This is a genomic window from Microbacterium sp. NPDC055312 (genome assembly GCF_053645675.1).
Map to the genome: position 1 here is coordinate 683893 of NZ_JBSHMU010000002.1, position 178591 is coordinate 862483.

General features: G+C 69.7%; 174 protein-coding genes, 8 tRNA genes, 1 rRNA gene, 1 other RNA gene and 1 pseudogene (1 of these 185 cut by a window edge). 118 read left to right on the forward strand and 67 right to left on the reverse strand.

The features are described from left to right. From rpmD to map, 5 genes are all read left to right on the forward strand, one after another. Positions 1-60, forward strand: partial view of a 50S ribosomal protein L30 gene (rpmD, locus tag ACWIDW_RS07720; RefSeq protein ID WP_071640253.1) — the end only. 126 nt of this gene lie to the left of the window's left edge; the window shows 60 of its 186 coding nt (coding positions 127-186); its start codon lies off the left edge, out of view; it ends in the stop codon at positions 58-60. Continuing rightward, positions 60-641, forward strand: coding sequence for a 50S ribosomal protein L15 (gene rplO / locus ACWIDW_RS07725; RefSeq protein WP_454124239.1), 582 nt, complete (start codon positions 60-62; stop codon positions 639-641). Before rpmD ends, rplO begins: the two co-directional genes overlap by 1 nt. Positions 642-754: 113 nt before the next feature. Continuing rightward, a complete protein-coding gene (gene secY, locus ACWIDW_RS07730; protein ID WP_454124240.1) occupies positions 755-2077 on the forward strand; it encodes a preprotein translocase subunit SecY in 1323 nt (440 codons plus the stop codon). Beyond that, complete coding sequence (locus ACWIDW_RS07735) at positions 2074-2670, forward strand: adenylate kinase (protein ID WP_454124241.1); 597 nt, start codon at positions 2074-2076, stop codon at positions 2668-2670. Before secY ends, ACWIDW_RS07735 begins: the two co-directional genes overlap by 4 nt. Before the next feature lie 8 nt (positions 2671-2678). Beyond that, entirely contained in the window at positions 2679-3518 is an 840-nt protein-coding gene (map, locus tag ACWIDW_RS07740) for a type I methionyl aminopeptidase (protein WP_454124242.1), read from the forward strand. 58 nt (positions 3519-3576) lie between these two features. Here the strand turns inward: map and ACWIDW_RS07745 are convergent, their stop codons facing one another. Beyond that, positions 3577-4605, reverse strand: a complete 1029-nt coding sequence (locus tag ACWIDW_RS07745) for a hypothetical protein (protein ID WP_454124243.1) — start codon at positions 4603-4605, stop codon at positions 3577-3579. Positions 4606-4855: 250 nt separating this feature from the next. Between ACWIDW_RS07745 and ACWIDW_RS07750 the strand changes: the two genes are divergently transcribed. From ACWIDW_RS07750 to rplQ, 7 genes are all read left to right on the forward strand, one after another. After that, on the forward strand, positions 4856-5515 hold the full coding sequence (locus ACWIDW_RS07750; protein WP_454124245.1) for a DsbA family protein: 660 nt from the start codon (positions 4856-4858) through the stop codon (positions 5513-5515). 152 nt (positions 5516-5667) lie between these two features. After that, positions 5668-5889, forward strand: a complete 222-nt coding sequence (gene infA, locus ACWIDW_RS07755) for a translation initiation factor IF-1 (RefSeq protein ID WP_017201569.1) — start codon at positions 5668-5670, stop codon at positions 5887-5889. Positions 5890-5950: 61 nt separating this feature from the next. Then, positions 5951-6067, forward strand: coding sequence for a 50S ribosomal protein L36 (rpmJ, locus tag ACWIDW_RS07760; RefSeq protein ID WP_071644008.1), 117 nt, complete (start codon positions 5951-5953; stop codon positions 6065-6067). Positions 6068-6260: 193 nt separating this feature from the next. Then, positions 6261-6635 carry a 30S ribosomal protein S13 gene (gene rpsM / locus ACWIDW_RS07765; protein WP_454124247.1) on the forward strand — a complete coding sequence of 125 codons (375 nt, stop codon included), beginning with the start codon at positions 6261-6263 and terminating at the stop codon, positions 6633-6635. A 27-nt stretch (positions 6636-6662) separates the two neighbouring features. Further along, complete coding sequence (rpsK, locus tag ACWIDW_RS07770; RefSeq protein ID WP_454124249.1) at positions 6663-7061, forward strand: 30S ribosomal protein S11; 399 nt, start codon at positions 6663-6665, stop codon at positions 7059-7061. Positions 7062-7219: 158 nt separating this feature from the next. Further along, on the forward strand, positions 7220-8209 hold the full coding sequence (locus ACWIDW_RS07775) for a DNA-directed RNA polymerase subunit alpha (protein WP_454124250.1): 990 nt from the start codon (positions 7220-7222) through the stop codon (positions 8207-8209). Positions 8210-8245: 36 nt separating this feature from the next. After that, positions 8246-8761 carry a 50S ribosomal protein L17 gene (rplQ, locus tag ACWIDW_RS07780; RefSeq protein ID WP_454124252.1) on the forward strand — a complete coding sequence of 172 codons (516 nt, stop codon included), beginning with the start codon at positions 8246-8248 and terminating at the stop codon, positions 8759-8761. A gap of 118 nt (positions 8762-8879) precedes the next feature. On the opposite strand, the gene ACWIDW_RS07785 is transcribed toward rplQ, so the two are convergent. Next, positions 8880-10136 carry a PAS domain-containing protein gene (locus ACWIDW_RS07785; RefSeq protein ID WP_454124254.1) on the reverse strand — a complete coding sequence of 419 codons (1257 nt, stop codon included), beginning with the start codon at positions 10134-10136 and terminating at the stop codon, positions 8880-8882. Between the two features lie 169 nt (positions 10137-10305). Between ACWIDW_RS07785 and ACWIDW_RS07790 the strand changes: the two genes are divergently transcribed. From ACWIDW_RS07790 to ACWIDW_RS07825, 8 genes are all read left to right on the forward strand, one after another. Next, a complete protein-coding gene (locus tag ACWIDW_RS07790) occupies positions 10306-11322 on the forward strand; it encodes a Bug family tripartite tricarboxylate transporter substrate binding protein (RefSeq protein WP_454124255.1) in 1017 nt (338 codons plus the stop codon). A gap of 1 nt (position 11323) precedes the next feature. Continuing rightward, positions 11324-11869, forward strand: a complete 546-nt coding sequence (locus ACWIDW_RS07795) for a tripartite tricarboxylate transporter TctB family protein (RefSeq protein ID WP_454124257.1) — start codon at positions 11324-11326, stop codon at positions 11867-11869. Then, positions 11869-13416, forward strand: a complete 1548-nt coding sequence (locus ACWIDW_RS07800; RefSeq protein ID WP_454124259.1) for a tripartite tricarboxylate transporter permease — start codon at positions 11869-11871, stop codon at positions 13414-13416. The genes ACWIDW_RS07795 and ACWIDW_RS07800 overlap by 1 nt, the downstream gene beginning before the upstream one ends. A gap of 64 nt (positions 13417-13480) precedes the next feature. Next, a complete protein-coding gene (locus ACWIDW_RS07805) occupies positions 13481-14278 on the forward strand; it encodes a sulfite exporter TauE/SafE family protein (RefSeq protein ID WP_454124260.1) in 798 nt (265 codons plus the stop codon). A gap of 59 nt (positions 14279-14337) precedes the next feature. After that, a complete protein-coding gene (locus tag ACWIDW_RS07810; RefSeq protein WP_454124261.1) occupies positions 14338-14799 on the forward strand; it encodes an FAS1-like dehydratase domain-containing protein in 462 nt (153 codons plus the stop codon). Next, a complete protein-coding gene (locus ACWIDW_RS07815) occupies positions 14799-15200 on the forward strand; it encodes a MaoC/PaaZ C-terminal domain-containing protein (protein WP_454124263.1) in 402 nt (133 codons plus the stop codon). The genes ACWIDW_RS07810 and ACWIDW_RS07815 overlap by 1 nt, the downstream gene beginning before the upstream one ends. Before the next feature lie 16 nt (positions 15201-15216). Further along, positions 15217-16353, forward strand: a complete 1137-nt coding sequence (locus tag ACWIDW_RS07820; protein ID WP_454124508.1) for a UDP-N-acetylmuramate dehydrogenase — start codon at positions 15217-15219, stop codon at positions 16351-16353. Positions 16354-16385: 32 nt separating this feature from the next. Further along, positions 16386-16781: a VOC family protein gene (locus tag ACWIDW_RS07825; RefSeq protein ID WP_454124265.1), complete on the forward strand. Its 396-nt coding sequence runs from the start codon at positions 16386-16388 to the stop codon at positions 16779-16781. Positions 16782-16867: 86 nt separating this feature from the next. Here the strand turns inward: ACWIDW_RS07825 and ACWIDW_RS07830 are convergent, their stop codons facing one another. From ACWIDW_RS07830 to aceB, 4 genes are all read right to left on the reverse strand, one after another. Continuing rightward, complete coding sequence (locus ACWIDW_RS07830) at positions 16868-18085, reverse strand: pyridoxal phosphate-dependent aminotransferase (protein WP_454124266.1); 1218 nt, start codon at positions 18083-18085, stop codon at positions 16868-16870. Positions 18086-18246: 161 nt separating this feature from the next. Then, positions 18247-18711, reverse strand: coding sequence for a ribonuclease E activity regulator RraA (gene rraA, locus ACWIDW_RS07835; RefSeq protein WP_454124268.1), 465 nt, complete (start codon positions 18709-18711; stop codon positions 18247-18249). Between the two features lie 180 nt (positions 18712-18891). Then, positions 18892-20487 (reverse strand): isocitrate lyase, encoded by a 1596-nt coding sequence (locus tag ACWIDW_RS07840; protein ID WP_454124269.1) that lies wholly within the window; start codon positions 20485-20487, stop codon positions 18892-18894. A 30-nt stretch (positions 20488-20517) separates the two neighbouring features. Next, on the reverse strand, positions 20518-22269 hold the full coding sequence (gene aceB, locus ACWIDW_RS07845) for a malate synthase A (protein ID WP_454124271.1): 1752 nt from the start codon (positions 22267-22269) through the stop codon (positions 20518-20520). Between the two features lie 142 nt (positions 22270-22411). Between aceB and ACWIDW_RS07850 the strand changes: the two genes are divergently transcribed. Next, positions 22412-23872 carry a helix-turn-helix domain-containing protein gene (locus ACWIDW_RS07850; protein WP_454124272.1) on the forward strand — a complete coding sequence of 487 codons (1461 nt, stop codon included), beginning with the start codon at positions 22412-22414 and terminating at the stop codon, positions 23870-23872. A 10-nt stretch (positions 23873-23882) separates the two neighbouring features. On the opposite strand, the gene ACWIDW_RS07855 is transcribed toward ACWIDW_RS07850, so the two are convergent. Next, positions 23883-25388 (reverse strand): helix-turn-helix domain-containing protein, encoded by a 1506-nt coding sequence (locus tag ACWIDW_RS07855; protein WP_454124273.1) that lies wholly within the window; start codon positions 25386-25388, stop codon positions 23883-23885. A gap of 97 nt (positions 25389-25485) precedes the next feature. On the opposite strand from ACWIDW_RS07855, the gene gabT reads away from it, so the two are divergent. From gabT to poxB, 8 genes are all read left to right on the forward strand, one after another. Further along, entirely contained in the window at positions 25486-26844 is a 1359-nt protein-coding gene (gene gabT, locus ACWIDW_RS07860) for a 4-aminobutyrate--2-oxoglutarate transaminase (RefSeq protein WP_454124274.1), read from the forward strand. A 79-nt stretch (positions 26845-26923) separates the two neighbouring features. Then, positions 26924-28330 (forward strand): flavin monoamine oxidase family protein, encoded by a 1407-nt coding sequence (locus ACWIDW_RS07865; RefSeq protein WP_454124510.1) that lies wholly within the window; start codon positions 26924-26926, stop codon positions 28328-28330. Beyond that, positions 28327-29220 (forward strand): universal stress protein, encoded by an 894-nt coding sequence (locus tag ACWIDW_RS07870; RefSeq protein WP_454124276.1) that lies wholly within the window; start codon positions 28327-28329, stop codon positions 29218-29220. The genes ACWIDW_RS07865 and ACWIDW_RS07870 overlap by 4 nt, the downstream gene beginning before the upstream one ends. Beyond that, entirely contained in the window at positions 29220-30785 is a 1566-nt protein-coding gene (locus ACWIDW_RS07875) for an APC family permease (protein ID WP_454124278.1), read from the forward strand. The genes ACWIDW_RS07870 and ACWIDW_RS07875 overlap by 1 nt, the downstream gene beginning before the upstream one ends. Positions 30786-30814: 29 nt before the next feature. Beyond that, positions 30815-32284, forward strand: coding sequence for an NAD-dependent succinate-semialdehyde dehydrogenase (locus tag ACWIDW_RS07880; protein WP_454124279.1), 1470 nt, complete (start codon positions 30815-30817; stop codon positions 32282-32284). A 32-nt stretch (positions 32285-32316) separates the two neighbouring features. Then, positions 32317-33678: an NAD-dependent succinate-semialdehyde dehydrogenase gene (locus ACWIDW_RS07885; protein WP_454124281.1), complete on the forward strand. Its 1362-nt coding sequence runs from the start codon at positions 32317-32319 to the stop codon at positions 33676-33678. A 98-nt stretch (positions 33679-33776) separates the two neighbouring features. Then, positions 33777-34211, forward strand: a complete 435-nt coding sequence (locus ACWIDW_RS07890; RefSeq protein WP_454124282.1) for a pyridoxamine 5'-phosphate oxidase family protein — start codon at positions 33777-33779, stop codon at positions 34209-34211. Between the two features lie 27 nt (positions 34212-34238). Next, entirely contained in the window at positions 34239-35963 is a 1725-nt protein-coding gene (gene poxB / locus ACWIDW_RS07895) for a ubiquinone-dependent pyruvate dehydrogenase (RefSeq protein WP_454124284.1), read from the forward strand. A gap of 384 nt (positions 35964-36347) precedes the next feature. Here poxB and ACWIDW_RS07900 read toward each other — a convergent pair whose 3' ends face one another. Together ACWIDW_RS07900 and ACWIDW_RS07905 are read right to left on the reverse strand one after the other, a co-directional pair. Further along, entirely contained in the window at positions 36348-39143 is a 2796-nt protein-coding gene (locus ACWIDW_RS07900) for a hypothetical protein (RefSeq protein ID WP_454124285.1), read from the reverse strand. Continuing rightward, a complete protein-coding gene (locus tag ACWIDW_RS07905; protein ID WP_454124287.1) occupies positions 39143-40960 on the reverse strand; it encodes an HSP90 family protein in 1818 nt (605 codons plus the stop codon). The genes ACWIDW_RS07900 and ACWIDW_RS07905 overlap by 1 nt, the downstream gene beginning before the upstream one ends. Before the next feature lie 225 nt (positions 40961-41185). On the opposite strand from ACWIDW_RS07905, the gene ACWIDW_RS07910 reads away from it, so the two are divergent. The 5 genes from ACWIDW_RS07910 to rplA all read left to right on the forward strand — a co-directional run bounded on the left by ACWIDW_RS07910 (position 41186) and on the right by rplA (position 43965). Beyond that, positions 41186-41258 (forward strand) — tRNA-Trp (locus ACWIDW_RS07910). A 36-nt stretch (positions 41259-41294) separates the two neighbouring features. Continuing rightward, positions 41295-41564 carry a preprotein translocase subunit SecE gene (gene secE / locus ACWIDW_RS07915; RefSeq protein ID WP_099195394.1) on the forward strand — a complete coding sequence of 90 codons (270 nt, stop codon included), beginning with the start codon at positions 41295-41297 and terminating at the stop codon, positions 41562-41564. A 57-nt stretch (positions 41565-41621) separates the two neighbouring features. Next, positions 41622-42614: a transcription termination/antitermination protein NusG gene (nusG, locus tag ACWIDW_RS07920; protein ID WP_454124289.1), complete on the forward strand. Its 993-nt coding sequence runs from the start codon at positions 41622-41624 to the stop codon at positions 42612-42614. A gap of 218 nt (positions 42615-42832) precedes the next feature. Next, positions 42833-43264, forward strand: a complete 432-nt coding sequence (rplK, locus tag ACWIDW_RS07925; RefSeq protein ID WP_313356043.1) for a 50S ribosomal protein L11 — start codon at positions 42833-42835, stop codon at positions 43262-43264. A gap of 11 nt (positions 43265-43275) precedes the next feature. Further along, entirely contained in the window at positions 43276-43965 is a 690-nt protein-coding gene (rplA, locus tag ACWIDW_RS07930; RefSeq protein ID WP_454124291.1) for a 50S ribosomal protein L1, read from the forward strand. An 82-nt stretch (positions 43966-44047) separates the two neighbouring features. Here the strand turns inward: rplA and ACWIDW_RS07935 are convergent, their stop codons facing one another. Continuing rightward, complete coding sequence (locus tag ACWIDW_RS07935; protein ID WP_454124293.1) at positions 44048-44710, reverse strand: LysE/ArgO family amino acid transporter; 663 nt, start codon at positions 44708-44710, stop codon at positions 44048-44050. 70 nt (positions 44711-44780) lie between these two features. Here ACWIDW_RS07935 and ACWIDW_RS07940 point away from each other — a divergent pair, with 70 nt between their 5' ends. Then, a complete protein-coding gene (locus ACWIDW_RS07940; protein WP_454124295.1) occupies positions 44781-45665 on the forward strand; it encodes a LysR family transcriptional regulator ArgP in 885 nt (294 codons plus the stop codon). Positions 45666-45692: 27 nt separating this feature from the next. On the opposite strand, the gene ACWIDW_RS07945 is transcribed toward ACWIDW_RS07940, so the two are convergent. The 5 genes from ACWIDW_RS07945 to ACWIDW_RS07965 form a co-directional block, all read right to left on the reverse strand. Next, positions 45693-46370 carry a YqaJ viral recombinase family protein gene (locus tag ACWIDW_RS07945; RefSeq protein WP_454124296.1) on the reverse strand — a complete coding sequence of 226 codons (678 nt, stop codon included), beginning with the start codon at positions 46368-46370 and terminating at the stop codon, positions 45693-45695. Positions 46371-46475: 105 nt separating this feature from the next. Beyond that, entirely contained in the window at positions 46476-47138 is a 663-nt protein-coding gene (locus tag ACWIDW_RS07950; protein ID WP_454124297.1) for a hypothetical protein, read from the reverse strand. A gap of 4 nt (positions 47139-47142) precedes the next feature. Next, a complete protein-coding gene (locus ACWIDW_RS07955; protein WP_454124298.1) occupies positions 47143-47757 on the reverse strand; it encodes a hypothetical protein in 615 nt (204 codons plus the stop codon). Further along, positions 47754-48881 (reverse strand): hypothetical protein, encoded by a 1128-nt coding sequence (locus tag ACWIDW_RS07960; protein WP_454124299.1) that lies wholly within the window; start codon positions 48879-48881, stop codon positions 47754-47756. Before ACWIDW_RS07960 ends, ACWIDW_RS07955 begins: the two co-directional genes overlap by 4 nt. Then, the gene (locus ACWIDW_RS07965) at positions 48881-49174 is read right to left on the reverse strand and encodes a hypothetical protein (RefSeq protein WP_454124301.1); all 294 of its coding nucleotides are present in this window, start codon (positions 49172-49174) and stop codon (positions 48881-48883) included. The genes ACWIDW_RS07960 and ACWIDW_RS07965 overlap by 1 nt, the downstream gene beginning before the upstream one ends. A 334-nt stretch (positions 49175-49508) precedes the next feature. Between ACWIDW_RS07965 and rplJ the strand changes: the two genes are divergently transcribed. Together rplJ and rplL are read left to right on the forward strand one after the other, a co-directional pair. Next, on the forward strand, positions 49509-49997 hold the full coding sequence (gene rplJ / locus ACWIDW_RS07970) for a 50S ribosomal protein L10 (RefSeq protein WP_313356034.1): 489 nt from the start codon (positions 49509-49511) through the stop codon (positions 49995-49997). A 51-nt stretch (positions 49998-50048) separates the two neighbouring features. Next, the gene (gene rplL, locus ACWIDW_RS07975; protein WP_454124303.1) at positions 50049-50432 is read left to right on the forward strand and encodes a 50S ribosomal protein L7/L12; all 384 of its coding nucleotides are present in this window, start codon (positions 50049-50051) and stop codon (positions 50430-50432) included. A gap of 102 nt (positions 50433-50534) precedes the next feature. On the opposite strand, the gene ACWIDW_RS07980 is transcribed toward rplL, so the two are convergent. Further along, positions 50535-51542 carry a LacI family DNA-binding transcriptional regulator gene (locus tag ACWIDW_RS07980; RefSeq protein WP_454124305.1) on the reverse strand — a complete coding sequence of 336 codons (1008 nt, stop codon included), beginning with the start codon at positions 51540-51542 and terminating at the stop codon, positions 50535-50537. A gap of 248 nt (positions 51543-51790) precedes the next feature. Here ACWIDW_RS07980 and ACWIDW_RS07985 point away from each other — a divergent pair, with 248 nt between their 5' ends. The 3 genes from ACWIDW_RS07985 (at position 51791) to ACWIDW_RS07995 (ending at position 55525) form a co-directional block, all read left to right on the forward strand. After that, on the forward strand, positions 51791-53125 hold the full coding sequence (locus ACWIDW_RS07985) for an ABC transporter substrate-binding protein (RefSeq protein WP_454124306.1): 1335 nt from the start codon (positions 51791-51793) through the stop codon (positions 53123-53125). 91 nt (positions 53126-53216) lie between these two features. Further along, positions 53217-54557: a carbohydrate ABC transporter permease gene (locus tag ACWIDW_RS07990; protein ID WP_454124308.1), complete on the forward strand. Its 1341-nt coding sequence runs from the start codon at positions 53217-53219 to the stop codon at positions 54555-54557. Beyond that, the gene (locus ACWIDW_RS07995; RefSeq protein ID WP_454124309.1) at positions 54557-55525 is read left to right on the forward strand and encodes a carbohydrate ABC transporter permease; all 969 of its coding nucleotides are present in this window, start codon (positions 54557-54559) and stop codon (positions 55523-55525) included. The genes ACWIDW_RS07990 and ACWIDW_RS07995 overlap by 1 nt, the downstream gene beginning before the upstream one ends. Positions 55526-55538: 13 nt before the next feature. Here the strand turns inward: ACWIDW_RS07995 and ACWIDW_RS08000 are convergent, their stop codons facing one another. Then, entirely contained in the window at positions 55539-55871 is a 333-nt protein-coding gene (locus ACWIDW_RS08000; protein WP_454124310.1) for an AraC family ligand binding domain-containing protein, read from the reverse strand. A 38-nt stretch (positions 55872-55909) separates the two neighbouring features. Here ACWIDW_RS08000 and ACWIDW_RS08005 point away from each other — a divergent pair, with 38 nt between their 5' ends. From ACWIDW_RS08005 to trhO, 4 genes are all read left to right on the forward strand, one after another. Then, positions 55910-56575, forward strand: coding sequence for a phosphatase PAP2 family protein (locus ACWIDW_RS08005; protein WP_454124311.1), 666 nt, complete (start codon positions 55910-55912; stop codon positions 56573-56575). After that, positions 56550-57152: a GNAT family N-acetyltransferase gene (locus ACWIDW_RS08010; protein WP_454124313.1), complete on the forward strand. Its 603-nt coding sequence runs from the start codon at positions 56550-56552 to the stop codon at positions 57150-57152. The genes ACWIDW_RS08005 and ACWIDW_RS08010 overlap by 26 nt, the downstream gene beginning before the upstream one ends. A gap of 60 nt (positions 57153-57212) precedes the next feature. Then, positions 57213-57300 (forward strand) — tRNA-Ser (locus ACWIDW_RS08015). Between the two features lie 67 nt (positions 57301-57367). Then, positions 57368-58270 carry an oxygen-dependent tRNA uridine(34) hydroxylase TrhO gene (gene trhO / locus ACWIDW_RS08020; protein WP_454124314.1) on the forward strand — a complete coding sequence of 301 codons (903 nt, stop codon included), beginning with the start codon at positions 57368-57370 and terminating at the stop codon, positions 58268-58270. Between the two features lie 6 nt (positions 58271-58276). Here trhO and ACWIDW_RS08025 read toward each other — a convergent pair whose 3' ends face one another. From ACWIDW_RS08025 to ACWIDW_RS08040, 4 genes are all read right to left on the reverse strand, one after another. Next, positions 58277-60463, reverse strand: a complete 2187-nt coding sequence (locus tag ACWIDW_RS08025; RefSeq protein ID WP_454124316.1) for a transglutaminase TgpA family protein — start codon at positions 60461-60463, stop codon at positions 58277-58279. Next, on the reverse strand, positions 60456-61640 hold the full coding sequence (locus tag ACWIDW_RS08030; RefSeq protein ID WP_454124318.1) for a DUF58 domain-containing protein: 1185 nt from the start codon (positions 61638-61640) through the stop codon (positions 60456-60458). The genes ACWIDW_RS08025 and ACWIDW_RS08030 overlap by 8 nt, the downstream gene beginning before the upstream one ends. Positions 61641-61647: 7 nt before the next feature. Beyond that, positions 61648-62622 (reverse strand): AAA family ATPase, encoded by a 975-nt coding sequence (locus ACWIDW_RS08035; protein ID WP_454124319.1) that lies wholly within the window; start codon positions 62620-62622, stop codon positions 61648-61650. Positions 62623-62722: 100 nt separating this feature from the next. After that, positions 62723-65626, reverse strand: coding sequence for a DEAD/DEAH box helicase family protein (locus tag ACWIDW_RS08040; protein WP_454124320.1), 2904 nt, complete (start codon positions 65624-65626; stop codon positions 62723-62725). A gap of 63 nt (positions 65627-65689) precedes the next feature. On the opposite strand from ACWIDW_RS08040, the gene ffs reads away from it, so the two are divergent. The 16 genes from ffs to ACWIDW_RS08120 all read left to right on the forward strand — a co-directional run bounded on the left by ffs (position 65690) and on the right by ACWIDW_RS08120 (position 84836). Then, positions 65690-65786: signal recognition particle sRNA small type (gene ffs / locus ACWIDW_RS08045), an RNA gene on the forward strand. A gap of 72 nt (positions 65787-65858) precedes the next feature. Further along, entirely contained in the window at positions 65859-66476 is a 618-nt protein-coding gene (locus tag ACWIDW_RS08050) for a rhomboid family intramembrane serine protease (protein ID WP_454124321.1), read from the forward strand. Further along, a complete protein-coding gene (locus ACWIDW_RS08055) occupies positions 66473-67120 on the forward strand; it encodes a hypothetical protein (RefSeq protein WP_454124323.1) in 648 nt (215 codons plus the stop codon). Before ACWIDW_RS08050 ends, ACWIDW_RS08055 begins: the two co-directional genes overlap by 4 nt. Before the next feature lie 26 nt (positions 67121-67146). Beyond that, entirely contained in the window at positions 67147-69252 is a 2106-nt protein-coding gene (gene pta, locus ACWIDW_RS08060) for a phosphate acetyltransferase (RefSeq protein WP_454124324.1), read from the forward strand. Further along, on the forward strand, positions 69249-70511 hold the full coding sequence (locus tag ACWIDW_RS08065; protein WP_454124326.1) for an acetate/propionate family kinase: 1263 nt from the start codon (positions 69249-69251) through the stop codon (positions 70509-70511). Before pta ends, ACWIDW_RS08065 begins: the two co-directional genes overlap by 4 nt. A gap of 60 nt (positions 70512-70571) precedes the next feature. Next, positions 70572-71312 (forward strand): HAD family hydrolase, encoded by a 741-nt coding sequence (locus tag ACWIDW_RS08070; protein ID WP_454124328.1) that lies wholly within the window; start codon positions 70572-70574, stop codon positions 71310-71312. 27 nt (positions 71313-71339) lie between these two features. Then, positions 71340-73832 carry a glycoside hydrolase family 65 protein gene (locus tag ACWIDW_RS08075; RefSeq protein WP_454124329.1) on the forward strand — a complete coding sequence of 831 codons (2493 nt, stop codon included), beginning with the start codon at positions 71340-71342 and terminating at the stop codon, positions 73830-73832. Between the two features lie 73 nt (positions 73833-73905). Continuing rightward, complete coding sequence (locus ACWIDW_RS08080) at positions 73906-76416, forward strand: DNA polymerase III subunit gamma and tau (RefSeq protein ID WP_454124330.1); 2511 nt, start codon at positions 73906-73908, stop codon at positions 76414-76416. Beyond that, positions 76416-77009, forward strand: coding sequence for a recombination mediator RecR (recR, locus tag ACWIDW_RS08085; protein WP_071643765.1), 594 nt, complete (start codon positions 76416-76418; stop codon positions 77007-77009). Before ACWIDW_RS08080 ends, recR begins: the two co-directional genes overlap by 1 nt. Then, complete coding sequence (locus ACWIDW_RS08090) at positions 77006-78016, forward strand: DMT family transporter (RefSeq protein WP_454124332.1); 1011 nt, start codon at positions 77006-77008, stop codon at positions 78014-78016. The genes recR and ACWIDW_RS08090 overlap by 4 nt, the downstream gene beginning before the upstream one ends. A gap of 101 nt (positions 78017-78117) precedes the next feature. Further along, a complete protein-coding gene (locus tag ACWIDW_RS08095; RefSeq protein ID WP_313356286.1) occupies positions 78118-79404 on the forward strand; it encodes an aspartate kinase in 1287 nt (428 codons plus the stop codon). A 135-nt stretch (positions 79405-79539) separates the two neighbouring features. After that, positions 79540-80613, forward strand: coding sequence for an aspartate-semialdehyde dehydrogenase (locus tag ACWIDW_RS08100; RefSeq protein WP_454124333.1), 1074 nt, complete (start codon positions 79540-79542; stop codon positions 80611-80613). Positions 80614-80685: 72 nt separating this feature from the next. After that, entirely contained in the window at positions 80686-82158 is a 1473-nt protein-coding gene (locus ACWIDW_RS08105) for a malate:quinone oxidoreductase (protein ID WP_454124335.1), read from the forward strand. Between the two features lie 10 nt (positions 82159-82168). After that, positions 82169-82777 (forward strand): thymidine kinase, encoded by a 609-nt coding sequence (locus tag ACWIDW_RS08110; RefSeq protein WP_454124337.1) that lies wholly within the window; start codon positions 82169-82171, stop codon positions 82775-82777. Positions 82778-82834: 57 nt separating this feature from the next. Beyond that, positions 82835-83554, forward strand: coding sequence for a FadR/GntR family transcriptional regulator (locus ACWIDW_RS08115; RefSeq protein WP_454124338.1), 720 nt, complete (start codon positions 82835-82837; stop codon positions 83552-83554). 25 nt (positions 83555-83579) lie between these two features. Further along, complete coding sequence (locus ACWIDW_RS08120) at positions 83580-84836, forward strand: alpha-hydroxy acid oxidase (protein WP_454124339.1); 1257 nt, start codon at positions 83580-83582, stop codon at positions 84834-84836. Between the two features lie 48 nt (positions 84837-84884). On the opposite strand, the gene ACWIDW_RS08125 is transcribed toward ACWIDW_RS08120, so the two are convergent. The 4 genes from ACWIDW_RS08125 to ACWIDW_RS08140 form a co-directional block, all read right to left on the reverse strand. Further along, on the reverse strand, positions 84885-85658 hold the full coding sequence (locus tag ACWIDW_RS08125) for an HAD-IIB family hydrolase (RefSeq protein ID WP_454124341.1): 774 nt from the start codon (positions 85656-85658) through the stop codon (positions 84885-84887). A gap of 302 nt (positions 85659-85960) precedes the next feature. Further along, a tRNA-Pro gene (locus ACWIDW_RS08130) sits at positions 85961-86034 on the reverse strand. 68 nt (positions 86035-86102) lie between these two features. After that, positions 86103-86990: a metallophosphoesterase gene (locus ACWIDW_RS08135; protein WP_454124512.1), complete on the reverse strand. Its 888-nt coding sequence runs from the start codon at positions 86988-86990 to the stop codon at positions 86103-86105. A 44-nt stretch (positions 86991-87034) separates the two neighbouring features. Beyond that, positions 87035-89632 carry a transglycosylase domain-containing protein gene (locus tag ACWIDW_RS08140; RefSeq protein WP_454124343.1) on the reverse strand — a complete coding sequence of 866 codons (2598 nt, stop codon included), beginning with the start codon at positions 89630-89632 and terminating at the stop codon, positions 87035-87037. A gap of 84 nt (positions 89633-89716) precedes the next feature. Here ACWIDW_RS08140 and ACWIDW_RS08145 point away from each other — a divergent pair, with 84 nt between their 5' ends. Together ACWIDW_RS08145 and ACWIDW_RS08150 are read left to right on the forward strand one after the other, a co-directional pair. After that, positions 89717-89941, forward strand: coding sequence for a hypothetical protein (locus ACWIDW_RS08145; protein WP_454124345.1), 225 nt, complete (start codon positions 89717-89719; stop codon positions 89939-89941). After that, entirely contained in the window at positions 89938-90396 is a 459-nt protein-coding gene (locus tag ACWIDW_RS08150; protein WP_454124346.1) for a RidA family protein, read from the forward strand. Before ACWIDW_RS08145 ends, ACWIDW_RS08150 begins: the two co-directional genes overlap by 4 nt. On the opposite strand, the gene ACWIDW_RS08155 is transcribed toward ACWIDW_RS08150, so the two are convergent. Then, positions 90383-92257 (reverse strand): hypothetical protein, encoded by a 1875-nt coding sequence (locus tag ACWIDW_RS08155; protein WP_454124348.1) that lies wholly within the window; start codon positions 92255-92257, stop codon positions 90383-90385. The two genes, ACWIDW_RS08150 and ACWIDW_RS08155, sit on opposite strands and share 14 nt — an antisense overlap. 80 nt (positions 92258-92337) lie before the next feature. Between ACWIDW_RS08155 and ACWIDW_RS08160 the strand changes: the two genes are divergently transcribed. Beyond that, on the forward strand, positions 92338-92952 hold the full coding sequence (locus tag ACWIDW_RS08160; RefSeq protein ID WP_454124350.1) for a TetR/AcrR family transcriptional regulator: 615 nt from the start codon (positions 92338-92340) through the stop codon (positions 92950-92952). 97 nt (positions 92953-93049) lie between these two features. Here the strand turns inward: ACWIDW_RS08160 and acs are convergent, their stop codons facing one another. Continuing rightward, the gene (gene acs, locus ACWIDW_RS08165) at positions 93050-95020 is read right to left on the reverse strand and encodes an acetate--CoA ligase (protein WP_454124351.1); all 1971 of its coding nucleotides are present in this window, start codon (positions 95018-95020) and stop codon (positions 93050-93052) included. Between the two features lie 379 nt (positions 95021-95399). Between acs and ACWIDW_RS08170 the strand changes: the two genes are divergently transcribed. From ACWIDW_RS08170 to ACWIDW_RS08215, 10 genes are all read left to right on the forward strand, one after another. Continuing rightward, positions 95400-96404: a TadA family conjugal transfer-associated ATPase gene (locus tag ACWIDW_RS08170; protein ID WP_454124353.1), complete on the forward strand. Its 1005-nt coding sequence runs from the start codon at positions 95400-95402 to the stop codon at positions 96402-96404. Then, on the forward strand, positions 96401-97297 hold the full coding sequence (locus tag ACWIDW_RS08175; protein WP_454124355.1) for a type II secretion system F family protein: 897 nt from the start codon (positions 96401-96403) through the stop codon (positions 97295-97297). Before ACWIDW_RS08170 ends, ACWIDW_RS08175 begins: the two co-directional genes overlap by 4 nt. A 45-nt stretch (positions 97298-97342) precedes the next feature. Next, positions 97343-97555, forward strand: coding sequence for a DUF4244 domain-containing protein (locus ACWIDW_RS08180; protein WP_454124357.1), 213 nt, complete (start codon positions 97343-97345; stop codon positions 97553-97555). Then, a complete protein-coding gene (locus ACWIDW_RS08185) occupies positions 97555-97908 on the forward strand; it encodes a TadE family type IV pilus minor pilin (protein WP_454124359.1) in 354 nt (117 codons plus the stop codon). Before ACWIDW_RS08180 ends, ACWIDW_RS08185 begins: the two co-directional genes overlap by 1 nt. A gap of 46 nt (positions 97909-97954) precedes the next feature. Then, complete coding sequence (locus tag ACWIDW_RS08190; RefSeq protein WP_454124361.1) at positions 97955-98281, forward strand: Rv3654c family TadE-like protein; 327 nt, start codon at positions 97955-97957, stop codon at positions 98279-98281. Between the two features lie 110 nt (positions 98282-98391). Continuing rightward, a complete protein-coding gene (gene topA, locus ACWIDW_RS08195; RefSeq protein ID WP_454124363.1) occupies positions 98392-101280 on the forward strand; it encodes a type I DNA topoisomerase in 2889 nt (962 codons plus the stop codon). Further along, the gene (tmk, locus tag ACWIDW_RS08200; protein ID WP_454124365.1) at positions 101277-101906 is read left to right on the forward strand and encodes a dTMP kinase; all 630 of its coding nucleotides are present in this window, start codon (positions 101277-101279) and stop codon (positions 101904-101906) included. The genes topA and tmk overlap by 4 nt, the downstream gene beginning before the upstream one ends. Before the next feature lie 48 nt (positions 101907-101954). After that, positions 101955-103112 (forward strand): DNA polymerase III subunit delta', encoded by a 1158-nt coding sequence (locus ACWIDW_RS08205; protein ID WP_454124367.1) that lies wholly within the window; start codon positions 101955-101957, stop codon positions 103110-103112. Continuing rightward, complete coding sequence (locus ACWIDW_RS08210) at positions 103109-104665, forward strand: alpha/beta hydrolase (protein ID WP_454124369.1); 1557 nt, start codon at positions 103109-103111, stop codon at positions 104663-104665. Before ACWIDW_RS08205 ends, ACWIDW_RS08210 begins: the two co-directional genes overlap by 4 nt. An 82-nt stretch (positions 104666-104747) precedes the next feature. Continuing rightward, a tRNA-Thr gene (locus ACWIDW_RS08215) sits at positions 104748-104819 on the forward strand. A 59-nt stretch (positions 104820-104878) separates the two neighbouring features. Here ACWIDW_RS08215 and ACWIDW_RS08220 read toward each other — a convergent pair. Both ACWIDW_RS08220 and ACWIDW_RS08225 read right to left on the reverse strand, forming a co-directional pair. Beyond that, complete coding sequence (locus tag ACWIDW_RS08220; protein ID WP_454124370.1) at positions 104879-105016, reverse strand: putative transporter small subunit; 138 nt, start codon at positions 105014-105016, stop codon at positions 104879-104881. Position 105017: 1 nt separating this feature from the next. Next, complete coding sequence (locus tag ACWIDW_RS08225; protein WP_454124514.1) at positions 105018-106682, reverse strand: sodium:solute symporter family protein; 1665 nt, start codon at positions 106680-106682, stop codon at positions 105018-105020. Positions 106683-107188: 506 nt separating this feature from the next. Here ACWIDW_RS08225 and ACWIDW_RS08230 point away from each other — a divergent pair. Both ACWIDW_RS08230 and ACWIDW_RS08235 read left to right on the forward strand, forming a co-directional pair. Next, complete coding sequence (locus tag ACWIDW_RS08230; protein ID WP_454124371.1) at positions 107189-107767, forward strand: isochorismatase family protein; 579 nt, start codon at positions 107189-107191, stop codon at positions 107765-107767. Then, positions 107764-107964 (forward strand): hypothetical protein, encoded by a 201-nt coding sequence (locus ACWIDW_RS08235; protein ID WP_454124372.1) that lies wholly within the window; start codon positions 107764-107766, stop codon positions 107962-107964. The genes ACWIDW_RS08230 and ACWIDW_RS08235 overlap by 4 nt, the downstream gene beginning before the upstream one ends. A 48-nt stretch (positions 107965-108012) precedes the next feature. On the opposite strand, the gene ACWIDW_RS08240 is transcribed toward ACWIDW_RS08235, so the two are convergent. Genes ACWIDW_RS08240 through ACWIDW_RS08255 form a run of 4 tightly spaced genes read right to left on the reverse strand, consistent with a single transcriptional unit; the run spans position 108013 to position 111397 of the window. Beyond that, positions 108013-108714, reverse strand: a complete 702-nt coding sequence (locus ACWIDW_RS08240) for a hypothetical protein (RefSeq protein ID WP_454124373.1) — start codon at positions 108712-108714, stop codon at positions 108013-108015. Positions 108715-108770: 56 nt separating this feature from the next. Next, entirely contained in the window at positions 108771-110114 is a 1344-nt protein-coding gene (locus ACWIDW_RS08245) for a sensor histidine kinase (protein ID WP_454124374.1), read from the reverse strand. Continuing rightward, positions 110111-110794 (reverse strand): response regulator transcription factor, encoded by a 684-nt coding sequence (locus tag ACWIDW_RS08250; protein WP_454124376.1) that lies wholly within the window; start codon positions 110792-110794, stop codon positions 110111-110113. The genes ACWIDW_RS08245 and ACWIDW_RS08250 overlap by 4 nt, the downstream gene beginning before the upstream one ends. A gap of 54 nt (positions 110795-110848) precedes the next feature. Continuing rightward, positions 110849-111397, reverse strand: coding sequence for a type 1 glutamine amidotransferase domain-containing protein (locus ACWIDW_RS08255; protein ID WP_454124378.1), 549 nt, complete (start codon positions 111395-111397; stop codon positions 110849-110851). 116 nt (positions 111398-111513) lie between these two features. On the opposite strand from ACWIDW_RS08255, the gene ACWIDW_RS08260 reads away from it, so the two are divergent. Next, a complete protein-coding gene (locus tag ACWIDW_RS08260) occupies positions 111514-112173 on the forward strand; it encodes an IMPACT family protein (RefSeq protein WP_454124380.1) in 660 nt (219 codons plus the stop codon). Here ACWIDW_RS08260 and ACWIDW_RS08265 read toward each other — a convergent pair. Continuing rightward, entirely contained in the window at positions 112154-112360 is a 207-nt protein-coding gene (locus ACWIDW_RS08265; protein WP_413634515.1) for a hypothetical protein, read from the reverse strand. The genes ACWIDW_RS08260 and ACWIDW_RS08265 overlap by 20 nt on opposite strands. 25 nt (positions 112361-112385) lie before the next feature. Between ACWIDW_RS08265 and ACWIDW_RS08270 the strand changes: the two genes are divergently transcribed. Then, a complete protein-coding gene (locus ACWIDW_RS08270) occupies positions 112386-112910 on the forward strand; it encodes a CGNR zinc finger domain-containing protein (protein WP_452322079.1) in 525 nt (174 codons plus the stop codon). A 7-nt stretch (positions 112911-112917) separates the two neighbouring features. Here the strand turns inward: ACWIDW_RS08270 and ACWIDW_RS08275 are convergent, their stop codons facing one another. Then, positions 112918-113745: a serine hydrolase domain-containing protein gene (locus ACWIDW_RS08275; protein WP_454124382.1), complete on the reverse strand. Its 828-nt coding sequence runs from the start codon at positions 113743-113745 to the stop codon at positions 112918-112920. A gap of 110 nt (positions 113746-113855) precedes the next feature. On the opposite strand from ACWIDW_RS08275, the gene ACWIDW_RS08280 reads away from it, so the two are divergent. Beyond that, positions 113856-114338: a hypothetical protein gene (locus ACWIDW_RS08280; RefSeq protein WP_454124384.1), complete on the forward strand. Its 483-nt coding sequence runs from the start codon at positions 113856-113858 to the stop codon at positions 114336-114338. Here ACWIDW_RS08280 and ACWIDW_RS08285 read toward each other — a convergent pair. Next, positions 114295-114624 carry a hypothetical protein gene (locus ACWIDW_RS08285; protein ID WP_454124386.1) on the reverse strand — a complete coding sequence of 110 codons (330 nt, stop codon included), beginning with the start codon at positions 114622-114624 and terminating at the stop codon, positions 114295-114297. The two genes, ACWIDW_RS08280 and ACWIDW_RS08285, sit on opposite strands and share 44 nt — an antisense overlap. A 164-nt stretch (positions 114625-114788) precedes the next feature. On the opposite strand from ACWIDW_RS08285, the gene ACWIDW_RS08290 reads away from it, so the two are divergent. Continuing rightward, positions 114789-114860, forward strand: a tRNA-Lys gene (locus tag ACWIDW_RS08290). Positions 114861-115053: 193 nt separating this feature from the next. Here ACWIDW_RS08290 and ACWIDW_RS08295 read toward each other — a convergent pair. Further along, entirely contained in the window at positions 115054-115716 is a 663-nt protein-coding gene (locus ACWIDW_RS08295) for a fasciclin domain-containing protein (RefSeq protein WP_452322082.1), read from the reverse strand. Between the two features lie 159 nt (positions 115717-115875). Here ACWIDW_RS08295 and sigK point away from each other — a divergent pair, with 159 nt between their 5' ends. The 4 genes from sigK (at position 115876) to ACWIDW_RS08315 (ending at position 119077) form a co-directional block, all read left to right on the forward strand. After that, positions 115876-116478 carry an ECF RNA polymerase sigma factor SigK gene (gene sigK, locus ACWIDW_RS08300; RefSeq protein ID WP_454124388.1) on the forward strand — a complete coding sequence of 201 codons (603 nt, stop codon included), beginning with the start codon at positions 115876-115878 and terminating at the stop codon, positions 116476-116478. Beyond that, positions 116475-117248 carry an anti-sigma factor gene (locus ACWIDW_RS08305; RefSeq protein ID WP_454124390.1) on the forward strand — a complete coding sequence of 258 codons (774 nt, stop codon included), beginning with the start codon at positions 116475-116477 and terminating at the stop codon, positions 117246-117248. Before sigK ends, ACWIDW_RS08305 begins: the two co-directional genes overlap by 4 nt. A 29-nt stretch (positions 117249-117277) precedes the next feature. Next, positions 117278-117907 (forward strand): DNA-directed RNA polymerase subunit beta, encoded by a 630-nt coding sequence (locus ACWIDW_RS08310; RefSeq protein WP_454124392.1) that lies wholly within the window; start codon positions 117278-117280, stop codon positions 117905-117907. Positions 117908-118195: 288 nt separating this feature from the next. Beyond that, positions 118196-119077, forward strand: a complete 882-nt coding sequence (locus ACWIDW_RS08315) for an aminodeoxychorismate lyase (RefSeq protein WP_454124394.1) — start codon at positions 118196-118198, stop codon at positions 119075-119077. Positions 119078-119182: 105 nt separating this feature from the next. Here the strand turns inward: ACWIDW_RS08315 and pstB are convergent, their stop codons facing one another. The 7 genes from pstB to ACWIDW_RS08350 all read right to left on the reverse strand — a co-directional run bounded on the left by pstB (position 119183) and on the right by ACWIDW_RS08350 (position 127190). Further along, positions 119183-119962: a phosphate ABC transporter ATP-binding protein PstB gene (pstB, locus tag ACWIDW_RS08320; protein WP_454124395.1), complete on the reverse strand. Its 780-nt coding sequence runs from the start codon at positions 119960-119962 to the stop codon at positions 119183-119185. Between the two features lie 28 nt (positions 119963-119990). Beyond that, the gene (gene pstA / locus ACWIDW_RS08325; protein WP_454124396.1) at positions 119991-121073 is read right to left on the reverse strand and encodes a phosphate ABC transporter permease PstA; all 1083 of its coding nucleotides are present in this window, start codon (positions 121071-121073) and stop codon (positions 119991-119993) included. A 1-nt stretch (position 121074) separates the two neighbouring features. Beyond that, positions 121075-122031: a phosphate ABC transporter permease subunit PstC gene (gene pstC, locus ACWIDW_RS08330; RefSeq protein ID WP_454124398.1), complete on the reverse strand. Its 957-nt coding sequence runs from the start codon at positions 122029-122031 to the stop codon at positions 121075-121077. 98 nt (positions 122032-122129) lie between these two features. Then, complete coding sequence (locus ACWIDW_RS08335) at positions 122130-123221, reverse strand: phosphate ABC transporter substrate-binding protein PstS (RefSeq protein ID WP_454124399.1); 1092 nt, start codon at positions 123219-123221, stop codon at positions 122130-122132. Between the two features lie 147 nt (positions 123222-123368). Next, on the reverse strand, positions 123369-124307 hold the full coding sequence (locus ACWIDW_RS08340; RefSeq protein WP_454124400.1) for an NUDIX hydrolase: 939 nt from the start codon (positions 124305-124307) through the stop codon (positions 123369-123371). Beyond that, entirely contained in the window at positions 124304-126472 is a 2169-nt protein-coding gene (locus ACWIDW_RS08345; protein ID WP_454124402.1) for an RNA degradosome polyphosphate kinase, read from the reverse strand. The genes ACWIDW_RS08340 and ACWIDW_RS08345 overlap by 4 nt, the downstream gene beginning before the upstream one ends. 40 nt (positions 126473-126512) lie before the next feature. After that, the gene (locus ACWIDW_RS08350) at positions 126513-127190 is read right to left on the reverse strand and encodes a winged helix-turn-helix transcriptional regulator (protein WP_454124404.1); all 678 of its coding nucleotides are present in this window, start codon (positions 127188-127190) and stop codon (positions 126513-126515) included. An 85-nt stretch (positions 127191-127275) separates the two neighbouring features. Between ACWIDW_RS08350 and ACWIDW_RS08355 the strand changes: the two genes are divergently transcribed. The 3 genes from ACWIDW_RS08355 (at position 127276) to ygfZ (ending at position 129458) form a co-directional block, all read left to right on the forward strand. Further along, positions 127276-127569 (forward strand): hypothetical protein, encoded by a 294-nt coding sequence (locus tag ACWIDW_RS08355; RefSeq protein ID WP_454124405.1) that lies wholly within the window; start codon positions 127276-127278, stop codon positions 127567-127569. A 190-nt stretch (positions 127570-127759) separates the two neighbouring features. Next, positions 127760-128362 carry an FABP family protein gene (locus ACWIDW_RS08360; protein ID WP_454124407.1) on the forward strand — a complete coding sequence of 201 codons (603 nt, stop codon included), beginning with the start codon at positions 127760-127762 and terminating at the stop codon, positions 128360-128362. A gap of 1 nt (position 128363) precedes the next feature. Further along, entirely contained in the window at positions 128364-129458 is a 1095-nt protein-coding gene (gene ygfZ / locus ACWIDW_RS08365) for a CAF17-like 4Fe-4S cluster assembly/insertion protein YgfZ (protein WP_454124408.1), read from the forward strand. Positions 129459-129511: 53 nt separating this feature from the next. On the opposite strand, the gene ACWIDW_RS08370 is transcribed toward ygfZ, so the two are convergent. Next, positions 129512-130339 carry a class I SAM-dependent methyltransferase gene (locus ACWIDW_RS08370; RefSeq protein WP_454124410.1) on the reverse strand — a complete coding sequence of 276 codons (828 nt, stop codon included), beginning with the start codon at positions 130337-130339 and terminating at the stop codon, positions 129512-129514. A 194-nt stretch (positions 130340-130533) separates the two neighbouring features. Here ACWIDW_RS08370 and ACWIDW_RS08375 point away from each other — a divergent pair, with 194 nt between their 5' ends. Beyond that, positions 130534-131277 (forward strand): phosphoglyceromutase, encoded by a 744-nt coding sequence (locus tag ACWIDW_RS08375; RefSeq protein WP_454124411.1) that lies wholly within the window; start codon positions 130534-130536, stop codon positions 131275-131277. A 96-nt stretch (positions 131278-131373) separates the two neighbouring features. Here ACWIDW_RS08375 and phoU read toward each other — a convergent pair whose 3' ends face one another. Next, entirely contained in the window at positions 131374-132096 is a 723-nt protein-coding gene (gene phoU / locus ACWIDW_RS08380; RefSeq protein WP_454124413.1) for a phosphate signaling complex protein PhoU, read from the reverse strand. Between the two features lie 183 nt (positions 132097-132279). On the opposite strand from phoU, the gene ACWIDW_RS08385 reads away from it, so the two are divergent. Together ACWIDW_RS08385 and ACWIDW_RS08390 are read left to right on the forward strand one after the other, a co-directional pair. Further along, complete coding sequence (locus ACWIDW_RS08385; protein ID WP_454124415.1) at positions 132280-133500, forward strand: sensor histidine kinase; 1221 nt, start codon at positions 132280-132282, stop codon at positions 133498-133500. Beyond that, positions 133497-134180 (forward strand): response regulator, encoded by a 684-nt coding sequence (locus ACWIDW_RS08390; protein ID WP_454124416.1) that lies wholly within the window; start codon positions 133497-133499, stop codon positions 134178-134180. The genes ACWIDW_RS08385 and ACWIDW_RS08390 overlap by 4 nt, the downstream gene beginning before the upstream one ends. A 77-nt stretch (positions 134181-134257) precedes the next feature. On the opposite strand, the gene ACWIDW_RS08395 is transcribed toward ACWIDW_RS08390, so the two are convergent. Then, positions 134258-134770 (reverse strand): DNA modification methylase, encoded by a 513-nt coding sequence (locus ACWIDW_RS08395; RefSeq protein WP_454124417.1) that lies wholly within the window; start codon positions 134768-134770, stop codon positions 134258-134260. Between the two features lie 150 nt (positions 134771-134920). On the opposite strand from ACWIDW_RS08395, the gene ACWIDW_RS08400 reads away from it, so the two are divergent. From ACWIDW_RS08400 to rlmB, 4 genes are all read left to right on the forward strand, one after another. Then, positions 134921-135403 (forward strand): CarD family transcriptional regulator, encoded by a 483-nt coding sequence (locus ACWIDW_RS08400; RefSeq protein WP_313355911.1) that lies wholly within the window; start codon positions 134921-134923, stop codon positions 135401-135403. Between the two features lie 89 nt (positions 135404-135492). After that, the gene (ispD, locus tag ACWIDW_RS08405; protein ID WP_454124419.1) at positions 135493-136674 is read left to right on the forward strand and encodes a 2-C-methyl-D-erythritol 4-phosphate cytidylyltransferase; all 1182 of its coding nucleotides are present in this window, start codon (positions 135493-135495) and stop codon (positions 136672-136674) included. A gap of 52 nt (positions 136675-136726) precedes the next feature. After that, positions 136727-138160, forward strand: a complete 1434-nt coding sequence (gene cysS, locus ACWIDW_RS08410; protein ID WP_454124421.1) for a cysteine--tRNA ligase — start codon at positions 136727-136729, stop codon at positions 138158-138160. Further along, a complete protein-coding gene (gene rlmB / locus ACWIDW_RS08415; protein ID WP_454124423.1) occupies positions 138153-139157 on the forward strand; it encodes a 23S rRNA (guanosine(2251)-2'-O)-methyltransferase RlmB in 1005 nt (334 codons plus the stop codon). The genes cysS and rlmB overlap by 8 nt, the downstream gene beginning before the upstream one ends. 74 nt (positions 139158-139231) lie before the next feature. Here the strand turns inward: rlmB and ACWIDW_RS08420 are convergent, their stop codons facing one another. From ACWIDW_RS08420 to ACWIDW_RS08430, 3 genes are all read right to left on the reverse strand, one after another. Beyond that, a complete protein-coding gene (locus ACWIDW_RS08420; protein WP_454124424.1) occupies positions 139232-140812 on the reverse strand; it encodes a glycosyltransferase in 1581 nt (526 codons plus the stop codon). A 112-nt stretch (positions 140813-140924) separates the two neighbouring features. Further along, positions 140925-142229: a DUF4032 domain-containing protein gene (locus ACWIDW_RS08425; protein ID WP_454124426.1), complete on the reverse strand. Its 1305-nt coding sequence runs from the start codon at positions 142227-142229 to the stop codon at positions 140925-140927. Between the two features lie 66 nt (positions 142230-142295). Continuing rightward, a complete protein-coding gene (locus ACWIDW_RS08430) occupies positions 142296-143399 on the reverse strand; it encodes an ABC transporter ATP-binding protein (RefSeq protein WP_454124427.1) in 1104 nt (367 codons plus the stop codon). A gap of 212 nt (positions 143400-143611) precedes the next feature. Here ACWIDW_RS08430 and ACWIDW_RS08435 point away from each other — a divergent pair, with 212 nt between their 5' ends. Both ACWIDW_RS08435 and ACWIDW_RS08440 read left to right on the forward strand, forming a co-directional pair. Further along, positions 143612-144568, forward strand: coding sequence for a DsbA family protein (locus ACWIDW_RS08435; RefSeq protein ID WP_454124429.1), 957 nt, complete (start codon positions 143612-143614; stop codon positions 144566-144568). A gap of 55 nt (positions 144569-144623) precedes the next feature. After that, positions 144624-144699: transfer RNA gene (locus tag ACWIDW_RS08440), tRNA-Thr, on the forward strand. A gap of 45 nt (positions 144700-144744) precedes the next feature. Here the strand turns inward: ACWIDW_RS08440 and ACWIDW_RS08445 are convergent. Then, positions 144745-145398: an SOS response-associated peptidase family protein gene (locus ACWIDW_RS08445; RefSeq protein WP_454124431.1), complete on the reverse strand. Its 654-nt coding sequence runs from the start codon at positions 145396-145398 to the stop codon at positions 144745-144747. 85 nt (positions 145399-145483) lie between these two features. On the opposite strand from ACWIDW_RS08445, the gene ACWIDW_RS08450 reads away from it, so the two are divergent. Beyond that, the gene (locus tag ACWIDW_RS08450; protein WP_454124432.1) at positions 145484-146419 is read left to right on the forward strand and encodes a DMT family transporter; all 936 of its coding nucleotides are present in this window, start codon (positions 145484-145486) and stop codon (positions 146417-146419) included. Between the two features lie 157 nt (positions 146420-146576). Here the strand turns inward: ACWIDW_RS08450 and ACWIDW_RS08455 are convergent. Beyond that, positions 146577-147107: pseudogene (locus ACWIDW_RS08455) on the reverse strand (nitroreductase family protein); the annotation flags it as partial. Continuing rightward, entirely contained in the window at positions 147104-147508 is a 405-nt protein-coding gene (gene msrB / locus ACWIDW_RS08460) for a peptide-methionine (R)-S-oxide reductase MsrB (protein ID WP_454124434.1), read from the reverse strand. The pseudogene ACWIDW_RS08455 and the gene msrB, both read right to left, overlap by 4 nt. 92 nt (positions 147509-147600) lie before the next feature. Here msrB and ACWIDW_RS08465 point away from each other — a divergent pair, with 92 nt between their 5' ends. The 4 genes from ACWIDW_RS08465 (at position 147601) to groL (ending at position 151256) form a co-directional block, all read left to right on the forward strand. Next, positions 147601-148593 carry a DUF2332 family protein gene (locus ACWIDW_RS08465; RefSeq protein WP_454124436.1) on the forward strand — a complete coding sequence of 331 codons (993 nt, stop codon included), beginning with the start codon at positions 147601-147603 and terminating at the stop codon, positions 148591-148593. 9 nt (positions 148594-148602) lie between these two features. Further along, entirely contained in the window at positions 148603-148860 is a 258-nt protein-coding gene (locus ACWIDW_RS08470; protein ID WP_454124438.1) for a DUF3263 domain-containing protein, read from the forward strand. A gap of 76 nt (positions 148861-148936) precedes the next feature. After that, positions 148937-149515: a LytR C-terminal domain-containing protein gene (locus tag ACWIDW_RS08475; protein ID WP_454124440.1), complete on the forward strand. Its 579-nt coding sequence runs from the start codon at positions 148937-148939 to the stop codon at positions 149513-149515. Positions 149516-149639: 124 nt separating this feature from the next. After that, entirely contained in the window at positions 149640-151256 is a 1617-nt protein-coding gene (groL, locus tag ACWIDW_RS08480; protein ID WP_454124442.1) for a chaperonin GroEL, read from the forward strand. 62 nt (positions 151257-151318) lie between these two features. Here groL and ACWIDW_RS08485 read toward each other — a convergent pair whose 3' ends face one another. The 4 genes from ACWIDW_RS08485 to ACWIDW_RS08500 form a co-directional block, all read right to left on the reverse strand. After that, entirely contained in the window at positions 151319-151606 is a 288-nt protein-coding gene (locus tag ACWIDW_RS08485) for a WXG100 family type VII secretion target (protein ID WP_071640562.1), read from the reverse strand. Positions 151607-151724: 118 nt separating this feature from the next. Beyond that, positions 151725-153443, reverse strand: coding sequence for a sensor histidine kinase (locus tag ACWIDW_RS08490; protein ID WP_454124444.1), 1719 nt, complete (start codon positions 153441-153443; stop codon positions 151725-151727). Positions 153444-153465: 22 nt separating this feature from the next. Beyond that, positions 153466-154158, reverse strand: a complete 693-nt coding sequence (locus tag ACWIDW_RS08495; protein WP_071640566.1) for a response regulator transcription factor — start codon at positions 154156-154158, stop codon at positions 153466-153468. 55 nt (positions 154159-154213) lie between these two features. Then, positions 154214-154750: a TetR/AcrR family transcriptional regulator gene (locus ACWIDW_RS08500; RefSeq protein WP_454124446.1), complete on the reverse strand. Its 537-nt coding sequence runs from the start codon at positions 154748-154750 to the stop codon at positions 154214-154216. 106 nt (positions 154751-154856) lie between these two features. On the opposite strand from ACWIDW_RS08500, the gene ACWIDW_RS08505 reads away from it, so the two are divergent. Together ACWIDW_RS08505 and ACWIDW_RS08510 are read left to right on the forward strand one after the other, a co-directional pair. Next, the gene (locus ACWIDW_RS08505) at positions 154857-155777 is read left to right on the forward strand and encodes an alpha/beta fold hydrolase (protein WP_454124448.1); all 921 of its coding nucleotides are present in this window, start codon (positions 154857-154859) and stop codon (positions 155775-155777) included. 10 nt (positions 155778-155787) lie between these two features. Beyond that, positions 155788-155928 (forward strand): hypothetical protein, encoded by a 141-nt coding sequence (locus tag ACWIDW_RS08510; protein WP_454124449.1) that lies wholly within the window; start codon positions 155788-155790, stop codon positions 155926-155928. Positions 155929-155943: 15 nt separating this feature from the next. Here ACWIDW_RS08510 and ACWIDW_RS08515 read toward each other — a convergent pair whose 3' ends face one another. From ACWIDW_RS08515 to ACWIDW_RS08525, 3 genes are all read right to left on the reverse strand, one after another. Continuing rightward, on the reverse strand, positions 155944-157584 hold the full coding sequence (locus ACWIDW_RS08515; RefSeq protein ID WP_454124451.1) for a DNA repair helicase XPB: 1641 nt from the start codon (positions 157582-157584) through the stop codon (positions 155944-155946). Between the two features lie 87 nt (positions 157585-157671). Then, positions 157672-159345, reverse strand: a complete 1674-nt coding sequence (locus tag ACWIDW_RS08520; protein ID WP_454124453.1) for a helicase-associated domain-containing protein — start codon at positions 159343-159345, stop codon at positions 157672-157674. Between the two features lie 2 nt (positions 159346-159347). Further along, a complete protein-coding gene (locus ACWIDW_RS08525; RefSeq protein WP_454124455.1) occupies positions 159348-159623 on the reverse strand; it encodes a multidrug ABC transporter ATPase in 276 nt (91 codons plus the stop codon). A gap of 100 nt (positions 159624-159723) precedes the next feature. Between ACWIDW_RS08525 and ACWIDW_RS08530 the strand changes: the two genes are divergently transcribed. Together ACWIDW_RS08530 and ACWIDW_RS08535 are read left to right on the forward strand one after the other, a co-directional pair. Then, positions 159724-160104 carry a cold-shock protein gene (locus ACWIDW_RS08530; protein ID WP_454124457.1) on the forward strand — a complete coding sequence of 127 codons (381 nt, stop codon included), beginning with the start codon at positions 159724-159726 and terminating at the stop codon, positions 160102-160104. Next, complete coding sequence (locus tag ACWIDW_RS08535; RefSeq protein WP_454124458.1) at positions 160088-160711, forward strand: DUF3027 domain-containing protein; 624 nt, start codon at positions 160088-160090, stop codon at positions 160709-160711. The genes ACWIDW_RS08530 and ACWIDW_RS08535 overlap by 17 nt, the downstream gene beginning before the upstream one ends. A gap of 119 nt (positions 160712-160830) precedes the next feature. Here the strand turns inward: ACWIDW_RS08535 and serC are convergent, their stop codons facing one another. Then, positions 160831-161940 carry a phosphoserine transaminase gene (serC, locus tag ACWIDW_RS08540; RefSeq protein WP_454124460.1) on the reverse strand — a complete coding sequence of 370 codons (1110 nt, stop codon included), beginning with the start codon at positions 161938-161940 and terminating at the stop codon, positions 160831-160833. A 99-nt stretch (positions 161941-162039) separates the two neighbouring features. On the opposite strand from serC, the gene ACWIDW_RS08545 reads away from it, so the two are divergent. The 4 genes from ACWIDW_RS08545 (at position 162040) to ACWIDW_RS08560 (ending at position 164708) form a co-directional block, all read left to right on the forward strand. Continuing rightward, positions 162040-162741, forward strand: coding sequence for a metal-dependent transcriptional regulator (locus tag ACWIDW_RS08545; protein ID WP_454124461.1), 702 nt, complete (start codon positions 162040-162042; stop codon positions 162739-162741). Positions 162742-163086: 345 nt separating this feature from the next. Further along, positions 163087-163815, forward strand: a complete 729-nt coding sequence (locus ACWIDW_RS08550; protein ID WP_313356295.1) for a M23 family metallopeptidase — start codon at positions 163087-163089, stop codon at positions 163813-163815. Positions 163816-164113: 298 nt separating this feature from the next. Next, positions 164114-164611, forward strand: a complete 498-nt coding sequence (locus ACWIDW_RS08555; protein WP_454124463.1) for an HNH endonuclease — start codon at positions 164114-164116, stop codon at positions 164609-164611. A 23-nt stretch (positions 164612-164634) separates the two neighbouring features. Continuing rightward, positions 164635-164708: transfer RNA gene (locus ACWIDW_RS08560), tRNA-Arg, on the forward strand. 218 nt (positions 164709-164926) lie between these two features. On the opposite strand, the gene ACWIDW_RS08565 is transcribed toward ACWIDW_RS08560, so the two are convergent. Both ACWIDW_RS08565 and ACWIDW_RS08570 read right to left on the reverse strand, forming a co-directional pair. Next, the gene (locus ACWIDW_RS08565; RefSeq protein ID WP_454124465.1) at positions 164927-165271 is read right to left on the reverse strand and encodes a histone-like nucleoid-structuring protein Lsr2; all 345 of its coding nucleotides are present in this window, start codon (positions 165269-165271) and stop codon (positions 164927-164929) included. A gap of 87 nt (positions 165272-165358) precedes the next feature. After that, positions 165359-166210, reverse strand: coding sequence for a LuxR C-terminal-related transcriptional regulator (locus ACWIDW_RS08570; protein WP_454124467.1), 852 nt, complete (start codon positions 166208-166210; stop codon positions 165359-165361). Between the two features lie 109 nt (positions 166211-166319). Here ACWIDW_RS08570 and ACWIDW_RS08575 point away from each other — a divergent pair, with 109 nt between their 5' ends. Both ACWIDW_RS08575 and ACWIDW_RS08580 read left to right on the forward strand, forming a co-directional pair. Next, positions 166320-166667 carry a DUF485 domain-containing protein gene (locus tag ACWIDW_RS08575; RefSeq protein ID WP_454124515.1) on the forward strand — a complete coding sequence of 116 codons (348 nt, stop codon included), beginning with the start codon at positions 166320-166322 and terminating at the stop codon, positions 166665-166667. Beyond that, a complete protein-coding gene (locus tag ACWIDW_RS08580) occupies positions 166664-168283 on the forward strand; it encodes a solute symporter family protein (protein ID WP_454124469.1) in 1620 nt (539 codons plus the stop codon). Before ACWIDW_RS08575 ends, ACWIDW_RS08580 begins: the two co-directional genes overlap by 4 nt. A gap of 138 nt (positions 168284-168421) precedes the next feature. Here the strand turns inward: ACWIDW_RS08580 and ACWIDW_RS08585 are convergent, their stop codons facing one another. Beyond that, complete coding sequence (locus tag ACWIDW_RS08585; protein ID WP_454124471.1) at positions 168422-168952, reverse strand: methylated-DNA--[protein]-cysteine S-methyltransferase; 531 nt, start codon at positions 168950-168952, stop codon at positions 168422-168424. A 169-nt stretch (positions 168953-169121) separates the two neighbouring features. Between ACWIDW_RS08585 and ACWIDW_RS08590 the strand changes: the two genes are divergently transcribed. Together ACWIDW_RS08590 and ACWIDW_RS08595 are read left to right on the forward strand one after the other, a co-directional pair. After that, positions 169122-172829, forward strand: a complete 3708-nt coding sequence (locus tag ACWIDW_RS08590; RefSeq protein WP_454124473.1) for an AAA family ATPase — start codon at positions 169122-169124, stop codon at positions 172827-172829. After that, positions 172822-172998, forward strand: a complete 177-nt coding sequence (locus ACWIDW_RS08595) for a hypothetical protein (RefSeq protein WP_454124475.1) — start codon at positions 172822-172824, stop codon at positions 172996-172998. The genes ACWIDW_RS08590 and ACWIDW_RS08595 overlap by 8 nt, the downstream gene beginning before the upstream one ends. Before the next feature lie 67 nt (positions 172999-173065). Here ACWIDW_RS08595 and mscL read toward each other — a convergent pair whose 3' ends face one another. The 3 genes from mscL to ACWIDW_RS08610 are packed head-to-tail and all read right to left on the reverse strand — an operon-like array spanning position 173066 to position 174384. Further along, complete coding sequence (gene mscL, locus ACWIDW_RS08600) at positions 173066-173476, reverse strand: large conductance mechanosensitive channel protein MscL (RefSeq protein ID WP_454124517.1); 411 nt, start codon at positions 173474-173476, stop codon at positions 173066-173068. 26 nt (positions 173477-173502) lie between these two features. Next, positions 173503-173775, reverse strand: coding sequence for an FmdB family zinc ribbon protein (locus tag ACWIDW_RS08605; protein ID WP_454124477.1), 273 nt, complete (start codon positions 173773-173775; stop codon positions 173503-173505). 12 nt (positions 173776-173787) lie between these two features. Further along, a complete protein-coding gene (locus ACWIDW_RS08610; RefSeq protein WP_454124479.1) occupies positions 173788-174384 on the reverse strand; it encodes a 5-formyltetrahydrofolate cyclo-ligase in 597 nt (198 codons plus the stop codon). 84 nt (positions 174385-174468) lie between these two features. Between ACWIDW_RS08610 and galU the strand changes: the two genes are divergently transcribed. The 6 genes from galU to ACWIDW_RS08640 all read left to right on the forward strand — a co-directional run. Then, entirely contained in the window at positions 174469-175341 is an 873-nt protein-coding gene (gene galU, locus ACWIDW_RS08615; RefSeq protein ID WP_454124518.1) for a UTP--glucose-1-phosphate uridylyltransferase GalU, read from the forward strand. Between the two features lie 38 nt (positions 175342-175379). Next, entirely contained in the window at positions 175380-175988 is a 609-nt protein-coding gene (locus ACWIDW_RS08620; protein ID WP_454124520.1) for a GNAT family N-acetyltransferase, read from the forward strand. A 63-nt stretch (positions 175989-176051) separates the two neighbouring features. Continuing rightward, complete coding sequence (locus ACWIDW_RS08625) at positions 176052-176915, forward strand: hypothetical protein (protein WP_454124481.1); 864 nt, start codon at positions 176052-176054, stop codon at positions 176913-176915. A gap of 27 nt (positions 176916-176942) precedes the next feature. Beyond that, positions 176943-177015 (forward strand) — tRNA-Ala (locus ACWIDW_RS08630). Positions 177016-177127: 112 nt separating this feature from the next. Then, positions 177128-177376 carry a glyoxalase superfamily protein gene (locus ACWIDW_RS08635; protein ID WP_454124483.1) on the forward strand — a complete coding sequence of 83 codons (249 nt, stop codon included), beginning with the start codon at positions 177128-177130 and terminating at the stop codon, positions 177374-177376. A 666-nt stretch (positions 177377-178042) separates the two neighbouring features. Then, positions 178043-178591 (forward strand): 16S ribosomal RNA (locus ACWIDW_RS08640); the annotation flags it as partial.

The following is a 178591-nucleotide window of genomic DNA, read 5'->3' on the forward strand; positions in this document are numbered from 1 at the left end:
CAGACCCGCGGCTACGTCCGCGCCGTCGCGCACCTCGTCAAGGTTGAGGAGATCGACTAATGGCTGAGAACAACGAAACCGTCGAGGCTGAGAAGGCCCCGAAGACCGCTGCCAAGAAGCCGGCTGCTGCGAAGGCCGCTCCGGCCAAGGCCGCCGACAAGAAGGCTCCGGCCAAGAAGGACGCCGACGCTCCGGCTTCGCGTCCGTCGGTGCTGAAGGTGCACCACCTGCGTCCCGTTCCCGGCGCTCACACCGCGAAGACCCGTGTCGGTCGCGGTGAGGGCTCGAAGGGCAAGACCGCCGGTCGTGGAACCAAGGGCACCAAGGCGCGCAACACCGTGCGTCTCGGCTTCGAGGGTGGGCAGATGCCGCTGCACATGCGCACCCCGAAGCTGCGCGGGTTCAAGAACCCGTTCCGCGTCGAGTACCAGGTCGTGAACCTGGCCAAGCTCGCGGAGCTGTACCCCCAGGGTGGCGATGTCACCGTCAGCGACCTGGTCGCCAAGGGTGCCGTGCGCAAGAACGAGAAGGTCAAGGTCCTCGGTGACGGCGACATCTCGGTCAAGCTGACCGTGTCGGTCGACAAGGTCTCCGGCAGCGCCGAGCAGAAGATCGTCGCCGCCGGCGGTTCGGTCAACTGATCAGGCCGCAGTGAACGCTGGGAGGGGTCGGAGATTGTCCGGCCCCTCCTTTGCGTTACCCTGGACTTTCGGCCGTCCTTCGATGTTCGGCAATCCCTTCAGGAGGAACGCCCTTGTTTAGCGCCATCGCGCGAATCTTCCGCACGCCTGACCTGCGGCAGAAGATCCTTTTCACCATCGGCATCATCGCTCTGTACCGTCTGGGCTCGAATGTGCCGGCTCCGTTCGTGAACTTCCCGAACGTCGAGCAGTGCCTCGCTGCCAACGCCGGCACCGATGGCCTGCTCGGACTCGTCAACCTCTTCTCCGGCGGTGCACTGCTGCAGCTGTCGATCTTCGCCCTCGGCGTGATGCCGTACATCACCGCGACGATCATCACCCAGCTGCTGCGCGTCGTCATCCCGCACTTCGAGACCCTTCATCAAGAGGGCCAGGCGGGCCAGAGCAAGCTCACCCAGTACACCCGTTACCTCACGATCGCACTCGCGCTGCTGCAGTCCGCGACCGTGGTGACGGTGGCGCGCAGCGGTCAGCTCTTCGGCCAGACCGACGTCGCAGCGTGCAACAACCTGCTGACCAATGACGTGTGGTGGGCACAGGCGCTCATCATCATCGCGATGACCGCGGGCACGGGACTCATCATGTGGATGGCCGAGCTCGTCACCGAGCGCGGCATCGGCAACGGCATGTCGCTGCTCATCTTCACCTCGATCGCCGCCACCTTCCCGTCGTCGATGTGGGCCATCTGGGAGGCGAAGGGCTTCGAGACCTTCCTCCTGGTGATGATCATCGGCATCGTGGTGATGTCGCTGATCGTGTACGTCGAGCAGTCGCAGCGGCGGGTGCCCGTGCAGTACGCCAAGCGCATGGTCGGCCGTCGCACCTACGGCGGCACGAACACGTACATCCCGATCAAGGTCAACATGGCGGGCGTGATCCCGATCATCTTCGCCTCGTCGCTGCTGTACGTGCCGATGCTGATCGCGCAGTTCAACACGCCCGCCGACGGCAGCGAGCCGCCCGCATGGGTGGCGTGGGTGCTGGCGAACATGGCATCCGGCGACCAGCCGCTGTACATGGCCGCGTACTTCCTGCTCATCATCGGATTCACCTACTTCTACGTCGCGATCACGTTCAACCCGGTCGAGGTCGCCGACAACATGAAGAAGTACGGCGGGTTCATCCCGGGCATCCGCGCCGGTCGCCCGACCGCGGAGTACCTCGACTACGTCATCACCCGCATCACGTTCCCCGGTTCTCTCTACCTGGGCCTCGTCGCGCTGATCCCGCTGATCGCGCTGGCGACGGTGCAGGCCAACCAGAACTTCCCGTTCGGTGGCGCCTCGATCCTCATCATCGTGGGTGTCGGTCTCGAGACGGTGAAGCAGATCGACGCGCAGCTGCAGCAGCGCCACTACGAAGGGCTCCTCCGATGACCGCTTCCGCACGACTGCTGATCGTCGGCCCGCAGGGCTCCGGCAAGGGCACCCAGGGCATCCGCATCGCCGAGGCGCTGAACATCCCCGTCGTCTCGACCGGCGACATGTTCCGCGCCAACATCAAGGAAGGCACCGAGCTCGGTCAGAAGGTCACCGCGATCCTCGACGCCGGCGACCTGGTGCCTGACGAGCTGACCAGCGAGATCGTGCGCGACCGCCTGTCGCAGGACGACGCGCAGGGCGGCTTCCTGCTCGACGGCTACCCCCGCAACACGGCGCAGGTGCACCACCTCGACGCGTTCCTCGGCGAGCACGACGCGTCGCTCGACGCCGTGATCCTGCTCGACGTGCCCCGCGAGGAGAGCATCGCTCGGCTCAGCCTGCGTGCCGTGGAGCAGGGCCGGTCGGACGACACCGACGAGGCCATCGCGCACCGTCTCGACATCTACGAGAACGAGACCGCTCCGATCATCTCGGTGTACGAGCAGCGCGGCATCGTCGATCGCATCGACGGCGTCGGCTCGCTCGATGAGATCTCCGAGCGCATCTCGTCGGCCCTCGCCGCACGCGGCATCGGGCAGCTGGTCTGACCCGTTCGATGTTCCGCAAGTCGATCTACAAGACACCGGCCCAGTTGCGCTCGATGCTCGAGCCCGGGCTGATCACCGCCGCGGCGCTCGACGCGATCCGCCCGCTGGTGCGGGCGGGGGTCACGACGGCGGAACTGGATGCGGTGGCCGAGCGCACCATTCTCGATCGCGGCGCCGAGTCGAACTTCAAGCTCGTGCGCGGATACCGCCACACGACCTGCATCTCGGTCAACGAGCAGGTCGTGCACGGCATCCCGGGTGATCGGGTGCTCGAGCCGGGCGACATTGTCTCGATCGACTGCGGAGCACAGTACCAGGGCTGGAACGGCGACAGCGCCGTGACGTTCGTGGTGCCCGATGATTCGCGTCCCGAGCTGGTGGCGCGCCGCGAGGAGCTCTCGCGGGTCACCGAGGGGTCGATGTGGGCGGGGATCGCCGCCATGGCATCCGCGTCGCATATCGGCGATCTCGGAGCGGCGATCCAGGACTACATCGAGGCGCAGGGCGCATCGGAGGAGCCGTACGGCATCCTGCGCGAGTACGTCGGCCACGGCATCGGACGCAAGATGCACGAGGCGCCCAGCGTGTTCAACTACCGCACCCCGGATGCCGGCGCCGAGATCCGCCCCGGACTCGTGCTCGCCATCGAGCCGATGGTCACCGCCGGGGGAGAGGCGACGTTCATCGAGGACGACGACTGGACGGTCTCGACCGTCGACGGCTCGGACGGCTCGCACTGGGAGCACAGCGTCGTACGTCACGAGGGCGGCATCTGGGTGCTCACCGCGCCCGACGGCGGTGCCGCCGGCCTCGCACCGTTCGGCGTGACCCCCGTCCCGATCTCGTAGCCCCGCCGGTTTCGCTCCCTTCGCCCCGCGAGACTTCTCTTCCAGCACGAGACGGCGTTTATTGAACTCCGTCTCGTGCCCGAACGGAAGTCTCGCGCGGTGAACTCGGCTGAGACGGGAGGTGGTCACGACGGCGGTCTGAGAGCGAGGCGAGCATCTCCGGCTGCACCGGATGCTGTGGACGCAGCCCTGCTGCGGGCAGCGCGCCGACCAGCGGATCGACCTTCCAGGCGTCTGCCAGCTCCCATCGTGCGACCGGATGCCCGTGCCGCCGGAGCCTGTTCTCGCGGCGCTTCTCGGCCCTGAGCCGCTCAGCCGCTTCGTCGGCGTCGTCAAGGTGGTACTTGCCCCAGCCGTCAGCCTCTCCGACCACGCGGGTGGAACGGAAGTGAAAGTCGACCCTGTCATCGTTTCCGTCGTAGTGGAACTTACGCTGCAGCTCCGGCTCCTCGAATCCGCTCCACTCGATGATCGCCCGGCTCACACTCTCTGACGGGGACTCCGCTCGAGGGTCTGCTCGCTCGCATACCCAGCGGAGCATGGCCCGGCCCCGCGAACCGTTCTGGCTCCTGCTGCGAGTCATGATGTCGCTGACCGACACCGATCCACCCTGCGCGGGTGAGATCGCACTGTCTACGACGGCGAGAGCTCGCGCCGGCTGCAGCACCCGGGCGAGGTCGGCGGCAGTGTCGAGCAGCGACGTCACCCGCACGCCGGCGACCACGGCGATCTCACGCGGATCGGTGCTGGTGTGCACGCACACGTCTCCGCTGCGCTGCGAGGTCCTGAGATCGGGGTCGAACACATGAATGTCGCGCGGATGCCCGAACACCGGCATCCCATGCAGCACGGCCGCAGATTCGAGGCAAAGTATGGCATCCGGCCTGCTGCGGGCGAAGGCGTGCACCCGAGCCGCGTAGCGCTGCCACGGCTTCAACCTCAGGAACGCCTGCTTCGGCGCGTAGATGCCCCGCCGCAGCCGCACGTGGATCGAGGCGCGCAGCGTGATCCCCAGCATCCGCGCCTCCGATCGCGTGATCAGCGGAACCGGGGAGGCGACGATGGCACGTTCGATCAACAGCAGCATTCGCCCATCCAACGCAGTGCCGGACGCGAGCATCCGTCTCATTCCCACTTTCGGTGGAAAGCCAGTCGCGAACCTCCGGATGTGGAAAGCCGCGAGACTTCCGCTCCAGCATCAGACGGCGCTCATTGACACCTGTCTCGTGCTGGAAGGTAAGTCTCGCGGGAAAACGCTGCGCCGCGGCTCACATGGCAGGCATAGCGTGCAGACGGCAGAATGGGGGCGACAATTTTGTGCTGAAGATCGGACTGTCATGGCCCACGCCCAGAGCAAGCCCAACTGGTTCGCCATCGGAATCTCCATCGCCGTCGTCGTGGTGCTGGTCGCGCTGGGCGCGGTCGTCGTCTGGCTGAACAACCAGGCCACCGATGCAGGGCCGGCGCCGAAGAGCGACATCGTCAACTCCGAGACGGGGGCGATCACCATCGGTGAGGGCGAGGATGTCGTCACGACCTACCTCGACTTCATGTGCCCCGCGTGCAACTCGTTCGAGCAGGCCTACGGCCAGCAGCTGCAGGAGGCCGCAGCGGCCGACAAGCTGACGCTCGCGATCCACCCGATCGCGATCCTCGACCACCTCTCGCAGGGCACGGACTACTCGTCGCGTTCTGCCGCAGCCATGTACTGCGTCGCCGAGAACAACTCCGACAAGGCGCTCGACTTCATGAACGCGCTGTTCGCGAACCAGCCTGCCGAGAACTCGACCGGACTGACTGACGATCAGCTCAAGCAGATCGCCGACCAGGTCGGCGCCGACAAGGCGGCGGGATGCATCGACGACGGCACGTACCTGAAGTACGGCGCCGCGCAGGCGAAGGCGCACGAGATCAAGGGCACGCCGACGGTCGAGATCAACGGCAAGCGCCTCGACATCAACGAGATCAACACCGAGCTCCCGAAGGTGCTGCCCTGATCCAGCGGGGCTCCATTTGCCGCAGCGCCGCAAAGGGTATATCTTAGTTCCTTGGTGCCTTGTGCCTTATTGCGGCGTGTCCGAACGGGCTGCACCACATTCATCACCCACCCACCGCAGATCGGCCGATCTGCAGAAGCGTCAGCGAGGCTATGGCTAAGAAAGACGGTGTCATCGAGATCGAGGGCGTCATTTCCGAGGCGCTGCCCAACGCGATGTTCCGCGTTGAGCTCAGCAACGGACACAAGGTGCTCGCCACGATCTCCGGAAAGATGCGGCAGAACTACATCCGCATCATCCCCGAGGACCGCGTGGTCGTGGAGCTCTCGCCCTACGACCTGACCCGCGGTCGAATCGTCTACCGCTACCGCTGATCGGCCGAGAAGTAACGGCCTGCCCTGCGGGGCGGCACGAAGACAGCGAACAGGAACCATCATGAAGGTCAACCCCAGCGTCAAGCCCATCTGCGACCACTGCCGCGTGATCCGTCGTCACGGTCGCGTCATGGTCATCTGCAAGTCGAACCCGCGTCACAAGCAGCGCCAGGGCTGAGCAGGGGTCGGGCCGCGTGCTTCGGCATCCGGCCCGGCAGCTGAAGAACTGAATATCGAAAACAGGCAGCATCGGATGCTTCGGCAGACCCTGACCCTTCGACAGGCTCAGGGATCCAAGAGGCGGACACCTCGGGGCGGAGGCCCGGGACCGGATGCTGCTCCACACCTCCACAACACTCCAGGAGAACCGCATGGCACGTCTTGCCGGCGTTGACATCCCGCGCGACAAGCGCGTGGTGATCGGCCTCACCTACATCTACGGCATCGGCCGCACCCGCTCCGTCGAGATCCTCCAGGCGACCGAGATCGACGAGTCGATCCGCGTCAAGGACCTCACCGACGAGCAGCTCGTCGCACTGCGCGACCACATCGAAGGCAACTACAAGGTGGAGGGTGACCTGCGCCGCGAGGTCGCCGCAGACATCCGCCGCAAGGTCGAGATCGGCTCCTACGAGGGCCTGCGTCACCGCCGCGGCCTTCCGGTCCGCGGTCAGCGCACCAAGACCAACGCGCGTACCCGCAAGGGCCCGAAGCGCACCGTCGCCGGCAAGAAGAAGGCCCGCTAAGCGGCCAGGGAATAGGAGAACACTTTCATGGCTGCACCCAAGGCCGCCGCGCGCAAGCCGCGCCGCAAGGAAAAGAAGAACATCGCGATGGGCCAGGCCCACATCAAGTCGACGTTCAACAACACCATCGTCTCGATCACCGACCCGTCCGGCGCTGTCATCAGCTGGGCCTCGTCGGGTGGCGTGGGCTTCAAGGGCTCGCGCAAGTCGACGCCGTACGCCGCCGGCATGGCCGCAGAGTCCGCTGCCCGCCAGGCTGCGGAGCACGGCGTCAAGAAGGTCGACGTCTTCGTGAAGGGTCCGGGCTCGGGCCGCGAGACCGCGATCCGCTCGCTGCAGGCCGCCGGCCTCGAGGTGGGGTCCATCCAGGACGTCACGCCTCAGGCACACAACGGCTGCCGCCCGCCGAAGCGCCGTCGCGTCTGATCTCGCGCATTCGCCTCACTGGGCCCTTCGGCAGGCTCAGGGACCCAGAAGCAAGGCTCAGGGACCCAGTGAGGCGGACTCGCCCCCAGATTTTCCACAACTTCAGACCTCACCCCACACATGTCATATAGCGGGCATGTGATCGAAAGGAACACATAGTGCTCATCGCACAGCGTCCCACTCTCACCGAGGAGAAGATCTCCGAGAACCGCAGCCGGTTCGTCATCGAGCCGCTGGAGCCCGGTTTCGGATACACGATCGGCAATGCGCTGCGTCGCAGCCTGCTCTCGTCGATCCCCGGCGCATCGGTCACCACCATTCGCATCGACGGCGTGCTGCACGAGTTCAGCACGATCCCCGGTGTGAAGGAGGATGTCACCGAGATCATCCTCAACATCAAGCAGCTGGTGGTCTCCAGCGAGCGCGACGAGCCCATCACCGCGTACCTGCGCAAGACGGGTGCCGGCGAGGTCACCGCGGCTGACATCTCCGCCCCGGCGGGTGTCGAGGTGCACAACCCCGACCTGGTCATCGCGACGCTCAACGACACCGCTCGCTTCGAGCTCGAGCTGACCATCGAGCGCGGCCGCGGCTACGTCTCGGCGGCGCAGAACCGCAACGAGTACGCCGAGGCCGGCCAGATCCCGGTCGACTCGATCTACTCGCCGGTGCTCAAGGTCAGCTACCGCGTCGACGCCACCCGTGCGGGTGAGCGCACCGACTTCGACAAGCTCGTGCTGGACGTCGAGACCAAGGCCTCGATCCTCCCGCGCGACGCCGTCGCATCCGCAGCCAAGACCCTCACCGAGCTGTTCGGCCTCGCCCGCGAGCTGAACGTCGAGGCCGAGGGCATCGAGATCGGCCCCGCGCCGGTCGAGGCTGTGCTCTCCAGCGAGCTCTCCATGCCGATCGAGGACCTCGATCTGTCGGTGCGCTCGTACAACTGCCTCAAGCGCGAGGGCATCAACACCGTCTCGGAGCTGGTCGCCCTTTCCGAGACGCAGCTGATGAACATCCGCAATTTCGGACAGAAGTCGGTCGACGAGGTGCGCGACAAGCTCGTCTCGCTCGGTCTGTCGCTGAAGGATTCGGTGCCCGGTTTCGACGGCGCCCACTTCTACAGCGCAGGCGAAGACGAGTCCTTCTGAAACCCGACATCTTTCTGACCAGGAGCTAGACGAATCATGCCCAAGCCCACCAAGGGTCCCCGCCTCGGAGGCGGCCCCGCACACGAGCGCCTTCTTCTCGCGAACCTCGCGGCAGCGCTCTTCATCCACAAGTCGATCAAGACGACCGAGACCAAGGCGAAGCGCCTGCGTCCGCTCGCCGAGCGCCTGATCACGCTCGGCAAGCGCGGCGACCTGCACGCGCGCCGTCGTGCGCTCACCGTGCTGCGTTCGAACAAGGACGCCGCGCACGTGCTGTTCAACGAGATCGCGCCGCTGGTCGCCGACCGTCAGGGTGGCTACACCCGCATCACGAAGGTCGGCAACCGCAAGGGTGACAACGCCCCTATGGCCGTGATCGAGCTCGTCCTCGAGCCCGTCACCCCGAAGAAGAAGGCTGCGAAGCCGGCCGCCAAGGCCGAGGCACCCAAGGCCGAGAAGGTCGAGGAGGCTCCCGTCGAGGAGACCACCGAGGCTCCGGTCGAGTCCACGGACGAGACCACCGAGGCTCCCGCCGAGGAGAAGGCCGAGTAAGACCTTCCTCCGGATCGAAGAAGCCCGCCGCCCCTCACGGGGTGGCGGGCTTCGTCGTCGTCACGACCGGATGCCCGCGGCGGGCGCACCAAGACGTTCAGCGCTCCGCCGGGCGCCCTCAGCCGCGCACGCCCTCCGCCGCCGCGTCGATCATCCGGTACCGGGTGCCGGGGCGGCCCTTCGTCGAGTAGTCCAGCGTGCGCACCGCCCGACCCGTGCTCGCCAGGTGCTCGAGATAGCGACGCGCACTCACCCGCGACATCCCGAGCACATCGCCGAGCTCGGCGGCGGACGCGTCGGGATTCTCATCCAGCGCGGTCACGACGCGATCGAGCGTCTCGGCGCTCAGGCCCTTGGGAAGGCCGGCGCGACGGCGGAACGCGATGATGGCATCCGCAGCCTCGACCCGGCGCACGACATCGTGCAGCTCGGTGTGATCGCGCAGCAGCAGGGTGGCATCCACAGCCTCCCCGTCGACGCGCCCACCGGTGCCGCGAGCCACCAGCACGTGACTGCCGACGATCACCGGTTGCCCGGCGTCCTCGCCGTCGCGCAGCACGGCGAGCAGCTCGTCGTCGAGCACGTCCGACGCCCGCGCCCCGGTGAGATCGCCGACGTCGGCTCCCAGCAGGCGCGCCGCCGCATCATTGGCCAGGGTGATCGTGCCCGAGGCGTCGACCGTGACCACGCCCTCGCTGAGTCCGTGCAGCGTCGTCTCCTGGTTGCGCACGAGAGCGGTGATCTCGTGCGGCTCGAGCAGGTGGATGCGCCGGCGGATCACCGACGTCACCCACGCCGAGCCGAAGATGCCCAGGATCACGGCGACCAGCATCGCGCCGATGATCCACGCGAGGTTTCCGGCGAACTCTCCCGTGCCCTGCGATTCGAGGATGCCCACCGAGACCGTGCCGATCACCTCGGAGCCCTTGAAGACCGGCACCTTCACGCGCCACGACGGCCCGAGCGTGCCGGTCTGCGTGCCCATGTAGATCTCGCCGGAGAGCGGCACAGAGGCGTCGGTCGACACCTTCTGCCCGATCCTCTCGGGATTCGGATGCGAGAAGCGGATGCCGTCGGCGTCGGCCACCACGACATAGGTGAGATCGGATGCCCGGCGGATGGTCTCGGCGAGAGGCTGCACGGTCGCAGACGGATCCGCATCGTCGAACGCGTCGAGCACGACGGGCATCGATGCGATCGACTGGGCGACCGCGAGCATGCGATCCTCATACGCATCGCGCACCGTGTGCGCCTGGATGATCCCGGCTGTCACACCCGCGATCAGCGTCACCACCGAGACGATCAGCGCCTGAAGCAGGATCAGCTGCACGCGCAGCGGCATCCCGCTGAACGTCATCTGCGACGCGTGCGTCATCCTCGAGGCCACAAGACCATTCTCCCCGCGCAGGCGAGCAGCGGAACCGCCTGGCGAAGGCATCCGAGACCAATACTTTCGAAAGCCCGACCATTGATTTCAGAACCAGATCCGGCCGCGGGGTGTGCCTAGGTTTGCCAGCATCCCCACACCGCTCAAGGAGGAGCGCATGAAGAAGTCACGCTCAGCTCTGGTCGCCATCGCCGCCGTCGCGGCACTGGCACTCGCCGGATGCTCATCGCAGAACGCCGCACCGCAATCCGACTCCGACGCGAAGGGCGAGGCCTCGTCGTTCACCGACGTGTCGCTCATCGTCCCCGCCGACCCGGGTGGCGGGTGGGATCAGACCGGTCGGGCGATGTCGAAGGTCCTCACCGACGGCGACATCGTCGGATCCGCCCCGGTCACCAACGTCGGCGGTGCCGGCGGCACCGTCGGCCTCGCCCAGCTCGGGAACCAGAAGGATCCGGCGACGCTCATGGTCATGGGCCTGGTGATGGTCGGTGCGATCGAGACGAACGCGTCGAACGTCCGCCTCGAGGACACCACGCCCATCGCCCGCCTCACCGACGAGCCTCTCGTGGTCGTCGTGCCCGAGGCGTCGAAGTACAAGACCCTCGAAGACCTCGTCGAGGACATCGTCGACAAGGGCCAGGAGGTCACGGTGACCGGTGGCTCCGCGGGCGGCGCCGACCACATCCTCGCCGGTCTGCTGCTCGAAGAGGCCGGGGTGAAGGGCGCCGACATCCCGTCGAAGCTGAACTACACGCCCAACTCCGGCGGCGGAGAGGCCGTCTCGCTCCTCGTCGGCAACAAGGTCGCCGCGGGGATCTCGGGAGTCGGCGAGTTCCTGCAGTACATCGAGGACGGCTCGATGCGCGCACTCGCCGTCTCGTCCGAGGAGGCGGTCGACGCGCTCCCCGAGGTGCCCACGATCACCGACGCCGGGTACGACGTCGTGCTGACCAACTGGCGCGGTGTGGTCGCCCCCGGCGGCATCTCCGACGCCGACCGCGACGAACTGGAGCGCATCGTGACCGAGATGCACGAGAACAAGGCGTGGACCTCGGAGCTCGAGACGAAGGGGTGGGCGGATGCCTTCCTCGTGGGCGACGAGTTCGACGCGTTCCTCGACGAGAGCATCGCCGACGTCACCGGGACGCTCAAGAACATCGGGCTGATCTGACATGAACGCCCCGATCCACGGGGCGGCTGAGCGGGCCGAGGCGACTCGGCCCGCTCAGCGGGTTCCCCTCGGTGAACTCGTCTTCGCCCTGCTCATGCTCGCCCTCGGCGCGTTCGCGCTCATCGGGGCCTTCTCGATCCACGTTCCGGTCGGTGTGAAAGTCGGCCCCACGATCTTCCCGATCTTCGTGTCGATCGTGCTGCTCGGCTCTGCCGCCGCCGTACTCGTCTCGGTGCTTCGCGGCAACCGGGCAGAGCTCGAAGACGGCGAGGACATCGACCCCGACGCGAAGACCGACTGGCTCACCCTCGGAAAGATCGTCGGAGCGGTCGTCGCGCACCTCGTGCTCATCGACGTCATCGGATGGGCGCCCGCCGCCGCTCTGCTGTTCGGCATCGTGGCGTGGTCTCTGGGCGCCAGGCGCTGGTGGCTCGCCTTGCTCATCGGCTTCGCGCTGAGCCTCGTCGTGCAGGTCGTCTTCGCCGGTCTGATGGGTCTGTCGCTGCCCTGGGGGCCGGCGCTCGGCTGGCTGGGAGGACTGTTCTGATGGACAGCTGGACCCTGCTTCTCGAGGGCTTCGCGACCGCGCTGCAGCCGCAGTACCTCGTGTTCGCCTTCTTCGGCGTGCTGATCGGCACGGCCGTGGGCGTGCTGCCGGGCATCGGCCCGGCGATGACGGTGGCCCTGCTGCTGCCGCTGACCTACACCCTCGACCCGACCGCGTCGCTGATCACCTTCGCCGGCATCTACTACGGCGGGATGTACGGCGGTTCGACCACCAGCATCCTGCTCAACACACCCGGCGAATCCGCCTCGATCGTGACCGCGATCGAGGGCAACCGGATGGCCAAGCTCGGGCGGGGCGCCGCCGCGCTCGCGACAGCGGCGATCGGCTCGTTCATCGCCGGCACGATCGCGACCGTGGGACTCACGCTGCTCGCACCCGTGCTCGCGCAGTTCGCCGTGAACCTCGGCCCGGCCGACTACGTGGCGCTCATCGTCATCGCCTTCGTCACCGTCGGCGCGCTGATCGGCAGCTCCGTGCCCCGCGGCATGACCTCGCTCGGGGTCGGCCTGTTCCTGGGGCTGGTCGGCACCGACACGCTCACCGCGCAGCAGCGCTACACGCTGGGACTGCTGCCGCTGTCGGACGGCATCGACATCGTGCTCGTCGCGGTCGGCCTGTTCGCCGTGGGGGAGACGCTGTACATCGCCGCTCGTCTGCGACACGGCAGCATCGACGTCATCCCGGTGACCGGCGGCTGGCGCAGCTGGATGACGAAGGACGACTGGAAGCGCTCGTGGAAGCCGTGGCTGCGCGGCACCGCGATCGGCTTCCCGATCGGCACCATCCCCGCCGGCGGCGCCGATGTCGCGACCTTCCTCTCGTACGCGACCGAACGAAAGCTGTCGAAGCGCAAGAACGAGTTCGGCCGCGGTGCGATCGAGGGCGTCGCCGGACCCGAGGCCGCGAACAACGCCGCTGCGGCCGGCGTGCTCGTGCCGCTGCTGACGCTGGGGCTGCCGACCACGGCGACGGCGGCGATCATCCTCGTCGCGTTCCAGGCGTACGGCCTGCAGCCGGGGCCGCAGCTGTTCCAGAACCAGCCCGCGCTGGTGTGGGCCCTGGTGGCCAGCCTGTACCTCGGCAACGTCATCCTCATCGTGCTCAACCTGCCGCTGGTCGGGATGTGGGTGAAGCTGCTGCAGATCCCGCGACCGTACCTCTACGCGGGCATCCTGCTGTTCGCCGCCTTCGGCGCGTACGCGCTGAACTTCGCCGTCGTCGACGTCCTGATCCTGGTGATCATCGGCGTGCTCGGCTACTTCATGCGGCGCTTCGGGTATCCCGTGGCCCCGCTGGTCGTCGGCATGATCCTCGGTCCGATGGGCGAGGAGTACCTGCGAAAGGCGCTGCAGCTGAGCCAGGGCGACCTCACGACCCTGGTGGCGCAGCCCTTCGCGGCCACCGCCTACGCGGTGCTCGCGGCGCTGGTCGCCGGGGGACTGTGGCTGCGACGACGGCAGCAGCGCTACGAGCAGGCGCTGACCGAGTCGATCGCGGTGCCGATCACGGCGGATCAGGAGGTCTGAGCGCGAACGGCCGTGCCGCGGGAGAGAACGGGGGCGCGGGACCGCCGGCGATAGTCTGGACTGCGTGAACGCAGAGCACCAGGCCATCACCCGGGGGCCCCGCGCCTACCTCTCCTTCATCGGCATCGGTCTGACGGCAGGTCTGCTCTCGGGTCTGTTCGGGGTCGGTGGCGGCACCGTGATCGTGCCGCTGCTGGTGCTGCTGCTCAGCTTCGGGCAGCGCATCTCTGCCGGCACGTCGCTGGCGGCCATCGTCCCGACCGCGAGCGTCGGGGTGATCTCGTACGCGATCTCCGGTTCGGTCGCGTGGATCCCCGCGCTCATCCTGGCCGCCGGCGCCGTGGTGGGCGCGCAGATCGGCTCGCGCCTGCTGCCCCGGGTCTCGCAGACCGCGCTGCGCTGGGGGTTCGTCGCCTTCCTGCTCGTCGTGATCGTGAGTCTGTTCGTCGTCATCCCCTCACGCGCCGCCGAGTTCGAGCTCGGCTGGCTCAACGGCGTCGCGCTGGTCGCGGTCGGGGTGGTCACCGGTGTCATCGCCGGGCTGATCGGTGTCGGCGGCGGAGTGATCATCGTCCCCGTGCTCATGCTCGGCTTCGGCACGAGTGACCTCGTGGCCAAGGGAACGTCGCTGCTGATGATGATCCCCACGGCGGTGTCGGGCACGATCGGCAACCTGCGCCACCACAACGTCGATCTGGTCGCCGCCGCCCTGATCGGCGTCTCCGCCTGCACCACCACCGCGCTCGGTGCCTGGCTGGCGACGATGATCGACCCGTTCACGGGCAACATCCTCTTCGCCGCCTACCTCGTGGTGATCGCCGTGCAGATGACGCTGAAGGCGCTGCGGTCGCGCACCCGCTGAGGCGTTTCCCCCGGCCCGACCGGCAGGGCCCGCCCAGACCTCCCGGGTAGGATCGTGGGGTGCCCGTGAACAGTGAACTGATCGGCCGGGAGTTCCCGCCGACGGCCCCGTACCTCGTCGGACGTGAGAAGGTGCGCGAGTTCGCGCGTGCCGTCTTCGCCGACGCCCCGCAGCACATCGACGTCGAAGCGGCTCGCGCCGCGGGCTACTCCGATCTCGTGGCGCCCCCGACGTTCCCGATGGTCATCCAGGACCTCACGCTGCAGCAGCTGCTCTCCGAGCCCGACTCCGGCATCGTCCTGGCGCGCACCATCCACGCTGAGCAGCGCTTCCGGTACAGCCGCCCGATCGTCGCCGGCGACGAGCTCACCGCGCAGCTGGCCGTCACGGGCATCCGCTCGCTCGGCGGCAACGCGATGATCACCAGCGAGGCGAGCATGACCGACACGGCGGGCGAGCACGTCGTCACAGCGGTCAGCGTGCTGCTGGTCGGCTCCGACAGCGAAGGGGAGACCGCCTGATGGCCGATTTCACCGTCGGCGACGTCATCGCCGAGCGCACCCTGCACCTCACTCGCGAGTCGCTCGTCCGCTACGCGGGCGCATCCGGCGACTTCAACCCGATCCACTACCGCGACGACGTGGCCGCCTCCGTCGGGCTGCCCGGCGTACTCGCGCACGGGATGCTGACCATGGGCCTCGCCTCGTCGGTCGTGCTCTCGGCTCTTCCGGCCGACACGCGCGTGGTCGACTACGGCGTGCGCTTCACCAAGCCGGTCGTCGTCGACGCCGAGACGGGCGCCGACGTGCACGTCGTCGCGAAGGTCGGCGCGGTCGACGAGGCCACGGCGCGCATCGACCTCACCGTGAGGGCGGAGGAGACGACCGTGCTCGTGAAGGCCCAGCTGCGGGTCGCGCTCTGACATGACATCCGCCGACGTGATCGAGATCACCCCCATCGCCCTGCGCGAGCTCACCACCCTGCGCACCGGCGCCGCGCCGCAGCGGATGCTCGAGGCGCGAACCCGCGAGCAGCTGCTCGCCGCGCTGCAGGACGTCTGGTCGGCGGGCGACGACTGGTTCGTGCTGGGGGGCGGGTCGAACCTGTTCGTCGGCGACGCGCCCTACGACGGCACGGTCATCCGGGTGCTCACCGAGGGCGTCGAAGAGGTGCCGTCGCCGCACGAGGGACGCATCCGGCTGCGCGTGCAGGCCGGGCACAACTGGGATGCCCTGGTCGCCTACGCCGTCGAGCGCGGCTATGCCGGCATCGAGGCGATGAGCGGCATCCCGGGTACGGTCGGCGCCGCCCCCGTGCAGAACGTGGGCGCGTACGGGCAGGAGATCCAGGAGACCCTGGTCGAGGTCGAGCTGATCGACGAGCACGAAGACGCTCCGGTGGTGCTGCCTGCCGCCGAGCTCGGGCTGGGCTTTCGCACCTCGGTGCTCAAGCACCACTACGGCGAGGCCGAGGGCCGTCGCGCGGTGATCCTCTCGGTGACCCTCGACCTCGCCGTCACCGGCGACGCGGGCCGGATCGTGCGCGGCGAGCAGCTGCGCAGAGCGCTGAGTCTCGAGGACTACGAGCCCGTGCCGCTCGCCTGGGTGCGCTCCCGGATCCTCGAGACGCGCGCGGCGAAGGGCATGCTGCTCGATGCCGACGACCCCGACACCTGGAGTGCCGGCTCGTTCTTCCAGAACGCGATCGTGCCCGAGCCGGTGGCGCGCAGCCTGCCGCCCGAGTGCCCGCGCTGGCCCGTCGAGCCGGACCTCGACTCGGTGACGGTCATCCCGCTGGACTCGTATTACGGACTCACCCCGAGGGAGGAGAAGCCCGTGGCCTCGGTGAAGGTCAGCGCCGCGTGGCTGATCGAGAACTCCGGGATCCGCAAGGGCTTCCGCCTGCCGCAGTCTCGTGCAGGTCTGTCGACCAAGCACGCGCTGGCGCTCAGCAACAGGGGCGGCGCGACCGCCGCCGAGCTGAGCGAGCTGGCCCGGTTCATCCAGAGTCGGGTGCACTCCGAGTTCGGTCTGCTGCTGCAGCCCGAGCCGGTGCTCGTCGGCGTCGCGCTGTAGGTCATCGCGGTCGCCGCGCGTACACTCGCCGGATGACCGGACTGATCCCGTACCTCCTGTTTCCCGGCCGCGCCGCGGAGGCGCTGACGTTCTACGCATCGGTGTTCGGCGGTGAGACGCGCCTGTTCACCTACGCCGACGCAGGGCGCACCGACGGCCCCGGCGACGCGATCGCGCACGGGATGCTCGACGGTCCCGTCGAGCTGGCGGGGGCGGATGCCGCGGCCGGCGAGAGCACGGTCGAGATGAGCGGCATGTTCTTCTCGCTGCTGGGCGCGGCGGAGCCGGCGACCCTGGCTGCCTGGTTCGACGCGCTCGCCGAGGGCGGCCGCATCATCGACCCGCTGCAGAAGCGCCCGTGGGGCGACCACGACGGCACGCTCGTCGACCGCTTCGGCGTGCCCTGGCTCATCGGCCACCAGGGCTGACAACTGCCGTCACCCGCACCTCACGACGACGCCCCCGGTGCGAACGTGCGCACCGGGGGCGTCGGCAGGGGCCTCGACGATGGACGTCAGGCGGAGAAGAGACGCTGCAGGCGCTGCACGCCCTCGAGCAGCTGGTCATCTCCCAGGGCGTACGACAGACGCAGGTAACCGGACGGGCCGAAGGCCTCGCCGGGCACGACCGCGACCTCGGCCTCGTCGAGGATGAAGTCGGCGAGCTCGAGCGAGGTGGTCGGCGTCACGGTGCTGCCGTCGCGTCGCGTCCAGGTGCGGTTCAGCAGCCCCTGCACGTCCGGGTAGACGTAGAACGCGCCGGTCGGGGTGGGCACCACCATGCCGTCGATCTTCGACAGCTCCGCCACGATCAGCCTGCGACGGCGGTCGAACGCCTCGCGCATCTTCTCGGCTTCGTCCTGCGGACCGTTCAGCGCGGCGATCGCGCCGCGCTGGGCGACGTTGTTGACGTTGCTCGACAGGTGCGACTGCAGATTGGCGGCGACCTTGATGGCATCCGCCGGGCCCACCATCCAGCCGACCCGCCAGCCCGTCATCGCGTACGTCTTCGCCACACCGTTCACGAGGATGGTCTGGTTCGCGATCGCGGGCAGCGCCTGCACGATCGACGTCGCCTCGACACCCTCATAGGTGAGGTTCTGGTAGATCTCGTCGCTGATCACCCAGATGCCGTGCTCGAGCGCCCACTCGGCGATCGCCTTAGTCTCGTCGGCGGTGTAGACCGAGCCCGTTGGGTTCGACGGCGAGACGAACACGAGCACGGTGGTGCGCTCGGTGCGCGCGGCCTCGAGCTGGTCGACGGTGACCTTGTACTCCTGGTCGGCGCCGGCGAAGACCTCGACCGGCACGCCGTCGGCCAGCTGGATGGCCTCGGGGTAGGTGGTCCAGTACGGCGCGGGCAGCAGCACCTCATCGCCGGGATTCACCACCGCCTGGAATGCCTGGTACACCGACTGCTTGCCGCCGTTGGTGACGATGATCTGCGACGGCGAGACTTCGAGGCCCGAGTCGCGCAGCGTCTTCGCGGCGATCGCCTCGCGCAGCTCGGGCAGACCCGCGGCGGGGGTGTAGCGGAAGTTCGCCGGGTCTTCGAGAGCCTTCGCCGCCGCGTCGACGATGAACTGCGGAGTCGCGAAGTCGGGCTCGCCGGCAGCATACGAGATGACGGGCTTGCCCTCGGCCTTGAGGGCCTTGGCCTTGGCATCCACCTTCAGGGTGGCGGACTCGGCGATGGCGGACAGTTTGCGGGAGAGGGGGGCGCGTTCGGTCACGACTCCGATCGTACTCGGCGCGGCGCGGGGAGACCTCTCTGTTCGGTCCCGCCTTCGCGAGCGTAGGCGAACACGTGGACGCAGGCCGAAATGGGCGGATTCCGTCCTGTGCTCGCGTGTTCGCCTGCGCTGGGCGAGCCGAAGCGGCCGGATGCCGGTGATCAGCGCTCGACGAGCACGCCGTCTTCGTCGGCGTACAGCCGGGTTCCCGGGCGGAAGACGACTCCGCCGAACTCGACGACGATATCGAGCTCGCCGGTGCCCTGCTTGCCGCTCTTGCGCGGATTGGTGCCGAGTGCCTTGACCCCGAGGGGCATGGTCGCGATCGCGGCGCTGTCGCGGATGCAGCCGTGGATGACGACGCCGGCCCAGCCGTTGTCGACCGCGAGCTGCGCGATCATGTCACCCATCAGCGCCGTGCCGTACGAGCCGTCGCCGTCGACGACGAGCACCGCGCCGTCGCCGGGGGAGGAGAGCAGCGATTTCAGCAGCAGGTTGTCCTGGTAGCAGCGCACGGTGCGGATCGGACCCTCGAACGAGGCGTGCCCGCCGAACGAGCGCAGCTGCAGGGGCAGGGACTGCAGGTCGTCGCCGTGCACGTCGTACAGATCAGCGGTGGATGTCATGTCTCACTCTTATCAGGGTCTGGGTGGCGCTTCGACAGGCTCAGCGTCCCAAAGATGGGGCCCTGAGCCTGCCGAAGGGCGGATCAGCGGCCCAAGAGGGGGCCCTGAGCCTGCCGAACGACGGCGCATCGACAGGCTCAGCGTCCCAAAGATGGGGCCCTGAGCCTGCCGAAGGGCGGATCAACTGAACTGGTTCATCGTGTTGTGCTGACCGCCGGCCTTCAGGGCCGCCTCGCCGGCGAAGTACTCCTTATGGTTGTCGCCCAGGTCGGATCCCGCCATGTTCTGGTGCTTGACGGTGGCGATGCCGCCGCGGATCTCGCGGCGCTGAACGCCCTTCACGTACGCGAGCATGCCCTCGTCGCCGAAGTACCCCTTCGCGAGGTCGTCGGTCGACAGCGCGGCGGTGTGGTAGGTCGGCAGGGTGATGAGGTGGTGGAAGATCCCGGCCCGCGCCGATCCGTCGCGCTGGAAGGTGCGAATCTTCTCGTCGGCCAGCGCGGCGAGCTCGGTGTCGTCGTACTCGACGCTCATCAGCCTGTCGCGGTCGTAGGCCGAGACGTCGTCACCGCGCTCGGCGAGCAGATCGTACGCCTGCTGCCGGAAGTTCAGCGTCCAGTTGAACGACGGGCTGTTGTTGTAGACCAGCTTCGCGTTCGGAACCACCTCGCGGATGCGATCGACCATGCCGGCGATCTGCTCGACGTGCGGCTTCTCGGTCTCGATCCACAGCAGATCGGCGCCGTGCTGCAGCGAGGTGATGCAGTCCAGCACCACGCGGTCCTCGCCGGTTCCGGGCCGGAACCGGTACAGGTTGCTCGGCAGGCGCTTGGGGCGCACCAGCCGGCCGTCGCGCTTGATCACCACATCGCCGTCGCCGAGGTCGTCGGCGGCGATGTCGTCGACGTCGAGGAACGAGTTGTACAGATCTCCCAGATCGCCCGGCTGGCGTGAGACGGCGATCTTCTGCGTGAGCCCGGCGCCGAGGGAATCGGTGCGGGCGACGATGACACCGTTGTCGATGCCGAGCTCGAGGAAGGCGTAGCGCACCGCGTTGATCTTCGCGAGGAAGTCCTCGTGCGGGACGGTCACCTTGCCGTCCTGGTGACCGCACTGCTTCTCGTCCGACACCTGGTTCTCGATCTGGATGGCGCAGGCGCCTGCCTCGATCATCTTCTTCGCGAGCAGGTACGTCGCCTCCGGGTTCCCGAAGCCGGCGTCGATGTCGGCGATGATCGGCACGACGTGGGTCTCGAAGCCGTCGATCTGCGACTGGATGAACTCCGCGGCGGTCTCATCGCCAGCAGCCCGGGCGGCGTCGAGCTGGGTGAACAGGAGGTCGAGCTCACGGGCATCCGCCTGCCGGAGGAAGGTGTAGAGCTCTTCGATCAGCGCGGGAACCGCGGTCTTCTCGTGCATCGACTGATCGGGGAGGGGTCCGAACTCCGAGCGCAGGGCCGCGACCATCCAGCCTGACAGGTACAGGTAGCGCTTGTTCGTCGACTTCATGTGCTTCTTGATCGAAATCATCTTCTGCTGGCCGATGAAGCCGTGCCAGACGCCGAGCGACTGGGTGAAGACCGAGGAGTCGGCGTCGTACTCCTGCATGTCGCGGCGCATGATGTCGGCGGTGTACTGCGCGATCTCCAGTCCGGTGCGGAAGCGGTTCTGCGCGCGCATGCGCGCGGCCGATTCGGGGTCGATGGCACTCCAGCCGGCGCCCTGCGCGGCCTTCAGCTGCCGGATGGCGTCGATGTCGTCCTGGTAGCGGGTCATGGCATGTCCTTCGTGTGATGAGCGGATGGGTCAGTCGTTGTCGGTCAGGTAGCGGGAGTACGCCGGCAGGGTGAGGAACGCGGGGAACTCGGGCTGCAGCGCGACCTGACGGAAGATCTCGGCGGCGTCGTCGAAGCGGTCCTGCTGGGCCGCCGGGCCCTGCTGGGTCCCTGAGCCTGGCTGGGTCCCTGAGCCTGGCTGGGTCCCTGAGCCTGGCTGGGTCCCTGAGCCTGTCGAAGGGCGGTTCTCGGCGAGCACCTCGCCGATCAGGCCCTCGACATAGTCCACCGTGATCGCGGTGCCTTCGTCGGTGCGGCGGTCCTGGTGGATCCACTGCCACACCTGCGAGCGGCTGATCTCCGCGGTCGCGGCGTCTTCCATGAGGCCGTCGATGGCGACCGCGCCCTGACCGCGCAGCCAGGCCTCGAGGTAGCGGATCGCCACCGACACGTTCTCGCGGACCCCGGCCGCGGTCACCGGGCGGCCGATGCGCAGGTCGAGCAGCTGGGCAGCCGTCACCTCGACGTCGTCGCGTCGGCGGTCGAGCTGGTGCGGGCGCTCGCCGAGCACCGCGTCGAACTCGGCCTTCGCGGTGGCGACGAGATCGGGGTGCGCCACCCAGGTGCCGTCGAATCCGTCGCCGGCTTCGCGGCGCTTGTCGGCGGCGACCTTCTCGAGCGCGCGCTCGGTGGCCTGTGCGTCACGACGGTTCGGGATGAACGCGCTCATCCCGCCGATCGCGTGCGCTCCGCGCCGGTGGCAGGTCTTCACGAGCAGCTCGGTGTACGCCCGCATGAACGGCACCGTCATGGTGACCTCGCTGCGGTCGGGCAGCACGAACCGTGCACCGCGCCCGCGGTAGTTCTTGATGATCGAGAAGATGTAGTCCCAGCGGCCGGCGTTGAGGCCCGCGCAGTGGTCGCGCAGCTCGTACAGGATCTCGTCCATCTCGAACGCCGCGGGCAGGGTCTCGATCAGCACGGTCGCGCGGATCGTGCCGTGCGGGATCCCGATGTACTCCTCGCTGAACGAGAAGACGTCGTTCCACAGCCGTGCCTCCTCGCGGGACTCGAGCTTGGCGATGTAGAAGTACGGCCCGCGTCCGGCGTCGATGAGCGCCTGCGCGTTGTGGAAGAAGTACAGCCCGAAGTCGATCAGCGAGGCGGATGCCGTGAGCCGGCGGCCCGAGCGGTCGGTGAACTCGACGTGCTTCTCGCTCAGGTGCCAGCCGCGGGGGCGCATCACGATCGTGGGCGTCTGCTCGGCGGTGATCCGGTACTCGCGACCGTCGGCGCTCGTGTGGGTCAGCTCGCCGCGGATCGCGTCGCGCAGCGACAGCTGCCCGCCGATGATGTTGCGCCAGGTCGGGCTGGTCGCGTCCTCGAGGTCGGCGAGCCACACCTTGGCGCCGGAGTTGAGGGCGTTGATCGTCATCTTCGGGTCGGTGGGCCCGGTGATCTCGACGCGGCGGTCTTCCAGGCCGGGACCGGCACCGGCGACCCGCCAGGAGTCGTCATCGCGGATGTGCGCGGTGTCGTCGCGGAAGCGCGGGTCGTGGCCGTTGCCGATCTCGAACCGTGCGCGCTGCCGGTCGGCGAGGCGGTCATGGCGCCGTCCGCCGAAGCGGTGGTGCAGTTCGGTCAGGAACGCGATGGCCTCCGTGGTCAGGATCTCGTCCTGGCGGTCGAGCCGCGGTCCGGTGACGTGCAGCGTCGGGCCGAGATCGGCGGAGACGGCTGCCGCGACGGTGCGAGTCGGTGCGGTCGCAGTGGGAATGCTCATGATCTGTCTCCTCCGTGAGTGTCCGGTCGGCCGGATGGCCGAGGTGGCGTTAGATCCACTGTGGGTGAAGAACAGCATCCGGAATGACCAGAACGACAGTGAAGTTCGCGCGAATTTCTGTTTCTGTGACAGACTTTCCGGCATGACCCTACGATCGGCTCAGGATTCGAGCTCAGAGGCCGACGCGCTGACCATCGGCCGGCGCATCCGCCAGCTGCGCACCGCGCGGGGGATGACGCTCGAAGAGCTCGCCACGCGCATCGATCGCGCGCCGAGCCAGGTGTCGATGTTCGAGACCGGCAAGCGCGAACCTAAGCTCACCCTGCTGCAGGCGATCGCGAAGGTGCTCGGCACGACCCTTGACGGCCTACTCGAGGGCGAGCCGCTCGACGAGCGCGCGACCCGCGAGATCGCGCTCGAACGCGCCATGAAGGGCCAGACCTTCCAGGCCCTCGGCATCCCGTCGTTCCGGATCGGCAAGTCGCTCTCCGACGACGCGATCGACGCGATGCTGGCCCTGCACGGCGAGATCGAGCGGCTGCGCGACGAGCGCGCCGCGACGCCGGAGGAGGCGCGCCGCGCCAATCTCGAGCTGCGCCATCTAATGCGCCGGCAGGACAACTACTTCGCCGATCTCGAGGCGCAGGCACGCGAGATCCTCGACGCCGTGGGGCACCCGGGCGGGCCGCTCACGCAGCGCACCGCGTCGGAGATCGCCGCGCATCTCGGCTTCACCCTGCACTACGCGCCCGACCTGCCGCAGTCCACCCGCAGCGTCGCCGATCTCGCGCACGGCCGGCTGTACCTCTCCAGCAGCGTCCCGGCGAAGGGCGATGCGCGCACCGCCGTGCTGCAGGCGCTGTCGAGTCGCATCCTGGGGCATTCCGAGCCGCGCAGCTATGCCGAGTTCCTGCGCCAGCGGGTCGAGACGAACTACCTCACCGGGGCGCTGCTCGTGCCTGAGGCGCACGTCGTGCCCGTGCTGCAGGATGCCAAGCAGCGCCGCGCCATCTCGGTCGAAGACGTGCGCGACGCCTACTCCATCTCGTACGAGACCGCAGCGCACCGGTTCACCAATCTCGCGACGCGGCACCTGGGCATCCCGGTGCACTTCCTCAAGGTGCACGAGTCGGGCACCATCACGAAGGCTTACGAGAACGACAATGTGAACTTCCCGACCGACCGGCTCGGCTCGATCGAGGGGCAGATGTGCTGCCGCCGGTGGACGAGCCGCACGGTCTTCGACGTCGACGACCGCTTCAACCCGTACTACCAGTACACCGACACCGGCAACGGCACCTACTGGTGCACAGCGCGCGTCGAGCCGTCGAGCGAGGGGCTGCACTCGGTGAGCGTGGGCGTGCGCTTCGACGACACGAAGTGGTTCGTCGGGCGCGACACCCCGAATCGGGGCGTGTCGAAGCACTCCGTCGAGACGTGCTGCCGCCGCGCGCCTGTCGAGCTCGAGGAGCGCTGGCGCGATCAGGCGTGGCCGAACGTGCGCACCCCGCGCACCCTGCTGGCCACCCTGCCGACGGGGTCGTTCCCCGGCATCGACACCACCGACGTGTACGAGTTCCTCGAGGCGCACGCGCCGCGCTGAGCGCGGGTACTCACCCGGCCGCCCGCAGCGTCGCCCACAGCTCGGCGCGTGCGGGGAACGAGGCGAGGTCGGTGCCGAGCAGCGCCGCGGCCTGCGCGATGCGGCTGCGCAGCGTGTGCCGATGGATGCCCAGCACCGCGGCGGTCTGCTCGCCGCGGGCGTCATGCTCGAGCCACGCGCGCAGAGTGCGCTCCAGCTCGGCGCCGGTGGTCGCGTCGTGCGCACGCAGCTTCGCGAGCCTCGTCCGCGCCAGGGTGCGCGTCTCGGTGGAGACGAGCGCGTCGAGCACCCCGCCGGATCCGACGTCGTGGTACTCGATCACCCCGTCGCCGCCGGGGCGCTGCAGCGCGGTCGTCGCCTGCGCGTGCGCATGGGCGAAGGCGTCGTAGTCGGCCGGTTCCGATGCGCCGATCCGGATGCCGAAGCGGCTCGCCACCTGATCGAGCAGGCCCCGCGAGGATGCGCCGAGGCAGATCGTCAGCCCGTCGGCATCCTCCGCCACGAACGACACGGTGCCGCCGACCGACCGCTGCCGCTCGAACCAGCCGACGATCGCGTCGACCGGTGCGTCGGCGGCGGTCGCGACGACGATCGGGGCGGGTGGCAGGGCGCCGAGCGTGCGCCGCGCGAGGGTGGGGTCGTCCGCTCGCAGCGACGCGAGCAGCTGAGTGTGCATGCGGCGGCGCCCGCGGGCGAGCTGCTCGCTCTGCTCGAGCGCCAGCCCCGCCATGGCGATCGCCGTTGTGATCACGGCGCGGGCCTCGGCGTCGATGGGATGCAGGTCCACCGCGATCACGCCCTTCAGCTGTGAGCTGCGGCCGAGGGTGAACAGCGTCACGGTGCTCTCGCCCCCGTCGAGCGACCGCGTCGCGGTCGTCCCTCTGCTGAGCAGGTCGGCGACGGCATCCGCCACCGCATCCGCACCGCTCGCGAGGGCAGACGGATGCTCCTGCGCGATCGTGCCGCTCGAATCGAACAGGCCGACCCAGCAGTCCAGTCGCCGGGCGAGCTCGGCGAGCGTCGCCTCCAGGCCACGCGGCCGCAGCGCGGCGAGGGCGAGCGCGCGCTGCACCTCGAGCGCCCAGGTGCGCCGAGCGTACGCGTGCGACGCCATCGCCTCGGCGTGCGCGCGGGCCACGGCGAGGAAGGGGATGTCGTAGGGCACGTCGAACAGAGCGAGACCGGCCGCCTCGCACGCGGCGACGAGTTCGTCCGGCGGCCCCACCCGGTGCACCCCGGACCCGAAGCCCAGCGCGCGCACGCCGCGGCCCACAAGACGGGTGACGTAGTCGGTGACGCCGCGCTCGTCGTGGTCGCCGAACTGGCTCCCCGTGGTCATCAGCACGAGGTCGTCCGCGAGGAAGGGCGTCGGATCGAGCAGGTCCGAGCTGTGGACTCCGCGCAACGGAAGGTCGAGCGAGCCGTCGGCGGGGGACGGCTCGGCCGTCACGAGACTCAGACGCAGGTGCGCATGTCCGAGCAGCGTGCGCAACGTGGGCGGGGTGTCGGTCGGCACCGGAGCCTCCTTCTGTTTGTACGGTGTGGCGAGAGTTCAATCCGAAGTGTACGCTTCGGCGAATGCGGGCCGTACGCCCGAGTCGTAGCCTCGCCTCATGACCCTCATCGACGAGACCTCCACGACTCCCGCAGGCGGACCCACCCTCGAGCAGGTCCGTCGCATCATCACAGAGCTTCCCGGGCCGCGCTCCGCGGCGATCCTCGCTCGCAAGTCCGACGCGGTCGCCGCAGGCGTCGCGCACTCCATGCCCGTCTCGGTCGTGGCCGCCGGCGGCGGCGTCGTCGTCGACGCCGACGGCAACTCGCTCATCGACCTCGGCTCCGGCATCGCCGTGACCAGTGTCGGCAACGCGCACCCCAAGGTCGCCGCCGCCGTTGCCGCCCAGGCCGCGCAGTTCACGCACACCTGCTTCATGGTGTCGCCGTACGAGTCGTACGTCGACGTGGCCGAGGCGCTCAACCGCCTGACCCCCGGCGACTTCGCGAAGAAGACCGCTCTGTTCAACTCGGGCGCCGAGGCCGTCGAGAACGCGATCAAGATCGCCCGCAAGCACACCGGACGTCAGGCGGTCGTCGCCTTCGACCACGGCTACCACGGCCGCACCAACCTCACCATGGCGCTGACCGCCAAGTCGATGCCCTACAAGTCCGGCTTCGGCCCGTTCGCCCCCGAGGTGTACCGCGTGCCCGGCTCGTACCCGTACCGCGACGGACTGACCGGCGCCGAGGCTGCCGAGCGCGCCATCACCCTCATCGAGAAGCAGATCGGCGCCGACAGCCTGGCCGCCGTGATCATCGAGCCCATCCAGGGCGAGGGCGGGTTCATCGTGCCCGCCGACGGCTTCCTCGACGCGGTGGTGGCCTGGTGCCGCGACAACGGCGTGGTCTTCATCGCCGACGAGGTGCAGACCGGCTTCGCCCGCACCGGCGCGATGTTCGCCAGCGAGATCTTCGGCATCGAGCCCGACCTGATCACCACCGCCAAGGGCATCGCCGCCGGCCTGCCGCTCGCCGGGGTCACCGGCCGTGCCGAGATCATGGACGCCGCACACGCCGGCGGTCTCGGCGGAACCTACGGCGGCAACCCGATCGCCTGCGCCGCCGCGCGCGCCGCGATCGACGCGTTCGAGAACGACGGGCTCATCGAGCGTGCGCAGCAGATCGGCGCGGTGCTCACCGAGCGCCTCCAGGCGATCCGCGAGAACGACGGGCGTCTGGGCGAGATCCGCGGCCACGGCGCCATGATCGCCGTCGAGTTCGTCGACGCCGAGACCGGCGCTCCGGATGCCGCGCTGACCGCCGCCGTCGCCAAGGCATGCGTGGCCGAGGGTGTCATCATCCTCACCTGCGGCACCTTCGGCAACGTCATCCGCTTCCTGCCGCCGCTGTCGATCGGCGACGACCTGCTGAACGAGGGCATCGACGTCCTCGCCGCCGCGCTGCAGCGCGCCTGAGACGGTCGGCCGCGACCCTGGTCGGGGGATCAGGGGTCGCGGCCGACACACATCCGACAGACATCACGTATCAAAGGAGATCACCATGACCGAGCACGCCATCACGCGCGACGTCGTCATCGTCGGAGCAGGAGCCGCCGGAACCACCGCGGCGAACGAACTGCGCAAGGCAGGCCTGTCGGTCGCCGTGCTCGAGGCGCGCGACCGCGTGGGTGGGCGGCTGTGGACCGACGTGATCGACGGCGCGATGTTCGAGATCGGCGGCCAGTGGGTCTCGCCCGATCAGGATGCCCTGAAGGAGACCATCGCCGAGCTGGGCCTCGAGACATTCGACCGCTACCGCGAGGGAGACAGCGTGTACGTCGGCCCCGACGGCACGCTGCACCGCTTCACCGGTGAGATGTTCCCGGTGTCGGCCGAGACCGAGGCGACGATCGCCGAGATCACCGAGCGACTCGACGCGATGGTCGCCGAGATCGACCCGGACCGCCCGTGGGAGCACCCGAACGCCGCCGAGTGGGACTCGATCACGTGGGACGCCTGGCTGCGTCAGCAGACCGACGACGACGAGGCGGTCCGCAACCTCGCCTTCGCCACGGGCTCAGCCATGCTCACCAAGCCGACGCACGCGTTCTCGCTGCTGCAGTCGCTGCTGATGGCGGCATCCGCCGGGTCGTACTCGAACCTGGTCGATGCCGACTTCATCCTCGACAAGCGCGTCGTCGGCGGCCTGCAGCAGGTTCCGGTGCTGCTCGCCGAGCGCCTCGGAGATGACGTCTTCCTGAACCAGCCGGTGCGCACCCTGGAGTGGGGCCCTTCGACAGGCTCAGGGGCCCAGGGCGGCGTCGTCGCGTACGCCGACGGCATGACCGTCCGTGCGAAGCACGCGATCCTCGCGCACGCCCCGGTGCTCTATGACCGCATCTCGTTCGTGCCCCCGCTGCCGCGCCGCCAGCACCAGCTGCACCAGCACCTGTCGATGGGCTTCGTGATCAAGGTGCACGCCGTGTACGACCGCCCGTTCTGGCGCGAGCAGGGTCTCAGCGGCACCGCGTTCAGCCCGTACGAGCTCTCGCACGAGGCGTACGACAACACCAACCACGGCGACGAACGCGGCACCCTGGTCGGCTTCGTCAGCGACCAGAACGCCGACGACCTGTTCACGCTGAGCGCCGAGGAGCGCAAGGAGCGCATCCTCGAATCGCTGTCGCACTACTACGGTCCCGAGGCGAAGAATCCGGTCGTGTACTACGAGAGCGACTGGGGCAGCGAGGAGTGGACCCGCGGTGCGTACGCCGCGAGCTTCGACATGGGCGGACTGCACCGCTACGGCGCCGATCTGCGCGCCGCCGTCGGTCCGATCCACTTCGCGTGCAGCGACATGGCGGGCGCCGGCTACCAGCACGTCGACGGCGCGATCCGGATGGGCCGCCTCGCCGCCGCGCAGATCCTCGAGAAGGTCGGCGCCGAGGTCGCCGAGGCATGACCGGGTCGATCGTCGTCGGGTACACGGCGACGGATGCCGGTGCCGACGCCCTCGCTCTCGGAGCGAGGCTGGCGCGCAGCATCGACGCGCCCCCCGAACTCGTCATCGTGCTTCCGCCGGAGGGCACCCGCAGCTCGGCGGTGGTCCCGCCGGAGCGTGCCTTCGAGGCCCACGTGCGCGCCCAGGCCGAGGAGTGGCTGCGAGCGGCCGTCGCCCAGGTGCCCGCCGACATCCGCTGCCTCGGACACGTGCGCTTCAACGAGTCCTTCGCCGAGGGCATCATCGCCGCCGGTGAGGAGTTCGACGCGCGCCTCATCGTCGTCGGCGCCGGCAACGGCTCCACCCTCGGCCGACACCGGCTCGGCTCGGTGGCATCCGAGCTCGTGCACTCCTCGCCCATCCCCGTCGCCCTGGCACCTGCCGGGTCTCACCGCGACACCGACGCCGGGGTGCCGATCCCGCGGGTGACCGCGGCGGTCGGCACGCGCGCCGGCGCCGACGCCCTGCTCGATTCCGCCGTGGAGCTCGCCACCGCAGCCCGCGGCACCCTGCGTCTCGTCTCGCTCGTGCCCTTCGACGTGCCTGCCGGTCTCGACACCGGTGCGATCAGCCTCGCGCAGAACGCTCACGGAGAGGATGTGCTCGCACAGGTGCGGGCATCCCTTCCCGAGGGCCTCGCCGTCGAGGTCGAGCGTGCGACCGGCGACAGCGTCGAAGACGCCGTGGCGCACCTGCGCTGGCATCCGGGCGAGGTCGTCATGGTCGGCTCCAGCCGGCTCGCCCAGCCCCGCCGTCTCTTCCTGGGCTCGACCGCGGCGAAGATGCTGCACGAGCTGCCCGTACCCATGATCGTCGTCCCGCGCACCCGCGCCGAGGCAGGAGAACGCTGATGTCCAGCACCGATCGGGCGATGGAGCCCGGCTCCGCAGTCACCACCGGGATCTCCCGAAAGGGGCTCAGCGTCGGCACCGTCGGCGTTCTCGGCGCCCTCGTGATGGGCATCTCGTGCATCGCCCCGGCCTACACGTACACTGCCGGGATCGGCGGCGCGGTGGGCGCCGTCGGTTTCCAGGTCCCCGCCATCCTGCTGCTCGGCTTCATCCCGATGCTGCTCGTGGCCTTCGGGTACCGCGAGCTGAACAAGGCGATGCCCGACTCGGGCACGAGCTTCACCTGGGCCACCCGAGCGTTCGGCCCGTACGTCGGGTGGATGGCCGGGTGGGGGCTGATCGTCGCGACCATCCTCGTGCTGTCGAATCTCGCCGGCATCGCCGTCGACTTCCTCTTCCTGCTGATCTCGCAGATCTCCGGTGACGAGTCGATCGCCGCCATCACCCGCAATCCGTTCGTGAACGTCGCGGTGTGCCTGATCTTCGTCGCGCTCGCCACCTGGGTGTCGTACCGCGACGTGTCCACGTCGCAGAAGCTGCAGTACGGCCTGGTCGCGTTCCAGGTCGCGATCCTCGTGCTCTTCGCCGTGATGGCGATCGTCGAGACCGTCCAGGGCGGGGCCTTCGAGGCGAACCTGCCGGAGCCGGCGTGGTTCAACCCGTTCGAGATCCAGGGCGGGATCTCGATGATCGTGATGGGCCTGTCGGCATCCGTCTTCATGTTCTGGGGATGGGATGTCACTCTCACGATGAACGAGGAGGCGAAGGACCCCGAGCGCACGCCAGGACGAGCCGCCATGCTCACGGTCGTCTCGATCATTGCGATCTACCTGCTGCTCACCGTCAGCAGCCTGATGTACTCCGGGATCGGCGACACGGGCCTCGGACTCACGAACGAGGACATCGGCGGCAACGTGTTCTTCGCGCTGTCCGGTCCGGTCATGGGCGGCCTCGCCTTCCTGCTGTCGCTCGCCGTGCTCACCTCGTCGGCCTCGTCGCTGCAGTCGACGTTCATCTCGCCCGCGCGGACCCTGCTCGCGATGGGCCACTACGGCGCGATGCCCAGGAAGTTCGCGCGCGTCAACCCGCGGTTCTTCACCCCCGGGTACGCGACCATCGCGTCGGCGTTCGTCGCGGGCGGGTTCTACGCCGTGATGCGCTTCCTCAGCGAAGACGCGCTGTGGGACACCATCCTCGCGCTGGGCATGATGATCTGCTTCTACTACGGCATCACCGCCCTGTCGTGCGTGTGGTACTTCCGCCGTCAGTGGTTCGACTCGGGCAAGGACTTCTTCTTCAAATTCGCCAGCCCGCTCGTCGGCGGCATCATCCTGCTCGTGCTCTTCGTGATCACCGCGATCGACAGCCTCGCGCCCGACTACGGGTCGATCGCGATCGGCGCCGACGCGAACGGCGAGGGCGGCATCGGCATCGTGTTCTTCATCGGCGTCGGCCTGCTGATCTTCGGCGCGGTGCTGATGCTCGTGCAGCGGATCTTCGCCCCCGCCTTCTTCCGCGGTGAGACGCTGGGTGTGGACGCCCCGCCCAGCGCCCGCGGCCGCTGACCATCCCTCCCCACAGAAACGAGATGACAATGACACTCGCATCGAACGAGCAGGAACTCCTCTCCCGCGTCCCCGGCGGCCTCTTCATCGGAGGGCAGTGGACGGATGCCGAAGAGGGGCGCACCTTCGACGTGCGCGACCCCGCGACGAACGAGGTGATCGCGTCGATCGCCGACGCGACGCCGGCCGACGGCATCCGGGCACTCGACGCAGCCGTCGCCGCGCAGGATGCCTGGGCCGCGACCGCCCCGCGCACCCGCAGCGACATCCTGCGTCGCGCGTTCGACCTCGTGCAGCAGCACAAGGAGGACCTTGCGCTGCTGATGACCCTCGAGATGGGCAAGCCGCTGGCCGAGGCACGCGGTGAGGTCGTATACGGCGGCGAGTTCCTGCGCTGGTTCAGCGAGGAGGCCGTGCGCATCAGCGGCCGCTACGGAAGCAACCCCGAAGGCACCGGTCAGATGATCGTGTCGCAGCGCCCGGTGGGTCCGTCGTTCTTCGTCACCCCGTGGAACTTCCCGTTCGCGATGGCGACCCGCAAGATCGCTCCCGCCCTCGCGGCCGGCTGCACCGTGGTCATCAAGCCCCCGGCACTGACGCCGCTGACCACGATCTTCTTCACGAAGCTGCTCGAAGAGGCGGGCCTGCCCGCCGGCGTCGTCAACGTCGTGCAGACCTCGCGCTCCGGCGCGCTGTCGGCGCCGATCATCGCCGACCCGCGCCTGCGCAAGCTGTCGTTCACGGGGTCGACCGAGGTGGGCCGCAAGCTCATCGCGCAGGCCGCGGACGGCATCCTGCGGGTGTCGATGGAGCTGGGCGGCAATGCGCCGTTCGTCGTCTTCGAGGACGCTGATCTCGACAAGGCGGTCGACGGCGCCATGCTGGCGAAGTTCCGCAACATCGGCCAGGCCTGCACCGCAGCCAACCGGTTCATCGTGCATCAGGACATCGCCGAGGAGTTCGGCCGGCGCGTCACCGAGCGCGTGCAGGCGATGAAGATCGGCCGCGGCACCGAAGACGGCGTGGCCATCGGCCCGCTGATCGACGAGGACGCCGTCGCCAAGGCGGAGGAGCTCGTCAGCGACGCCGTCGAGCGCGGCGCGCGCGTGCTGGCCGGCGGCGAGGCCGTCGAGGGCACCGGCACGTTCTACCAGCCCACCGTGCTCACGGACGTGGTCGCCGGCAGCGCGATCCTCCGCGAGGAGATCTTCGGACCGGTGCTCGCCATCGCGACCTTCGCCGACGAAGCCGAGGCCGTGCGTCTCGCGAACGACACCGAGTACGGGCTGGTGTCGTACGTGTTCACCGAGGACCTCGCGCGAGGTCACCGGATGATCGACGCGCTGGAGACGGGCATGATGGGTCTGAACGTCGGTGTCGTCTCGAACGCCGCCGCCCCCTTCGGTGGTGTGAAGCAGTCCGGCATCGGCCGAGAGGGCGGCGCCGAGGGCATCCACGAGTACCTGTCGACCAAGTACACCCTGATCCCCAACGCCTGAGTCCGCTCCGGCGAGAGAGAAGAGGAACCGACATGACCGACTACGTCGTCGTCAACCCGGCCACTGGCGAGACCGTCGCCCGGTACGACACCGCCACCGACGAGCAGATCGAGCAGGCCGTCGCGGCCGCAGCCTCGGCCGCCAGGGTCTGGGGCGCGACCGCTCCGGCAGACCGGGCCGCCGTGATCCGCCGCATCGCAGAGCTGCACCGCGAGCGCAAGGACGAACTGGGCGCGATCATCGTGCGCGAGATGGGCAAGCCGATCGCCTCTGCAGTGGGCGAGGTCGAGTTCGCCGCGGACATCATCGAGTATTACGCCGACAACATCGAGGTGATCACGGCCGACCAGCCGCTCGACATCCTCGGCAAGGGCACCGCCGTGGTGCGCCGGGCGCCGCTCGGCTCGCTGCTGGGCATCATGCCGTGGAACTTCCCGTCGTACCAGGTCGCCCGCTTCGCGGCTCCCAATCTGGCGATCGGCAACACGATCATCCTCAAGCACGCCCCGCAGTGCCCCGAGTCGGCTGCCGCGATCGAGACCATCTACCGCGACGCGGGTCTGCCCGAGGGTGCGTACGTGAACGTGTACGCCACCAACGAGCAGGCGGCGACGATGATCGCCGACCCGCGCGTGCACGGCGTCTCGGTCACCGGCTCCGAGCGGGCCGGCGCCGCCGTCGCCGAGGTCGCCGGCCGCAACCTGAAGAAGGTCGCGCTGGAGCTGGGCGGATCCGACCCGTTCATCGTGCTCTCGGCCGACGACCTCGACTCGGTCGTGCAGCTCGCCGTCGACGCACGCATCGACAACAACGGGCAGTCGTGCAACGGCGCGAAGCGCTTCGTGATCGTCGACGAGCTGTACGACGAGTTCACCTCGAAGTTCGTGGCGTCGCTCGCCGCCATCTCAGCCGAGGACCCGACGCAGGAGGACACCGTGCTCGGCCCGCTGTCGTCGCTCGTGGCCGCCGAGCGCCTGCAGCAGCAGATCGACACGGCCGTTGCGCAGGGGGCGACTCTGCTCACCGGTGGTACCCGCGAGGGCGCGTTCTTCGCGCCGACCGTGCTCGCCGACGTGACGCCTGAGATGGACGTGTACCGCGAGGAGCTGTTCGGCCCGGCCGCCGTCGTGTATCGCGTCGCCGACGAGGATGCCGCTGTCGAGCTCGCCAACGACACGACCTTCGGCCTCGGCTCATACGTGTTCACGACCGATGCCGAGCAGGCCGACCGCGTCGCGAACCGGATCGAGGCGGGCATGGTTTACGTGAACATCGCCCTCGCCGACAGCCCCGAGCTGCCCTTCGGCGGTGTGAAGCGCAGCGGCACCTCGCGCGAGCTGGGTCTGCTGGCTGCCGACGAGTTCGTCAACAAGAAGCTCATCCGCTCGGCCTGAGCATCACCGGCACTCTTTCGACGCGGTACGGGCGGCTTCTGCCCGTACCGCGTCGTCGCCTTCGGGGATACTCTCGAACCAGGCGGAAGGAGCGTGTCATGACCACCGAGGATCCGGTCATCCGGCTGAGCGAAGAGGAATGCTGGCAACGCCTTCGGGGATCGGAGCTGGGGCGCCTGGTCACCCGAGTCGGCGAGGTCATCGACATCTTCCCGATCAACTTCGTCACCGACGGCACGTCGATCATCTTCCGCACCGCGGAGGGCAGCAAGCTCATCGAGCTGACCGTCAACCACGAGGTGCTGTTCGAGGTCGACGAGCACACGGATGCCGACGCCTGGAGCGTCATCGTGCGCGGCAGCGCGCACACGCTCGACACCCTGGCGGAGCGCGAGGCGGCCGACCGGCTCGGGCTCAAGCCGTGGGTGCCGACGCTCAAGTACAACTACGTGCGCATCCGGCCGTCGTCGGTCAGCGGACGCGCGTTCCAGCGCACCGGGGAGCCGGAGCGGTACGGGGTCTCCGACTACTGACCCCGCCGGCGGGCATAGGGTCGAAGCATGACGACCGTCGCTGAGAACATGGTCCGCACGCTTCGCGCCAACGGCATCGACCGGGTCTACGGCATCCCGGGCGATTCGCTGAACGGCTTCACCGACGCACTGCGCCGAGACGGCACCATCCGCTGGGTGCACGTGCGTCACGAGGAATCAGCGGCTTTCGCCGCCGCCGCCGATGCCGCGCTCACCGGCGACCTCGCCGTCGTCGCCGGATCCTGCGGCCCCGGCAACCTGCACCTGATCAACGGGCTGTACGACGCGAACCGATCGCGCGTGCCGGTGCTCGCCATCGCCGCTCAGATCCCCACGGTCGAGATCGGAACCGGGTACTTCCAGGAGACGCACCCGCAGGAGCTGTTCCGCGAATCGAGCGTGTACGTCGAGTACGTCGCCGACCCGTCGCAGATGCCGAGGCTCATGGAGATCGCGATGCGCGCGGCCATCGAGCAGCGCGGAGTCGCGGTGCTGGTCATCCCCGGCGACGTGGCCCTCGCCGAGATCGCCGACGACCGCGCCGTCGTCATCCCGCGCACGAACCCCGTGATCACCCCCAGCCCCGCAGAACTCGAGCAGGCGGCGACCCTGCTCAACGGCACACGCAGGGTGACGATCCTCGCCGGGGCCGGCGTCGAGGGGGCGCACGACGAGGTCGTCGCCCTGGCCGACCGGCTCGCCGCCCCGATCGTGCACGCCCTGCGCGGCAAGGAGCACATCGAGTACGACAACCCCTTCGACGTCGGGATGACCGGGTTGCTCGGCTTCGCGTCCGGATTCCGTGCGATGGAGGCGGCCGACGTGCTTCTCGTGCTCGGGTCGGACTTCCCGTACCCCCAGTTCTACCCCGAGAACGCGACGACGATCCAGGTCGACATCCGCGGCTCGCAGCTCGGCCGGCGGCATCCGCTCGATCTCGGCCTCGTCGGCGACGTGAAGGCGACCGTCGAGGCCCTGCTGCCGCGGCTGGCCGAGAAGAGCGACCGTTCGCATCTCGATGATGCCGTCGTGCACTACCGCAAGACGAGGGCGAAGCTGGATGAGCTGGCGGTGCCCGCTCGCGGCTCGGCGCCGATCCATCCGCAGTACCTCGCCCGGCTGATCGACGAGGCGGCGGCGTCCGACGCGATCTTCACCGCGGATGTCGGGTCCCCGACCGTCTGGGCCGCGCGCTACTTCTCGATGACCGAGCGGAGGCGCCTGATCGGCTCGTTCACGCACGGGTCGATGGCGAACGCGATCATGCACGCGATCGGCGCGCAGACCGCCCGGCCCGACCAGCAGGTGATCGCGCTCGCCGGAGACGGAGGACTGGCGATGATGCTCGGCGAGCTGATCACGATCACCCAGAACCGGCTGCCCGTGAAGGTGGTCGTGGTGAACAACTCGTCGCTGAACTTCGTCGAGCTCGAGATGAAAGCGGCCGGGTTCGTCACCTACGGCACCGAGCTCGACAATCCCGACTTCGCGGCGGTCGCGTCGGCGCTGGGCATCTTCGCGCGGCGGGTCGAGCGGTCGGAGGATCTGCTGGACGCGGTGGCCGAGGTGCTCGCACACGATGGCCCCGCGCTGCTGGACGTGGTCACCGAGAGGCAGGAGCTGTCGATGCCGCCGTCGATCAGCGCCGAGCAGGTGAAGGGCTTCGCGCTCTATGCGATCCGCACCGTCATGTCGGGCCGCGGCGACGAGCTGCTCGACCTCGCGAAGGCCAACTGGCGTCAGCTCTTCTGACGCGCCGCGCCGCCCGGCGTGCCAGGTCGTGCGTCACGGAGCGTCGGCTGAGCACCTGCCCGCCTGTTTGCCTGCCCGCGCCAGCGCAGGTGAACAGGCGGAGGTAGGAGAGAATCCGGGTGTTTCGTCCTGCGCTCGCGTGTTCGCCTACCTCGGATGAGTCGGATGCCCATGCCAATGCGGATGGGGATGCGGATGCGGATGCCGGGCATCCGAGCGGCTGGGTGGGCGTGTCGGGCCCGCCTGCCCGCGCCAGCGTAGGCCAATAGGCGGAGGTAGGAGGGAATCCGGGTGTTTCGTCCTGCGCTCGCGTGTTCGCCTACCTCGGATGAGTCGGGATGCGGGATGCCGGATGCCGGATGCCGGATGCCGAGTCGGCGCGACCTACTCGTCGAGCAGAGCGCGCACCTGGGTGGCCTCGCCCGTGCGGCCGAGCCTCTCGAGCACGTCGCCCAGCTCGAGGGCGGCCACCTGGCGCAGCGGCGGGATCTCGGCACCGCGGTCGAGCACGCTGCGGTACAGCGGCACGGCGTCCTCACGGCGGTCGACGCCCGCGAGCGTGCGGGCGGCGAACAGCTCCGAACCGCCGGCTGAGGCGGCATCCCCCACAGCGGCGAAGCGGTCGGCTGCGGTGAGCAGCGCCGCGATCGCCTCGTCGATGCGGTCGAACTCGAGCAGTGCGCGGCCGCGGGAGTCGGTGACGTCGGCGATCAGCCAGTCCGCCTCATGCTCGACCGCAAGGGCGCGCACCTCCTCGAACAGAGCGAACGCTCGCTCGTCGCGCGCACCGCCGTACAGCTGCCCGAGGTTGTGCAGCACCTCGACGATCGCGCCGACCGCGTCGGTGGGGCGCACCAGCTCGCCAGCCTGCTCGAGCAGGTCGCGAGCGTCGGAGTGCTCGCCGAAGCGCGCGAGGATCTTGGCCTGCTCGGTGAGCACGAGCGCCTGCTCGGCGGGCTCCCCGGCCTCGGCGTGCAGCTCGGCCGCGTAGCCGTACGCACCCATCGCCTGGCCGTACTCGTCAGCGGCGGCCAGCGCACGGCCCAGCACGCCGGCCGTCATCGCGCGCGACGCCGCCGACGCGCCGCCGCCCTCCTCGCGCTGCAGCACGTCGCCGAGCAGTTCGGCGGCCTCGGCCGCGAAACCGGCCGCGAGCATCGCCCGCCCGAGCCGGAACTCCGCGCCGGTGACATCGGCGTCACGTCCGCGCATCAGGCGGATGCCCGCACGGTACCGCGGCACGGCCTGATCGGGGTGCCCGGCGTCGTCCCACAGCGCACCAGCGAGCATCTGCACATCGGCCAGTGCGACGGCCGCGCCGAGCGTGGTCAGGATGCCGGCTGCGGCGTCGGCATCGCGGGCGCCCTCTTCGAGCCGACCCGCGCCGCCGTGCAGGCGCGCGCGCATCTCGAGCAGCCGTGCTCGCTGACCCGGGTTCAGGGCGTCGTCGGCGAGCAGCGACTCGAGCAGAGCGTGCGCCTGCTCGATCTCGCCCTGTGGCACGCATGCCATGGCGCGCAGCATCCGGCTCGCGGTCACCAGTCGTTCGTCGCCGGCCTCGGCGAAGCACGCGGCGGCGTGCTCGGTGAGTTCGGCCGCACCGACCGGATCGTCCCCTCGCAACCGCAGCGCCGCCAGGGTCAGCGCGACGTCGCCCCGCGACCAGGCCGGCAGGCGGGTGGCATCCGCCCACTCCTGCTCGAGGGCCGCGTGATCGCCGACGTCGTCTCGCCCGAACAGCGCGAGCCCGCGGCGCGACTCCAGCTCGGCCTGCTCGGGGCATCCGGCTTCCCGCAGCGCGGCACCGCGCAGGGGCAGCAGCGCCTCCGCCGCGTCCCCCTCCGCGAGCGACGCGAGCGCGCCGATGCGAAGACCGAGCAGCCGCGCCCGCTGTTCGGCATCCGCGATCTCGCCGACGCGGTCGGCGGCCGCCAGCGCATCGCGCTCGGAGCCGTACGCAGCCAGCGCGAGCGCGCGCTCGTACCAGCCCTCGGCATCCTGCGGCTCGGGCGCGCGCGTCTCGACCGCGAACGCGTCGGAGCGGATGGGCACGTCCCAGCGCGCGCCGGCCAGCGCGTGCATGCGTGCCCGGCGCTGCGCGTGCCAGTCCGAGCCGTCGCGCGCATCGAACTCGGCGCCGATGCGGTCGGCGGCGGCGCTCGCGGCGGTGGCCAGGGCGGATGCCGTCCACTCGGCGTCGTGCTCTGCGAAGAACGCATCCAGGCCGGGGGCGTCCGCGCCGCGCACGATCGCGTCGCCGTGCCCGACCGCGGTCACGCGGTCGAGGGCGAACGAGACGGCCGACAGCATCGCGAAGTGGCCGTCGACGTTCAGCCGGTCGTGCGCCAGCCAGGGCAGGTGGCGTTCGACCAGCGTGAGCGCCCGAGCCTCGTTGCCCGTGACCGCGGCGAACACGATGTTGTTCGCGATGATCCCGAGGTTGTCGGGGTTGTCCTTCGCGAGCCGGTAGCTGCGCAGATGCGCCGACCGGGCGTCGTCGAGACGATCGGTGCGCAGATACGGCAGCAGCACGCGCGACAGGGCGTGCTCGGGCTCCTCACCGCACGAGAAGCCGCCCTCGATCATCTCCTCCACCAGGCGGATCGCCTGTTCGTCGCGATCGGTGACGGCGAAGAACCCGGCGTTCTGGCTGCGCCCGCAGGCATCGCAGTGGCTGTAGTCGTCGCGGGGCGTCGTCTCGAGCAGACCGCGCAGCCGTTCGGCGTCGTCGATGCGGCCCGATGCCCAGGCGTCTTCGAAGCGGGCCGTGAGGACCCCGCTCATGCCGATCCCGGCGCGCCGGTAGTGCGCCTCCATGTCATCGAGCACGGCTGCGATCTGCTCGCTCGAGAACGCCGGCGACGCGCGCAGCGTCGCGGCCATCCACTTGAACTGCCACATGAGGTCGGCGGCCCCGTTCTCGATGTCGAGCGGGAAGCGCTGCGGGTCGGCGTCGTGGTGCGCGAGGCACCACGCGAACGAGTTCAGCATCACGTCGGTGAGCCCGCCCATGTTCGCCGACGCCGTCTGGCGCATGCGCGCCTGGTACTCGAGCTGCTCGTCGCCGAGCTCCTGGGCGAGGGCGACGGCCTCGGCGGTGAGGGCCTGCTCGTGCGGCCCCCACGGCGTGCTGTCGATCTCGTCGAGCAGCCGGCGGAATCGCGTCGTCGAGTCGGTCATCAGGGCTCCTCGGTGAGACTGCGCGGCAGATCGAGTCCGTCGAACGGGAAATCGTCGCGCACCCCCGCCGACAGCGCGACGAGGTCGGTCAGGGCCGTGGTCAGCAGCGACCGGTCGGCGTCGGTGAGCGGATGGTGGCCGGCGAGCAGCGCCTGGATGTACAGCAGCTGCACGGTGCGTGAGAACACGGCCTCGTCCTCGACTGCGGAGAGGGTGCGCACCACGCGGTTCGACCAGTTCAGGCACAGTCGCGCGCGCAGGTCGTCGTCGGCCGCGCCGCCGACCGTGTCGTCGATCCGCGACAGCACGCCGCCCCACAGTCCGCCGGCGATGCCCGTGGTGCGGTCGCGGTCGATCGCGCGCAGCACGCGAGGATCGGCGACGTAGAGTCCGCTGAGATCGGCGCGGTCGATGGCCCGCACGATCACCGCGCATCCCGAGCCGGCGAGCACGGCGCCCGCGCGCGCCTCCAGCGCGATCGCCGCTTCCCGGTCGTCGAGGGGAGGCGGGTCGAGTCGGTCGAGCTCGCCGGTCACGTCGATCTGCTCGACGGTCACGTCGGGGAACAGCTCCGGCAGGCCGGCGATGAGGTCGGCGTCGTACAGGTAGCCGCCGTTGACGACGATCTCGGATGCCGGGATGATGCCGGCCACCTGACGGAACTCGTCGACGGTGCGGGCGTAGCGGACGTGGCGGTGCTGCTCGACCAGATCGCCGATGCGCGCACTGCCGTGGTTGGTCTCGACCGTCAGCCAGCGGGTGATGAAGCGGGCGAGCTCGTCGTCGTGGCGCACGAGCGACTTCAGGCCCAGCTCGTGCACCGCGACGAACTGGGTGAGCAGGTGCGGTGCGGTGAGTCCGAGCTCGAGCACCCAGCGGCGGATGCCCGCACCCAGCTGCTCGCGGACGTGCTCGAGAGCGGCGTCCTCGACCAGGGATTCGCGGCTCGCGGTGGGGGAGAGGCCCGTCGAGTCGACGACGGCGCGCACGAAGAACGCCCAGTCGGGCAGCACCTCCGCCGAGCGCTCGGCCAGCAGCATCCGGCCGAGGTAGGTGCGCGTCGCCTGGCGCAGGTTGGGCGGGGGCGCGAACGGGAGCACGTACGCGAGGCCGCGGGTGCCGGTGGCCGGCTCCGATATCTCGATGACGTCCATCGGGGTCGCGCCGATGAGGTCGCGGCCGTACGCGAGTGCGGCATCCGCGTCGCCCTCGCCGAGGAACGGAGCGGGGCGGGTGACATCGACGTCGCCGCCGGGCATCCCGATCGTGAGCCGCACGGGCAGGAACTCGCCGAAGTCCTGCGCGAGCCGCCTGACCGCCGCGGGGCGCAGCAGGTCGGCGTGCTCGAACCGCGGGGTCAGGTGCACGCTGGTGCCGATCGGAACCTCGTCATCGAGCTCGACGACCTGGAACGTCCCGTCGGAGCTGCCGGTCCACTCGACTGCCGCGCCGCCCCGCGCGCTGCGCGAGCGGATGACGATGCGATCCGAGACCATGAAGCAGCTCAGCAGCCCGATGCCGAACTGCCCGAGGTAGTCGCTGCGCGGCATGTCGAAGATGTCGCGCTTCGAGCTGCGGCCCACGGTGGCGAGCAGGTCGGCGACCTCGGCCGCCGTCAGGCCGATGCCGTCGTCGCGCAGCACGAACTCGCCGCCGTCGTCGGTGAGCGGAGTGATCCGGATGCCGGTGCCGCCGCCGTCCACCTCGGACCGGGCGGCGATGGCATCCCGGGCGTTCTGCAGCAGTTCGCGCAGGTACACGCGAGGGCCGGAGTAGATGTGCCGGCTCAGCAGATCGACGACGCCCCGAAGATCCACTTGGAACTGCTGCACATCCGCGCCCACTGCGCCCCTCTCGTCACCGGTTCTCGGCCGGTCGCGACCGGCTCATCCAGTCTGCCCGACACTCGCGACTCACGCGGGCGTCGCCGCCGGTTCTGCCCACGGTTGCGGATGCCGTACACTTGAGGGGCAGTTGTCTGCATCCTTCACCGTGCCTCAGGGCCGCGGCGGGGAGGCGGACCCAGAGGCCGACCGGTCTCTAGGGCGGTAGCTCAATTGGCAGAGCAGCGGTCTCCAAAACCGCAGGTTGCAGGTTCGATTCCTGTCCGCCCTGCGCGTCAGCGCATGCTGACTCACGAAAGGTACGTGCATGGACCAGGACGACGTTCGCGGCGACATCGCCGCCTCGGGCACCTACGCCCTGCGCGACAGCAAGCTCGGCTTCTTCGGACGCATCGCCCTGTTCTTCCGTCAGGTCATCAGCGAACTTCGCAAGGTCGTCACGCCGACCCGCAAGGAACTCGCCAAGTTCACCACCGTGGTGTTCGTCTTCGTGCTGATCGTCATGGGTCTGGTCTACGGACTCGACTGGATCTTCGGAACCGGAGCGCATTACGTCTTCGGAGTTCCGCTGAGCTGATGAACCCACGTCGACGGTCCGCACGCCGGACCGTTGCAGCGATTGGAAAGAAGCAAAGTGTCTGAAAAGTATTCCGACGACGCCGACTGGGCGACCGCCGCCGAGCAGTCCAGCGAAGAGGACGAGGCCCAGGAGGGCAACGTGCTCGCCGAGCAGGAGCAGTCGTCCTCAGCCGCCGAGCACAACGCTCTGCACATCGAGGGCGAGACCGGCGTGGAGTACGACGACACCGACGACATCGAAATCGAAGACCCGGAGGCGGACGCGATCGTGAACGACGCTCTGAACCTGGACGAAGCGGCTGAGTCTGAAGCAGCCGCCGAGGTCCTCAACGACGCAGTGGCGGAGGAATCCGCCGAGGCTGAGGCGGCCGCGGCCGACGAGGTCACCCCGTACGACGGCCCCGAGGCCGACGACGCGGTCGAGGAAGACCCGTACGAGGCGTTCCGCATGGACCTGCGCATGCTGCCCGGCAAGTGGTACGTCATCCACTCGTACGCCGGCTTCGAGCGCAAGGTGAAGGCCAACATCGAGCAGCGCAAGTCGACGCTCGAGGTCGAGGACGACATCTATCAGATCGAGGTCCCGATGGAGGACGTCGTCGAGATCAAGAACGGCCAGCGCAAGATGGTCAACCGCGTGCGCATCCCCGGCTACGTGCTGGTGCGCATGGAGCTCAACGAGGACACCTGGTCGGTCGTGCGCCACACGCCCGGTGTGACCGGCTTCGTGGGCAACGCCCACAACCCGACCCCGCTGCGCTTCGAAGAGGCGTTCAACATGCTGAAGTCGCTGGTCGAGGTCAAGGACGTCCCCACCGCGAAGTCCATCGCTGCCAAGGGCGGCGTCGCCGTCGCCCGTCCGATGGCGGCCGAGGTCGACTTCGAGGTCGGCGAGACCATCACTATCAAGGAGGGCTCGTTCGCGGGTCTGCCCGGAACGATCAGCGAGATCAACGCCGCCAGCGGCAAGCTCACGGTTCTCGTCTCGCTGTTCGAGCGCGAGACCCCGGTGGAGCTGTCGTTCGAGCAGGTCACCAAGATGATCTGACACCCCGATGGGTCACTGAGCCCGTCGAAGTGCCCCGTCGGCTGGTCCGGCGGGGCGCTTCGCATGCGGTAGACTGTCGTGGTTTGTGTACTTCTTCGACACGGCTCCCTGAGCCTGTCGAAGGGCACCGCGCCCCGGAGACGCCGGGGAAGCGGGAGAGAGCGCTGGGTCCCTGAGCCAGTCGAAGGGCCACAGCGCAGCTCGATGAAAGGAAAATCATGGCACCCAAGAAGAAGGTGACCGGCCTGATCAAGCTTCAGATCAACGCCGGTGCAGCCAACCCGGCGCCGCCGATCGGCCCCGCGCTCGGTCAGCACGGCGTGAACATCATGGAGTTCTGCAAGGCGTACAACGCCGCGACCGAGTCGCAGCGCGGCAACGTCATCCCGGTGGAGATCACCGTCTACGAGGACCGCAGCTTCACGTTCGTCCTGAAGACCCCGCCGGCAGCCGAGCTGATCAAGAAGGCCGCCGGTGTCGCGAAGGCCTCGGCCACCCCGCACACCGTCAAGGTCGGCAAGATCAGCAAGGACCAGGTCCGTCAGATCGCCGAGCAGAAGCAGGCCGACCTGAACGCGAACGACATCGACGCCGCATCGAAGATCATCGAGGGCACTGCGCGCTCGATGGGCATCACGGTCGAGGGCTGAGGGAGATAACAATGGCTACCAAGTCCAAGGCATACCAGGCGGCTCTCGCGAAGATCGGCGACGACCGCTTCTACACCCCGTCCGAGGCCGTCGCCCTCGCGAAGGAGACCGGCTCGGCGAAGTTCGACTCAACCGTCGAGGTCGCGCTGAAGCTCTCGGTCGACCCCCGCAAGGCCGACCAGATGGTGCGCGGCACCGTCATGCTCCCGCACGGCACCGGCAAGACCGCCCGCGTCATCGTGTTCGCCAACGGCCCGGCCGCTGAGGCCGCCATCGCCGCAGGCGCAGACGAGGTCGGCGGCGCCGAGCTCATCGAGAAGGTCGCTGCCGGCTGGACCGACTTCGACGCAGCCGTCTCGACCCCTGAGCTCATGGGCCAGGTCGGTCGTCTCGGCAAGGTGCTCGGCCCCCGCGGCCTGATGCCGAACCCGAAGACCGGCACCGTGACCCCCAACCCGGCCAAGGCCGTCGAGGAGATCAAGGGCGGAAAGATCGAGTTCCGCGTCGACAAGCACGCCAACGTGCACTTCATCGTCGGCAAGGCCTCGTTCACCGCCGAGCAGCTGAACGAGAACATCGGCGCAGCGCTCGAGGAGATCGTGCGCCTCAAGCCGTCGAGCGCGAAGGGCCGTTACATCCAGAAGGGCGCCGTGTCGACCACGTTCGGCCCCGGCATCCCGCTGGACGTCAACGCCATCTGACGCTGATCGACCGGGCCGCTGAGCCCGTCGATGCACGACCCCCGCCGGTTCGCCGGCGGGGGTCTTCTGCGTGGCCGGGAGCTCAGCCGGTGAAGACGGGCAGCACCAGCAGGACGCCCATGAGCACGAGCAGCGCGGCGATGCCCGTGTCGAGAATCCGCCAGGCGCGCGGCGTGCGCAGCCACCGGCCGAGGTGCCTGGCCCCGAACCCGAGGGCGAAGAACCAGGTGATGCTGCCGAGGATCGCCCCCGCCGCGAAGATCCACCGCTCGTCGCCGTGCGTCGCGGCGATCGAGCCGATCAGCAGCACCGTGTCGAGGTAGACGTTGGGGTTGAGGAACGTGAACGCGAACGTGGCGGCGAGCACCGGCGCGAGGCGGGCACGGGTCGCGGTCGCGGTGCCGCCGTGCCCCGGTGATTCCGATCCGGATGCCGGTGCCGCGTCCGCGACGAGGGTCTCGCCCTCCGCTCGCCACGCGCGCCGCGCGGCGAGGAGCCCGTACGCGACGAGCGAGAGGCCTCCGAGCCAGCGCGCCGCGACGACGAGCCAGGGCTGCTCGGCGATCAGGAAGCCGAGCCCAGCGGTGCCGACCAGCACGAGCGCCGCGTCGGAGGCCGCGCAGATCAGCACCACGGGAAGGACGTGCTCGCGGCGCAGCCCCTGGCGCAGGACGAAGACGTTCTGCGCTCCGACGGCGATGATCAGCGAGTACATGACGCCGAGGCCGGCGAGGAAGGTGAGCACGGATCAACGTTAGAAGCTCGCGCACATCAGTGCGAGCGAAGAGAACTGCAGCCGCATTAGCATGGCTTATGTGCAGATCGACGCCCAGCTGGCCGCCACCGTCGCGATGGTCGTCGATGAGGGGAGCTTCGACGCCGCCGCACGCCGGCTGCACGTGACGCAGTCCGCCGTCAGCCAGCGGATCAAGGCGATCGAGCAGCAGATCGGCCGGGCGGTCGTGGTGCGCTCGCGCCCGGTCCGGGCGACCGAGGCCGGCGAGGCGCTCGTGCGGCTGGCCAGGCAGGTCGCGCTGCTCGAGCACGACACGATCACGGCCTTCGGCCTCGGTGACGCCGCGGCCGACTCCCCGCGGGTGCGCATCCCGCTGGCGGTGAACGCCGACTCGATGGCCACCTGGTTCCTCGCCCCGCTCGCACGCGTCGCGCGGCAGCATCCGATCGATGTCGACCTGCACCGCGATGATCAGGACTACACCGCCCGCATGCTGGAGTCGGGTGAGGTGATGGCGGCCGTCACCAGCGAGGCCCAACCGGTCGGCGGCAGTGCCGTCACGCCCCTCGGTGTGCTCGAGTACCGCGCGATGGCGACGCCCGACTACGTCTCCCGCTGGTTCGCCGACGGCGTCACGTCCGACGCGCTCGCCCGTGCGCCCTTCGTCGACTTCGACCGCCGTGACGCCCTGCAGCAGGGCTGGCTGCGAGCGAGAGGCGTGGATCCGTGGCAGGTGCCGAGGCACTACGTGCCGGCGTCGCACGACTTCTCCGAAGCCGTCCGGCTCGGCCTCGGATGGGGGCTCATCCCCGCGCCGCACATCTCTGTTGATCTCGTCGCGCTGGGCGAGCCGCACGTGCGCGTGCCGCTGTACTGGCAGCAGTGGAACCTGCGCTCACCCCTGCTCGACGCGATCGCCGAAGAGGTGGCGGCAGAGGCCGCCCGGGTGCTGGCCCCGCTCTGAGCGGCGCTGACAGTGGCAGTGCCGCGGTCACTCCGAGAGGGCCAGAGCCCGGAACATGTCGCGCTCGCGAAGCGCCGAGCGGCGGCTCGGTGCAAGCGGCGCGCGGGTCGGCGGCGCCTGACCCGTGGTGCGACGGTAGAGCTCGTCGATCAAGCGCGTCGCGAGGGCGATGAGCTGATCGATCTCCTTCTCGTCGCGGTCGATCCACACGGAGCGCGGCTCGTCGTGGATCGGATTGAAGTCGTCGTGCTCCTCCCATACGAACAGCGTGCGCTCGGCGCCGAGCACGTGCTGCTGCCACCAGACCTGCCGAAGGTAGGTGCGGGGGATGGTGCGCCACGACTTGTTCGTGGTCTTGATCTCGGCGAGCAGCACGCGCCCGTCGCCGTCCACGCAGATGCCGTCCGGCGTCGCCAGGTGGCGCTTCTCGATCTCCGCGTGGAACAGGGCCGACGAGGGCAGGATGCCGTGGGTCGCAGCCACCCACGCCGCGATCTCCGGTTCCCGACGGCGTCCGTGATCGGTGTACGCGTTGCCGCCGAACCGAGGGCCGGCGCCGAGCTTGGCATTCGCAGCGCGCGCGATCGAGGCCTCTCCGGAGAGACCGGCCACGTCGGTGGCGGTGATCCCGCGGGCTCGCGCACGAAGCCAGGCGACCCGGTCGCGAGAATCCGCGAGCATGCGCGCTTGGAGTTCGGGAGTCACCCTATGAGAGTACCCGCGGCGCGGTGGTCCGTCGGCCTCCACACGCCGTGCACGCAGGCCGGCCCGATCGCGAGGAGGACCCGGACGACGGCGGATGGCGACGCGTCAGCGGAATGCGGTGTCGCGCACGGTGCGCCATACTCGGTCGGCCTCGGCGCGGCCGCTGATCAGTCGGATGCTGCCGGAGAACAGCACGACGGACGAGACGAACCCGATGATCGCCCAGAGCCCGTACATCACGAGGTTGGCTGAGGGTGCCGCGACGGTCTCGAAGAACGCGTAGGTCGCGTACGCCCCGAACAGTGCCGCGCACGAGGCGGCGGCGATGCGGACGAAGGCGCCCGGCCGGAACATGAGAAGTCGTGTGTGCAGCCAGCCGGCCCACGACGGCGCGAGCCGGCCGGAGCGGTAAGGGCCCGCCAGCCACGCCGCGAGCGATCGGACGAGCCGACGACCGGAGAGGCCCAGCGCGATCAGCATCCACAGGCTCAGGCCGAGCACGGCGAGAAGAGCGAGGCCGGTGACGGCGGCGAACGCGCTGACCACGGGCGACCTGTCGCCGCTGAAGGCATCGATGATGGCGCTCGAGCCGGACGCGCCGATGACCGAGCCGACGAATGCGAGCAGCCCGAACCCGATGCGGGACCAGCGCAGGTAGTCGGCTCCCAGCACCTCCACGGCGCGCTGGGCCGTGGAGCGCTCTCCCGCAGCCTCTGGCTCGGGGCTCAGATAGGGGCGGGATTCTGCGCGAATGAGGTGGAAGGCCATGGCCCTATTCTGTCGCCTCGGGTTCCGGCGGGGTCTGCCCAGGGGGCAGCAGCAGCGTGGTGTCGAGCGCGTACGCCACCCGGATCAGCAGGTCCTGATGGCGCTGCGGGTCGGAGGTCATCCCGGTCACGAGGGCGATGCCGCGATCGCCGGGGAGTGACAGCTCTCCCACTGCGACGATGCCGTGCGTCGGCGTGCCGACGGTGCCGAAGGCGATCAGCCCGGTGCGCCCGTCGGATGCCGTGAAAGACGTGCTCGAGCCTGCCGCGCCCAGCTTGGCCGCGGCCAGATAGGCGAGCGAGCGGTCGGCGTCGCGCACGACGTCCTTCGCGGCACGCACGACCTGAGTCGACAGGAACCAGACGGCGGGACTGTCGCCCACGTCGAGGTGCATGCCGGCGAAGTCGAACGACGAACCGGAGAACATGGCCACGCCGCGGTGGAACCCGGCGGTGAGAGCGTCACGTGCCTCCTCCGTCAGCCACCCTTCTCCGGATGCGAGGTAGCGCTGCCACCACTGCGCCGGCGTCTGATCGCCGAACGCCCGCAGCTCAATCCAGCCCTGTGGGAGGCGCTGCCACACGACGTCGCGCTCGGCTGCTCGCGCGTCGGCGGTCACCACTTCTCCTCATCCGTGCGCGGTCCTTCGCCGGACGCCAGGTTCCTGCCGCGTTCGACGAGGTTCGACCACGGCCCGCCGATGCTCTCGAGGAAGTCCTTGCCACCCGAGTACATGTCGTTCGCGGTCGTCGCCGCCCAGTAGGTGTTGCCCGCGAGCGCACCGGTGCTGATGGAGAGCGACGCGACCGTCACCACACCGCCGGTCATCGCACCTCCGCCCGCCGTGGCCAGGCCGGGCCCGATCGTGGGGATGTTGATCCGCAGCACGCTCGCGCCGTTCCCGAGCACACCGCTCAGGCCTGAGGCGGCGAATCCCAGCGCGAGCCCGGCGACTCCGATGGCGAAATCGCCCCAGGTGCCGCGCCCGGTCAGAGCCTGGAGGCCGTCGATGACGACGAGGGCCACGGCCATGCCCAGCGCGATCGGCGCGAGTGCCGGGAACACGAACGACAGCAGGCTGATGATCGGCAGCGCGGCACGCAGGATGTCCTCGAGGATCGGGACGACGTACTCCATGAACTTGTCGGCGAGGTCCACCGCATCGTCCCAGGTGTTGGAGAACCAGTTGCCCGCGTACTGGCCGATCTCGTCGCGTGCGGATTCGAGCAGGCGCGCGATCTCTGCCGCGCGCTGCGACACGGACTCCTGCAGGCGGCGCGCTTCTGCGAGGATCGACGCCAGATCGCCTTGGGCCAGCGAGAGCGCACGCTCGGCGTCGCGGACGGCGTCCGGATCGGGCGTGGCGCCGTCGGCGGTGGAGTCGGCGTCCTCGCGGGCACCTTCGCTCCGGTTCACCGCAGCGCGCGCCTCGGCGGCGTCGTCCTCCAGGACTCGCGCCCGGCGCTGGAACTCGGTCAGCTCGCTCACCCAGGTCGACAGCGTCGTGTGGGACGAGCGCAAGGCGCGTCCTGAGTCGACGAGTCGGGGACGGAACTCCTCGGACTGGTTCGCACGGAACGCGTCGGCGGCGAGACCGCTCCACGTCGTCTCATCCGCGCCATCCAGCACAGTGAGCGCATCGTCCACGCCGTCGGCACCGGAGCTGAGGTTGTCGACGAAGCCTTCGAGCAGGGACAGATCCCCGGGGGCGGGGTCGAATCCGAGTGCGGGAAACGCGCTCATCACCGCTTCCCCTCATCCATGTTGGCCGCGACCTCCGCGTCGAAGCTGCGGAACGCCTCGAGAACCGAGTTGAGCCCCCCGTGCGCGTCTTCCGAGAAGCGGGCGAGTTTGTCGAGCCCGCCGCCCCACGCACCGTGCAGCTCGTGCAGTCGCTCGCGCAGCTCGTCCTGCGGCACAGCGCCGCTCGACGCCGACCCGAGTGCGCTCGTGGCTCCGTCGAGCATGGATCGCATGCTCTTGTAGGCGCGGATGCTGGCTTCCATGGCGGTGTAATCCAGGCTGACGTCTGCCACGATGTGTCCTCTCTCTCGGCCCATGCCCCTCGCGGGTACGTGTCGCCTGTTCACGCTAGCGAAGGCGATCGGACCCGTCGATGGGGAGAACTGCCCGCGTGCACCGATTTGGGGGAGAGGTTGCGGATGCCGTACAGTGGGTCGTAACCGAAGACCGCCGGTCATCGTCGTGTGCGAACGCGACGATCGAAGCACTGCTCAGCAGGGGCCCGCGCAGGTGTGCGAAATTCTTCTCGAAGCTCCGTGCGCTTGCGCCGGAGCTTTTCTCATGTCGTGGGGCGGTCGAGGTCGACGCCCCGCATCCGCGTGGCGTCCGTACACGTAAGGAGTGACCATGGCGCAGAAGGATGCAACGGTTGCCGAGCTCACGAAGTCTTTCGAGAACTCGAACGCCGTCCTGCTGACCGAGTACCGCGGTCTGACGGTTGCCCAGCTCAAGGAGCTGCGCACCAACATCCGTCAGGACGCGGAATACGCCGTGGTGAAGAACACGCTGACCAAGATCGCCGCGAACAACGCGGGGATCACGACGCTGGACGACGGCTTCAAGGGCCCGTCGGCCGTCGCGTTCGTGCACGGTGACTTCGTCGCCACTGCCAAGGCTCTTCGTGACTTCGCCAAGGCCAACCCGCTTCTCGTGATCAAGGGCGGCGTCTTCGAGGGCAAGACCCTCGACGCCGACGAGGTCGACAAGTACGCCTCGCTCGAGAGCCGTGAGGTTCTGCTGGCGAAGGCAGCGGGCATGATGAAGGCGACGATGGGCAAGGCTGCCGCCACCATCGACGCGCTTCGCGAAAAGCTGGAGACCGCAGAGGCCGCGTAAGCGTCCGGCGATCTCTTCACCACAACCACACCTTTATCTAGGAGAAACATCATGGCGAAGCTTTCCACTGAGGAGCTGCTGGAGCAGTTCGCAGGCCTCACCCTCGTCGAGCTCAGCGAGTTCGTGAAGGCGTTCGAGGAGAAGTTCGACGTCACCGCGGCCGCCCCGGTCGCCGTCGCCGGCGCTGCCGGTGGCGCTGGCGCTGCTGAGGCCGAGGAGGAGAAGGACTCGTTCGACGTCGTCCTCGAGGCCGCCGGCGACAAGAAGATCCAGGTCATCAAGACCGTCCGCGAGCTCACCTCGCTGGGCCTCGGCGAGGCCAAGGCCGTCGTCGACGGTGCTCCGAAGGCCGTCCTCGAGGGCGCCAACAAGGAGACCGCCGAGAAGGCGAAGGAGGCCCTCGAGGCCGCCGGCGCCACGGTCACCCTCAAGTAATCACGCCTCACCGCGTACAGAAGGCCTCCGGTTCACCCCGGGGGCCTTCTGGCGTATCCGGGGCCTTCTGGCGTATCCGGGGCGCGGGCGCGGGTGCGCCGGCTACGGGCGAGGCACCGCTGTCGACGAGCGGACGACCAGTTCGGACGGCACCGCGAGCTGCTCGGCGGGCGCATCCGGGGCATCCATCCTGCGCAGCAGCAGCTCGACCGCGGCGAGCCCCTGCATCCGCGGCTTCTGACGCACCGTCGTCAGCGCGAACATCTCCGCGTGCGCGTGGTCGTCGATCCCGACCACGCTCAGCTCGGCTGGCACCGACAGGCCGAGGCGTCTGGCGGCGATGATGCCGCCGATCGCCGCCTCGTCGCACACCGCGACGAACGCCGTCGGCCGGTTCTGCCGGTCGCCGAGCATGCGCACGCCCGCCTCGTAGCCGCCGGGCGTGGTGGCGTCGCCGGGCGCGTGCCGGATGGCCGCCTGCAGCGACGCGGCCGTCATGGCCGCCCGGTAGCCGCGCAGTCGCTGCTCGTCGCCGTACGCGTGGGTGGCGGCATCGTCACGGCCGCCGAGGAACGCGATGTCGCGGTGTCCGAGGTCGATCAGGTGCTCGGTCGCGATGCGCGCCGCCGCCTCGTCGTCGATCGAGATGGAGCTGTTCTGCTCGCGATAGGCGCCGACGCTCACCAGAGGTGACCCGACCCGCATCAGACGCGACAGCTCATGCGTGCTGGGCTGGATGCCGACGGCGATGATCCCGTCGAGTCGGCGCCGGGGGAGCACGTCCGAGAAGAGCCGGTCGCGCTCGTCCGATCCCTCCTGTATCCCGTAGAGGATCAGGTCCTGTCCGGCATCCAGCAGTCCCTCCTGGATGCCGGCGAGCAGCTCCGCGAAGAACCACCTGTCCAGCGCGGGCATGATCACGCCGACCGACAGCGAGCGTCCGGTGGCGAGCGTCGTGGCGGAGGAATGCGCGACATAGTGCAGTTCGCGTGCGGCGTCGCGCACCCGCTGCCGGGCCTCGGTCGAGACGTAGCCGCCCCCGCTCAGCGCTCGGCTCGCCGTGGCCTTGGACACGCCGGCTCTCGCGGCGACGTCGGCGATCGTGCTCATGGGTCTCCTCGAGTCGGCTCCGTCAGGCTACCCCGGGACCCGGCGTAGAGGGAACCGGTTCCATGCGCTACGCTGTGGGAGCGCTCCCAGGGTCGTGATCACGTATGCACAACGGTTGTGCAGTTGTCTGCGCGTGGCATTGCCTCGGGGCGCTCGGGACAAGTAGGTTGTCCTGGAATCGGTTCCTCATCGCTGCGGAGACCCTCCGCTCGACGAGGCCCGGCACACCCTGGAAGAGGAGAAAACACATGGCTCTGTCACAGCGATACCGCCTGCTTGCTCCCCTCGCCCTGGTCGGAGCGACGGCGATCGCCCTGACCGGATGCGCGGAGGCCACCCCCGGAGAGGGAGGCGGCGACGGCGACGGCAAGGGCGCGACCGTCCGCATCTCCGGTGGCATCACCGGCACCGAGGCCGACGATCTCAACGAGAGCTTCGCGGCCTTCGAGAAGGACACCGGCATCAAGGTCGAGTACACCGGCGACAAGAGCTTCGAGGGCAACATCGTCACCAAGGTGACCGGTGGCGACGCCCCCGACATCGCCGTCGTGCCCCAGCCGGGTCTGCTCAAGACGCTCGTCGAGACCGGGAAGGTCGTCAAGGCGCCGGATGCCGTGTCGAAGGCCGTCGACGAGAACTGGTCGAAGGACTGGAAGGCGTACGGCACGTTCGACGACACCTTCTACGCGGCTCCCATGCTCGCGAACCTGAAGGGCTACGTCTGGTACTCGCCGGCGAAGTTCAAGGAGTGGGGCGTCGAGGTCCCCAAGACGTGGGACGACATGATCGCCCTCACCGACACCATCAAGGAGAAGTCGGGTCAGGCACCCTGGTGCGCCGGTTTCGCTTCGGGTGACGCCTCCGGCTGGCCGGGCACCGACTGGATCGAGGACCTCGTGCTGCGCCAGTCCGGCCCGGACGTCTACGACAAGTGGGTGGCGGGCGACGTCAAGTTCACCGACCCCGAGATCAAGGACGCCTTCGACGCCGTCGGCTCGATCATCCTCAACCCCGACTACGTGAACGCCGGCTTCGGCGATGTGAAGAGCATCAACTCGACCGCCTTCGCGGACGTCGCGGCCAAGGTCGCAGACGGCAGCTGCGCGCTGACCCACCAGGCGTCGTTCCTCTCGGCGAACTTCCTCGACGTGAAGAACGCCGAGGGCAAGACCCCGGAGGTCGGACCCGACGGTGACGTGTACGCGTTCATCATGCCGGGCTACACCGAGGGCGAGCTGCAGGTCGAGGGTGGCGGCGAGTTCGTCGCCGGCTTCAACGACAAGGCAGCCACGCAGAAGGTGCTCGAGTTCATGGCGTCGCCGGAGTTCGCCGATGCGCGCGTGAAGCTCGGCGGTGTCATCTCCGCGAACAAGAACGCCGACCCGAGCCTGGCCAGCAGCGAGTTCCTGCAGGAGGCCATGGGCATCCTGCAGGACGAGTCCACCGTCTTCCGCTTCGACGCGTCCGACCTGATGCCGTCCACGGTGGGGTCGGGTTCGTTCTGGAAGGGCATGGTCGACTGGGTCGACGGCAAGCCGACCGACCAGGTGCTGAGCGACATCCAGGCAGGTTACGAGAACTAGTCGGGCGCGCTAGTCTGAGCGCGAATCCGCCGGTGTTGGCGGGGTCGGGCAGCGATGCCCGACCCCGCATCCGTACTCAGAAGGAGATCCCATGTCACTGCTGACAGCAGAGGAAAAAGACACGGCGGAACTGCCGAAGACGACGCACGGCGTGGATGCCAAGGGGCGCCGGATCACGCAGATCGTGGTCGTCGCCGGGTTCGTCCTCATCGCCGCGATGCTGTTCCTGCTCATCATCTCGGCGCCGGTCGAAGACCCCGCCCGCATCGCCCTCGGGCCGGCTTCTCTCAACAACTTCTTCCTGTGGCTGGGCGGGTTGCATCCGCTCCTTCAGATCCCCGCCGTGCTGCTCGCCTTCGGGCTCGTCGTCGCGATCGTGCTCGTGCTGATCGAGTTCGCGCCGCGGCCGGGCCGCGGCTACTTCATCATGCGGCTGGTCGCGTGCCTGGTCATCCCGGTGCTCGCCCTGATGCTGCTGCGGCCCTTCTCGAACGCCGTGCTGTACGTCGTCGCGATCGCGCTGCTCTCGGGCGCTCTGCTCTTCTTCGCCGACTACCGCTCGCGCCAGGGTGCCGGCTACCTGTTCCAGCTGGTGCTCTTCATGGCCCCCGCGGCGATCATGCTGCTGCTCGGGCTCATCTATCCGGCGGTCTCCACGTTCGTCAAATCGTTCTTCGACAAGACGGGCGACCAGTTCGTCGGACTCGAGAACTACATCTGGGTGTTCACGAACCCGGTCGGAACCTGGTCGGTGATCAACACCCTGATCTGGGCGCTGCTCGCCCCGACCATCTCGGTCGCCTTCGGTCTCGCGTACGCCGTCTTCATCGACCGCGCACGCGGCGAGAAGGTGCTGAAGGTGCTCGTCTTCATGCCCGTCGCGATCTCGTTCGTCGGTGCGGGCATCATCTGGAAGTTCATGTACGACTACCGCCAGGGCGACCAGATCGGTCTGCTGAACGCCATCGTCACCCTGTTCGGCGGCGACCCGGTGAGCTGGCTGGCGGTCAAGCCGCTGATCAACACCTTCATGCTCCTGATCGTGTTCATCTGGACGCAGACGGGTTTCGCGATGGTGATCCTGTCCGCCGCGATCAAGGCCGTCCCGTCCGAACAGCTGGAGGCCGCTGAGCTCGACGGCACGAACGCGTGGCAGCGGTTCTGGAACGTCACCGTGCCCGGCATCCGCTCGTCGCTGATCGTCGTGCTCACGACGATCACGATCATGTCACTGAAGGTGTACGACATCGTCGCGGTGATGACCGGCGGACGCGACGACACGACCGTCCTCGGCTTCGAGATGGTCAACCAGCAGCAGCGCTTCCAGAGCTACGGGCACTCGTCGGCGCTCGCCGTCGTGCTGTTCATCTTCGTGCTGCCGCTGATCATCTACAACGCCCGTTCGCTCGCCAAGCAGAGGGAGATCCGCTGATGAGCGCCACAGAAGCCGTCGTCCGCGACACCCGCACCAAGCGCCAGGTCGCGCGCGACACCCGCCGGAACGAGGCGATCGCGCACAAGAAGCTCACGTCGAAGGGCGCCACGATCGCCGCGGTGATCATCGCGGTGTTCTGGACCATCCCCACCTTCGGTCTCTTCGTCACATCGTTCCGCCCCGGCGCCGACACGCAGTCGACCGGATGGTGGACCGCCTTCACGAACCCCGAGTTCACCCTCGACAACTACGCCGAGGCGCTCAACGCAGGCGGCACCTCGACCACCCTCGCCACCGCGTTCATCAACTCGCTGGCGATCACGATCCCGGCGACGGTGTTCCCGATCGCGATCGCCGCGCTCGCCGCCTACGCGTTCGCGTGGATCGACTTCAAGGGCCGCAACCTGCTGTTCGTCTTCGTGTTCGCGCTGCAGATCGTGCCGCTGCAGATGGCCCTCGTGCCGCTGCTGAGCCTGTTCTCAGAGGGCCTCACGATCAACGACGTGATGATCTTCCCCGGGTTCACGCTCAACGACGTCGAGTTCAGCTTCGCGCGCGTCTGGATCGCCCACGCGATCTTCGCGCTGCCGCTCGCCACCTTCATGCTGCACAACTTCATCGCCGAGATCCCCGGCGACATCGTCGAGGCCGCGCGGGTCGACGGTGCCGGTCACGGACAGGTGTTCTTCCGCATCATCCTGCCCCTGGCGATGCCCGCCATCGCCTCGTTCGGCATCTTCCAGTTCCTCTGGGTGTGGAACGATCTGCTGGTCGCGACGATCTTCGCCTCGCCCGGCGCGCTGCCGATCACCCAGGCGCTGAACTCGCTGTCGGGCACGTGGGGCAACCGCTGGTTCCTGCAGTCGGCGGGAACGTTCATCTCGATCATCGTGCCGCTGATCGTGTTCTTCGCCCTGCAGCGGTTCTTCGTCCGCGGACTGCTCGCCGGAGCGACGAAGGGCTGACCGCCGGGCGGACTCAGCCCAGCAGCACGAGGAGGACGTGTGACGGCTGATCGGCCTCGAGCTCGTGCAGCACCCCGGCGGCGACGGTGATCGTACCGCCGGGGGAGAGCACGTGCTCGGTGCCCGCGACGCGGAACCGGATGCCGCCGGCGACCACCTGCACGAGGATGGGCACCGGCGCGCGGTGCTCGCGCATCGTCGTGCCGTCGTCCATCGTCAGCATCCGGATCTTGAACCCGTCGCCGTCGATGACCCGGTGCGGGCGGACGCGGCCCGGATCGACGGGATGGGCCTCGACGAGATCGGCGGCCGAACCGCCGAGAAGCTGGAAAGTATCGGCGCTCATAGCCGAAGGTTAGCGCGGTCGCGGGGCAGAATGGGACGATGAGAAGACGCACGCTGCTGATCGCCGGAAGCGCGACGCTCACCCTCGCTGCACTTCTCGGAGTGCTCGTCGTGCTGCTGCCTCGAGGCGCCACGATCGGACTCGACGTGTTCTGGAACGACCTCATGTCGCAGGTGAGACAGGACTGGATGCTCTCGGCCGCATATCTGCTGAACTGGATCGGCGGCGGGTGGGTCGCCATCATCCTCGTGCCGCTGCTGATCGTGCTGCTGCTCGTGTTGCTGCGACGATGGCGCGGAGCCGTCTTCGCCGCGATCGCGTTCGTGGTCAGTGCCGGACTCACCCAGCTGCTCAAGGAGATCTTCGCCCGAGCGCGTCCCGACGACATGCTGGTGACGTCGGACTTCGGTTCGTTCCCGTCGGGGCACACCTCGAACGCCGCCACCATCGCCGTGGTCCTCTGGCTGGTCTTCCCGCGGGTGTGGATGGCGATCATCGGCACCGTCTGGGTCGTGGTGATGGCGCTGTCGCGCACACTGCTCGCCGTGCACTGGATCACCGACACCGTCGGCGGTGCGCTCGTCGGCGCGTCGGCCGCGCTGCTCGTCGGCGCGTTCGTGCTGAGCTGGGCGTCGCTAGGCTGGGCGCCGACCCCAGCACCCGCATCGAGGAGTTCCCGTGACGACGATCCGCCCGTACCGTGATGCCGATCGGGACGCGCTCTACGACATCTGCGTGAAGACGGCGGATGCCGGTGGCGATGCGACCGGCATCTTCACCGACGATCGCCTGTGGGGTGACGTGTTCGCCGTGCCGTACGTCGTGCGGCATCCGGATCTGTCGTGGGTGGTCGAGTCGGACGACGGCCGGACCATCGGGTACGTCGTCGCCACCGACGACACGGATGCCTTCGAGCGGTGGTTCCGCGAGGAGTGGTGGCCCTCGAGGCAGAGGTCCTACCCGCTCTCCGGCGCCGCCGAGCCCACCCGCCAGGACGGCATCATCCGCTACGCCGGCCGCCGCGCACCCGGCGGCGAGACGCACGCCGTGGAGTATCCCGCGCACCTGCACATCGATCTGCTGCCCGAGACGCAGGGGCAGGGTCTCGGGCGTCGGCTGATCGAGACGCTCTTCGCCGAGCTGCAGCGCCGGGGCGTGCGCGGACTGCACCTCGGCATGAACCCCGCGAACACGGGCGCGGGCGCCTTCTACGAGCGTCTCGGCATGCACCGGCTGGAGTCGAATCCCGACACGACCATGTACGGCGTGCGCTTCGAGTGAGCCGCCCGCTCTGGTCGGAAGCGACGCGCACGATCGGATAGGATGGACAGGTTGTTTCCTGGTGACGTGTCCGAGCGGCCGAAGGAGCACGCTTGGAAAGCGTGTGTTGTGCAAGCAACCGAGGGTTCGAATCCCTCCGTCACCGCCAGAATCCGCCGCAGGCCCTCACGATGTGGGGGCCTTCGTCGTTCAGCGAGCCCACGTAGAATCTCCGGGTGCCCACCCCGAAGATCGTGCTGTTCTACGCGTTCGCCCCGCTCGCGGATCCGCAGGCGATCCGTCTCTGGCAGCGCGACCTGTGCGAGTCTCTCGCCCTTCGGGGCCGCATCATCATCTCCGAGCACGGCATCAACGGCACCCTCGGCGGCGACCTCCCGGCGGTGAAGAAGTGGGTGCGGCGCTTCCGCCAGCACCCGGCGTTCGCCGATGCCGACATCAAGTGGAGCGAGGGCACGGCGATCGACGCCGACGGCTACAGCACCGACTTCCCCAAGCTCAGCGTGAAGGTGCGCGACGAGATCGTCTCGTTCGGTGCGCCGGGCGAGCTGCAGGTCGATGAGCACGGCGTCGTGGGTGGCGGGGCCAGACTCGATCCCGAGCAGCTGCACAGCCTGATCGCCGAGCGCGGCGACGAGGTCGTGTTCTTCGACGGCCGCAACGCCCTCGAGGCCGAGATCGGCCGATTCCGCAACGCGGTCGTGCCCGACACCGCCACCACGCGCGACTTCGTCCGGCTGCTCGACGAGGGGGCGTACGACGACCTGAAGGGCAGGCCCGTCGTCACCTACTGCACCGGCGGCATCCGCTGCGAGGTGCTGTCGAGCCTGATGGTCTCGCGCGGTTTCGGCGAGGTGTACCAGCTCGACGGGGGAATCGTCCGCTACGGAGAGAAGTATGGAGACGACGGTCTGTGGGAGGGCTCGCTCTACGTGTTCGACAAGCGCGGGTCCGTCGACTTCAGCGACCACGCCGCCGTCATCGGCACGTGCGCCGGGTGCGGCGCGGCGACCAGCCGCACCGCGAATTGCCCCGACCTCTCGTGCCGCCGCCAGTTCGTGGTCTGCGCCGACTGCGACACGGTGCCGTGCGACGATCACGCGGCGGCCGCCCGGGTCTGACCCCGGTCAGCGACGCAGCAGCGACGCGGGCAGCAGCCAGGCGAGCACGCGCCGGCGTGCATCGACACCGACCTGCAGATCGCCGATCACCCGACGCAGCGACGTGTCCAGCTCGTGGCCGGCAGGGCCGTTCTCGGCATAGCTGACGCGCTCGACCGCCGTGACGAGATCGCCGAGCGCGTCCGCGTCGACACCGCGTCCTGTCACGAGCGAGTGCGCCCGGGTCCGCGCGGTCTCGGCCGCGTGCAGCGGGAGCCCCAGGTCGGCCATGGTGTCGGCGACCTCGCGCCACGCAGCGATGGCATCGCCGGCCGCGGCGCGGCGGATCCGCAGCATCCGGCGCAGCGTGCGAGCGAGTCCCGGCAGCAGAAGCACCACCAGCATCCCGCCGACGACCAACGCCACCGGGGTGGGGTCGAGCTGCTGCAGCGCAGCGTCGCCGCCGGCCCCGGGATCCTCATCGCGGCGGTCCGGGCCACCCGTCGGCGCGGCCGACGGCGCCGCTGTCGGCGCGTCGGAAGCGGTCGGCGACCCCGTGTCGCCATCGCCGCCCGCTCCCGCGGCGGGGGTGAAATCGGTCGGCGTTCCGAGCGTCGCGGTCGGCTCGAACGGCACCCAGCCGATACCCCGGAAGTACACCTCGGGCCACGAGTGCAGCCTGTCGCTCGTGACGGAGTACACGCGCTGCTCGCCCCGCCTCTCGTCGGTCGCCGTGCCCGGCAGATACCCGACGACGATGCGGACGGGCATGTCGAGGGTCTGCGCCATCAGAGCGAAGGCGCCGGCGAAGTGGATGCAGTAGCCGCTGCGCACCTCGAGGAAGGTCGCCACGGCGTCGGCACCGGTGCCGTCGAAGCCGTCGTCGACCGGCGCGTCGAGCGAATACTCGAACTCCGAGCGGAACCAGGTCTGCAGCGCGAGCAGCCGGTCGTAGTCCGTGTCGGCGCCTGCGGTGACCTCCCGCGCAAGGCCGCCGATGATCCCCGGGAGGTCGCCTGCGGGCGCCGCGACGAGCTCCGCACCCCCGGCGGAACTCGCCCTGATCTGCTCGAGGCTCGGTGACGGGGTCGCCATCTGCACGGTGTAGTCGGCGCCGGCGGCATCCAGAGTCGAGCTGATCACAGTGCGGTTCAGCGGCATCGCCTGCCAGCCTCGCGGCAGCCCGGTGATCTCTTCGGCGGCGTACGGCACCGGCAGCCGGGAGCTCGAGATCCCCACGACGCGGATCGAGACATCGTGCTCGACCGTCTCGATGTCGTCCGTCCACGGACGGGCGCCGAAGCCGTCCTCCACGGGGTTGCGGTCGGAGCGATCGGGACGCCAGACCTCTCCGTCGAACCTCGACAGCGTCGCGAGTCGCAGATAGGGCGGGGCGGCGGCCGAGGTGACGACGGTCAGCACCTGGGTCTCGTCGGGCCGGCGCAGGTCGTCACCCAGGCGCAGGTCGGCGTTGACCGTCGACAGCTGCCCGTTCCCCCCGGCTGCGGCGCTCAGCGGCAGAACGGGGGAGACGACGACGGTCGCGGCGATCGCCGCTGCGCCGATGAGCCCGGCGGCGACGAAGGGCGAATGGCGGATCGCATCGCGATCATGCCTCGCGCCGAAGCGCAGGACGATCAGGATGATCACCGCCTGCAGCAGGAACCACACCAGGTTCACCGAGCCGAAGCTGAGCAGCATCGGCACAGCGCCCACGACCGAGGTGAAGAGCACGGTGAGCACGACCAGCCGATGCGCGAGCAGGTGGTCGAGAAGCAGCGCGACCAGCGCGAAAGCCAGTCCCATCGTCGTGGTCATCGACACCGTCGCATCGATCGGCGCGACGCCGTTCGAGATCTCGTCCACCGCGCGCTGCAGACGCAGCACGGTCAGCTCCAGACTCGCCGCGGTGGGCACGACACCCAGATCGGCGGCCTCGCTCGCCAGCAGGTTCGTGAGCACCAGGGTGAGGGCGGCCAGCTGCAGCAGCAGAGTGAGAAGAGACCGGATGCCGTCCTGCGCCCTGCGCAGCAGCCGCCTGCCCACCATGCCCGCTGTGGCGACGGTCGTGATGATCACCACCACCGCGAAGGTCCACGCGCCCGGCGCGATCACCCCGGTGTACGGCCACATCGCGACGAGAGCGGCGACCGCGGCCAGCACCGCGGGCCCGACGACTCCGGGCCTGGGCACGATGCTCGCCGGCTCAGCCACGGCGAGTCCTCGCTCGCGGCATCGCTGCCTCCCACACGTCCGCCGGATCCGCTGTCGCGGACAGCGCGGCCACGTTCCAGCCGCGATCAGCGGCGGCGGCGAGAGCCCCGGAGTCGGCGCCCGCCGCTATCAGCATCGGCGCCGAGGCGCCCGCCGTGCTCAGCCGTGCGGCATCATCCGCATCGATCGCCCCCGTGATCAGCACCAGCGGGCCCGGGGGTGAGCCGCCGACGATCGCGCGCAGGTCGCGCGGCTCGCCGCGGGGCGCCACGGTCGCCAGGGCGACCAGCAGGGCGTCCCGGTCGTCTTCGTGCCCGCGCAGCGCACCGAGCAGCGAGCCCGCACTGTCGAACACGTCGACGCTGTAGCCGTCCTGCACGAAGCGCAGCGCGGCCGACGCGCACAGCGACACGGCAGCCTCGAAGGCGAGGTCGACGCCGTCACCCTGACGCGCCCAGCGCGATGCCGCACGGTCGAGCACGACGACGGCGTCCGGGCTCGCCTCCTCCTCCTCCTGCCGCACCATCAGCGACCCGCGGTGCGCCGTCGCGCGCCAGTGGATGCGCCGTCGGGAGTCGCCCGACAGGTACGCGCGCGGGATGAGGTTGTCTGCCCCCTGCCCGAGCCGCGTCGAGCGCGTCTGCGCCGCGCCACCCGCCGCTCCGACCTTCGTCGGCAGCGGGGCGAGCGCGAGCACCTGCGGCACGACCGTGATCATCCGCGTCTCGCCGAACGCCTGCACCCGCTGTGCGAGACCGAACGGGTCGACCGTGCGCAGCAGCAGCGGACCGAGCGACGCCGTCCCGCGGCGCACCCCCTCGAGGTCGTAGTGCAGCAGCCGACTCTCGCCGGGGTACTCCCCGGCGGCGTCGCCGCGCACCGCCTCGGGAAGAGTGTCGCTCCAGCGGCCGTGCGGGATGCCCGGAGCGTACAGCTCGAAGCGCACGGTGACCTTCGACGTCTCGCCGACCGCGAGCAGGTCGGTGGAGATCTGCCGCCACACCTCGCCGCGTCGTCGTGGCGTACGCACGGCGAGCAGCGCGATGAGAGGCAGCACGATGAGCAGCACCCCGACGTACAGCAGGGGGCGGGCACCCAGCACGTTCGCGGCGATGCACAGCATCACGCCGAGCAGCAGGCAGGCCGCTCCTCGCGCGGTCAGCGGACGGGTGCGCATGATGTGCTCAGACGCGGGCGGCGAACGGCACGGGAACCCGCGCGACGATCTGGCGCAGCGCAGCCTCGACCGGCTGCGCCCCGGCGCGGTGCACCCCGCGCGCCGCCAGCAGGCGGTGCGCGAAGACGGGGATGACCAGGTCGGCCATGTCGTCGGGCACCACATAGTCGCGACCGTCGAGCGCCGCGACCACCTTCGCCGCGCGCACCAGCTGCAGCGTCGCCCGCGGGCTCGCGCCGAGATGCAGGTTCGGATCCTGGCGCGTCGCCTGCGCGAGGGCGACGGCGTACTCCTCCAGCGACTCGGCGACGTGCACGCGGCGTGCCCACGAGATCAGCGCGCGCACCGACGCGGCGTCCGCGACGGGGGAGATGGTGGCCAGCGGATTGGCGGTGTCGCGCTGGCGGAGCATGAGCGTCTCGGCCGCGGCATCCGGATACCCCATCGAGATCCGCATCATGAACCGATCCCGCTGCGCCTCGGGCAGGGGGTACGTGCCCTCCATCTCGAGAGGATTCTGCGTCGCCACCACGAGGAACGGGTCGGGAAGCGGGTGGGTGTCGCCGTCGACCGTGACCTGATGCTCCTCCATCGCCTCCAGCAGCGCCGACTGGGTCTTCGGCGAGGCGCGGTTGATCTCGTCGGCGATGACGATGTGCGCGAAGATCGCCCCGCGCTTGAACTCGAACTCCCGCTGCACCGGGTCGTACACCGCGACGCCGGTGACATCGCCGGGCAGCAGGTCGGGGGTGAACTGGATGCGGCGGACGGTGGCGTCGACGCTTGCGGCCAGCGCGCGGGCGAGCATCGTCTTGCCCACACCCGGCACGTCCTCGATGAGCAGGTGCCCCTCCGCCAGCAGGCACACGAGAGCGTTGCGGACGGCATCCGCCTTGCCGTCGATCACCGATGAGACGGAGGCGGTGATGCGCGAAGTGTGCTGGGTGAACTGCTCGGCATCAAGCAGTGCGTTCTCGTGCATGCGGGCCCTCTCGTGCGCGACGGTGCGTGTGATGATCGTAACGCCGTCGGGCGGGCGCGGACGCCCGACTGCGGACGAGGCCGTGCGGGCGAGCGCGGGATCAGCCCCACACCGAGTGCCGCGGCGCGGAGTGCTCGAGCTCGCCGCCCTGCCCTCGAGCCGCGCGCAGCACGATCAGGCCCTCGGCCCCGCTGAGCTCGATCAGCTCACCGGGCCCCAGCGTCTGCCGCCAGAGTGCCGCGAAGACCTCGGCATCCGCTCGCCGTCTGCCGATCTGCTGAGGCACGGTGAGGTAGGTCGGCTGCCGCACCCCGACGCGCAGCACGAAACGCGGGGTCCGCACCGGACCGAACAGCTCCTGCACCGCGTCGGTCAGCACCCGGCGAGTCTGCGCCGGAGCATCGACGAGCACCCTCACTCGTGTCGATCCGTCTGCGAGACTCTGCGCGGTCGCCGTCACCGCCTCGTCGGGCAGGGCCGAGATCCGCTGCGCCGACTGCAGCGTGCGCGACACGGTCAGAGCGGCGAGGTGATGCACCCGCGCCGGGTCTCTGCGAAGTCGAAGGGCGCGCCGCATGTCCCTACCGCGCCGGGCGAAGGTGAACAGCGCTCCGACGCCCAGCGCCGCGGCGAGCCCGCCGAGCACGGGCAGCTGCAGCTCGAGCGGGCCCGAGGCCAGGGCGAGTGCGGCGCCGCTCGCCAGCGTCGACAGCGCGAAGGTGCGGGAGGTGCCGGCGGTCAGCGCCGGGATCACCTGGACGATCCCGCTGCGCCCGGAGCCGCGGCGGGGGCTGCGTACAGCCACCGCCTCGCGCTCCCGGGCGGGGAGCGCCTCGCCGATGCGCCAGTCCACCCTGGTCTGCGCCCGGGAGCGTTCCGTCGCGAGCACCGCGGTGTTCAGCACACCGACATCCGTCTGCGGGTGTTTGGCGACGATCCGGTCGAGCATCTCGCGTTCGGATGCGGCGAGGGCGGTGCCGAGGCCCGAGACGATCTCGGAGTGATCGTCGGCACTGAGACCCCACAGGTGGCCGTGGCGCCGGGTGAGCCGATCGATCTCGCCGCGGTCGTCGAGCAGGACCTGGGGCGGGATGAGACAGACGACCGACCAGTTGTGCGCCACCTTGTCGGGCCACGCGGGGTCCAGGCGCAGGGTGCGCCCGCGCAGCTGCTGGGTCGCCGTGCTGGTGGCGACGGTGGTCAGATCGACCAGGGTGTTCACGGCGGGGCAGTCCCACCCTTCGCCGAGAAGACCCCGCGTGCCGATCAGCAGACGAACCCGGCCCTCGGTGACCAGACGCGAGACCGCGGCGACCAGGCTCGACCCGCTCATGCCCGTCGCCTGCAGCCGGCGCGTCGCGCCGGGTGTCTCGCTGACGTCGACGGCGGTGCCGATGAGGCGGCTGAGGGCGGCGGCGACATCCGGCGCGGCCGCCGCGGTGGTGCGCAGATGCTCACCCGTGATCAGCACGGGCGACAACGCGGCCGTGATCGGATCGGCGGCGAGCAGCTCGAAGACGCGCAGCGCGCCGGGAGCCGCATCGCCGGTCAGACCGCGGGAGTTGCCCGACTCCACGACATCGGTGACCACGACCGCGCGCACCCGATCGCCGTCCGCGCCGCCCAGCTCGTGGCGCACGATCTCGACGGCGGCGTGGTCTTTCGCGACGGAGGTCGCCAGCGTCGACTCGACCGGGCTGCGTCCGCGGCGCAGCCCGCGGTCGGTGAGGTGCAGTCCGAAATCCGCCAGCGACCTCTTCAGGAAGCGCCACTGCGCGTGCGCGTCGGGATCGGCCAGCAGGCGGTCGAGTGCGAACCTGGCGAGCACCTGCAGCAGGTCCTCGGTGCTCGCCCGCCCGAACAGGTCGGGGTCGAGCAGCGCGACGAGCGGATGCTCAGGGGCGGTCACCCGCAGCACCGACCCGCAGGTGACGGCCAGGGGGAAGTCCCGGCTCAGCGCCCGATCGATGTCGCGGCGGGCCCGCTCCTCGGGCGACGGTGCGGAGTGGTCTGCCGCCTCGTGCTCGTCGAGCGTCGGCTGAAGCTGGTCGATGAGGAAGCCGACCCCGTCGGGCGAGGAGAGCACCCGGGTGACCAGCTCGTGCAGCTGCACCTCGCTGCGGCGGATGAAGTCGGCCTCCTGGGGCACGGGTTCGGTGAACCACACCCGCGCGCGGTAGGGGGCGAGGTGCCCCTCCTTCACGACCGCGGGCGTCGGCACCTCGTAGTCGACCTCGCCGAGCAGCTGGGTGTAGTTGTCGAACCCGGTGCCGTCGTCGGGTGAGGGCAGCGTGGCGGTCAGCCCGATCAGCAGACCGGTGCCCCCGTTCGCGCGGATGCGAGCCCGCAGGTAGGCGACGACCAGCGCCCAGTGATCGAGCAGATGGTGGCATTCGTCGAGCACCACCGTGTCGACGCCCGCCTCGATCACCCGGTCGATGAGGGCGAGGGCGTTCGGATGCAGCACGCGGGCGATCTCGTCGGGTCTGGCCCGGCTGAATCGGCGCCGCAGCGCCGAGGCGCGACTGCGGATGCCGCGGGCGTGCTGCGCCGGGTTGTCGACCGACAGCGTCGCGAGCCAGGTCGCAGCGTCCGACGCGGTGCGCCCGGATGCGGTGAGCTCGTCCAGCCACTGGCGGGCGGCCAGCTCGTCGAAGGGCGAGCTGTCGCCCGCGACGCTCAGCCGCTGGTACGTCAGCACCGTCAGGTCGCCCAGCTCGGTGGGGTCATCTGAGACGGCCCCGTCATCGTGCGCGAGATCGCGCGCGGCGCGCACCCACTGATCGCGGATCGTCACACTCGGAGCGAGCACCAGCGCCCGACGCCCCGCGCGGGCGGCGAGCAGCAGACCGAGCAGCGTCTTGCCCGAGCCGGGAGGGGCGACGACGTGCATCGCCGAGTCCGACGGCTCGGTGGGGATGCTCCGCAGCGCCTCGGCCTGATACATCCGCAGCTCGCCGTCGAACCGCCAGTGCGCGAGCGGCCGTGAAAGAAGGGAGTCCATCGATTCGAGCCTGGCACACGGGCTGGCTGTTCGAGCTCCCCTCCGCGTTCGGGTAGACTCGTGAACGGCTCTCCGCGTGACGGCATCCAGGCCAATTCCCCCAGGACGGAAACGTAGCAAGGGCAACCGGGCTCTGTCGGGTGCGCGGAGGGTCTTCATCTTTCCAGACGCGACGCGCTGCGTGCGGCAGAACCTTCGGCTCTCTCACCGGATGCCCTGCGAGGATCGACCTGTGACCGCCCCCGCTGCATCCGTCTCGCGCTCCTCGTCAGCCGGCCGCTTCCTCGCGCCGGTGGCGCTGCTCGCCGTGATGTGGGCGATCCAGCTGCTCGACGCCGTGCTGCCGGGGTCGTTCACCGGCTGGGGACTGCGCTCGTGGGACCCGAGCAGCCTTCCCGGCCTCGTGCTCGGCCCGCTGCTGCACGCCGGCTGGGCGCATCTGATCAGCAACTCGCTGCCCCTGCTCGTGCTCGGCTGCCTGGTGGCGGTGGAGGGCGCGAAGCGCTTCTGGGCGGTGACCGGGATCATCGCCGTGGTCGGCGGCGCCGGAACGTGGCTGCTGAACGCCCCCGGGACTCTCACCGTCGGCGCGTCCGTGCTCGTGTTCGGATACTTCGGGTACACGGTGCTGCGGGTGCTGGCCCCCGGCCGGGTCGCACACCGCATCGCCTACGCGGCGATCGCCCTCATCGTCGTCGTGCTGTACGGCACGACCGTGCTCAGCGGCATCTTCGGCGCCGGCGCCGGGGTGTCGTGGCAGGCGCACCTGTTCGGAGCGATCGGCGGGGGCATCGCCGCGCTGGCGGCGCGGCGCCCGCCTCGGGGCGCTCACGCGCCGGCGCGATCGTGAGCGCTCGCCGCGGCGGCCGCACGGCGCGGTCGCGGGTGCGGGCGCAGCGTCGGCGCGGGCTCACGGTCGCCGCGATCACCGCAGGGGTGGCGCTGCTGGCATCCGGCGCCCTGGCGATTCTCGCCCTCGTCACGGCTCCCCGCACCGAGGGGTACTGTCTCGACGATCCCGCGGCATACCCGGCGTTCGGGGTGAGCGGATGGCGCGGTGAGCAGCTCGAGAACGCCGCGACGGTCGTGCGCACGGCACGCGAGCTCGGGTTCGCACGCGACGGTCAGATCGTCGGCGTGATGGCGGCGATGGGCGAGAGCTCGCTGCGCAACCTCGATCACGGCGACTGGGAGACCTCGGGGGTCGTCAACCCCGACGGCAGCCGCACGACGAGCATCGGACTGTTCCAGCAGCAGGAGTGGTGGGGAAGCGTCGCCGAGCGGATGGACCCGGTCACCGCGTCGTCGATGTTCTTCACGCGCCTGAGACGCGTGCCCGACTGGCAGAGCCTCGAGCCGTCGAGGGCCATCAACCGGGTGCAGATCAACTCCGACCCCGAGCACTACGCCCGATTCGCAGACGACGCGGCCGCCGTGGTGGATGCGCTGTCGGGGCCGTGCCCTTCGACAGGCTCAGGGACCCAGGTGGGCTGAGGGCCGGGGGTCACTAGGCTGGTCACGTGGCACGCAGCATCTACATCACGTCTGCCGAAGGACACACGGGCAAGTCGACGATCGCGCTCGGCGTGCTCGACGCCGTGATGCGCGTCTCGCCTCGCGTCGGGGTGTTCCGGCCGATCATCCGCTCGGCCGATGAGCGTGACACCGTGCTCGAGCTGCTGCTGGCGCACGACGGCGTGCACCTCGACTACGACGACTGCATCGGCGTCACCTATGACGACGTGCGCCGCGCCCCCGAGGCCGCACTGGGCACGATCGTCGCACGCTTCAAGGCGGTCGAAGCGCAGTGCGACGCCGTCATCGTCGTCGGCAGCGACTACACCGATGTCGCGGGCCCCGCCGAACTCGGCTACAACGCGAGGATCGCCGCCAACCTCGGTGTCCCGGTGCTGCTCGTGCTCTCGGGGCGCGACAGCCAGAGACAGGCCGAGCAGCTGGGCACGACCACCGCACGCACATCCGCGCAGGTGCAGCAGCTCGCCGCACTGGCGATCGCAGAGCTCGCTGCGGAGCGGGCGGAGCTGTTCGCCCTCGTCGTCAACCGCGCCGAGTCCGACCAGCTCGCCGAAATCGTCGAGCTGGTCGGCGACGGGCGCACCCCGGTCTGGGCCATCCCCGAGGAGCGCTCCCTCGTCGCCCCCTCGATGCGGGGGATCATGCGCGCCGTCGACGGGCGGCTCGTGCGCGGTGGCGAGGAGCTGCTCGAGCGCGAGGCGTACAGCATCGTGATCGCGGGCATGTCCATGGTCAACGTGCTGCCGCGCCTGACCGAAGGTGCGGTCGTCGTGATCGCCGCCGACCGCACCGAGACGCTGCTCGCCACGGTGCTCGCCGCGGCATCCGGCACGTTCCCCGACCTCGCGGGCATCGTGCTGAACGGGCCCTTCGAGCTGCCCGAGACGATCCTGCAGCTCATCGACGGATTCGAGCTGCGCGTGCCCATCATCGCCACAGACCTGGGCACCTTCGATACGGCGGTGCGGATCATGGGCTCGCGCGGCCGGATGAGCCCCGAATCAGCGCAGCGCTACCAGACCGCGCTCGAGCTGTTCCAGAAGCACGTCGACATCTCCGAGCTGACCGAGCAGATGGGGCTCGCGGAGTCGACCGTCGTCACGCCGCTGATGTTCCAGTACGGGCTCATCGAGCGCGCGCGCAGCGAGCGCAAGCGGATCGTCCTGCCCGAGGGCTCCGACGACCGGATCCTGCGGGCGGCGGCCATCCTACTCGCGCGCGAGGTGGCCGACCTCACGATCCTCGGCGACGAGGCGAGCATCCGCGCCCGCGCGGGAGCGCTCGGGCTCGACATCTCCGCAGCGCAGGTGCTCAGCCCGACCGACCCCGCACTCGTGCAGCGGTTCGCGCAGGAGTACGCCCGCCTGCGCGCGCACAAGGGCGTCACGCTGCAGCAGGCTGCCGACACGGTCACCGACGTGTCGTACTTCGGCACCATGATGGTGCACCTCGGACTCGCCGACGGCATGGTCTCGGGCGCCGCGCACACCACGGCGCACACCATCCGCCCCTCGTTCGAGATCATCAAGACCAAGCCCGGCGTCGACGTCGTCTCGAGCGTCTTCCTGATGGCGCTCGCCGACCGGGTGCTCGTCTACGGCGACTGCGCCGTGGTCCCCGATCCCACCAGTGCGCAGCTGGCCGACATCGCGATCTCGTCTGCGGCGACCGCCCGGCGTTTCGGCATCGATCCCCGCGTCGCGATGCTGTCGTACTCGACGGGCGAGTCCGGGTCGGGCGCCGACGTCGAGAAGGTGCGTGCGGCCACCGCCCTGGTGCGCGAGCGCGAGCCGCTGCTGCCGGTCGAGGGGCCGATCCAGTACGACGCAGCCGCCGATGCCGCGGTCGCCAAGGCCAAGCTGCCGGGCTCCGAGGTCGCCGGACGGGCCACCGTGTTCGTCTTCCCCGACCTCAACACCGGCAACAACACCTACAAGGCGGTGCAGCGCTCGGCCGGTGCCGTGGCCATCGGCCCGGTGCTGCAGGGACTCAACAAGCCGATCAACGACCTGTCGCGCGGCGCTCTCGTCGACGACATCGTGAACACCGTCGCGATCACCGCCATCCAGGCACAGGGAGAACAGGCATGAACCCCGCTGCGTCGAGCCGTCACGATCAGCCCTCGCAGGGATCCGTGCTCGTCATCAACAGCGGCTCCTCGTCGCTGAAGTACAGCCTCATCGACCCGGCCCGTGAGCTCGAGCTGGGCAGCGGGCTCATCGAGCGCATCGGACAGCCCTCCGGAACCGTCAGTCACACGGCGCGCGTGACCGCCGAGCCCGGGGAACCCGTCCCGACGATCCTCGACGTGCGCCACACGGACGAGCGGCCGATCGCCGATCATCACGAGGCGTTCGCCGTCATGCTCGCGCAGTTCGCTGAGCACGGGCCCGACCTCGCCGACCACCCGCCCGTCGCGGTCGGGCACCGCGTGGTGCACGGCGGAGCACGGTTCTTCGAGCCGACGGTGATCACCTCTCTGGTCGAGATCAACATCGACGACCTCAGCGTTCTGGCTCCGCTGCACAACCCGGCGAACCTGGCCGGCATCCGAGCGGCGCGCGCGGCCTTCCGCGACGTGCCGCACGTGGCCGTGTTCGACACCGCGTTCCACCAGACCCTCCCCCCGGCGGCGTACACGTACGCACTCGACGCCGCCACCGCCGACGAGCACCGCATCCGCCGCTACGGGTTCCACGGCACGAGCCACAAGTACGTCTCCGAGGCCGCGGCAGCGTTCCTCGAACGCGACCTCGCACAGCTGCGGCAGATCGTGCTGCACCTCGGCAACGGGGCATCCATGACCGCGATCGCCGGCGGCCGGTCGGTCGAGACGTCGATGGGGTTCACCCCGCTCGAGGGTCTCGTGATGGGCACCCGCACCGGCGACATCGACCCGGCCGCGCTGTTCCACCTCTCTCGCCGCGCCGGCCTCGACACGGATGCGCTGGACGAGCTGCTCAACAAGCGCAGCGGCCTGCTCGGTCTCGCCGGCCGCAGCGACATGCGCGACATCCTCGCCGGCCGTGCCGCGGGGGAGGAGGCGGCGTCGCTGGCCTATGACGTGTACGTGCACCGGCTGCGCTCGTACCTGGGCGCCTACATCGCGCAACTGGGCGGGGTGGACGTCATCGTCTTCACGGCCGGCGTCGGCGAGAACGCCGTCGACGTGCGCGCAGACGCGCTCGCCACCCTCGGGTTCCTCGGCGTGAAGGTCGACGCGGAGCGCAACGGAGTGCGCGGGCGCGGCATCCGGCGCATCTCCTCGGACGATTCGCGCGTCGAGGTGCTCGTCGTGCCCACCGACGAGGAGCTCGAGATCGCCCGCCAGACGCTCTCGGCCATCTGAGCCACCTCGGCGCATCCGCTCTCACTAGGCTGGACGAGCCCGTCCGACCCAGGAGGTTCCATGTCTGACGCTCTCCCCGATCTGCACCGCACCGCCGGCGTGCTCTTCGACCTCGACGGTGTGCTGACCCCCACCGCCGAGGTGCACATGCGCGCTTGGCAGAAGGTGTTCGACGAGGTCTTCGCACGCTGGGGCATCGAGCCCGCCTACACCGACGACGACTACTTCGCGTACGTCGACGGTAAGAAGCGCTACGACGGGGTCGCCAGCCTGCTGCGCAGCCGCAACGTCGAGCTGCCGTGGGGAGAGGTCACCGACCCGCCCGAGGCCGACACGGTGTGCGGCGTCGGCAACCGCAAGAACGACGCGTTCGTCGCCGTGCTGCGCAGTGAGGGGATCGCCCCGTACCCCGGCTCGCTCGCACTGCTCGAGAGCCTGCGCGACGCCGGCGTGCCCATGGGCGTCGTGTCGAGCTCGAAGAACGCCGGCGAGGTGCTCGCCAGTGCGGGCATCCGCGACTTCTTCCGCGTCGTCGTCGACGGTCTCGTCGCCGAGCGCGACCATCTCGCCTCGAAGCCCGCACCCGACATGTTCCTCGACGGCGCGCGCCTGCTGGGAGTCGACCCCGCCGATGCCGTCGCCGTGGAGGACGCCGTGTCCGGCGTCGCCTCGGCGGCCGCCGCAGGATACGGCGCCGTGGTCGGCGTCGACCGCGGCGCGGGCGCCTCGACTCTGCGTGAGGCGGGTGCGACCTGTATCGTCGATGATCTTGCCCGTCTGCTCGACGACGCGCAGAACTGACCCCCCTCACACGCTTTCGGAGAGAGCATGATCGATCGCGACCGCTACCCCGTCGACCCTTGGCGTCTCGTCGAGACCCGCTACGACGAGGAGGGGGTCTCCGAGACCGTCTTCACCGTCGCCAACGGCTACCTGGGTCTGCGCGGCAACCACATCGAGGGTCGCGGGGCGCACGAGCACGGCACGTTCATCAACGGTCTGCACGAGACCTGGCCGATCCGCCATGCCGAGCAGGCCTACGGGTTCGCGGAGGTCGGGCAGACGATCGTGAACGCGCCCGACGCGAAGGTCATGCGCGTCTACATCGACGACGAGCCGCTCTCGTTCGACGAGATGGAGGTGCACGAGTACTCGCGGTCGCTCGACATGCGCACCGGTGTTCTCGAGCGCAACGTCGTCTGGATGACGCCGTCGGGCAAGCGCGTGCGCATGCGCGACGAGCGGATGGTGAGCTTCGAGGAGCGCCACCTGGCCGTGCTGCGTCTCGAGGTCACCGTCGAGAACGCCGACGCGCCGGTCACGGTCAGCTGCCAGATGCTCAACCGGCAGGACGGCGCCGGCATCTACGCGGGCGACCCCATGGCGAGCAGGGCCGACCGCAAGGCTGGCTTCGATCCACGCAAGGCCGACCGGATCACCGAGCGCGTGCTGCAGCCCGTCGAGTACTGGCAGGACGGACTGCGCTCGGCGCTGTCGTACAGCGTCTCGGACTCGGGGATGACGGTCGCGGTCGTCGCCGATCACCTCATCGAGACCGAGAACGAGTACAGCGCCCGCACGCTCGTCGAGCCCGACATCGCGAAGAACGTCTTCCGCATTCAGGCGAAGGCGGGCCAGCCCATCAGGATCAGCAAGATCGTCAGCTACCACAGCTCGCGCGGCGTGCCGCCCCGCGAGCTCGTGGACCGGTGCCGGCGTTCGCTCGACCGGGTCGGGGTGGAGGGGGTGGATGCCCTGTTCGCCGCGCAGCGCACGTGGCTCGACGCGTTCTGGGAGCGCTCCGATGTGCGCATCGCCGGACACGACGACCTGCAGCAGGCGACCCGCTGGTGCCTGTTCCAACTGGCGCAGGCGGCGTCCCGCGCTGACGGGAACGGCGTCGCGGCGAAGGGCCTGACCGGTTCGGGATACAGCGGGCACTACTTCTGGGACACCGAGATCTACGTGCTGCCGTTCCTCACCTACACGTCGCCCCAGTGGGCGAAGAACGCGCTGCGCGCGCGGGTGATGATGCTCCCTGCCGCGCGCCGCCGCGCCGCCCAGCTCAACGAGGCGGGCGCGCTGTTCCCGTGGCGCACGATCAACGGCGAGGAGGCCTCGGCGTACTACGCCGCCGGCACCGCCCAGTACCACATCAACGCCGACGTCAGCTACGCACTCGGCAAGTACGTGCGCGCCACCGGCGACCTCGACTTCCTGCGCCGGGAGGGCGCCGACATCGCCGTCGAGACCGCTCGGCTGTGGGCGACGCTCGGCTTCTGGCGCGGCACGAACGGCGACTCGACCTTCCACATCCACGGGGTGACGGGCCCCGACGAGTACACCACCGTCGTCAACGACAACCTCTACACGAACGTCATGGCCAGGTACAACCTGCGCCTCGCCGCGCGCATCGTCGGCGAGATGGCCGTGAGGGCACCATCCGCGTATGCGGCTCTCGTCGAGCGCACCGGCCTCGACGACGGCGAACGGGATGCATGGCTGCGTGCGGCCGAGGCGATCCACATCCCGTACAGCGAGGCGCTGGGCATCCACCCTCAGGACGCGTTCTTCCTGGAGCGCGAGGTGTGGGATCTCGAGGGCACGCCGCCCGAGATGCGTCCGCTGCTGCTGCACTACCACCCGCTGGTGATCTACCGCTTCCAGGTGCTCAAGCAGGCCGACGTCGTGCTCGCGCTGTTCCTGCAGGGCAACCACTTCACCGACGAGGAGAAGCTGGCCGACTTCGACTACTACGATCCGCTGACCACGGGCGACTCGACCCTGTCGGCCGTCGTGCAGTCGATCATGGCGGCCGAGGTGGGCTACCAGGACCTCGCCCGGAAGTACTTCGAGCAGGCGCTGTACGTCGATCTGGCCGACCTGCACAACAACGCCGCCGACGGGGTGCACGTGGCATCGGCGGGCGGCGTGTGGACCGTGCTGGTCAGCGGCTTCGGCGGCATGCGCGACTACGACGGCGAGCTCAGCTTCGACCCGCGTCTGCCGGTCGACTGGCCGGAGCTGTCGTACCCGCTGCAGTGGCGCGGCTCGCAGCTGCAGATCACCATCACGCGTAACGAGCTTCGTCTCGAGGTGCGCGACGGCGATGCCGTCGAGTTCACCGTGCGCGGCGCCGCGCACCGCGCGGCGGTGGGGGAGCCGGCGTCGGTGCTGCTGGCGGGGCAGGGCCCGGTGCGCCCGGGGCGGCCGACGCTGCGCGGCATCGAGGATGCCCGTCGCGACGACGGCACGCGCCTGACAGTCTCGCTTCCGGTGATCACGACGACGATTCCCATCATCGACGCGCAGGAGGTCTGACCTCGCCCGGCTTCCAGCACCGGGGGGAGCGATCGGGCGGGCTGATGTCGGCGGCACGCCGTAGGCTGGACGGGTGACGACAGCCCTGTACCGCCGCTACCGGCCCGAGACCTTCGGCGAGATGATCGGGCAGTCCCAGGTGACCGATCCGCTCATGACCGCGCTGCGCGGCGACCGCGTCGGTCACGCGTATCTCTTCTCCGGTCCGCGCGGCTGCGGCAAGACCACGTCGGCCCGCATCCTCGCGCGCTGCCTGAACTGCGCCGAGGGCCCGACCGACACACCCTGCGGCGTCTGCCCCAGCTGCGTCGAGCTGTCGCGGGCGGGTGGCGGCTCGCTCGACGTGGTCGAGATCGACGCCGCCAGCCACAACGGCGTCGATGACGCGCGCGACCTGCGCGAGCGTGCGACGTTCGCGCCCAGCCGGGACCGGTTCAAGATCTTCATCCTCGACGAGGCGCACATGGTCACCCCGCAGGGGTTCAACGCCCTTCTGAAGCTGGTCGAGGAGCCGCCCGCTCACGTGAAGTTCATCTTCGCGACCACCGAGCCCGAGAAGGTTCTCGGCACGATCCGCTCGCGCACCCACCACTACCCGTTCCGTCTGGTGCCGCCCGCGGCGATGCTCGAGTACGTCGAGAAGCTCTGCGGTGAAGAGGGGGTGCAGGTCGAGCAGGGTGTGCTCGCGCTGGTCGTTCGTGCCGGCGGCGGGTCGCCGCGCGACACGCTGTCGCTGCTCGATCAGCTGATCGCGGGATCGGATGAGGGCAACGTGACGTACGAGCGCGCCGTCGCGCTGCTCGGCTACACGCACGCCGCCCTGCTCGACGAGATCGTCGACGCGCTCGCCGCCGGCGACGCCGCGACGGCGTTCCCCGCGGTCGATCGCGTCGTGCAGACCGGCCAGGACCCTCGCCGATTCGTCGACGACCTGCTCGAGCGCCTCCGCGACCTGATCGTGATCGAGGCGGTGGGCGACGGCGCATCGGCGGTGCTGCGCGGCATCCCCGCTGACGAGATGGAGCGCATGCAGGCGCAGGCCGCCTCGTTCGGCGCGGCGCGGCTCTCGCGCACCGCCGACCTCGTGAGCCAGGCACTCGACGACATGAGCGGAGCGACCTCGCCCCGGCTGCACCTGGAGCTGATGATCGCGCGCGTGCTCGCGGGATCGCCGACGGATGCCGGAGTCGCGCAGCCCGCTGCGGCTGCGGCCGGCGCTGTCGCGCCTGTCGCACAGGCGGCGGTGCCGCCCGCCGCGCAGCTCCCTGCCGCAGGCAGGCCGTCGGCGTCTGCAGCCGAGCCGACGGTGTCGCCCGTGATCGTCGAGAACCTCACCGGGTCGGGCACAGGTGCGCCGAAGCCGCACGACGGCGTGCCCTCCGCAGCAGCCGACTCCGCGTCGGCTGATCGGCCGGCGCGTGCGGCCGAGACACCGGCATCCGCATCGGCGGTGACGGCAAAGACCGCATCCGTGGCGCCGGGCGCGCCCGCGGCGTCCACCGCAGCCGCCCCCGAGGCCGCCGTGCCCGCGCCGAGCGGACCGGTGACCTTCGAGCGCATCGCCGCGGCATGGCCGTCGGTGCTCACCCGCCTCGAGACGATCAGCCGCGCCTCCTGGCTGATCGTGACCGGCATCCAGCCGCTCGCGTTCGACCCGGAGACGAAGGTGCTCACCCTCGGCTTCTCGAGCCCGAGCGATGTGCCGCGGTTCAAGGGCACCACCCCCGGCAAGAACACGTCGGATCATCTCCGCACGGCGATCGAGCAGGAGCTGGGGGTCACGGTGAAGTACCTTCCCGCGCCGCTGCCGCCCGGCGGCGGGGGAGCAGCAGCACCCACCGGTCCCGCCCCCGCAGGACCGGGCCCGGGTGCGGCGCCGCGCGGACCGGCGCCCACCAGCTCAGGGCCGGAGTCGACGCCATCGCGACCCGCGCCGAGAGACGACGACGCCCCGGCCGCCGGCTGGGCCAACCCGATGAGCGGCCCGCAGGATCTCGACGGTGCGCGGGGCGCGGTTCCGGCGCGGCCGCGATCGGGCACCGGGGGAGCAGCATCCGGTGGCACGCGCTCCGCCTCGGCGGCGGTCACGGACTGGGCCGTCGCGCCGATCCCGGCATCCGCCCCGGCGGCGACGGCCACGGCCGCCCCGATCGACGCCCGCGTGCCGAGCCCGAGCGCACCCGTGGCGGTTCCGAGCGCACCGCAGCCGCAGTTCCCCGTCGACGACGAGCCGGGCGAGGTCGAAGCCGCAGCCTCCGCGCCGCAGCCCCCGCACGACGGGGACGTCGACGCGCCGCCGCCTCCCGACGACTATCCGCCGTACGACGACGAACCGCCGTACGACCCGGAGTACGACGACCCGCGTCGCCCGGCCGCCGGCTCCGCGGCATCCGCACCGGCATCGGCCGCCGCGGCGACATCGCAGCAGGCGCCCGCCCGTCCATCGCTGCGCGAGGTGCCCCCGCCGAGTCGCCCCGTGGCCTCGGACGGCGTCGAGCGCCGTGGTGAGGCCGTGATCCGGCAGGTGCTCGGTGCGAAGTTCCTGCGTGAAGAGCCCTACCAGCCCCCCTCGAGGTTCACCTGATGTACGACGGAATCGTCCAAGAGCTGATCGACGAATTCGGCCGCCTGCCCGGCATCGGCCCGAAATCGGCGCAGCGCATCGCCTTCCACATCCTCCAGACGCCGTCGTTCGACGTCGCTCGCCTGTCCGAGCTGCTCACCGAGGTGCGCGCGCGGGTGCGCTTCTGCGAGGTGTGCGGAAACGTGTCCGAGCAGGATCGCTGCGCGATCTGCCGCGACCCCCGGCGCAATCCCGAGCTGATCTGCGTCGTGGAGGATGCCAAGGACGTCGCGGCGATCGAGCGCACCCGCGAGTTCCGGGGCCTGTACCACGTGCTCGGCGGCGCGATCAGCCCGATCGCGGGCGTCGGCCCCGACGACCTGCGGATTGCGCAGCTGATGACCCGGCTGGCTGACGGCACCGTGCAGGAGGTGATCCTCGCCACGAACCCCAACCTCGAGGGCGAGGCGACGGCCAGCTATCTCAGCCGTCTGCTGACCAGCATGTCGATCACCGTGTCGCGGCTGGCGTCCGGACTGCCCGTCGGAGGCGACCTCGAATACGCGGACGAGGTGACGCTGGGGCGCGCCTTCGAGGGACGCCGCCGCCTGTGAGCGCGCACCACGCGGGATTCACCCGCCGGGGCTGGGTGCTGTTCGCGATCATGGCGTTCGTGTGGGGCATCACCTACCTCTTCATCAAAGAGGCCGTGCACTCGTTCTCGCCGCCTGCGGTGGTCGCCGGGCGCACCCTGCTCGGCGCAGTGATCCTGCTGCCGTTCGCGCTGCGCGCCGGCGCGCTCGCGGCGGCGTGGCGGCACTGGCCCTGGGTGCTCGCCTTCGGTCTCGTCGAGATGGCAGGGCCCTTCCTGCTGCTCAGTCACGCCGAGACGCAGCTGCCGTCCGGGCTCACGGGGCTGCTCGTGTCGACCGTTCCGCTGTTCGCCGTGATCATCGCGCTGCTGCGCGGCGACCGAACCGCACTCGCGCCGATCCGGCTCGGCGGACTGCTGCTCGGCTTCGCCGGCGTCGCCGTGGTGGTGGCCGGCCCCGGTTTGTTCCCGCACGGGCCGAGCAGCACGTTCGCGATCGCCGAGGTCCTGTTGACGGCGGTGCTGTACGCGATCGCGCCGTTCATCATCGCCCTGAAGCTGAAGGATGTGCCCTCGCTCGGCACGATCACCCTCGCGCTGTTCGCCATCGGGATCGGCTACCTGCCGGCCGCTCTGCTCACCCAGCACGAGGTGCCCACCGTCCGCGCCACGGTGTCGCTGCTGCTGCTCGGCATCGTGTGCACGGCGCTCGCGTTCGTCGCCTTCTTCGCGCTGATCCGCGAGGTGGGCCCGGTGCGGGCCCCGCTGTTCACCTACGTCAATCCGATCGTCGCCGTCGTGCTCGGCGCCGTCGTGCTCGCCGAGCCGCTCACGCCCGGCCTGCTGATCGGCTTCCCGATCGTGCTGATCGGATGCTGGTTCGCCGCGACCGGCGGGCGGCTGAAGCCGCGGGGCTCCGCTGCGGATCTGACCACGGGACCCATCACCACAGCCGAGACGGCGGAGGCGATCCTGCCGGACATCCCGCCGGGCCCCGGCCACCGCCCCGATCCGGATGAACGAGGCTGAGCGCACACGTGCGGTCGTCACGCGTCACATGCGCGGGGCGGTATGGGAGTGATTTGTAGAATGAGGCTGGGCGGATCCGCCCATCGTCCCCGGGAGTGATCGTGGCCCTGATCGTGCAGAAGTACGGCGGTTCGTCCGTCGCCGACGCGGAGAGCATCAAGCGCGTCGCCAAGCGCATCGTCGACACCCGTCGCGCCGGTCACGACGTCGTCGTCGCCGTCAGCGCGATGGGCGACACGACAGACGAGATGCTCGACCTCGCGCACGAGGTCGCGCCGATCCCCGCCCCCCGCGAGCTCGACATGCTGCTGTCGAGCGGTGAGCGCATCTCGATGGCGCTGCTCGCCATGGCGATCCACTCGATGGGCTTCGAGGCGCGATCGTTCACCGGCAGCCAGGCCGGCATGATCACCGACTCGCATCACGGCAAGGCCCGCATCGTCGATGTCACCCCGGTGCGGCTGCGCGAGGCGCTCGATGAGGGCGCGATCGTCATCGTGGCCGGCTTCCAGGGCTTCAACCGCGACACCCGCGACATCACCACGCTCGGGCGCGGCGGTTCCGACACCACCGCGGTCGCCCTCGCCGCAGCCCTGAACGCCGACGTCTGCGAGATCTACAGCGACGTCGACGGCATCTACACCGCAGACCCGCGCGTCATCCCGCGTGCCCGCAAGCTCGAGCAGGTCTCGAGCGAGGAGATGCTCGAGCTCGCCGCCAACGGCGCGAAGGTGCTCTACATCCGCGCCGTCGAGTACGCCCGCCGTCACGGTGTGCTCATCCACGCCCGCTCGACGTTCTCGTCGTCCGAGGGCACGTACGTTCTGGGCGAGGGCATGAAGAACCCGCGCGCCACCGAGGGAGAAGCCATGGAAGAACCGATCGTCGCCGGCGTCGCCACCGACCTGAGCCAGGCCAAGATCACCGTCGCCGGTGTGCCCGATGTGCCGGGCAAGGCTGCCGAGATCTTCAAGATCGTCTCGAAGTCCGGCGCGAACGTCGACATGATCGTGCAGAACGTCTCCGCGGCATCCACCGGACGCACCGACATCTCGTTCACCCTCCCCAAGGCCGATGCCCCGACGACACTCAAGGCGCTCGCCGCCGAGCAGAGCGAGGTCGGCTTCGAGAACCTGCTGCACGACGACCAGATCGGCAAGCTGTCGGTCGTGGGCGCGGGGATGCGCACGCATTCCGGCGTGTCGGAGATCCTCTTCGAGGCGCTCAGCGCCGGCGGCATCAACATCGAGATGATCTCGACCTCCGAGATCCGCATCTCGGTCGTGCTGCGCGGCGACGACCTCGCCGAGGCCGCGCGCGCGGTGCACAGCGCCTACGGCCTCGACAGCGAGATCGAGGCCGTCGTGCACGCCGGCACCGGCCGCTGATCCGACGTCTGAAATGCCGGACCCGCACCCAGCGGCGACCGGATAGACTCGCCGCAACCCTGACACCGGTGCCAGGCGCAGCGTCCGCACCACGGGGCTGAGCCTGGCGCATCGCCTGCACGCCAAGGATTCCCCATGACCCGTATCTCCGATTCCGGATTCTCGATCGCCATCATCGGCGCGACCGGCCAGGTCGGCACCGTGATGCGCGACATTCTCGTGGAGCGCTCGTTCCCGGTGCGCGAGCTGCGCCTGTTCGCCTCCGCGCGCTCCGCCGGCACCGTCATCGAGTTCGCCGGCGTCGAGGTGACCGTCGAAGACATCGAGACCGCGGATGCCTCGGGCATCGACATCGCGCTGTTCTCCGCCGGCGCCACCGCCAGCCGCGCGTACGCGGAGACGTTCGCCGCGGCCGGAGCGGTCGTCGTCGACAACTCCAGCGCCTGGCGGATGGATCCCGATGTTCCGCTCGTGGTGAGCGAAGTGAATCCGGATGCCATGGACGAGCGACCCAAGGGGATCATCGCCAACCCGAACTGCACCACCATGGCCGCCATGCCCGTGCTGAAGGCGCTGCACGCCGAGGCCGGCCTCGAGCGCCTGATGGTCAGCACCTACCAAGCCGTCTCCGGCTCGGGCATCGCCGGAGCGGAGGAGCTGCTCGGCCAGGTCGAGAGCGTTCTCGAGCAGGGTGACACCCTGCGCCTCGTGCACGACGGGTCGGCCGTCGAGTTCCCCGCGCCCGAGAAGTACGTCGCGCCCATCGCCTTCGACGTCATCCCGCTCGCCGGCGCCGTGGTCGACGACGGCGAGAACGAGACCGATGAGGAGAAGAAGCTCCGCAACGAGAGCCGCAAGATCCTCGGTCTTCCCGACCTGCGCGTCGCCGGCACCTGCGTGCGCGTGCCCGTCTTCACCGGCCACTCCCTGTCGATCCACGCCGAGTTCGCGAACGACATCACGCCCGAGCGCGCGCGCGAGGTGCTGGCATCCGCCCCCGGCGTGGTGCTCGATGAGGTCCCGACCCCGCTGCACGCGGCCGGCAAGGACCCGAGCTTCGTCGGACGCATCCGCGCCGACCAGTCGGCCCCCGAGGGCAAGGGGCTGGTGCTCTTCATCAGCAACGACAACCTTCGCAAGGGCGCGGCGCTCAACGCCGTGCAGATCGCCGAGGAGCTCACGAAGCGCCTCGCGCCGGCCGCCGTCTGAGCTCGGGGGCGGGGCGCCGGGCGCCCCGCCCCACCGGAAAGCCGCACTGTCGTGGGCGACTAGACTGTTCTGGTGACCGAAACCGTCGATGTCGTTCTGATCGGTGGGGGCATCATGTCCGCCACGTTGGGTACCCTGCTGCACGAGCTGCAGCCGGACTGGAAGATCGTCGCCTACGAGCGACTCGGTGACGTCGCCCAGGAGAGCTCGAACCCGTGGAACAACGCCGGCACCGGTCACGCCGCGCTGTGCGAGCTGAACTACATGCCGCAGGGCAAGGACGGCTCTCTCGACCCGGCCAAGGCGATCTCGATCAACGAGCAGTTCCAGCAGAGCCGTGAGTTCTGGTCGACGCTCGTCGAGCGCGGCATCCTCGACGGTCCGTCGACGTTCATCAACTCGGTGCCGCACATGACCTTCGTGCGCGGTGAGAAGGATGTCGCGTTCCTCAGGGCCCGGTACGAGGTGCTCAAGAACCAGCCGCTGTTCGACGGCATCGAGTACAGCGAGGACTCCCGCGTCATCAACAAGTGGGCTCCGCTGCTGATGCAGAAGCGCCGCAAGGGCGAGCCGTTCGCCGCGACCCGGGTGCCGTCCGGCACCGACGTCGACTTCGGCGCGCTGACCCACCAGCTCTTCGATCACCTCGCGAAGTCGGGTGTGGATGTGCGCACCGGTCACGAGGTTCGCAGCCTCTCGCGTCAGAAGGACGGCGGCTGGCTCGTCAAGTACCGCCATGTCATCGGCCGCACACCCGGCCAGGTGAAGGCGCGCTTCGTCTTCGTCGGCGCCGGCGGGTGGGCGCTCAAGCTGCTGCAGAACAGCGGCATCCCCGAGGTCAAGGGGTACGGCGTCTTCCCGATCGGCGGTCAGTGGCTGAAGACGACCGACCCGAAGCTCGTCTCACAGCATCAGGCCAAGGTGTATTCGCAGGCGGCGATCGGCGCGCCGCCGATGTCTGTGCCGCACCTCGACACGCGCTTCGTCGACGGCGAGAAGTCGCTGATGTTCGGGCCGTTCGCCACCTTCAGCCCCAAATTCCTCAAGCACGGCTCGATGCTCGACATCATCACGCAGGTGCGCCCGCACAACCTGTGGCCGATGCTGCGCGTCGCCTTCGCGAACCCCGATCTCATCACCTACCTGATCAGCGAACTGGTCAAGGGCCACCGCAAGAAGGTCGAGAACCTGCGCACCTTCGTGCCGACGGCGCGTGATGACGACTGGGAGCTGATCCAGGCCGGTCAGCGCGCCCAGGTCATGAAGAAGGACCCGCAGAAGGGTGGCATCCTGCAGTTCGGAACCGAGGTCGTCGCGGCCGAGGACGGCACGATCGCAGGGCTCCTCGGAGCCTCGCCCGGCGCCTCGACTGCTGTGCCGATCATGCTCGGTCTGCTGAGTCGCTGCTTCCCCGAGCAGTACGCCGGCTGGGAGCCGAAGCTGAAGGAGCTCATCCCGACGATGGGCAACCGGCTCAACGACGACGCGGCCGCCGCCGAGAAGTCGATGAGCTCGACCGCGTCCGTCCTCTCGCTCACGGCCTGACCGCACGAGCGTGGCGAAGCTGTACTTCCGCTACGGCGCGATGAACTCGGGCAAGTCGACCGCCCTGCTGCAAGCCGCCTACAACTACGAGGAGCGCGATCAGCGGGTGCTGCTGGCCAAGCCCGAGATCGACACGAAGGGCGCGTCGCAGATCGAGAGCCGGCTCGGCATGACGCGCGAGGTCGACTTCCTCATCGGGCCGCACGACGAGGCGCGTGCGCTGTTCGCGTACGAGCGGGAGAGGGTGCGCGCTGACGGCGAGCCGCGTGATGTCGCGTGCCTGCTGGTCGATGAGGCGCAGTTCCTCACGACGGAGCAGATCGACGACCTGTTCCGCATCGCGGTGCTCGACGGCATCCCGGTGATGGCGTACGGCATCCGCAACGACTTCCGCACCCACGCGTTCCCCGGGTCGGCGCGCCTGCTCGCCATCGCCCATTCGCTCGAAGAGCTCAAGACCATCTGCCGGTGCGGGCGCAAAGCGGTCTTCAACGGGCGCATGGTCGACGGCCGGTTCGTGTTCGCCGGTGATCAGGTCGCGATCGACGGCGCCGAGGTGACCTATCAGTCGCTGTGCGGCAACTGCTACCTCGACGAGTCCGGCGGCGTCCTCGCCTGACCGACTTGTGTGGTCTGACCACGCTGGGTACTCTGTGGTCAGACCACAGGAGGATGCATGGCAGAGCCGACCAGCGCAACGCAGCGAGCCTGGCGCACCGTGCTCGAGCGCATCGAGGCCGACCTGCTCAGCGGCGCACTCAGCCCGGGGGACCGGCTGCCGTCGGAGCGCGATCTCGCCGCCGATCTCGGCCTGGGGCGTTCGAGCGTGCGCGAAGCGCTCCGCGTGCTCGAGGTGATGGGTCTGCTCCGCACCTCGACGGGCTCCGGCCCGCAGGCGGGCGCGACGGTGATCGCCACCCCGTCCGACGGCATGTCGACGCTGCTGCGCCTGCAGATGGCCGCCCGCGGATTCCGTCTCGACGACGTCGTCGACACACGGGGAGTGCTCGAGGATGCCATCATCGCGCGGCTGTGCACCGATCCCAGGCGTGATCTGTCGTCGGTCCGCGGGATCCTGCGGGAGATGGATGCCGCCGACCTGACCCCGGGCGAGTTCCTCGCCCTGGACGCCGATCTGCACTACGCGCTCGCCGAAGCGTCCGGCAACACGGTGATCGCCGCCATGATGGCCGGGTTGCGCACCGCGATCGAGTCGTACATCCTGGCCGGCGCGGAGCGGATCGACGACTGGGATGCCATGGCCGCCCGCCTGCGGGCCGAGCACCACGCCATCATCGACGCCGTCGAGCGCGGCGACGATCGCGCGCGCTCTCTCATACACGCCCACATCACCGGCTACTCCGCCGCCGCAGGGCTCACGCCCGACGCCTCCTGATCCGCCCCCGAAAGGACACCCGCCGATGGTCACCCGTCAGCTTCCCAGGCCCACCGAGCTTCTCGAACTCATGCAGTTCAAGAAGCCTGAGTTCGACGGCCGTAAGCGGCGCCTGGCCGCCGCACTCACCATCGACGATCTGCGCACCATCGCCAAGCGTCGAACGCCGAAGGCGGCCTTCGACTACACCGACGGCGGCGCCGAGGGGGAGCTCTCGCTGTCGCGCGCACGTCAGGCGTTCCAGGATGTCGAGTTCCATCCGGGCATCCTGAAGCCGGCGCAGGACGTCGACACGAGCGTCGACATCCTCGGCGGCCCGTCTGCACTGCCCTTCGGGATCGCGCCCACGGGCTTCACCCGGCTGATGCAGACCGAGGGCGAGATCGCCGGAGCCGGAGCGGCCGCCGCCGCGGGCATCCCCTTCACCCTGTCGACCCTCGGCACCACCTCGATCGAGGGCGTGCGCGACGCCGCCCTGCGAGAGCCCCAGGCTCCCATCCCGGGGCGCAACTGGTTCCAGCTCTATGTGATGCGCGACCGTGAGATCTCCTACGAGCTCACCCGGCGTGCGGCCGCAGCCGGTTTCGACACCCTGCACTTCACCGTGGACACGCCCGTGGCCGGCGCGCGCCTGCGAGACAAGCGCAACGGCTTCAGCATCCCGCCCCAGCTCACGCTCGGCACGATCATCAACGCCATCCCGCGGCCGTGGTGGTGGTTCGACTTCCTCACCACCCCCAAGCTCGAATTCGCCTCGCTCAGCAGCACGGGCGGCACCGTCGGCGAGCTGCTGGACGCCGCGATGGATCCGACCATCAGCTACGACGATCTGGCCGTGATCCGCGACCTGTGGCCCGGGAAGATCGTGATCAAGGGCGTGCAGACCGTCGAGGATGCCGTGCGTCTGCGCGACGCGGGCGTCGACGGCATCGTGCTGTCGAACCACGGCGGACGCCAGCTCGACCGCGCCCCCATCCCGTTCCACCTGCTGCCCGACGTGCGCCGGGCGGTCGGCCCGGAGTTCACGGTGATGATCGACACGGGCATCATGAACGGAGCCGATGTCGTGGCATCCGTCGCCCTGGGCGCGGATTTCACCCTGATCGGGCGCGCCTATCTGTACGGACTGATGGCAGGAGGGCGGGCGGGCGTCGACCGCACGATCGAGATTCTGCGCAGCGAGATCGAGCGCACCATGCGGCTGCTGGGCGTGTCGACGCTCGCCGAGCTCGAGCCCGCACACGTCACCCAGTTGACACGCCTGGTGCCGATCCCGCGCTGAGCGGACGCGAGGGGCGACTGAGGGCGGGGCTCGCGCCGAGCCCCGCCCTCAGCGCGCGACCGGGGCGGGAAGGGTGGCGATCAGGGCATCCAGCTTGTCGGCCGTGTCCTGCCAGCCGTCGACGGCGACGGACGGCACTCCGATGGCCAGCACCGGGTAGTCGTTGCCGCCCTCGTCGAGCCGGTCGCCGTAGAAGAGCATCTCGTCGAGACGGATGCCGGTGTGCTCGGCGAGCTTCTGCATGCCGTAGGCCTTGTCGATGCCGGCGCGGGTGATGTCGATCGACGTCGAACCACCCGATCGCACCTCCAGGCCCGGCAGGCGCGGCGCCACCGCGTCACGCAGTGCCGCACGCCGCTCGCCGGTGGGATCCCAGGCGTGCTTGGCATCTCGCGGAGCGCGCTGTCCGAGCGCGGAGAAGGTGATCTGCGAGCCTCGGTCCTCGAGGATGTCACCCCGCGGCTCCGCCTCCCACAGTCCCAGCCGCTCGGCCTCCTCCTGCAGGGCGGTGAGCGCTGCGGTCTTCTCGTCGTCGGTCAGGTCGTGCGCGTACACCGCGGCGAAACCGGCGCCGTCGTGGCGCAGGTAGCGTGTGCCGCAGGTGGGCAGCAGATGCAGGCGCGCGCTCTCATCGATCCCCAGACCGTCGAGGCGGGCGATGACCTGCGTGCGGAACTGCTGCTCGTTGCCGCCCGAGATGATCGCGACATCCACCCGCCGCAGCAGGTCGCGAAGCAGCTCGGCGATCCGGTCGTCGATCTCGCCCTTCGACGGGGCGAGCGTGTCATCGAGGTCGAAGGCGACCAGGCGGGGGTGGCTCATGATGCTCCAGCTTATTGGGGTTCCCTGTGGGGTGACGGTAGACGGGTCTGGGCTCGCCGCTGCGCGGCATCGGCGGAGGAGAAGTGGCGGGGCGTCTCGGCGCTGGCGCGCCTCGCCTGGTGCAGAAGCTTGCGGCGGGGTGCATCCCCACGGCGCCCTCCACGCGCCGCCCGACCGGAGGCGGGTGGGAGTCGCGTGGGCAGGCGGCGCGCGGAGCCTCCTGCGCCGTGGGGCCCCACTGGAACACCGACGGAAATGCCGCGAGGACCCCGCCCTCCGGGCGGGGTCCTCGCGGCATTGAGTCGGGGTGACAGGATTTGAACCTGCGGCCTCTTCGTCCCGAACGAAGCGCGCTACCAAGCTGCGCCACACCCCGTGATTGCAACCGTTCAAGTCTACATGGCTCGCTGTGCAACCACGAATCACGCGGTGCGTCCGGGCGCGTCAGGGTCGTGCGGTCAGCGTCAGCAGGGTCGCCTCGGGGCGGCACGCGAACCGGACCGGCGCGTAGATCGAATGGCCGCAGCCGGCCGAGACGTTCAGCGGCACCGTGCGGCCACGGTGCGACCAGCGGCTCAAGCCCTTCGCCTGCTTCAGCGGGATGTCGCAGTTCGCCACCAGCGCGCCGAAGCCCGGGATGCACACCTGCCCGCCGTGGGTGTGGCCCGCGAAGATCGCGTCCGCGCCCAGGTCGATGAACGAGTCGAGCACCCGCCGGTACGGCGCGTGCGCCACGGCGATGCGCGACGCGCCTGCAGGGGAGTCACCCAGCGATGAGACCGCAGAGGTGAGGGCGGCGAAGTCGTCCCACCCGCGGTGCGGGTCGTCGACCCCGGCGAAGTCAATGCTGTTGCCGGCGACATCCATCCGCACCGCGGCGTTGTTCAGGTCGACCCACCCGAGCTCGTCAGTGAAGAACGCGTCCATCGCGGCCGTGTCGAGCAGCTCAGGTGCCGTGTGCCCGCGGGAGGGGCCGCGGAAGTACTTGAGCGGATTGAGCGGCACGGGTGCGACCACGTCGTTCGATCCGTGCACGAAGACACCGGGCACGCCCCGGAACGGGGAGAACGCGCGCCGGATGCCGGCGAGAGCCTCCGGATGCCCGAGATTGTCGCCCGTGTTCACGATCAGGTCGGGCTCGAGCGCAGCGAGCGACGCGAGCCACCGCTGCTTGCGCCGCTGCCACGGCGCCATGTGCGCGTCGGAGAGGTGCAGCACGCGCATCGGCGCGCTGCCCGGTGCGAGCGCCGCGGCGCTGACCTCGCGCACCGTGAACAGGTAGCGCTCGATGCCGATGCCCCAGACCGCCGCGCCGACGCCGACGGCCCCCATCGCGCCGAGCGCAACGAGGGCCGGGTGCGCGTTCGTGCGACGGCTCACCCGTCACCCGCGCAGGTGAGCGTCACCACGGTGCCGGCGGGAGCCGCAGTTCCGGCCGGAGGGTTCTGGCCGTTCACTGTCGATCCGTTCTTGCATCCCTCGGCGGTCACACCGAACCCGGCGCCTTCCAGCGCGGGCTTGGCCTGATTGAACTTCGCGCCCGTGACGTTCGGCACGGTCGCCGGCGCGGCGGGCTTGTTGCCCGTGCTCGGGCGCAGGGTGACGGTCGTGCCACTGGCCACTCGACCGGCGCCGGGGGTCTGCTCTGCGACCAGGCCCGCGCCGATGTCGCTGTCGATCGGGTCGCCGACCTGCACGCTGAACCCGGCGGCGTCGAGGATCTGCGTGGCCTCCTCGACCGACTTGCCGACCACGCTGGGCAGGTCCTTGGGCACGGTGCGTGTGAGGCTGCGGTCGGGTTCGGGGAACCGGTCGCCGCCGTACACGGCGTTCGCGGCCCGCTGGATGTCTCTCGCGAGCGGATAGCGAATGTCGTTGAGGCGCGTCCCGTGAGCACGGAAGTTCCTCAGATCTTCGCGGCCGTTGACGTTTCCGACCCACACAGCCGTCGTGACCTTGGTGCTCGACTCCACCAGCATCGTGTGCGAGATCTCCGCCGTACCGGTCTTGCCGATGACCGGGATGCCGTCGTAGGGGTTGGCGCCGGTGCCGGTTCCCCCCTCCATCACACCCCGCAGTGCGAAGGCTGCGGTCGCGGCGACCTCCGGCGAGATCACCTGGGTGCAGCTGGTCTTCGGAACCGGGATCTCCTGGCCGTCCTGAGCGATGATCTTGTCGATCACGCGGGGCTCGCAGAAGACGCCGTTGTTGGCGACCGTGGCGTACGCGCCTGCCATCTGAATCGGGGCGACGGACTTCGAACCCAGCACGGTGGGGAACGGGTCGTTGGGGGCCTCGCCATCAGTGGTGACATCGCCCATGTCGCCGTAGTGGACACCAAGACGCTTGGCCATCTTGTTGATGTCGCACAAGTCGAGCTGCTTCGCCATCGCCAGGAAGCCGGTGTTCAGCGAGGCGGCGGTGAAGCTGCGCACGCTGCTGACCGACCCGCGTCCGTTTCCGAAGTTCTTGGACGATTTATCGCGAGCCAAGGTGTAGGTGCCGCCGCACTGGGTGAACTTGCCGGCGACCGGATAGCGACCGTCGACCACCTCGTTGACCGAATGCCCGCGCTCGAGCCACTCCAGCAGCGTGAACAGCTTCCATGTCGACCCGGTCTCGAATCCGTTCGTGGAGCCGTTGTGCTTCTTGTCAGCGGCGAACACCTGAGACGACTGCCCGTTGGCCAGACTCGCGTTCGACGACTCGCTGAAGTCCGTGTTCTGCGCGATCGCGAGGATGCGGCCGGTGGACGCTTCGATCGAGACGCCGGCGCCGCCGACGAGGATCCCGGGCATCGCGGCCGGCACCCGATTGCGCACTGCCTCCACCGCGGGACCCTGCACCCGCATGTCGAGCGAAGTGTAGATCTGCATGCCGCCGCGGCGCATGTTCTCCAGGCGCTTCTCCGGCGTGGCGCCGAATGCCTCGTCCTTCTCGACGACCGACTTCACATACTGACAGAAGTACGCGTTGGCGCCTGCCGCTGCACAGCCTTGCGTGGTCTGGGTGAGATTCGGCTCGATCGGCGCCTCCACTGCGGCCGCGTGCTGCTCCTTGGTGATCTGTCCGTTCTTCAGCATCTGATCGAGGACGTAGTTGCGGCGGTCCTTCGTGGTCGCATAGCCGTCGGCTGCGGTGTTGTGCACGACACCGTCCTTATCGGTCCAGGTGCCCTCCTCCGGTCGATCGATGCGCAGCAGATTGGGCTCCTGCACCATGCCCGCGAGCGTCGCAGCCTGCACGAGCGTCACGTTCGCCGCGGTGGTGCCGAAGTAGCGGTTGGCCGCAGCCTCGATGCCATAGGTGGTGCCGCCGAAGTTCGACACGTTCAGGTATCCGAGCAGGATCTCGTTCTTCGAGTAGTCCTTCTCGATCTGCACCGCGTAGCGCATCTCCTGCAGTTTGCGCTCGATGCCCTCCGCGCCCTTCGACTGAGCGGCGCCCTCGAAGCACTGCCGGATCTTGGCGTCGTACTCCTCATCGTTGGGAGTGACACCCTGCTCGCACTGCTGGATCAACGCGTTCTTGACATACTGCTGCGTGATCGTGGACGCGCCTCGGGACGACTTGCCCGTGAAGTTCTCGACGGCGGCCTTCATGGTCTGCAGCAGGTTCACCCCGCCGTGCTCGTAGAAGTTCTTGTCCTCGCTCGACAGGATCGCGTCGTACAGCAGCGGCGACACCTGCTCGAACGTCACCGGCACGCGGTTCTGGTCGAAGAACTTCGCCATCTGGAACGGCTGCCCGTCGGCGCCGGTCGCGTAGAACTCCGTCGGCTCCATCGGCGCGCCCGGAGTGAGGCTGTTCGGTAGGTTGTCGAAAATCGTCAGCGCCTGCGACCCCGTCACTCCTGCGACGGCGATGGCGGGCGTGACGGCTGCGGTGACCAGGACCCCGGCGACCGCGCTCAGACCCACCAGGCCGAGCAGACCGCCGAGCACACCAGACAGCGTGCGTTTCGTTTGAGGCATACGCTGATGTTAAGGGAATTCCCTGAATAAGAGCCTCGACGCTTCGGCATCCCGTGCCGTTCGTCGCCGACGCACAGGAGTGCCATGATCACGTGGGAGTATCTGACCACGCCGCTGCTGATCCACAACACGGCGGCGATCCTCAACAACTGGGGCAAGCAGGGATGGGAGCTCGTGCAGGTCGTCCCGGGCCCGGAGGGCGGTCTCGTCGCCTACCTGAAGCGTCCCGTCACGCAGGATTCGACCGCCAACGCGGGCCTCGCCGCCGCGGCCGAGGCATCCCGCCAGTTCGAGAGGGAGAGCCGATGAGCGTCTCCGCCCGCCTCGCTGAGCTCGGCCTCGAGCTGCCCGCCGTGGCCGCTCCCGTCGCCGCATACGTCCCGGCCGTCGTCCACGGCGGTCTCGTCTACACCTCCGGGCAGCTGCCGTTCGTCGACGGGGCCCTGCCGGCGACCGGGAAGGTCGGCGCCGAGATCGAGGCGGCGGATGCCCAGGGCTACGCCCGCACGTGCGCTCTGAACGCGCTGGCCGCCGCCGCGCAAGCAGCCGGAGGCGTCGACCGGATCGCCGGTGTGCTGCGCGTGGGCGGCTTCGTGGCATCCGACCCCGCCTTCACCGGCCAGCCGGCCGTCGTCAACGGCGCCAGCGACGTGCTCGGCGAGATCTTCGGCGACGCAGGGCAGCACGCCCGCGCGGCCGTCGGGGTGGCGAGCCTGCCGCTCGACACCCCCGTCGAGGTCGAGGTCACCTTCATCCTCGCCTGAGCTGCCCCCTTGCCGCCGCTGCTCGCCTCAGCGAGGGGCTGGCGAAGATCAGAATCCCCGCCAAGATCAGCCCCGCCCCCACCCACGCCGCGGTGGTGGGGGAGTCTGCGCCGGTCGCCGCCAGGGCCGCGCGATCGACGTGGACGGGGGTGATGGCGCTGAATCCGGTCTCGGCGAAGTGCAGGATCAGGTGGTGGTCGCCGTCGGGTACGGCGCTCAGATCGAAGGCGTCGGCTGCGTCGCCCTCCCGCCATTGCACTGATCCGAGTGCGATAGGAGCGGATCGCATCGTCCCGATCACGCTCGAGCGGGTGCTTCGGACCTTCTCGACGAACGACGTCATCAGATCCACGCCCTCTGCCTGCCTGGTCATCAGCGGCTGCAGCCGCAGCATGTCCATCTGCTGGGAGTTGCGTGCGACGTCGAGCTGGGCGCGCAGTGCGGCCGCGGCCGCAGCTGCCTGAACCCGTCCGGCCGTGGGGTCGGGCTCGCCGTCCCTGTAGAGATCCTGGAAGGGGTGTGTCATCGACGCGCCACGCAGGGCAGCGGCAGCAGCGTCGAACCCGGCACGGGAGGGTGCGCGTCCATACGCTTCGAGAGCCGCGACCGCATCGACAGATGCGGCGATGGCTCGATTGCGTTCATGCACCTCGGAGAGCTGTGAGCCCAGCTGCTGCTCCTGCAACGACGCCCGGGTGTCCTGCAGCATCAGCATGACGTTCTCCAGGTCTGTGGTGGCGATCACGGATCCGGTCTGCCGCAGGCCTGTCATCCGGTCAAGCAGGCTGTTCACGGGCGGGATCCCGTCCGCTCGGCCAGTGTCCTGCGCGAAGCCCAGAACCTGGCCGGCGTCGCTCATGAGTGCGACGGGGTCGCCGTTCGCGCGCTGAGCTGCGTCGATGACGGAGTCCAGCACGGTGTCGGGGGAGGTGCCCAGTGCGCTCGAGACGGGTCGGGAGAACAGCGGGATGCCGGGGTATACGTAGGCGGCCGCGTGCGTCGGAGCGGGAACGGGGACCGTCGGTGCGGGGGTGGGTGCAGGGGAAGGAGTCGGAGTGGGGGTCGGGGTCGGGGTCGGAGTCGGTGTCGGAGTAGGTGTGGGTGTCGGAGCCGGCGTGGGTGTGGGAGCGACGCTGTCGGACACCAGTGCGAACTCTCGATCGACGTCGATTCCCGGCTGCGCTGCGGCGACGCGAAAGGGCGGGTTGGCGGGTTGCTCTGCCGCCAGCACGAGCCCGGGCGGCGGGGTCAGCGCCAGCCTGTAATCGTCGTCGGCGGTGGCCGGGACCGCTCCGCTCGTGAACCTGCCGTCAGCGGCGAGAGGCACACGCTGCACCTCGACCTCTCCGCTGAGGATCGCGAGCGTCGATCCCTGCAGGTCGGCGACTGGTGCACCATCCGCCGTCGCGGAGACCGTTCCGGTGATGGTGGCGAAACTGCCCCAGAACGTGACCGAGACGGAGTCGCTATCGAGGGTGAATTCCGTCTGAGCCTCGGTGCGCTCGAGTTCTCCCTGTGCACCCGGCCACACGGCATCCGCCACGAAGGAGCGCTGATCGCCGTCGACGGTGGGGCTCGCCTCGATGTCGAGGGAGACGGTGCCATCGGCTCTCGTGGTGCCGGATGCGAGCACCGCTCCGTCGACGGAGGGCCCGCGCACAGTGACAGCGACGCCCGCGAGCGCCGCAGTGTCGGTGCCGTCGCTGATGGTCGCCTCGATGGTGATGGGAGTCGACACGGCGGACGCATACGCCACGGGCGGCAGGGCCGCGATGATCATGCCGGCGGCAATGGCGACGGCGCCCGACGTCCGCCCGAAGGGGGAGGAGGCGCTGCGCTGCGCAGTGCGGAGAGGATGCATCGCACCAGTATGGACTGAGTCCAAAGATAGATACAAGCCAAAATTTGCCGGTTACACTTGTGTCTTCCGGGAGGATGGGGATGAGCCGACTTCGTGAGGCCAAAATGCATGCCGCCAGACGGTTGATGGAGCAGGCCGCCGTCGATCTCGCCTACGAGGAGGGGATCGGTGCTGTCACCGTCGACCGCGTGTGCGCCACAGCGATGATGTCGCGCAGCACGTTCTTCAACTACTTCCCGTCTCTCGACCAGGCGATCTTCGGGGCGCCGCTGTCATACGACCCTGATCTCACCGCGCGCGTGCTGGCTCAGCATTCCCGAGACCTGGTCGTCGCAGCCTGCCTCATCGTGATGGAGTCGGTGCGTGGCCAGGTCGACGACGAGCTGACGCGGAAGCGCTTCGCGCTGTTCATACGGGAACCGGGAACCACGAACGCCGTGTCCTGGACCAGTCACGAGAGCAGGCAGGGCCTCGAGAACGTCATCGCCGACTGGCTTCGTGAGCACCCCGAGTCGGCTCGACTCGCCGACGCGGATCCCGAGACCGAAGCCAGGATGACAGTGGGCTTCTCGATCGCGCTCGGCGACGAGGTTATGCGCCTCGTGGGCGATGAGGGCGGTGAGTTGCCGTTCGATGTCGCCCTCTTCCGGACCGTGCGCGAGCGGATGGCCAGGATCAGCCTGCCCGACGGCTGAGCACGCTCAGTGCTCGCTCGGACGCGGCGAGACCCCGGGCTGCAGCGTCTGCAGCCCGGGGTCTCGACGGTGATGGCGCCTCGGCGATCCTCAGGAACTACTTGACCTGACTGGTGATGGTGCTCATCACCATGGTGTCGGCCAGCGTCGTCGTGTCGCCGACCTCGCGGCCCTCGGCGACGTCACGCAGCAGCCGGCGCATGATCTTGCCCGAGCGGGTCTTCGGCAGCTCGTTCACGATGTAGACGTCGCGCGGACGCGCGATCGGGCCGATCTGCTCGCCGACCCAGCCGCGCAGCAGCGTCGCCAGGCCCTCGGGCGAATGCACTTCGAGATAGCTCTGCTTGATGATCACAAACGCGACCACCGCCTGCCCGGTGGTCTCATCCGACGCGCCGACCACGGCCGCCTCGGCGGTGGCCTCGTGCGCGACGATCGACGACTCGATCTCGGTCGTCGACAGGCGGTGACCCGACACGTTCATCACGTCGTCGACGCGGCCGAGCAGCCACAGGTCGCCGTCCTCGTCGAGACGCGCGCCGTCACCGGCGAAGTAGTAGCCCTTGTCCTGGAACTTGTCCCAGTAGGTCTCCTTGAACCGCTCCGGATCGCCCCAGATGCCGCGCAGCATGCTCGGCCACGGCTCGGTGATCACCAGAAGCCCGCCATTGCCATTGCCGACCTCGTTGCCGTCGTCGTCGACGACGTCGATCGAGATGCCGGGGATCGGCACCTGCGCCGAGCCGGGCTTGGTGGCGGTGATGCCGGGGAGGGGGGAGACCATGATCGCCCCGGTCTCGGTCTGCCACCACGTGTCGACGATGGGAGTCGCGCCGGCGCCGATCACCTCGCGGTACCACATCCACGCCTCCGGGTTGATGGGCTCGCCCACCGAGCCGAGCAGGCGTAGGCTCGACAGGTCGAACTTCTGCGGGATCTGACGACCGAGCTTCATGAACGAGCGGATGGCCGTCGGCGCGGTGTAGAAGATCGTCACGCCGTACTTCTCGATCAGCTCCCACCAGCGTCCGGGGTGCGGGGAATCGGGCGTGCCCTCGAAGAGCACCTGGGTCGCGCCGTTGGCCAGTGGGCCGTAGGTGACGTAGCTGTGCCCCGTGACCCAGCCGATGTCGGCGGTGCACCAGAACACGTCGGTCTCAGGATGCAGGTCGAAGACGTACTTGTGCGTGTACGCGGCCTGCACGAGGTAGCCGCCCGACGTGTGCAGGATGCCCTTCGGCTTTCCGGTGGTGCCCGAGGTGTACAGGATGAACAGCGGGTTCTCGGCGGGGAAGGCCTGCGCTTCGTGATCGCCGGATGCCTGCGGCACGACGTCGTGCCACCAGATGTCGCGCTCGTCGTTCCAGTCGACCTGGTTCTCGCCGCGCCTGACGACGAGCACGTGCTCGACCGTCTTCTGCTCGCCCTCGCCGTTGCGGTCGCTGAGCGCCTGGTCGACGGCCGGCTTGAGTGCCGACACCTTGCCCTTGCGGTAGCCGCCGTCGGCGGTGATCACGAGCTTGGCGCCGGCGTCGTCGATCCGGGAGCGCAGGCTGTCGGCGCTGAACCCGCCGAAGACGACGGAGTGGACGGCGCCGAGGCGCGCCACGGCGAGCATCGAGATGACGGCCTCGGGGATCATCGGCAGGTAGATGGCGACGCGGTCGCCGTGACCGATGCCGAGGTCCTGCAGCACATTGGCGGTGCGCTTGACCTCGTCGGTGAGCTCGGCGTACGTGATGCGGCGCTCGTCGCCCGGTTCGCCCTCCCACAGGAGGGCGACGCGGTCGCCGTTGCCTGATTCGACGTGGCGGTCGAGGCAGTTGTAGGCGACGTTGAGCTCACCGTCGTCGAACCACTTCGCGAACGGCGGGTTCGACCAGTCGAGCACCTGCGTGAACGGCTTGTGCCAGTGCACGCTCTCCCGGGCCTGCTCGCCCCAGAACGCCTCACGGTCGGCCGCAGCCCGCTCGTAGAGCGCCGGGTCGTCGATCGACTGGGCGACGAACTCCTCTGACGGCGGGAATCTACGGGCCTCGTCGAGGAGGTGGTCGATCTGGCTGCTCATGCACTCGCTCCTTTGCGCGGTCGGGTGATCGTGCAGGGACACGACCGTGACACGGCGAATCTAGTCCCGCCGGAGGGTGCCGCCTACTGTCGAAAGTGGGTAGTGAAAATGGTTTGCCGTGGCGCGGGGCGCGTGCATACACTGACCTCAGCCGAATTCGTTTACGGCTTCAGCGCGCCCGGATGCCCCCTCGTACCGGGCGGCGCGAGGCGGCACCTCATTCCCCCCGTGAGGTGCCGCCTGTCCGTCTGCGGGATGCGGGGTGGGCGTGCACGGTGCCGCCGGGGATCTGTCTGCACAATGCCGCGGTCGGGGCAGTTGTGCACATCGCCTGGGAATCGGGCGACGCCGCGCGGGACGACGCGCCTAACGTCGTCGCATGCCCGAACCGTTCGTCCTCCAACCGCGGCCGTCCGACGCCCGCATCGGCGCTCATCCCGACGCCGAGGTCGAGGTGGAACCTGCCCTCGGCGCCCTCGCCGAGCACGTGCGAGATGCCGAGGTGACCGACATCTTCGTCAACGGCGCGGACGGTCTGTACGTCGACCGCGGCCGCGGTGCCGAGCGGGTACCGGCGTGGCGCGCATCCGAGCGCGAGGTGCGTGACCTCGCGGTCGCCCTCGTGGCCGCAGGCGGACGGCACCTCGACGACCAGTCGCCCTGCGTCGACGTGCGGCTCGCCTCGGGCATCCGGGTGCATGCCGTGCTCGCCCCGGTCTCGGTGACCGGCACCGCCCTGTCGGTCCGCATCCCCCGCGTGCTCGGCGCCGACCTCGATGCGCTCGCCGCGACGGGCACGTTCACGGGGGCGCAGCGGGCCTGGCTGGCCCAGCTGGTGCGCGACCGGGCGAACGTGCTGATCACCGGCGGAACCGGCACGGGCAAGACGACGCTGCTCGCGGCGCTGCTGTCGCACGTGGGTGCGGGGGAGCGGATCGTCACCATCGAAGACGTCGCCGAGCTGCGTCCCCGGCATCCGCATCACGTCTCACTCGAAGCCCGCCAGGCCAATCTCGAGGGCGCCGGCCGCATCACCCTCGCGATGCTCGTGCGGGAGTCGCTGCGCATGCGCCCCGATCGGCTCGTCGTCGGCGAGTGCCGCGGCGAGGAGGTGCGCGAGCTGCTGACCGCGTTGAACACCGGGCACGACGGGGGCGCGGGAACGCTGCACGCCTCGGGGCTGGCCGATGTGCCGGCACGCATGGAGGCGCTCGGCGCGCTCGCCGGAATGGATGCCACGGCCCTGGCGCGACAGGTGGTCAGCGCCTTCACGATCGTGCTGCATCTGGAGCGCAGCACCGACGGGCGCCGGCGCATCGCGCACGCCGGCCGGTTCGTGCTGCGCGGCGATCGGCTGGCCATGCAGGAGGCGCAGCCGTGGTGAGGTGGCGGCACCGGCATCCCGACCCGGACGGTCCCCCGCGGGCGGCGGCTGCGGTGCGCACCCTCGCGGTGCTGCTGCAGGCGGGAGCGCGGCCGCACACCGCGTGGCGGCACCTGGCCGACACCGGCGACACCGTCGCGGGCCGGGTCGTCGCTCGGGTCGATGCCGGGGCGGAGCTCGTGGGCGCGATCGACGCGGAAGGCGGTGCGTGGTCGGACGTCGCAGCCGCCTGGGAGATCGCGACGACCGTCGGCGCGCCGCTGGCCGACGTGCTGCGCGCTCTGTCGGAATCGCTGCAGGATGCCGCGGCCGCTGCCGACGACGTGCGGGTCGCGCTGGCCGAGCCCACCGGCACTGCGCGGCTGCTGCTCTGGCTGCCGTTCGCGGGACTGCTGCTGGGATTCGCGCTGGGCTTCGACACGATCGGCGTGCTGGTGGGCAACCCGTTCGGCGTCGCATGCGTCGTGCTCGGCATCGCCCTGGTGCTCGTGGCGCGCTGGTGGACGGCACGCATGGTGCGGGCCGCGCAGCCGACGGCGGGCACACCCGGCATGCACGCCGAACTGGTCGCGGTCGCGCTCGCCGGGGGCGTCGGCATCCCGCGGGCGCTGCGGCTCGTCGAGCACAGCCCTGCCACCCTGTCGGACGATCGCAGCAGCACGGACGCGGTCCTGGAGCTGTCGCGCTCGGCCGGCGTTCCGGCCGGCGAGCTGCTGCGCGCAACGGCGGCGCAGCAGCGTCACGAGTCGCGCGTGCGGGGGCGCGTGCGCGCCGCGCGGCTCTCATCGAAGCTGCTGCTGCCGCTGGGCGCCTGCACGCTGCCCGCATTCCTGCTGCTCGGGGTCGCGCCGCTCATGCTCAGCGTGCTCGCCTCGACACCCCTGCCCATCTGAGACGTCGAGGGCGAGAGCCGCCCCGCACGAGAGAGAAGGAACACCATGACCGCATCCTGCGCCGACCCGCTGCCCCCGCTCACGAGAAGCCGCGCAGCCGACCTGTTCACCGACGAAACGGGAGCAGCGACGGCAGAGTACGCGATCACGACGATGGCCGCCGTGGCGTTCGCCGGCCTGCTCGTCGTGATCATGCGCTCCGACGAGGTGAGGGGCATCCTCACGGATCTCGTCCGGCGGGCCCTCACGGTCGCCTGATGCCACGCCCGTCACACCTGTTCGGCGGCGACCGCGGGTCGGTCGCCGCCGAGCTCGCGGTCGCCCTGCCGGCGGCGCTGATGGCCGTCGCGTTCGGCGTCGGCGCGCTCGGCGCTGCCGCCACGCAGGTCTCGCTGCAGGATGCCGCTGCGGACGCTGCCCGCCTGCTGGGGCGGGGCGAGAGCAGCGCTCGGGCGGCGGGGGTGGTGCGGGATGCCGTGGACGGCGCGTCATCGGCATCCCGAGCCGCCGGCGACCTGGTGTGCGTGACGGCGTCGCTCGACCTGCGTATCGGACGCCTGATCTCGGTGCCGCTGAGCGCATCGAGCTGTGCGCTGGCGGGTGGACTGTGACGCGCCCCGCGTGGGCGGCCGGCAGCTGCCCCGAACGGACCGCCCGATGAGTGGGACAGCACTCGCCGCCGGCCTGGTCACGGTCGCGGCGACTCTCTCGCTCGGACTCGCCGCCGTCGGCGGCGCAGCCGTCACGGCGCAGCGCGCTGCGGGCGCGGCCGATGCGGCCGCCCTCGCCGCAGCCGACGCCGCGTCGGGCGCCGTCGCCACCGGCGAGGACGCCTGCGCTCTCGCCGCTCGCGTGGCCCTGGCATCCGGATCGGAGCTCGTCTCGTGCGCCGTCGACGCGCTCACGGCGACGGTCGAGGTCAGATCCGCGTACTCTGGACTGGTCGCCGTCGCCCGTGCCCGGGCGGGACCCCCGAGAAGCTGAACGTGCGACGCCCCTCGCACCGCCCGCGCGTCAGCCGATTCGCCGGACGATCTCTCGGCCCACGCCATGATCGCGGTGTGTATGGTGTGCTTCGAAGAAAGGACGCCCCCTTGGCAGAAGGCAAGAAGCTCGTCATCGTCGAGTCCCCGACGAAGATGAGGTCGATCCAGGGATACCTCGGCGACGGGTACCAGGTGCTCAGCTCGGTCGGTCACATCCGCGACCTCGCCGACAAGAAGGACATCCCCGTCGACGACAAGAAGGCGTACGGCAAGTACTCCATCGACGTCGAGAACGACTTCGACCCCTACTACGTGGTGTCCGACCGCAAGACCAAGACGGTCGCCGAGCTGCGCCGTGCGCTGAAGAACGCCGACGAGGTGCTGCTCGCCACCGATGAGGACCGCGAGGGCGAGGCCATCGCCTGGCACCTGCTCGAGACGCTCAAGCCCAAGGTGCCCGTCAAGCGCATGGTCTTCCACGAGATCACCAAAGACGCCATCCAGGCCGCCGTGGGCAACACCCGAGAGCTCGACCTCGCCCTCGTCGATGCGCAGGAGACCCGCCGCATCCTCGACCGGCTGTACGGCTGGGACGTCTCGCCGGTGCTCTGGTACAAGGTCAAGTCGGGGCTGTCCGCCGGCCGCGTGCAGTCGGCCGCCACCCGCATGGTCGTCGAGCGCGAGCGCGAGCGGATGGCGTTCGTCTCGGCCGAGTACTGGGATGTCGAGTCGCAGGCGTCCGCGTCGGCAGGCTCGGCCGAGCGATCCGCGTTCGGGGTGCGTCTCGTGCGCGTCGACGGTGGTCAGCTCGCCCGCGGAACCGATTTCGACGACACCGGAAAGCTCAAGAAGGCCGTCGTGGTGCTCACCGAGGCCGACGCCGAAGCGCTCGCCGTCGCCGTGGACGCCACAGGAACGGCGACCGTCTCGAAGGTCGAGGCGAAGCCCGGCACTCGCAGTCCCTACGCGCCCTTCACCACCTCCACGCTGCAGCAGGAGGCCGGACGCAAGCTCTCGATGAGCGCCAAGCAGGCGATGAGCGTCGCCCAGCGGCTCTACGAGAAGGGATACATCACCTATATGCGCACCGACTCGGTCGCGCTGAGCACGCAGGCGATCCAGGCTGCGCGAAACCAGGCCGTCGCCCTGTACGGCGACTCGGCCGTGCCGTTGAAGCCGCGCGTGTACAAGTCGAAGAGCAAGAACGCCCAGGAGGCGCACGAGGCGATCCGCCCGTCGGGTGAGACGTTCCGCACGCCGGCGTCGGTCGCCTCCGGCCTCGACCGCGACGAGCAGCGCCTGTACGACCTGATCTGGAAGCGCACCGTCGCTAGCCAGATGTCGGATGCCAAGTACGAGACGACCACGGTCACCCTCGAGACCCACACCTCGACACAGCTCAGTGCAGGGGCCGGCAAGCGGGTCGAGTTCACGGCATCCGGAACCGTCTACACGTTCAAGGGCTTCCTCGAGGCGTACGAGGAGGGCCGCGACGAGAAGCGCAACGCGCAGGACTCCTCGGCCGACCAGTCGCTGCCCGCCGTGGCCGTCGGCGACGAGCTCGCCATCGGCGAATCCGTCGCGAAGGGGCATCGCACCACGCCGAAGCCGCGCTACACCGAGGCCTCGCTGGTGAAGGCGCTCGAAGAGCACGGCATCGGCCGCCCGTCGACCTTCGCGAGCATCATCGGCACGGTCATCGATCGCGGCTACGCGACCAAGCGCGGGCAGGCGCTCGTGCCCACGTGGCTGGCGTTCAGCGTCGTGCGGCTGCTCGAGCAGCACTTCGCCGACCTGATCGACTACGACTTCACCGCAGCCCTCGAAGACGACCTCGATGCGATCGCCCGAGGTGAGCAGAACCGCGTCGAATGGCTGAAGTCGTTCTACTACGGCTCCGAGAAGCAGGTGGGTCTGCGACAGGTCGTCGACAACCTCGGTGAGATCGACGCGCGCGCGCTGAACTCGACGCGCATCACCGACGACGCCACGCTCCGCTTCGGCAAGTACGGCCCGTACCTCGAGGTCGTCGATCCGGCGAACCCCGAGGCCAAGCCGCGCATCGTGAACGTGCCCGAGGACCTCGCGCCGGATGAGCTCACCGCCGACAAGGCGCGCGAGCTGATCGACGCGCCCGTCGCCGGCGACCGTGTGCTCGGCGAGAACCCCGAGAACGGCAAGATCATCGTCGTCAAGGACGGCCGCTTCGGGCCGTACGTGCAGGAGAACGATCCGGTCTCCGACGACGACACCGTCGACGAGACGACCGGCGAGGTTGTCGACAAGCCGAAGAAGAAGACGAAGAAGGATGCCGCGCCCAAGCCCCGCACCGCGTCGCTGTTCCGCTCGATGTCGGTCGACACGATCGACCTCGACACCGCGCTGCAGCTGCTCAGCCTGCCGCGCGTGGTCGGCGTCGATCCCGCCACGGATGAAGAGATCACCGCGCAGAACGGACGCTTCGGGCCGTACCTGAAGAAGGGTGCCGACTCGCGCTCGCTGGAGAGCGAGTCGCAGATCTTCGACGTCACACTCGAGCAGGCCCTCGAACTGTACGCGCAGCCGAAGTACGGCGGGCGCAAGGCGTCGAGCGCGCTGAAGGAGTTCGAGGCCGATCCCGTCAGCGGCAAGCCGATCCGCATCCGCGACGGCCGCTTCGGCGCCTACGTCACCGACGGCGAGACGAACGTGACCATCCCGCGCGGGCAGACCCCCGACGACGTCACGTTCGAGATCGCCGTCCAGATGCTCGCCGACAAGCGCGCCAAGGGCCCCGCGCCCAAGCGCGGTGCGAAGAAGCCGGCCGCGAAGAAGGCCCCGGCCAAGAAGCCTGCCGCCAAGAAGCCTGCCGCCAAGAAGACCACGGCGAAGCCCGCTTCGGACGCCGACAAGGCCGCTGCGCGCTCGGCTGCGGCGAAGAAGGCCGCCGCCACGCGCAAGGCGAACGCGATCGCGAAGGCCGATGCGGCACGCGCGGCGGCCAAGGCGGACGCGTGACCCGGGAGCAGCCGGGACTGTGGATCACGTTCGAAGGCGGTGACGGCTCGGGCAAGACCACCCAGGCCGGGCTGCTCGCGCAGTGGATGCAGCAGCGCGGGCGCACCGTGCTGCACACCCGCGAGCCGGGCGGATCCGAGGTCGGCACCCTGATCCGCGACATCGTGCTTCACCACCGGGGCGACATCGCGCCCCGGGCCGAGGCCCTGCTGTACGCCGCCGACCGGGCCCACCATGTCGCGACGGTCGTACGACCGGCGCTGGAGCGCGGCGACGTCGTCATCCAGGACCGCTACCTCGACTCGTCCGTCGCGTATCAGGGTGCCGGGCGTGTGCTCGACGCCGCCGAGGTGCGCGACCTCTCGCTGTGGGCGACCGAGGGTGCGCTGCCGGATCTGACCGTGCTGCTCGACCTCGACCCGTCGACGGCCCGTCGCCGGCTCGACGCGGACGACAAGCCGTTCGATCGTCTCGAGGCCGAGAAGGAGGACTTCCACGCCCGCGTGCGAGCGGCGTATCTCGCGCTCGCCGCCGCCGAGCCGCAGCGGTTCCTCGTCGTCGACGCCTCGCTCGACCCCGACGACATCGCCGTGCTGATCCGGGCGCGCATGTCGGTCCTCGTCTGAGCGGGCGGAGCAGCAGTCGATGTCGGCCCCGCGGATAGGCTGGAGCGCATGACCGCCCTCACCACCGCGCCGTTCCCGTGGACGGACGTGTGGGGTCAGGATGCCGCGGTGCAGACCCTCCGTCAGGCCGCAGCCGACCCGGCATCCCTGTCGCACGCGTGGCTGATCACCGGCCCGCCGGGGTCGGGGCGATCCACGTTGGCGTACGCGTTCGCGGCCGCGCTGATCGCAGAGGGTCCGCACGACGAGGCCACGATGCGTCAGGTGCTCGCGCGCACGCATCCGGATGTCACGGCGCTGCGCACCGACAAGGTCATCATCACCATCGCCGAGGCGCGCGCCCTGGTCGAGCGGTCGTACTTCGCCCCGTCTGCGGGACGCTACCGGGTGATCGTCGTCGAAGACGCCGACCGCATGGTCGAGCGCACCTCGAACGTGCTGCTGAAGGCCCTGGAAGAGCCGCCGGAGAAGACCGTGTGGGTGCTGTGCGCCCCCAGCGAGGCCGACCTGCTCCCCACCATCCGCTCGCGGGTGCGCCCGCTGCGGCTGCGCGAGCCCGACGTCGACGATGTGGCGCGACTCATCACCGCCCGCACCGGCGTGGACGCCGCCGTCGCCGAGCAGGCCGCCCGACACGCGCAGCGGCACATCGGCATGGCGCAGCGGCTGGCGACCGACGATGCCGCGCGGCGCCGGCGAGACGAGACGCTGCGTGCCGTGCTCGGCGTGCGGGGCGTCAGCACGGCCGTCGAGGTGGCCGGCACGATCATCCAGGCCGCGACCGACGACGCGAAGTCGCTCACCGCCGAGCGCGATGCCGCCGAGCGCGCCGCCCTGCTCCGCACCGTCGGCATCGCCGAGGGGCAGGCCGTGCCGTCCGCGCTGCGGGCGCAGATCAGCGCCCTCGAGGATGATCAGCGCAAGCGCGCCACGCGCAGCCTGCGCGACGGGATCGACCGGGTGCTCACCGACCTGCAGTCGCTGTACCGCGACGTCGTCATGCTGCAGTTCGGGCACGGCGACGAGCTGATCAACCGCGAGCTGCGCGACGAGCTCGAGCGCATCGCCGGCGCGTGGCCGACCTCGCGCACCATCCTCGTGCTCGATGCCGTGGCCGCCACCCGCGAATCCCTGGAGCGCAACGTCGCGCCGCTCCTCGCCGTCGAGAGTCTTCTCGTGACCGTCTCCAGCGGAAGGACCCCGTGAACCTCCGAACCTCCAGGTCCCGCCCGCTGCGCCGGGCCGCCGCCGTGCTCGCCGGTCTCGCCGCGGCGTCGCTCGTCCTCTCCGGATGCCTGTACGCGCAGATCCCGGAGGCTCCCACCTCGATCTCCCGCGACCCCGACCTGTCGGGCGTGCCGGAGCAGCTGCAGCCGTACTACTCGCAGAAGCTCGTGTGGGAGACGTGCGGAGCCCGGTTCGACTGCACCGAGGTCACCGCCCCGCGCGACTGGGACGACCCGTCGGCGGGCGACCTGACCCTGTCGATCATCCGCCACCAGGCGACCGGGACGTTCCAGGGTTCGCTGCTGATCAACCCCGGCGGGCCCGGATCCAGCGCATACGACTTCGTCGCCCAGAGTCTCGAGTACGCGGTAGGGGCCGACCTCATCGAGCGCTTCGACGTGATCGGATTCGACCCGCGCGGCGTCGGCCGCTCGAGCGCCGTGGAGTGTCTCGACGCAGAGCAGATGGACGAGTACAACTACGGCGTGCTCGACGCCCCTCGCGACACTGCGGAGTGGGAGGCGGAGATCACGGCGCGCAACCAGCAGTACGCGGACGCCTGCGAGGCGAACAGCGACGGGCTGCTGCCGCACATCACGACGGCCGACTCGGCCCGCGACATGGATCTCATCCGCGGGGTGCTGGGTGACAACACCCTGAACTACCTCGGCTACTCGTACGGCACGTTCCTCGGCGCGACGTACGCGAAGCTGTTCCCCGAGCGGGCCCAGCGGCTGGTGCTCGACGGGGCGATCGACCCGGCCGTCCCCGGGCTGGACGTCGGCACCACGCAGGCGGTCGGCTTCGAATCCGCGCTGCGTGCATACCTGTCCGGATGCCTCTCCGGCGCGGACTGCCCGTTCAACGGCTCGGTCGACGAGGCCATCGCCGACGTGCAGGCGCTGCTCGCCACGGTCGCCCGCACGCCGATCGAGAACGGCGACGGGCGGTCGCTGACCGTCGACACGATGATCACCGGCATCATCACCGCGATGTACAGCGAGCAGAGCTGGCCGTACCTCACCCAGGGGTTCACCGCCGTGCTGCAGGGCGACCCGTCGGTGCTGTTCGCGCTCGCCGACAGCTACAACGGCCGTGAACCCGACGGCACCTACGCCGACAACTCCGCCGAGGCGTTCCGGGCGTACAACTGCATGGACTATCCCGTCGAGGACGACCCCGCAGCGGAGGCAGCGGCGATCGCGAAGATCGAGAAGCTCGCCCCGACGTTCGCGCCGTACTGGCAGGGTCCCGACCCGTGCGAAGTGTGGCCCTACCCGCCGGTCGGCGTGCGTGAGCCGATCGCCGCCTCCGGCTCCGGCCCGATCGTCGTGGTCGGCACGACCAACGACCCCGCGACGCCCTACGAGTGGTCCGAGTCGCTCGCGCAGCAGCTCGAGAACGGAGTGCTCGTCACCCGGGTGGGCGAGGGCCACACCGGATACAACAAGGGCAGCAGCTGCGTCGACGATGCGGTCGAGGCCTTCCTCATCAACGGGACGGTTCCCGACGACGGGCTGCGCTGCGAGTGATCTGCGGGAGAGGTCTGCTCGGTTTCGCGCGCACCGGATCGTCGTAGTAGGATCTTTGCTTGTGCCGCAGTCCGCTGCGCACGCCACCTTAGCTCAGTGGTAGAGCATCCCACTCGTAATGGGAAGGCCGTCAGTTCGATCCTGACAGGTGGCTCGAGAAAGGCCCGGGATGCACCGCATCCCGGGCCTTCGAGCGTCTCGGCGGCCCTCCGATCAGATGATCGAGCGGCCCTCGGCCTTGGCCTTCTTCGCCTCCTTGGTGAATGCGCGGACGATGACGGTGAGCACACCGGCAACGACCACGGGCCACATCAGCACGTAGCCGGTCAGAGCGATGGTCGACAGTTCCATGTCAGTTCCTCTCGTTCTCAGCGGACAGCGACTCGGTCTCGGTCAACCGCATCAGTTCGGCGTTGAGCTCGCCGGTGTCGACCGAGTCGAAGTCGCCGGTGCGCTGCTTGATCAGCTCGAAGTCGAAGTCCTCCTTCTTGCTCGGCAGGGTGAGGGCGACGCAGACGATGGTCGACACCGCGTACGCGACGAGCGAGCCGGACAGCACCGGGTAGGTGTGCAGGAATCCGATCGCGAAGGGGGCGGATGCCAGCGTCGCGGCCGCTCCGACGATGAGCGCCACACGCTTTCCGAAGAAGCCAAATGCCATCAGCCCCAGCACGACGCCGATGCCGATCGTCGAGATGACGTCCGAGACGATGCCGATCGGGCCGTTCAGGTCGATCCACTCGAAGCGGACCGGCAGGAACGCGGCCAGTGCGACGACCACCGACACCGAGAACGCGAGGTTGGTGACGCGGTTCCAGTAGAAGCTCGCGATCACCGGGAACACCAGCGCACCCCACAGGGCGCCGACGAACACCAGCAGGTCGAGGATGTTCAACTGGCTGCCGGCGAAGTACAGGCCGGCGACCATCGCGACGACCATCGTGATGCGGCCGACGAGCACCATCGTGCGCGGGTTCGCCTTCTTCTTGCCGGCGATGTTCTGCCCGTAGACGTCCGCCATGATGATCGACGACAGAGCCGTCAGGTCGGCATCGGCCGTCGACGACAGCGATCCGATGATCATCACGAAGAACACGCACAGCAGCAGCGGCGACAGGTAGGTCGCAGCCATCTGGGGGATGAGGTTGTTCACGTCGCCACCCGCAGGGGTGACGCCGGCGTACAGGGCGATCACGCCAAGCATCCCGATGCCGATGATCGTCGCGCCGTACCCGAAGGTGGCGGTGATGAAGGTCTTCTTGATGAGGTCCTCGCGCACGGCGAACAGACGCTGCGCGATGGTCTGGTTACCGATCGCGTAGGCGAGCACAGCGGCGATGTACGGCGCGCCCTGGTTGAAGAACGCGTCGGACGAGAAGAAGTCGGCCTGCTGCGGGGTGAGGTTCGACGCCCCCGTCTCGAACAGGCTCGGGCCGCCGGCGGCGAAGAAGACAACAGGGATGATCACGATCACCGCACCGAGCATGGCCACCACCTGCGCGAAGTCGGTGAGCACCGACGCGCGGAATCCCGACCACAGCGTGTACAGCAGCACACCCGCGCCGATGGCGAGGATGCCCTGGCCGAAGCTGAACGGCGAGAGCATCGAGATCAGCGCGCCGCCGGCGATGAGGTTCGAGGTGAGGCTGATGATGCTGCCGAGGACGTTGGATCCGGCGAGCATCAGCTGGCTGGAGCGGCCGTGCCGGGCGAACATCACCTCGGCGATGGTGTGCGCCTTCGGCGCCACCTGGCGGATGCGCCTGCCGAAGGGGTAGATGAGCAGGATCATCAGCGCGCCCCACAGCCCGTAGTGGATGGGGCCGGAGATGCCGTAGGTGTAGCCGGACGTGGCCGAGGCGTACATCGACGACGCCCAGATCCAGGTGGCGGTCATGGACGCGGCCGAGATGCCGAATCCGATCTTGCCGCCGCCGGTCATGTAGCCGTCGGCGTTTTCGGTGCGCTTGCGGATGCGCAGCGACATGTACAGGCTGCCGCCGAAGAACAGCAGCATGAGCAGGACCACGACGGGTCCGGCGAGTGTTTGCAGGTTTTCCACGTTTCTCTCTCTCGTCGAAGGGCCGGCGGCATTGCCGGAGGGCGGAACGAGAGAGCACTAACGGGACGGGAGTGTGGCCTTCAGAGGACCGGTGAGCAGACAGAGGGACGGTGCGGGGGCGAAACGGATTCTGGGCGGCATACGCTTCCTTCTCACGGTGAGCACGCGCGCGGCTGTCGCCTCCGCCGAGAAGCGACGCGCGCGTGCGCGGAAGGTCGGAGCCTTCCGCGCGAGCCGGAGAGAACGGGCGCTGCTCACGACGCAGGCGGTTCGTCGTGGCGCGCCCAGGGGCGGACCTCTGGTCCTCATCCGGGCGGGCGCTCGTCACCGGGCGGCAGCACTCTGCGAGCATGTCCGGCCCGCCTCTCCACGGTAGCAACAGGCCGGGGCAAGTCAAATGCGGGCCGGATCGCGTCACGCTCGAGCCACCGCCGAGCTCGTTCGACGCGTACGCTCGGTGCATGACCAGGGCTCTTCTCATCGTCGACGTGCAGAACGACTTCACCGAGCACGGCGCCCTCGCCGTGGCCGGCGGTGATGCCGTGGCGTCGGGAGTGTCGGCGCTGCTGGCCGACCACGCCGCCGATTACGACGTCATCATCGCGTCGCGGGACTGGCACGACGCCGACAGCGACAACGGCGGTCACATCTCGGCGCAGCCCGACTACGTCGACACCTGGCCCGTGCACTGTGTCGCGGAGACGGAGGGGGCAGCCTACGACCCGCTGCTCGACACGACGGCGATCACGCACCACGTGCGCAAGGGGCAGGGCATCCCGGCCTACTCGATGTTCGAGGGCGTCACCGACGGCGGGGAGCGGACGGCCGAGATCCTCGCCGCGCACGGCGTGACCGACGCCGACGTGGTCGGCATCGCCACCGACCACTGCGTGCGCGCTTCCGCGCTGGACGCGATCGCCCACGGCATCCGGGTGCGCGTGCTCACCGACCTCGTCGCGGGTGTCGCCGCGGAGTCGAGCGAGGCGGCGCTCGCCGAGCTCGCACACGCCGGAGCAGAGCTCTCCCGCGCCGGGCGATGACCGACCGGGTGCGGCCGGACGAGCGCATCGCGCTCGTCGGGCGCGAGCCGTGGATCGACGACGGTCAGGGCTGCGTCGCGTCGACCACGCTCGCTCGAGCGGTGCCCGATCGCGCACTCAGCACCGCGGGCACCGCCCGCAACCGCAAGACCCTGCGCATGCTGGTGCAGCTGACCGCGACCACCGCCCGCGCATGACCGAGCCGGGGACGGCGGCACCGGCCCCGGCTCGGTGAGCTGGTCGAGTCAGCTGTCGATGTCGACCCGGACCACGCCGAGATCGGCATCGAGGTCGACCTCGACGTCGCTCCGGTCGGCGCCACGCAGCTCGACCTCATAGACCGCGCCTGAGCCGCCCGTCGACAGCGCGTGGAACGCGCCCTCCGCCGCGCCCGCGTCGCCGGCGGCCGCCTGGGCTGCGGTGAGGATGTCGCCGAGCCGGGCCAGGTCGATCAGCGGGTCGTCGCCGTCGTCGCCATCCGCGTCGTCGTCTCCGCGCTCGCGCACGGCGCCCTCGGGAGTGACGAACAGGTCGACCTCGGTGCCGTCGGCCCGGCGGGCACCGATGTCGTACCCGCCGCGCTCGACCTCGATCGAGGTGATCCCCTCGGCCGAGGCATGCGCGATCGCGGCCTCGGCGGCCGAGCGCAGCGCGGCGGCATCGGCGGGAGCCCACGCTGCGCCGCCGTCACCGCCATGGTCGTCGTCGTCATCGTGAGAGCCGAGCGCGTGGATGCCGGGCCGGTCGTCGTCATCGTCGCCCACTGCGGCACCGATCGCGTACGCGCCGCCGCCGACGGCGAGCAGCGCGACAGCGGCGCCGGCGCCGATCAGGAGGGTGCGGGTGCGGCGCCGTCCGCGAGCGGGGATCTTCGCCTCAGCGTCGGCGCCGGCGGGGGAATCGGCGGGAGCGGTCGAGGGGGCGGGGGTCTTCTCGTCGTTGTCCATGTCTCCACTGTGCTCGGCGGGCGGTGAAGCGCTCCTGAAACCACCTGAAGCGACGTTCAGGATGCCGGAGAGCGGGGGAGGGAGAGGGTCATCAGCGCCCCTCCGTCGGAGCCCTCGGACGCGGTGACCGTTCCCCCGTGCGCCAGCGCGATCTCCCGCACGATGGCGAGTCCGAGACCGCTGCCACCGGCATCCCTCGCCCTCGCCTCGTCGAGGCGCACGAAGCGGTCGAAGATGTGCTCGCGGTCGTCGACCGGGATGCCGGCGCCGTCGTCCTCGACCTGCAGCAGCACGCTGTCGCCTCGCTCGTCGACGCGGAGGGACACCCGCTCACGAGCATGGCGAGCGGCGTTGTCGGCGAGGTTGCGCACCGCGCGGGCGAGCAGCGCGGCGTTGCCCACGACACGGCCGGGGCCGATCCCGCTCGCGTCGACGGTGACGCCCATGCCGCGCAGCCGGTGCGCCTCGGCGAGGGCGATGTCGTCCATGTCGGTGGGGGCCATGGGCGCGTCGCGTCCTTCGTCGAGCCGGGCCAGCAGCAGCAGACCTTCGACGAGCTCCTGCATCCGCTCTCCCTCGTCGAGCACGACGCGGCTCAGGACGGGCAGCGAACTCGCCTCGGGATGCGCTGCCGCCAGTTCGGCGTGCTGCCGGATGGTCGCCAGGGGCGAGCGCAGCTCGTGCGACGCGTCGCTGACGAACCGGCGCTGCGTGATCTGCGACTGCTCCAGACGATCCAGCATCCGGTTCATCGTCCGGGCGAGCGCGCCCAGCTCGTCGTCCCGCGCCGCATCCACTCGTCGGTCGAGGCCGGCCGCGTCGATGGCATCCACCTGCCGGCGCAGCCGCTCGACGGGAGCGAGCGCGCGGGCCGCCACCGCCCACATGACCAGACCGACGAGGCCGAGCACGAGCGGCACGGCGACGGAGAGCAGCACGGCTGACGCCGACACCGCCTCGTCGACGCCGGCCAGCGGTCGCGCCACGGTGAGCGTGCCGCGATCGGTCTCCTCGCTCGCGGCGAGGTAGGGATCGCCGTCGACCTCGACGCGCTGCGTGTGATCCTCCCGCACGATGGGAAGCGTCCGTGCGTCGTCGTCGTTCACCTGTTGCGTGCCGGCGCCTGCGCTGTCGCCGTCGCGCTCGCCGCCGCGGCCGTCGTCGGAACCCTGCAGCCGCACGAGGATGTCGTCGTCGATGGCATCCACCCGCCCCTGGCCGCGGTCCAGCTGCGCGGAGATCGTGTCGAGATCCTGCTGCACGGCCGCGGCGACGCCGTCGGTCAGCGTGACGCGCAGCACCTGCACGGCGGCGAACGACCCGGCGATCAGGGCGACGGCGACGATCAGGAGCGCGCCGAGGGTGAGGCGGGAGCGGATGGAGCGCAGCGGGGAGGTCATGCCGTGGCATCCCTCCCCGTCAGGCGATAGCCGGCGCCGCGGACGGTCTGGATGCTCTCCCGGTCGAACGGGCGGTCGACTTTGGCGCGCAGGTGCCCGATGTAGACCTCGACGATGTTCGCGTCGCCGTCGAAGTCGGCGCCCCACACGTTCGCGATGATCTCGGCTTTGGTGACCACCTCGTCGCGGCGGCGCATCAGGAAGTCGAGCACGGCGAGCTCCCGCGCCGTGAGCGAGACCTCGGCCTCGCCGCGGAACACCCGCCGAGCGGCGGGGTCGAGTCGCAGGTCGCCCGCCTCGAGCACGGGCGGACGCTCGCGGCCGCCGCGGCGCACCAGGGCCCGAAGCCGAGCGACGAGAACCGGGTACGAGAACGGCTTGGTCAGCCAGTCGTCACCGCCGGTGTCGAGTCCCTCGACCTCGTCCCACTCGCCGTCCTTCGCGGTGAGGAAGAGCACGGGCGTCCAGTCGCCTTCGGCGCGCAGCGCCTGGCACAGCCGGTAGCCGCTCATACCGGGCATCATGACGTCGAGCACGATCGCGTCGTAGTCGGCGTCACGCGCCTGGGCGAGGCCGTCGACGCCGTGATGTGCGACGTCGACGACCATGCCCTCAGCCTCGAGCCCGCGACGGATGCCGTCGGCGAGGCGCACTTCGTCGTCGACGAGCAGGATCCGCATGCTCACAGTCTGTCGACTGGATCCTGAAGCGCAACTGAAGTGCGGCCGCGCCGATCAGGCGTGCTGCTCGCGGTGCCTGCCCTCGCCGATCTCCTCGACCACCTTCGCGCAGAACGCCGGCAGGTCGTCGGGGGTGCGGCTGGAGACCAGACCCGCGTCGACGACGACCTCCTCGTCGACCCAGGTGGCCCCTGCGTTGCGCAGGTCGGTCGTCAGGCTCGGGTAGCTGGTGAGGGTGCGGCCGTCGACGACGCCCGCCTCGATGAGGATCCACGCGCCGTGGCAGATGACGCCGACCGGCTTGTGCTGCTCGAAGAAGGCCCGCGCGAGCTCGATCGAGTCGCGATCCATGCGCAGGTGGTCGGCGTTCACGACGCCGCCGGGCAGCACCAGGGCGTCGAAATCGTCGGCTGAGGCAGCGGAGGCGGCGAGGTCGACGGGCTGCGCGTGCCCGTTCTTGCCGGTGATCTCGCCGGACTCCGGCGACACCATGGTCGCCGTTCCACTGGCGTCTGTCACCGCCCGCCACGGCTCGGTGAGCTCGCTGTCTTCGAAGCCGTTCGTCGCGAGGAAGGCGACCTTCGCGTCGGAGATGCTCGTCATGATGCGTCCTTTCGATCGGGATGGGTGCTGCCACTCTGCGACGGAGCGGCACATCCGGGCAGGGGATGGTCAGGTGCGGTGACGCGTGATACGCGGTGGGTGCCTACGCTGGAGGGGTGTCCCTGCCGTCGCCTCCGCTGCCCGCGACGATCGCCGCCGCCGTCGAGCACGAGCTGGTGATCCGCAAGTCGCGGTTTCTGACGCTCGTCGCACCGGTGGAGACGCCCGACGCGGCCGATCAGGTGATCGCCGGGGTGAAGAAGCGATATTGGGATGCCGCGCACAACTGCAGTGCGCAGGTCACCGGTCTGCACGGCGATCGCGCCCGGTCGTCGGATGACGGCGAACCGTCGGGCACGGCGGGCATCCCGATGCTCGAGGTCTTGCGACGCCGCGAGCTGACCGACGTCGTTGCCATCGTGACCCGGTATTTCGGCGGGATCAAGCTCGGTGCCGGCGGGCTCGTGCGCGCGTACTCGTCCGCCGTGTCGCAGGCGCTCGACCTGGCGAGTCCGGTTGATCGGCGGGTGCTGGATCAGGTGGTCCTGGCCGCTCCGCATGCGGATGCCGGGCGCTTCGACAACCTGCTGCGCGACTGGACGGCGCGCAGCGGGGCGGTGCTCGGCGAGACCACGTACGCGGCCACGGCGGAGTTCGAGGTGTGGGCGCCGGCCGAGGCCGTGCCGGGTCTGCAGGCCGAGATCGCCGCGCTGTCGGCCGGAGCGGTGGCAGCCGTCGGCACGGGCGTGCAGCGGGTCATCGACGTGCCGCGCTGACCGGACGGCTCTGCGCGCTCGGTGGCAGGTCGGGCGCGCCGCGCACGTCGACGCGCCGCGCGCCACAGGTGGCGCAGCGTACGTACACCACCTCGCCCTGCGAGGTGGGATGCGCGGATTCTGTGGTCCAGCCGTGCTCGTGCACGGCGGCGAGGGTGGGGAGCGGAAGAGTGCGGGAAGCGGTCATGCCTCCACGATGATGTAATGCTGTTATGCATCTCAACCCTTACGGCGAGTACGCGGTACTGCTGGCTGCGTCACTCGCTGACGACTGGCCCGCCGACCGCGCCGGCATCGAGCAGCGCACCCGGGACTTCGGCATGACCATGGCTTTCGAGAAGACGGCCGACGACCACCCGCGCGTGCGCGAGGTCGTCGACGCGTGGTTGAAGGTGGTGGATGCCGAGACACACGAGCATCGCGCGATGATCCTGAACGCGCAGATGGCGGCCGCGGCGGCGTTCCCGCAGCTGACCGATCACGACGGGGAGGGATGGCACCTGCACTATCGTGACGCCGGTCAGAGCCTCCCGGCCGTGCTCGAGGCCGTGATCAGCGTTGGGACAGCGCTGCATCTCGCTGGCCGCGGGATGCACCGGCTCGGTCGCTGCGCGGCATCCCCGTGCCGACGAGTGGTCGTCGACGTCACCCGCAACGGTCGGCAGCGGTACTGCTCGGTGCGCTGTGCCAACCGGGATGCCGTCCGGCGACACCGTGCCCGCAGCGCGTCGCCGTGACAGTGACTCAACCGCGGAGGGCGGCGAGCACGGAATCCGACAGTGGCGGCCACGCCTCCACCGCCCACGGGCCGAAGTCCCGGTCGGCGAGCGCGACGCAGGCCGCCTGCGCCTGCGGATCGACCCAGAGGAACGTGCCGCTCTGCCCGAAGTGGCCGAACGTCGCGGGGGAGTTGGCCGTCGACGTCCAGTGCGGCGTCTTGCCGTCGCGCAGCTCGAAACCCAGCCCCCAGTCGTTCGGCCGCTGCACGCCATAGCCGGGCAGCACCCCGTCGAGGCCGGGGAACGCGACGGTCGTCGCGAGCGCCAAGGTCTGCGGCGCGAGCAGCGCGGGGCGCTGCAGCTCTGCGGCGAAGCGCGCGAGGTCGCCGGCGGTGGACTCTGCCCCGGCGCCGGCCGATCCGATCAGCCTCGTCGACGCCATGCCGAGGGGCGCGAACACGGCCTCGTCGATGTACGTGGCGAGAGGGATCTCGGCGCGCTCCTCGAGCGTCTGCGCGAGCACGTCGAAGCCGAGGTTGGAGTAGATCCGGCGGGTGCCGGGCTCGGCGCGCACCTTGTCTTCCGAGAAGTCGAGCCCGGAGGTGTGGGCGAGCAGGTGCCGCACGGTGGAACCGGGAGGGCCGGCCGGGTCGTCGAGGTCGAAGACGCCCTCCTCGACGGCGATGAGCACGGCGTAGGCGGTGAGGGGTTTGGTGACGGAAGCCAGGCGGTAGACCCGATCGAGCTCGCCGTGCGATCCGAGGACGGAGCCGTCGGCGCCGACGACCACGGCCGCGGCGTTGTCGACCGGCCAGCCGTCGATCAGATTCAGGGCGTCGTCGATGGCGGTCATGCGTCCTCCCGGATGTCGTGCACTGCGCGCGTCCCTCGCACGGAGAGCGCGATGGCATCCTCCCACACCGCTTCCGTTCGCCGCCGGTGTGCGCATGCGATGATCTGCATATGAATGCGCGAGTGTCAGCGACGGCCGCGGTGCTCGCCGGCCTCGCCCTCATCCTCTTCCCGCTTCTCGCGCTGGCGGCGAAACTCGTCTTCCCCGGGTGGATGCTGGTGCTGGCGATCTGGAGCAGCTGGATGCTGCTACCCGGCTACATCGTGCAGATCGTGGTGGCGGCGAACGGCCTGCTTCGCCGGAACGGCGTGCTGCGCAGGGCGACCGGCGGGTGGCGGGCGATCATCGCCGCGTGGGTCACCTCGATCGGCATCCTCGGCGTCGGCTTCTTCCTCATCGACGGCGGCGACGACGGCCGTGCCGAATCGGCGATGACGGTCGTGCTCGGTCTGACCGGATCGGTGCAGGCGGGGGACGTGTCGATGATCCTCGCCCTGATCTCGGGCTTCCTCTGGCTCGCAGGCTGGGTCTGGCTCGTCGTCGAGTGGATCATTCAGCTGGTGCTCGCTCGTCAGGTGCGCACGCTCGCCTGACCGCGTCGCCTCGCCACGTGCGCGGCATCCGGTCATATGTGGCGATGGCGTGACAGTTCCGGCAGCGCACGTCGCACTTCGCGATCTCCGCGGCGATGGTGGGGATGCTGAAACCGTTGCGCACGAGTTGCATCACACCGTCTCGCTTGGTCGAATCAGGTCGGTGATCGAAATCGAGCACGCGCAGATCAGCAACGCCGCAGTCGATGCACGGATGCTCCCGAAGGTAGTCGGCGACGAACGCCTGAGACGCGAGACGACGAGCATCAGAGCGCAGTCGGATCACGCGGATATGGTGTTCCCGATTCTCTCGGTAGTACTTTCTGGATGACGCCCGGTTGCACTCCCGGCAGACCTCCTGGAGTCCGTCCGGTCGGGCGGACTTCCGGTTGAAATCGGTGAGTGGTTTAGACTCCTGACAGGTGCCGCACCGTTTCTCGGGCGGCATCTGCCCCCGTAGCTCAGAGGCAGAGCAACCGGCTTTTAACCGGTGGGTCGGGATGTCGGAATTCCCCGGGGGCACCTTTTCGGCTGTCATTGCAGCGTCCTTCCGTTGCAGACGACGCTAGCCACGGCATCCGACATCTCGACGGGGAGTGCACCATGCGCGCGCGAAGAGGCGCCCGTCGATTCCTCGCCGACGGGCGCCTCCGATCAGCCTGCGGATCCCCACCGGGCTGATCTCACCGCGTCACTCCTGCGCGGTGCCTGTGGGTCACTGGGCCGGCGGCATCAGGACCGAGTCGATCAGGTAGACGGTGGCGTTGGCGGTCTGCACGCCACCGCAGATGACCTTCGCGTCGTTCACCATCCAGTCGTCGCCCGAGCCGGTGACCTCGAGCTCGGCGCCCTGCACCGTCTTGTGCATGCCCTCGATGTCGGCCGGCGCGATCTGGCCGGGCACGACGTGGTAGGTCAGGATCGACGTCAGCGTGGCGGAGTCGGTCTTCAGGCTCTCGATCGTCGCCGGGTCGATCTTGGCGAACGCGTCGTCGACCGGCGCGAACACGGTGAACTCGTCGCCGTTGAGCGTGTCGACGAGGTTCACGTCGGGGTTCAGCTGGCCGCTGACGGCCGAGACGAGCGTGGTCAGCAGCGGGTTGTTCGACGCGGCCGTGGCGACCGGATCCTGCGACATGCCCTCGACCGAGCCCGCTCCGTCCGGCACCTGCTCGGCGTAGGCCTCACAGCCCGGCCCGACGAGGTTCGCAGCCGGATCCATGGTCTCAGGGGCGTCGGACATCTCGGACGTCTCGGCCGGCTTCGGCTCCGACGACTCCATGTCCGACCCGCCTCCCATCGTGCAGCCCGACAGGACGAGGGCGCCGACGAAACCGAGCGAGAGAGCGGCGGTGATCTTCTTCTTGGTGCTGAGCATTTCAACCTCCGGGGTTCCGTGCCGCGGACCTCCCGCGGCGTCGACGGTTGTTCGGAACCCCTCCGAGATCGGATGGGAATCAATCCGAATCGATTTCCCGACCCGAAGAATCCGTGACGGATGGCGGGTGGCGCTCACTCCGGAGAGGAGGGATGAGGCATGCTTGTCGAGATGGTTATCGACGGGGTAGAGGTGCGCGAGGACGGATCGTCCGGCGATCTCGTCGCGGACCTCCTCGTCCGCGTCGCGCACGCCGATCAGCGTGCCTTCGCCGCGCTCTACGATCTGCTCTCGTCGCGAGTGTTCGCGCTCATCCTCAAGGTCGTCGTGAATCGCTCGCAGAGCGAGGAAGTGCTGCAGGAGGTCTTCCTCGAGATCTGGCAATCCGCTTCGAAGTTCGCTCCGAACAGAGGTCAGGGACGTTCCTGGATCTTCACGATCGCCCACCGCCGGGCCGTCGACCGGGTGCGCTCGTCGCAGTCCAGCACCGATCGCGACATGCGCGTCGGCGTTCGCGACCTCGGCGGTGAACGGGACGTGGTGCAGGAGGCGGTCGAATCGAAACTGGAAGGCGAGCGCGTGGTATCCGCCCTCGCGACCTTGCCGGAGGCTCAGCAGGAGGCTCTGATCCTGGCCTATTACGGCGGCTACAGCCAGAGTGAGATCGCGGCACTGACGGGAGTGGCGCTCGGAACGATCAAGACGAGAATGCGGGACGGATTGACGCGGTTGCGTGGGGAGATGGGGGTGTCAGCAGCATGAACGAGCAGGAGTTCGCGGAGCTCGCGGCCGCCCACGCCCTCGGCGCCCTGACGGATGCCGACGAGCGGCGGTTCGCCGAGGCGCTCGCCGAGCATCCCGAGTGGCAGGCCATCGCCGACGACGACCACGACACCGTGGCGATCCTCGCCGACGGACTGGCTCCGGTCGCGCCGCCGCCGGCGCTGCGCGCGGCGCTGCTGCAGCAGATCTCCTCTCTGCCGCAGGACGGCGGCGCGGGTTCCGCACGTCCGGATGCTGCCGCCGGTGCGGACGCGGAAACGCGGGCGACCAGCGCACCTGCATCCGCCGCGGCCCCCTGGCGGCGCCGGATCTTCGCGCTCGCCGCGGGGCTCGCGCTGATTGTCGGAGCCGGTGTGGCGACGACGACGGTCGTCTCGCAGCTGCAGCGACCGGCATCCGTCGTCGCGCTCGACGAGATCCGCTCCGCCCCGGATGCCGAGCAGGCGGAGGTGCGGCTCGACTCGGGCGCCACCGCCACCGCGCACTGGTCGGGCGAGGTCGGCAAGGCCGTGCTCGTGGCATCCGGCCTCGACGATCTCGGCGCCGACAAGAGCTACGAGCTGTGGTTCGTGCGCGGTGAGAAGCCGATCGCGGCGGGCGTCTTCAACGCGGACGACGGCACGGCGACGGCGCTGCTCGATGCGCCCATGCACGCGGGTGACGTGATCGCGGTGACGATCGAGCAGGCCGGCGGTTCGCCGTCCGGATTGCCGACGACCGACCCGATCATCGTCATCCCGACGGCCTGAACTGGTCCCACCGGGCGTACCCTTGACGGATGCCCGAGCAGTTCCACCGCCCTGTCCGCAGGCCGCCCACGGCTTTCGACAACATCGTCGGCGAGGCCGATCCGGCCGAGCAGGCGCGCGTCGCCCACGCCACCGCATCCGCTCTGCTCGAGCGCGCGCGCAGCGACGAGTCGGGCGCGATCACCGACCGGCTTCTCGCGTTCGCCGCAGAGAACGGCATCGACGAGATCGCAGAGCTCTGGTCGCATGCGCCCGCCCGCTCACTGCCCGGCGCACTGTGGCGGCTCTACCTGCTGCAGATCGCGATCCGCGCCGATGCGCCGCTGACCGCGCTGCTCTACGAGCGCGGCCGCGTCGAGCTGCGCACCGCCGACGCGGCGATCGCCGGCGCCCCGGCACCCGCCGATCCGAGCGAGCTGGTCGACCTCGTCGACGCGATCCTGCGGGGAGTGTTCCGAGGCGACTTCGCGGTGGCGCTCGAGCGCGCCGCCGCGTACTGCCGGGTGCAGGCATCCGGCGCGACCTACACCGCAGACGACTACGAGCCGACCGAGCCGCAGCGGGCGAGCGATCTCACCCGCCGGGCGCTGCGCCTCACGACCTACGGCGAGGATCTCACCGCCGCTGCCGCCGCATGGCGCCGCGGCATGCTGACCTGAGCCGAACGGCGCGACACTGCCCTGGTCGCCCTGTCGGGAATCTCAGGTCGTCCTGATGCGGCCCGGCGTGTCGAGCGGCGACACGCCGTCTCGGGCGCGGATGCTCTGACGATTCCCGCACGGAGCAGTCGATGCGCGTGAGGGCAGAAGAAAAGCCGGACCGCAAGAACGCCTCTCGGCGGAAGGCCGCTCGCAGCGGCGAATATTGGAGCCCGGGGTTATGCGGCCCGGCCGATCAAGTGTAACGCGTCTGCGGCGCAGGCATTCCCGTCGTCCTAGGCTGTGCACATGTCCTCGCGCTTCGCCCTGATGATCGCCCCCGTCGATGCCGCCGACGACCGTGCGGATTTCGGCGACACGTTCAGGCCGATGGATGTCGCCGCACCGGCGCTCAGCGTGGGCGAGCTCAGCACGCAGCGCGGCGACGGCGTTTTCGAGTCGATCGGCGTCGTCGACGGGCACGCGAACGAGGTCGAGGCGCACGTGCAGCGACTCGCGCACTCCGCGCGCGTGTGCGACCTCCCCGCGCCGAACCTCGCCCAGTGGCGTCAGGCGATCGAGGTCGTCGCCGCACAGGCGCCCGAGGGCGAGGCCGTGATCAAGCTCATCCTCAGCCGCGGGGTCGAGCACGGGCCGGCACCGACCGCGTGGGCGACCGTGGCCGCGGCCCCCGACTTCAGCGCTGTGCGCCGTAACGGGGTGAAGGTCGTCACCCTCGACCGGGGGTACGACCTCGGTGCGGGGGAGCGCGCACCCTGGCTGCTGCTCGGCGCGAAGACCCTGTCGTACGCGGTGAACATGGCAGCCCTCCGCGAGGCCAAGCGGCGCGGAGCCGACGATGCGATCTTCGTCACCCGTGACGGGTACGTGCTCGAAGCGCCGACCGCCTCGCTCATCATCCGCGCGGGCGGCGAGTTCCTCACCCCGGCGCCGGCGGGGGGCATCCTGCACGGAACCACCCAGCTCAGCGTGTTCGAGCACCTGGAGTCCCGCGGATTCCGCACCCGCTACGAGACACTGTCGGCCGCCGACCTGATGACGGCCGACGCCGCCTGGCTGGTGTCGAGCATCCGCCTCGCCGCGCCGATCACGGCTGCCGACGGCGCGCCCCTGGCATCCGACCCCGACCTGACCGCCGAGCTGAACGCCTTCCTGCTCTCCCCGCGCTGACCGCGTCGTCAGACCGAATGCGCCCGAACCGCGTGTCGGTCGGCGACACGCCGATGCGCAAGCGACTGATCCGAAGAGCCCGACAGGCGAGACCGACCCGAGCGACTACCCGAAGCGGCCCGACACGTAGTCCTCGGTGGCCTGCACAGCCGGGGTGGTGAAGATCGTGGCGGTGTCGTCGAACTCGATCAGCTTGCCGGGCTTGCCGGTGCCCGCGATGTTGAAGAACGCCGTCTTGTCGGACACCCGGCTGGCCTGCTGCATGTTGTGGGTCACGATCACGATCGTGTACTCGTTCTTCAGGTCCTGGATGAGCTCCTCGATCGCGAAGGTCGAGATCGGGTCGAGGGCCGAGCACGGCTCGTCCATCAGCAGCACCTCGGGCGACACGGCGATCGCGCGGGCGATGCACAGCCGCTGCTGCTGACCACCCGAGAGGCCGGAGCCCGGCTTGTCGAGACGGTCCTTGACCTCGTTCCAGAGGTTCGCGCCCATCAGCGACTTCTCGACCAGGTCATCCTGATCGCTCTTCGACATCTTGCCGTTGTTGAGCTTCACCCCGGCGAGCACGTTCTCCTTGATCGACATCGTCGGGAACGGGTTCGGGCGCTGGAACACCATGCCCACCTGCCGGCGCACGAGCACCGGATCCACGCCGGGGGCGTACAGGTCTTTGCCGTCGAGCAGCACCTCGCCCTCGACGCGAGCGCCGGGGATGACCTCGTGCATGCGGTTCAGCGTGCGCAGGAAGGTGGACTTGCCGCAGCCCGACGGGCCGATGAACGCCGTCACGCTGCGCGGCTGGATCTCGAGGGAGACGCCCTCGACGGCGAGGAAGTCGCCGTAGTAGACGTTGAGGTCGTTGACTTCGATGCTCTTGGACATGTCGGGTTCCTTCGGGTTCGGGTGCGGCTCAGCGGCCGGCGGTCTTCGGGGCGAACCACTTGGCGATCAGGCGCGCGAGCAGGTTCAGCAGCATGACGATGAGGATCAGGGTGAGCGCACCGGCCCAAGCGCGCGCGACCGAGGCGTCGGCCGCGGTGCCCTGGTTCATGTACGAGTTGTAGACGAACACCGGCAGCGTCATCATCTGACCGTTCACGAGGTTCGTGTTGAGGCTGGCGGTGAAGCCCGCCGTGAGCAGCAGCGGTGCGGTCTCGCCGATGACGCGCGAGATCGCGAGCATCACCGAGGTCGTGATGCCGGCGATCGAGGTGGGCAGCACGATCTTCAGGATGGTCAGCCACTTCGGAACGCCCAGCGCGTACGACGCCTCGCGCAGCTCGTTCGGCACGATCCGCAGCAGCTCCTCGCTGCCGCGCACGACGACCGGCACCATCAGCACCGCCAGCGCGAGCGCGCCCATCAATCCCATCGAGATCCCCGGCCGCACGAGCAGGGCGAAGACCGAGTAGATGAACAGACCGGCGACGATCGACGGGATGCCCGTCATCACGTCGACGAGGAACGTGATGCCCTTCGCGATGCGGCCGCGGCCGTACTCGACGAGATAGATCGATGTCATCAGGCCGACGGGCACGGCGATCAGCGTCGCGGTGAGGGTGACGAGCACCGTGCCCCAGATGGCGTGCACGATGCCGCCGCCCTCGCCGACGACGTTGCGCATCGAGTAGCTGAAGAACTCGGGGTCGAATCGGCTGACGCCGTTGGCGACGACCGTCCACAGCAGCGAGATGAGCGGCAGTAGCGCGACGACGAACGCGGAGCTCACGAGCGCCGTCATCAGCCGGTCGACGGCCTTGCGGCGGCTCTCGGCGATCGACGAGACGACCGTGATGAGGGTCATGTAGATCAGCACGCCGACGATGACGGCGCCGGCGATGTTGACGTCGGCCGGGTCGGCGCCGATGGTGCCGAGGGCGAAGATCGTGAACGAGGTGGCGAGGGATGCCCCGAGCAGGGCCCAAGGCGCCCAGGGGGCGAGCCGGCCGGCGGTGAGCGAGGAGGATGCGCGTGCGGCGCTGAGTGTGGTCATGTCAGTTCGCTCCAGAGAACTCGGCGCGACGAGCGACGATCCAGCGGGCCAGCGCGTTGACGGCGAAGGTCACCACGAACAGCACGAGGCCGGTGGCGATGAGCGTGTTCACGCCCGTGTCGTGCGCCTCGGGGAAGGCGAGCGCGATGTTCGCGGGGATCGGCGTCGGGTTGGTGGCGGTGAGCACGAGGAAGCTGTACACCGCTGCGGGCGAGAGCACCATGGTCACGGCCATCGTCTCGCCGAGGGCGCGGCCCAGGGCGAGCATGACGGCCGAGACCATGCCGCCGCGGGCGAAGGGCAGCACGGCCATGCGGACCATCTCCCAGCGCGTGGCGCCGAGGGCGAGCGCCGCCTCTTCGTGCAGCTTCGGGGTCTGCAGGAACACCTCACGGCAGATGGCGGTCATGATGGGGATGATCATGACGGCGAGCACGACGGCCGCGGTCATGATCGTCTTGCCCGTCGACGAGACCTGGCCGCCGAAGATCGGGATCCAGCCGGCGTTCGTGTTCAGCCAGGCGTAGACCGGCTGCAGCAGGGGTGCGAGCACGAGACCGCCCCACAGGCCGAAGACGACCGAGGGCACTGCGGCGAGCAGGTCGATGACGTAGCCCAGCAGGCCGGCGAGGCGACGGGGTGCGTAGTGCGAGATGAACAGCGCGATGCCGATCGCGATCGGCGTCGCCATGAGCAGCGCGAGGAACGACGCCCAGACCGTGCCGAAGGCGAGCGGTCCGACGTACTCCCAGAACGAGCGACCCTCGAGGATGTGGTTGTCGCTGGTGTCGGGCGCGAACGCCGGCAGGCTCTGGATGATGAGGAACGCGGCCACCGCGGCGAGCACGACGAGGATGATGATGCCGGCGCCGAGTGCGCTGCCCGAGAACACCCGGTCGCCGAGGCGCTGCTTGGCTCTGATCGGGGCAGGCGGTGCCTGCCTGGTCGTCGTGCTCATGGTCTCCGTTTCGGGTCGAAGTTCATATGACGGCGGACTCTCCGATGCCCCCGCGTCGGATCGGACGCGGGGGCACCGGAGTCAGCTGGGAATGATGCTCAGCCGACCTTGATCGCGTCGACGGCGGCGAGCACCTTCTCGCGCAGGCCGTCCGAGATGGGGGCGCTGCCGGCGTTGTCGGCCGCGGCCTGCTGGCCCTCCTCGCTTGCGACGTACTCGAAGTACGACTTCACGAGCTCGGCGGTGTTCTCGTCTTCGTACTGCTCGCACGCGATCAGGTAGCTGACCAGCGCGATCGGGTAGGCGCCTGCGGGAGCGGCCGCCGGGTCGACGTCGAACACGAGGTCGGCGTCTCCGCGCCCCTCCTCGAGCGGCGACGCCTCGACAAGGGCGGCGGCGGCCTCGGCCGAGTAGGCGACGTACTCGCCCTCGACCCCGACCTTGACCTGGCCGAGGCCCTTGGTCTGCGAGGCGTCGGCGTAGCCGATCGCACCGTTGCCGGCCTTGATCGCCTGGACGACACCCGAGGTGCCCTGAGCCGCTTCGCCGCCCTGGATCGGCCACACGCCGTCGGCCTCGTTGGTCCAGACGTCAGGAGCGGTCGCGTTCAGGTATGCGGTGAACGTCTCGGTGGTGCCCGAGTCGTCCGAGCGGTGCACCGGCGAGATGGCCAGGTCGGGCAGCTCGACGCCCTCGTTCTGCGAGGCGATGGCCTCGTCGTTCCAGTTGGTGATGGTTCCGGCGAAGATTCCCGCGATGGTCTTCGCATCGAGGTTGAGCTCGTCGACGCCCTCGAGATTGAACGCGACGGCGACGGGCGAGATGTACAGCGGCACCTCGACGATGCCCTCGGACGAGCAGGTCTTGAATCCGTCGCCGAGCTCGTCGAGCTTGAACGCCCGGTCCGAGCCGATGAAGTCGCTCGCGCCGGCGATGAAGTTCTCACGTCCCGTGCCCGAGCCGGTGGGCTCGTAGTTGATGGTGACGCCGGTGTTCGCGGTCTGGAATGCGGCGACCCAGGCCTCCTGCGCCGCGCCTTGCGACGAGGCGCCGGTGGCCTTCAGGGTGCCCTCGAGACCGGAAGCTGCGGCCGAGTCGCCGGCGGGGCCTTCGTTCGCGGCGCAGCCGGAGAGTGCGAGGGCGGCGACAGCGCCGACAGCGCTGAGACGAGCGATGCGGGTGATCTTCACTGTGGATCCGTTCGATCGGGGAATGTGTATGGCCCGGTGCAGGGCACACAGTGACGGTAGGAGCCCTGGTTAACGAGACTCTCCCCGAGAGGTGAACGGAAGGTGAACGAGGAGGGGCCAGTCGGACCGCACCCTCGGCGCACGGGATCAGATCTTCGGCTCGTGGGTCTCGATCGAGATGATCCCCGAACCGGGGTTCGTGGCAGACAGATGCACGACCGAGAACGCCGCGGGGTTCAGGGCGCTGGCACTGTCGATGTACGAGCCGGGGACGGTTCCGGTGGCGAGGGCGAGTTCTGACAGGATGCCCGGAAGCACCGGCGCATGACTGCACAGCACCGTCGCCTTGCGTGAGCGCACCCGTCGCCCGATCACGGAGCGCACGTCTGCGGTGTCGGCATCCCACGCATCCTGACTGAGCTTCGGCGTCTGCCGGGCCAGCCGGCCCAGCTTGCGCTCGAGAGGGGCGACCGTCTGCGTGCACCGCACGGCGTCGCTGGTGACGATGCGGCGCACGCCGAACGCGCGCAGCGGCCCGACGATCGCCTTCGCCTGACGCAGGCCCTTGTCGGTGAGGGGCCGAGCGGCATCCGCCTCGTGCCAGTCGGATCGCGATACGGCCTTGGCGTGCCGCAGCGCGATGATGGGGAACGTGTACAGCACGCCGTCGTCGATCAGCCGGATGAAGTTGTCGAGGATCTCGACATCGACCGGGTAGCTCAGGTGCTTGCGCGCCTTCTTCAGGCTCACCCATTCGACGCCGGAGATCTCACCGTTCGGCACGAACGACGATGCGCGGATCGCGTCGTCGGTGGCCTCCGCCGCCCAGTAGTGCACGACCTTCTGCCGCTTCGGACGCATCCAGTACTTGCTGACGCCGACCGGCACACCCAGCGAGACCTGGATGCCGGTCTCCTCGCGCACCTCGCGCACGGCGGTCTCGGCGAGCATCTCGCCGGGGTCGACCTTGCCCTTCGGCAGCGTCACGTCGCGGTACTTCGTGCGATGGATCAGCAGCACCCTCAGCTTGTCGTCGACCATCCGCCAGACGATCGCGCCCGCCGCGTAGACCGCCGAGTCGCTCATCGCACCGAGCGCTTGCTGCGTCGCCGGCGGCGCTGCACACTCGCCATCGTCAGATCCTGCAGATCGACCAGGGGCTGTCCGTCGACCTCGGCCACCCGCGTCCACTCCCCGCCCTCGCCCAGATGCCAGGAGTTGGTCTGCGGATCCATCGCCAGGTCGAACAGGTCGTGCAGCTCCTGCAGGTGCGCGGGCTCGCGCAGGCGCACCAGCGCCTCGACGCGGCGGTCGAGGTTGCGGTGCATCATGTCGGCGCTGCCGATGTAGACGATCGGGTCTCCGGCGTTGTCGAACATGAACAGTCGGGAGTGCTCCAGGTACCGGCCGAGGATGCTGCGGACGGTGATGTTGTCGCTCACACCCGGCAGGTCCACCCGCAGGCTGCAGATGCCGCGCACCCAGACATCCACCTTCACCCCGGCCATGCTGGCCCGGTACAGTCCGTCGATGATCTCCTCGTCGACCATCGAGTTGACCTTGATGCGGATGCGGGCGGGCTTGCCCGCCTCGGCGTTCGCCCGCTCCGCGTCGATGTGGCGCATCAGCCCCTTGCGCAGGTGCCGGGGCGCGACGAGCAGGTGCTTGAACTTCTTCTCGATCGCGTATCCGCTGAGCTCGTTGAACAGCCGGGTGAGGTCCTTGCCCACCTGCGGGTCGGCGGTGAACAGCCCGAAGTCCTCGTAGATGCGGCTGGTCTTCGGGTTGTAGTTGCCTGTGCCGATGTGCGAGTAGTGACGCAGCACGCCCTCTTCCTCGCGGATGACGAGCGCGAGCTTGCAGTGCGTCTTCAGCCCGACCAGGCCGTACACCACGTGCACTCCGGCCTTCTCGAGCTTGCGCGCCCAGACGATGTTGTTCGCCTCGTCGAAGCGCGCCTTCACCTCGACGAGGGCGAGCACCTGCTTGCCGGACTCGGCCGCGTCGATCAGCGCCTGCACGATCGGGCTGTCGCCGGAGGTGCGGTACAGCGTCTGCTTGATGGCGAGCACGTGCGGGTCGCGGGCCGCCTGGTCGAGGAAGGCCTGGACGCTCGTCGCGAACGATTCGTAGGGGTGGTGCACGAGCACATCCGCCTTGCCGATCGCGCGGAAGATGTCGGGGCGCTCGTTGCTGTCACCCGGCTGGAACGCCACGGCCGTGGTGGGAACGTGCGGCGGATAGCGCAGATCCGGGCGGTCGAGGCGCCCCAGATCGAACAGCCCGCGCAGGTCGAGCGGCCCGGGCAGCCGATAGACCTCCTGGTCGGTGATGTCGAGCTCCCTGATCAGCAGCTCGAGAGTCACCTCGTCCATGTCGTCGGTGATCTCGAGACGGATCGGCGGCCCGAACCGGCGCCGCAGCAGCTCGGCCTCGAGCGCCTGGATGAGGTTCTCGCTCTCGTCCTCCTCGATCTCGACGTCCTCGTTGCGGGTGAGGCGGAACGCGTGGTGGTCGAGCACCTCCATGCCGGGGAAGAGATCGCCGAGGTGGTTGGCGATGAGCTCCTCGAGCCGGATGAACCGGGTGATCGGACTCGTGCCGGGCACCTCGACGAAGCGCGGCAGCATGGTCGGCACCTTGAGCCGGGCGAAGTCCTGCCGGCCGGTGCGGGCGTTGCGGATGCGGATCGCGAGGTTCAGCGACAGGCCGGAGATGTACGGGAACGGGTGCGCGGGATCGACGGCGAGGGGCATGAGCACGGGGAAGACCTGTGCCTGGAAGTACTCGCCGAGCGCACCGCGCTCGGCGTCGGTGAGGTCGTCCCAGTCGGTGATCTCGATGCCGGCGTCGGCGAGCGCCGGGCGCACGAGGTCGTTCCACGCGGCGGCGTGGCGCAGCTGAAGCGCGTACGCGTCGCGCGAGATGTCGGCGAGCACGTCGCTCGGCGAACGGCCGACGTTGGTCGGCACGGCGAGGCCGGTGAGGATGCGGCGCTTGAGTCCGGCCACCCTGACCATGAAGAACTCGTCGAGGTTGCTGGCGAAGATAGCGAGGAAGTTCGCGCGCTCCAGATCGGGCAGCGAGGGATCCTCGGCGAGTTCGAGCACGCGCTGGTTGAAGGCCAGCCAGCTCAGTTCGCGGTCGTGGTAACGGTGATCGGGGAGCACCGCGTCCGGAGCCTCGTGCGCATCGAAGTCGTCGTCTTCGGCATCCCCGAGGCCGGTGTCGACAAGGGCGGGTTCCATCATGGGGTACATCCTTGCATCCGCCGGAGGCGGATGAGCGAACTCAGTTCGCTGCGGCTGCGGGCTCGTCGTGCAGATTGAACCGGTAGCCGACGTTGCGCACGGTGCCGATGACCTGCTCGGCGTCGCCGAGCTTGGCGCGCAGTCGCCGCACGTGCACATCGACGGTGCGGGTGCCGCCGAAGTAGTCGTATCCCCACACGTCGCTCAGGAGCTGCTCGCGCGTGAAGACCCGGGACGGGTGGGTCGCCAGGAAATGCAGCAGCTGGAACTCCTTGTACGTCAGATCCAGCGGCTTGCCGTGCAGCTTGGCGGAGTACGACTGCTCGTCGATCGTGATGCCCGAGGCCTGAACGTGGGCGGGAGCCGCGGCATCCGCCCGCGCGAGCGCGAGCCGCAGCCTCGCGTCGATCTCGGCGGGCCCCGCCGTGCACAGGATCACGTCGTCGAACCCCCAGTCCGACGCGATCGCACTCAGGCCGCCCTCGGTGACCACGAGCAGCACCGGCGTCTCGGCTCCCGCCGTGCGCAGCAGCCGGCAGGCGGCCCTGGCCGCCACGAGGTCGGCGCGCGCGTCGACGATCACGACGTCGCGCTCGGGCAGATCGAGAAGGCGGGTGGTGTCGAGAGGATGGCGCCGTATGCCGTGCGGCAGCAGCTCGAGCGCGGGCAGTGCCGGATCCCCTTCGGGAGCAGAGGTGAGTGCCAGCACGAGGACCACGCGTCAATGCTAGTGGCGGGCGCTGCCCGCATGACGGGATGCCGAAGCACGGGATGCCCGCAGGCGGGGCCGTTACGATGTCACCATGTCTGAACCGGCCCTCGCCCCGCGCAGCGCCTTCCGCGGCATGGTCGCGGTGTGGATCTTCTCCCTGGTGATCGCGGTCGCTCTCGGCTTCGTGCTTCCCGAGGAGGACAGGGTCGGCTGGCTGCTGATCGCCTTCGGCGGCATCGTGCTCGTCTCGTTCGCCGTGCAGCTCGCCTACGGTCGCGCCGAGGGGTTCATCGTGCGGATGGCGGGAAGCGTCGTCGGTGCCCTGATGATCATGGGCGCGGTCTCGGCCGTGTTCGGGATCGCCGCGCTCGCCTCCGCGCTCTGACCCGGCCTGCACCCGACCGCCGGCGTCCGATCGGACCGCCCAGGGGAGGGGTAGAGTGGTCGGCATGGACCTCGTCGCGCTCGAATTCTTCTACCTCGGCCTGCTGGGGCTGGCGAGCCTCGCGATCGCCTTCGTCTCCGGCGTCGTGCTCGTCAACCTGTTCCGCGGCCAGCGCTGATCCGACGTCGTCGTGATCGAGCTGCCGACCGACCTTCCGGCTGATCTCGCGCCGCTGTCGTGGCTGCTCGGTGTCTGGGAGGGCACCGGCGTGATCGAGTACACCGCGGGCGAGCAGCGCTTCCAGGGTGAGTTCTCGCATCGCGTGAGCTTCACCCACGACGGCGGTCCGCACCTGAGCTACACCGCATCCGCGTCGTTCCTCGGCGCCGAGGGCACCGACGAGCCCGTCTCCCTGCTCGCCGAGACCGGATACTGGCGGCTTGCTCGTCCGCGCACCGATGCCGATCCGGGGCCTGCCCTGCTTCCGCCGACCGCCGAGCCGACGCCGCGGACGGTCGATGACGTCGAGGCGCTGCGCACCGACGACGGATTCCCGCTCGAGGTCTCGGTGACCCACTCCGACGGCACACTCGAGCTGTACCTGGGCCGCATCGCCGGTCCTCGCATCGACATCGCGACGGATGCCGTGGTGCGCCCGGCCGGCGCGAAGGCGTACTCGGCGGCCACCCGCATGTACGGCCTGGTCGACGGTCATCTGCTCTGGGCGTGGGACATCACCGCTCTCGGCGAGAAGCTGAAGTCGCACGCGTCGGCCCGTCTGGCGAAGGTCTGACATGGCGACGTTCGACGGCATCTCCGGCGCGGTGCGCGAGGGCGAACTGATCGCGCACTTCGGCAACCCGCTCATCGAGCAGCGCCTCCTGGCATCCGGCGAGGCGCTCGCGCCTCTGACCGACCGCACGCTCATCGAGGTGTCCGGCGTCGACCGGCTGACGTGGCTCGACTCGATCACCTCGCAGGCGGTGGCCGGGCTGCGCGCGGGCGACAGCACCGAGCTGCTCGTGCTCGACCCGCAGGGCCGGGTCGAGCACGCTGCGGGCGTGTTCGAGGACGGCGCCTCGGTCTGGCTGATCGCCGACGAGGCGGATGCCGAGAACCTGACAGCCTGGCTGCAGCGGATGGTGTTCCGCTCGCGGGTCACGGTCACGCTGCGCCCGGATGCCGCGCTGGTCGGCTTCTTCGCCGGCGGCACCGCCGAGGCACGCACCACGGCATCCGCTCCGAACGGCGTTGCCCTGATCTGGCGCGATCCGTGGGCGCACGTGCAGCCGGGCGGGCACCAGTACGCCGCCGAGGCCGGGCATCCCGCCGCGGACTACGCGTGGAGCGTGGCCGTCGTCGATGACTCCACCGCGCTCGCCGGACCGTTCGCCGGCGCGCTCGCCGCCGAGGCGCTGCGCATCGCGGCCTGGCGGCCGCGCTGGGCCCGTGAGGTCGATGACCGCACCATCCCGCACGAGGCGGACTGGATCCGCAGCGCCGTGCATCTGAGCAAGGGCTGCTATCGCGGGCAGGAGACGGTCGCCAAGGTGCACAATCTGGGGCATCCGCCGCGCCGCCTGGCCGCGCTGCTGCTCGACGGCAGCGACGTCGTGATGCCGTCGCCGGGCGATGTCGTGCTGGCCGGGGATGCCGAGGTCGGGCGCGTCACATCCGTCGCGATGCACCACGAGGACGGCCCGATCGCCCTGGCGATGCTGTCGCGCCGGGCGCCGGTGGGTGAGCTGGTCGTGCGCACGGGCGAGACCCGGATCGCCGCGGCGCAGCAGGTGATCGTGCCGGCCGACGCGGGCGCCACCGCCGACGTGCCGCGTCTGACCCGTCTCTCCCGCCGACCCGCCGGTGAGGACCCTCGCAACCAGCGCTGACCGGCGTCCCCGCCTCCCGTCCTCCTCCTCCGTCAGGAGGATGGGAGCGGGGGTCAGGATGCGGGGGCGACGGCCGACCAGGGGACGGTGAGCTCACCGAGGCGCCAGCGGCGGCGGGTGCCCTGCACGGGAACGTCCTGTGCGCGCAGGGCCGATACGGTCGCCAGCCAGCGCTGCACCGGACCGAAGGTCGACAGCGCGGCCGCGCGCTCCCACTCGTGATCGAGCGCAGTGAGCAGATCGTGGACCCGCTCGCCCGGCACGTTGCGATGGATGAGCGCCTTCGGCAGGCGCTCGGCGACGATTCCGGGATGCTCGAGCCCGGCCAGCCGCAGCGAGATCGTGAAGGCCACCGGCTCGCCGTCGCCCGTCACGTCGACCCAGCTCGCGATGCGGCCGATCTCGTCGCAGGTGCCCTCGATGAGCATCCCGCCCGGAGCGAGCCGGGCGGCGACCCGCCGCCACGCGTCGGCGACGTCGGCTTCGTCGTACTGACGCAGCACGTTCATCGCCCTGATGACGGCAGGGCGCCGGCCGTCGGGCACCGGCACCTCGAAGCCGCCGCGCGCGAACGTGACGGGCAGGTCGGCGGCGAAGGGCGTGCGGCCCGCCCGCACCTCGTCGAGCTGGGCGCGGGCCGTTGCGACCCGGTCGGGATCCAGCTCGAGGCCGAGGACCTCGGCATCCGGCCTCACCCGGCGCAGCCTGGTCGCGAGCTCGAACGCGGTGACTCCGCTGGCCCCGTATCCGAGATCGATGACGAGCGGGTCGGATGCCTTCCGGAACGCCTCCGACGCGGCGATCCACCGGTCGTTCCTTCGCAGCCGGTTCGTCCCCGTCGTCCCTCGTGTCGCCTGCCCGACCGGTGACGCTCCGCCCATCTCCCTATTCTCCACTCTCCCTCCACCACCCACTTCCACGTCGCTCGCACTCCACGCGTGCAGTCGAGGGCGGAGTGACGTTCCCGGAGCGAGCATCGGGGAGGGACCCGCGAAGCGGGAGGGGCACCCGTTCTGCGAGCGAAGGGAACGTCACGCAGCCCGCCACCCACAGCCGGAAAAGATAGGCTGACCCCATGACCCGCACTCTGATTCTTCTGCGTCACGGCCAGAGCGAATGGAACCAGCTCAACCTCTTCACGGGATGGGTGGACGTCCGCCTGACCGATCAGGGTAAGGATGAGGCGCGCCGCGGCGGCGAGCTGCTGGCCGAGTCGGGCCTGCTGCCCGACGTGCTGCACACGTCGCTGCTGAGCCGTGCGATCCAGACCGCGAACATCGCGCTCGACGCGGCCGACCGCCTGTGGATCCCGGTGACCCGGTCGTGGCGTCTCAACGAGCGCCACTACGGTGCGCTGCAGGGCAAGGACAAGGCGCAGACGCTCGAGGAGTTCGGGCCCGAGCAGTTCCAGCTGTGGCGCCGGTCGTTCGACGTGCCGCCGCCCGTGCTGGCCGACGACAGCGAGTTCAGCCAGGTGGGCGACGCGCGCTATGCGGACATCGACGGCGAGGTTCCGCGCACCGAGTCGCTCAAGCTCGTCATCGACCGCCTGCTGCCCTACTGGAACGACGCGATCGTGCCCGACCTCGAGGCGGGCAAGACGGTTCTCGTCACCGCGCACGGCAACTCGCTGCGCGGGCTGGTCAAGCACCTCGACGGCATCAGCGACGACGACATCGCCGAGCTGAACATCCCCACCGGCATCCCGCTGGTGTACGAGCTCGACGAGAACAACGTGCCCACCGGTCCGAGCCGATACCTCGACCCCGAGGCCGCCGCCGCCGGGGCCGCAGCGGTCGCCGCGCAGGGCAAGAAGTAAGCCCGCCGACACCCCCACTTCACGCCGAGACCCCTGGCTGCAGACGGCCGCAGCCAGGGGTCTCGGCGGTGTCCGGGGGTCTCGGTGCCCCCGTGCTCAGGCTCCCGGGGCGGGTGTGCCCGGATCGGTGGGGAGGGCGCCCTGCGCCTCGGCGGCCAGTGCGATGTCCTCCTCCTGCACGGCCCAGTCCCCGGTCGCGAGGTAGACGACCTTCTTCGCGACGGCGACCGCGTGGTCGGCGAAGCGCTCGTGGTAGCGGCTGGCCAGCGTCGCGTCGACGGTTGCGGTCGCCTCGCCCTTCCAGTTGTCGCTGAGCACCTTCTCGAACACGCTCGCGTGCAGCTCGTCGACGTCGTCGTCGGCATTGCGGATCTCGTCCGCGAAGCGCAGATCCTGTGTGCGCAGCAGGTCGGCGAGGGTGCCGGCGATCTGCACGTCGAGCTCTCCCATGCGGCGGAAGGTGCCCTTCAGCCCCTTCGGAACAGCGCGCTCGGGAAAGCGCAGGCGCGCAAGCTGCGCGATGTGCTCGGCCATGTCGCCCATGCGCTCCAGTGACGCGCTGACACGCAGCGCGGTGATCACGATGCGCAGATCGCGGGCGACCGGCTGCTGGCGTGCGAGGATCTCGATCGCCTGCTCGTCCAGCGCGACGGCCAGCTCATCGATCTTCGCGTCGTCGGCGATCACCTCCTCGGCCAGGGCGACGTCGCTCTCGGCGAATGCGGTGGTGGCCTTCCGGATCGCGACCGTGACCAGGTCGGCGATCTCGGCGAGCTGAGACTGCAGCTCTTCGAGGGACTGGTGGAACACTTCGCGCATGTCGGCGCAACCTTTCGTCGGGGGTTCGGCACGGCATGCCGGGGCACGCGCTCGCGCGGCCGGAACGATTGTCCGGGTCGAAGGTTAACGAACGGTGCCGGGAACGTGAATACTAGTCTCTCCGCCGCATGACCACGCGGTGCACGTCCGATGATCGGCACGGCGACCTCTACTCTGGGAGGCATGGATTCCGCTCAGCTGGCGCTGTTCTCCCTCGCCGTCGGCGCGCTGATCGGGGCGGGTGCCGTGCTGCTGGTGAGCTGGGCGTATCGCATGCGCGCGCTGGCTCTGCAGGAGACCTCCTCGTCGGTGCCCGCAGGCATCTCGGACGTGCTCGCCGGCATGGATGACGCCGCCTGCGTGCTCGACGCCTCGGGACTCGTGGTCGCCACGTCGAACGCCGCGGCGCGCTTCGGCATCCGCGAGGGATCGATACTCGAGAACGGTGACCTGCGGCGGCTCGTGCGCGGCGTGCGCGACAGCGGCGCCGACGCGACCGAGACGATGCGATTCACCGGCGGTGCGTCGCTGGATCCGCGCCTGGTGTCGGCGCGGGCGAGTTCGGTCGGTCCGCAGCGCACCCTGCTGATCATCCGCGACGTCACCGAGCGCGAGCGCCTCGATCAGATGCGCAACGATTTCGTGTCGAACACCAGTCACGAGCTGAAGACGCCGGTCGCATCGGTCAGCCTGCTCGCGGAGGCGATCGAATCGGCCGCCGACGACGCCGAGCAGGTGCGCCTCTTCGCCGCACGGATCTCGGCCGAGGCATCCCGTCTCGGACAGCTCACCGGTCGCATCCTGAGCCTGTCGCGCCTGCAGGCGGCGGAGAGCCTGTCGCAGGTCGAGCCCGTCGCGATCGACGAGGTCGTTGCGGCGTCGATCGAGGCGCATTCGGTGCAGGCGGATTCCGCCGGTGTCGCGCTGAGCCGCGGCGGTGAGCGCGGGGCGTGGGTGCGCGGCGATGCGCAGGTGCTGATCGAGGCGGTCGGCAACCTCATCGCCAACGCGATCGTCTACTCGCCCCGCGGGTCGCGCGTGGGCGTCGGCGTGAAGGTCGACGGGGACGTCGTCGAGATCGCGGTGACGGATCAGGGCATCGGGATCGCGGATGCCGATCTCGAGCGCATCTTCGAGCGCTTCTACCGCGCCGACGAGGCGCGTTCGCGGCGTACCGGAGGCACCGGGCTCGGACTGTCGATCGTCAAGCACGCGACCCAGCGGCACGGTGGCGAGGTGCGCGTGTGGTCGCGTCCCGGCCGGGGCTCGACGTTCACGATGCGCCTGCCGCTCGCGAGCCCACCCGGCAGCGTGGGCGACAAGAAGTCCAAGCGGAAGACCAAGAAGAAGCGCGTGGACGGGGATGCCCGCACACGCGACACCCGGAATGGAGAGTTCGCATGACCCGCATCCTGCTCGTCGAGGATGAGCCCGATCTGGCCGACCCGCTCGCCTACCTGCTGCGGCGCGAGGGCTACGAGGTGGAGATCTGCGAGGACGGACCGGGGGCGCTGGCGGCGTTCCGCGAGCGCGGCGCCGACATCATCCTGCTCGATCTCATGCTTCCCGGCATGGCGGGCACCGAGGTGTGCCGCCGGGTGCGGCAGACCTCGAGCGTGCCGATCATCATGCTGACCGCGAAGGACTCCGAGGTCGACATCGTCGTGGGGCTCGAGCTCGGCGCAGACGACTACATCACGAAGCCGTATTCGTCACGCGAGCTGCTGGCCCGCATGCGCGCCGTGCTGCGTCGTGTGGTGCAGGCGGACGCCGAGCTCGACGAGCGCGTGCTGGAGGGCGGCCGGGTCACGCTCGACATCGACCGGCACACGGTCGCCGTCGACGGATCCGAGATCAACATGCCGCTGAAGGAGTTCGAGCTGCTCGAGGTGCTCATGCGCAACGCGGGGCGGGTGCTCACCCGCGGACAGCTGATCGACCGCGTCTGGGGCAGCGACTACTTCGGCGACACGAAGACGCTGGACGTGCACATCAAGCGCATCCGCTCGCGCATCGAGCAGAACCCGGGCGAGCCGGTCATGCTCGTCACCGTGCGCGGGCTCGGCTACCGCTTCGAGGGCTGAGCGGCCGCCGGATGCAGAAGAGGCCGGTTCCCCAGGGAACCGGCCTCTCTTCGCTGTCGCGGCTGTCGCCGCGGGAGTCAGGATGCGCTGCTGGTGGGCTCCGCCGACGGCACGAGGTCGGCGTACTCGTCGAGCGAACCGTCGAGCACGGGCACCTGTGCGGGGATCGCCTCCCCGTCGCCCGAGACGATGAGCACCTCGACGGTCGCACCGGGCTTGACGCCGAGGTTCTCGATGCGCAGCGGCATCTTGTCGCCGCCGAGGCTGACGCGGTCCTCGCTGGGCACACGCAGCGTGAGCTGCTCGCCCGCGACGTCGATGTCGACCGTGCTGCTCTTCGAGCCCTCGTTGATGAACGCGCCGACGAGGTTGCCCACCTCGCCGTCCTCCGTGGTGACCACGAAGACGTTGCGCGCGACGACATCGCCGCCGGTCTCGTCGAAGGGCACGCCATCCGATGCCGGGTACGGGTTCGTCGTCGCCTGGTGCGTGATGAAGGTGCATCCCGTCGTGCCGAGCGCGAGCGCCGAGCCCAGGGCGATGACGGCGACGAGACGCGGAGCGATGGACGCAGCAGAGCGCGAGTTCACGGATCCTCCTGAGGTGCGACGGGTGTCCTGCACCAGTGTAGTGGGTCTGCCGTGCGCGGCGAGGACCGATGCCGCTCGCGAGGCGGTCGGCGCGTACCTTACTGCATAACGGCTGTGGTATCCTGGAGATTGCCGAAAGGACACGTTTTTATGCTTTTTGAGGTTGGCGAAACCGTCGTCTATCCGCATCACGGAGCCGCGACGATCATCGAGGTCAAGGACCGCGTGATCAAGGGGGAGACCAAGAAGTACCTGAAGCTCAACGTCACGCAGGGTGATCTCATCATCGAGGTTCCTGCCGAGAATGTCGACCTGGTCGGCGTTCGCGACGTGATCGGCAAGGAGGGTCTCGAGAACGTCTTCGAGGTGCTGCGCGCCCCGTTCACGGAAGAGCCCACCAACTGGTCGCGCCGCTACAAGGCGAACCTGGAGAAGCTCGCCTCGGGCGATGTGATCAAGGTGAGCGAGGTCGTGCGCGACCTGTGGCGCCGCGACCAGGATCGCGGTCTCTCCGCGGGCGAGAAGCGCATGCTCGCCAAGGCCCGTCAGATCCTCGTGTCGGAGCTCGCTCTGGCCGAGAAGGTCGACGAGGACAAGGCCGGCGCTCTGCTCGACGAGGTGCTCGCCTCCTGACGAGCGCGCAGACGACTGGACTGCGAAGAGGGCGGATGCTGCGGCATCCGCCCTCTTCGCATGCCGCGGGGCCGCGATAGCGTGAGGGGGTGACTGCGCTTGCGATCCCCACCACAGCGATCATCGTCGTCGCCGCCGGCTCCGGCACGCGGCTCGGTGCCGGAGTGCCCAAGGCCCTCGCCGACCTCGACGGCCGCACCGTGCTGCGTCACGCGCTCGACGGTGTGTTCGCCGCGGGCCCAATGCAGGTCGTCGTGGTGGCGCCGGCGGGGTGGGAGACCCGGGTCGATGACGAGATCGCCGCGTCGGCCGGCGAGCGCCGCCACCTCGCCACGGTCGTGACCGGAGGGACGACCCGGCAGGCGTCGGTCGCCGCCGGGCTGAATGCCCTGCACGACGACGTGCGCGTCGTGCTCGTGCACGACGCGGCGCGCGCTCTCACCCCGGCCTCGCAGCTCGACGCCGTGGCGGCAGCGGTGACCGACGCCGGGGTGATCCCCGCGCTCGCCGTCGTCGACACCCTCAAGAGAGTCGACGGTGACGATGTCACCGGTCCCGTCGACCGCTCTGCTCTCGCCGCCGCGCAGACGCCCCAGGGCTTTCCGCGGGCGGCGCTGCAGGACGCGTACGCCACGGCCCGGGCGGCAGGGCACGACCACACCGACGACGCAGCCCTGTTCGCCGCGGCCGGGGGCGCCGTGCGTCGCATCGCCGGATCCGAGCGCGCGTTCAAGATCACCACTCCCGGCGACCTCGAGCGCGCACGGCTGCTGCTCGCCGCGAGGGCGGGCGCTCTGACGCTGCCCCGCATCGGCGTCGGCACGGACGTGCACGCCTTCGGCGGCGAGGGGAACCTGTGGCTCGCCGGTCTGGAGTGGCCGGGTGAGCACCCGCTGTCGGGGCATTCCGACGGGGATGCCGTGGCACACGCCATGGTCGACGCCCTGCTGGGCGCGGCCGGGCTCGGCGACATCGGGCAGCACTTCGGCACCGCCCACCCCGAGTACGCGGGCGCGCACGCCGATGTGTTCCTCACGCGCACCGCCGCGATGCTCGCCGAGGCGGGCTTCGCGATCGGCAACGTGTCGGTGCAGTTCCAGGGCAACCGGCCGCGGTTCAGCGCTCGCCGAGGCGAAGCGGAGCAGGTGCTCTCGGCCGCGCTGGGAGGCGCGGCGGTCACGGTCTCGGCGACCACGACCGACGGGCTCGGATTCACCGGTCGCGGCGAGGGCGTCGCGGTGACCGCGGTCGCGCTCATCCACCGGATCTGACGGGGGAGCGCACGCCCAGGTGCGCACCGCGTCGCCCCGGTAGTCTTGTGCGGTGACGATCCGCCTGTACGACACGCGCGCGCAGCAGCTGCGCGACTTCGCCCCGCTCGATCCCTCGAACGTGACGATGTACGTCTGCGGACCCACCGTGCAGTCCGGTCCGCACATCGGGCACGTGCGCGCCGCCCTGAGCTTCGACCTGCTGCGTCGCTGGCTCGAACACCGCTATGAGCGGGTCACGTTCGTGCGCAACGTCACCGACATCGAAGACAAAGTGCTCGCGAATGCGAGCGAGGCCGAGCCGTGGTGGGCGCTCGCGTACCGCATGGAGCAGGAGTTCTCGCAGGCGTATGCCGCTGTCGGCATCCTGTCGCCCACCTACGAGCCGCGCGCGACCGGGTTCATCCCGCAGATGCACGAGCTGATCGCGCGCCTCATCGAGCGCGGGCACGCCTACGCCGCGCCCGACGGGTCGGGTGACGTCTACTTCGACGTGCGCTCCTGGCCCGAGTACGGCGAGCTGACGCGTCAGTCGGTCGATGCGATGGAGGCCGCGGCGGACGCCGATCCGCGCGGCAAGCGCAACCCGCAGGACTTCGCGCTGTGGAAGGGCGCGAAGAGCGACGAGCAGCCGGATGCCGTCTGGGACTCGCCGTGGGGCGCCGGTCGCCCCGGCTGGCACATCGAGTGCTCCGCCATGGCGCGCCGCTTTCTCGGCGCGGAGTTCGACATCCACGGCGGCGGACTCGACCTGCGCTTCCCGCACCACGAGAACGAACTCGCCCAGTCGACCGCCGCCGGCGACCGGTTCGCGCGGTACTGGGTGCACAACGGTCTGGTGACCGTCGCCGGGCAGAAGATGTCGAAGTCGCTGGGCAACTTCACCCTGGCATCCGACGTGCTGGACGCTCACCACCCGCTGGTCGTGCGCTACGCACTCGCCGCGGCCCACTACCGCTCCAGCCTCGACCTGACCGACTCGTCGTTCGCGGAAGCGGATGCCGCGCTCGGACGCATCCGGTCGTTCCTCGAGCGCGCCGCGCGGCTCCCCGCCGCGTCGGCGGAGCGCACCGTAGACGGCGGAGAGCCGGGCTCCGAGCTGCTGCCGGCCGCATTCGCGTCCGCGATGGACGACGACCTCGGCGTGCCGCAGGCGTTTGCCGTGCTGCACGAGACGGTGCGGGCCGGCAACAGCATGCTCGATGCCGGACGCAGCGCCGACGCGCAGCTCGCGGCGATGCAGGTGCGCGAGATGACCGGCATCCTCGGGGTCGACCCGCTCGCGCGGGAATGGAGCGCCGACATGCACGACCGGGCCGAGGCATCCGCCCTGGACGCGCTCGTGCAGACGATGATCACGCAGCGCGCGCAGGCGCGCGCGGAGAAGGACTGGGCCGCAGCCGACCGCATCCGAGATGCGATCGCTGCGGCAGGAATCACTCTGGAGGACACTCCGGACGGAACGCATTGGAGTATCGATGGCTAAGCCTGGCCGCCCCGGAGCGGGCAACAGCAAGAAGAAGGGTGCCACGAAGGGCACCGGCGGTCTCGGCCGCAAATCGCTCGAGGGCCGCGGCCCCACCCCCAAGGCCGAGGACCGCTCCTGGCACGTCGCCGGCAAGCGCAAGGCGGCCCAGGAGCGCTTCGCCGCAGCCGGCGGCAAGGGCAAGGTGGGTGGTCAGAAGCCGCAGGGGCGCGACATGAACCGGCAGGCGCGCGGCAAGGCGACCGACGACACCGAGACGGTCACCGGCCGCAACTCCGTGCTCGAGGCGCTGCGCACCAAGATCCCCGCGACGTCGTTCTACATCGCGCAGCGGGTCGAGATGGACGACCGCGTGAAGGAGATGCTCTCGATCGCGCGGCACCGCGAGATCCCCGTGCTCGAGGTGACCCGCCAGGAGCTCGACCGCATGGCCGGGTTCGACGGCGTGCACCAGGGCGTCGCGCTGAAGGTGCCGCCGTACGAGTACGCGCACCCGCAGGATCTGCTCGAGCAGGTCATCGATCGCGGTGAGACGCCGCTGTTCGTGGCCCTCGACGGCATCACCGATCCGCGCAACCTCGGGGCGATCATCCGCTCGACCGCCGCCTTCGGCGGCCAAGGCATCATCCTGCCGCAGCGCCGCTCGGCGAGCGTGAACAGTGCGGCATGGAAGACCAGCGCCGGCGCGGCGGCGCGGCTGCCCGTCGCGCTGGCCGCCAACCTCACCACGCTGCTGAAGGAGTTCAAGAAGCAGGGCGTGTTCGTGCTCGGTCTCGACGGCGGGGGAGACGTGTCCCTTCCCGCACTCGAGCTGGCCGATCGGCCCGTGGTGATCGTCGTCGGCTCGGAAGGCAAGGGGCTCTCGCGCCTGGTCACCGAGACGTGCGACCAGATCGTGTCGATCCCGATCTCGGGCGCCACCGAGTCGCTGAACGCCGGCATCGCGGCATCCGTCGCGCTGTACCAGGTGTCGACCGTGCGAGCCGCCGCGCAGTAGGCCCCGCGCGGCGGATGCGCGGACGTGCCCGGCGGTGAGCCGGTGGGTGCAGAGCGGGCTCGGCGGCGGGGAGGTCAGCGGCGTCGGGACATCCGGCGCGCCGCGCGCGCCGCGCGCCCGGCGGCTTCCCTCCATCGCCCCGACGGCCATTCGCGGCGCAGTTCGACGCCGTCGCCGGACGGCGCCAGCGTGCACCGGCGCCCGGCGAGGAACGGCGAGCGTCCGAGGCTTGAGAGGATGCGCCGATCCGCCGTGAGCGGCACGTCGAACGTCCACCCGGCGCGGCGGACCCGGGCGACGAGCATCGCCGTGCTGCTCGCGTCGTCCGGGGCGAAGACCTGCAGCGGGTCGACGGCGACCGCGGTGGGACGCCGACCGGCCGTGCGCACGCGGGCCACCTCGCTTCTCGTTCCGCGACCGTCGGCCGCGAACCGGACGATCTCGAGCCGGTCGTTGCGAGCCTTCCGGGCGGGAAGCGCGAGGAGTTCCGCCGGCAGGTCGGCGAGTTCCGCGGGCGCCGCCAGCCGTTCCGAGCCGGAGCCGTCTGCGATGAAGACCGGCGTGTCGGCGTCACCGCTGGTGAGGGCGATGTCGATCTTCAGATGCAGTCCGCCGCCCCGAGACCACGCCGCCGAGACGATGGTCGCCCGGCAGCGCAGCCCCGCCTCGAACTCGGCGAAACGCACCAGATCGGCGCGGCGGTCCTCGCGCAGCAGGTATCCGCGAATCCGGTGCGGAAGACTGAGGCCCGCGTCGACACCCGGGCCGAAGCGCCGGTGCGCGAGGGGGACGACCACGTCGAGCAGACGATCCCGGTAGTCCGGGGGATACGCCAGCATCCGGCGGCCTTCCAGCCGCTTCAGGATCTTTCCGCGGAACCAGTGCCGCAGCAGCCGGTCACGCCGCGCGCCGGGTTCGGTGTGCGCCTCGACCAGATCGAGCACGCTCTCGAGGTGGGGGAAGTAGGTCTCGGCGTCGATGCGCGACGAGCTGGCGCTGCCCGGATGCTTCACCCAGGCGTAGCACGGCTCGCTGGCGAGGATCGAGATGGTCGCCGCCGCGAAGTACGCCCGCATCACGAAGAGGTGATCCTCCAGCCGGACCCGTCCGTCGGGGAAGCGGATGCCGTGTTCGCGGAGGAAGGCGGTGCGGAACATCTTGTGGGGGGTGAGCATCTCGAGCAGCGGAGCATCGTCCAACGTCGCTCGAGGCACATCGCGGCGGAAGATGCGGGTGGGCAGTTCGCGCCCGATCCCGACCTCCTTGCCGATGACGACGTCGGAGCCGTGGGCGTCCGCATAGTCGCAGAGCTTCTGCAGCGCGGCGTCGAAGAGGAAGTCGTCTTGATCGACGAACTGGATGTATCTGCCGCGAGCGGCATCGATCCCGTGGTTGCGGGGCGTGCCGGGCCAGCCGGTGTGCGGGAGGTGCAGCACGCGCAGGTTCGATCTGCTCTCGGATGCCCGCTTCAGGCGGTCGCGGGTGTCGTCGTCCGACCCGTCGTCGCAGAGGAGCACTTCGAACTCCGCGGGATCCAGAGTCTGACGGTCCAGCGACGCCAGCAGGTCGTCGAACGCCGGCCCCGGGTCGAACACGGGCACGACGACGCTCACCCGCACCTGCCCACGACTCTCCGGCACGGCATCGGCTGTCACCAGGCCAGCGTATGCCCGGGCGGTGCCGACACAGGTGAGGGTTGCGCGATCGCGGTCGGGATGGCATGCAGGGGCGCCGTCACCGCCACCCGGCACCATCCGGCGGCAGCGGTCAGACCAGGTCGCGCCAGTCGATCGCGGCGGTCTCGGCCGACACCTCGACCGAACCGGTCTCCACCGGAACGCCCAGCGATTCGGTGGGCGGTCCCATGATGGTCGCCTCGTCGCGGCGGTGCCGCAGCACGTCGTTGATGTAGCTCGTGAGCACCTCGGCGAGCGGCACCGCCCGCGACTGCGCCTGCGACAGGTACCAGCGGTGCTCGAGCACCTGGTGATACACCTCGGCGGGTTCGAGCTTGGCGCGCAGATCGTAGGGGATGGCGCGCACGACCGGCTCGAAGACACGGGTCAGCCATTCGTGCGCGTACATCTCCTCCTCGGCCCACGCCTTGGTGGAGCGCACCCGGAACTCGTCCAGGTCGTTGAGCAGCCGGCGTGCCTGGTTCTCCTCGACGTCGAGACCGGTGAGGCGGATCAGCCGTCGCTGGTGGTGACCGGCGTCGACCACCTTCGGCTGGATGCGCACGGTCGTACCGTCTGCGGTGGTCTCCATCGACATCTCGTCGATGTCGAAGCCGAGCGCGTTGAGCTTCTCGACCCGCTCGGTGATGCGCCACGTCTCACCCGTCGAGAACGACTCCTCGTCGGTCAGCGCCGCCCACAGCGAGCGGTACGACGACACGATGCCGTCGGCGATCTCGAGCGCGTCCACACCGCCCTCCAGCCGGCCACCGGCGGCGAGGTCCATGATCTCGCCGGCGACGTTCGTGCGCGCGAGGTCGAGGTCGTACGCCCGCTGCCCGTCGGTCAGGCCCTCCTCATGCAGCTCGCCGGTCTCGGCATCCACCAGGTAGGCGGCGAAGGCGCCCGCGTCGCGACGGAACAGCGTGTTCGACAGTGACACGTCGCCCCAGTAGAAACCCACGTTGTGCAGCCGCACGAGCAGCAGCGCGAGGGCGTCGACCAGGCGGGTGGCGGTGTCGGGGCGCAGCGTCTGGGTGAACAGCGCGCGATAGGGCATCGAGAAGCGCAGATGCGAGGTGACGAGCGCGGCGGGCAGCGCCTTGCCGTCGGCATCGGTGCGTCCGGCGATCACCGCGACGCGGCTGACGCAGGGCACGTCGAGGCGGCCGAGGTTTCCGAGCATGTCGTACTCGCGCTGCGCCATCTCGGCGGTGGTCTCCTTGACCGCGACCACGCGTCCGGACAGATCCGCGAAGCGCACGAGGTGGCGGGAGAGGCCCTTCGGCAGCGACACGATGTGCTCCGACGGCCACTTGCCCAGCGGGGTCGACCAGGGCAGGCTCAGCAGCCCCGGGTCGATAGTGCTGGCGGTGATGCGCAGCGACTCCTGCATTTCTCCTCCGAGAACACCGCGGCGCGGGAGACCATGAGGTCCACCCGCGCCGCGTGTGCTGATTCGTCAGGCCGAGACGACCGGCTTGTCGTTGAGGCGCTCGCCCGACTCGATGTCGAAGGCGTGCACGTGACCGGGGTTGGCAGCCAGCGTGACCGTCTCGCCGGCGTTCGGGTGGTTGCGACCGTCGACGCGCGCCACGATGTCGGTGCGCTTGCCGTTGATGTCGGTGTGGCCGTAGAGGTAGCCGTCAGCGCCGAGCTCCTCGACGAGGTCGACGACGACCGAGAGGCCCTTGCCGTCGGCGGGGCCGACGGTGATGTCCTCGGGACGCACGCCCACGGTGACCTGCGACCCGGTGGCGCGGCCCACGGTGTCGCGGTCGAGCGGCACGACCTCGGTGCCGAAGCGCACGCCGCCCTCGGCGAGGTCGGCCGAGAACAGGTTCATCGCCGGCGAGCCGATGAAGCCGGCCACGAACACGTTGTTCGGCTTCTCGTACAGGTCGCGCGGGGTGCCGACCTGCTGCAGGATGCCGTCCTTGAGCACCGCGATGCGGTCGCCCATCGTCAGGGCCTCGGTCTGGTCGTGGGTGACGTAAACCGTGGTGACGCCGAGCCGGCGCTGCAGCGAGGCGATCTGGGTGCGGGTCTGCACGCGCAGCTTCGCGTCGAGGTTCGACAGCGGCTCGTCCATGAGGAACACCTGCGGCTGGCGCACGATCGCGCGGCCCATCGCGACACGCTGACGCTGGCCACCCGAGAGGGCCTTCGGCTTGCGGTTCAGGTACTCCTCGAGGTCGAGCAGCTTGGCGGCCTCGAGAACGCGGCTCGCGCGCTCCTCCTTGCCGACGCCGGCGATCTTCAGGGCGAAGCCCATGTTCTCGGCGACCGTCATGTGCGGGTACAGGGCGTAGTTCTGGAAGACCATCGCGATGTCGCGGTCCTTCGGCGGCACGTCGGTGACGTCGCGGTCGCCGATGAGGATGCGGCCGCCGTTGACCTCTTCAAGACCGGCGAGCATGCGCAGCGAGGTGGACTTTCCGCAGCCGGACGGGCCGACGAGAACGAGGAACTCGCCATCGGCGATCTCGATGTTCAGCTTGTCGACTGCCGGACGAGTGCCGCCGGGGTACAGGCGGGTGGCGTCGTCGAACGTAACGGTGGCCATGGTTTCTCCTTCACCGGCAGGTACGTGCCGGACGATCCTTCGTGATGGAAGCGGCAGACGCTGCCCGCCGTGACCCGCCATCGGGTCGGGATCAGTATGGCATGGCAGCGTGCGTCTGGGTATTTCCCAGGCTGCCTCGTTAACATCGAACCCGGTGCCGCAGTCTCCGCGGCCGCGGGATCACCCGTCCCACCCGATCTTCAAGAGGAACGATGTCGAGCGACGAAACGCCGAACGTCCCCGCCGCTCGCCACTCGCGCGAAGCCGTGCGGGAGAAGGCACAGTTGGTGCACGCCCAGCAGTCCCGGGCGCGACTGATGCGACGGCTCATCATCGGTCTCGTGGCGATTCTCGCCGTCGGCTCGATCGGCGCCGCCGTGGCCTACGCCGTCAGCTCGTCGATCTCGAAGCCCCAGCTCAGCCCGAGCGGCATGTCGGGCGACGGGGTCACGGTGACCAAGGTCTCGGCAGACCCGACCGGCGCAGCGGCGAGCCCGTCGCCGTCGGAGGACGCCTCTGAGACGGGGGAGAGCGCGACACCAGAGCCCGACCCGTCGGCCTCGGCAGGCGCGAAGCCCACCGAGATCCACATCTACGTCGACTACCTCTCGGCGGGAGCCGCCGAGTTCGAGCGCGCCAACGCGCGTCAGCTCGCGGGCTGGATCTCGGAGGGGGCTGTCACCGTGACGTACCACCCGGTCGCTCTGCTCACCGCGAGCTCCAACGGCACGAAGTACTCGCTGCGCGCCGCCGGTGCCGCCGCCTGCGTCGCCACCTACGCCCCGGACAGCTTCTACGACTACAACCACGAGCTGCTCGCCGGACAGCCCGAGCCCGACAGCGACGGCCGCAGCGACGCCGACCTGGCCGATCTCGCGGTCGCCGTCGGTGTGTCGGATGCCAAGAAGGTGCGCTCGTGCATCGAGAAGCAGGACTTCGTGTCATGGGCGAAGGCCGCCACCGATCGCGCTCTCGAGGGCCCGCTGCCCGGCACCGACGACCTGAAGCTGAACAACGAGGCGCTGATCCTCGTCGGCGGCAAGTCGTACGTCGGCGCCTTGAACGACCCCGCGGAGTTCTCGCAGTTCGTGCTCACCGTCGCGAGCGACGAGTACTTCGGCTCGACGAAGCCGACCCCGACGCCCACGCCCACCACGCCCGCGTCCTGAACCGGCTGAACGGCGCGGCTGACCCGCCCGCCGTCGCTATGCTGGATGACGGCTCGCCGACTTGGCGCAATTGGTAGCGCACCGTACTTGTAATACGGGGGTTACGGGTTCGAGTCCCGTAGTCGGCTCCACTGACGAGGCACGTGCATCCGCGAGGGGCACGTGCCTCGTCCGCGTCAGAAGAGGGTCTGAGCGCCCCTGTCGTCGTCCCGCGGCGCGGCGGCGACCCGATCGTCCAGGCCGGCGGCGGCGAGCAGAGCCTCGTCGATGAGATCGCGAGTGGGATCGCCGTGCAGCCAGTCGTCGGCGAACGCGGTGGGGATCAGCACCGGCATCCGGTCGTGGATGTCCGCCAGGTGCGGGGGAGCGGGACGCATCACGATCGAGTAGCACGTGATCCACTCGCCGTCGGGGGTGCGGCCGCGCTGCGTGACCGCGGCCATGCCGAACAACACGCCTCGGCCGAGGCCGAACTCATGCCAGATCCGGTCAGGTTTCCGCATCTCGTACCAGCCCGTGGCCGGCACCAGGCCCCGGGCGCGCAGACCGCCGGGGCGGTCCTGCAGGCGCTCGGACCGGGTGTTGATCGACGGGAACTTCGCCGGCTGCCCGTCGACGAGGAAACCCCACCAGGCGGGCTCGAGTGCGGCCTCGCCGTCAGCCGCCGTCAGCAGCGGATTCAGGTTGCGCAGGTTCTTGCCGGTCGGACGCAGTGTCTCGCCCGCGTTGTGCTCGGCCCACGAGCGCAGCCCGTCGAGCACCGCCTCGTCGGCCTCGGCCAGCAGCTCGGCATCGGTGAAACGGGGATCCAGTCCGTAGCTCGCGCACATGCCGACAGGGTAACGGCGGGCACCGACATGGTGAAGGGGCTGTCGCGAACGGCGAGCGGAGTCGGCTCCGGGTAGCCTGGAGCGAGTGACGCCCCCTCGCCCGCTGCCTGCATGGATCGCCGTGGGTGGTGCTGTCTCCATCGGGGCGATGACGGCCGTCCAGGCCAGGATCAACGGCGTCCTCGGGGTCCGGATCGACGACGGCGTCGTCGCCGGTCTCATCTCGTTCTCCGTCGGGCTCGTCGTCCTCATCGCGGTGATGCTCGCGCTGCCGTCCGGCCGAGCCGGCGCGGCGCGGCTGCTCACCGGCATCCGCTCCCGCACCATCCCGTTCTGGATGCTTCTCGGCGGCACCTGCGGCGCTCTCACGGTCACCACGCAGGGGCTCGTCGCCGGCGTGCTGGGGGTGTCGCTGTTCACCGTCGGCGTGGTGGCGGGCCAGACGCTGCACGGCCTGCTGCTGGACCGCATCGGCGTCGGCCCGTCGGGAGTCGTCGCCATCACCGCGGGACGGGTGATCGGCGGGGCGCTCGCCCTCGCCGCCGTCGGCGTCTCGCTTGCCGGCGACGTGCTGGCGACCTCGCCGCTGTGGCTGCTGCTGCTGCCGTTCGCGGCCGGGGCGGGGATCGCGTGGCAGGCGGCGGCGAACGGTCGCCTCGCGCGCCGGGTCGCGTCGCCGCTCACGGCGACGCTGACGAGCTTCGTCGCCGGCACCGTCGTGCTGCTCGCCGCGGCGGCGGTCAGCATCTCGACCATCGGGATGCCCGAGGCGCTCCCCGCCGAGCCCTGGCTGTACGCCGGCGGCCTGCTCGGCTTCGCGTACATCCTGCTCGGAGCCTGGCTGGTGCCCTACACCGGGGTTCTGCTGCTCGGGCTCGGCAGCGTGCTGGGGCAGCTGGTGACGTCGGTGGTGATCGACGTCGTCTGGCCGGTCGACCGAGGCCCTGCACCATGGCAGCTTGCCGCGATGCTCATCGTCGCCGCGGCATCCGTGGTCGTCGCTCTGCCGCGCCGTCGCTGACTCAGGGCTCCTCGCGCTTGGCCTTCTTCCTGGCCTTCTTCGCTGCCTTCTTGGCCGCCTTCTTCGCGGCTTTCTTCTCCGCCTCGGCCTTCTTCTTCGCCGGCTCGTCCTTCGACGCCGTTCCGTTCTGACGCGGCTCCGCGGACGCCGCGCGGGAGGGCATCGCGGTGAGCAGCGCGTCGGCATCCACCGGCTTGCGACGGCCGGCGTCCTTGCCCTCGGGTTTGCCGCCGACGTACAGCCAGCCGAGCAGCTGCTCGCTCTGCGTCAGACCGTGCGCCTCGGCGACGGCCTTCGAACGGGTGAGGCCTCCCGTGCGCCAGATGACGCCCCAGCCTGCCTCGTCCAGCAGAAGGCTGAGCGTGTGGGCGACGCCGGAGGCGACCGCCTCCTGCTCCCACCGCGGCACCTTGTCGCTCTCGCGGTACGAGGCGACGATGGCGAGCAGCAGCGGCGCCCGCATCGGCTTGGTCGAGGGCTTGTCGTCCCCATCCGCCGCGGCCAGCGCCGTTCCCAGCGTCAGACGGTCATCGCCGCGCAGCTCGATCAGCCGCCACGGCCGCAGCGACGAGTGATCGGCGACCCGCCCCGCTGCTTCGATCAGCGGCAGCAGCTGCTCGCGGGTGGGAGCGTCGTCGGTCACCCGCGACCAGGATGCGCGGCGCCGGACGGCGTCGAGCGCACTCACGACGGGTCGGGAGTGAACGACAGCGCCACGGAGTTCATGCAGTAGCGATCGCCGGTGGGAGTGCCGAAGCCGTCGGGGAAGACGTGCCCGAGGTGCGATCCGCACGCGGCGCAGCGCACCTCGGTGCGCACCATGCCGAGCGAAGTGTCCTCGATGAGCTCCACGGCCTCAGGACGCACCGACTCGTAGAAGCTCGGCCAGCCGCATCCCGAATCGAACTTCGTGCCGCTGCGGAAGAGCTCCGCGCCGCACGCGCCGCAGGTGTAGAGCCCGGCGCGCTCCTCATCGAGCAGCTCGCCCGTCCACGGGCGCTCCGTCGCTGCGGTGCGCAGCACCGCGTACTGTTCATCGCCGAGCTCGGCGCGCCACTCGGCATCCGTCTTGTTCACGCTGTAACCCATGGGTCTATTCTCTCGCCTCCGCGACGCGCGCGGGCCGGTCGGGAGACACACCTTCTGCGGCGCCTGGGGCCTGCCGCTGGGACAATGGCGGGATGACCGATGCTGTCGCCGAGCGCTACCGCCGCTTCGCCCGCGAGGAGGCACCCGGACGCAGCGCGGTGTACGTCGAGTGGGCGACGGGTGTCGCGACGGATGCCGAGGTGCAGTCCGTGCTCGAGCGGCTGACCCCGCAGCAGCGCCAGCCCCCGCTGGTGTTCGCCGTGTCACGTCTGCTCGGTGCCCCGGTAGGCGGATACCGGTCGTGGCGGCAGTTCGTGCTCGCGCACGCCGGCGCCCTGGTCGCGCAGTGCGCGCGTCGCGGGGTGCAGATCAACGAGCCGTTGCGGCTGGCTGCTCTGCTGCCCGCGCTCAGCCTGGTCGACGGGCCGATCGCGCTGCTCGAGCTCGGCGCCGCGGCGGGCCTGTGCCTGTACCCCGACCGGTTCTCGTTCCGCATCGACGGTGCCGACGGCATCCCTCGGCGCTTGCTCGACCCGCCCGCCGGCCCGTCTCCGGTGCTGCTGCGCAGCACCGTGTCGGGCGAGCTGCCCCCGCTGCACGTGCCCGAGGTGATCTGGCGGGCGGGGATCGACCTCGACCCGATCGACGTGCGCACGCCCGCCGGTCGCGCCTGGCTCGAGTCGCTCATCTGGCCGGGTGAGCACGAGCGCAGCGAGCGCATCGCCGCGGCGATGGCCGTCGCCTCGGCCGACCCGCCGCTGCTGCGTGCGGGCGACGCGATCGAGCAGCTGGAGACGATGGCCGCGGCCGCCCCGGCGGAGGCCACACTGGTCGTCACCACACCGGGAATGCTCGTCTACCTGCCCCGGTCGCGACGCACCGAACTGATCGGCCGCATCCGCGGCCTCGACGCGCACTGGATCACGATCGACCCGCCGGCGCTGCACGATGCCTGGCGTCCCGCGGTCGATCCGGCCGCCTTCCGCGGCTTCGCCGTCGCGCTCGACGGGCGCGTGGTGGCGGATGCCGACCCGCTCGGCCGCTGGTGGGAGTGGCGCGCCGGCATCGGAGCCGATCCCGCGTAGCCTGAGCACATGCTCGGTGAACTCTCCGATCGCGATCGTGCGATCCTGACGCTGGAGGCGGCCTGGCCGCGTCACGGCGGCATGAAGGAGGAGACCATCCGGGCACAGCTCGGCATGAGCCCGGCCCGCTACTACCAGCTGCTCGGCCGGCTGATCGAGACCGAAGCGGCCCTCGATTTCGACCCGCTGCTCGTGCGGCGACTGCGCCGTCTGCGCGAGCGCAGGGCGGTGCAGCGCACCGCACGCATGCGCGGTTTCGTCGGCTGACGACGCCGTCGCGGGCGCACCCGGGCCGGCCGCCGCTCCGTGCGGACTCACGGAAGTCGCCCGCTAGCATCGAGGGGTGCAGAAGCTCTCCCGTGATCGATTCGACGACGTTCCGCGCACCACCGGACGCGTCGGCGCGCACCGTGCCGAGCAGCCGGGCATGAACGGCCTCGTCGTGCTGCTGTGGTCGGCGGCCGTCGCCCTCGTGCTCATCGTGTGCGGGATCTTCGTGTCGCTGGTGATGATGGATCGCATCTCGCTGTTCGGCGGCGAGACGCCGGCTCCGGTGTCGACCCAGCCCGGCGTGGTCGCCCAGGTCGACCCCTCGTACCGCGTGCTGATCCTCAACGCGACATCCCAGAAGGGGCGCGTCGCGGAGGTGCGCGAGAAGCTGCTCGCCGAGGGGTGGTCGACCGACGACGTGTTCGGCAGCGACGGGGCGTCGCAGGAGTTCTCGAAGACGACGGTGTTCTACGTCGAGGATGCCGATGAGGGCGCGGCCCTCGGGCTCGCCGAGGTGCTCGGCGGTGCCGAGGTCAAGCAGAGCGATTTCTACGCCGCGATGAACGACTCCGACAGGTCGCAGCTGACGGTCGTGATCGGCGTCGACAAGGCGACATCCTCGGCGCCCGCCACCGAGGCGCCGGCGCCCTGACGACGGGTCCGCGCTTTCGGTCGCGGCTTGCACTCCCATGGGTCGAGTGCCAGACTGGTGTTAGCACTCGCGCACTTGGAGTGCTAATACCCCATCGCCTACGTCCGGGAGGGACGAAAGACTCATGGCAAAGATCATCGCTTTCGATGAGGAGGCCCGTCGTGGCCTCGAGCGCGGCCTGAACACCCTGGCCGACGCCGTCAAGGTGACCCTCGGCCCGCGCGGTCGCAACGTCGTGCTCGAGAAGAAGTGGGGCGCCCCCACGATCACGAACGACGGTGTGTCGATCGCCAAGGAGATCGAGCTCGACGACCCGTACGAGAAGATCGGTGCGGAGCTCGTCAAGGAGGTCGCCAAGAAGACCGACGACGTCGCCGGTGACGGAACCACCACCGCGACCGTCCTCGCTCAGGCACTGGTCCGCGAGGGTCTGCGAAACGTCGCAGCCGGCGCCGACCCCATCTCGCTCAAGCGCGGCATCGAGAAGGCCGTCGCGGCGATCACCGAGGACCTGCTGAACAGCGCCAAGGAGATCGAGTCCAAGGAGCAGATCGCCGCCACCGCGTCGATCTCGGCCGCTGATCCCGCCATCGGCGAGCTCATCGCCGAGGCCATCGACAAGGTCGGCAAGGAGGGCGTCGTCACCGTCGAGGAGTCGCAGACCTTCGGCACCGAGCTCGAGCTCACCGAGGGCATGCGCTTCGACAAGGGCTACCTGAACCCGTACTTCGTGACGGACCCGGAGCGCCAGGAGGCTGTCTTCGAGGACCCGTACATCCTCATTGCCAACCAGAAGATCGGCAACATCAAGGACCTGCTGCCGGTCGTCGACAAGGTGATCCAGGACGGCAAGGAGCTCGTCATCATCGCCGAGGACGTCGAGGGCGAGGCTCTCGCGACGCTCGTGCTCAACAAGATCCGCGGCATCTTCAAGTCGGTCGCCGTCAAGGCCCCCGGCTTCGGTGACCGTCGCAAGGCCCAGCTGCAGGACATCGCGATCCTGACCGGCGGCCAGGTCATCACCGAAGAGGTCGGACTCAAGCTCGAGAACACCACGCTCGACCTGCTCGGCCGTGCGCGCAAGGTCATCGTCACCAAGGACGAGACCACGATCGTCGAGGGCGCGGGCGAGCAGTCCGCCATCGAGGGTCGCGTCACGCAGATCCGTCGTGAGATCGAGAACACCGACAGCGACTACGACCGTGAGAAGCTGCAGGAGCGCCTCGCGAAGCTGGCCGGTGGCGTCGCCGTCATCAAGGCGGGGGCTGCGACCGAGGTCGAGCTCAAGGAGCGCAAGCACCGCATCGAGGATGCCGTCCGCAACGCGAAGGCCGCCGTCGAGGAGGGCATCGTCGCCGGTGGTGGCGTCGCGCTGCTGCAGTCGGCCAAGGTGCTCGACACCCTCGACCTCGAGGGTGACGAGGCGACCGGTGCGAACATCGTCCGCGTCGCGACCGGCGCTCCGCTGAAGCAGATCGCGATCAACGCCGGCCTCGAGCCGGGCGTCGTGTCGCACAAGGTCTCCGAGCTCCCCGCCGGCCACGGTCTGAACGCGGCCACCGGAGAGTACGGCGACATGTTCGCACAGGGCATCATCGACCCGGCCAAGGTCACCCGCTCGGCGCTGCAGAACGCGGCGTCGATCGCCGGCCTGTTCCTGACCACCGAGGTCGTCGTCGCCGACAAGCCCGAGAAGGCTCCGGCCATGCCGGCTGACCCGTCGGGCGGCATGGACTTCTGAGTCCCGGCCCCAGCTGTAACGGAACGCCCCCTGCCGCACGGCAGGGGGCGTTCTGCATGTCATCAGCGGAACAGACTCGCGGAGTACTGATCGGCATCCGCGTACTGCGCCGCGGCCGAACCGAGCGCGCCGCTGATCGATCCCAGCACCTGCTCGACATGCATCTGCGCTCCGCGCCACTGCTCGCTGCACTGCTGGAACGCGGCGGCCGCGGTGCCGGTCCACGACGACTGCAGCTGGTTCAGCTGCGCCATGAGCGCGGCGGACTCGCTCTGCAGCCGCTCCATGGTGGCGTAGGCGGCACCGTTGGCGGCCTGGACGGCGTCGGTGTCGACGGTGAAGACGGACATGGGGTCTCCTCTCGATGGGGTTTCGAGACTAGGGGCCGCCGCAGCAGAAGAAGACGCCGACTCCCCGCCGCCGTGCACAACCCGCCTCGCGCCCGGAATGTGCAGAGTCAGTCGACGCTCAGCGGTCCAGTCGCTCGATCGGCTGCGTCTCCTCCAGCAGGTGCGCGGGAGTGGACTGCGCCGGCGCCAGCGGCAGGGCGACGATGAACGTCGCACCGCCACCCGGCGTCTCCTCGACCGAGACCGCGCCGTGCAGCGACTCGACGATGGATGCGACGATCGCGAGCCCCAGGCCCGAGCCGCCCGTCTCCCTCGCACGCGAGGTGTCGGCGCGCCAGAAGCGCTCGAAGATCTGCTCGCGGATCTGCGGAGGGATCCCCTCGCCGTGGTCGACGATCGAGATGGTACCCACGCCTCGTCGGCGGTCGGCTCCCACGACGATCTCGATCGGACTGTCGCCGGGGGAGAACCGGCGCGCGTTGCCGAGCAGATTCGTGATCACCTGGCGCACCTTGTTGTCCTCTCCGAGGACGATCGGGGGCGTGCGCACCGGGGCATCCGTCGCCTCGGTGAAGTCGATGGCGGGAACCGGTGCGGCGGGCCGGGGGCGTCGACGCAGGCGGGCCAGCGGATTCACGGGACGGGTGGCCGCCGAGCGCGACGGCTCGGGGAGCGGGTCGCCGCTCGGCGTCTTGCCGTGCAGCCGGGGAGTCTCGTGCACGTCGGCGGTGGTGTCGACGACGGTGATCGTGCGTCCGGGCGCCGCCACCCGCAGATCGAGCGCCGCATCCCGCGCGATCGGGCGCAGGTCGAGGGGCTGGATCTGCAGCTCGCGGGATCGCTCCTCGTCGAGTCGGGCGAGCGCGAGCAGGTCCTCGACGAGCACGCCCATGCGGATCGCCTCCTTCTCGATGCGCTCCATCGCGCGCGCGGTGTCCTCCTCGCCGGTGATCGCACCCATCCGGTACAGCTCGGCGTAGCCGCGCACGCTCACCAGCGGAGTGCGCAGCTCGTGACTCGCGTCGCCGATGAAGCGCCGCATGTTCTGCACAGTGCGATCGCGCTGCGCGAGAGAGCGGTCGACACGGTCCAGCATGGTGTTGATGGCCGAGTTCAGCCGGCCCACCTCGGTGGTCGGCTCGAGATCGGTGAGGCGCTGACTGAAGTCCCCGGCGGCGATCGCCATGGCCGTCGACTCGACCTGCCCGAGCCGGCGGAAGGTCAGGGTCACGAGCCCCCGGGTGAGGAGTGCTGCCAGCAGGATGGTGACCAGGGCGACCGTGGTGTACACGGCGACGTAGGTGGCCACGATGCGGTCGGCCTCGTCGAGCGGCAGCGCGACGATCTGCACATAGGTGAGACCCTGCGGATCCTGGGCCGACTGCGCCGAGGCGACCGCACTGTAGGTCTCGCCGTCGTCGCCGTTCAGGGTGATCACCTGATCGCCCTGGCTGACGGCCTCCTGCAGCGTGAACGCGGCGGGGAACTCGGGGCGGGAGCCGGATGCCTGACCGCCCGCCTCCGCGACGAACTCGCCGCCCGCCGTGTAGAACGCGACCATGAACTCGGTGGGGCGCGGTGCGATCTCGGCCGGTTCGAAGACGAGCCGGCCACCGTCGGCCGACACGTCGAAGAAGCGCTCGGCCTGACCCGTGGTGGCGAGGGCCGGCAGCTGCGCGTCGATGTTGTTGATCATCGCCCCGCGCAGGATCGGCACCGTGCCGATGCCGGCGATCATCAGGCCGAGGGCGAGCACGGCCACGGTGACGCCGGTGACCTTGGCGCGCAGGCTGATGCGCCGCCACCACAGGGTGACGGAGTCGGGCTCGCCTGCCATGACCGCCTCGGCTCGGGATCCGCTACGCGGACTTGCCGACCTTGAGCATGTAGCCGAAGCCGCGCTTGGTCTGGATCACCGACTCCTCGGTGTGCGGGTCGATCTTGCGACGCAGGTACGAGATGTAGCTCTCGACGATGCCCGCGTCGCCGTTGAAGTCGTATTCCCACACGTGGTCGAGGATCTGCGCCTTCGACAGCACCCGGTTCGGGTTGAGCATGAGGTACTTCAGCAGCTTGAACTCGGTGGGGCTGAGCTCGATCGGCACCTTGCCGACGAAGACGTCGTGGGTGTCCTGGTCCATCGACAGCTCGCCCGCGCGGATCAGCGACTCCTCGTCGGTCTGCATCGTGCGGCGCAGGATCGCCTGGGCGCGAGCGACGATCTCATCCAGCGCGAACGGCTTGGTGACGTAGTCGTCGCCACCCGAGTTCAAGCCCTCGATCTTGTCCTGCGTGTCGTCCTTGGCCGTGAGGAAGAGGATCGGCGCGGTGAAGCCCGCGCCGCGCAGTCGCTTGGTCACGCTGAACCCGTTCATGTCGGGGAGCATCACGTCGAGGATGATGAGGTCGGGCTCTTCCTCGAGGACGGCGGATATGGTGGCAGCTCCGTTCGCCACGGTCCGCACCGTGAACCCGGCGAAGCTGAGACCCCGGGAGAGCAGGTCGCGGATGTTCGGCTCGTCGTCGACGACCAGGATTCGCGCATCAGTCATGACCCCATTATGGTGACTGCGGCCCTGCGGTGGCTGATTGCGTGCGGCGCGGGAGTCAGGATGCCAGGGCCGCGTCCACTGCGACGGCGACGACCTCCGTGATCGGCGCACCGGGATCGACGGTGATCCGGTGCAGGAGCAGCCCGTCGCAGGCAGCCATCAGGAAAGCCGCGCGAGCGGCCGCCGGCGGACCGCCGAGTTCGAGCAGGATGCCGCGGATCCACGCCTCCATGCCCAGCCGCTGCTCCCGCAGCGGCTGGGCGGCGGCGGCATCCGCTTCGAGGAACAGGGCGTATCGCGCGCGGGTGCGACCGGCGAGCGGCCCCGACTGCACCTGGATCATCCGGCTGAGGGCGTCCACGAGGCCGTCGCGGGAGTGGATCGCCGCGGCCCCGGCATCCGCCCGTTCTGCGGCAGCCATCCCCTCGATCACGCCGGCGAGGAGGGCAGCCCGGGTGCGGAAGTGGTTCGACGTGGAGCCGGCGGGAAGTGACGCCGCGGCGTCGACCCGGCCGTGTGTGAGCGCGCGGATGCCCTCGGCGCCGATGAGATCGACCGCCGCATCCTGCGCGCGTCGTCGGGTGCTGCTCACTCGTCGAGCTTATTCGGTACTACTTCCATAGTGACAAACTACTACGAACGTAGTAATCTGACCGCAGGGTCGATGACGACCCGCTGGAGCGACTGGGAGGCTCGTCATGGATGTACCGTCATCGTCGAAGGCAGCGCTCGTGCGGGAGTGGACGCCGCAGCTCCCGCCGGCGCCGGGCTTCGAGCACCTCGTCATGGAGACTCCCGGACTGCGCAGCCACGTCGCCGTCATCGGCGACGGGGAGCCCGTACTGATGCTGCACGGATTTCCGCAGCACTGGTGGGAATGGCGGCACGTCGCGCCGCAGCTCGCCTCTCACGGGTACCGCGTGATCTGCCCCGATCTGCGCGGCTCCGGCTGGACGGAGGCCGTCGATCCCGAGATCCGTCGCACCGCGATGCGCGCGGATCTCATCGCGATACTCGATGCCCTCCACATCGAGAGCGCACACGTCGTGAGTCACGACCTCGGTGCCGTCGTCGCCGGTCAGCTCTCGTACACCCACCCCGAGCGGGTGCGCACCGCCGTGCAGTTCGCGGTGCCGCCGGGGTTCATGACCTTCAGCCCGAAGCTCCTTCCCGCCTTCAAGCACATGCCCGCGTTGCTGAGGCACCGGCCGGGGCGATCGCTCGCGTGGCTGTTCGGGCCCGACTACGCGGCGAAGCCGATGACGGACGACGTCGTGGACGGCTATCTGCGTGTGCAGACGCGCCCCGGATTCGACGCCGCGGTGCGTGCGCTCTACCGCGGCATGATCATTCCCGAGGTGATGCGCCTCGCGAGCGGGCACTACAAGAGGCAGCGGCTGCACCCGCCGACGCTTGCGGTGTTCGGCCGTCAGGACGGTCCGTTCGCCGAGCCCACAGTGCGCCGCATCTGCCGCGGACAGGATCGGTACGCCGATCGCTTCGACCTCGCCTTCGTCGACGGCGCCGCGCACTTCGTCGTCGACGACGTACCGGATGCCGTCGCCGGGCTCTGCCTCGACTGGTTCGCCCGCGGGCGAGAGCCCGAGAGGGCGGAGTAGCCTCGGTCACATGGTCGACAGCGGCGAGGACGAACGCGGTGACAGAGCCTGCTGGCTCTCGCAGGTCTGCCCCGAGTGCGGTGCCCTGCTCGACGACGTCGCCGCCCCGTGCTGGCGCTGCGGTGTGGGGCCGGGCGAAGAGGCCGGGTGACGTCGGGCTCCTGGCTCAGGCGGCCAGGTCCACGGCATCCATGATCGTGTAGCTGTACCCCTGCTCGGCGAGGAAGCGCTGACGGTTCTGCGCGTAGTCCTGGTCGATCGTGTCGCGCGCGATGAGGGTGTAGAAGCTCGCGGTGTGGTTCGACTGCTTGGGTCGCAGCAGCCGGCCCAGCCGCTGCGCCTCCTCCTGGCGCGACCCGAACGAGCCCGACACCTGGATGGCGACCGACGCCTCGGGCAGGTCGATCGAGAAGTTCGCGACCTTCGACACCACGAGAAGCGAGATCTCGCCCTCGCGGAACTGCCGGTACAGCTCTTCGCGCTCGTCGACAGGGGTCGCGCCCGTGATCTGCGGGGCGTTCAGTGCCTGCGAGAGGCTCTCGAGCTGATCGAGGTACTGCCCGATGACCAGGATGCGCTCGCCGGGGTGCTTCGCGATCAGCTCGCGCACCGCTGTGATCTTCGCCGGGGCGGATGCCGCGAGCCGGTAGCGCTCGTCATCGGTCGCGGCGGCGTACTCGAGCCGGTCGCTCGGCGGCAGGTCGACCCGCACCTCGTAGCAGGCGGCGGGCGAGATGAATCCCTGCGCCTCGATCTGCTTCCACGGTGCGTCGAAGCGCTTGGGTCCGATCAGGCTGAACACGTCGCCCTCGCGGCCGTCCTCGCGCACGAGTGTCGCGGTGAGTCCGATGCGGCGGCGCGCCTGCAGGTCGGCGGTCAGCTTGAACACGGGAGCCGGAAGCAGGTGCACCTCGTCGTAGACGATGAGACCCCAGTCCATCTCGTCGAGCAGTGAGAGGTGCGCGTACTGGCCCTTCCGCTTCGCGGTGAGGATCTGGTAGGTCGCGATCGTGACCGGCTTGACCTCTTTCGCCTGGCCGGAGTACTCGCCGATCTCCTCGGGGGTCAGCGAGGTGCGCTTGAGCAGCTCGTCGCGCCACTGCCGCGCCGAGACGGTGTTGGTCACCAGGATCAGGGTCGTCGTCCGGGTGGCGGCCATCGCGCCCGCGCCGACGATCGTCTTGCCCGCACCGCACGGCAGCACGACCACGCCCGAGCCGTCCTTCGCGAAGGCGTCGACCGCCTGACGCTGGTAGGGACGCATCGACCAGCCGTCCTCGTCGAGATCGATCTCGTGCGGGGTTCCCGGGGTGTAGCCGGCGAGGTCCTCGGCCGGCCAGCCGATCTTCAGCAGCTCCTGCTTGATCTGGCCGCGCGCCCACGCGTCGACGACGTAGCTGTCGGAGGAGGGATGCCCGATGAGCAGCGGCTGGATGCGCTTGTTGTTCGCCACCTGGGCGAGCACGGCGGGATCAGTCGAGCGCAGCACCAGCAGGCCCTCGTCGTCGCGTTCGATCACGAGCCGGCCGTAGCGGCCCACCGTCTCGCGCAGGTCGACGGCCACCGACGGCGGCACCGGGAAGCGCGACCAGCGATCGAGCGTCTCGAGCATGTCGTCGGCGGTGTGCCCGGCAGCGCGCGCGTTCCACAGCCCCAGCCGCGTGATGCGGTAGGTGTGGATGTGCTCGGGGGCGCGCTCCAGCTCGGCGAAGATCGCCAGCTCGTGCCGCGCGGATTCGGCGTCGGCGTGCGCGACCTCGAGCAGCACGGTGCGGTCGCTCTGGACGATCAGGGGGCCATCAGACATAGCAGACCAGTCTACCGGGCACGGGCACTGCGGGTCCGACCCCGGTCAGCTCGACGGTGTCCGCACCGACACGATGCTCTTGAGCGGTCAGCTCGACGGCGTCCGCACCGACACGATGCTGCGAACAGGCAGCGTGCGCTCGACGTCCGCAGCCCGATCCCGTCCGCGCAGGCGCCCGCCGCCGAGGCCCGAGGCCTCGAGCGTGAGCTCGCGTCGCGATCCGTCCGGCATCGCGACTTCGACGACCACGACGGCCTTCGCCCGCACTGCTGCCTCGAGCTCGCGGTCGAGCCAGGCGGCATCGGCATCCGGGCCCTGGTGCGAGCGGAGCCGGGCGATCAGCGCGGCGTATCCGCTGTCGTCCCGGGCGCTCGCGTCCGCGAGCCGCACACGCCCCGCGGCGATGCTGCGACCGTCGCGGTCGACGAGGGTGGCGGGGTAGCGGGCATCCGTCAGCGCCCAGGCGACGGCCTCGGCGCCGACCCGCGAGACCAGCCCGTCGTGCTCCCGGATCAGGCCGAGCGGACGCAGGTTCCGGTCGATCTCCATCGCCTCGAGCAGATGCGCGTCGGCGCTCGTCACGACGGTGCCGCCGTCGGCATCCGGACGCACGCGCACCAGACCGTGTCTCGCCGCGGTCTGGGCGACGAGGTACTCGAGCGGCTGCGGAACGCCGGTCAGTGAGATCTCCCGGAGGAACGCCAGCATGCCCTCGGCGGTGTCTCCCTCGACGAACGCGCGCGACACCGACTCGGCGGTGAAGCGGTAGGACGAGGCCTGCGCAGGGTCGTGCTCCGTCATGGTGCGCAGACGGTTGTCCAGCGCGGGCTGCAGCGGGCCCGGCGCGATGGCGCTGAGGTCGTTCTGCAGGAAGATGCGGTCCACCTCGGTGGGCAGCAGCGACTGCAGGGCGGAGCTGTCGAAGGGCGCATCGGTGCCGAGCGCGGCGCCCCACGGCGGCACCGTCCACGTGCCGTTGGGTCCGCCCGCCAGCAGCCCGATCCGCCCGGCAAGGCTCCGCAGGTGCGCTGCTCGGGCGGGCCAGTGCCGGTCCCAGGGGTGCAGCTGCGGCCAGTCGGCCGCTGCGGAGGTCCGGATGCCGGAGGGCAGCGAGTCCGCGAAACGCGAGACCACGTGCACCCAGCGATCGGGGAAGGAGGCCTTCAGCCATCGCTCGGCGTCTGCAGTGAGCCGCAGCTCGCGATCGACCTGACGGGCGAGACCGGCCAGCTCGGCGAGATCACGCAACTCGTCGAGGTCGCCGTCATCGAGCAGCCGGCGCTTCTCGGTCGCGCTCAGCGCCCCGGTCGCCACCAGGGCGAGGGGCGCGGTGCGGGCTGCCAGCAGCAGCTCGGCCAGCCCGCCGATGGTCGCGAAGGCGCGCTCGGCCGCTTGGGCGGAGTCGGCGTCGGATGCCGGCGCGGAGCGCGCCTCGGCGGCATCCGGGATCTCGGGCTGCTCCTGCACGAGTGCTCGCACCGGCGGCAGCATCCGGCCGTCGGCGTCGAGCAGCCCGAGCGCGACGTCGTCGAGTCGCACGCGGTCGTCCGGTGCGGCGGCACGCAGCGCGCGCGCCTCGGCGCGGGTCAGCCGCGCCAGGGCGCGCTCGATCGACGCGGGCTCGAGAAGCGCCTCCGCGGCGTCGAAGAAGTCGGTCCAGCCGACGTCGGGCCGCACGGCCCGCTCACGCAGCACCCGCTCCAGCTGCGCGTCGCTCGCCGAGGCGAGCTGGTCAGCCAGCGGGCGGGCGTGTGCGGTCATGGTCAGGATCCGGAGCCTGCGCGTCCCCTGCGAGCCCAGCTGAGCACGAGCAGCGTGATGATCATGAGGAAGGCGATCGGCAGGCCGAACAGCGGCAGTCCGGCCACGATGGGCCAGGCGCCCTGCGCGAAGGCCGCCTGATCCATCCCCACGGCGGTGCCGATGATGATCGAGAAGAAGGAGATGACCGACACGGCGGCCAGGACGAGCGCGGTGAAGGCGAGGAATCGTTCGAGCCGCCCGGTCTGCGGCGCGCTGGTGTCGTCGTGCTTGCTCATCGCCCTCAGCGTAGCGCCTGGCGGCATGAGGGGGCGGGTAGGCTGGAGGGGTCGCGCCGCCGCGCGACATCTCCGTTCCGTGTTTCAGTGAGGTTCGCCCATGCCCACCGGCAAGGTCAGGTTCTACGACGAAGAGAAGGGGTTCGGCTTCATCGCATCCGATGACGGCCAGGACGTCTTTCTGCACGCCTCCGCCCTTCCTGCAGGCGTCTCGGTGAAGAAGAACGCACGCGTCGAGTTCGGCCTGGCGGATGGCCGCCGCGGCCCGCAGGCGCTGTCGGTGCGCGTGCTCGACGCCCCGCCCAGCCTGGCCAAGGCCGCGCGCAAGCCCGCCGACGACATGGCCGTGATCGTGGAGGATCTGGTGCGGATGCTCGACGAGATGGGCGCAGACCTGCGCCGCGGTCGTTACCCCTCGGCGACCCGGAGCCGCACGGTGGCCGCTGTCCTTCGCAAGGTCGCTGATGACCTCGACGCCTGACCAGCTCGCCGAGAGCACGCGTGATCTCGCGCTCGCCGCGCTGCACGAGATCACCCCTCCGACGACCGTGGGGCCCGCAACGGGGCACGCGGTCGAGGAGGGCGGCGCGGTCTCGCTGCGCTTCGAGAATCGCCTCCCCGGATACCCGGGGTGGTTCTGGACGGTCACCGTCGCGCAGGTCGACGGATCCGAGCCGACGGTGCTCGAGGTCGAGCTGATGCCAGGCGACGGCGCGCTGCTCGCGCCGGACTGGGTGCCGTGGGCGGAGCGCCTCGCGGAGTACCGCGCGCACCAGGCCGAGCTCGCCGCGCAGGCCGCGGACGCCCCGGCGGAGGCTGACGCGGATGAGGACGACGACTCCGACGAGGACGACGACCACGAGGACGACGACCACTCCGATGAGGATGTCTCGCCTCGGCTGCACGCCGGCGATGTCGACGGCGTCGACATCGATGAACTCGACGAGTCCGACGATGACGAGACGGACGATGACGAGTCCGACGATGACGAGTCCGACGATGACGAGTCCGACGATGACGAGTCCGACGATGACGAGTCCGCCGATGACGAGTCCGCCGATGATGAGGACCACGACGAGTCCGAGTGACCGACGCGCGTCGTGACGAACGCCGACGCCCCCTCCGACGACAGACGCCCCCCTCCGATCCGCTGCGATCAGAGGGGGCGTCGTCGCGGTGGGGTGTCCTCGGCGGGGACGCGTGGGTCTCAGCCCTGGTGGGCGAGCACGTGCTCGATCGAGCGGATCAGCTGGCGCACGTCATCGGGGTCGATCGACACGAACGTCGCCACGCGCAGCTGATTGCGGCCGAGCTTGCGGTACGGCTCCGTGTCGACGATGCCGTTCGCGCGCAGTGTCTTCGCGACCGCCGCCGCATCGACGCTCTCATCGAAGTCGATCGTGGCGACGACGGGTGAGCGGTGGGCGGGATCGCTGACGAACGCGGTGGCGACGTCCGACGCGGCGGCCCAGTCGTAGAGAAGCCCGGACGACTCCGCGGTGCGCGCAGCCGCCCAGGTGAGACCGCCGCCGGCGAGGATCCACTCGAGCTGGCTGTCGAGCAGGTGCAGCGTGGCGAGAGCCGGCGTGTTCAGCGTCTGGTTGAGCCGCGAGTTGTCGACCGCGTTCTTCAGGCTGAGGAACTCGGGGATGTACCGTCCGGACGCGGCGATGCGCTCGATCCGGTCGATCGCGGCCGGCGACACCGCCGCGAACCACAGTCCGCCGTCGGATCCGAGGTTCTTCTGCGGGGCGAAGTAGTAGACATCGGCCTGAGCGACGTCGAAGTCGATGCCGCCGGCCGCGCTGGTCGCGTCGATCACGGTGAGCGCCCCGTCGGCGCCGACTCGCTGCACGGGAGCCGCGACGCCCGTCGACGTCTCGTTGTGCGGCCAGGCGTACACGTCGACTCCCTCCACGATCTCGGGCAGAGTGAGCGACCCCGCGTCGGCCGTGCGCACGTCCGGCGCCTCGAGCCAGGGCGCCGCTGCCGCCTTGGCGAACTTGCCGCCGAACTCCCCGAACACGAGATTCTGGCTGCGCTGCTCGATGAGACCGAAGGCGGCGGCATCCCAGAACGCGGTCGACCCGCCGTTGCCGAGGATGATCTCGTAGCCCTCCGGCAGGCGGAACAGCGCGGCGAGTCGCTCGCGCACGCTGCCGACCAGGTTCTTGACCGGCGCCTGGCGGTGCGACGTGCCGAGCAGGCTGACGCCGGCCGCGGCGAGGGCGTCCACCTGAGCGGTGCGCACTTTCGAGGGGCCGCAGCCGAAGCGTCCGTCGGCGGGCAGGAGTTCGCGGGGGATCTCGATCGACATGGGTCGATTGTAGAGGCGGGCGCTGCCGGGGCCGCGCCCTGTGACGGTCCCGGCGTCGACCGGGAAGGTAGGCTTGCCTAAGAACTTCGGAGGCCACGAATGACCGACCTGATCGACACGACCGAGATGTACCTGCGCACCATTCTCGAGCTCGAAGAAGAGAACATCGTGCCGCTTCGTGCGCGGATCTCCGAGCGCCTGGGCCACTCCGGCCCCACGGTGTCGCAGACCGTGGGTCGGATGGAGCGCGACGGGCTCGTCGTCGTGTCCGAGGACCGCCGTCTCGAGCTCACCGACGCCGGCCGCAGCAAGGCGGTGCACGTGATGCGCAAGCATCGTCTGGCCGAGCGACTGCTCTCCGACGTGATCGGCCTCGACTGGGCGTACGTGCACGAAGAGGCCTGCCGCTGGGAGCACGTCATGAGCGAGCAGGTCGAGCGTCGTCTCGTCGAGCTGCTCGGGCACCCGACCGAGTCGCCGTACGGCAACCCCATTCCCGGACTTGATCAGCTCGGCGACGTCGAGACGCCGGCTTTCGAGTCCGGCGTGGTGGGTCTCGTGAAGAAGCTGGATGCCGCCGGCGGCCCCATCACGGGAACAGTGCGCCGTCTCGCCGAGCCGGCGCAGGTCAGTCCCGAGCTGCTCGAGCAGCTGCGGGACGCAGGTGTGGTTCCCGGCGCGAGCGGCGACTATCGCTACAGCGAGGGGTACGTGCTCATCCAGATGGAGGGCAGCGATGCGGGCCTCGAGCTTCCCGTCGAGTTGGCTTCGCACATCTTCCTCGTGGGCGAGAATGCCTGATCAGACCGCGTTCTGCGGTGGGTGGGGCGGATTGCCAGGTTCACAGGGTGACAGAATCGTTATCTTCCGGTAACCTCGGTGAAGTCGTCGGAGAAGAAGCCCGCCGATGACGAAATCGCGAAGATCGCCTCCCTGGCTCGTCGTCTTCGCGAAGAGTTCGCACAACGTGCCGTGTGACATACGTGCCCGATATAACGACATTGCTGACGAGCCTGCGCTACCCGAAGCGCGGAGGCGCAGGAGGAATCCCTTTTGGCTGAAGAAATCGTCCCGACCGAGCCTGCGGGCACCCCGAAGCCCTCACCTCGGCGAGCACCTCGTGGCGCGCGCTCGAGCGTCAGGCCCATGCGCACCGTCGCCATCCTGGGTGCCGTGGGCGCCCTGGTCGCCGGTGTCGCGCTTCCCGCTCTGGCATCCACCAAGACCACGCCGAGCGCGGCCACCACGCTGCAGCAGATGGCTTTCGACGATGCGCAGTCCCTCGTGGTCGCATCCGAGGCCACGACCGCTCCCCTCGAGCGCGGCACGTACTCGGCCACGACTCCCGATGAGATCGAGAAGAAGAAGGCCGAAGAGGCAGCCAAGGCCCGTGCTGCCGCAGCGGCCCGCGTCGCCGCCAGCTCCGGCGCCCGCGGCGGCAGCATCAGCGATGCCGACCTCCAGCTCATCTCGGCAGGCTCCGGGGCGGTGCGCTACCCGCTGCCGCAGGGTTCGTACTCCGTCAGCCGCACGCTCAGTGCCAGCCACAACGGCGCCGACATGGTCGCGCCCGCCGGCACCCCGATCTTCGCCGCGACCGGCGGTGTGGTGCGCGTGTCGTCGGAGAGCCACTTCGGATACGGCGTCGCCGTGGTCATCGACTCCGTCGTCGGCGGCAAGCGCGTGTCGACCCTCTACGCCCACATGACCAACGGCACCCGCGCCGTTCAGGCCGGACAGACAGTGGAGCCGGGTCAGTTCATCGGCAAGGTCGGCAACACCGGCCGCTCCTACGGCGCGCACCTGCACTTCGAGGTCCAGGTCAACGGATCGCTCGTGGAACCCATCGGCTGGCTGCGCGCCAACGCCGGCTGACCGGCACGCCGTTCAGATCCACTGCATCCGCTGTTCACGCGGATGGGTTACCCTGAACGCGTCGTCGAACGGACGGGAGGAAGCCGATGAGCTCGATACCGGGCATCCGCACCATGGATGCGCTCGGTCGTCTGGTTCTTCGGCAACGCCCGCAGATCCATCTCGGTCTGACCGAGCGTGAGAGGCGCTGTCTGTAGACAGCGCCTCTTCGTGTATCTGCGTCTCCTCCAGTTCGACCGACGTCGTGTGAGTCGAGAGTGCCGGGAAGCCATCCCGGCGGATCGAGAGGATGACGACGATGCGCACACTGGTCCTGAATGCCGGATACGAACCGCTGACGGTGGTCTCGTTCAAGAGAGCCCTGGTGCTCGTGATGAACGACAAGGCCAGCGTGATCGAGCGCGTCGAGGACGATCCTGTCATCGCCGGATGCCGTCGATTCGATCGTCCCGTGGTCATCCTGCTCACCCGGTACGTGCGCGTGCCGACCGCCCGCCGGCAGCCGGTCACCCGCAGAGGGGTGCTGCGGCGCGACGAGCACCGCTGCGGATACTGCGGGAGGACCGCATCGACGATCGACCACGTCCTGCCACGATCACGCGGGGGAGCGGACAGCTGGGAGAACCTCGTCGCGTGCTGCCTCGGCTGCAACAACGCCAAGAGCGATCGCACGCCGCAGGAGATGGGCTGGCAGCTGCAGAGGGCGCCGCGCGCGCCGCACGGCGGAACGTGGGTCGTACGCGGTGCCGAGCGCGGGGATCCGGTCTGGGAGCGGTACCTGGCGTTGGCTGCGTAGGCCGGCGACTAGACTTGTCTGGCGCCTTCGTAGCTCAGTCGGATAGAGCGGCCCTCTCCTAAAGGGCAGGTCGCAGGTTCGAATCCTGTCGAGGGCACGACGACGCAGGGAGCCGCCCGGAGGGTGGCTCCCTGCGTCGTCTATCCGCCCGCGACAGCGGGCCCCGTCGGGCTGAGAGGCTCCGCGCGCCGCGACGCCCGCCAAGGCGAGCAACGTCCTCGACGAGCGGCGCGTGGAGTGCCCGATGGGGATTCGAGGGCACGACGACGCAGGGAGCCGCCCCGGAGGGTGGCTCCCTGCGTCATCTGCGCGGGTTCAGTGCGCTGCGTGATACGCCTCGAGCACGTCGGCGGCGATCCGCCCGCGCTCCGAGACCTTCATGCCCTGCTTCTTCGCCCACTCGCGGATCGCGCCGGTGTCCGAGTTCGCCGCCGAGCGGCGTCGCGGCGACGAGGAGCGGGTCGCGGTGGATCCGGCTGCGCGCCGGCCCGCCTCGATGTACGGGGCGAGCGCGTCCCGCAGCTCCTCCGCATGGGAATTCGTCAGATCGATCTCATAGGCGACGCCATTCAATGCGAAATGAACGGTCTCTCCTTCGCCGACTTCGAGAAGCGTTCCATCGATATCGTCGACCAGCTGGTGCACAATTCTTCGAGCCATGACAATACATTATTTGAATTCATCAGGCTCGCGCAATCGGCGCGCGCATTCCTCGCATGAATTCATCGGGCGAATTATCGTCACCGGTCAGGGAAGAAGGCCCGCGCGTCGCGCCCGCGCGACCGCCGCATGACGCGTGGGCGCGTCGAGTTTCGACATGGCCGCGCTCAGATACGCCTTCACCGTGCCTTCACGCAATCCCAATTTCGCGGCGATCTCGGCATTCGTCGCCCCCAGTGCGGCGCACGCGAGCACGTCCGTCTCACGCGGCGAGAGGCGCACGGCCGCGGCCGGTTCCGTCGTCGGAGCGTGCTCGGGCGCGGACGCCACCACCAGGCGTCGTTCCACCGCGGCGATGCGCTCTCGGAGTTTGTCGTCGCTCACCGCCGCGGCGATGCTGCGCAGCTCGGCGAAGCTCTCGCGGAGGTCCTCCAACCGCGCGCCCTGCACGGCAGGGTCCGGCCGCGCGGAGATCCGCCGCGCCACCTCGTCTCGGATGCGCAGTTCGTTCGCGACGTTCTGCGCCACGCTCATCGCCGGCGCTGTCGTGAAGCCGCCGACCTGCGATTCCTCCCACGCGCCGGCGTACAGCACACCGCGAGGGCGGCCGTCGACGACGATCGGCAGCGCGAGCAGCGTGCGCAGGCCCTCGCCCAGCACGAACACGTCGTAATCGTGTGTGATCTGCTGGGATGCGCGGTAGTTGCTCGTCATCCGGGGCCGCAGCTCGATCATCGCGCGGCCGCCGAGGCCACGCTCCGGCCGCACGGTCAGCCCGGAGAGGCTGCGGGTGCGATTCCCGACGATGCTGGTGACCCGCACCACGCCGTCTTCGATGAGCCCGCCGAACGCGACCGGGAAGCGGGTGCGGCGAGCGAGTTCGCGCACGCCGACGGCAACGGGATCCTCTGCGGCTGCCCGGTGCGTGTCCGATTCCACTGATACCAACTTTCGGGGGTGACGGCAGGGCCCGCCCGTTTCGTAGCGTCGACCCTACCACCGCGTGAATTCCTTCACGCGGAAGACGGACATGTGGCAAGGAGGCCCCATGACTCATCCGACGACCCACGACTCCTCTGCGGGAATCGACTACGTCGCTGTCGAGGAATCGGACGCATTTCAGGGATTGCGGCGCCTGCAGCGCTCGTTCATCTTCCCGATGGCCGGCTTCTTCCTCATCTGGTATTTCGTCTACGTGCTGCTGGCGGCGTTCGCGACGGACTTCATGAGCCAGCGCGTCTGGGGTGACATCACCGTCGGCCTGCTCATGGGGCTCGGCCAATTCGTCACCACTTTCGCTATCACGATGGCGTATGTGTCCTTCGCCAATCGGCGCCTCGATCCGATCGCGACCGGGATCCGTGAAGAACTCGAGAAGGCGGAGACGAAGGCATGACGACGACGCCCCTGGCCGCCGAGGCGGTCCAGAACGACCCGGTCCTGAACATCGCGATCTTCGGCGCGTTCGTCGCGGTCACCCTGTTCATCGTGATCCGCGCGAGTCGCAACAACAAGACAGCCGCCGACTACTACGCCGCCGGACGATCGTTCAGCGGAACGCAGAACGGCTTCGCCATCGCCGGCGACTATCTGTCGGCCGCGTCGTTCCTCGGCATCTGCGGAGCCATCGCGCTGAACGGCTACGACGGATTCCTCTACTCGATCGGATTCCTCGTGGCGTGGCTCGTCGCGCTTCTGCTCGTCGCCGAGATGATGCGCAACACGGGCAAGTTCACGATGGCGGACGTGCTCTCGTTCCGCCTCGCGCAGCGGCCGGTGCGCATGGCCGCTGCTCTCACGACCCTCGCCGTCTGCTTCTTCTACCTGCTCGCGCAGATGTCCGGTGCGGGCGGGCTGGTCTCACTGCTGCTCGGCATCGACGACCGGATCGGGCAGTCGCTCGTGATCGCGATCGTGGGCGTGCTCATGATCGTGTACGTGCTGATCGGCGGCATGAAGGGCACGACGTGGGTGCAGATCGTCAAGGCGGTGCTGCTCATCGCCGGTGCCCTCGCGATGACGCTGTGGGTCCTCGCGCTGCACGGCTTCAGCCTGAACACCCTGCTCGAGAGCGCCGTGGACAATTCGCCCAACGGGGAGAAGATCCTCGGACCCGGTCTGCAATACGGCGCGAATCCGCTCGACTTCCTCTCGCTCGGCATGGCACTGGTTCTCGGCACCGCCGGTCTGCCGCACGTGCTGATGCGCTTCTACACCGTGCCCACGGCGAAGGAGGCGCGGCGATCGGTGGTCTGGGCGATCTGGCTGATCGGCGGGTTCTACCTGCTGACGCTGGTGCTCGGCTACGGGGCCGGCGCGCTCGTCGGACCCGAGCGGATCGCGGCAGCGCCCGGCGGGGTGAACTCCGCCGCACCCCTGCTCGCTCAGGCACTGGGCGGCCCGCTGCTGATGGGGTTCATCTCGGCGGTGGCGTTCGCGACCATCCTCGCGGTCGTCGCCGGCCTGACGATCACCGCAGCGGCATCGTTCGCGCATGACATCTACTCGAACGTGATCAAGCGAGGCAAAGACGGCACGGGCACGGCCGACCCGAACGGCGAGGTCAAGGTGGCGCGACGCACGGTCATCGTCATCGGAGTGCTCGCGATCGTCGGCGGCATCGGCGCTCAGGGGCAGAACATCGCCTTCCTCGTCGCGCTCGCGTTCGCGATCGCCGCATCCGCGAACCTGCCGACCATCCTCTACTCGCTGTTCTGGAAGCGCTTCAACACCCGAGGCGCGGTGTGGAGCATGTACGGCGGTCTGATCGCCGCCATCGGCCTCATCGTGATCTCGCCGGTGTTCTCGGGCAACGACAAGGCGATGATCCCCGGGATCGACATCGTCATCTTCCCGCTGAACAATCCGGGCATCGTCTCGATCCCGCTCGGCTTCCTGCTCGGCTGGATCGGCACGATCACGGCGAAGACCGCCGAATCGCGTGCGCTCGCCGCCGAGATGGAGGTGCGCTCGCTGACCGGCTTCGGCGCGGAGAAGGCGGTCGATCACTAGGTCTCTCCCCAGAGATACCCGAATGCTGCGTCCCCAGCGCGGCGGGAGCGGAGCCCGGCGGCCTACACGCCGGGCTCCGCTTCGTTCGGCATCTCCCGCGGGAGATCACCTCCCGCCGCGTCCCCAGCGCGGCATGATTCACGACCGCGCCGCAGACGCGTCACGCTCGAGATCCAGCAGATATCGCTTGCGCTCCGGATGCGCTCCGTAATGGCCGGGGGTGCCGTCGGAGCGGATCACGCGGTGCACCGGAACGATCACCGACAGCGGCGTCACCCGGCATGCCGTGCCGACGGCACGCGCGGCGCCCGGGCTGCCGGCGATCACCGCGACCTCCCCGTAGCTCATGGTCTGACCCCACGGGATGCCGCACACGGCCTGCAGCGCCGACCGGGTGAATCCGTCGACCAGACGCCAGTCGAAGGCGAAGCGCTCGTCGAATCGCACCGGACCGCCCTCGAAGTACTCGTCGAGCGCCGCCGTGAGCTCGTCGGCGATGCCCGGGGTCGGCACCGGCGTCTCGCCGATCCGTCGGCTGACGCTCTCGAGCAGCCACGGCACCCGAGGATCCGCCGATTCCGACAGGTCGAAGCTGACGATCCCGGCATCCGAGAAGACCGCGAGGGCGTCGCCGAACGGCGTGGGTGCGAAGTCGTAGCGATAGCTCATGCCTCCATCCTGCTCTCCCGTCCCACCCCGGGTGCGTCGCGATCCTGATGTCGGTGGACAACCCGGACCAGCCGACCGACTGTGCAGACAGATGCCGCGGGAGCAGGCGAATCGTCGCGAAACGGCCGGGAATACCGCCGGTCGCGCCGGTCGCGCCTAGGCTTGCCGTGTGTGGCGACGAGAGGCGAAGGATGCTGAGCGCGCGACCCAGCCGGTCGCGGTGACGCTCGGCGATCTCAGCGACTCGTCGACGGGGGTCGGCATCGCGCACGCGGCGGAGGAGCGACGCACCAGCCTGCGGGCGCAGGCGGCCGACCTGGGCGGGGCGTCGCCGCTGATCAGCTTCGTCGATGCGCCCGAGTCCGTCATCGACATCTCCCGCGCGCACCCCGGGAGCCTCCCGCAGTTCATCACCGGACGCTCCACGCTGCTGTCGAACCTGTTCCGCGACGAGGTCGGGCTGCGCACCGCGCGGATGGCCGCTGAGCGCATCACCGCGCGCAACACCGAGCTGCGCACGGTGCGCGGCATCGACGCCGTGCACCTCGCGGTCGGCATCGCGCGGTGGCGCATCGGCGGCGCGCAGTTCGCCGCCCCCGTGCTGCTGCGTCCGCTGGCCATCCGTCGTCATCACGCCGACTTCGAACTGAAGCTGCACGGCCGCTTCGAGGTCAACCCCGAGCTGGTGCGCGTCGCGCGCGAGCACTTCGGGCTCGAGATCGATCCGGCCGGCCTGGCATCCCTCGCCTACGACGGCGGGATCTTCAAACCGCAGCCGGTGATCGATCAGCTGCGGGCGCTGACCCGCTCGATCGACACGTTCGCCGTCAACCCGCGCCTGGTCGTGTCGACCTTCGCCGACGTCGCCGACGCCATGGTGCGCGACATGGTCGACCTCGACCACCCCGTGCTCAATGCGCTCGGCGGACACGTCGGCGACCGCGAGCAGGTCACCGCTCCTCGCGAACTGCCCGCCGCGTCGGGGCCCGATGACCGAGCCCCCGCCTCGGAGAGCCTGCTGCTCGATGCCGACTCCGAGCAGGAGGAGGTGCTCGCGCGCATCGCCGCCGGGCACTCCCTGGTCGTCTCGACGCTGCCGGGCACCGGCGGCACGCAGACCGTGATCAACGCCCTGGGCGCTCTCGTGCGCGCCGGCCGGCGTGTGCTGGTCGTCTCGGCCCGCAGGTCGACGCTCGACGGCGTCCGTCATCGCCTCGCCGGCGTCGGTCTCGACGCGCTCGCCATCTCACCCAACCGAGCACGTCGAGACCTCATCACCGCGATCGCCCGCAGCGAGAAGGCCACGCAGCCCAAGGCCGCCGAGCTCGACGAGGCGCTGGTGCGTCTGCGCACCGTGCTCCGGGATTACCGTGGGGCGCTGGGAGAACCGGTGGGGCGCACCGGGGCATCCGTTCTCGACGCCACCAGAGAGCTCGCTCGACTCGCCGCACTTCCCGTGCCGCCGTCGACCGGAGCGCGACTGTCGATGGCGACCCTCGAGAAGCTCGCCGGAGACCGCAGCGACGCGGCGCAGGCGCTGACGCGCGCGGCCAAGCTGGGCGAGTTCCGCTTCGGGCCCGACGACTCGCCCTGGTACGGCGTCAGCTTCGACAGCGCTGAAGCCGCTCAGCAGGCTCACGAGCTGGCGGGACGGCTGCACGGATCAGCGGTGCCGTCGCTTCTCGAGCGCGGATACGAGCTGATCGCGCAGACGAGCATGCGGCCGTTCGGCACGGTCGACGAGCTCGGCGAGTACGTGCGGCTGCTGCAGGGCATCCGGGATTCGCTCGACCGGTTCAACCCGACGGTGTTCGAACGACCTCTCGGCGAGCTGATCCAGGCGCACGGCTCGCGCCGCGATGCGCCGGGCATGTCGTCGGCCAATCGGCGCCGGCTCAAGAAGCTCGCGCGTGAGTACGTCCGTCCGGGCGCGCACGTCTCGGAGATGCACGAGGCGCTGCTGCGTATCCAGCAGCAGCGTACGCAGTGGCAGCGCTACGTCGAGGCGGGCGTCGCACCGCAGGTTCCCCTCGGGCTCTCGGACGTGCACGTCGCGTGGCAGCGCGTGTCGGCAGAGCTCGCCGATCTGGATCGCGCGCTCGGGCGACGCGAGCCGCTCAGCTCGCTGCCCGTCGCACGTCTCGTGCGCACGCTCTCGGGCCTCGCCGCGCGGTCGGCCGTGTTCGACAACCTCGTCGAGCGCACCCAGATCCGCGACGCGCTCGCCGGTCTCGGTCTGCGCCCGCTGCTCTCCGACCTCTCGGTGCGGCACGTGCCCGAGGAGCGGGTCTCCGCCGAGCTCGAGTTCGCCTGGTGGCAGTCGCTGCTCGAGCGGGCCCTGCAGGACGACCGGTCGCTGCTCGGCGCCAACACCGCGGTCGTCGACCGTCTGGAGCGCGACTTCCGCCTCGTCGACGAGGCGCACACCGCGATGGCAGGTCCGCTGCTGGCCTGGAACCTGGCCAGTCAGTGGCGCATCGCGATCGTCGACGAGCCCGACCAGGCCGCGCATCTTCGTCAGGCGCTCAAGTCGGGCGAGGCGACGACGGCCGAGATCGTCTCGGCGGCCCCGGATCTCACCCGCGTGCTCGCACCGGTGTGGATCGCATCGCCGTACGAGGTGCCGCTGATCCCCGAATCGGTCGACTTCGACGCCGTGCTGCTGGTGGATGCCGCGGCCGTGAACCTCGCCGAGACGGCGCCGGCGATCCGCCGGGCACGCCAGATCGTCGCCTTCGGCGACCCGGTCACGCAGCGTCCCACGCCGTTCCTCGTCGCCACGGTTCCCGACGACGAGTGGGAGCCGGAGGTCGACTTCGACGACGTGTCGGTCTTCGAGCGTCTCGCAGAGCTCTTCCCGGTCATGACGCTGACCCGCAGCTACCGGGCGGGCGGCGAGGACCTCGCCGAGCTCATCAACGACGCGTTCTACGGCGGCGAGATCGTGTCGCTGCCGTGGGCCGGGTCGTACCTCGGCCGCGGCAGCCTCACCGTCGACTACGTCGAGGGCGGAGTCGGCGCGCCCGACCCCGATTCGGGTGCGGTCGAGAGTCCGGATGCCGAGGTCGCCCGTGTCGTGACCCTCGCTGTCGAGCACGCCATCCACCGCCCGACCGAATCCCTCATGGTCATCACCGCGAGCCGCAGGCACGCGGAACGGGTGCGGGCGGCCGTGGCATCCGCCTTCTCCGGACGATCCGACGTGGCCGATTTCGTCGGCCGCGACACGGCCGAGCCGTTCGCCGTGCTCACGCTCGAGGAGTCGGTCGCGGAGAGCCGCGACCGGGTGATCTTCTCGCTGGGCTTCGGCCTCACCAAGCACGGCCGTGTGCTCAGCGACTTCGGCGACCTCTCCCAGCAGGACGGCGAGCGACTGCTCACTGTCGGGATGACGAGGGCGCGCCGCTCGATGGTCATCGTGTCGTGCATCCGGCCGTCGAGTTTCGACGAGGGGCGTCTCGAGCACGGCGCGTCGACCCTGATGTCGATCCTCGGCGGGCTCGCGGCCCGCGGCCGCGATGCGCGCCTCGAGGATCTGGCCGACCCGCTGACCCTGGCGCTGGCCCGCGAGCTGCGCCGTCTCGGCGCCTCGGTCGACGTCGACTACCGCGGGCTGCTGCCGCTGGTCGCGCAGCACGACGGACGCGCGGTCGTCATCGAGTCCGATGCCGAGATGCGCGGGGAGTCGCTGCGCGAGAGCGTGCGGCTGCGCCCGCAGGTGCTGCGCCGGCTGGGCTGGCACTACGTGCGCGTGCACGCGTTCGACCTCTACAGCGACCCGGCGACCGTCGCCCGCCGCATCGCCACCGTGCTCGGCATAGACGAGGATGCGGTGCGCGCCGAGAACGACACGCAGCCCTTCGATCTCGATGGATGAGGAGCGTCAGCGGATCGTGCGCGTCGCCGGATCGCGTCGCGCGAAGCTGACCCGCGTCGAGGGCACGACATCGGAACCGCACACGAAGGATGAGCTTTCGACGCCGCCGCCGGGGGATCGGGGGCCGAACGACGAGCGCATGCTGCGCGAGGTGCCGCCGCACTACTGAGCTCGCGGCCGGACGCGGAGAACGGCCCGTCCCCGAAGGGGCGGACCGTTCTCGTATTCGCGGGCGATCAGGGTGTGCCGGCGTCGCGACGCATGAGATCGCGGATCTCGATGAGCAGCTCCTGCTCGGTGGGCAGCGTCTCCTCTTCGACGGCCGGGTTCTTGGCGGCCTTGCGCTCCTTGTACGTGTTCATCGGCACGACGAACACGAAGTACACGACGAGCGCCACGGCGAGGAAGCTGATCACGGCCGAGATCAGTTCGCCGATCGGGAAGGTCACCGGGTCGCCGTAGATGTTGTCGACGGTGAATCCGAACTTGCCGGCGTCATCGGCTTTGAAGACCAGCGCGACGAGCGGGGTGATGATGCTCGACACGACGGCGCTCACGATGGCGGTGAACGCCGTGCCGATCACGACCGCGACCGCGAGGTCGATGACATTGCCTTTGGTGATGAATTCTTTGAATCCCTGGATCATGGACGTGCCCTTCATTCGCTTCGGCCTCACTTCGAAGCCGGGGCCTTCGCGGGCGCCGGTGTGGCGCTCGTCGAGGATTCCGTCTTCGATGATGCCGAACCGGATGCCGGGGCACCAGCATCTCCGCGAGAATCGGTGCGATAGAAGCCCGAGCCGTTGAAGGTCACCCCGACCGTCCCGTACTGCTTGCGCAGCGCTCCGCCGCACTCCGGGCAGAGGGTGAGGGAGTCCTCCGAGAAGGACTGCACGGCGTCGAAGCGGTGGTCGCACGCGGTGCACGCGTAGGCGTAGGTGGGCATGGAATGCTCCTGTCAGTTCCGCGCGGGCGACAGGGTGATGGTCTGCGTCGGGGTGACGATGCCATCGACCGGCTGGTCGTGCACTTCGCGCGGCAGCGAATCGAGTACCTCGGAATCATAGATCACCGCGTACACGGGCGGGCGGCGCTCCATCGAACCGAGGGTCTTGTCGAAGTACCCGCGTCCCCAGCCGAGACGCGTGCCGTCGCGGTCGACGGCGGCGGCGGGGATGAGCATCAGGTCGACGTCGTTGACGGCGATCGGCCCGAGCACCTCGCCGGTCGGCTCGGGCAGTCCGAACAGCCCCTCGCCGACCGCGTCGGAGTCGTCGGCGACCGCCCAGTCGAGCAGGCCGTCGGCGCGGCTGATCGGAAGCAGCACCCGGATGCCGCGGCGCACGGCCTCGCGCACGAAGGGCCTGGTGCCCGGCTCAGTCGTGGTCGAGAGGAAGCAGGACACCGATCGTGCTGCGTGCGCGGCGAGAAGAGCATCGAGCTGCGCGGCCAGCCCCGCGGCCGCCTCGTCGCGCTGCGCCTCGGACAGGATCTGACGACGTTCACGCAGTTCGGCGCGCAGCGCGCGCTTCTGCTGTTCTGCTTCGCTCCGCATGCCCCCGATCTTACGGGGGGTGATCACGGCACCCCACCGGTCGGCGAAGGGGGCCCCGCGACTAAGCTGAACCGCATGAGCACCATGAAGGCGGTCATCCCCGCCGCGGGCCTGGGAACGCGGTTCCTCCCGGCGACGAAGGCGATGCCGAAGGAGATGCTCCCGGTCGTCGACAAGCCGGCCATCCAGTACGTGGTGGAAGAGGCGGTCGCCGCCGGCATCAACGACATCCTCGTCATCATCGGCCGCAACAAGAACGCGATCTCGGATCACTTCGACTCGGTGCCCGAGCTCGAGGTGCGCCTGCAGGCGAAGGGCGACCACGGGCGCCTCGAGCGGGTGATGAAGTCCAGTGATCTCGCCGACATCCACTTCGTGCGGCAGGGGGAGCCGAAGGGGCTGGGGCACGCCGTGCTGCGGGCGCGCACGCACATCGGCGACAGTGCTTTCGCCGTGCTGCTCGGCGACGACCTGATCGACGAGCGCGACCCGCTGCTGACCGAGATGATCGCGACCCACGAGCGCACCGGCGCCGCCATCATCGCCCTCATGGAGGTCGACCCCGCGCAGATCCATCTGTACGGCGCCGCCGATGCGCGGGCGACGGATGCCGACGGCGTGGTCGAGGTGCGCGGACTGGTCGAGAAGCCCGCACCGGAGGATGCTCCCTCGAACCTGGCCGTGATCGGTCGCTACGTGCTGCCCGCCGCCATCTTCGACATCCTCGAGCGCACCGCGCCAGGGAAGGGCGGGGAGATCCAGCTGACCGACGCGCTGCAGGAGCTCGCCGCCGATCCCGACGGCCCCGGCGTGGTCGGCGTGGTCTTCGGCGGACGCCGCTACGACACCGGCGATCGGGCCGACTACATCAAGGCGATCGTGCAGCTCGCCGCCGACCGCGACGACCTCGGCGAAGAGCTGCGGCCGTGGCTCAAACGGTTCGCGGCCGGTCTCTGACCGGGGGAGAGACGATGCCGAACGACCTCCTGCCCGCGATGAGCTACGGACCCGTGGGCCTGCGACTCGTGAAGCCGCGCGACGCGAGGGTGCTGCAGCGCGAGCTGCTCGAGAACCGCTCCTGGCTGCAGCCGTGGGAGGCGACGATTCCGGGGGGCAGTGCCGGGTTCGACATGCGAGCGGCGATTCGCCGGCTGCTGCAGCAGCACCGCGACGGCGCGGGGTACCCGTTCGTGATGGAGTACGACGGCGAGGTGGCCGGGCAGCTGAACATCTGGGGCGTTGCGCGCGGCTCGCTCGCCTCGGCGACCATCGGGTACTGGGTCAGCGAGCGGTTCGCGGGAAGAGGCATCACTCCGACCGCGGTCGCGATGGCGACGGACGCCGCGTTCAGCCAATTCGGTCTGCATCGGATGGAGATCTGCATCCGCCCTGAGAATCGCGCGAGCCTGCGGGTCGTGCAGAAGCTCGGATTCCGCTACGAGGGGATGCGGCGCCGCTACATCCACATCGACGGGGACTGGCGAGACCACCACGCGTTCGCCCTCACCCAGGAGGAGGTGCCCCGAGGGGTGCTGTCCCGCTGGGTGAACGGGGAAGTGCCCTTCGGGGCGGCGCTGCCTCCGCACGATGAGCTGCAGAGCTGAAGAGCGCGACACACGCGCGGGAATGAGCGGGCCCGAGCTCGGCCGCGCGCTACCGTGGTCAACATGGATGGGCCGGTGCTGAGTGGGGGCGTGATCGTCCTCGTCGCCGTGCTGCTCTGGGTGCTCTATTTCGTGCCCAGCTGGCGCGGGCGACACCAGTACTACGCGGCGGAGCGCAACGCCGTGCGGCTCAATCAGGCGCTGCGGGTGCTCGCCGAGACCAGCGAGACCCCCGACGAGGTGCGCCTCGAGCTGACCGCGCGCACCGCGCTCGCCCAGCAGCGGCTCGCCAAGCGGGTGCAGGCCGAGAAGGAGAACGCCGAACTCGAGCGCCTTCGCGAAGAGCTCGCCGCCACCCGTCGCGATCCCGTGGTGCGTCAGGCGCGTGCGCGCCGCCGCACGCGCCTCGCCGCGACGGCATCCCTCGTCGCCGCGCTGGTGATGCTCACCGGCGGCGTCTGGCAGATCGTCGCGACCGGAGGATGGATGCTCGCCGCCGGGGGAGTCGTTCTCGCTGCGCTCGCGACGGCGGCGCTGATCCGCATGGCGCAGGTCGCCGGTCGGAATGCCCGCCGTCTGGAGCGTCCGGTGGTCGCGCCGGTCACCGAGCGCGTGTCCCCTCCGCTGCACGACCAGGGACCCGCGGTGTGGACGCCGCGCGCGCTGCCGCAGCAGATGGTGACCGTCGCAGGCTCCCGCGCCCAGACGGCACAGGCGGAGATCGACGCCAGGGCCGAGCGGCAGCGTGCGGCTCGGCGTGCCGAGCTCCGGCGTCGCGCCGAAGAGCTCGCGCCGCCGGCGCCGACCGCGCTGCCCGTCACGCCGGCCGCCGCCGAGGTATCGCCGTACGCGGGCATGGGTGTCGTGGACGATGCCGAGATCGAAGCGCATGTGCGTCAGCTGCTCGCGCGGCGAGCAGTCGGCTGAGCGCGTGATAACCTGAACTCTGTTCACGGGCCTATGGCGCAGTTGGTAGCGCGCCTCGTTCGCATCGAGGAGGTCAGGGGTTCGAATCCCCTTAGGTCCACATCGTGACAGAGCCCCCGCACTGAAGTGCGGGGGCTCTGACGTTTCCCGGTTCGTCGACCGGTCGGTCCTGGGCTTCGACATCGAAGGGGGAGCACCGCTTCGAACCCGGCATGCCCCTTTACCTTCGCGTTCGTCGCGATCAGACCGTGCTCGACCTATCCGAGCATCACGGAGACGGCACACCGGGCACGGTGGTGTGGATCCCCGTCACCAGCGCGGCAGCCTTCCACGCGGACATCTCCAGCCGACCACACCGACTGCTGCGCCCCGGCATCGATCGCCACGCTCCGGGCGGCTCGACGATCGAGGTCACGGATCCGTTCGGGAACGTGCTGCGGTTCTGCGAGACCGCTGGCTGATCCAGCCGAACCCGCCACCCTGTCGGTCGGGCGTCTCCTCTCCCGGAGACGGGGCCGGCCGCTCGTCGTGACACCAGGGCGAGCGGTCGGTTGTCGGTGCGACACGCCCGGGGGTGGGTGGTGATTTGCCGGTTGGGTGGGATCGGCGTAACTTATTACTTGTTCGCCCCAAGCGGTTGAGCGGAAGGCCTGAAGGGCCTGGCTCCCCTCCAAGTGGCGGATCACCCACCTCCAGCATGATGGACTTCGGTTCGTGGTGCGGGTCTTTGGCCCGGGGAGCGTGGTTCCCGGTTCGGGTTTGGTCGGTTTGACAAGCTCGTCGGATGGGATAAGCTGGAGCGGCTGCCTCGGGTACGAGGTGGTGGACGTCTTCACCTTGATCCTTTCGGCGTGTCGGATTTGACTGCCTGATCGGGAAGACATACGATTGTGAAGTTGCCCTGCGCTTCTCGCCCTGTTGGGGTGGGTGTGCGGGTGCGTCCGATCCTTGAGAACTCAACAGCGTGCACTTGTCAAATGCCAAATTATCCTCGTCCAACCCTTGTGGGGGTTGGTTGAGAATTCCTTTGGATCAATTTATATGAATGTCAGCAATGATGTTCGTCTCTTTTGGTCAGTTTCAAACTCGCTGCATGGTCGTTTTCCCGGCTGTGTATGCATTTCTTTTTTACGGAGAGTTTGATCCTGGCTCAGGATGAACGCTGGCGGCGTGCTTAACACATGCAAGTCGAACGATGAAGCCCAGCTTGCTGGGTGGATTAGTGGCGAACGGGTGAGTAACACGTGAGCAACCTGCCCCTGACTCTGGGATAAGCGCTGGAAACGGTGTCTAATACTGGATATGTCCCGTCACCGCATGGTGTGCGGGTGGAAAGATTTTTCGGTTGGGGATGGGCTCGCGGCCTATCAGCTTGTTGGTGAGGTAATGGCTCACCAAGGCGTCGACGGGTAGCCGGCCTGAGAGGGTGACCGGCCACACTGGGACTGAGACACGGCCCAGACTCCTACGGGAGGCAGCAGTGGGGAATATTGCACAATGGGCGGAAGCCTGATGCAGCAACGCCGCGTGAGGGATGACGGCCTTCGGGTTGTAAACCTCTTTTAGCAGGGAAGAAGCGAGAGTGACGGTACCTGCAGAAAAAGCACCGGCTAACTACGTGCCAGCAGCCGCGGTAATACGTAGGGTGCAAGCGTTATCCGGAATTATTGGGCGTA

Bases quoted from the DNA above. Each gene is read 5' to 3' on its own strand.
- galU (WP_454124518.1), top strand. From the start codon at position 174,469: ATGAAGGCGGTCATCCCCGCCGCGGGCCTGGGAACGCGGTTCCTCCCG.
- ACWIDW_RS08565 (WP_454124465.1), bottom strand. From the start codon at position 165,271: ATGGCTCGAAGAATTGTGCACCAGCTGGTCGACGATATCGATGGAACG.
- acs (WP_454124351.1), bottom strand. From the start codon at position 95,020: ATGAGCAGCCAGATCGACCACCTCCTCGACGAGGCCCGTAGATTCCCG.
- rplO (WP_454124239.1), top strand. From the start codon at position 60: ATGGCTGAGAACAACGAAACCGTCGAGGCTGAGAAGGCCCCGAAGACC.
- ACWIDW_RS08555 (WP_454124463.1), top strand. From the start codon at position 164,114: ATGCGCACACTGGTCCTGAATGCCGGATACGAACCGCTGACGGTGGTC.
- ACWIDW_RS08490 (WP_454124444.1), bottom strand. From the start codon at position 153,443: ATGGCAGGCGAGCCCGACTCCGTCACCCTGTGGTGGCGGCGCATCAGC.
- ACWIDW_RS08250 (WP_454124376.1), bottom strand. From the start codon at position 110,794: ATGCGGATCCTGCTCGTCGACGACGAAGTGCGCCTCGCCGACGGCATC.
- ACWIDW_RS08040 (WP_454124320.1), bottom strand. From the start codon at position 65,626: ATGGACTCCCTTCTTTCACGGCCGCTCGCGCACTGGCGGTTCGACGGC.
- ACWIDW_RS08190 (WP_454124361.1), top strand. From the start codon at position 97,955: ATGAGTGGGACAGCACTCGCCGCCGGCCTGGTCACGGTCGCGGCGACT.
- ACWIDW_RS08445 (WP_454124431.1), bottom strand. From the start codon at position 145,398: ATGTGCGCGAGCTACGGACTGGATCCCCGTTTCACCGATGCCGAGCTG.
- ACWIDW_RS07880 (WP_454124279.1), top strand. From the start codon at position 30,815: ATGACACTCGCATCGAACGAGCAGGAACTCCTCTCCCGCGTCCCCGGC.
- secE (WP_099195394.1), top strand. From the start codon at position 41,295: ATGGACCAGGACGACGTTCGCGGCGACATCGCCGCCTCGGGCACCTAC.
- ACWIDW_RS08150 (WP_454124346.1), top strand. From the start codon at position 89,938: ATGAGCGTCTCCGCCCGCCTCGCTGAGCTCGGCCTCGAGCTGCCCGCC.
- ACWIDW_RS08610 (WP_454124479.1), bottom strand. From the start codon at position 174,384: ATGCGGAGCGAAGCAGAACAGCAGAAGCGCGCGCTGCGCGCCGAACTG.
- ACWIDW_RS08520 (WP_454124453.1), bottom strand. From the start codon at position 159,345: ATGACCGCACACGCCCGCCCGCTGGCTGACCAGCTCGCCTCGGCGAGC.
- ACWIDW_RS08000 (WP_454124310.1), bottom strand. From the start codon at position 55,871: ATGAGCGCCGATACTTTCCAGCTTCTCGGCGGTTCGGCCGCCGATCTC.
- ACWIDW_RS08275 (WP_454124382.1), bottom strand. From the start codon at position 113,745: ATGACCGCCATCGACGACGCCCTGAATCTGATCGACGGCTGGCCGGTC.
- ACWIDW_RS08100 (WP_454124333.1), top strand. From the start codon at position 79,540: ATGACCCGTATCTCCGATTCCGGATTCTCGATCGCCATCATCGGCGCG.
- ACWIDW_RS08065 (WP_454124326.1), top strand. From the start codon at position 69,249: ATGAACCCCGCTGCGTCGAGCCGTCACGATCAGCCCTCGCAGGGATCC.
- ACWIDW_RS07980 (WP_454124305.1), bottom strand. From the start codon at position 51,542: ATGAGCACGATCGCCGACGTCGCCGCGAGAGCCGGCGTGTCCAAGGCC.
- ACWIDW_RS08315 (WP_454124394.1), top strand. From the start codon at position 118,196: ATGTCCTCGCGCTTCGCCCTGATGATCGCCCCCGTCGATGCCGCCGAC.
- ACWIDW_RS07995 (WP_454124309.1), top strand. From the start codon at position 54,557: ATGAGCGCCACAGAAGCCGTCGTCCGCGACACCCGCACCAAGCGCCAG.
- sigK (WP_454124388.1), top strand. From the start codon at position 115,876: ATGCTTGTCGAGATGGTTATCGACGGGGTAGAGGTGCGCGAGGACGGA.
- rpmJ (WP_071644008.1), top strand. From the start codon at position 5,951: ATGAAGGTCAACCCCAGCGTCAAGCCCATCTGCGACCACTGCCGCGTG.
- ACWIDW_RS08180 (WP_454124357.1), top strand. From the start codon at position 97,343: ATGACCGCATCCTGCGCCGACCCGCTGCCCCCGCTCACGAGAAGCCGC.
- ACWIDW_RS08625 (WP_454124481.1), top strand. From the start codon at position 176,052: ATGGATGGGCCGGTGCTGAGTGGGGGCGTGATCGTCCTCGTCGCCGTG.
- ACWIDW_RS08280 (WP_454124384.1), top strand. From the start codon at position 113,856: ATGAATGCGCGAGTGTCAGCGACGGCCGCGGTGCTCGCCGGCCTCGCC.
- phoU (WP_454124413.1), bottom strand. From the start codon at position 132,096: ATGCGCGAAGTGTTCCACCAGTCCCTCGAAGAGCTGCAGTCTCAGCTC.
- rpsM (WP_454124247.1), top strand. From the start codon at position 6,261: ATGGCACGTCTTGCCGGCGTTGACATCCCGCGCGACAAGCGCGTGGTG.
- ACWIDW_RS08620 (WP_454124520.1), top strand. From the start codon at position 175,380: ATGAGCTACGGACCCGTGGGCCTGCGACTCGTGAAGCCGCGCGACGCG.
- mscL (WP_454124517.1), bottom strand. From the start codon at position 173,476: ATGATCCAGGGATTCAAAGAATTCATCACCAAAGGCAATGTCATCGAC.
- gabT (WP_454124274.1), top strand. From the start codon at position 25,486: ATGACCCTCATCGACGAGACCTCCACGACTCCCGCAGGCGGACCCACC.
- ACWIDW_RS08230 (WP_454124371.1), top strand. From the start codon at position 107,189: ATGACCAGGGCTCTTCTCATCGTCGACGTGCAGAACGACTTCACCGAG.
- ACWIDW_RS08530 (WP_454124457.1), top strand. From the start codon at position 159,724: ATGCCCACCGGCAAGGTCAGGTTCTACGACGAAGAGAAGGGGTTCGGC.
- ACWIDW_RS08375 (WP_454124411.1), top strand. From the start codon at position 130,534: ATGACCCGCACTCTGATTCTTCTGCGTCACGGCCAGAGCGAATGGAAC.
- ACWIDW_RS08115 (WP_454124338.1), top strand. From the start codon at position 82,835: ATGGCAGAGCCGACCAGCGCAACGCAGCGAGCCTGGCGCACCGTGCTC.
- ACWIDW_RS08120 (WP_454124339.1), top strand. From the start codon at position 83,580: ATGGTCACCCGTCAGCTTCCCAGGCCCACCGAGCTTCTCGAACTCATG.
- ACWIDW_RS08580 (WP_454124469.1), top strand. From the start codon at position 166,664: ATGACGACGACGCCCCTGGCCGCCGAGGCGGTCCAGAACGACCCGGTC.
- ACWIDW_RS08160 (WP_454124350.1), top strand. From the start codon at position 92,338: ATGAGCCGACTTCGTGAGGCCAAAATGCATGCCGCCAGACGGTTGATG.
- ACWIDW_RS07885 (WP_454124281.1), top strand. From the start codon at position 32,317: ATGACCGACTACGTCGTCGTCAACCCGGCCACTGGCGAGACCGTCGCC.
- ACWIDW_RS08635 (WP_454124483.1), top strand. From the start codon at position 177,128: ATGCCCCTTTACCTTCGCGTTCGTCGCGATCAGACCGTGCTCGACCTA.
- ygfZ (WP_454124408.1), top strand. From the start codon at position 128,364: ATGGCGACGTTCGACGGCATCTCCGGCGCGGTGCGCGAGGGCGAACTG.
- ACWIDW_RS08305 (WP_454124390.1), top strand. From the start codon at position 116,475: ATGAACGAGCAGGAGTTCGCGGAGCTCGCGGCCGCCCACGCCCTCGGC.
- infA (WP_017201569.1), top strand. From the start codon at position 5,668: ATGGCTAAGAAAGACGGTGTCATCGAGATCGAGGGCGTCATTTCCGAG.
- ACWIDW_RS08310 (WP_454124392.1), top strand. From the start codon at position 117,278: ATGCCCGAGCAGTTCCACCGCCCTGTCCGCAGGCCGCCCACGGCTTTC.
- ACWIDW_RS07815 (WP_454124263.1), top strand. From the start codon at position 14,799: ATGGCCGATTTCACCGTCGGCGACGTCATCGCCGAGCGCACCCTGCAC.
- ACWIDW_RS07790 (WP_454124255.1), top strand. From the start codon at position 10,306: ATGAAGAAGTCACGCTCAGCTCTGGTCGCCATCGCCGCCGTCGCGGCA.
- ACWIDW_RS08005 (WP_454124311.1), top strand. From the start codon at position 55,910: ATGAGAAGACGCACGCTGCTGATCGCCGGAAGCGCGACGCTCACCCTC.
- ACWIDW_RS08585 (WP_454124471.1), bottom strand. From the start codon at position 168,952: ATGAGCTATCGCTACGACTTCGCACCCACGCCGTTCGGCGACGCCCTC.
- ACWIDW_RS07990 (WP_454124308.1), top strand. From the start codon at position 53,217: ATGTCACTGCTGACAGCAGAGGAAAAAGACACGGCGGAACTGCCGAAG.
- recR (WP_071643765.1), top strand. From the start codon at position 76,416: ATGTACGACGGAATCGTCCAAGAGCTGATCGACGAATTCGGCCGCCTG.
- ACWIDW_RS08220 (WP_454124370.1), bottom strand. From the start codon at position 105,016: ATGGAACTGTCGACCATCGCTCTGACCGGCTACGTGCTGATGTGGCCC.
- ACWIDW_RS08145 (WP_454124345.1), top strand. From the start codon at position 89,717: ATGATCACGTGGGAGTATCTGACCACGCCGCTGCTGATCCACAACACG.
- ACWIDW_RS08485 (WP_071640562.1), bottom strand. From the start codon at position 151,606: ATGTCCGTCTTCACCGTCGACACCGACGCCGTCCAGGCCGCCAACGGT.
- ACWIDW_RS08070 (WP_454124328.1), top strand. From the start codon at position 70,572: ATGTCTGACGCTCTCCCCGATCTGCACCGCACCGCCGGCGTGCTCTTC.
- ACWIDW_RS08170 (WP_454124353.1), top strand. From the start codon at position 95,400: ATGCCCGAACCGTTCGTCCTCCAACCGCGGCCGTCCGACGCCCGCATC.
- ACWIDW_RS08255 (WP_454124378.1), bottom strand. From the start codon at position 111,397: ATGACGAGCATCTCCGACGCGAAGGTCGCCTTCCTCGCGACGAACGGC.
- rplL (WP_454124303.1), top strand. From the start codon at position 50,049: ATGGCGAAGCTTTCCACTGAGGAGCTGCTGGAGCAGTTCGCAGGCCTC.
- ACWIDW_RS07870 (WP_454124276.1), top strand. From the start codon at position 28,327: ATGACCGGGTCGATCGTCGTCGGGTACACGGCGACGGATGCCGGTGCC.
- rplJ (WP_313356034.1), top strand. From the start codon at position 49,509: ATGGCGCAGAAGGATGCAACGGTTGCCGAGCTCACGAAGTCTTTCGAG.
- ACWIDW_RS08205 (WP_454124367.1), top strand. From the start codon at position 101,955: ATGACCGCCCTCACCACCGCGCCGTTCCCGTGGACGGACGTGTGGGGT.
- ACWIDW_RS08525 (WP_454124455.1), bottom strand. From the start codon at position 159,623: ATGAGCAAGCACGACGACACCAGCGCGCCGCAGACCGGGCGGCTCGAA.
- ACWIDW_RS08435 (WP_454124429.1), top strand. From the start codon at position 143,612: ATGTCGAGCGACGAAACGCCGAACGTCCCCGCCGCTCGCCACTCGCGC.
- ACWIDW_RS08550 (WP_313356295.1), top strand. From the start codon at position 163,087: ATGCGCACCGTCGCCATCCTGGGTGCCGTGGGCGCCCTGGTCGCCGGT.
- ACWIDW_RS08385 (WP_454124415.1), top strand. From the start codon at position 132,280: ATGGATTCCGCTCAGCTGGCGCTGTTCTCCCTCGCCGTCGGCGCGCTG.
- ACWIDW_RS08125 (WP_454124341.1), bottom strand. From the start codon at position 85,658: ATGAGCCACCCCCGCCTGGTCGCCTTCGACCTCGATGACACGCTCGCC.
- ACWIDW_RS08340 (WP_454124400.1), bottom strand. From the start codon at position 124,307: ATGAGCGACTCGGCGGTCTACGCGGCGGGCGCGATCGTCTGGCGGATG.
- pstC (WP_454124398.1), bottom strand. From the start codon at position 122,031: ATGAGCACGACGACCAGGCAGGCACCGCCTGCCCCGATCAGAGCCAAG.
- rlmB (WP_454124423.1), top strand. From the start codon at position 138,153: ATGGCTAAGCCTGGCCGCCCCGGAGCGGGCAACAGCAAGAAGAAGGGT.
- ACWIDW_RS07795 (WP_454124257.1), top strand. From the start codon at position 11,324: ATGAACGCCCCGATCCACGGGGCGGCTGAGCGGGCCGAGGCGACTCGG.
- ACWIDW_RS08075 (WP_454124329.1), top strand. From the start codon at position 71,340: ATGATCGATCGCGACCGCTACCCCGTCGACCCTTGGCGTCTCGTCGAG.
- ACWIDW_RS07750 (WP_454124245.1), top strand. From the start codon at position 4,856: ATGGCCCACGCCCAGAGCAAGCCCAACTGGTTCGCCATCGGAATCTCC.
- ACWIDW_RS07900 (WP_454124285.1), bottom strand. From the start codon at position 39,143: ATGACCGACTCGACGACGCGATTCCGCCGGCTGCTCGACGAGATCGAC.
- ACWIDW_RS08535 (WP_454124458.1), top strand. From the start codon at position 160,088: ATGACCTCGACGCCTGACCAGCTCGCCGAGAGCACGCGTGATCTCGCG.
- ACWIDW_RS07890 (WP_454124282.1), top strand. From the start codon at position 33,777: ATGACCACCGAGGATCCGGTCATCCGGCTGAGCGAAGAGGAATGCTGG.
- ACWIDW_RS07745 (WP_454124243.1), bottom strand. From the start codon at position 4,605: ATGCTGCTGTTGATCGAACGTGCCATCGTCGCCTCCCCGGTTCCGCTG.
- ACWIDW_RS08470 (WP_454124438.1), top strand. From the start codon at position 148,603: ATGCTCGGTGAACTCTCCGATCGCGATCGTGCGATCCTGACGCTGGAG.
- ACWIDW_RS08140 (WP_454124343.1), bottom strand. From the start codon at position 89,632: ATGCCTCAAACGAAACGCACGCTGTCTGGTGTGCTCGGCGGTCTGCTC.
- ACWIDW_RS08605 (WP_454124477.1), bottom strand. From the start codon at position 173,775: ATGCCCACCTACGCCTACGCGTGCACCGCGTGCGACCACCGCTTCGAC.
- ACWIDW_RS08575 (WP_454124515.1), top strand. From the start codon at position 166,320: ATGACTCATCCGACGACCCACGACTCCTCTGCGGGAATCGACTACGTC.
- ACWIDW_RS08510 (WP_454124449.1), top strand. From the start codon at position 155,788: ATGGTCGACAGCGGCGAGGACGAACGCGGTGACAGAGCCTGCTGGCTC.
- ACWIDW_RS07840 (WP_454124269.1), bottom strand. From the start codon at position 20,487: ATGACCCGCTACCAGGACGACATCGACGCCATCCGGCAGCTGAAGGCC.
- map (WP_454124242.1), top strand. From the start codon at position 2,679: ATGTTCCGCAAGTCGATCTACAAGACACCGGCCCAGTTGCGCTCGATG.
- ACWIDW_RS07850 (WP_454124272.1), top strand. From the start codon at position 22,412: ATGACCCTACGATCGGCTCAGGATTCGAGCTCAGAGGCCGACGCGCTG.
- ACWIDW_RS08185 (WP_454124359.1), top strand. From the start codon at position 97,555: ATGCCACGCCCGTCACACCTGTTCGGCGGCGACCGCGGGTCGGTCGCC.
- pstB (WP_454124395.1), bottom strand. From the start codon at position 119,962: ATGTCCAAGAGCATCGAAGTCAACGACCTCAACGTCTACTACGGCGAC.
- rplK (WP_313356043.1), top strand. From the start codon at position 42,833: ATGGCACCCAAGAAGAAGGTGACCGGCCTGATCAAGCTTCAGATCAAC.
- ACWIDW_RS07985 (WP_454124306.1), top strand. From the start codon at position 51,791: ATGGCTCTGTCACAGCGATACCGCCTGCTTGCTCCCCTCGCCCTGGTC.
- groL (WP_454124442.1), top strand. From the start codon at position 149,640: ATGGCAAAGATCATCGCTTTCGATGAGGAGGCCCGTCGTGGCCTCGAG.
- serC (WP_454124460.1), bottom strand. From the start codon at position 161,940: ATGTCGATCGAGATCCCCCGCGAACTCCTGCCCGCCGACGGACGCTTC.
- ACWIDW_RS08545 (WP_454124461.1), top strand. From the start codon at position 162,040: ATGACCGACCTGATCGACACGACCGAGATGTACCTGCGCACCATTCTC.
- ACWIDW_RS08390 (WP_454124416.1), top strand. From the start codon at position 133,497: ATGACCCGCATCCTGCTCGTCGAGGATGAGCCCGATCTGGCCGACCCG.
- ACWIDW_RS08245 (WP_454124374.1), bottom strand. From the start codon at position 110,114: ATGACCTCCCCGCTGCGCTCCATCCGCTCCCGCCTCACCCTCGGCGCG.
- ACWIDW_RS07960 (WP_454124299.1), bottom strand. From the start codon at position 48,881: ATGAGCGCGTTTCCCGCACTCGGATTCGACCCCGCCCCCGGGGATCTG.
- ACWIDW_RS08515 (WP_454124451.1), bottom strand. From the start codon at position 157,584: ATGTCTGATGGCCCCCTGATCGTCCAGAGCGACCGCACCGTGCTGCTC.
- ACWIDW_RS08370 (WP_454124410.1), bottom strand. From the start codon at position 130,339: ATGGGCGGAGCGTCACCGGTCGGGCAGGCGACACGAGGGACGACGGGG.
- ACWIDW_RS07875 (WP_454124278.1), top strand. From the start codon at position 29,220: ATGTCCAGCACCGATCGGGCGATGGAGCCCGGCTCCGCAGTCACCACC.
- rpsK (WP_454124249.1), top strand. From the start codon at position 6,663: ATGGCTGCACCCAAGGCCGCCGCGCGCAAGCCGCGCCGCAAGGAAAAG.
- ACWIDW_RS08495 (WP_071640566.1), bottom strand. From the start codon at position 154,158: ATGACTGATGCGCGAATCCTGGTCGTCGACGACGAGCCGAACATCCGC.
- ACWIDW_RS08225 (WP_454124514.1), bottom strand. From the start codon at position 106,682: ATGCTGCTGTTCTTCGGCGGCAGCCTGTACATGTCGCTGCGCATCCGC.
- ACWIDW_RS08505 (WP_454124448.1), top strand. From the start codon at position 154,857: ATGGATGTACCGTCATCGTCGAAGGCAGCGCTCGTGCGGGAGTGGACG.
- ACWIDW_RS07800 (WP_454124259.1), top strand. From the start codon at position 11,869: ATGGACAGCTGGACCCTGCTTCTCGAGGGCTTCGCGACCGCGCTGCAG.
- ACWIDW_RS08295 (WP_452322082.1), bottom strand. From the start codon at position 115,716: ATGCTCAGCACCAAGAAGAAGATCACCGCCGCTCTCTCGCTCGGTTTC.
- ACWIDW_RS08345 (WP_454124402.1), bottom strand. From the start codon at position 126,472: ATGATGGAACCCGCCCTTGTCGACACCGGCCTCGGGGATGCCGAAGAC.
- poxB (WP_454124284.1), top strand. From the start codon at position 34,239: ATGACGACCGTCGCTGAGAACATGGTCCGCACGCTTCGCGCCAACGGC.
- ACWIDW_RS08425 (WP_454124426.1), bottom strand. From the start codon at position 142,229: ATGCAGGAGTCGCTGCGCATCACCGCCAGCACTATCGACCCGGGGCTG.
- ACWIDW_RS08595 (WP_454124475.1), top strand. From the start codon at position 172,822: ATGGATGAGGAGCGTCAGCGGATCGTGCGCGTCGCCGGATCGCGTCGC.
- ACWIDW_RS07825 (WP_454124265.1), top strand. From the start codon at position 16,386: ATGACCGGACTGATCCCGTACCTCCTGTTTCCCGGCCGCGCCGCGGAG.
- ACWIDW_RS08035 (WP_454124319.1), bottom strand. From the start codon at position 62,622: ATGCACGAGAACGCACTGCTTGATGCCGAGCAGTTCACCCAGCACACT.
- rplA (WP_454124291.1), top strand. From the start codon at position 43,276: ATGGCTACCAAGTCCAAGGCATACCAGGCGGCTCTCGCGAAGATCGGC.
- ACWIDW_RS08265 (WP_413634515.1), bottom strand. From the start codon at position 112,360: ATGACCGCTTCCCGCACTCTTCCGCTCCCCACCCTCGCCGCCGTGCAC.
- rplQ (WP_454124252.1), top strand. From the start codon at position 8,246: ATGCCCAAGCCCACCAAGGGTCCCCGCCTCGGAGGCGGCCCCGCACAC.
- ACWIDW_RS08430 (WP_454124427.1), bottom strand. From the start codon at position 143,399: ATGGCCACCGTTACGTTCGACGACGCCACCCGCCTGTACCCCGGCGGC.
- ACWIDW_RS08400 (WP_313355911.1), top strand. From the start codon at position 134,921: ATGCTTTTTGAGGTTGGCGAAACCGTCGTCTATCCGCATCACGGAGCC.
- pstA (WP_454124396.1), bottom strand. From the start codon at position 121,073: ATGACCACACTCAGCGCCGCACGCGCATCCTCCTCGCTCACCGCCGGC.
- msrB (WP_454124434.1), bottom strand. From the start codon at position 147,508: ATGGGTTACAGCGTGAACAAGACGGATGCCGAGTGGCGCGCCGAGCTC.
- ACWIDW_RS08270 (WP_452322079.1), top strand. From the start codon at position 112,386: ATGCATCTCAACCCTTACGGCGAGTACGCGGTACTGCTGGCTGCGTCA.
- ACWIDW_RS08235 (WP_454124372.1), top strand. From the start codon at position 107,764: ATGACCGACCGGGTGCGGCCGGACGAGCGCATCGCGCTCGTCGGGCGC.
- ACWIDW_RS08155 (WP_454124348.1), bottom strand. From the start codon at position 92,257: ATGCATCCTCTCCGCACTGCGCAGCGCAGCGCCTCCTCCCCCTTCGGG.
- ACWIDW_RS08465 (WP_454124436.1), top strand. From the start codon at position 147,601: ATGACCGATGCTGTCGCCGAGCGCTACCGCCGCTTCGCCCGCGAGGAG.
- ACWIDW_RS08030 (WP_454124318.1), bottom strand. From the start codon at position 61,640: ATGCGCACCCGTCCGCTGACCGCGCGAGGAGCGGCCTGCCTGCTGCTC.
- ACWIDW_RS07785 (WP_454124254.1), bottom strand. From the start codon at position 10,136: ATGACGCACGCGTCGCAGATGACGTTCAGCGGGATGCCGCTGCGCGTG.
- ACWIDW_RS08355 (WP_454124405.1), top strand. From the start codon at position 127,276: ATGTCTGAACCGGCCCTCGCCCCGCGCAGCGCCTTCCGCGGCATGGTC.
- rraA (WP_454124268.1), bottom strand. From the start codon at position 18,711: ATGACATCCACCGCTGATCTGTACGACGTGCACGGCGACGACCTGCAG.
- ACWIDW_RS07950 (WP_454124297.1), bottom strand. From the start codon at position 47,138: ATGGCCTTCCACCTCATTCGCGCAGAATCCCGCCCCTATCTGAGCCCC.
- ACWIDW_RS07735 (WP_454124241.1), top strand. From the start codon at position 2,074: ATGACCGCTTCCGCACGACTGCTGATCGTCGGCCCGCAGGGCTCCGGC.
- ACWIDW_RS08135 (WP_454124512.1), bottom strand. From the start codon at position 86,990: ATGGGGGCCGTCGGCGTCGGCGCGGCGGTCTGGGGCATCGGCATCGAG.
- aceB (WP_454124271.1), bottom strand. From the start codon at position 22,269: ATGAGCATTCCCACTGCGACCGCACCGACTCGCACCGTCGCGGCAGCC.
- ACWIDW_RS08240 (WP_454124373.1), bottom strand. From the start codon at position 108,714: ATGGACAACGACGAGAAGACCCCCGCCCCCTCGACCGCTCCCGCCGAT.